A 230686-nucleotide genomic window follows, 5' to 3' on the forward strand; every position below is an offset into this window, starting at 1 on the left:
GAGACCGGAGCCGGTCAGGTAGCCGCGCGCGACGCACTCGACGGGCACCATGCGCAGCGACCTGCAGATCAGCGTCCGGCCGGCCCAGTCGGCGGGGGCACCGGCGGGGAGCTCCGCGGACAGGACGTGGTTGGGCACGAGATCGGCGAGCTGGTCGAACCACCACAGCGACAGCTGGGTCAGGACACGGCCCTTGTCGGGGATCTCGGTGGGCAGGACCCAGTCGTACGCGGACATACGGTCGCTGGCGACCATGACGAGGTCGCCCGCCTCGTTCCGGTACAGGTCGCGCACCTTGCCGGTGTGCAGGTGGGTGAGACCCGGGACCTGCACGGGCTCGGGCTTTTCTACGAAACCGGACACGCTGCCTCCGCGTAGGTTGATCCAGGAGTTGTCCGATTGTCCCGTATGGGGACGTGGGCGTGGGGAGCGGGGCCCTTCAGCGCGTCCGGGGGCGTGCGAGGACCGGCGCAGTGGTGGTGCGGCCTGTGTGCCGGCCGGCGGTGTGTGCCTGAGCGCGGGGGGCCCGCGGTGGGTGCCCGGGCGCGAAGCGACCGGGCGCGCGCGGCACGGGCGCGGTGGGGCCTGTGCGGCGTTCGTCCGGTCAGTCGCGCTTGCAGATGCGGTCGAGGAGGTTGGCCGTGGCGCGCTGGATGCGGGGGTCCACATGGCCGGGGCGGTCCAGGGCCGGGGACCAGGCGAACGTGCCGGAGGCGAAGACGAGGGCGCCGGAGGGTGCCCGGTACAGAGAGGTCTCCTGGTGGCGCGTGGCTCCGTCGCCGTCCTGGTACGGGGAGTGTGCGAGCAGGATGCGGTTCTCGTGTTCGGGGAGCGTGGTGCGCGGGAAGTAGCGGTCCGCCTCACCCGCGACCAGACCGTCGATCTCGTCGCCCTCGGTGGCGCCGCTCGCGTCCCAGAGCCAGTGCTCGGCGTTCCGCACGACCAGCGGGTGGGGCTCGGGGACCCGGCCCGCGTACTGGATGCCGAGGAGCTGCTGTTCGGCTCGGTCGACCTCGCGCCACAGCGCGGGTTTGCCCGGCCCCCGTCGCTTGCGGCAGGTGAGCAGGCGGTCGGGAACACCGGAGGCGGACGGGGAGAGGCCGACCTGCCAGTACATGGTGTTGGCGGAGAGGAAGACGAGCGAGGTGCCGGTGTCGCGGGCGAGCTCGGTGGTGCGGCGCATCGGCACGGACCAGTACTCGTCGTGGCCGGGGAAGACCAGGCCCCGGTAGCGGCTGGGGTCGACGCGGCCGGCGTGGAGATCGCGCGCGTCGGCGTACGCCAGGTCGTAGCCGTACCGCTCGGCCCAGCGGATGAAGTCGTAGGCGTGCCCGACGTGGAGGGGCAGTCCCGCGCCCGCGTACGGGCGGTCGAAGGAGATGGTGACGGCGGCGTCCTCCTCGCCGAGCAGCCGCCCCCGCTCGTCCCAGGCGTGGTAGAGGCTGGCGCCCGTACGGCCGTCCTCCGGGTAGAGGTTGTACGCCTGCCACGTGATGTCCGGGAGCAGGAGGAGCAGATCGGCCGGGTGGTCGTCGCGGACCGTGAAGGGGATGTGGGAGCGGTAGCCGTCGGCGGTGGTGAGGACGGCCACGTACGCGCCGACCGACCAGTAGCTGGGAATCTGGAGCCGCCAGGAGAGCCACCAGTGGTGGCAGGAGACCGTGCGGTCCGCGGCCAGCGGGGCCGGCTGGACGATGCCGGAGAGCCGGGGGCTGGTGGTGATCTTCGCGGCGCCGTCGCCGCCGTAATGACCGATGCGGTAGACGTCGACCGAGAACTGCTGGGGCGGGTCCACCGTGATGTGGAAGTCGATCGCCTCGCCGGGGGCCGCGGCGCCGGGCGAGACGAACCCCTTGATCTGCCGGTGCACGTCGTCGGCGGTACGGGTGCCGCCGCCGGTCCCTCCCCGGCCGAGCTCGGGGTCCGCGTACCAGGGGACGACCTGGCCGGTGTCGTCGAAGTAGTTCTCACTGCCGCGCAGCCAGGGCAGGGGGCCCTGGCCGAAGGGATCGCTCACGGCATGAGCGAGTGCACCCGACTCCCACCGCCGAATCTGCTCCGCCCCCATACCGCTCCCCTCCCTCGAGTCCCCCGGACAACACTGGTGCGCCGGATGTCAGCGCCGATCCCCAGCACATCACATAACGCATCCACTCCGTCACCGTTCGTCGCGAATTGACGTGAACGGAACCTGAGCTTCCGGGTATTGGGGGCCCGGGACAGCTCGGCGGGCCTGCCGCGGCTCGTCGTATACGGCGGCCTGTCCCCCCCCCCCCGTACGGCCCGGCCGCTTCTCGGGTCCGGCCCCTTCCCGCGCCCGTCACCCGGTCATACGAGGCGGACAGGCTTGTCCGTACGCACTCCGATCCCCGAGAGCCATGCGCGCAGCGGTTCGGCGTCGCCGTCCTCGACCAGGCTGAGGACCGGCCCGCCGAGATCGGCCGGGCGCTGCCCGTCGACGAGCAGCGCGGGACCGTCGAGCCAGTCGAGCCCGGGCGCCGCGCCCGCCGTGTCGACGGCGGCGCAACACACCATCGCGACCACATGGTCGGCGAGCAGCTCCGTACCCGTACGAGGCGGCTGGAGCGGGAAGAGCGGGAGCGGGTCCGAGCCCCAGAAGTCGAGGGGGTCGGCGCCCGTGCCGCTCTTCGGGCCGTCGCCGGCCATCGGGCGGGGAGCCTGGGCGGCCTCCTCGCGGGCCACCGCCGCACCGATTCCGGCGGCCAGCTCCTCTCCGCCGGTCAGCGGGCCGCTGAGATGGCCGATGACGCGGGCCAGTGTGGGGACCGCGGGATCCGCCGGGTCGACCGTGGCAGGCACACCCATGGCGTCCAGGACGCGGTGGAGCCGTGCGGCCTCGGCGCGCCACTTCCGGTCGACGACCTCCTCCGGATACTGCTGCCAGTCCACGGGGGACCAGTCGGGGCCGTTCTCCGCGGGGCCGCCGTGGAAGAGCCTGGCGGCGAGCAGCGAGGCGGCTTCGTCGGCCACGCCCGGTTCTTCCAGGAGGTCGCAGGCGGGGCGCTCGCCGAGCCGGGAGGCGAAGCCTTCCGCCAGCCGGTCCCGTCGGGACAGCTCGGTGAGCGCGGAGACGACACCGGCGTCGAGCCGCGACGGCCAGCGGCCCATCCGCCACGCGGGCAGCGCGACCCGGGTCAGCAGCCGGTCCCAGCCCGCGTAGGCGAGTCCGACCTGCTCCTGGGCGACGATGCGGAGCCCGTAATCCACGTCCTGGGCGCGCATGGACGCGGTCGCGGCGACGCACCGCTCCATCTCGGCCGCGTGCTCGCGGCAGCTGCGGAGCAGAATCCGGGCGACACGTCCGACGAAGGCGACCGGCAGTCTGCGTGTCGCCTTCTGTCCGGGCGCGGCGGCGTCGGCGACCGCCGCGTCGAGTCCTCGTACGAACCGGCGGGCCGCGGCTATGTCCGGGTGCGCGGACGAGCCCGTACCGGCGACGACCGGGGCGAGCACCGCCCGCAGCTCGGCGACCCTCATCCACCAGAGGAAGGGCGAGCCGATGACCAGGACGGGAGCGGCCTCCACCCGGCGACGCGGGCGCCCGGCCATGAGTCCCTTGGCGACGGCCGTTGCGCGTGGCTGGGCGGAGGGGTGCGTACGGTCCTCCAGCCAGCTGTCGCAGTCCGGGGTCAGCGCTATGGCGGAAGGCGCCGGAACGTCGAGCCGGTCGGCCAGCTCCCTGACCAGTCGGTAGAGGTCGGGCGCCGACTCCTCCGCGACGGCGACCGTCGGGCTGACCGCCGGCCGCGCCCTGGCGATGGCCAGGGCCACCGCGGCGGCGACCAGCAGCACGACGAGCGCTACCGCGCCCACCGTCCAGCACACGGCGTCCCAGACGCCGCCTCCGATGCGGCCCTGCATCGCTGCGACCAGCAGCACGACGGCCACGGCCGCGGGCACGATCGCCACGGCCACTGCCCTGCTGCGGATGCGCAGCAGCGCGAGAGCTCGGGCGCGCGCGGCCAGCGCGCCCAGCTCCTCACCCAACCCGGTACCGGACACGGCCGGATGTCACCCCCTCTGCCCCCGCGACGGTGTTGCTCACTCCCCCACTGTGGCACCCGTCACCGACATCGCAATGCCGGTGGGCCAAGTGCCCGAACGCTTGCGCCGCACCCTAGTTGGGAGCTCGGCGGGCGTCATCCGGATGGCCGAGTCGTCACCCGATGGAATGGCTTTGGCTAAAGCTGCTGACGCACCGGTTCACATGGGGTCGCGGTTCCGGCAGCGCGTGGATCCTCCTGGGAGCCGTGCACTCCGGCGCACTGGAGGGGTGGGGGGCACGGACGAGCCGAGGGGGGCCGGAAGCGGAGGAGGGACGGCGCGGGCGGAGGGGAGGGGAGGGGAGGGGAGGGGAGGGGAGGGGAGGGGCGGATACGCGTGTGCCCGGCGCCTCCGTGGAGGTGCCGGGCACGTGCCGTGGTGCGGACAGCCGGGGCGACCGGGGCGACCGGGGGCCGGGCCGCCTGTCGCCGGTGTCAGGCGCCGGCGGCCTTCAGCGCGATGTCCGTACGGTGCTGGGAGCCGTCGAGCCGGATACGGCCGAGTGCCGTGTACGCCCGCTCCCGGGCCTCCGAGAGGTCCTTGCCCGTCGCGGTCACCGAGAGCACGCGGCCCCCGGCGCTGACGACCGCGTCGCCGTCCTGCCGGGTTCCGGCGTGCAGGACGAACGCGTGCGGAGCATCCTGCGCCGCGACGTCCGCCAGCCCGTCGATCGGGTCGCCCGTACGAGGCGTACCGGGGTAGTTGTGCGAGGCGATGACCACCGTGACGGCGGCCTCGTCGCGCCACTTCAGCGACGGGACGAGGTCCAGGGTGCCGTTGGCGGCCGCGAGGAGGACACCGGCCAGCGGGGTCTTCAGGCGGGCCAGGACGACCTGGGTCTCGGGGTCGCCGAACCGGGCGTTGAACTCGATCACGCGGACGCCGCGCGAGGTGATCGCGAGACCCGCGTACAGCAGCCCGGAGAAGGGCGTGCCGCGACGGCGGAGCTCGTCCACGGTCGGCTGGAGAACACTCTCCATGACCTCGTCGACCAGCTTCGGATCAGCCCACGGAAGGGGCGAGTACGCGCCCATGCCGCCGGTGTTCGGACCCTCGTCGTCGTCGAGGGCGCGCTTGAAGTCCTGGGCGGGCTGGAGCGGCACGACGGTGGTGCCGTCGGTGATCGCGAAGAGGCTGACCTCGGGGCCGTCGAGGAATTCCTCGATGACCACACGGTCACAGGCCAGCGCGTGGGCGCGGGCCTCCTCGATGTCGTCGGTGACGACGACGCCCTTGCCGGCCGCCAGCCCGTCGTCCTTGACGACGTAGGGGGCGCCGAAGGCGTCGAGGGCCGTGTCGATCTCGGCGGGGGTGGTGCAGACGTAGCTGCGGGCGGTCGGGACGTTCGCGCCGGCCATGACGTCCTTGGCGAACGCCTTGGACCCCTCCAGCTCGGCCGCCTCGCGCGAGGGGCCGAAGCAGGGGATGCCGACGGCGCGCACGGAGTCGGCGACCCCGGCGACAAGCGGTGCCTCCGGGCCGACGACCACCAACTCGGCGCCCAGTTCGGTGGCGAGGCGCGCGACGGCATCGCCGTCGAGCGCGTCGACCGGGTGCAGTTCGGCCACCTCTGCGATGCCGGCGTTGCCGGGGGCGCAGTACAGAGCGGTGACGTCGGGGTCGAGGGAGAGAGAGCGGCACAGGGCGTGTTCGCGGGCGCCGCCGCCGATGACGAGGACCTTCACGGGGTGCAGCCTAACCGCCGGGGGCCGGGGCACTCGACGGGCTCCGGCCCGTGGACAGGGCGGACGCGGGTTGTTCTGCCGCGCGACCGGTGGTCCCGCCTCGTACGCCACCGGTGTACGCACCGCTCGTACACAGGGCGGGACGCGGGGCCGTTCTGCCGGGCGACCGGTGGTTTCCCGGCTCGTACGCCGCTGGCGTACGCACCGCTGGTACACGCCTGCGCCGGCGTCCCTCGTGCGCCGCTCGTGTACTCACTGCTCGCCGCCTGGCCCCGTGCTGCTCGCGCGCGCCTCCTGCTTGCTCGCGCATGTGCCTCGGCTGTTCGCACGTGCCTCTGCTGCCCGCACGTGCCTCTGCTGCCCGCGCCTGCCTCATGCTGCTCGCGCGCATGTCCTGCTGTTCGCGCGTGTCCCTGTAACGCCGCTCGTACGCCACCGCGCGTACTCACTGCTCGTTGACGAACTCCTCCACGACCGTGGCGCCAAGTTCGCGGACGATCAGCTCGTGGCCCGAGAGAGCCGAGTCGACGAGATCGGGATCGTCGGCCTCCGGGGTGTCGTCCTCCGGGGCCACGGATCGCGGCGGCTCGGCGGCGTAGTGCGTCTGTGGGGCCGCCTCTGCGCCGGGCCCACGGGAACCGCCCTGCGTGTGCGGGGACTGCTGCCCCTGCCCCTGCTGGTACCCCTGGTTCTGGCCCTGCTGACCCTGACCCTGCGGAGCCGGCTGGCCCTGCTGCCCCTGCTGCCCCTGCTGCCCGAACTGCTGGGACGGGGGTTCGTAGGCCTGCGGCGCGGGCGCCGGCGGCTGGTAGGGGGCAGCCGGTGGGCGACCGCCACCGGACTGCGGCGGCTGGCCCGAGCCGCCCGAGGGGTCGATGACCGCCTCCACCTTCCACTGAGCGTTGAAGCGCTCGGCGAGCGCCTGCTTCAGAACGTCCTCACTGCCGCTGGTCGCGAAGTTGTCGCGGGCGCCGGCACTGTGGAAGCCGATCTGCAGGGTGGTCCCGTCGAACCCCGTGACGTGGGCGTTCTGGCTGAGCAGGATCCAGGTGAAGCGGCGGCGGTTCTTGACCGCCTCCAGGATGTCCGGCCACATGTGCTGCACCTGGGCCATACCGACGCCCTGCGGCACGCCCGGGCTCGTGGCGGGCGCCGTCGGCGCGGAGTCGACCGGCGCGGCCTGAGCCGGAGCAGCCGTCGCAGGCGGGGTCTGCGCGGGCGGTGTCCGGCCGGGGACGGACGCGGTCGGCCAGCCGCCGGGGCGGCGACCCGCGTCCGCTCCGGCCGGGGCGGGCCAAGCGCCGGGCCGCTGCCCGACGGGAGGCTCGGCGGGGGGCTGCGGAGCGGGCGCCGCAGGGGCTGCGGGGGCGGGCTGGGCCTGCGGAGCAGCAGGCGCGACCGGCGGAGCGACGGGGGGCGCCTCGCCCCGTACCGCCGCGCGGGCGGCCGATGGACCGGCCTCGGGGTGCACGGCGGCGGGAGGCGCGACCGGCGCCATGGTGTGGGCTTCCGGCCCCGGGACGTACCCCATGGCGGGGCCGGTCGCGGCGGTGGCGAAGGAGGCGCCGCGCTCCAGGCGGTCCAGCCGGGCCTGGAGCGAACGCTCGTCGTCGAAGGCGGCGGGCAGCAGCACCCGGGCGCAGATCAGCTCGACCTGGAGCCGGGGCGACGTCGCCCCGCGCATCTCGGTGAGCCCCTCGTTGACCAGGTCGGCGGCGCGGCTCAGCTCGGCGGCCCCGAAGACCGCCGCCTGGGCCTGCATCCGCTCGACCACGTCGGCGGGCGCGTCGATGAGCCCCTTCTCCCCCGCGTCCGGGACTGCGGCGAGGATCACCAGGTCGCGCAGGCGCTCCAGGAGGTCGGCCACAAAGCGCCGCGGATCGTTTCCGCCCTCGATCACCCGGTCCACGACCTCGAACGCCGCGGCGCCGTCACCGGACGCGAAAGCGTCCACGACGGAGTCCAGCAGGGACCCGTCCGTGTACCCGAGGAGGGAGGTCGCCATGGCGTATGTCACACCGTCGTCGGCCGCTCCGGCCAGCAACTGGTCCATGACCGACATCGAGTCACGCACGGAGCCGGCCCCGGCCCGCACGACGAGGGGCAGCACGCCGTCCTCGACGTAACTGTTCTCCTTGGCGCACACCTCGGCGAGGTAGCCGCGCAGCGTGCCCGGGGGAACGAGCCGGAACGGGTAGTGGTGCGTACGCGACCGGATCGTGCCGATGACCTTCTCGGGCTCGGTGGTCGCGAAGATGAACTTGAGATGCTCCGGCGGCTCCTCGACCACCTTCAGCAGGGCGTTGAACCCTGCCGGGGTGACCATGTGCGCCTCATCGATGATGTAGATCTTGTAGCGGCTCGAAGCGGGACCGAAGAACGCCTTTTCCCGCAGGTCACGGGCGTCGTCCACGCCTCCGTGCGATGCGGCGTCGATCTCGATCACATCGATGGAACCCGGCCCGTTGCGCGCGAGGTCCTGGCAGGACTGGCACTCCCCGCACGGCGTGGGCGTCGGTCCCTGTTCGCAGTTCAGACAGCGCGCGAGGATGCGCGCGCTGGTCGTCTTTCCACAGCCGCGCGGCCCACTGAACAGGTACGCGTGATTGACCCGGTTGTTCCGCAGGGCCTGCTGGAGGGGGTCAGTGACATGCTCCTGACCGATGACCTCGGCGAACGACTCGGGGCGATAGCGGCGGTACAGCGCAAGGGACGACACACATACGAGGTTATCGGGGCGGACTGACAAGCGGCCCCGCACCGGGCACACCACCGGCGCGACAGCCCCCGGAAAACACAAGGGCCCCCCACGCACCCGCCAGAGCCGACCTACCCTTGCTGCCTTCCGGCCCTGGGGGAGTTCAGTCAGATAGCGCCACGTGAGGGGCTGACGCCCACCTTAGCCGATCCCCACCCCCCGAAGTCCACCTGATCCGGCCCGGGAGACGCCCCCGGACGATCCCTGAGGGAACGGGTTCGCGAGCACTGCTCAACGTCTTGTATTGTTTGCCCCGGAGGATTCGCCTAGTGGCCTAGGGCGCACGCTTGGAAAGCGTGTTGGGGGCAACCCCTCACGAGTTCGAATCTCGTATCCTCCGCCATTGCTCTCACCGGGCAATACGTTGAAGGGCCCCGCAGCTTGCTGCGGGGCCCTTCGGCGTTGGCGGTCACACGCCGATGGCCGCAGCGATCAGGCCGAGACTCAGGATCACGCTGCCGGCGAACGCCGAGCCTGCCACGAGGGCAGCGTCGGCTGCTCGTGATCCGGTGCGCGTCTTCAGGATGAAGGCCGCTAACGCGACGACGACAGAGAACAGCAGGACGACCAGGAGCCACGCGAACCTCGCGGCGGGGGGTAGGCCACTCATCGGGAGGTCCTTTCGGCGAAGGTGTCAGCTGAGGCAGGCGCAATCGGGCCTTGGAGGGCGACAATTCCGACCAGTTGCTCGACAAGCTCCTTGCGCACCTGGGTTGCCGCCCGCGCGACCTCCAAGTGCCTGGCGATCTGTTCGTCGAGCGCCACGAGTGCCCCAGCGATGCGCTTCTGCTCGGACCATGTGGGCAGATGAACCGGCAGGGCCCGGAGGTCGGCTTTGCTGATTGAAGGGACCGTGGTCTTCTCGGACCGGCTCTTGATCCACTCGGTGGTCCGTGAGAGCGAGAGGTAGGCCAGCAGGTAAGCGGGGCAGACCTCGGGCGCGAACCGGTGAAGGCGGATCAGATTAGTGCCGAACAGCCAGCCCACCCGGTCCGCCCGCACGTGCGCCACAGGCCCCACCGTGCCCGTTCGAGCGCACAGAATGTCTCCCTCCTGCAGGGCGAAGCGCCGCAGCCTCTGCGCTTTGTCGTACGGAACAGCCGTACCGCGCGCATCGGCGACCCGGCGATCGCGCAGATGCTTCGGCTGGACAACCGGCACCACACCGCCGGGCACGTAGGCATCCTTCGGCAACAGTGACGGAGAGGGGCCGGCCTGGAGCTCGCACAACTCGCCAAGGCTCCGCCATTCCCAGCCATCTGGTGCTGTATCGATCAGCAGACCGAGTCCGCCTTCGGGTTGCCGGAACCCGGCGACTCGGGATTCGGCCAGGACATCAGCCCGCCCAGCCTCCTCCCGGGACCTCAACAGAGCGTCGTAGGGATCTGTCAGCTCTTCTCCGTCTACGTTCGACCGCCTTGCGGGCCGCGCGTAGTCGGCAGGGCGCAACGAGGAGCCAGCTGCGTTGACGGCCTCTCTCCGGACTGCCGCGCAAGGAAGCCGCGAATCCGGGAGGATCGCGTCGTTTCCGCCCGTCCCACGCCAGGAGTGGTAGGCAGCCGCGATAAGCGCACAGTCGTCAGCCTCCAGAATTGACAGCTTCCTGGATACCTCGGTCGCCAGGCTGGAGGCGTCAATGAACAGGATCTCTCCCGAACTCCGTTCTTGCGCTTCTGGCTTCAGGATCCAGACATTGACAGAGATCGCGGTCGCGCTGAACATCTTGGCCGGCAGCGCGATGACACATTCCACGGCTCCGCGATCCACCAAGGCGTGCCGAATGCGCTGCTCCTTGAGATTGGATGAGGTGGCAGCGCTGTTGGGCATGAGGACGGCTGCCCGGCCGCCTTCGTTGAGTGACATGACCGCGTACTGAGGCCACGCCAGGTTGGCGTTGGATGCCGGCGGTTCTCCGTAGGTCCACCGGTCGGCATCAACCGGCACCGCAGAAACATTGAATGGCGGATTAGTGAGAACGAGATCCGCCCGACGACGCCGGGACCTCTCCGCCCAGGGGCGGATGGCGCCTGTAAGGTTCAGCAACTCCGGACGAGCACCGTGCACCATGAGGTTCATGACCGCGAGGTCGCGCGTCTCCGGATGGGCACTCCCGATCGTGACAGCCGGGATCCCTCCACCGGCCTCATTCCCCGGCTCCGGTCTGGCGGCCAATACGGCTGACAGGAGCTCGCCGCCCCGGCCGTTCGGGTCGTACAGGCTTTGAGCTGAGGAGCTCTCCCCGAGCAACGCTGCCAGAAGACGTGCGACACCTGGCGGGGTGAAGGCATCACGGCTTCCCAGCCCGGCCTCAAGCGCGTGGTGGCCCATCAGCTCTGTAAAACTTCCGCGCCCCGACCTTTCGATCTTGTCCAGAAGGCGGACGATGGCTTGGGGGCTACGGGGGGTGAGGTCCTCGAGCCTCACTGCCATGGCGCTGGTCACACCTTGCGCCGCGAGAGTCTGTTCGACGTGCTGCGCGACTGCGGGCAGGAACCTGTACATGTGCGTTCCTGCCTGACCTTGTGCGGCGGCCTGCCGCACCGCTGCCCACCTCCTCGGCTGGGCCCACCTCAGGTAGACAAGGGAAAACAGCAGATACAGGAAGCTGACTCGCGCGCCCGAGCCCCAGTGCCCCTCGTCCTGCTCACGGAAGAGGATGTCGGCCGAACTGAGGTGCTCGCCGTTGGTCTCATCACCTGTGGTAGCTGGGGCAGCCGGAAAGCCCTCCGCTTCAAGGTCCCCGACGGCTTCGGCCTCCGACGCCGCGATAAGAGCTGTCCGGGCCCGGTCGGCGTACGTGACATCCGCCCTCTCATCATCCCGCCGCGCCCTCGGCGGAACCGAGCGGCCATTCAGCCAGGTGAGCACGTCGGACAAGTAGTAGTAGTCGGTGCCACCGGCCCTCGTAGGGCTCGGGAAGTCCGCGTACCTGCGCTCCCAGTTGGTGATCGCCGAGCGCTGCACGCCGGCCATTTCTGCGATAGCTGCCCTCGACACCAACTGCTGCTGCTGGTATTTCGCGATTCTCATGCTGCCCCGTTCGACCGCGCGAACCGCCACTGCGGCGGATCCGATGGCTGTGATGCTAGGTAGGGCAGCCATGTGGCATCAACTGCGCATTGCAGTGCTCACAGAACGCGACACCCTCGCGAACGCAGCTCAGGGCGGAAGACTCCGGCAAATTGCCCTGATTAATCCATTTATAAAGCCCTACAACGGCCATAAATCACACCTCCCCCACCTCGCACCTATGACTCGTCTTGTGAAGCTCATCAACATAGTGGTTCGGTCATTACCCAGCCCGAGGCACGGCACCCTCGACCTGACAGCCCGCAGCGATACCTCATTGGAGATATACTCGATGCCATAGTTGATATCTCAGGAGGTCATCAATGAGTCGCACTGTGATCGATCTCGACGACGAGCTGCTCGCCGACGTGGCTCAGGCGCTGGGGACCGGCACCAAGAAGGAGACGGTCAACACTGCCCTGCGCGAGGTGCTCGATAACCGCCGACGGGCTCTCGCTCTCACTCGGCTGCGGGCTGCAGCGGGCGAGGGCGCGTTCGATCTGGATGTCTTCGAGGACAAGAGGGACTACCGGCGGTGAGCGCGGCCCAGTTCCTGATCGACACCAGCGCGCTCGCCCGATTCTTCCGCGACGACGCCGAACAGTACGGATGGGATCAGGCCGCCACGGCAGGGCTCATCGCCACCTGCCCCATCACCGAGCTGGAGTTCTTCTACAGCGCCCGCTCCGCCGCAGACCGTGCGCGAGGCATCGAGGACATGCGGCTGCTGTTCGGCTGGGTGCCCGTCGATGACCGCGCGTACGACCGCGCCTGGCAGGTTCAGGAGCTGCTGACCCAGCGCGGTCAGCACCGCAGCGCGGGAGCTGTTGACCTCGTCGTCGCCGCCACAGCCGAACTCCAGGGACTGACCCTCCTGCACCGCGACCACGACTTCGAATGTATCGCCGCGATCACCGGTCAAGCTATGCAGTGGTACGGCCCGGTGTCCGGTAAATGAACGTGCGCCTGGTCTCAGTTCCGGTCTCATTCGCAGGTGTTCACCACAGTTAACCGAGCCTGTAGCCGCCGGCTCCGCCGCAGGTCCGGACGCCCGTGACTGTTCCCGAACGGCCGAGCGAAGACTTGGAAAGCGTGTTGGGGGCAACCCCTCACGAGTTCGAATCTCGTATCCTCCGCCATTGCTCTCACCGGGCAATACGTCGAAGGCCCCCGCAGCTTGCTGCGGGGGCCTTCTGCGTTCCGTCGTGCCGTTGCGCTCCTGCCGGGTCCGCGCATGGTTCGCGGACCCGGGGGTGCGATGACCGGGCGGTTCGGAGGCCTATGCGTCGGAGAGCAGCGGGTCGTAGGGGGTCGAGCGCTCGCGGCCTGACATGAAGGACAGGAAGTCCCGTACGAACGCGCTTCGGGAGTGACGCCCCTCGGCGTCCAGTACGGATCGTCCGAAGCCTCGCCTGAAGAGGGTCCGGTACTCCTCGGCGTCGATGAACTGGTCGCCGTTCGCGTCGGTGGCCTCGAAGAGGACCTCGGCGACCCTGATCAGCGCGGGTCCTGCCAGGGACGGGGCTGCGGCGGCGTACTCCTCCGCGCTCACCCGGCCGTCCCCGTCGCTGTCCAGGGCCGCCTGGAGTTCCCGCCACCACGCGGCGAACGCGTCGTAGAGGCGGGTCTCCTGCGGCTCGTCCAGGTCGAGGCGGGAGCAGAGCTCCCGGGCCATGGCGGCGAGATCGGGCCAGTCCAGGTAGCCGTCCCCCGTCTGGTCCAGGACCTCCGTGAAGAACGCGCGGGCACCGCGCCGGTTCTCGGACGCGCCCGAGTGGTCCGCGGGGCCCTGCTGTGCCGGGACCGGGGTGATCAGCCGGATCAGCGCGCCGGCCTGTTTCGTCCGGGCGCGCAGCGTGGTGAGTGTCTCGGCCCAGGGGCCGTCGCCGTCCGGCGACAGACTGAGCAGGCTGATGACGTTCTCGGTCTGGAGCCAGTTGTCCGGCAGGGCGCGGGCCATGCGCGCGGCCAAGTACGCACTCTGCATCAGGGTCTGCGCGCCGGGGACCTCGGGCAGCCCCGCCCGGCGGCGGAAGACCTCGGGGAGGGAGGCCACGGTGATGGTGCCGATGACCGGCCCCGCCAGCGCCCGACCCGTCGCCCAGAGTGTGGGCAGCCCCGCGAACAGCGGCGGCGCCGGCAGGTGTTCGAAGAGCCTGTAGAGGATGATGCGCAGCGCCTCCGTGTTCTGCAGCTCCTCCGCGACCATGCGGTCGTAGTACTGCCAGAACTCGGGCACCGTGGGCGGGAGGTGGCCCGCCTGATCCCCCAAGGCGGCCAGGAAGGCCCGGAATTCGGCGTAGAGCCGTTCCATGGCGGTCTGGTCCAGGGGCTGTCCGCTCAGTCGGCACATGGTGACGGAGCTCTCGAAGAGCGTCGCGACCACCCACGCCCGTACCTCGGGGTCCATCGCGTCATAGGGACGGTTCTTCGCGTCCGTGCCGCTGAACCGTGTGTGCAGGCGATTGAGCCGAGCCGCCTCGCGCCGGCGTACGTCTTCGTCGGCTCCGAACATGCGCTGCAGGCTCACCAGGGTGTTGCGCAGTCGTCGCCACGGGTGGACGACGAAGGAGGAGTTGTCGACCAGTGCCGCGCCGATCTGGGGGTGGGCGGCTTCCAGCACCGTGGCTCTGACGACGGCCAGTGCCCAGCGGGGATCGTTGAAGAAGCGGTGGAACTGCGAGCCGGGGCCGAACAGCGACTCGTCGGGGGGTCCGGTGGCCTCCTGGCCGAAGTCCTCGTACGGTCCTGCGGCACCGGCGGCGCCGGGCCCGCTCCGCGGTAAGCGGATGTCGTCCGTTTCCTTCACCTGTGTGGTTCTCCGTTCGCTTGTGGCGCCACGCCGCCGAATCGGCGGTCGCGGCGCCGGAATTCGTGCAGGCACTCCAGAAGGTGCGGCGCACGGAAGTCGGGCCAGAGCACCGGCGGGAAGATCCACTCGGCGTAGGCCACCTGCCAGAGCATGAAGTTGGAGATGCGCTGTTCGCCCGAGGTACGGATGACGAGATCCACGTCAGGCGTGTCGGGGACAGGCAGATGTGCGGCGAAGCACGCTTGGTCGACGGCATCGGCGGGCACCCCGGCACGGATGAGGGATCGCGCAGCGGCGACGATGTCCTGGCGCCCGCCGTGGTCGAACGCCACGGTCAGCGTCATGCCCCGGTTGGCCTCGGTGAGTGTCATCAGGTCGGCGAAGTCCTGGGCCAGAGGCGCCGGAATTCTCGGGTCCTCGGCCCCAAGGAACCGGCATCGGATACCGCGTGCGTGCAGCATCAGCGCGTGTTTGCGCACCACACGGCGCACCAGGCGCATGAGGAAGTCGATCTCCTCGCCCGGGCGCCGCCAGTTCTCGGTGGAGAAGGCGTACAGGCTGAGCCATTCGACGCCCGCCGACCGCGCCGCCTCGATGACGTCGATCACCGTCGCCTCGGCCGCCCTGTGCCCGGACGTACGCGGCAGGGAGCGTTGCTGCGCCCACCGGCCGTTCCCGTCCATCACGCACGCGACGTGTCGGGGCACCGGGCGCCGGCGCTCTTCTCCGGGCGGGCGGGCCGGCTGCACCGGAACCGTCGGCACGGCGGGACCCTCCGGCTGCGCGCCGACGCCCCCGGCCGGCTCGCCTGTCGTACGTGATCGACCGGATGGCCCTGTCGCACCGGTCGGCCCTGTCGCACCGGATGTCACTTGAGCGCCCCCTTCGACTCGCGTCCTCCGGGCTTCGCCGGGCCGGGCCGGTGCGCCCGTGATCCCCGTGACACCGGTGACGGAGGGCGGCGGCAGCAGGCCACCGGCCTGCGCATCCCCCGGCTGCTCCGCCTCTCAGCAGAGTGCCGGTGACCGGCCCCCGGCGCATCGCGATGTCCGGATATTCACCTGTAGCACGTCAGTCGGAGGGCGGCGGGGGACAGGGCGCCCGCCCGGTTCCTCCGCGGCGACGCCGGACCGGTGCGGCAGCGGCAGGGACCCGCCTCGGGGACGGGCGGCGGCGCTTTCGCGCGCGCCCGGTACTACAGACGCACCCCTCACGCCCCCGGAACCGTCCTCCTACGGCTCGATTCAGCACGCTGACGGCACTTTTCAGCCAACCATGGGTGACTCAAGGGCTCACAGACAACCTCTGATGCCGTTCACCGGCTCTTCACAGCCGGGGAAAGAGTTCCGCTCCCAGCAGGAAGCAGGAACCCGCGTATGAAACGGAGTACGGGGAAAATGACCACATCCCGCCAAACCCGTCTGTGGCGCTCGTCGATGGCCGTGGCCGCGGCGATCACCGTGACCGCAGGAGTCGTGGCCGCCGCGCCCGACAGCAAGGCGTCGGCCGCGCCGAAGCTCAGCCTGATCGCGGCCTCCACCTCGGTGACGCTCGACTCGTGGAAGGAAGACCCTGGCGTCTATCTCGACCTCGGTACGTACGTCACCGCCGAGAACGGGCCGTTCGAACTCAAGGTGACCCGCAAGTCCTACAAGGACCCGGTCGTCGCCACCCAGATCATCCGCGAGGGGAAGAAGACCCGGACCAAGACCCTTCCGCGCGGTGTGGTGAAGGACTTCGCGGGGCTGCCCGACTTCGCGCAGATCGTGATCACCGACCCCGCGGGCAAGGTCGTGGCCAACCGCAAGGAGGCCTTCTGTCCCAACAACGCCTCCGGGCGGGTACGTCCTGACGCGCCCTCCACGTCGAAGTATCCGGAGAGCTGCCCGCCCAACCCGTTCACCCTGGGTTCGGTGTGGGGCGTCGAGAACGGCTGGGCGTCCAACACGTACGCGGGTTACTACGGCACCCCGGTCGCCCTCAAGGCCGGCAAGTACACCGCCAAGGTCTCCGTGACCAAGAAGTACCGGGACCTGTTCGGCATCGCCGACAAGCCGCGGACGGTCAAGCTGACGGTCCGCGAGCGCAGCTGGGAGGACGATCCCGGCGCGGCACAGATGCGGGGCAAGGCGACCGCGGGCCACGCAGGTCACGGCGGCCCGCTGCGCTCGCCCGCCCCGGCGTCCGCGACGAGCGGCGCCGGTCCCTCGTACAACGTGGGTCACGGCCCCTACACGCCCGCGCCCCCCGCCCTCCCGTGGGCGCTCAGGAAGAGCACGATGCGGGCTTCGGACACGGGTGACGCACCCGGCCAGACCGACGGCTCCAGGAAGGCTCCCGCCGTCGCGCCGAACACCGCGCGGCCCAGCGGCAAGGCGTCCGTGCCTGACGTGCCCAAGCCGGACCTCCGCTCGCTGCCGGCCTACGGCATCACGATCAGCGACGGCAACGAGAACGTGAAGGGCAAGGACTACCTGGCCTTCAGCGCGAACGTGTGGAACGCGGGTCCCGCCCAGCTCGTCGTGGACGGCTTCCGCAAGCCGGGCAAGAAGCTGATGGACGCGTACCAGTACTTCTACGACGCCAAGGGCAAGCAGGTCGGCTACACGCCGACCGGCACCATGGAGTGGGACCCCCGCCCGGGCCACGAGCACTGGCACTTCACCGACTTCGCCAGCTACCGGCTGCTGAAGGCCGACAAGAAGGAGCAGGTGCGCAGCGGCAAGGAGGCGTTCTGCCTGGCCAACACCGACGCGGTCGACTACACGGTGAAGAACGCCAACTGGCACCCGGGCAACACCGACCTGTCCACCGCGTGCGGCCAGGAGAACTCGATCTCCGTGCGTGAGGTGCTCGACGTGGGCTCCGGCGACACGTACACGCAGGACCTTCCGGGTCAGTCCTTCGACATCACCGGTCTGGCGAACGGCACCTACTACATCCAGGTGCTCGCCAACCCGGAGAAGCGGCTGAAGGAGACCAGCCTCAAGAACAACAGCGCCCTGCGCAAGGTCGTCCTCGGCGGTACGCCGGGAGCGCGCACGGTGAAGGTGCCCGCGCATGACCTGGTGAACGCCAACTGACGTCACCCTCAACCGCGTACGGCAGCACGGCACGGCTCGCGGCCCCTGGAACCCACGGTTCCGGGGGCCGTTCCCGTGATGCTCCGGGGGCCGTTCCCGTGATCACGTCACCGCGGGTACCGCTCGGTGATCCGGCCATGGGAGTCCGCCTCCAGGAACGCCTCGCCGCCCTTGCCCGTGACCGAGACCCGGATGGTCAGCTCCCGGTCACCCGGGGCGGGGCCGACGTCGATGCGCCAGGTCCCCGGGGAGCCCACTCCAGGCTGGTCCTGGCCTCGCGCACCAGGCCGGGGAGGAGTTCGTACGGCAGGGTGCGCAGGTCGATGGAATTCGCCGCCTCCGAGGAACCGCCCTCCTCGCCCTTCACCGCCATGCGGTGGTCCTCGATGGTGAGTTCGTCCACTGTCGGCGTACCCACGCGACCGGTCAGCGATTCGGCGGCCGCGCGCATCCGGCCCGCCCTGAGCAGGGACGAGGACGGCCCCGAAACCGTCGTCGACGACGAGAACGTGCGGTCGGGGGCCGAGGCCGGGCGCCTCGCCACGGCCTCCTCCCCGAACAGTTCGCCCCGCAGCAGCACCACCGCGACCGCCGCACCGATCAGGAGCCCCACGAAACCGATGAGGCAGCACGACCCGCCCTTGGTCGCGGGCCTGCGCACGCGGGTGGACTCGGGCGCGGAGTCCACCCTCTCCGCCGCCTGCCGCCGCAGCCACTCGGGAGACGGCCGGGTGACGATCTCGACCCACCACGGCTCGTCCGGCCGGAACTCGACGACCGTCATGCCTCTCGGCCGGTAGACGGGGAGGTCGGCCAGGTTGATCAGCTGGGTGGTGGTGACCCGGTACGCCGCACGGTCGTCGGGAGCGACCGTGAGATCGAACTCCACCGGGATGTTCGCCGACTCCCCGCCGACGGCACGCACGGTCTCGATCAGCGCCGGCGCCGTACGCGTGACCGGGACCGGCTTCCCTGCCTTCATCCGGCTTTCCAGGACCAGCAGCACCACGACGGTGAGCACCTGGATCCCGGCGCCGGTCAGAAGGACCGGCACGCTCCCGATGACCACCCCGGAGACCATGCACGCCAGTGCGGCACCGGTCATCCCGCCGGTCAGGAACCCGCGGAGAAGGGCCGGCGGCCCCGTGGTCTCTTCCAGCCCGGCGTCAGAGGTCACCATGACCGCGATTGTGCCGTTCCGCAGGAGTGACCACGGGTGCTTCGGCTCAGAGCTCGCCCTCCAGCTCGCCTTCCGTCTCCAGGAAGACCTTGCGCAGCGCGTCGAGCACCGCGGGATCGGGCTTGGCCCACATGCCGCGCGACTCCGCCTCCAGGAGGCGTTCCGCGATGCCGTGCAGCGCCCAGGGGTTGGCCTGCTGGAGGAACTCGCGGTTCGTCGGGTCCAGGACGTACGTCTCGGTCAGCTTGTCGTACATCCAGTCGGCGACCACACCCGTCGTCGCGTCGTACCCGAAGAGGTAGTCGACCGTCGCGGCCAGCTCGAAGGCACCCTTGTACCCGTGGCGGCGCATCGCCTCGATCCACTTGGGGTTGACCACCCGGGCGCGGAAGACGCGTGACGTCTCCTCGACCAGCGTCCGCGTGCGGACGGTCTCGGGGCGGGTCGAGTCGCCGATGTACGCCTCCGGGGCGGTGCCCTTCAGCGCGCGGACCGTGGCGACCATGCCGCCGTGGTACTGGAAGTAGTCGTCCGAGTCCGCGATGTCGTGCTCACGGGTGTCGGTGTTCTTCGCGGCGACCTCGATGCGCTTGTACGCGCTCTCCATCTCGTCCCGGGCGGGGCGGCCGTCCAGTTCACGGCCGTACGCGTATCCGCCCCACACCGTGTAGACCTCGGCGAGGTCGGCGTCCGTGCGCCAGTCGCGCGAGTCGATGAGCTGGAGCAGCCCCGCGCCGTACGTGCCGGGCCGCGAGCCGAAGATGCGGGTGGTGGCGCGCCGTTCGTCGCCGTGTTCGGCCAGGTCGGCCTGCGTGTGGGCGCGTACGTGGTTCTGTTCGGCGGGCTCGTCGAGCGAGGCGGCCAGCCGCACCGCGTCGTCCAGCAGGCCGATCGTGTGCGGGAACGCGTCACGGAAGAACCCGGAGATGCGCAGGGTGACGTCGATGCGGGGCCGGCCCAGCTCCTCGTACGGGATGGCCTCCAGGCCCGTCACCCTGCGCGAGGCGTCGTCCCACACCGGACGGACGCCGAGCAGCGCGAACGCCTCGGCGATGTCGTCGCCCGCCGTGCGCATCGCGCTCGTACCCCACAGCGACAGGCCGACCGAGGTGGGCCAGTCGCCGTTGTCGGCGCGGTAGCGCTCCAGCAGCGAGTCGGCGAGGGCCTGCCCCGTCTCCCAGGCGAGCTTGGAGGGGACGGCCTTCGGGTCGACCGAGTAGAAGTTGCGGCCGGTCGGCAGGACGTTGACGAGTCCGCGCAGCGGCGAACCGGACGGACCGGCGGGCACGAAGCCGCCGTTAAGCGCGTGGACGGTGTGGGTGAGTTCGTCGGTCGTCGCGGCTAGGCGCGGTACGACCTCGCGGGCGGCGAAGTCGAGGATGTCGGCGACCGCCGACGGCCGGCCTGCGGCCACGGCTCCGACGGCTGCCGGGTCCCAGTCCGCGTCCTCCATCGCCTGGACGAGGGCGCGGGCCTGCTCCTCGATCTCGTCGGCCGCGGTGCGGGTGGCCGCCGACTCGTCGAGACCGAGGGCCTCGCGCAGACCGGGCAGCGACGACGTACCGCCCCAGATCTGGCGGGCGCGCAGAATCGCCAGGACGAGGTTGACGCGCTCCTTGCCGGTGGGGGCGCCGCCGAGGACGTGCAGACCGTCGCGGATCTGGACGTCCTTGATCTCACAGAGCCAGCCGTCGAGATGCATGATGAACTCGTCGAAGCCCTCGTCCTCGGGCCGGTCTTCGAGCCCTAGGTCGTGGTCGAGCTTCGCGGCCTGGATGAGCGTCCAGATCTGCGCGCGGATCGCCGGGAGCTTCGCCGGGTCCATGGCCGCGATCTGGGCGTGCTCGTCGAGGAGCTGCTCCAGGCGTGCGATGTCGCCGTAGCTGTCGGCGCGGGCCATCGGCGGTACGAGGTGGTCGACCAGGGTGGCGTGGACCCGGCGCTTGGCCTGGGTGCCCTCGCCGGGGTCGTTGACCAGGAACGGGTAGACCAGCGGCAGATCGCCCAGGGCCGCGTCCGGGCCGCAGGCGGCCGAGAGTCCGGCGTTCTTGCCGGGCAGCCACTCCAGGTTGCCGTGCTTGCCGAGGTGGATCATCGCGTCGGCGCCGAAGCCGTTGTCGTCGGCCGAGGCGGCGATCCAGCGGTACGCGGCCAGGTAGTGGTGCGAGGGTGGCAGATCGGGGTCGTGGTAGATCGCGATCGGGTTCTCGCCGAAGCCGCGGGGCGGCTGGATCAGGATGAGCAGATTGCCGCGGCGCAGGGCCGCGAGGACGATGTCGCCCTCGGGGTTGCTGGACCGGTCCACGAACATCTCGCCGGGGGCCGGGCCCCAGTGCCGCTCGACGGCCTCGCGGAGTTCGGCGGGCAGCGTGGCGAACCAGCGGCGGTAGTCCGCTGCCGGTATCCGGACCGGGTTGCGGGCCAGCTGCTCGTCGGTGAGCCACTCCTGGTCGTGGCCGCCGGCCTCGATGAGGGCGTAGATCAGCTCGTCGCCGTCGCCGGAGACGAGGCCGGGGATCTCCTCCTCGGGGCCGAAGTCGTACCCCTCCGCCCGGAGCCTGCGCAGCAGCGCGACGGCACTGGCAGGTGTGTCGAGGCCGACCGCGTTGCCGATGCGGGAGTGCTTGGTCGGGTACGCGGAGAGAACGAGCGCGATCCGCTTCTCGGCGGCCGGGATGTGGCGCAGCCTCGCATGCCGTACGGCGATTCCCGCGACCCTTGCCGCGCGTTCGGCGTCGGCGACGTACGCGGGCAGGCCGTCCTCGTCGATCTCCTTGAAGGAGAACGGGACGGTGATCAGCCGGCCGTCGAACTCGGGGACCGCGATCTGACTGGCGGCGTCCAGCGGGGACACGCCCTCGTCGTTGTCCTCCCAGTCGCTGCGGGAACCGGTCAGGCAGAGTGCCTGCAGGATCGGTACGTCGAGGCCGGTGAGCGCGCCCGCGTCCCACGACTCGTCGTCGCCGCCCGCGGACGCCTCGGCCGGGCGGGTGCCGCCGGCCGCGAGGACGGTGGTCACGATGGCGTCGGCGGCGCGGAGTTCGTCGATGAGCTCGGGCTCGGGGGTACGCAGCGAGGCGACGTACAACGGCAGGGCGCGGGCCCCGGCGTCCTCCACGGCCGAGCAGAGGTCGTCGATGAACGCGGTGTTCCCGCTCATGTGGTGGGCGCGGTAGTAGAGAACCGCGATGGTGGGCGCGGCCTCGTCGAGCTCACGCGCGGTACGCACCAGCGGGCCCCAGGCCGGGGCGGGGGCGGGCGGGTCGAAGCCGTGGCCGGTGAGCAGGACGGTGTCGGACAGGAACCGGCCAAGCTGCGCCAGGTTGGCGGGGCCACCGTGCGCGAGGTACGCGTGCGCCTCGGCGGCGATCCCGATGGGCACGGTGGAGGCGGCCATCAGCTGGGCGTCGGGGGCCTGTTCGCCGGTCAGCACGACGACGGGGCGGCCGGTGGCGAGCAGCTGGTCGAGGCCCTCCTGCCAGGCGCGTACGCCGCCGAGCAGCCGGACGACGACGAGGTCCACGCCGTCGAGGAGTTCGGGGAGGGTGTCGAGCGGGAGCCGGGAGGGGTTGGCGTAGCGGTAGCTGACCGGGCCTTCCGATGCGCGGGCGCTCAGCAGGTCGGTGTCGGACGTCGACAGAAGCAGAATCATGCTGCGTCAAGCCTTCCTCGGGGTGTCCACGCCCCGGGCGGTGTCGGAATCGAGTTCCCCTGCCCGGGCGGAACCGGGCGTACGGGGAAGGGAGTTCCTGACTCGCCCGGCCGGTTCTCGGCCGAACTCACAGTGGCGGGACCGCGCCGGAATCTCACCGGGCTTCCTCCCCTGTCGCCGTCTGGCGACGGCAGTCCGTATGGACCGCCGTGTGCATCCTAAGCGGCGGAGGGTGCGCGGGTGGGGCCACCCGGAATCTCGTCCTCGGGACCGGGCGGGCGCGCCCCCGGGCTTGCCCGGTCGCGGGGTGAGTCCGGCGGTGGTGGGCTGGTGGTGGAGTCGGCCACTGACGGTGCATGGCCGGGCGGGTGCCGGTGGCGTGGTCGGTATGCTCGCCGCCATGTCCGCTTCCGCCCCTTCGCCCCGGCCCCAGGGCGCCGCCTGTGCCCGGAGCAGTGGTGATGCCTGCCCCGGCACACTGCGGCTCCACCGTGCGGACGACGGCGCGCTCGCCCGGGTCCGGATACCGGGCGGCGTCCTGACCACCGCTCAGGCGGAGGCCCTCCACGAGGCGTCCCGGCGGCTCGGCGACGGTGACGTACACCTCACCTCGCGCGGCAACGCCCAGCTCCGCGGCCTCTCACAGGACTGCGGTCCCGAGCTGGCCGGCCTGCTCGGCGCCGCCGGACTCCTGCCCTCCGAGCGCCACGAACGCGTACGGAACATCGTCGCCTCGCCCCTGACCGGTCTCGACGACCGTGGGCTGCCGGACGTCCGCCCCTGGCTGACCGGACTGGACCGGCTGCTGTGCCGGAGCGAGAGCGCGACCGCCCTCTCCGGCCGCTTTCTGTTCGCCCTCGACGACGGCCGCGGCGACGTGGACGCCCTCGGCGCCGACGTGACCCTCGTCGCAGATGGCGCGGACGCTCTGCTGCGCATCGGCGACAGCGCGACCGTCCTGCGCCTGCCCGGCGCCGAGGCGCCGCGCGCCGCCCTCCTGGCCGCCGAAGTCTTCCTGCACGCCGCCCGCCCCTCCGGCGCCTGGCGCGTGAAGGACCTCCCCGACGGCGTGCACGCCACCCTCCGGGACCGCGTCGCGCAGCGGCTCACAGGGGCCACGACGGCGGATGCATCCCGCCCGAAGCGGGCGGTCCCGCCGCCTCCCGGCCTCGTGCCGGCACCCACCGCCCACCGCCACAGCGTCGCGCTCGCCGCAGACGTGCCCCTGGGCCGTCTCGCCCCCGCGCAGTGGCAGTTGCTCACCGGGACGGCCCGCCGGTGCGGCGGCGAGCTCCGTCTCACCCCGTGGCGCGGCGTCGTCGTGCCCGGCGCGGCGGCGGACCGGGCGGACGGACTGCTGGCCGAGCTCGACGCGGCGGGGCTGATCACCGGCCCCGCGTCCCCGTGGTCGGGGGTGGGCGCCTGCATCGGACAGCCCGGCTGCGCCAAGTCGCTGTCCGACGTACGGGCCGACGCGGCCGCGGCCGTCGGACCGCCGGGACGGCTGCCCGTCCACTGGTCCGGCTGCGAACGCCGGTGCGGCCACCCGCACGGGGAGTGGGTCGACGTCGTCGCCACCCCCGGCGGCGGCCACCGGATCACCGTCGTACGGGACGGCACCCGCCCGCACGACCCGGTGACCGTTCCGCCCGGCTCGCCCTCGCTCGCCTCAGCGGTGGCAACGGCACGCACCGCCCCATGACGAACCGTCACCACCCTCACGCAGACAGAGAAAGCGAAGACACAGTGCATCAGTACGAGAAGGACGGACCGGCGATCTACCGCCAGTCCTTCGCCACCATCCGCGCGGAGGCGGATCTGGCCGGGCTGCCCGCCGATGTCAGCCAGGTCGCCGTCCGCATGATCCACGCCTGCGGCATGGTCGACCTCGTACGCGACATCGCCTTCTCCCCGGACGCCGTCGCGCACGCCCGCGCCGCGCTGCGGTCCGGCGCACCGATCCTCTGCGACGTGGCCATGCTCGCGAGCGGCGTCACCCGCAAGCGGCTGCCCGCCGGCAACGAGGTGATCTGCACCCTGTCCGACCCCTCGGTGCCGGACCTCGCCGCGAAGATGGGCACCACCCGCAGCGCCGCCGCACTCGAACTGTGGAGGGATCGCATGGACGGCGCCGTCGTCGCCGTCGGCAACGCTCCCACCGCCCTCTTCCGGCTGCTGGAGATGATCGAGGAGGGCGCCCCGCGCCCCGCCGCCGTCATAGGCATGCCGGTCGGCTTCATCGGAGCGGCCGAGTCCAAGGACGCCCTGGCCGCCCACCCGTCCGGCCTGGAGCACATGATCGTGCGCGGCCGTCGCGGTGGCAGCGCCATCGCAGCGGCGGCCCTCAACGCCATCGCCAGCGAGGAGGAGTGACCGTGAGCACCCAGCAGGAGACAAGCGGCACCTCACGGACCACCGGCCGGCTCTACGGCGTGGGCCTCGGCCCGGGTGACCCGTCCCTGATGACCGTCCGGGCCGTCCAGGTCATCGCCGAGGCCGACGTCGTGGCGTACCACAGCGCCCGGCACGGCCGGTCCATCGCCCGTTCCATCGCGGCCGAGCACATCCGTGCCGACCACATCGAAGAGGCGCTGGTCTACCCCGTCACCACGGAGACCACCGACCACCCGGGCGGCTACCGGGGCGCGTTGGAGGAGTTCTACACCGAAGCCGCGGCGCGCCTCGCCGTGCACCTCGACGCCGGACTCACCGTCGCCGTGCTCGCCGAGGGCGACCCGCTGTTCTACGGCTCGTACATGCACATGCACAAGCGGCTCGCGGACCGTTACGCCACCGAGGTCATCCCCGGCGTCACCTCCGTCAGCGCCGCCGCGGCCCGCCTCGGCACCCCGCTCGTCGAGGGCGAGGAGGTGCTGACGATCCTGCCGGGCACGCTGCCCGAGGAGGAGCTGACGGCACGTCTCGCGGCCACGGACTCCGCGGTCGTGATGAAGCTGGGCCGTACGTTCCCGGCCGTGCGCCGCGCCTTCGAGGCGTCCGGGCGGCTGGCCGACGCGCGGTACGTCGAGCGGGCGACGATGGCCGGGGAGCGCACCGGCGACCTCGCCGGCACGGACCCGGACTCGGTGCCGTACTTCGCGGTCGCCGTCCTGCCCAGCCGTATCGACGCACCACGCCCGGAGCGCGTGCCCGGCTCCGGCGAGGTCGTCGTGGTCGGCACCGGACCCGCCGGTCCGCTGTGGCTGACGCCCGAGACGCGCGGTGCCCTGGCGGCCGCCGACGACGTCGTCGGATACACGACCTACCTCGACCGGGTGCCGGTCAGGCCCGGTCAGTCGCGCCACGGTTCCGACAACAAGGTCGAGTCGGAGCGCGCCGAGTTCGCCCTCGACCTGGCCGGGCGCGGCCGGCGCGTAGCCGTGGTGTCGGGCGGCGACCCGGGGGTCTTCGCGATGGCTACGGCGGTGCTGGAGGTCGCGTCGCAGGACGTGTACAAGGACATCGCGGTACGGGTCCTGCCTGGTGTGACAGCGGCCAACGCCGCCGCCGCCCGCGCGGGCGCGCCGCTCGGCCACGACTACGCGACCATCTCGCTGTCGGACCGCCTCAAGCCGTGGGAGGTCATCGCCGAGCGGCTGCGCGCGGCGGCCACGGCCGACCTGGTCATGGCGCTGTACAACCCCGGGTCGCGCACCCGGACCTGGCAGGTCGGCAAGGCCCGCGACCTGCTGCTGGAACACCGCTCCCCCGACACCCCCGTGGTGCTGGGCCGCGATGTCGGCGGGCCCACGGAGAGCGTCCGTACGGTACGGCTGGCCGACCTCGACCCGGAGGAGGTCGACATGCGGACCATCCTCATCGTCGGGTCCTCGCAGACGCAGTGGGTGCGGCGGGGTGACGGCCAGGAGATCGTCTGGACGCCGCGGCGGTACCCGGAGGGTTAGGGCCGTCCCCCGGCCCCGGCTCCGTACGCCACCGTCTCCCGCAGCCAGGCCACGGCCTGCTCGGGCGTACCGGCCACCGGCACCCCTCCGGGTACCGGTGGCCGTCCCACCACGACCACCGGGATGCCGGCCTCGCGGGCGGCGGTCAGCTTGGGGGCGGTCGCCGCTCCGCCGCTGTCCTTGGTGACGAGGACGTCGACGCGGTGGCGGCGGATCAGGTCCCGCTCCCCGTCGAGGGTGAACGGCCCCCGGTCGAGCAGCACCTCCATCCGCGCGGGGCACGGGGCGTCCGGGGCATCCACCGAGCGCATCAGGAACCACAGCTCGTCCAGTCCGGCGAAGGCCGCCAGTCCCATCCGGCCCGTCGTGAGGAAGACGCGCGCGCCGAGCGCGGGCAGCAGCGCGGCGGCGTCCTCCAGGGAAGCGGCCGGGTGCCAGCGGTCGCCCGCCACGGGCACCCAGCCTGGGCGGCGGAGCGCCAACAGGGGAACATGGGCGGTGGCGGCGGCCTCGGCCGCGTTGAAACTGATCGTCCCGGCGAAAGGATGGGTGGCGTCGATGAGGGCATCCACCCGGTGCGCCCGCAGCCACCCGGCCAGCCCGTCGGCCCCGCCGAAGCCGCCGATCCGCACCTCGCCGGGCGGGAGCGCGGGACGGGCCACGCGGCCCGCGAGCGAGCTGGTCACCCGCGCCCCGGCGGGCAGGGTGTCCACCAGTGCCCCGGCGAGCCGCCGGGCTTCCGTCGTGCCGCCGAGCACGAGTACATGCAGACGCATCGGATGGTCCATCCATGAGCAGTGAGGCGAAGGGCGGGCGCAGCGCCCAACTCAAACACACCGGTCTGCGACCCGGGTGGACGACCGGTGCCTGCGCGACCGCCGCGGCCACGGCCGCGTACACGGCACTGCTGACCGGCGACTTCCCCGATCCGGTGACGATCACACTGCCCCGGGGCCAGACGCCGTCGTTCGCCCTGGCGGTGGAGGAACTGTCCGCCGGCACGGCGATGGCCGGGGTGGTGAAGGACGCGGGCGACGACCCCGACGTGACGCACGGGGCGCTGGTACGGGCGACCGTGCGCCGCTCCGCACCGGGCTCCGGAGTGGCGTTCCGGGCCGGCCCCGGCGTGGGCACGGTCACTCTGCCCGGGCTGCCGCTCGACGTCGGGGAGCCGGCCATCAACCCCGTGCCCCGGCAGATGATCCGCGAGCACATCGCACGGGTGGCGGGGGAGCACGGCGGCCCGGGGGACGTGGAGGTCACCATCTCCGTCGACCACGGCGAGGAGATCGCCCGCTCGACGTGGAATCCGCGGCTCGGCATCCTGGGCGGCCTGTCGATCCTCGGTACGACCGGGGTCGTCGTGCCGTACTCCTGCTCGGCGTGGATCGACTCCATCCGCCGTGGCGTGGACGTGGCACGGGCCGCCGGGCACCGCCACGTGGCGGGATGCACGGGCTCGACCTCGGAGAAGACGGTGGTGGCCGAGTACGGGCTGCCGGAGATCGCCCTGCTCGACATGGGGGACTTCGCGGGCGCGGTGCTGAAGTACGTTCGCCGGCACCCGGTGGACCGGCTGACGGTGTGCGGCGGCTTCGCGAAGCTGTCGAAGCTGGCGGCGGGTCATCTGGACCTGCACTCTGCGCGCTCGCAGGTCGACAAACCGTTCCTGGCGGAGCTGGCGAGGACGGGCGGCGCGGACGAGGAACTGGCGGCCCGGATCGCCACGGCCAACACGGGACTGGAGGCGCTCCAGCTGTGCACGGCGGCGGGCGTCCCGCTCGGCGATCTGGTGGCGGTGGCGGCGCGTGATCAGGCCCTGTCGGTGTTGCGGGGCGCGCCGGTGGCGGTGGACGTCATCTGCATCGACCGCGCCGGGGCGGTGGTGGGGCGCAGCGACGTCCGGTGACCGCGGGCCGCGGAGGCCCGTCGGTCCCCGCCGCCCTTACGTCTCCCCCTCAGCCCGCAGGCGTCAGCAGGCGTGCCGGTCACGTTCGGGTGAGTACAGGTGGCTGTCCCGGAACTGCTCCGCCCCCAACGTACGGCCCACCATGATCACGGCGGTCCGGATCACCCCGGCGTCCTTCACCTGCTCCGCGATGGAGTCCAGCGACCCCCGCAGGATCAGTTCGTCGGGCCGCGACGCCATCGCCACCACCGCCGCCGGGCAGTCCGCCCCGTAGTGCGGCAGCAGTTCCTCGACCACCCGGTCCACGTACCGCGCCGCCAGGTGCAGCACGATCAGCGCACCGCTGCGTCCGAGCGTCGCCAGGTCCTCGCCCTCCGGCATCGCGGTCGCCCGCTGCGCGATCCGGGTCAGGATCACCGTCTGGCCGACGGTCGGCACCGTCAGCTCCCGCTTCAGCGCGGCGGCCGCCGCCGCGAACGCCGGCACGCCCGGCACCACCTCGTACGGCACATCGGCCTCGTCCAGCCGCCGCATCTGCTCGTTGACCGCGCTGAACACCGACGGGTCGCCCGAGTGGAGCCGCGCCACGTCGTGCCCGGCCGCGTGGGCCCCTACCAGCTCGGCCGTGATCTGCTCGATGTCCAGCTGCGCGGTGTCCACGAGCCGTGCGCCCGCCGGGCAGTCGTCGAGCAGTTCGCGCGGCACGAGGCTGCCCGCGTACAGGCAGACGGGGCTCGCGGCGAGGATCCGGGCGCCGCGCACCGTGATCAGGTCGGCCGCACCTGGGCCCGCGCCGATGAAGTACACGGTCATGTGTTCTTGTCTCCTGAGAGTTTGCGCACGGACGCCCGCTTACGCACGGAGGTCTGTGCGGGCACGGATGCGTGTTTGTGAACGGACCACTGGGTCACGGGCATGGCCTGGCGCCAGCCGGTGAAGCCGCCGACCGGAACGGCGTGGGCCACCGCGAGACGTACCAGCTCCCCGCCGTGCACCCGGTACCGCTCGGCGAGCATCGCCTCGGACTCCAGGGTGACCGTGTTGGCGACCAGCCGGCCGCCGACGGGAAGGGCCTCCCAGCAGGCGTCGAGCAGGCCGGGGACGGTGAGCCCGCCGCCGATGAACACGGCGTCGGGCACGGGGAGTCCGGCCAGCGCCTCCGGTGCCCGGCCGGTCACGACCCGCAGACCCGGCACCCCCAGCCGGTCGGCGTTGCGCGCGATGCGCAGCGCCCGCTCCGGGTCGCGTTCCACGCTGACCGCCCGGCAGGACGGCGCGGTCCGCATCCACTCGACTGCGATCGAACCGGAGCCGCCGCCGATGTCCCAGAGGAGCTCACCGGGGGCGGGCGCGAGCGCGCCGAGCGTCGCGGCCCGGACGTGCCGCTTGGTGAGCTGGCCGTCGTGCTCGTACGCCTCGTCGGGCAGCCCCGGTACGGCTCCGAGCCGCAGCGCCTCCGGTGCGCGCCGGCACTCCACCGCGACAATGTTCAGCGGGTCGCCCGCCGGGTGCGCCCAGGTCTCGGCGATCCCCTCCGCGCAGGACTCGCGTTCCCCGCCGAGCTGTTCGAGCACCCTCATCCGGCTCGGCCCGAAGCCCTGTTCGCAGAGCAGGGCGGCCACGGCGGCGGGCGTCGCGGCACCGGCGCTCAGGACGAGCAGCCGCCGCCCTTCGTGGAGGGCGGCGGCCAGCCGGGCGGCGGGGCGGCCGACCAGCGTGACGACCTCGGTGTCCTCCAGCGGCCAGCCGAGCCGGGCGCAGGCGTGGGAGACCGAGGACGGATGCGGCAGGACGTGCAGCGACCCGGCCCCCAACTCCTCGGTGAGGGTGCGGCCGATGCCGTAGAACATGGGGTCACCGCTGGCCAGGACGGCGACCGCGTGCCCCGCGTGCGCGGCGATGAGCCCCGGGACGGCCGGCCTGAGCGGCGAGGGCCACGGCACGCGCCGCCCCGCGCAGGACGCCGGGAGCAGCGCGAGCTGGCGCTCGCCGCCGATCACGACGTCGGCCGTCAGCAGCGCCGTGCGCGAGGCGTCCGGCAGGCCCGCCCATCCGTCCGCACCGATCCCCACGACGCTCACGGCACGCGAGGGCTGGGGGACGGACGGTTCGCAGGAGGTGGAGGGTGCGGAAGACAAGGCCGGTACCTCGGTGATCGGGGAAAGACGCAGCCGAACTCTACTGTCAGGCCCCCCGCGCCCACCGGCCGGTACCGGCCCCGCCGCGCCCCTGGCGCACCGGTCGCCGCTCGGCCGCCGGGTGATTCGGAGAATTCCTCCGCGCGGTGTCGAGACTCCCCGCCCTGTTCCGACGTCCCCTGTGAGAGCCGCCCACGGGGGGCGGCACCCGGACCGAGGAGAAGGAATCATGAAGTACCTGGTGATGGTGCAGGGCTCGCAGGTCGACTACGACGCGATGAGCGGCAAGGGATCCCCGCAGAGCCCGGCCTGGAGCGAGAAGGACGTGCAGGCGATGTTCGCCTTCATGCAGGGGATCAACGACGACCTCGCGGAGACCGGCGAGATGGTGGACGGCCAGGGCCTGGCCGAGCCCGCCAGGACCCGTTTCGTGGGTGTCGGGGACGACGGGCAGACCGTCGTCACGGACGGACCGTACGGCGAGACGAAGGAACTGCTCGCCGGGTACTGGGTCCTCGACTGCGAGAACCTTGAGAGGGTCACCGAGATCGCCGCGCGCATCGTGCGCTGCCCGCAGCCCGAGGGCGCGCCCGTGTACCCGGTGGTGATCCGCCCGATCGACGAAGGCCCAGGAGACAAGTCCTGACCGCCCCGGAAGGTGCCGTGTGAGCCGTACGACCGAGGTCGAGGACCTGCTGCGCCGGCACGCGCCGCAGGTCCTCGGTGCGCTCGTACGGCGGTACGGACACTTCGACGCGGCCGAGGACGCCGTCCAGGAGGCCCTGCTCGCGGCGGCCCGGCAGTGGCCGGCCGACGGGCTGCCGGACAACCCGCGCGGCTGGCTCATCCGGATCGCCTCGCGCCGGCTGACCGATCAGCTGCGCAGCGAAACCGCACGGCGCAGACGGGAGGAGACGGCCGCGGCGCTCACCCCCCGGGACGCCTTCACGGCGCCGCCGCCCGGCGAGAGCCGTGCGCCGTCCGAGGACGACACCCTCACCCTCCTCTTCCTCTGCTGCCACCCGGCGCTCTCCCCGGCGGCGCAGATCGCGCTCACCCTGCGTGCCGTCGGCGGCCTGACGACGGCGGAGATCGCCCGCGCCCATCTGGTGCCGGAGGCGACCATGGCGCAGCGGATCAGCCGGGCGAAGCAGAAGGTGCGGGGCACACCGTTCCGGCAGCCGGTGCCCGAGGACCGTGACCAGCGGCTCTCCACCGTGCTCCAGGTGCTCTACCTGATCTTCAACGAGGGCCACACGGCGACCTCGGGCCATGATCTGCACCGTGCGGACCTGGCCCGCGAGGCCATTCGGCTGACCCGTGCCGTACGCGCCCTCCTGCCCCGGGAGGGCCGGGTGACGGGGCTGCTCGCCCTCATGGTGCTCACCGAGGCCCGAAGCCCCGCCCGTACCGGCCCGGACGGCGAGCTGATCCCGCTGGACGAGCAGGACCGCACCCGCTGGGACCGCCACGCGATCGCGGAGGGCACCGCGTTGGTGGCCGAGGCCCTGTCCGAGGGGCCCGCCGGGGCGTACCAGGTGCAGGCGGCGATCGCCGCGCTCCACGACGAGGCCGAACGCGCCGAGGACACCGACTGGCCGCAGATCCTCGCGCTGTACGACGTCCTCGTGCGGCACGCGTCCGACCCCATGGCCGAACTGGGACGGGCGGTCGCCCTCGCCATGGTGCACGGCCCGCGCGCCGGGCTCCTGGAGCTCGACGCGCTGGAGGACCGGCTGGCGGGCCACCACCGGCTGGACGCCGTGCGGGCCCATCTGCTGGAGAAGGCCGGGGACCCCGAGGGGGCACGCGCCGCCTACGAACGGGCCGCCGCCCGCACCCTGAGCGAGCCCGAGGTCCGCTACCTGCGGACACGGGCGGCCGGGCTGACCCCCTGACGCGGCGGGGATCGCGGGATCAGCCGGTCGCGTCGAGCCTGGTGCGCTGTTCCGGTGTCAGTTCCAGCTCCACGGCGGCCAGACTCTCGTCGAGCTGCGCCACGGACGACGCGCCGACCAGCGGGATCATCGGCACCTCGCCCCCGATCAGCCAGGACAGCACCACCTGGTTCACGGTGGCCCCCGCCTCCTTCGCCACCTCGCCCAGCACCGCCAGCCGCGCGGGCGTACCGGGGTGGTCGTGCGCGGGGCTCAGCGGCTTGTCCGTACGCACGTAACCGCCCGCGAGCAGCGGCGAGTAGGCGACCATCGCGAGGTCCGGTTCGGCACGGAGGTAGCTGAGCATGTCCCAGCCGACCACGCCCTGGCTGCCGCCGGAGAGCTGGCCCGGCAGATCGGTGCGCTGCCGCAGATACGTGTGGTGGTACTGGAGGACCTCGTATCCGGGCAGTCCGGCCGCCGCCGCGATGTTCCTGGCCCGTTCGACCTTCCACACGCTGTGGTTGCTCACGCCCAGCAGCCCGACCGTGCCCTCGGCGACCAGCCCGGCGAGGGCCTCGACGGTCTCTTCGAGCGGGACCGCCGTGTCCTCGATGTGTGCGTACAGCAGGTCCAGCTTCGCCGTCCCGAGACGCTCCCGGCTCTGCTCGGCGGCGGTCCTGACCACTTCGGCCGACAGTCCTTCGGCGTTGTCGAGGTAGCCGGTGCCCTCGGCGAGAGGGCTGGCGCCGAGCTTCGTGGCGACGACGATCTCGTCCCCGACGCCCCGGCTGCGGCGCCACCGGCCGAGCACGTTCTCGCTCTCGCCGCCCCGGGTGCCGTTGATCCAGTACGCGTAGTTGTTGGAGGTGTCGACGAAGGTGCCGCCCGCCTCCACGTACCGGTCGAGGATCGCGAAGGACGTCTTCTCGTCGGTGAGCGTGCCGAAGAGCATGGCGCCCAGGCTCAGGACGCTGACCTCGCGCCGGGTCTCCGGGGTGGTGCCGATCGTGCGGTAACGCATGGGAGTTCCCCCTCCTGCACCCGCCGGACACGGGCGCTGACGAGGAGTCTGGATCTTCGCGTGCACTCCAAGTCAACAGGCACGGGGCGAGGAGCATCAGGCCCGGCGCGGTGCGGCGGGCCGCACTCTCGCGAGAGGGAAGACTGTGCGCCATCGGCGCGGCCCGACTCGCAGACGTCCCGCGCTGTCGCGATCATCGGATCATGACCAAGAGCGACAACAGCAAGGACGTCACCCTGCGGATCGCCCAGCAGCCCGAGGCGGACGAGCTGCTCGGCCGCAGCGCGCTGGCCGCTCTCGTCGGCATGTTGCTGGACCAGCAGGTGCCGATGGAGTGGGCGTTCACCGGCCCGTACACCCTGGCGCGGCGGATGGGGGGCGATGACCTGGACGCCCACGAGATCGCCGCCCACGACCCGGACGCCTTCACCGCCCTCTTCACCGAGAAGCCCGCCCTGCACCGGTATCCCGGTTCCATGGCCAAGCGGGTGCAGCAGCTCTGCCAGTACCTCGTGGCGGAGTACGACGGCGAGGCGAGTGCCGTCTGGGCGGACGCCCCGACCGGGGCCGAACTGCTGAAGCGGCTGAACGCCCTGCCCGGATTCGGCGCCCAGAAGGCGCAGATCTTCCTCGCGCTGCTGGGCAAGCAGTTCGGTGTGCGGCCCACGGGCTGGCGGGAGGCGGCGGGGCCGTACGGCGAGGCGGGCTCGCACCGTTCGGTCGCCGACATCACCGGTCCCGAATCGCTCGCCGAGGTGCGGGCGTACAAGCAGGAGGCGAAGGCGGCGGCGAAGAAGGCCACGGGCACGGGCACGTCCGGGAAGCCCCGGGCCAAGAAGTGATCACGAACGAGACACACAACCGATGACAACGAGCCACAACAGTTCCCAGATGTCACTGCACTCGCTAGCTTTCGTGCACATCTGTTCACACCGGAAGGACTCCTGTGCACGCAACTCGTCGCAGAGCCATGGCTGTTGTGGCCGCCACCGCCCTGGCCACGCCGCTCCTCCTGGGCGCATCCCCCTACCAGGGACAGTCCTCGCACGACCCCGCGAAGGACGCGGCCAAACTGGCGCGCAAGCTGGTGAATCGCTCGTCCGCGGACGACGCGTACCGGCACCTCCAGCGGTTCCAGGCGATAGCGGACTCCGCCGAAGGCCACCGCGCGGCCGGTTCGCTGGGCCATGACGCCTCCGCCGCGTACGTCTACCAGCTGCTCAGGAAGGCCGGGTACGACGTCTCGTACGAGTCCTTCGACTTCATCTACACCGAGACCCTCGCCGAGAAGCTCGCCGTCGTCTCGCCCACCCCGCGCGACATCGGCATCAAGGCGATGACGTACACGAAGTCCACCCCGGTCGGCGGCGTGGAGGCGGCCCTGGCCGCCGTCCCGCTCGACGACACCACCGGCTGCGAGGCGACGGACTACGCCTCGGCGAACTTCACCGGAAAGATCGCGCTGATCAAGCGCGGCGGCTGCTCCTTCGCGCAGAAGCAGGCGACGGCCGCCACCGCGGGGGCCGTGGGGGCGGTCATCTACAACAACGTCGAAGGCGTGCTCTCCGGCACCCTCGGCGACGTCGAGTCGGGGAAGATCCCCACCGGCGGACTCGGCATGGCCGAGGGCCGGCAGCTCGCGGCCGACCTGGCCGAGGGCGAGGTGAAGGTCTCCTTCGAGATCCGTGAGTTCCAGGAGAAGCGCACCACGCGCAACGTCATCGCGGAGACCCGCGGCGGCGACACGGCGAAGACCGTGATGCTCGGCGCCCACCTCGACTCGGTCACCGAGGGCCCCGGCATCAACGACAACGGCTCCGGCTCGGCCGGCCTCCTCGAAGTCGCCCTGGAACTCGCCAAGACCCACCGCACCCCCGCCAACAAGGTGCGTTTCGCCTGGTGGTCGGCGGAGGAGAACGGCCTCCTGGGCTCCGAGGCGTACGTCGCCGCGCTCACCGAGGAGCAGCGTGAGCAGATCGCGCTCTACCTCAACTTCGACATGATCGCCTCGCCGAACGGCGCGCAGTTCGTCTTCGACGGCAACAACTCCGACGGCGTCGGCGCGGGCGAGGGCCCCGAGGGCTCCGCGCAGCTGGAGCGCGACATCAACGAGTTCCTCGACGGAAAGGGCCAGGCGCACGAGGGCACGGACTTCACCGGGCGCTCCGACTACGGCCCGTTCATCGAGGTCGGGATCCCGTCCGGCGGTACCGACACCGGCGCCGAGGGCATCAAGACCCCGGCCCAGGCGGAGAAGTTCGGCGGCGAGGCGGGCATCGCGTACGACCCCTGCTACCACGCCGCCTGCGACGACATCGACAACGTCGACATGGGTCTGTTCGACACGAACATCGACGTGATCGCCAACGCCGTCGGCACCTACGCCTACGACCTGCGCTCGCTGACCCGTCCGGTTCCGGACGAGCCCACGACCGGGGAGCCCGGCAGCGGCGGCGGCCTCCGCGAGGGCCACGCGCACGGCGTCACCGAGTAACCCCGCACTCCGGAGCCGTACGCCCGGAGCGGCCCGGTGCCCGGGGCACCGACGGCCTCCGGCGTGGCCGCGGGCGGGACGTCACCCGCCCGCGGCCACGCCGCCCCCGCCCCCTTTCGGGGGAACCCGCCTCGGCCCGCGCGGGACCCGTCCCGCGTCCACGGTGGCGGAGCGCTCCACCTTCGGGGGGTTTTGCCTGTTTCGGTCACCGGCACAGTCACCGTCCCGTGCTGCGCCCGGAGCCCCTTGCCCGGTAGGCTTTCCGTGTGATCTTCAAGCGCATCGGAAATGGGCGGCCATATCCCGACCACGGCCGGGAAAGCACCCGACAGTGGGCGGATGTCGCCCCGCGTCCGGTCCGCCTCGACCAGCTCGTGACCACCAAGGGCCAGCTGGACCTCGAAACCCTGCTCGCCGAGGACTCCACGTTCTACGGTGACCTCTTCGCCCACGTCGTGAAGTGGCAGGGCGACCTCTACCTCGAGGACGGACTGCACCGCGCGGTCCGCGCGGCGCTCCAGCAGCGCCAGGTGCTGCACGCGCGCGTCCTCGAAATGGGCTGACCCCACCTCCGCAACCGCTCACGGCCAGCCGTGGCCGTCGTCGGGCCTTTCGAGTGCTTTCAGGCTCGTGTGGGTGCAATCCATTGATCATTTAGTAGGCATCATCACTGGGTCGCACTACGCTTCGTCCATGAGCATGCTCACTCCCCCCGGCATGGGCGGAAAGTACCGCATCACGGGAAACGCGTACCCGCGGATGCGCCGCCCCCGTCACCGTCGCAGGCTGGTCCTGGCGACCGTCGCCGCAGTGGTGGCCCTCGGCCTGGCCGGCTGGGGCACGCTGCAGCTCATCGACGTCTTCACCGGCGGCGACGAGAAGGCCGTCGCCGCCGACCACAAGAAGAAGTGCGCCTCGGTCAAGCCGGCGGCCGCCCCGAAGGCGCTGCCCAGGCCGGCCGGCATCAAGGTGAACGTCTACAACGCCACCCCGCGCAGCGGGCTCGCCAAGGCCGCGGCCGAGGAGCTGAAGAAGCGCGGCTTCGTCATCGGCAAGGTGGGCAACGCCCCGGCCGCGTACGACAAGAAGGTCCCCGGTCCCGGAATGCTGCTGGGCGCCCCGACGGCCGCCGGCGGTTCGTTCACCGTGCTCGGCACGCAGCTTCCGGGCAGTACGCAGAAGACGGACGCCCGCAAGACGGCGGACGTCGACCTGATTCTCGGTACGAAGTTCAAGGCGTTGAACACGACCCGGGCCGCAGCGACCGCGCTGACCGCCCTCACGAAGCCGGCCCCGGCCCCTTCGTCCTGCTGAAACGGGAACGGAACGGTCACCGGACACTCCCGGCAGCCGTTCCGTTCACAGGTGTTCAGCCGCGCGGTACTAGCCGGCCGTGCCGTACATCCGGTCGCCCGCGTCTCCGAGACCCGGCACGATGTAGCCGTTCTCGTTGAGCCGCTCGTCGACCGAGGCGGTGACCACGGTGACCGGCGTACCGGCCAGCTCGCGCTCCATCACCTCGACGCCCTCGGGCGCCGCGAGCAGCACGACCGCGGTGACGTCATCAGCACCGCGCCTGATCAGCTCCCTGATGGCCGCGACCAACGTGCCGCCGGTGGCCAGCATCGGGTCCAGGACGTACACCTGGCGGCCCGAGAGGTCCTCCGGCATCCGCGTCGCGTACGTCTCCGCCTGGAGCGTCTCCTCGTTGCGGATCATGCCGAGGAAGCCGACCTCGGCGGTCGGCAGGAGCCGCACCATGCCGTCGAGCATCCCGAGACCCGCACGCAGGATCGGTACGACCAGGGGGCGGGGGTGCGAGAGCTTGACGCCGGTCGTGGCCGTCACCGGCGTCACGATGTCGACCTGCTCGGTGCGCACGTCCCTGGTGGCCTCGTACGCGAGCAGCGTGACCAGCTCATCGGCGAGACGCCGGAACGTGGCGGAGTCGGTGCGCTTGTCGCGCAGCGTGGTGAGTTTGTGCGCCACCAGCGGGTGGTCGACGACGTGAATGCGCATGGCCTCAACAGTAGCCGGGCCTCCCGGCACCCTGCGCTGGCATCAACCACCTGTTCGGAGGGAAGGTGGTGCCATACGGACCCAGCATTGGGGTGGTGTGTCGATGGCGGACGGCGAGAAGCCGAAACGGGCACGGGCCGCACGTACCGCACGTGTCCCCCCGGAGGCCTTGGCGGCCCCGGCTGCCCCGGACGACGCGCCGGGCGCGCCTGACACCCGGGAGAGTGAGACGTCACGCCGCAGACGCCGCGCCCAGTTCCTGCGCGAGCTCCACGAGGCCAAGCAGCTGCGCGACCGGGTCCAGCCGCGCAGAGCCCGTGCGGCCCGGATGCGCCAAGCGATGCGGATGCGTACGTTCCGATGGTGACGGCCACTTCGCGCCGCCCTTACCGGCCGGTGTACAGGCCACGATGTCCCTCCGCCGAGCGGGCACTGCCGGCAACTGATGGCCGACGCAACGGTCGAAGAGGTCTCGCTCCGCCGCTGTTTCTGCCACGATGCCGATTGGGCGGGCACAGGACAGCCGGAACAACGGCTGCCCTCCCGTCGGACCGATTCACCTATGACAAGTGGGAGAGTCACGGTGTACTTCGCCGCACTGCTCGCGCGCACCGAAGACGGGTGGGAAGCGAGCGACACGGAGCTGGACGATGTGGAGACCCTGTCCGATCTGACCGATCTGGCACGGGACGCCTCAGTGGACGAGGACACGGTCCTCGTCTACATCGAGCAGGAGGACGCCTGGTTCGGCGTCGTCCGGGTGGACGGTGAGGAGGACCCCCGTATCTACGTCTCGGACGCGTCCGCCGCCGCACGCTCCTCGTACGGGGAAATCCTCCTCACCGACGAACTGCTCGGCCGCGAACCGGGGGCCGAGGACGAGATCGCCGCACTGGAAGAGCTCGTCGACCTCGACGGCACGGAGGACGGCGAGCCCGAAGTGTCCGAGGAAGCGGCCGTGGACGGCCGGTCGGACCCGGCGGCCGACGACGACATCCCTCTCGACGCCGTACCCGCGGGGCCGCTCGGCGACCTCGGGCTCCTGGCCGATTTCGGTCTTTCGGAGAAGGAGCTGCTGACACTGCGCACCGATGCGCTGGTGGAGATCACGGACGCGTTGGGAGCGGCCGAGGTCATGGAGTCCGTCCGTTAGGGTCCGCGGGTGAACGCGCCACCACCCCCACCCCTCTCACCGCCTCTCCACGACCCGGTACGGGACCCGTGGCAGGCACCCATGCGCCATGCCCTGGCCGAGGCCGCGCAGGCGGCGCTGACCGGCGACGTGCCGGTCGGCGCCGTGCTCCTCGGCCCCGACGGCTCGCTGCTCGCCACGGGCCACAACGAACGCGAGGCGACCGGCGACCCGACCGCCCACGCCGAGGTGCTCGCCATCCGCAGGGCCGCCGCCGTGCTCGGCGAGTGGCGGCTGCCCGGCTGCACCCTGGTCGTCACCCTCGAACCGTGCACGATGTGCGCGGGTGCCCTCGTCCAGTCCCGGATCGGCCGGGTGGTCTACGGGGCACGCGACGAGAAGGCCGGCGCCGCGGGTTCGCTCTGGGACGTCGTACGGGACCGCAGACTGAACCACCGGCCCGAGGTCGTCGCCGGAGTGCTGGAGGAGGCGTGTTCCGCCCAGCTGACGGCCTTCTTCCGCGAGCTCTGACATCTGATTTCCGACCACGGCCCGAGATGGTCTAAGCTCTCTCTCGGTAGCGTGTCCGAGCGGCCGAAGGAGCTCGCCTCGAAAGCGAGTGTGGGGAGACTCACCGAGGGTTCAAATCCCTCCGCTACCGCTCTTACGAAGGGCCCGACGCATCGCGTCGGGCCCTTCGGGCGTTCCGGGCGGGGTTCAGGTCGGGGGAAGCGGCGCCGGGGGGACAGGCCGCTTCCCCCGAGGGGAACAGGGCCTTCCGGTCCTCGCCGCTACCCGGGGGGACGGTCGCGGCGCGGACCCCACGGAGGGGTCCTGTTCCTCGCCCTGCGGATTCCTGCCGGATCCGCGGGCTCGTGGTCCATCCTGCCTCCGCACGAAAGCCCCACAGCCGGGCGAAGGGCCCCGATGGCAGGGTCCTTGGTCCCTAAAGACCACATCAGCGATCTGGTGCCTGATCGGAAACATCCTCGGGATACGGCCATTCGTGCGGCTAGAATCGCCCGACCGTACAGGGGAGCGAACGGGAGAGGCAGTGGCTGTGCAAGTGAAGAAGATCGTGCTCTACGCGGTTTCGGTCTTCGTGCTGTACACGATCATCACGTCCCCTGCCCGGGCCGCTGATCTTGTCCAGGTAGGGTTCGAAGGCATTGCGAGTGCCGCTACGGGCGTCGGCGACTTCATGTCCGAGCTCATCAAGTAGGAGAACCCGATGATCCGTCACCTGGTCCTGTTCAAGCTGAACGAAGGCGTCGAACGGGACGAGCCGCGGGTCGTCGCCGGCGTGGAGGCCTTCCAGGCACTGGCGGGGCAGGTACCGGAGCTGGAGTTCTGGGAGTGCGCCTGGAACATCACCGACCGGCCGATCGCGTACGACTTCGCGATCAATTCGGCCGTCGCCGACGAGGACGCCCTGAAGCGCTACATCGAGCATCCGGCCCATCAGGCAGCGGCCGGACAGTGGCGCGCGTTCGCCACCTGGGTGATCGCCGACTACCCGTTCTGACGCGTCGCGGGCCCTTGGTCCGCCTGGCCCCTCACCTCTCAGGTGAGGGGTTTTTTCTATGCGTTTAAACCACCTTGCGCTCAACACGGCCATAAGCGGTGCTTGCACACAGTGGACATGTCTTGTGATGCTATGACCGCTTTTGACGGATGAGTTGACCGTAGTTGACCGCAAAGGGGTGGCGTCACCGTGCCGGCCAGTACAGCGCCTCAAGTGCCTCCCCAGAACGTCCAGACCGACGACATCCAGACCGAGACGCCCGATCCCACCACGCCCGCCAGGACCCGGGGCGCGGACACCAGGGCGCTCACGCACGTCCTGTTCGGCCGGCTCAAGGGGCTGGAGCCGGGCACTCCCGAACACGGCAGGGTCCGGGCGGCCCTGATCGAGGCGAACCTGCCACTCGTCCGGTACGCGGCGGCCCGCTTCCGCAGCCGGAACGAACCGATGGAGGACGTCGTCCAGGTCGGCACCATCGGCCTGATCAACGCCATCGACCGCTTCGACCCCGAACGCGGCGTCCAGTTCCCGACCTTCGCGATGCCGACCGTGGTCGGCGAGATCAAACGGTACTTCCGGGACAACGTTCGGACCGTCCACGTACCGAGGCGCCTGCACGAGCTCTGGGTCCAGGTCACCGGCGCGACCGAGGACCTGACGACCGCCCACGGCCGCTCCCCCACCACGGGGGAGATCGCCGAACGGCTCAAGATCCCCGAGGAGGAGGTGCTCGCCTGCATCGAGGCGGGCCGCTCGTACCACGCGACCTCGCTGGAGGCGGCTCAGGAAGGCGACGGGCTGCCAGGACTCCTGGACCGGCTCGGGTACGAGGACCCCGCCCTCGCGGGGGTCGAACACCGGGACCTCGTACGGCACCTTCTCGTCCAGCTGCCAGAGCGCGAGCAGCGCATCCTGCTCCTGCGCTACTACAGCAATCTGACGCAGTCACAGATCAGCGCCGAACTGGGCGTTTCCCAGATGCATGTGTCAAGACTGCTAGCCAGAAGTTTCGCCCGACTTCGATCCGCAAATAGGATCGAGGCGTAACCGGATCGGGTAGACCGTGACTGATTCGGTCCGGGCGGCGTAAAAGCCTCACACCCCCTGTTTCCTGCACAGATATGCCGCTGACTTGTCGACATGTCACTACAGCGTGTTGCCGACATGTGACATTCTGCTGGAAGCGCGTTTGCCGCAGCCTCCCCTCCGGTATTCAGGTGGAGGCTGCGTTCCTCCGATGGTCGCGGCCACCGCGACCGTCCGCGACCTCAAGGGGGTGGCATGTCCGCAGATCAGGGCAGCTCGAAGGTGCTCACGCTCACCAAGAGCGTGCCGGCACCGACCGTGCTCACCAGCTCGTCGGAAGCCATCGACACCCGCACGCTGTCCCGCTCCCTGTTCCTGCGGCTCGCCGCGCTGGGCCCCGCACCGGGCCCCGAGGGAACGGACAGCCCGGAGCGGGCCTATGTGCGGGACACGCTCATCGAGCTCAACCTCCCGCTCGTCCGCTACGCGGCGGCACGGTTCCGCAGCCGCAACGAGCCCATGGAAGACATCGTCCAGGTCGGCACCATCGGCCTGATCAAGGCGATCGACCGCTTCGACTGCGAGCGGGGCGTCGAGTTCCCGACCTTCGCGATGCCCACCGTGGTCGGCGAGATCAAGCGCTTCTTCCGCGACACCTCGTGGTCGGTGCGCGTGCCGCGCCGGCTCCAGGAGCTGCGGCTCGCCCTCACCAAGGTCAGTGACGAGCTCGCCCAGAAGCTCGACCGCTCGCCGACCGTGCCGGAGCTGGCCAAGGCGCTCGGCGTCTCCGAGGAGGACGTGGTCGACGGGCTGGCCGTCGGCAACGCGTACACCGCCTCGTCCCTGGACTCCCCCTCGCCCGAGGACGACGGCGGCGAGGGCTCGCTCGCGGACCGTCTGGGATACGAGGACACCGCCCTGGAGGGCGTCGAGTACCGCGAGTCCCTGAAGCCGCTGCTGGCCAAACTCGCCCCGCGCGAGCGGCAGATCATCATGCTGCGCTTCTTCGCCAACATGACCCAGTCGCAGATCGGCGAGGAGGTCGGCATCTCGCAGATGCACGTCTCCCGGCTGCTGACCCGTACGCTCGCCCAGCTCAGGGAGGGGCTCGTCGCCGACTGACCCCCCGCGCCGCATCGCAAGGGTTCCGAATTGACGGACCGTCAGCCACACTGGCGCGATGCGACGTCAGACATTCGGCTCGACCGGCCGCCGGGGCACCGTGATCGCCGCCTCGGCGGCCGTGCTGTGCCTGGGTGGCGCGGTGGCCGCCTGCGGCGGAGGTACGGGCGACGACGGTTACGCGGCGGTCGGGGCAGCGGGCGCGGGTCCGGCCGGGACGCCGGGTGCCGCGGGCCTGCCCTCGGACAAGGTCACGCTGATCCCACTGGACACCCCTGGCGCGGAGCGCGACGGGTCCGGGGGTGGAGACCGAGGATCCGGCGGGAAGAGCGCGGACGGCCCGGGTCGGGGCGGTGAGCTGCCCGGCGTACCGGAAGACACCGGGGGAGCCTCAGGGCGTACGGCCGCGAGCGGCGGCGTCGGTGGCGAAACGAGTGGCTCCGGTGGAACGGCTCCGGGCCCCGGGAGTCCGGACCCGGCGCCCCCGGGGGGCCCGGCCGGCTCGGCCACCGCAGGCTCCGGCGGCACAGGCGCGGATCCAGGGAGCACCGGCGGTTCCGGGGGCACGGGCACCACCCCGCCGCCGTCGGGCAGTCCCTCTCCCGCCGGGCCCGCCGCACTTCAGGTAGGCGACCCGGTGCACGCCGACGCGGACCGGCGGTGGTGCGAGAAGGTGACCGTGGAGTTCCGCAACACCGGTGGTTCACCGGTCCGTTCGGGCGACCTCACCTTCGAGACGCACATCATCGGCGCGCTCGGGGTCGACTGGGCGACCGTGGAGTCGACGCAGCCGCTCCCCACGCCGATCGACGCGGGAGCGGTGCGGAAGAAGACGTACACCGTCTGTGTGGAGTCCTGGCGGGTGCCTCTGGGTATGCGGACCGAGACCCAGGACGTCACCGCCAGCTGGAAGTGACCCCCACCGACGTGGGGGCCGACGGTCAGCCGAGCGCGAGCCAGGCGACCGCACCGAGGACGATGACGACGGCGACGACAGCCGCGATCACTCCGGCCTTCGGTCCGGACGAGGTCGCGGCCGGCTGCTGCCTGCGCTGCGGCTCGCCCTCGTCGACGAATGCGCGGAACATCTGGGTGCTGCCCGCCGGGTCGTTGGTGCCCTCGGGGCCCGGCTGAGGGGCGTGGGGGTTGTGTGCCATGGGGCAGGACCCTAGCGAACTCGGCGTTACCACCCAACCCCCGGGTGGCGCGGGGGCAGGCGAAATGCGGGTGTTCCACCGGCGGACGGACCCCCACGGGGTGGTGCGGGTCACAGTCGGGATGGCGCCGGCGGCACACGCTGGGCGTTTGACCGGGACCCTACTCAGGCTTTTGCGTTCCTTTACTTCTGCAAGGCTCTTTTAGTTTGCCTGTAGCAACCAACGGCTTCTATGGTTGCCCTAAGCAATTAGTTGGCGCCGAGATCTCAGGAGGGCCGATGGCCGCTCGGAGCCACTACCAGGAGCTTGCACGGCAGCTCAGCGCCGTCGGCGCGGTCAAGCGGGGACTCGCCCGGACCCTTCCCCCCGAGTGCCCCGGTGGCTCCGCCGCCGTGCTGGCACTCCTGGCGGAACACGGCGAGATGCGCATCAGCAGACTGGCCGAGCTGCTGGCCGTGGACATGTCGGTGACCAGCCGTCACGTCGCACATGTGGCCGAACGCGGCTGGATAGAACGGTCCCCCGACCCCGCCGACAAGCGGTCCCGCATCCTGCGGCTGACCCCTGCGGGAGGCGAGCAGCTCGACGAGCTGAGCCGCCGGACGACCGAGATGTTCGCCAGGAAACTCATCGACTGGTCCGACGAGGACGTCGGCCGGCTGAACACCCTGCTGTCCCGGCTGCGCGACAGCTTCGCCTGCCGGGGCTCCGGTGAGTGCCTTCCCGGAAAGCACAGCGGGGACTGCCGCACGCGGCACTCAGAGGATTCGCACACCCGTACACCTATGTAACAGATGCAAAGAGAAGGAACTCAATGGCTACGACCACACCCACCGGTGTGCGGGGCGGCCACGCCAAGCACGGGGGCGCCGAAGTCCCCGACGGCACGCCGATGACACACCGGCAGATCATGGAAGCACTGACCGGGCTGCTGCTCGGCATGTTCGTCGCGATCCTGTCGTCGACCGTCGTGTCGAACGCCCTGCCCGAGATCATCAACGACCTCGGCGGCGGCCAGAGCGCCTACACCTGGGTCGTGACGGCCTCGCTGCTGGCCATGACCGCCACCACTCCCCTGTGGGGCAAGCTCTCCGACCTGTTCAGCAAGAAGCTGCTGGTCCAGATAGCGCTGATCATCTACGTGGCCGGCTCGGTCGTCGCCGGTCTCTCCACCAGCAGCGGGATGCTGATCGCCTGCCGCGTCGTGCAGGGCGTCGGCGTCGGCGGTCTCTCCGCCCTCGCGCAGATCGTCATGGCCGCGATGATCGCCCCGCGCGAGCGCGGCCGGTACAGCGGCTACCTCGGCGCGGTCTTCGCCGTCGCCACCGTCGGCGGCCCGCTGCTCGGCGGCGTCATCACCGACACCAGCTGGATGGGCTGGCGCTGGTGCTTCTACGTGGGCGTGCCGTTCGCGGTCATCGCGCTCGTCGTGCTCCAGAAGACCCTGAAGCTCCCGGTCGTGAAGCGCGAGGTCAAGGTCGACTGGGCGGGCGCCTTCTTCATCAGCGCCGCGGTTTCCCTGCTGCTGCTCTGGGTCACCTTCGCGGGTGACAAGTACGACTGGATCTCCGGACCCACGTACGCGATGCTCGGCGGCACCGTCGTGCTCATCGGGCTCTTCCTCCTCGTCGAGTCGAAGGCGAGCGAGCCGATCATCCCGCTCCGCCTCTTCCGCAACCGCACCATCACGCTGGCCTCGGTGGCCTCCCTGTTCGTCGGCATCGCGATGTTCGCGGGCACCGTCTTCTTCAGCCAGTACTTCCAGCTGGCGCGCGACAAGTCGCCGACGATGTCCGGCGTCATGACGATCCCGATGATCGCGGGGCTCTTCCTCTCCTCGACCGTCTCCGGACAGGTCATCACCAAGACCGGCCGCTGGAAGGCCTGGCTGGTCAGCGGTGGCTTCCTGGTGACCGCCGGGCTCGGGATGCTGGGAACCATCCGGTACGACACCGAGTACTGGCAGATCGCGGTCTACATGTTCGTGATGGGCCTCGGCGTCGGCATGATGATGCAGAACCTGGTGCTCGCCACGCAGAACCAGGTCGCTCCCGCCGACCTCGGCTCGGCCAGCTCCGTCGTCACGTTCTTCCGTTCGCTCGGTGGCGCGATCGGCGTCTCGGCGCTCGGCGCCGTCATGGCGAACCGGGTCACCCACTACGTCAAGGACGGACTGGCCGACCTCGGCCCCGAGGGTGCGGCCCTGGGCCACGGCGGTACCGGTGGCGGGGGCATCCCCGACCTGGACACGCTGCCCGGCCCGTTCCGTACGGTCGTGGAGGCCGCGTACGGGCACGGCGTCGGTGACGTCTTCCTGTACGCCGCCCCGGCCGCGCTCGTCGCGTTCATCGTGACGATCTTCATCAAGGAGGTCGCGCTGAAGACGAGCGCGTCGAACGACACCCCGGCCGCCGAGGCGGTCCCGGAGGCCGCCCAGGTCACCGAGGGCGTCGCCGGGGTCACCTCGGTCGCCACCCTCGACGCTCCGGTCGAGGCGGTACGCGGCACGGCGGTGCTCGGTGTGGTGCTCGGCGCGGAGGGCGTACCGGTCGCACGGGCCGCCGTCACGCTGATCTCACCGGCCGGCCGGCAGCTGGGGCGCTCCGTCGCCCAGGCAGACGGCGGCTACGTGCTGGACGCGCCGGGCGCGGGTTCGTACGTCCTGATCGCGTCCGCAGACGGCTTCCAGCCGCAGGCGTCCACCGTGGTCGTCGGCGAGGAGCCGGTGGCGTACGACATCCTCCTCGTCGGTACGAGCGGTCTCACCGGGACCGTCCGGGCCGAGGAGACCGGGGCTCCGGTCGAGGGCGCCATGGTCGTCGTGACCGATGTGCGCGGCGACGTGCTGGCGACCGGAAGGTCCGGCGACGCGGGCGAGTTCACCTTCGGTGAGCTGGTCCCGGGCGCGGTGACCGTCGCCCTGAACGCCGCCGGGTTCCGCCCGCTGGCGCTGCCCGTGGAGATCGGCGGCCAGGGTGTCACCCGGGTCGAGGCGGCGCTGCGGGCCGGTGCGCTGGTCCAGGGCGTGGTGCGGGCCGGCTCCGCCCGGGCCCCGCTGTCCGACGCCCGCGTCACGCTGATCGACGCGGCCGGCAACGTGGTCGCCACCGCGACGACGGGGGAGGACGGGGCGTACGCCTTCACCGACCTCGACGCGGGCGACTACTCGGTCGTCGCGACCGGCTACCCGCCGGTGGCCGGCTCCCTGACCGTGGCGGGTCACGGGACGGACGGCCACGACATCGAGCTCGCCCACCCCGGCGAGTAACCAGGACCCCTGGCGGGACGGCACTTCGAGCGGAGAGGCTGTCCCCGTCGGCGGAAACGGGCCCCGGGGCGGGTACGGCAGGCAGGGGACGGCCTGCCGCACCCGCCCCCGGGGCCCGACTCATTCGGCCCTGGCGGGTCATGGAGCGAGAAGAGAGATACGGCATGGCACTTCGCGCACAGGTACGGACGCGGGACGGCTGGGCGGTCCAGCACGCGGTCGTGACGGTCACCGACATGACGGGCACCCAGGTGCTGCGCGCCGCAGCGAACGAGGACGGGGCGGTCCGCACCGAGGACCCGCTGCCGGGCGGCGCGTACACCGTGATCGTCACCGCGGTCGGCTACGCGCCCACCGCCTCGACCGCGCTCGTCACGGCTGGTGGCCGGATCGACGCGGGCACGGTCGTGATGGCCCGGCAGGGCGGGGCGCAGCTGCCGCCTCCGGGCGTGTGGTCGCTGGACCCGGCGCACTCCTCGGTGGGCGCGGCGGCCCAGCACCTGGGGATCTCCAGCGTGCACGGCCGGTTCACCGACTTCTCCGGCCGCATCGAGATCGCGCCGGACATCGAGCGGTCCCGGGTCGACGCGGTCATCAGCGCGGCCGGCATCGACACGGGCAACTCCATGCGGGACAAGCATCTGCGCTCGCCCGACTTCCTGGACACGGACCGCTTCCCGGAGATCACCTACCGCTCCACCGGGCTGACCCCGGCGGGCCCGGACCGCTGGACGGTGCACGGGGAGCTCACACTGCACGGTGTGACGCGCGCCGTCGACCTCGACCTCAGCTACCTGGGCACCGGACCGGACCCGTGGGGCGGGGTCCGTGCGGCCTTCCACGCGACCGCCGAACTGCGTCGCGACGACTTCGCCATGAACTACAACCAGGTCGTGCGGGCGGGCATTTCGGCGATCGGCACGACACTCCGCGTGGAGCTGGACATCCAGGCGGTGCAGGGCGAGTCCCTGCCCTCGTAGGGATCCGGGGGCGCCGTAGGGTCAAAGGCATGGCACCCCACATCGCGACCAACACCCCCGTGGAGCTCGACGAGCTGCTGGCGTTCGTACGGCCCCGGCACCGGGCGATCCTGCTGACCACCCGGTCCGACGGCCGCCCCCAGGGCTCCCCCCTCACCTGCGGCGTCGACGACGCGGGCCGGATCGTCGTCTCGACGTATCCGGAGCGCGCCAAGACCCGTAACGCCAAGCGGGACGAGCGGGTGAGCGTGATCGTCCTGTCGGACGACTGGAACGGGCCCTGGGTGCAGATCGACGGTTCGGCCGAGGTGATCGACTCACCGGATTCGGTCGAGCCGCTCGTCGAGTACTTCCGGAACATCTCCGGCGAGCACCCGGACTGGGACGAGTACCGGGCGGCGATGGTGAAGCAGGGCAAGTCGATCATCCGGATCACCCCCGAGCGGTGGGGTCCGGTCGCCACCGGCGGCTTCCCGGCCCGTCTGTCCTCCGGCGGCTGACGCCCATGTCCGCACCCGAACAGGCGATACCCGCCCCCGGCCTGCTCGCGCGGGCCCGGCTGCTGGTCGCGCCCGAAGTGGGCGAGCCCGTGCTCCGGGAGCTGGAGCGGATCGCCGGGCGACCGGTGGAGCGGGCGCCGGCGAGCGCGCCTGACGAGCCGTACGTGTACGTGGGCGCCTCGTTGCCGGACGCGCTGCGCAGCGGCCGGCTGGTCTGGTTCCACAGCGTCAACGCCGGTACGGACGCCCTGCTCGGCTCGGGCCCCTGGCCGCAGGGCGCGCTGCTCACCCGGACGGTGGGGCGCATGGGCGAGCGGATCGCCCAGTACGTCCTGGCCTGGGTGCTCGCGGAGTGCCAGGCCGTCCCGGAGTTCGCCGCGCAGCACGCGCGGGCCGAGTGGCGGCGCATTCCCTCGGAGCTCGTCGCCGGGCAGACCGCCCTCGTCCACGGCACCGGGCGCATCGGTTCGGCGGTCGCCGGCCTGCTGCGCGGGTGCGGCATCCGGACGGTGGGTGTGGCCCGCGGCCCGCGTGCCGTACCCCCGCCGGGCTTCGACCGGGTGATCGGGGCGGACATGGACTCGGAGGAGCTGGGCGCCGCGCGCTGGGTGGTCGCCGCGCTGCCTCTGACCGGCGCGACGCGGGGGTACTTCGGGGCTCGCCGCTTCGCGGCCGTGCGCGGGGCGAGCTTCGTCAACGTGGGGCGCGGGGCGACGGTGGACCTGGACGCGCTGGCGGCCGCCCTGCGCGCCGGGAACGTACGGCGGGCCGTGCTCGACGTGCTTCCCGAGGAGCCCCCGGCGCCCGACGACGGCTGCTGGCGGCTCCCCCGGACGGTGATCACGTCGCATTCCGCCGGTATCACGGCCGACGAGGACGTCGTCAGTGACTTCGAGACGTGCTGGGACGAGCTGCGTACGGGCACGGTGCCGGCGCTCGCCGTGGACGTGGACCGGGGCTACTGAGCGGCGACGCCCGCCTTGGCGCACATCGACTCGATGCCCGCGACCACCAGGTCCAGGGCGAAGACGAAGTCCCGCTCGCGCATCTCCTCGACCGTGCCGCCGCCACGCGCCTCCATCGCGCCGGAGGCACTGTCGACGAACTTCTTGAGGTGCGGCTGGGCCTTGACGGTGCCCATCGCCTGCTGGAAGTACTCGTCCTGGCTGAGCCCCGCCTCCCGGCACCGCTCCACGAAGTGCCCCTCGATGGTGCTGAATCCGTAGACGAAGTGGAACGCGGCGGCCAGGGCGCCCGTCTGGTGGTTCGTCGGCAGCCCGGTGGCGCGGATGACGTCCTGGACGGCGTAGGAGAACAGCATCGCGTGCGGGCCGATGTTGAGGAAGTGACCGGCCAGCGGTGACACCCAGATGTGGCGGACGATCAGTTCGCGGTAGCTGCGGGCCATGTCGCGCAGGCGGTCACGCCAGTCCGCGTCCTCCCTGGGCGGCACGATCTCGGCGAAGACCGAGTCCATCGCCAGTTCCAGCAGGTCGTCCTTGGTGTCGACGTACCAGTAGAGAGACATGGCGGTGACGTCCAGCTCCGCGGCGAGGCGGCGCATGGAGAACTTGGCGAGGCCCTCCGCGTCCAGAAGGCGCACCGTCGCCGCGGTGATCCTGTCCCGGTCCAGGCCCACCGGCGACTCGGCTTTGCGGGTGCGCGAGGGGGCCCGCTGATCCAGCCACACGCTGGTCCTCGCGGGGTTCTTCACGCGGTCGGCCGCGGACACCATGGCGCACTCTCCTCGTTCTGCCGGACGGGACGGACCGGGGCGGTGGAGCTGGGGGACGGGACTGGGGTGAGGACTGGGGCTGGGCCGGGGTGCGTACCGGACGACCACGGTCCGGTACGCGTCCCCTCCGATGCTATGCCGCCGTTCCGGCCGAGTCTGCCGCAGCCGGCCCTTCGCGGCAGGGCCCGCAAGCCCCGGTTCCATCCGCTCGGCCCGCCTCAGCAGCGCCGCGGCGAGCAGCCCGCCCGCGAGCACCGCGACCGCCCCGACCAGCTGACTCGTCTCCAGCCCGGAGGCGAAGGCGTCCGTGATGCGCTGCCGCTCCCCGGCACCGTCCGCGGCGGCGAGCGCGGCGGGCAGCGAGGCCGCTCCCACGGCCGCGGGTACGAGGGCGGCGAAGCGGGAGTTCAGCACGGCGCCGAGCACGGCGACGCCGAGGCCGTTGCCGAATTCGGCGAGCGTGCCGTTGACTCCCGCGCCCACGCCCGCCTTCTCCGGCGGAATAGCGCTCATGATCGCGTTGGCCATGGCGGGCATGGCGAGCGAGATGCCCGCACCCATGACGACCAGGCCGAGGAGCATCCCGCCGTATCCGTCGTTGCCGAACACCGCGATGGCACCCAGTCCGGCAGCCAGCAGGCTCATCCCGGCAGCGATGGTGCCGGGGGTTCCCACCTTCGGTACGAGGCGGGCGCCGAGCCCCGTGAGGTTGAGCGCGACCACGGTGAGCGCCAGCGGAGCCGTACGGAGTCCGGCCTCCAGGGGCCCGTACCCGAGGACGAACTGCAGGTGCTGGGTCAGCAGGAACAGCGAACCGCCCATCCCGAAGGCGACCAGGACAGCGCCCGCGACCGCCCCGATGAACTTCTGGTTCCGGAAGAAGTGCATGTCCAGCATCGGGTACGGGACGTGGAGCTCCCACAGGACGAATCCGGTGAGCACCGCCACGCCGGTGAAGGCGGTGAGCAGGACCTGGCCGGAGGCCCAGCCGTGTCCGGGGCCGGAGATGATCGCGTACACGACGGCGGTCATCCCGACGGTGGAGAGCAGCGCGCCCAGCAGGTCGGGCCGGTCGCCCTGCGGGTTCCTGGACTCCGGCACGAGGCGCACGACGGCGATCAGGCCGATGACCGCGACCGGGATGTTGATGAGGAAGATCGCGCCCCACCAGAAGTGGTCGAGCATGATCCCGCCGATGAGCGGACCGGTGGCGAAGCCCAGTGAGTTGACGGTCGACCAGAGGCCGATCGCCTTGACGCGCTCGGTGTCGTCGAAGATCTGGACGACCACGGCCAGCGTGGTGGTGATCAGCAGCGCGCCGCCGATGCCCATCCCCGCGCGGGCGGCGATGAGCTGGCCGGAGGACTGGGCGAACCCGGCCACCAGCGAACCGATGCCGAAGAGCGCGAGGCCCGCGACCAGCATCCTCTTGCGGCCGTAGCGGTCGGCGGCGCTGCCGGCCGTGAGGAGCAGGCCGGACTGGACGAGCGAGTAGGCGTTGATCATCCACTGCACGTCGGCCGTGGACGCGTCCAGCTCGGTGGTGAGGGAGGGGATGGCGACGTTGAGAACGGTGTTGTCGAGCAGCACGGTGAGCTGGGCCAGACAGATGACGCCGAGGATCAGCCAGCGCTGCGGGTGCCCCTGGGGGGCGAGGTCGTTCGGCTCGGCGGTGGTCGCCGTCATACGGGCTCCTTGAGCTCCGGTGCTACTTGTACGGTGTATGGGAGTGCGTGGCGTCGTACACCGTAAGGCACTCCTTGTACGCCGTACAAGTCAATTTCGCGACCACCGCCGGGAAGGATTTCGAGCCCTTCCTCTCCTCGGCTACCCGGCTCCGCCCACCGGCCGGGTGAGGTCGTAGAAGGTCGCGCCGCCGACCGTGACCTTCTCGAAGGAGGCCTCCACCCACGAGGAGATCCGCGAGGAGGTGCCGCTGTCGCCGCCACCGCCGCCCATGCCGCCGCCCGAGATGAAGTAGTGGATCCTCCCGTCCTCGACGTACCCCTTGAACCGGGCGAGCGTGGGTGCGGGATCGCTGCCGTTGAAGCCGCCGATCGCCATCACGGGTTCACCGGTGGCGAGCTGGTAGCTCGCCGCGTTCTGCGAACCGATGGCCGCGGCGGCCCAGGTGTAGTCCGAGGCGTTCGCCGCGAGAAGCCTCTCGGCCTCCGCCCCGACGGTCGCGCCGTTGAGCAGCCCGCCCATGCCGCCCCCGCCCATGCCGCCGCCCATGCCACCCGCGCCGCCTTCGGCCGTGGCCCCGCCGGGCGCTGTGCCACCCGGTGCCGTACCGCCGGGTGCCGTGCCGCCGGGCATGGCGCCCTGCTGGCGGCCCTGGCCCGGCTGACCCTGACCTTGACCCGGCTGACCCTGGCCCGGCTGACCCTGGCCCGGCTGGGCGCCCGGGGGCCGGCCCGTTCCGCCGGCACCGCCCGGGCCCTCGCCGCCGCCGGGACCACCCCGGCCGCCGCCCGTCATGCCGGCGCCGGACGGACCCGCCGTGACGATCGAGCCCTGGTGCCCGGTGTTCAGCGTGCTGATCGTGTACGCCGTCGGGCCCGCGAGCGACGCGGCGAAGCCGAGAGCCACGACGGCGGGCACGAGCCCTCGTACCGGCCGGGAGGCGGACAGCAGGCCCACCGCGGCGACGAGCCCGACGGCCAGGACGGTCCAGCGCAGCCACGGCAGATGGTCCGGGGTGCGCCCGAGGAGGACGTACGACCAGTACACCGTGACGGCGAGCGTGCCCGCGAGGACCGCCCGCGCCCGGAGCGCGGCGCGTTCCTCCCACAGCACCGTGACGCCCATGCCGACGAGCGCCGCGATGTAGGGGGCCAGAGCCACCGTGTAGTACTGGTGGAAGATGCCCGCCATGAAGCTGAAGACCAGCGCGGTCGTCAGCAGCGCGCCGCCCCAGGCGAGGAACGCCCCGCGCGCGGTGTCGGTCCGCTTCGCCTTCCGGGTCAGCCACACGCCCGCGACCAGCAGGATCAGGGCGGCGGGCAGCAGCCAGGAGATCTGGCCGCCGATGTCGGAGTTGAACATCCGCCCGATTCCGGTCTCACCCCAGCCACCGCCCTGGCCGCCACCGCCCCCACCACCGACGCTGCCGGTCTCCTCGCCGTTGAGACGCCCGAGCCCGTTGTAGCCGAAGGTGAGTTCAAGGAAGGAGTTGTTCTGCGAACCGCCGATGTACGGACGCGACGAGGCGGGCCACAGTTCGACGATCGCCACCCACCAGCCACCGGCGACCACGATCACACCGGTCGCCAGAGCGAGTTGGCCCAGCCGCCTGCGTACGGAGGTGGGCGCGCACACCGCGTACAGCACGGCGAGCGGCGGAAGGACCAGGAACGCCTGGAGGGTCTTCGTCAGGAACGCGAGCCCGACGGCGGCGCCCGCCCAGACCAGCCACTTCGTCCGCCCGTTCTCCAGCGCGCGGAGGACGCAGTACACGGTGACGGTCATCAGGAGGGCGAGGAGCGCGTCCGGGTTGTTGAAGCGGAACATCAGCGCGGCGACGGGCGTGAGCGCGAACACCGCCATCGTGATCAGTCCTGCGGGCGCGCTGAAGCGCCGTCGTACGGCGGCGTACAGCACCCCTGCCGTGGCCACGCCCATCAGCACCTGGGGGACGAGGAGCGCCCACGCGCTGAGGCCGAAGAGCCGCACCGAGAGGGCCATCGGCCAGAGGGTGGCGGGGGGCTTGTCGACGGTGATGGCGTTCGCGGAGTCCAGCGATCCGAAGAAGAACGCCTTCCAGCTCTGGCTGCCCGCCTGCACGGCGGCGGAATAGAAGGAGTTGGCGTATCCGGAGGCACTGAGGTTCCACAGATACGCCAGACCCACGACGAGCAACATGCCGAGCACGGCCGGACGGACCCAGACCGGGTCCTCGTCCCTGCCCCGCAGTGCGCGGCGCCGGAACGGCTCCCGGGGGCGGCCGTGTGCCGCGGACGTGGCCGACGGGCGGCCGTGCGCGGCTGAGGTGCCGGGCGGCCGGGCCGGCAGACGGTCGGGGAAGGTGGTCATCGGACGTTCCTCAGTTCGTGTTCGGAGCCGCTCCGGTCGGGGAAGACCCAGGCGCGGAAGAGCAGAAACCGCAGCACCGTCGCCGCGAGGTTGGCCGTGATCAGGACGGCGAGTTCCGTGCCGTGCGAGGGCGATCCGGAGACCGCGCCGAGCGCGGCGAGCGAGCCGCCGGTCAGGGCGAGGCCGATGGCGAAGACGACGAGCCCCTGCGCCTGGTGACGCAGGGCGCCGCCCCTGCCCCGCACCCGGAAGGTGAGTCTCCGGTTGGCCGCCGTGTTGGCGACGGCCGACACCAGCAGCGCGCCGCCGTTGGCGAACTGCGGTCCCAGGCCCGTCCGGAACAGCGAGTACAGGGCGAGGTAGAAGAGCGTGGAGAGGGCTCCGACGACGCAGAACCCGACCAGTTGGCGGGCCAGCCCGCCCGGCACCCCGGACAGGGCGCGGTCGCGCGGATCGTCCCCGAAGGGCCGGGCCAGCCGGTCGAGCGGCAGGGCGCCGACGGCCAGCGCCCGCCCCACCCGCCACACGCCCTTGAGGTCGTCGGTCGCCGTCCGCACGATGTGCACGGTCGAGTCGGGGTCGTCGACCCAGTCGACCGGTACCTCGTGGATACGCAGACCGGCGCGCTCGGCGAGCACCAGCATCTCGGTGTCGAAGAACCAGCCGGTGTCCTCGACCATCGGCAGCAGCCGCTGCGCGACCTCACGCCGTATCGCCTTGAATCCGCACTGCGCGTCGCTGAAGCGGGCGGCCAGCGAGGAGCGCAGGATGAGGTTGTAGGCCCGGGAGATGAACTCCCGCTTCGAGCCGCGCACCACCCGCGAACTGCGTGCGAGGCGGGAGCCGATGGCGAGGTCGGAGTGGCCCGAGATCAGGGGCGCGACCAGCGGCAGCAGCGCGTTGAGGTCGGTCGAGAGGTCGACGTCCATATAGGCGAGGACCGGCGCGTCCGAGTGGGACCAGACCGTGCGCAGCGCCCGCCCGCGGCCCTTCTCCTCCAGCCGGTACGAACACACCTCGGGGACGGTCGCCGCGAGCCGGGCCGCCACCCGCGGCGTGCGGTCGGTGCTCGCGTTGTCCGCGACGGTGATCCGGAAGGGGTAGGGGAAGGTTCGCGTGAGGTGTTCGCGCAGCCGCAGGACGCAGGGTTCGAGGTCCTTCTCCTCGTTGAAGACCGGGACCACGACGTCGAGTACGGGTGCACCGGCCGCGTCGACCGCTCCGGCCAGGAGATGCTCCCGGGCCGGCAGGGTGCTCCAAGGGGTGTCGGTTCGCATGTCCTTCACGCTCGCCGACCCCGCTGTCACACCGGTGTGCTGAGCCTGTGCCGGTGCTGTGAGCGCGGATTCCTCCGCGGCCTCCGGCTACTTCCCCGCGTACACCGGGTCAGCGGGAAGCCGCACCGAGAACACCGTGTTCCCCGGCACCGACCGCACGCGCACCCGTCCGTCGTGCGCGGCGACGACGGCCTGCACGATGGCGAGGCCCAGACCTGTGGAGCCCGCGTTGCGCGAGCGCGAGGCGTCGCCCCGCGCGAAGCGTTCGAAGACGTGCGGCAGCAGGTCGGCCGCGATCCCCGGCCCGTTGTCCTGCACCTCGATCGTCACCCAGGGACGGCCCGCGCCCGCCGCGCGGACGCGTGCGGTGACCGTCGTCCCGGGCGGCGTGTGGGTACGGGCGTTCGCCAGGAGGTTGACGAGCACCTGATGCAGCCGGGTGGCATCGGCCCGCACGGACGCGGGAACGTCCGGCAGCTCCAGCCGCCAGTGGTGCTCCTCCTCGTGGGAACCGGCCTCCCCGCCGCTGCCGGCCGCGCGCGTCGCTCACGGCGTCCACGACGAGCGGTGACAGATCGGTGCTCTCGTACGAGAGCGGGCGACCGGCGTCGAGCCGGGCGAGCAGCAGCAGGTCCTCGACCATCCCGGTCATCCGCTGCGCCTCCGACTCGATGCGCCCGAGAGCGTGCCGGGTGTCGGGTCCCGTGTCCTCGCGTCCGCGCCGGGTGAGTTCGGCGTAGCCGCGTATGGAGGCCAGCGGGGTGCGCAGTTCGTGGCTGGCGTCGGCGACGAACTGCCGCACCCGCGTCTCGCTCTCCTGGCGCGCCTCCAGCGCCGAACCGACGTGCCCCAGCATCCGGTTGAGCGCCGCACCGACCTGTCCGACCTCGGTACGCGGATCGGCCTCGGCGTCCGGTACGCGTTCGGCGAGGTCCACCTCGCCGCTGTGCAGCGGGAGTTCCGATACGCGGGTCGCGGTGGCGGCCACCCGGTGCAGAGGGCGCAGGGCGACGCCGACCATGGCGGCGCCCGCGATCCCGGCGGCTACGAGCCCGGCCGCGGTGACGCAGACCTCCACGAGGATCAGTGCGGCGAGGTCGCCGCGGACCTCGTCGGCGGGGATCGCGACGAGGATCGTGTTCCCGTCGGACGTGCCGACGGCCTCCACGCGGTAGCTGCCGAGACCCGGCAGATCGACTCCGCGCGCCCCGGAGCCCACATCGGCCCCGGCCGATTCCAGTGCCCGCGATTCGGCGCCGGTGAGCGTCCGCGTGCTGACCTGGGCGCGCTGCCCCGTGTCCTCGACGACGACCTTCGACCCGGCGACGGAGCCGTCCGCGACCACCGCGCCGATCGTGCCGAGGGGCTGGCCTCCCATCCCGACGAAGCCCAGCGGCCCGGCGTCCTGCGGCCCCCCCCGGGAGCGGCGAACCGGGCGGCCGATCGGCCCGTTCCGCGAGGGAGTGCAGCTGGTCGTCCAGCTTTCCGTACATGTAGCTCTGGAACGCGATGGCGGTCACCGTACCGATGACCGCCGCCACGACCGCGATGAGCGAGACGGCCGACACGACGAGCCGGGTCCGCAGCGTCCATGCCCGCCTCGGCCGTCCCGCCGGCCGCACCCGCCTACTCACCGGGCTTGATCAGGTACCCGGCCCCGCGGCGGGTGTGGATCATCGGGGTGTGCCCCGCGTCGATCTTCTTGCGGAGGTACGAGATGTAGAGCTCGACGACGTTGGCCTGGCCGCCGAAGTCGTAGTTCCACACCCGGTCCAGGATCTGTGCCTTGCTCAGCACCCGGCGCGGATTGCGCATCAGGAAGCGGAGCAGCTCGAACTCGGTCGCCGTGAGGTGGATCGACCGCTCGCCCCGGCTGACCTCGTGGCTGTCCTCGTTGAGCACCAGGTCACCGACGACGAGCGTGGAATCGCTCCGCGCGGCGGCGGCCGTACCGGAGCGTCGGATCAGCCCGCGCAGCCGCGCGACGACCTCCTCCAGGCTGAACGGCTTGGTGACGTAGTCGTCGCCCCCCGCGGTGAGCCCGGCGATCCGGTCCTCGACCGAGTCGCGGGCGGTCAGGAACAGCACCGGCACGTCGGAGAGCTCCCGGCGCATCCTGCCGAGGACGGCGAGCCCGTCCATGTCCGGCAGCATCACGTCCAGGACGACCGCGTCGGGCCGGAAGTCGCGCGCCGCCCGCACGGCCCCGCCACCGTCGCCGGCACTGCGCACGTCCCAGCCCTCGTACCGCAGGGCCATGGAGAGCAGCTCGGCGAGCGGGGCCTCGTCATCCACCACGAGTACGCGGACCGGACCGCGGTCCGGCCTGAGCCGTTCGGTACGCCCCTGGGGCGAGGTCGTCATCGTCATGCGCCCACCCTGGGAGACGCCTGTGAGAGAGCTCTTGCCCGTTCCTGTGAATTCCCTGAGAAACGCCCGGCCCTGGATGCCCCGGGGCACCTCACCCGAACAAGGCGCTCGCGTTCCCGTGGCACACGGCCCGCAACCACGCGTCGCCCAGCCCCAGCCGCTCCAGAGCGTGCAGCTGGTGGACGTACGGGTACGGAATGTTCGGGAAGTCCGTGCCCAGCAGGATCCGGTCCCCGAGATCCGCGAGCCGCGCCCGTTCCCCGGCAGGGAACGGGCTGAACTCCTCACTGAAGTCCGTGAACGCCATCGTCGTGTCGAGCCGCACCTCGGGGTACCTCTCCGCCAGCGCCAGGAAGTCCGCGTACTCCGGCATCCCCATGTGCGCCACCACGATCCGCAGCCGGGGATGGCGTGCCAGCAGCCGGCCGACGGGCTCCGGCCCGGTGTGCTTGCCGGGCGCCGGCCCGGACCCGCAGTGCATCACCACGGGCACCCCGGCCTCCGCGAGCAGCCCCCAGACGCCGTCGAGCAGGGGATCGTTCGGGTCGTACGCCCCCACCTGGAGGTGCGACTTGAACACCCGGGCACCCGCCTCCACGGCCTCCCGCACGTACCGCTCCACACCCTCCTCCGGGAAGAGGGTCGCCGTGTGCAGACAGTCGGGCACGCGCTCCGCGAAGTCCGCGGCCCAGCCGTTCAGCCAGGCCGCCATCCCCGGCCGGTGCGGATAGAGCATCGACGTGAACCGGAGCACACCGAACGACCGCAGCAGCGCGAGCCGTTCGTCCTCGGCGTGCCGGTAGGCAATCGGCCATTCCATGCCGGTCAGCGGGCCCACGGAGTCGAAGTACGCCCACACCTTGCGGAGCACCTGCTCCGGCATGAAGTGCGTATGGATGTCGATGATCCCGGGAAGCCCGAGCCGCTCCCAGAACCCCACGACATCCGAACTGTCACCAGTCACACCAGCCACCCTTCCTCTCCTCGCGAGCCTCTCAGAACAACCCGTCCTGCACTCCGGCGCCCCCGATGTCGACGACGGGCACGGTCACGCCCGCCCCCGCACCGGCCGCCGTGAGCTCCCACCCGCTGACGAGCCGCGTGTCCAGCACCAGGACTCCGCCCGCGCCCGTCTCCAGATGCAGATCCGGCCCGGCGGCCGCCACCAGCCGCCCCGCCACCACGCCCCCGTCGACCAGCCCGGTCACCGCCCGCGCCACCTCGGCCGTCCCCTCGAAACCGAACACGGCACCGTGGTCGACGGCCTCCAGAGGCAGGCGCTCCAACGACTCGGGCCACCCGGCCCCTTCGAGCGCCGCGGCCCGCCCGTACAGCTCCGCCACCTCGCCGGCCCGCTCCCCGGCCCCCGGCAGCACCCCCCTCACCGCCCGCTTCCTCGCGTACGGAATGCGGTCGGGCACCCCGAGGGCGGCCCGCAACAGCTCCTCCGTCCGGCGCGCGGCCATCAGCGGCCCGCGCCCCAGCCAGGTGAAGACCACGGCCCCCTGCTCCCGCAGCCGCGCCGCCCCCCGCTCCTCGGCGGTGATCCCGACCTTGACCATGCCGGGACCGAACCAGGCGAGATAGACGCGGTACGTCCGCGAGTCGTCGGCGATCGTGTCCGCCGCCACCGAATGCATCCGGTCCAGCCGCGCGCACTCCGGACACAGCGCCCCGGTCCTGCGCGCCGGCACCACGGCATCCACCGGACAGACGTTGCCCCGCGCCCCGGCACAGCGCCGCTCACCGACGGCCCGGAAGCCGAGCGCCTGCCCGTACACGAGGGCGCTCACCCGCCGGACACCGGCGGCGCCGTCCTTGCGCCACCCCAACTCGGGCCCGCCATCGGGCCACCGGAGACCGGTGCACCGCCATCCCACGCCCAACCCCCGCACTCCGCAGAAACAATCAGCGCCCCCACCGTACGGGCGCCCAGGTGGGGCATCCTGGAGAGATGACCGGCCTCCGTATCGAACAGCCCGTCGGCGACGCCATGCTCAAGGACTGGCAGCACGCCCACAACGTGATCATTCCGGCCCACCCCCTGTCGCTCGACGACGTACGCAGCCGCGCCGTCCACAACTATCTGGAGGTCGCGTACCTCGACGACGTCCTCGTGGGCTGCACGACCGTCCGCCCTCCGGCCGACGACACCTTCACGGCAACCGTCATCGCGCGCGTCCTCACCGCTCACCGCCGCCAGGGCTACGGCACCGAGCTCTACGAACGCGCCCTGAAGCGGGCCCGCACCCTCGGCGCCCAGGTGATCGAAACGGTGGTCCTGGCGTCCAACACGGACGGGCTGCGGTTCGCCCTCAGCCACGGCTTCGTCGAGACGGAGCGCTACGTGCTGCCCGGCGACACCGTCCACTGGATCACGCTGCGACTCGAAGGGGACGACGCATGACCGTGGACGGAGCCCGGCCCGCACCCACGGCGCTCAGCCCGCTCAGCTGCCCAGTGGGCCCGGTCATCGACATCGTGTTCAGCCGCTGGACGACCCCGATCCTGCTGAACCTGAACGAGTACGGCCGCCAGCGCTTCGTCGAACTGGAGCGCCGCATCGGCACGATCACCCCCAAGGTGCTCACCCAACGCCTGCGCCAACTCGAACGCGACGGCCTCGTGGAGCGCACGTACCACCCCGAGGTCCCGCCGCGCGTGGAGTACGAGATCACCGACCTGGGCCGCAGCCTGGCCCCCCTGTTCGCCACCCTGGCCACCTGGGCGACCACGAACCTCCCCAGGGTCGAACAGGCCCGCCTGACATACGACGCCACGGATCACTGACCGGCCGGCGGCACGTGCACGGGGAGGACAGGCCCGGCCGCGCTCCTGTCGCGCAGGAGGTTGAGCCGTACCTCTGCGCCTGGACTGTCGATGAGCTGGTCCGACGCGCCTGTGCGACCCCTTCGGCACCCTGTCGGCTGCTTTCACCAGGGGCGGACCGTCGAGCGTATGACGTCACCTCTGGAACGCCTCTGCGCAGAATGCGAACGCACGCACCCGGTCAGGGACCTGTACCTCATGACCGACGGCACCTGCCGGTGCGAGGAGTGCTACGAGTGGCTGGAGCTCGACCACCTCGTCATCGAACGTCAGCCCCACAGTGACACCTCTCGCGCTGATGCCTGAGTGAACGTTCACCGCCGATGCCGTCAGCGACCCGGACGAGGGCCATTCTCTGCGCATCCTGACCTCTCGGCAGGAATGAACCGCCCCTGACCGGCCATGCCGGCCTGGCGGACGCGGGACCCGACCGGCGAGCCGTCCACCCGATGAGCGGTACAGGCCGCCACGGCCGCCGACTTCGCTGCCGCACGGGCAACGCGAAAGGCCCCCAGGATTTCTCCTGGGGGCCTTTCGATTCGATGTGCACTCGGCAGGATTCGAACCTGCAACCTTCTGATCCGTAGTCAGATGCTCTATCCGTTAAGCTACGAGTGCCTGCCGTTGGTGTGACCCGCTGGCTTACCTCCCGGGCTTTTGTGCCCCGTCGGCGTTGCGAGAACAACATTACATGACCTGCGCCGTCACGCGAAATCCATTAGCTCCACCAGCGCTGAGCTGCGAAAACACCGTCCTGGACGCCTGGCGGGACGGGGCACTCCTCACCCGTACGGAGCCATCGGCGGCCGGGAACGGCCGAAGCCCCGTGCCAGGGGCACGGGGCTTCGGGTGAGAGCGGAGGCGGAGGGATTTGAACCCTCGATGGGCTTTAAGACCCAAACCGCATTAGCAGTGCGGCGCCATAGACCGGACTAGGCGACGCCTCCAGCACACCCCGCGCGAGCGCGGGTGGTGCGTTGCAGATGATGACACAGACGAGCGCGCTGTCACCAATCGCCGCCCACGGTACTAGGCAGGTGGGTGCCAGGGCAAAGCATCGCCGCGGTTGCGCATCGTCGCGGCGTGCGGAGCGTTAGTGAGGGCGGGGGCTCACCCCCGCCCGTCCGCCGCACGTCGTGTCCAGAGCACAGGAGCCCCACATGCTGCGTCGTCTCGCCGTCACCGCCGTCGCCTCTCTCGCCGCTCTCGCCGCCGCCGCGCCGGCGGCGCCCGCCGTGGAGCCGGTCCCCGTACCCCTGCTGCCGGTGCCGCTGTTCCTGGACGACCCGCAGGACCCGTGGGGACAGGAGGGCCGGGGTCAGGGTGCTCCGGGCGGCCGGGGCGGGCAGGGTGGCCAGGAGGTCACCATGCGGATGACCGTGACCGTCGCGGACTCCGGTGACGCGGAGGCCGACGGCACCTTCGATCTCGTGTGCGGGCCCGACAGGGCCGCGAGCGGCACCCACGCGAAGGCTCAGGGGGCCTGCGACCGGCTGGCGGAGGCGTACGCCGCGGACGAGAACCCGTTCCTGCCGACGCCCGCGGACGCCATGTGCACCCAGATCCACGGCGGACCTGCCACCGCGCGGATCGTCGGAACCTGGCAGGGGCAGGACTTCACGGCGCATCTGAACCGGGTGAACGGCTGCGAGATCTCGCGCTGGAACAACCTGATTCCGGTTGTGCCCACCGTCTGACCGCCCTCCCCTCGGCCCTCCCACAACCCCTGCCGCCCGCTGTCCGCGCACGTCACAGGGTGCGCGGACAGTCACATGTCACGCCCTCGGCGTACACCGCCCGCACAGAACCTTGGTGAGAGCTCCCCCTCATAGGCCGTCCCCCCGCCCTCCCCTGCCTTTAGACTCCTCCAGTGACAGCCTGAGGCCCGAGGGGCAAGATGGGGCCCGCTGTCGGGCAAGGTGCGGTAATCAGGGAGGAAGCGTCGTCGTGAGCAGCAGGCCATCCCGAGGCGCTGCTCGCCTCGCAGCCATACTCGACGCCCTCCCGGACGGGCTACTGCTCGTCAATTGCAACGGCACGGTCGTCAACGCCAACACCATCGCCCTCGAAATGTTCGAGACCCCGGGCACCGCGCTCGTCGGGCGCGGACTGCTCGATCTGCTTCCGGAGTTCGACTCCAAGCTGATCCCGGGGTCGATGCGCCGGCCGGAGGCTGCGGACGAGCAGGGCAGGACCAAGCCGACGCGGATGACCGCGCGGCGTACCGACGGCGTCGAGTTCCCGGCGGAGATCACCAGCGCCAGCCTGGACAGCGGCCAGGCCGGGTACAACGACATCCACTCCAGCTACACCGGCGACGAGCTGCTGATGCTGGTCGTGCGCGATCTGTCGGGCACCGTCGACACCGAGGCCGAACTGGCCCGTTCGCAGCGCCAGACGGAGATGATCCTGCGGGCCGCGTCCGAGGGCGTCGTGGGTACGGACACGGAAGGCCGTGTCGTCCTCGTCAACCCGGCCGCCGCTCAGATTCTCGGCTTCCGTGCCAGCGACCTCGGCGGCAAGGAACTGCACCCGCTGGTCCTGCACTCACGCGCGGAGGGCGAGCCCTTCCCGTACGAGGAGTCACCGCTCGCCGACACCCTCAAGTCGGGCCGCAAGCACCGTGTGCGCGGGCAGGTCCTGTGGTCCAGGAGCGGCGCGCAGGTGCCGGTCGACCTGACGACGGCGCCCGTGCGGGACGGGGACCAGCTGGTCGGCGCGGTGATGACGTTCACCGACCGCAGGCCGTACGAGGAGCTCACGGAGCAGCACACGGGCGAAGTCGCGGAGCTGACCAGCAGCCACGCCGCCGAGGTCACCCGGCTCACCGAGACGCACGCCGCGGAGCTCGCCGAGCTGACCGAGCGGCACGCGGCCGAACTCGCCGACCGCACGGAGCGGTACGCCTCGGAGCTGGAGAAGCAGGCCGACCTGGTCGCCGGGCTCAGCGCCCGGCACGGCCAGCTGACCGCCGTGCTCGGTGAGTCGCTGCGGGGTCCGCTGGAGGAGCTGCGGGGCGAGCTGTCCACGCTCGCCGCCGACCCGGCCGGTCAGCTGTGGCCCGAGGCCAACCAGATCCTGCATCACCTGGCCGCGGGCTACGCCCGGATGACGACCCTCGTCGACAACGTGCTGGGGTACCAGCGTCTGGACTCGGGCTCGGAGGACCTCGCCAAGCTCCCTGTCCTGCTCGACGGGGTCGTGGCGGCCGGCATCGACGGCGCCGTGGAGCTGATCGGGCCCGGCCGCGCGCAGTTCGCGGTGCATGCCCCGCCGATCGAGGCCGAGGTGGACCCGGTACGGCTGGCGACGGCGCTCGCCCACCTGGTCGCGGACGTCGCCGGGGTCGACTCGACGGGCAAGACCCGGCCGACGCCCGGCGGCGGTTACGTCGACTCGACGGTGGTCGTGGCGGCCGCACAGCGGGGTGACGTCGTACGGATCGAGGTGCGCGGGCCGTTCGCCGGGGGTGACCCGGTGCACGAGCCGATCGTGCGCGGGATCGTCCGGGCGCACGGCGGTGTGCTCCAGACGCACGAGATGCCGGGGATGAGTGGCAGCGCGTACGTGCTCGAAGTACCGCTCGGGATCGGTTCCGGAACCGTCGCACCCCCGCCGTTGGACGCGGTGCCCGCGGTGCAGGGGGCCGTTCCTGCTCAGGAGCCCGCTCCCGAGCAGGACCCGGAGGCCACGAGCGGCGGCCGGCGCAGGGCGCGCAGGTCGTCGACCGACGCCTTCCTGGACAGTCCCGTGGGCGGTTCCGCGGCTTCGGACGCCGAGGCGGCGGAGCCCACCGGGCGACGCAGGGCGCGGCACGGAGCGGCGGCGCAGGAATCACTCGCGCCCGCTTCCGCCACTCCCTCCGTCCCCTCCGGCCCTTCCGGCTCCGATGAACAGCAGCAGTTCGGGGAGCCGGGCGCCGGCGCACCGCACGGCGGCTCCGGGCGCAGGCGGGGACGACCCAGCCCGGCGGAGACGGGTGCGGGGGAGCTGCCGCAGCAGGCACAGACCGGCCCGGCCCCCCAGGGGGCTCAGGGAGCCCAGCCGGGGCAGGCGCTGGCTCTGCCGGTCGGGGCGTCGGGCCCCTCCGTGGCTACCGCTCCCTCCGAGGGGTCCGTGGTGACCGCTGCCGAGGGCGCGCAGGGACGTCCGCAGCTCGGGCAGACCGTGCCGCCCCAAGGCGTGCCGTCGGCCGGGCAGATGCCGGTCTCGCCGTCGGGCCGCCGTGCGCGACGGGACGGGGAACCCCAGCCGGCCCTCCCGGCCGTCGCTTCACCCCAGCCGTCCCAGGCCGCCCAGATGTCCCCGGCCTCCGCGGCCTCCCTGGAGCACGCTCCGGGCGGCGACCCGCAGAGCTCCCAGCCCGGCGGACGGCGGGCGCGTCGCGCTCTGTCGGCCGCCCAGGAGCGGGCTGCCCGGGCCGAGCCGACGGGTCCGCGCACCGCGTTCGCGCTGCCGCCCGCCGACGCCGACCGTGTTCCGCCCGTGCCCCCCGTGGTGGCGGCCGAAGAGGAGCCCGAGCGCCACGACGCCGTAGGGACGGCACCGGACGCCGACCACACGCCGCCGCAGGCGCACCCCGCGTCCCCGGCCCCGTCGGGCCGCCGCCGGGCACGCCGTCCGATCTCATCCGAGGAGCAGGGCGACACGTCCTCGCCCCCCGGCTGGGGCCAGGACGACGCCTCGGGCCCGGGGCAGGCCGCACCCGCGGTGAACGGGTCCGCCGACGAGTCCTGGGCGGGCTCCGGGCCGACCGCGCACACGACCGGGGCCGCCCCGGCCGCCGCGCCCGTGCCTCCGCGGGAGATCACCCGGCCCGCCGCACCGCACCTCGCCGACCAGGCGTCGCCCGTACGGGATGTACGGCGTCAGCCCTTGCCCGCGGAAGCGCCGATGCCGTCCTCGGACTCGACGCAGGGCCGCGCGTTCAGCGTGCGGACGCTGGGCCAGGGTGTTCCGTTCGCGCAGCACCTCGCGCACCAGCAGAACCAGAGCCTGGGCGGTGCCGGCCGGCGCCGCAAGCTGGCCGCCCCGCCGGAGGCCGAACCGCCCGCACCGCCCGTTCCCGCGCAGCCCGGTGCGGTCCAGGCCGGCCCGGAACCGGTGCCGTCGCAGGCCACGCCGGGTGGCGCCAAGGGCCCCGGTTCCGGTCAGCTGATGTCCGCGCCGGTGGCCGCGGGGCGCGCTTACGCCATAGGGGCGCCCGACAGGGGCGCCGCCGAAGGCCCGGAACCGCTGGACGGCCCCGGTGGCGCGGTCGAGGTCGCCAACCGGCCGCAGCCCCGTCCCGTCGACGACGAACTGCCCCCGGAGCCGCTGGACAATCCGCGGCGGCTGCTCGTCTGGCCCGCGCCCGACGTCCCGACCCAGCAGGCACTGAGCGACCGCGGCTACCGCCCGGTGATCGTCAACTCCCGCGAGGAGGTCGACGCCCAGATCGCCGCGTTCCCCGCCGCGCTCTTCGTCGACCCGCTGACCGGTCCGATCACCCGCACCGCCCTGCAGTCACTGCGCCAGGCGGCCGTGGCCGCCGAGGTTCCGGTGCTGGTGACGGCAGGGCTCGGACAGGCGACCCGCGAGGCGGCGTACGGCGCGGACCCAGCCGTACTCCTCAAGGCCCTCGCCCCGCGCGACAGCGAACAGCATCCGCCGCGCGTGCTCGTCATCGAGGAGCACGAGGAGATCGCGGTCGCCCTCACGGAGACGCTGGAGCGCCGCGGGATGCAGGTCGCGCGGGCGGCGTCCGACAGCGAGGCGGTCGAGCTCGCCACCCGGATGCGGCCCAACCTGGTGGTGATGGACCTGATGCAGGTACGCCGCCGGCGTGCCGGGATCATCGACTGGCTGCGCGCGAACGGTCAGTTGAACCGCACTCCGCTGGTCGTCTACACCTCGACCGGTCTGCACGAGTCGGAGCTGTCCGGGCTCAGCTCGGGCGAGACCGTCCTCTTCCTCGCCGAACGCTCCACCAGCGACGAGGTGCAGTCCCGGATCGTCGACCTGCTGGCGAAGATAGGCACCAACTGACGCGGGCACCGGTCCGGGCCCAGGCCCGCGCGGACGCCCGCGCATACGAGGAGGGCGGTACGGGACTTCCCGTACCGCCCTCCTCCACGTACCGGGTCAGAGCTGCGTGATGTCCAGCTCACCGTCCGCGTACTGCTTGCGGATCACCTTCTTGTCGAACTTGCCGACGCTCGTCTTCGGGACCGCCGGAATGACCGTCCAGCGCTCCGGCAGCTGCCACTTGGCGATCGACTGCGCGAGGAACTCCTTCAGCGCCAGGTAGTCGACGGTCGCGCCCTCCTTGAGGACGACGGTGGCGAGCGGGCGCTCGCCCCACTTCTCGTCGGGGACCGCGACGACGGCGGCCTCGGCCACGTCCGGGTGCCCCATCAGCGCGTTCTCCAGCTCGACGCTGCTGATCCACTCGCCGCCGGACTTGATGACGTCCTTCGCCCGGTCGGTAAGGGTGAGGAAGCCGTCCGTGCTGATCACGCCGACGTCACCGGTCTTCAGCCAGCCGTCCTCGCTGAACTTGTCCTCGGGCCGCAGGTGCTCGCCGTCCGAACCCCCGTAGTACGCACCGGCGATCCAGGAGCCCCGGACCTCCAGCTCACCGGCCGACTCGCCGTCCCAGGGCAGGTGCTCGCCACCGGGACCGACCAGGCGCGCCTCGACACCGGCGGGGAAACGGCCCTGCGTGATGCGGTACGGCCACTCCTCCTCGGCGGTCAGTCCCGCGGGCGGGTTGGCCATGGTGCCGAGCGGCGAGGTCTCCGTCATGCCCCAGGCGTGGCTGAGGCGGACGCCCAGCTTGTCGTACGCCTCCATGAGGGAGGGCGGGCAGGCGGCGCCGCCGATGGTGACGCTGGCCATGGAGGTGAGGTCGCGCGGGTTGGCGGTGACCTCGGCGAGGAGCCCCTGCCAGATGGTGGGGACGGCGGCGGCGTGGGTCGGCTTCTCGCGCTCGATCATGTCGGCGAGCGGGGCGGGCTGGAGGAAACGGTCCGGCATGAGCATGTTGACGCCGGTCATGAACGTCGCGTGGGGCAGACCCCACGCGTTCACGTGGAACTGGGGCACGACGACCAGTGTCGTGTCCTTGTCCGTCAACCCCATCGACTCCGTCATGTTGACCTGCATGGAGTGCAGGTAGATGGAGCGGTGCGAGTAGACGACGCCCTTGGGGTCGCCCGTGGTGCCGGAGGTGTAACACATGGCGGCGGCCTGGCGTTCGTCCAGCTCGGGCCAGTCGTAGTCGGTGGACCGGCCTGCCAGCAGCTCCTCGTACTCGTGGACGCGCGGCGCGATGCCGCTGAGCCCGGAGCGGTCGCCCGGGCCGGAGACGACCACGTGCTCGATGGACGGCAGGTGGGGGAGCAGCGGCACGAGCAGCGGCAGCAGCGAACCGTTGGCGATGACGACCTTGTCGTCGGCGTGATTGACGATCCATGCCAGCTGTTCGGCGGGAAGCCTGAGATTGAGCGTGTGCAGTACGGCGCCCATGGAGGGGATCGCCAAGTACGCCTCGACGTGCTCGGCGTTGTTCCACATGAGAGTGGCGACACGCTGGTCGCCGTCGATGCCGAGTTCGTCGCGCAGCGCGTTGGCCAGCTGACCGGCACGCCTGCCGATCTCGGCGAAGGTACGACGGTGCGGCTCGGGTTCGCCGGTCCAGGTCGTGACCTGCGACTTCCCGTGGATCGTCATCCCATGGGTCAGGATGCGGGTAACAGTCAGCGGTACGTCCTGCATGGTGCTGAGCACGGCGTCCTCCCGGTGGGCGCTACGCGGCAGTAAGGTTCCGCTGATTCTGCGCACATACCACTTGGTATGTCACTACCGCGGCGCATACGAATCGGTGCCGGCGGGCAAAATCGCTCGTCCCGGGACGGGCCGCCCTTACCGGACCGGCTCCGGGGTTCAGCGGACCGGCGTCAGCTCCGGATCGTCGCGAAGTTTGCCCAGAGCGCGCGAGACCGCGCTCTTGACCGTCCCGATGGACACCCCGAGCACCTCGGCCGTCTGGGCCTCGCTGAGATCCTCGTAGTAGCGCAGGACGACCATGGCGCGCTGGCGGTCCGGGAGCTTGAGCACGGCCCGCCACATCGCGTCGCGCAGGGACTGCTGCTCGGCCGGGTCGGGAGCCGGTACAACCTCCTGCTCGGGCAGCTCCTCGCAGGCGAACTCGTCGACCTTGCGCTTGCGCCACTGCGACGTGCGCGTGTTCACCAGGGCCCGGCGGACGTATCCGTCGAGCGCCCGGTGGTCCTCGATCCGCTCCCACGCGACGTACGTCTTGGTGAGCGCGGTCTGCAGCAGATCCTCCGCGTCGCTCGGGTTCGCGGTGAGCGAGCGGGCCGTCCGCAGCAGTACGGGCCCCCGCGCCCGTACGTACGAGGAGAACGACGCATAGGGCACGTGGGCCGGGTGTCCGGCGGCGGCAGCGACTGCCCTGGAGGCGCCGGTGCAGACTGGCGTGGTCATACCCTCCACGCTAGGAGCGGGTGCCACCGAGGGGATCGGCCCCAGGTCCCGAAGCGGCGTCCGCCTCAGGTTGTAGGTGCGGGGCGGGCTCCACCTCCTGAAGGTGGAGGGGCCGTCCGCTCGTGTCAGGGTCCGCCCCCGAGCCGGATGTCAGCCTGCCGGCGCCCGCGCGCACCGGTCCGGGGGACGGCCGCCGCCCCGCAGGCTCAGTCGTCCCTGCCCAGGATCAGCCCCGAGGTGGGCACGCCCGTACCGGCCGTGACCAGCGCCCTGGCCGCCCCGGATATCTGGTTCACCGACGTGGAACGAATCTGCCGGACCGCCTCCGCGATGCCGTTCATACCGTGCAGATAGGCCTCTCCCAGCTGCCCGCCGTGGGTGTTCAGGGGCAGTTCGTCGCCCGCCACGAAGTCCGCGGCCTCCCCCGGCCCGCAGAAGCCGAACTCCTCCAGCTGCATGAGGACGAACGGGGTGAAGTGGTCGTAGAGGATGCCCACGTCGATGTCGGCGGGGGACAGCCCGGAATTGCGCCAGAGCTGCCGGGCCACGACTCCCGTCTCCGGCAGTCCTGTCAGTCCGTCCCGGTAGAAGCTGGTCATCTGCTCCTGCGCCCGTCCCGCACCCTGGGCCGCCGCCACGATCACGGCGGGCGACCTGGGCAGGTCCCTGGCCCGCTCGGCGCTGGTCACGACGATCGCCTGACCGCCGTCGGTCTCCTGGCAGCAGTCGAGCAGCCGCAGCGGTTCGACGATCCACCGCGAGGCGGCGTGGTCCGCGAGGGTGATCGGCTTCCCGTAGAAGTGAGCCTTCGGATTCGTCGCGGCATGACGTCGGTCCGTGACCGCCACATGCCCGAAGACCTCCGGGCCCAGACCGTAGGTGTGCAGATACCGCTGGGCGGCCATCGCGACCCAGGAGGCCGGCGTGAGCAGCCCGAAGGGGAGGTTCCAGCCGAGCGCCGCCCCTTCCGCCGTGGGCTCGCGCCGCTGCACGCCGGAGCCGAATCTGCGGCCGGAGCGTTCGTTGAACGCCCGGTAGCAGACGACGACCTCCGCCACTCCGCTCGCCACCGCCATCGCGGCCTGCTGCACGGTGGCGCACGCGGCCCCGCCGCCGTAGTGGACCCGGGAGAAGAACGACAGCTCGCCGATCCCCGCCGCCTGCGCGACCGTGATCTCGGGGCTGGTGTCCATCGTGAAGGTGACCATGCCGTCGACGTCGGCGGGCGTCAGCCCGGCATCGTCGAGAGCGGCCCGCACGGCCTCGACGGCCAGCTTCAGCTCGCTGCGCCCCGAGTCCTTGGAGAACTCGGTCGCCCCGATCCCCACGACCGCGGCCTTCCCGCCGAGCGAATCGGCCTCGCGCAGGCTCATGCCACCGCCTCCGCCGCCGGGCCGGCGGCCGGCAGAGCGACGGTGACCCTGCCCGAGACGTGGCGCCCGAGCCCGTTGGTCCCCACGACCTCCACCTCGAAGACCGCCGCGCCTGCCGCGCCCGTCACGTCTGTCGGCCCCGGCGCCTCCTGAGCCCCTGATACCGCGACCACCTTCCCGGTCAACACCATCAGGTCGCCCGGATAGTTGGGTGCTCCCAGCCGGATCGCGACCTTCCTCAGCACCGCCGAGGGACCGAACCGGTCGGTGACGAACCGGCCCACGAGCCCGTTCGTCGTGAGGATGTTCATGAAGATGTCCGGCGAGCCCTTCTCCCGGGCGAGCTCGGCGTCGTGGTGCACGTCCTGGTAGTCGCGGGACGCGACGGCTCCCGCGACGATGAGAGTGCGGGTGACGGCGATCTCCAGGGGCGCCAGCTCCTCACCCACGCACGGCCGCCGCCTGTCCGCTCCGCGAAGCTCTTCCTGCCTCATACCGGCACCCCCTCCGCTCCCGAACCCGCCCTTGTCCCTGCCTCCGCGTCGGCCTCTGTCTCCCCAAGCAACCGGCCCAGTTCGTCCAGCAGTTCACTGCCGCACCCCAGATAGGCGTCGAGCTGACGCCCCCACAGGAAGTGCCGGTGCACGGGATGCTCCAGGTCGGCACCCGTCCCGCCGTGGAGATGCTGTCCGGCGTGCACGACGCGCCGGCCCGCCTCCGACGCCCACCACGCGGCCGTGAGCGCCTGCGCCCCGTACGCCAGCGAGTGATCGCGCCGCCACGCCGCCTCGTACGCGGTGACGCGGATCGCCTCGGTGTCCATATGGGCGTCGGCGGCGCGCAGCAGCACCGCCTGGTTGGTGGACAGCGGGCGGCCGAACTGCTCCCGGGTTCCGGTGTGTTCAACCGCGCGCGCCAGCGAACCGGCCGCCACTCCTGCCTGCAGTCCCGCGAACGCCGTACGGCTCATCGCCAGCACCGAGTCGTACGCCCCGGCTCCTCCGACTCTCTCCCCGGACGCCCCGTCCAGGCCGAGCCGCCCGGCCGCCCATGGGGCCGTCGTCTCCACCGGCCGCACCGAAACCCCCGGGTCTGCCGTACCGACCATCCAGAGCGCTCTGTCCGAGTCGGGAACGAGGACATGCGTCGCGCCGCGCAGCCAAGGAACGTACGGCACGCTCCCGCTCAGCCGCCCGCCACCCTCGGAGCGCAATCCACCGCGCACCGGAAAGGCCCCCGTCGCCACCGCCGTACCGTCCCGCAGCAGCGGAAGCAGCCGCTCCCGCTGCTCCGCCGTGCCGTGCTCGCCGACCGCGAGCATCCCGTACACACAGGTCGCCGCGAAGGGCACCTGCGCCGTGGTTCTGCCCTGCTCCTCCAGGAGCAGCACGAGCCCCAGCAGCCCGATCTCCTCCACCGCGGCGATCAGTCCGGCCGCGCACAGCTCCTTCCAGAGCTCCGCGTCGATGCCCGTGCCCGCTGCCGCCAGTCGCTCATGCGTGGACAGGTCCTTGAAGATCCGGGCGGCGAGCCCCTGCCCCGCGGCCTGCTCCTCCGTAGGTGTGAAGTCCATCTCAGCCCTCACTCCCCCGGAACACCGGAAGCTCCAACTCGGCATCCGTTCGCAGAAATTCGAGCCTCACCGGCATTCCCGCACGGATCTTGTCGGCCGGCACCCCGACGACGTTGCTGACCATCCGCACGCCTTCGGCCAGCTCGACCAGCCCCACCGCGTACGGGCCCGGCTCGTCGGCGCCGCTGAACGCGGGAAAGGACGGGTGGTGCATCACGACATACGAGAAGACGGTGCCCTCGCCACTCGCCTCGACGGTGTCCCACTCCTGACCACCGCACTCGTTGCACCCGGGGAGCCAGGGGAAACGAAGCGTCGCGCACCCGCTGCACCGCTGGATCAGCAGTCTGTGCTCGGCCACGCCTTCCCAGAATCCGGCGTTGTCCCTGTTGATCACCGGGCGCGGCCGCAGACTTCTGGTACTCGGCTTCCGGTCCGCCGGCCGGTACTTGAGAATCCTGAAGCGATGCGTCCCGGCGGGCTCTCCGTCCGCCCGGATGTCCATCCGTGTCGTGACGAAGTGGCCCGTGCCCAGCTTGGTCGTCTTCCGCTCCGAGACCGACTCGATCACCGCGTCGAAGGTGATCCGGTCGCCCGGTCGCAGCGGCCTCAGATACTCCTGCTCGCAGTCGGTCGCGACCACCGAGGTGTATCCGGCGCCGTCGAGCAGGGTGAACAGCTCCTCGTACGCATCGGAGCGGTCGGTGTGACCCGAGAGTCCGCCCATCGTCCACGCCTGGAGCATCGTCGGCGGCGCGACCGCGCCCGGTCCCTCGTACGCCGCGTTGCTGTCCCCCATGGCCTCGCACCAGTGCCGGATCATGGCCTGGTTGACCAGGTCCTTCCCGACGCCCTCCGTGGCCGCCGCCCGCCCCTCGTACTCCTTGACTCGCGCGTAGAACCGCTCGGGCCGCCGCTGCCCCCTTTCCCCTCCCCGCCCCGCTGTCACCGCTTCCCCCTCTTCATGCCGAGCCGCATCGTCGCGACGATCTCCCGCTGCACCTCGCTCACCCCGCCCCCGAAGGTGTTGATCTGCGCCGCCCTGTTCATCCGCTCCAGCTCCCCGTCCCCGAACGAACCGGGTGAGCCGCCGCGGACCATTGCGGCCTCGCCCGTGATCTCCTGGCACATTCGATACACCTCGACGGCGCTTTCGGTTCCCACGAACTTCACGCCACTCGCTTCGCCCGGGGCCAGTGAGCCCGCCCCTACGGACCCCACCAGACGCCAGTTGAGCAGGCGCGTCGCCGCCAGCCGGGCGTACGCCTCGGCCAGCCGGGATCGCACCCAGGGCTCGTCAACCGGCCGCCGCCCCGTCACTGGATCGGGTGTGCGGGCGTGGGTGAGTGCCGCCTCGTAGAAGTCCTCGGCCTGCATCCCGATCGCGGCGAGCGCCACCCGCTCATGGTTCAGCTGGTTGGTGATCAGGCCCCAGCCGGCGTTCTGAGCGCCGACGAGATGGCCGAGGGGCACCCGGACGCGGTCGTAGTAGGTGGCCGTCGTGGTCAGCCCGCCCACGGTCTCGACAGGGGTCCAGGCGAAGCCCGGACCGTCCGTCGGCACGAGGATGATCGAGATGCCCTCGTGCTTGGGCGCTTGCGGATCCGTACGGCAGGCGAGCCAGATCCAGTCCGCGTTCTGGGCGTTGCTGGTGAAGATCTTCTGCCCGTCGATGACCCAGGAATCCCCGTCCCGGACCGCCCTGGTGCGCAGCGCCGCCAGGTCCGTCCCCGCTTCCGGCTCGCTGTAGCCGATCGCGAAGACCACCTCGCCACTGAGGATCCTGGGCAGGAAGTAGGCCTTCTGCTCGTCCGTCCCGTACTTCATCAGGGTCGGTCCGACGGTGTTCAGCGTGACCATCGATACGGGCGCGCCCGCACGGTACGCCTCGTCGAAGAAGACGAACTGCTCGTCGGGACCGCGCCCCTGCCCGCCGTACTCGACGGGCCAGCCGAGCCCGAGCATGTCGTCGGCGCCGATCCGCCGGAGCAGCGCGCGCTGCTCGGCCGGATCCCGCACCTTCGTGGCGGGCATGACCTCGCGGAAGTACGTGCGGAGTTCGGCTCGCAGCTGCTGCTGGCGCTCCGTCGGGGCGAGGTGCACGGCGGCGTCCTCCCGGGCGTACGGATCGGTGGCCTGACTTTCTGACTGTCCGTCAGATTCGGTCGGACTGTCAAGACCACTGCCGCCCCGACGGGCCTCGCCGCACCAAGCACATCGCACCGGGCGCATCCCACAGACGTCCGCGCGACGGCACCGAAGTGCCGCCGCGCGGACCCTGCTTCACAGCCCCGTGGACCCACCCGCCGGAAGTTCCGGGGCGTCCGACTCACCAGAACGGGGTGAAGTCCAGCGCGTAGTTGTGGGTGGACTGGTTGATCGCCGTGAAGGCCGAGCCGTTCACCTGGGCCGAGTTGCTCTGGTTCGAGGCACCGGCCCCGACCGCCTGCTGCTGCGAGGTGGACGAGTTGCCGAGGTTGTCGCCGCCGACACCGCTGCCGCCGATCGTCGCCACCGCCGCGTTCGATCCGTCGTTCGCGAAGGAGCCGTTGTCTGCCGCGGCCACACCACCGAAGAGTGCGACAGCGAGCGGCAGGGCGGCAACAGCGGCGAGGGCGCGAGCGGTACGAATGCTTGCCATGTCAATTCCTCCAGGAACCGAAAGTACGGCTTGTTACGGCTGTTACGGCTGATTCCGAAGCAGTTGGCCGACCGCTTCGGAGCTGGGCACGACGTCGCAGAACCAGAGTTGCCCACCGAATCCCCGGCGAACCACCCCGCAGGCGTCGATTCCCCCTCAAGCGTGAGGAACAACCGATAAACCTCTCGTGCGCCCCAAAACCCCAGCTCACACGCCCTACGCCCGCCTCAGCCCGCGGCCCTCAAGGGGAAAAGCGTTCCTGCGCGCCCCCCTCCGCCCGCCGCCACCGTCCACGCACCCTTCCCTCCTTCGAACGCCTGTACGAGAATGAAGCATGGCCACCATCGACCGGCAGACCGCCACCCTGGCCCTGGCCCACGCGCTCGCCGCCGCCGAGCGTGGGCTCCCCGTCATCCCGTTGTCCGCCACCAAACTCCCCGCCCTGCGCTCCCCCCACCACGGCGAGGACCCCCCGGTCCGCTGCCGGGGCGCCTGCGGACTGCCCGGCCACGGCGTCCACGACGCCACCACCGACCCCGCCGCCGTACGTGCGCTCTTCGCCGCCGCCCCGCGCGCCACCGGCTACGGCATCGCCTGCGGCCGGGAGCCGCACCGGCTCATCGGCATCGACCTCGACATCGACACCGCGCACGGCAACGACTCCATGGCCGCCCTCCAGCGGCTGGCCGAGCGGCACCGGTTCACCATCCCGCCGACCATCACCGTGCTCACCCCGAGCGGCGGCCGCCATCTCTGGCTGACCGGTCCGCCCGAGGTGTCCGTACCGAACTCGGCGAGCCGCCTGGCGCCCGGCATCGACGTACGCGGCTTCGGCGGATACCTGGTGGGCCCCGGCTCGGTCACCACCCGCGGCGCCTACCGCCTGGCCTCCGGCACGGCCCATCTCGCCCCCGCCCCCTGCCCCCGCACCCTTCTCCACCTGCTCACACCCCCGGCGCGCCCGCAGAGCGCCACGGGCCGGCGCACCGGAACGCACCGGCCCGGAAGCGGCCGGGGCCAGGGCCTGATCCAGTTCGTCAGGGTCGCCCGGGAGGGCCAGCGGAACACACGGCTCTTCTGGGCCGCCTGCCGCGCCTACGAACACGGCTTCGGCGACGACCTCGCGGACGCTCTCACCGCGGCCGCGGTGAGCACCGGCCTCTCCGAACCGGAGGCCAGAGCCGCCATCGCCTCAGCGGCCCGCCTGACGACGGGGCGCCCGGACCGGCCCTGACCACGCAGGGCCGCCACGCGCGGCCCCTGCCCGGCCGGACGCCCGGGTCAGCTCTCCGGCAGTACGAGCCAGCTCTCGGAGAGGGACAGGCCGTGCTCGCGGCTCACCACACCGCAGGGGCAGCCCAACGAGACCCGCCGCCAGTCACAGAGCACGGTCCACGGGCCGTCCGCGCCTCCGCACCCGGGACAGCTGACGGTCCCGGCCGTCCACACGCCCGGCGCGGGTCTGGCGTAACGGCGGAACCTGCCCGCGTACCGCATCTCCCACGGCTCGACGGGCGGTGTGAGCGGGACAGCGCCCGCCGCTCCCGTCGCGGCCAGTGCGGCGAACAGCGTGGTCAGGCCGGGGAGCAGTGCCTCGCCCGCTTCCGTCGGCGGGGCCGCGCCGCCCGTCGTCCCCCACTCACCTCCGTACCTCGCCGCCGCGGCCGCGGCGGGCGGAGCCGGCGCGGCGTGCCACGGCAGCAGGGCGCGTGCGACGGCGGCCAGGAGGGCGGCGGCGGGCGGGGCGACCGCACCGGAGTCGAGGTGGTGCACGGCGGTGCGGAATACGCGTTGAAGCCGTCTGTCCCGGTCCGTCGCCCGGATCTTCACCGCTGCGCTCCGCCGGGCGGGCAGGGGGGCGGTGAGGCGGGCAAGGACGGCCGCCGCCGCCTCGGTGTCCGCCGGGGCAGGCCGCCACTCGTCCTCGGCCAGGAACCGTTGTACCCGGCCGGCCTCCAGAGTCAGAGCGCGCGTCCACAGGGGGAGGGGACCCGATGCCGCCGCCGGCCCTCCGCGCGCGTCCGCCACGACATCTCCCTCCTCCGGCTTCCCGCCGGTTCACGTCCGTGCCCGTGCACCACAGCGGGCCCGACACCACTCGGTGTCGGGCCCGCAGGACGGTCGGCGCGGTGGCCTGGGTTCCTGGCCGGTACCCCGGCCCAGGCGTCAGGCGTCAGGCGTCAGGCGTGGGAGCCGGCCTTGCGACGGCGTACGACGAACACCGCGCCCGCGCCGATCACGAGGGCCGCGCCGCTCGCGAGGGCGAGCTGCGGCATCGCGGAGGACGAACCGGTGGCGGCGAGGCTGCCGCTCACGGGACTTGCCGACGCGCCGCTCTGCGGCGTGAGGCCCGAAGTGCTCGGCGCGGTCGTGCTGGGTGTGGCGTCGTCGACCTTGCCGGGCTCGCTGCCCGCGGCGGCGATCAGGAACTCGTAGCCCTCGAGGTCCGGGCTACCGCCGCAGGTGCCGTTGTCGTTGAAGTAGTCACCGGCGACGAAGGTGACTCCGTTGCCCGCGGGGGCGGAGGCGTCGATCGTGAGGCGCATCTTGACGTCGGCGTGGGCGCCGGCCTTCAGCGGGCTGATGGCGTCCATGTAGTGCTTGTTGTCGACGGTCTTCCACGTCGAGGACGAGCCGGACGACCACTGCAGGTGCACCAGGTCGTCGATGTCGTTGAGGCCGCTCTCGTCGGTAGCGTGGACGTAGGCGAACGGAAGCACCTCATCCATCGTCTTGTCGGTGCCGTTGGTCACCCGCAGCTTGAAGTTGACCTTCGTACCGGCGACGACCGTGGAGGGCAGACCCGTGACGACGGTGGTGAGCTTGGCCTCGGGAACACATTCCTCGTCGCCCTCACCCTCCTCGTCCTCCTCCTCCTTCGCCTTGGCCAGCGCCTCGTCGGCGGCGGTCTTGTCGGCGAGCGCCGCCTTGGTGGCCTTCTTCGCCTGGTCCAGCTTCCGGAGGGCTTCGACCCGCTCGTCGTCACGCGCGTCCAGGGCGTCCGCGAGCGCGGCATCGGCGGTGGCCTTGGCCTCCGCGGCGGTCACGGCCGCGGCCTGGGCGTCGGTGAGGGCCGTCGTAGCGGCGGTCCTCTCCTCCTCCGTCGCCGTCTCCGTGAGTGCGTCGACCGCAGCCTGGGCGGTGACGACCGCCTGGTCGGCGTCGGACTTCGCCGTGGCGGCCAGGGCCGCCGCGTCCTCGGCGGCCTTGGCCGCCACGGCCAGCGGAGCGGTGTCGGACAGGAGCGCCTCCACAGCCGCGAGGGCCGCGCTCTCGGCCTCCACGGCGTCGTCGTACGCGGCCTGGGCCGCGGCCGCTGCGAGTTCCAGCTCCGCGATGGACGGCTTCTCCTGCGTCTGCGCCGCCGGCTTGCCGTCGGCGAACGCGGGGGTGACCGACAGCAGCAGTGCAGGCGTGGTCACCGCGGTGGCGACAGCTGTGGCGAGAATCCGGCGAATCTTCACAAGAGCCCTTCGGGGTCCGAAACACGAGAAGAAGGGGTCGCAGCGGAATGGGGCACGCAGATGCGACTTGACTTGATCGTATGACCGACCCGGCTCTCGTCCGCCACGAATTCTTCACCTGTTCCGGCTCGCACCACAGCCCGGGCACAGACAGAAAAGACGAATGGGTGCAGTTGCTTTCACCGCCGGAACTTCGCTGTGAGGAATGCCACACACGGCTCGCACGCAGCTCGTCAGTGCCTCGGACCACTTGGGAACGTGCCGCCCGCCCCGGCCACCACCGGCATCCGGCGAAGCGGATCCGCCGTACACGCGAAGCAGCGGCGGACCGGGCTCAAGCGCCGATCCGCCGCCCAAGGGGCTCACAGAACTGTGACTCGCCCCTGTCAGCCGGTTCCTCCGGTCCTCAGTTGTGTCCTCGCGGGGCGTGGCCGGCGGGATTCTGATTCTCGGTCTCCTGCGTGTGCGCGCCACCCTTACAGGTCGGTTGTTGACCACCGGGCTCGTTGCCGGACGGGTTGGTGCAGGAAATGTCGACAGGCGTGATCTTGGCGTCGGCGACTCCCGCGCCGCCCAGACCCAGCGCGAACGCTGCGGCGGCGGCGGCGACTGCAGCTCCGACCCGCTTCCTCGTCATGCTGGCTGCCATGTCCACCAGCCTCCAGTCATTTCTCCGAGCACGCGGCAGGCCCTCGTCCGAGACCGCCGCACGTGCACCGACAACGCTTCTCCGGTGGGCGACATGTGTCAAAAATTCGCGAGGTGCGCCACTTCGACAATCGCGAAGTCTCAAGCGGTGGGCCGGAACCGCGGGAACACCGGATACGCAGAAGGGGCGCCGCCATCGGCGGGACGCCCCTTCTGACCTGCTACTCATCCGACTTCGGCGGTGGGTGTGGGATTTGAACCCACGGTGACATCGCTGCCACGACGGTTTTCAAGACCGCTCACCTACACGAACGTAGGCGCCCCCGACCTGCTCTTTTGCTGTCGCAGCAGGCTGCTGGAGTTCCGTCGGCCCGCACATGGCCCACGGCTCGCCCAGGGCCCCTCTGGGGCACCTTCGCGAGGTCATAAGCGGTGACCGTTGGAGGGTGTTCTTTGCGGACCCCCAGACAGTTGCCAGACTGCTGGGTCGTCCGCTTTCGCCGCACGACTTCGCGTAAGGACCGCCAAGCATGCTTGGCAACGCAACTGGGCAGAGACACACTCACGACAGTGATCCTGCCGTTACAGAACGTAGGGTTCGCAAGCATCGCTTTGGTCCCTACCCTATGGTCGAGGGGGAGGTGAGAGACATGTCTGTCCGTGTCCGGGTAGAACCAGCTCTGTTGCAGTGGGCGGTTGAGCGCGCCGGATGGTCGGAAGAAACTGCCGCCCAACGGGTGCCGAAGCTTAGGGAGTGGCTTACTGAGAGCACTCGCCCCACGCTGAAGCAGTTGGAGCATTTCGCTCATGCCACCCACGCGCCGCTGGGTCTCCTGTTCCTCCCTGAACCACCAGAGGAGCCTGTACCGATCCCTGACATGCGGACGCTCGGAAATCGCGCCATTGCTCGCCCGTCAGTGGACCTCCTTGACACCATCTACTCCTGCCAGTCGCGGCAGGATTGGTACCGCGACTACGCGAACACTCACGGATACCCGAACCTCGAATTCGTCGGATCCGTAAATACCTCTAGCGACTCCGAAGCAGTTGCCGGGGAGATCAGAGAAAAACTGCGCTTCGGCGTGTCCGAGCGGCGGAATTTTGCGACATGGCAAGAAGCTCTGCGCCAGCTCATTGATCGCATTGAAAGTATTGGCGTTCTCGTCATGATCAATGGAGTAGTGGGAGCTGACACTCACCGCAAGCTCAAACCGGATGAGTTTCGCGGCTTCGCCTTGTCTGATGAACTCGCCCCACTGATTTTTGTAAATGGTGCAGACACTAAGGCTGCCCAAATATTCACTATGATCCATGAGCTTTGCCATATCTGGCTTGGCGAAAGCGCGCTCTCCGATGCCGCAATGGCGAAAAAGAGCGACAAGGAAGCCGAGCTATGGTGTAATCGCGTGGCGGCAGAGATCCTTGTTCCGTTGCCTGAAATTCGCAGTGAGTACAACGGCGAGCCCACAGTTATCGAGTTGGAACGTCTTGCGCGTCGATACCGCGTGAGTACCCTCGTGATTTTGAAGCGGCTATATGACGCCGGGTTCCTTAATTGGGATGAGTATCAGGGCCGGTACGCCACAGAACGCGAACGCGTGATCGCAGCTATGGCAGGGCGGGATGGCGAGTCCGGCGGCAGCTTCTACAACACACAGCCTCTGCGCCTTAGTCGACAGTTTGCACGCGCAGTCATCGCAGACACATTTGAAGGACGTACACCGTTCAGGGATGCCTATCATCTCCTGGGAACAAAAAAGCATCAGACATTTGAAAACCTTGCCGAAAAAATCGGGGCTGCCTAATGTATCTCGTTGACTCCAACGTGCTAATCGAGGCAAAGAATCGTTACTACGGATTCGATATAGCACCTGGTTTCTGGGCATGGCTTGATTACGCTCACACGAACTTCGTGGCTTGCAGCATTGAGCCGGTAAGGGATGAGCTTATTCAAGGTGGCGACGAACTAGCTACCTGGGCGAGCGACCATCCCGACTTCTTTCGCCCCATCGATGCGGTCACCACTACACACTTTACCCCGCTAACGCTTTGGGCAAATTCTCGCAGCTATACTACTTCCGCGGTCTCGGAATTCTTGAATAATACTGCCGACTTCTTCTTGATAGCGTACGCGATGGCCCACAACCACACGCTCGTAACCCTCGAGCAACCTCAGCCAAATGCCAAGAGGCGCATTCTCATTCCTGACGCCTGCGAGGCAATGAGAGTCACCTACGCCAATACATTTGTAATGTTGCGTAATTCGAGAGCGCGGCTCGACTTGCAAATGCCGACAGCTGCCTGACCTACGTACGCCAGATGGCGGAAAGAGAGCCTGCCATCGCGTAACGTCGTCTCGTGCTAGCACTCTTCGACCTCGACAACACCTTGATTGATCGACGGAGCGGCCTGGAGACGTGGGCCCGCAACTTCGTGCGCTCACGGCGGCTACCGGCCGGTGCCGAATCCGTCATCCGCCGTCGACTCCGAGAGCGCGCCTACCCTGCGGACTTCGTGTACTTGCGGGAGGCGCTACGCCTCAGCGACCTTCCAGGTGACCTCTGGAAGGACTACGTGGGCGGCGTGGCTCGGTCGGTGCGCTGTTTCCCGGGCGTGCGGGAGAGCCTTGCAGCGCTGCGCGGAGAGGGGTGGACCCTGGGCATCGCCACGAATGGGGCTGGGGACATTCAGCGGGCCAAACTGGCTGCGGCTGAGCTCATCTCGCTCTTCGACGGGATTTGTGTCTCGGAGGAGGTCGGTGTTCGGAAGCCCGCGTACGGCCACTTCGAGGCTGCCGCCGAGCTGTGTGGCACCCGGCTGAGCGCCGGCGGGTGGATGATCGGGGACAACCCCGAGACGGACATCGCTGGAGCCCGGTCGGCGGGACTCCACACAGGCTGGGTTGCCAACGACCGTACGTGGATTGATGGCCCCCGTGAGCCCGACATCGTGGTGCCGAGCGCCACGGAGGCCATCGAAGTGATGCGGGCGAGAGGGGCCTAGTCGCCTCTTGCCTCGCGCAGATGCTCCAAAGCTTGGGGGACGCTCATACGGGAATCCCTGAGGCCCCCCCACCGGCCCATAACCGACGCCGATGCCTCAGCAAGTTCGGCGGGGAGCCCCACCGCTCGCAGGGCATCGGCTACCTCGCTCATCTCCGGACCCCAGCGCCACGACCGTTCGGCCACCTTCGGGATGTAGGCCGTCTCCGTCAGGTAACTGCTGGCACGGCCATGTGCGATGTCGAGGAGTTCCTCCTCCACCCCGTAGTCCGCAGCGAGCGCATACGAGACCGCAGCAAGGACGCGGCTCGCCTTCTGGTAGCTGCTGTACGAGAGCTTCAGGGCGGACGCCTGCCCCACGCCGCCGGCCAGTGACCTCGTCTGAACAGCGCTTCCAGCGAAGAGTTCGGCCACCCTCGGCAGAGCCTCATCCGGCCCGGAGAGGTACAGGCGGGGGCTCTTTGACGCCGATGGTGGCGAGCCGATCACGGAGCCGTCAACAACGGTCGCCCCGGACAGCTCCAGGATCCTCTTGATCCTGGCCATCGTGGAGGGGGAGACGGCGTTCCCGTCGACGTAGGTTCCGGAGTACGAGAGGGCGGCGACCGACCGCGCCACGGCTTCCGCGGCTGCGGGTGGGCACAGGCTCAAGATAATGTCGGCCCGGTCGGTCATCTCGGAGAGTTCGGCAACGGCTGAAAGTCCGTACCGCTCCGCTCGCTGGGTGGATTCCGCGCTGCGCCCGTCGGCGCACCAGAGAACCTCTGCCCCCGACCGCCGCGCCTGTGCGGCGACCGCGGCCCCCATGCTGCCCGGATGCAGGATGCCAAGGACAGTCACCCGACAAGCTCCCGGACGTTCCGCGATTCAGCCGCCGCACCCTGCGACACCGCTTCGACGATGGCGCGCGCCGACTCGGTCGGGCTGAGGGCGTCAGTCCGCAGTGTGAGTGTCCAAGGCTCTGCCTCATGCGCCAAGAGATCCTCCCGCGTCTCGTGCCAGACCTTTACACGGGCGTCGACATCCTTGTCTCCGCGACTGATAGAGCGGGACTCAGCGGTGGCCACCGGGCACCACAACAGAACCCGCACCCAGTGCAGTGGGAATGCCGCCACGGCCGCGGCGCCGGCAACCTGCCCCATGTGCAGCACGGGCACCCGGCCGCCCTCGACCAGACCCGCGACGCCCGGCCGGTCGATCGCGTATTCGGCGTCGTATCGGGCGTTCCTGTAGAGGAGTTCCCCGTCTCGGGACAGCTGATCGATGTGGGCCGCTGTCGTGAGGCGGTACCCCGCCGTCCGGCCGGGCCCGGCTTTGAGTCGCTCGAAGAGCACGAACTCAGGCCGGAGCCGCCCGAGTTCAGCTGTAACGGTGTCCTTCCCCGAGCCGGGCGGACCGTACAGGATCACGCCGGAAGGGCTCACAGGACGCCTCCACTCAGCACGTCACGCGCTTCGTCGACCAGGGCGACGGCGGCGCCGAGACGGTTGTCGACAACGAAGTGAGGACCCTGGGGGCGGAAATCCAGATCGAGCCCGGCCACGTACTCGTCCCACGCTTCCATTTTCCACGCGTCACGGGCTGCACCACGGAATTCGATGTACTCACGCATGGAATCGACATCGCATCGAACCCAAATGTTTGCTACCGACACCCGCTTGGAACGGCATCGGTTCTGAAGTCGCTGCATCCATTCAGACTGGGAGAATTCCTTTATGAACGGCGCATCAAGAATGACCGGGATCCCGCAATCCAAGTTGTCCCATGCGGCTTCCGCGAGGCAGCGATATTCGAAAGGGCGCACCTTTTCGAGGTAGAGCTTCGAACTTCGGTCGTGCGCCTCACCGCCCAGCGAGACCAGAAGTTGATCGACGAGCGGACGGGTGATGGAGTCCTTGTCGAGGATCGGCCAGCCGGTCAGCCGTCCGAGGAACTTCGCGAACTCTGACTTGCCAGAACCCGCGTACCCCCCTACCAGAATCATGGTCGGGCCGTCAGCGCTTGACCCTGGTGCGGAGCTCCAAGCGTTGACCACACGATTGAGCAGAGCCTCACTGTCCACATCGTCTGTACCTTCGCGGATGCTGCTCAGCGCTTTACGTACCGCGTTGGCTTGGTCGGGGAGCTTCTGCTCAGGGGAAGCGAGCACCGGCATGGATTCCACGGGGGCATCCTCTCCGGGCAGGGCCTTACGGAAGCCGAGTTGTGCCTCGGTGCGACGATAGAGACGGCAGTACGCCCGGCGGTAATGCGGCCCGGGGTACACAGAACCCTTTTCGTGACCCCAGATGGTCTGGAAGTTTGCGGCGATATTGAAGCCGTGACGCTCCGCGATTTCGCGCAACTTTTCCCCCGCGTCTTCCAGGGTGAGCCCTATCTCCTCGCGGTGCATCCTAAGAAATTCGGGCTTCCATTCTGGGTGCTTCCTAGCCATCTGCCCCTCCTAGACAGTTGGTCGGAGCCGCGAGTGTAGCGGCCCGAGTAGTCCCATGGAAAACAGTGATAGAGCATGTGTAAGCGGATGTATAAAACTGCTGAGATGTAGTCAGGTAAGGGAACGTGATACCGATGTTTGGGCCGTGGCAGTGAAATAGAGCACACCCAAACAGGAGGTGCTCATGAGTCACTGCCCGGCCACCACGAACGCGACTGCGGCTAGCTCAAGGTCAGTTACCTTCGAGCGCGGCCACACGCTCCCGCAGCTCTCCGACCTCGGACCGGAGCTGGGCGACTTCGTCACGAAGTTCAGCGACGGCCCCGCCCGGATCCGCAGACTTCGCGACGGACGCGGCATCAGCAGTAAGAAACGCCCCCTTGCCCTGGTGGCTCACGGCAAGGCCATCGCTTTTGAGCTGGGCGATCGCCGCCCGCGCCACGGTGACCGTGACCCCGTACGTCGCCTGCATCTCCGCGAGCGACGGGAGTTTGCCGCCGTCGGCGACGAACTCGCCGGCCGCGATCCTCCGCCGGAGATCATCCGCCACCTGCTGATAGGCGGGCTTGCCAGTCCACTCGACCATCTGCACCCCAAGTCTCTTTCTGGTCTCTGCCTCATAGTGCCCAAGCGGCAGAGGTGGAACCAGTGTCCCTCGCCGCTTGTTCCGCAGGGACTTGCACAACTCTGCCTCACAGTGCACTCTGAGGCAGAGCGAACGAAGTGCTCAGCCCCTCGGAGGGGCTGAGGTCTTCGCGGCCACTGCATGACCGCAGAGCGCCCGGCGGGTCCCGTGAGGACGGGAGCCCCTGTTGACCAGGGGTTACCGCGCTTGCCGGGGAGCGACTGTTCTTTGACAACTGAATGAGGATCACGCCACCTCTCCTCGGCCAAGTAGGCGGCCACGCGGATCTTCCGCGTGATGCACAGCGCAACCCACAACACCGCAGAGCTTCGGCGCTACGGCCGGTTGCCTCCCCTGCCCGTCCGGTCCGCCTCGTGCGGGCTGTACGGGCGGGGCTGAGGGGAGCCGGGTTCCACCGGCACCAACAAGCGCGCCGCCCGGAGATGCAACTCCGGGCGGCGCTGACAGGCACCTGACTAGGAGGTCCCTGTGATCACGAGTCTGACAGATGCGGAGCGAGCCGAGCTTGCCCGCAAGAACGCCGAAGCGAACAAGCGCAGCGAGGACAACGCCCGTACAAACGGCCGCCGTTGATGGCCTCGCCTCTTCACCGCCCCGATGGTCGCAGGCCGGGTTCGACTCCCGGCCGGGGCACTCACCCCGCCGCACTCGCGGCCTGGGGTTCTCGCCGGGGCGGTCGCCTCTCACCACTTCTCGACCACGACCGCCCCGGCCTTCTCCGTCCCTTCGATGTTCTGGAGTGCTCAATGCGTACGTACATCGGCAGCCATGAGGCCGTCTCGGACACCGACTTCGTAGAACTGGCCCTGGGCACCCCGCTGGATCTGTGGCTGGGTGTGGAAGGCGAGAGCGAGACGGAGCAGGCGGCGCGGATGGACGCAGCCCGCGACATCCTCGCCGACAACCCCGACTTCCCCGACCGCGTCAGCCGCGTCGCCGCCGAGGCAATCGAGGCGTTCGCGCCGGAGATCTTCAACGTCATCCCGCTCCCCGCCCGCCGGCCGGTCCGCCGCCGTCAGAACCGGGGCGGGGTGGCGGCATGACGACCGCAACGCTGAACGCGGATCGGCCGGCCGTTCCACCCCTGACCCGCCCGGAACTCGGTCTGGCCGGTGTCGGCGCACTCGCCGCGGCCGGTGTCGGCGCCCTGGGCCTCATCTCCTCCTTCGACGCCGTGTCCGAAGCTGCGGCCCGATGGGGGTTCGGTGAGCCGTGGATGGTGCCGGTCGGGATGGACGTGTCCATCCCCGTGTTCTCCGTGGCCAACCTGCTGCTCATCCGGATGGACATGCCGCTTGCCTGGGTGCGGTTCGTGCCCTGGGTCCTCACCCTGGTCACCTGCGGACTGAACGTCTCCGCAGGCCACGGAACGTGGGCGAAGGTCGCGCACGGCACGATGCCGCTGCTGTGGGTGGTGTTCTCCGAGATCGGCGCACACATCTACGCATCCCGCATCGGCGCGGTCACCGGACGGCGCATGGACAAGATCCGTGCCTCCCGTTGGCTGCTCGCCTTCCCCTCCACCTTCGCCCTGTGGCGCCGGATGACGCTCTGGGAGATCACCTCCTACGCCGATGCGCTGGCCCGTGAGCGGGAACGTGTACTGGCCCGTGCCGAGCTGCGCGAGCAGCACGGGCGCATGTGGCGGTGGAAGACACCACGCCGTGCGCGGGTGCTGCTCAAGCTCGGGGAGATCAGCCCCGAAGCCGAGGAAGAGGCGTTGGCCGTCGAGCCGACTCCGCAGCCCGATCCGGAGAGTAAGCCGAAGCCGACCGCGAAGCGGCCCGCTCGCCGCGCCCCGGGCAAGGCGAAGGGGAAGCGGACACCGGAAGACGTCCTGTCCGAGGCCCGGCAGGTCACGGATGCCTGGCCGGACGCGGCGCTGACCGCGGACCGCATCCGGACCGAGTTGCACGTTTCGCAGGCCACCGCTCGCACCCTGCGCGACGCACTCAAGGCCGAGCGCGCTGGTCGGTCGCTGCACAGCGTCGACCCCGAGCAGGCTGGGGCGGTGGCGGCATGAGCACCCTCTTATCCGTACTCGCCGCTGCCGGTCCGCTCGCGGCCGGATGGTCCGTCCACACCGTGTGGATGCGCCGCCGCCTGCACACTGCCCGCCGTGACCCGCTGACCGGGCTCCGCACCCGCGACGGCTTCACCCGCCGCGCCACGGTCCTGCTCAAGGACCCGCGGGCGGTCGTGGTCCTCGCGGACGTCGACAGGTTCAAGCACATCAACGACCGCCATGGGCACGCTGCCGGGGACGCGCTGCTGAAGGCGACCGCGGATCGGCTTGCCCACTACGTCGGCCGGACCGGTGTCGCCGGAAGGCTTGGGGGAGATGAGTTCGCCGCGGTCGTCATCGACAACCACGGCACCGCCGCCGACCTCCTCGCGGTCCTGCACGGCGTCCTCGCCCGCCCCGCGGACGGGCTAGACCCATCCGTGCACACCACGGTGTCGCTCGGCTGGGTCCGCGCTGCCGACCACCCCGACGAGGACCTGTCCGGTCTGCTGCGGCGGGCGGATGAGGCGATGTACGCGGCGAAGCAGGGCCAGGCCGGAGTACGCCGTGCCGGTCTCGGCAGGCTGTTCGCCACATGGTCCGGCCGACGTGCCGGCCGACGCGGCTCCGGCGTTGCTGCGGGTTCGCGGGCGGTGGCCTGATGTCCCCGACGTTCGGCAAGTGCTACGACCCGAACGGCGCCCGGCACGGGATACCGACCTTCCCGTGGAAGTACGCCCCCGACGGCTACGCCACCCGCCGCCAACTCCGCGCCCGCGGTCTGCGGCCCGGTGGCCAGCCGGTCGCCGCGCAGGTGATGCGCCGCTCCCGCCGCCGCAAAACGGGGGTGTCGGTCGCCTACCTCTACCGCCTCGACATGGCCAAGCCCGTACGCCCCATGACACCTGGCCGTGCCGCAGCCCTCGCCAAGGCGATGCTCGCGCGCCGCACCTGCCCCAAGTGCCAGACGGATGCCGGGTACTGCATCCCGACCTCGCTCGGTATGTGCCCCGCCTGCGCCTACCCCTCCTGAACAGCGCCACCGCCCCGGCATCCACGCCGCGAGGGCGCCGGATCGACTCCGGCCCGGGGCACGCACCGCACCACCCCGACCAGCTGAGGAAGCGTCCATGGACAACACGACCGCCACCCCCGCCGCCGACGAGCAGCGTCGCGAGGACCGCAACCGGCGCCGTCGCGAACGGCGCCGCGTCGAAGGCCGACTGCGTATGGCCCGGCACGCCGCCAGCGAGCTCATCAGGTACGGCCGGTGGGACGGCGACGAGCCCGCCGCGACTGCGCAGGACGTCGTCAGCCAGACCGAGGCCATGTACGGCGGCTACCTCAAGGACATACCGCTCACCCTCGCCGAGGCAGAGATCGCACTCGGCTTCGCGAAGGACCTCAAGGCGTCGTTCGAGGACAACCAGCGGCCCGTCCGAGAGGCCGCGCGCCGCATCCTCGCCGCTTGAACAGCACGTCCGCCCCGATGGTCGCAGCGCGGGTTCGACTCCCGCGCGGGGCACGCACCCGCTCAACAGGGTCCGGACGGTGGGCCGTCCAAAGCGCCGTCCGGACCCCTTTCCAACCCCAGTTGTCCGGGAAGGACAGTCAGTGAATCACGACGACGAAAACGAACTTTTCAACCGACTCGAAGCCGACATGAACACCGCCGCCGGACCCGACTCGGGTGGGGACGTGGTCGACCTCGACAAGGCGCGGTCGGCCCGGACCGAGTCGGCCGACTCCCGCGCCGACCGGTCGGCCGACCCGATCCGCCCCGGATCGGATGACGAGTCGGGCGACCCGACCGAGCCGAGGATGGTGGATGGTCCCGCGGAAGTCGGGCCCGGGTTCCTGGGCCGACTCATGGGGGCGAAGCGTCGGGCGATCCTCCCTCTGTGGATGCGCTCTACCACCGAGCTGCGGATCGCAGCCCGTTGGGCCGCAGGCCACTACGGGCACCTCGCCGGGTACCACTCGCTGCGCTCCCCGTACTACGCGACCCGCCTCGCGTTCCAGTCGCCGCGGGGGGCTGCGAAGTTCGTGGGTGGGACGGTGCGGTGGGTCGCCGACCGGGAGGGCGAGCCGGTCCGACTCGCATCCGTCCGGCGCGAAGACGCGGCCGAGTACCTGAAGCTGTCCCGCCAGCGGGACGGGCGGGTGCGGCTGCGGACCCTGGTCACCGCCCTCGCCATGTTTGTCGGCCTCGGTGCCGCGCTGGCCATCTACGTCCTCGCCCCTGGGTGGATGCAGGCCCTCTCAGTCGGGGCCGTGCTGCTCGCGCTCGGGTCGGCCGGCACGCAGGCCGATGCCCCGGTCATCACCCGCGCGGTGGAGATGACCAAGGCACCCAAGCTCACCTCCGACATCGTCCTGCGGGCCCTGGGTGCTCTCGGCATTCCGGCGATCAACCAGGCACAGGGCAAGGGGCGGGACGGGTTCACGTTCACCGCCCCGATCACCCGCGACGGCCCCGGCTGGCGCGCCGAGGGAGACCTTCCCTACGGCGTGACCGTCACCGATGTGATCGAGCGCCGCGACAAGCTGGCCTCCGGCCTGCGTCGCCCCCTCGGCTGTGTCTGGCCCGAAGCCGTGCCGGACGAGCACACCGGGCGCCTGGTGCTCTGGGTTGGGGATCAGGACATGTCGACCGCCACGAAGCCCGCATGGCCGCTGATCAAGGGCGGGTCCGTCGACCTGTTCAAGCCGGTCTCCTTCGGCACTGACCAGCGCGGACGCTGGGTCGACATCACCCTGATGTACATCGCAGGCGTCATCGGAGCCATCCCCCGGATGGGCAAGACATTCCTGCTCCGCCTGCTCCTGCTCATCGCCGCACTCGACAACCGCGCCGAGGTCCACACCTACGACCTCAAGGGCACCGGCGACCTCGACCCCGTCGGAGAGCGCGTCTCCCACCGCCACCGGGCCGGTGACGACGACGAAGACATCGAATACGCGCTCGCTGACCTGCGAGAACTGCGCACCGAGCTGCGACGCAGGGCGAAAATGATCCGGTCCCTGCCCCGGGACATCTGCCCCGAGTCGAAGGTGACATCCGAGCTGGCGTCCAAACCGAAGCTCGGTCTGCACCCGATCGTGATCGGGGTGGATGAGTGCCAGGTCTGGTTCGAGCACCCCAAGCACGGCGGGGAGTTCGAAGAGATCTGCACCGACCTGGTCAAGCGCGGCCCCGCCACCGGCATCGTCCTGCTCCTGGCCACACAGCGCCCGGACGCAAAGGCCCTGCCCACCGGGATCAGTGCGAACGCGTCGGCCCGGTGGTGCCTGAAGGTCATGGGCCAGCTGGAGAACGACATGGTCCTCGGCACGTCGTCCTACAAGCGGGGCATCCGGGCCACGATGTTCTCGTGGAAGGACAAGGGCATCCACTACTTCGTCGGTGAAGGTGCCGACGCGAGGATCGTCTCGTCCGTCTACATCGACGCACCAATGGCTGAGGTGATCGGGCTGCGGGCCCGTCGCCTGCGCGAAGCCGCCGGACGTCTCACCGGGCACGCCGCGGGAGAGTCGTTCGAAGAGCACGAGTCGAGCGGGTTCGACCTGCTCGCGGACATCCTCGCGGTCGTGCCGGCCGAAGAGCCGAAGCTGTGGTCCGAAGTCGTCGTGGCACGCCTCGCGGAGCTGCGGCCGGACGTCTACGGCGGGTGGGAGCCCGAACAGCTGGCCGCCGCGCTCAAGCCACACGGCGTCAGCACCGGCCAGGTCTGGGGCAAGACCGAAGCCGGGAAGGGCGCCAACCGGCGCGGCATCGAGCGCTCCCACATCCTCACCGTGATTGCGGAGCGTGACGGAAAGCGAGACGCGGGCTGACATCGGTTCGCCGCTAGACCTAGCAGCACACCCCGCTAGGTCTAGCGGCGCCGCTAGCGCCCCAAACCCAGCGTGATCAGGGCACTAGCCACTAGCGCCCCACCTGCGAAAACCCCTGAACCAGGCCCGGGAGGCCCCTCATGACCCCTGCCCTGCTCGCTAGCGCACTCCTGCTGCTCATCACCCTCAGTTACGTAACCCTGTGTGCGGCTTCGCCGTTCGGAGACTGCCGCAAGTGCCGCGGCTGGGGCTTCGCGACGAAGACCGACCGCAAGGGCCGGGCCAAGCGCGGCAAGGACTGCCGCCGCTGCAAGGCCACCGGCAAACGCATCCGCGTCGGCCGCCACCTCTACAACGTCGCCGCCCGCCTCCACCGCGACGGCACCCGCTAACCCACCCGAAGGGAAACCGCTGTGGCTGTCACCGTCTCGCTGGTCCTGCTGTTCGGAATGGTCCTGTTCTTCCTGCTCCGCTCCAACACCCTCGGTTGGGGCTCCGCGTTCATCGCCGTCATGTTCGGGTTCTTCCTCGCCTCCACCGGCGCCTCCGACCCCATCAACGAACTCACCACCGCCGTCATCAACGCCATACCGGACCTGTAGGAGGCACTCCATGAACGAACCGCTCGTTCAGCACCACTGGGCCGCACTCGCCGCACCCAAGGCCGCACCGGCTTTCGCGACGTCCACCGTGCTCATCCTGGGCCGGATCTGGAACGCCAATGGCGCCGAACACAGCGTCGGCAACGCCGCGTTGATGATCGTGCTCGCCGCTGGGGCGGCAACGGCCGGCGCATTCGCTGCCGGGGGCCGCGGGGGTGGTGACGGGGTACTCGCAGCGACCGCGTTCGCCACGTCCGGCGGGCTCGCCCTTGCAGGGGTCGCGGGCTACTCCGACGGATGGTCGCTCCCGATCCTGCTGTGGGCCGTGGCTACCGCCGTCGCGTACGGAATCGCCGCCCGGCACTGGCGCACCGACCGCCGCGCCACCCTCACCCACGACCGGCAGTCCAGCGTCCGGCGCGAGGAACACGGTCACATCGAGCGCGTCGAAGCCCTGCGCGCCGGAGCACAGATCGAGGTTGCCCGCTCCGGCGCCGCGTACGCCGAACAGCTCGCGACCGCGCTCATCACCCGCGCGGCCCTGCCCGGCTACGACCCCGCCGCACTCACCCGCGCCGGACTGCCCGAGCTCCCCGTCGTCGAACTCTCCCGGGAGAAGTGACATGGACGCCGAATACAACCCGCAGAGGCTCGCAGACACCGCGGCCGAAGCCGTGCGCGAACTGAACCACGCCACCCAGGGCGCCAAGGGGGAGCTGGTCTACCCCAGCGACGCGTACGACGTGGTCGCCTCGCTCAAGACGCTCACCCAGCGTCTGCCGCAGAGCTTCGAGCAGCTCTCCCGCTTCCTGGCGAACCTGGCCGAGTCCGGGGCCGTCACGGCGGACTACGGCACGCCCGGCGAGCACCTCGCCGAAGCCCGCTCAGCCCTCGCATCCGGCGTGCTGATCGCCCAGACCCTCACCGAGTTCCTGGACCACGCGCACAGCGCGCTCGCCCCGCTCGGCTACGACACCGAAGCCTGAATACGCCCGGGGCGGTCGCTCTCTCACCACAAGACCGCGACCGCCCCGGCTCTCCGTCCCTTCGCAGAAACAGGAGAACTACCAGCATGACGCATACGCACAACCCCACGTCGCCAACGGCGACACTGAGCGTCCCAGAGCCCTACCGCGACCGCGTACGAACCGCGCTGTCCCTCGCCGCCGCAGGGGTACCCGTGCTGCCGCTGCGGGCGGGGAAGGTCCCGTTCGGGAACTGCCGCGCCTGCACCGACAACGCGTGCGGTGGCCGCCCGCACATGAAGCGCGCCGGATCGTGCCGGTGCCCCGCCGTGTGTCACGGCTGGGCCGCCGCCACTACGGACTCCGCCGTGCTCGCTTCGCCCGCGTGGGCCGGGCCGTGGCGTGAGGCACAGGCTCTCGCCTACCACCCGGGAGGGGCCAGGCTGACCGTCGTCGACCTCGACAACACCGACGCCGTCACCTGGGCCCGCGATGCACTGCCCACCACACGGACCGTGCCCACCACCCGAGGCGAGCACTGGATCTACCTCGGAGCCATGCGGTCCGCGAACGCTGTCCGGCCCGGTGTCGACATCAAGTCGCTCATGTCCTACACGCGTTGGCTCGGACCCGGCACCGGCACCATGACCCGCCTTCCGGCTGCCATTCACGCGCTGGTGGAGAGGGAAGAGGCCACCCCCGCCCGCGGGGAGGTGGTCTCTTCCTCCGGCCGCACCGAGTGGGACCGCAGCGTGGCCACCGGATGCCGCCACACCGAGCGCTTCGTACGCACCGGACTGGAACGCGGTCTGACCCTGGTGCGGTCCCACCCCGAGTCGGGGGCCGGTTCGCAGGCGTTCGGCGTCGCACAGTTCCTCGCCGCGCAGCACACCGCGTGCCCCGGACCGTGCGGCCTCGAAGCGCTCGGCTGGCAGGTGGTCGCGGCGGCCGTGTCCGTCGGCGTCCCCGAGCCCTACGCCCGCCGGGCCGTCACCAACGGCCTGTCCGGCACACCCGCCACAGGGCGGGTCTCGTGAACGCCACCGGCCGCCCGACGGCCGCCAAACAGGCCGCGGCAAGGACGAGGGTGGGCGCGAAAGTCGCCGCCCGCAAGGGCGTCCATACTGCTGTTCGCCCTGACCCGCAGCCGGTCCCGGTGAGGTGGCTGCACATCGTGGCCCCGCCGTCGTTCAGCGCGACGCCGTCGGCGCGGTCCTGGTGCCGGTGCGGATACGTCCGCACCGCGCAGGGCCGGGCCGGGGTCCTGGCCCTGATCGAAGCCCACACCCGCCACCCCGAGCACTGCCACCTGTCCGACCCCGCGGAAGGGAGCAAGGCCGCATGACCGCCGATCTGTGGGAGGGCTTCGACGCCCTGGACACCGAGACCATCACCGGGCCCGTGTGGGACGAACCCGTGCCCCTCAACCACCGTCGCACCCTGCCGGACTTTCCCGTGCACACGCTCCCGGCGTGGCTGGGTGACATGGTCGCGGCCGTCGCGGAAGAGACGCAGACGCCGCCCGACCTCGCCGGGTGCCTCGCCCTCGGAGTCCTCGCGACCGCGGCCGGCGGGCGCGCGACCGTATGCGTGCGCGGGCACTGGCGGGAACCGGTGAACCTCTATACCGCCGTCGCGCTGCCGCCGGGCAACCGGAAGTCCGCCGTGTTCGCCCTCATGACAGGGCCCCTGCTCGCCGTCGAGAAGACGCTCGTTGAGCTCTCCGGGCCGCAACGGGCCGAAGCCGAGACCACCGCGCGTCTGGCGAAGGCGGCGGCGGACAAGGCCGCGCAGAAAGCAGCGTCGGCCGAACCCGGACTGCGGGACCAACTCACCGCGGAAGCCGTCCACCTCGCCCAGCAGGCCGACGAACTCACCGTCCCCGCCAAACCCCAGCTTGTTGCGGACGATGTGACACCGGAGAGTCTGGCCACGCTGCTGGCCGAGCAGGGCGGCCGGATCAGCGTCATGTCAGCCGAGGGCGAGATCTTCGACATCATCGCCGGACGCTACTCCGGGGCCCCGAACATGGGCGTGTTCCTCAAGGGCCACGCCGGAGACATGGCCCGCGTCAACCGGCAGGGCCGCGACCCCCAGCACATCGAGCACCCCGCCGTCACGATGGCACTCGCGATCCAGCCCGAAGTCCTCGACTCCATCGGCCGCGTCAAAGGCGCCGACGGGCGCGGCCTGCTCGCCCGGTTCCTCTACGCGAAGCCGCCCTCTCTCGTCGGGCGCCGCAACCTCACCCCCGACCTCATCACCGAAGAGACCACCGCCGCCTACGCCCGGCAGCTCGGCGGGCTCACCCTCGCCCTCGCGGACTGGACAGACCCGGCAGTTCTGACTCTGACCCCGGAGGCGGACACGGTGATGCTCGCCTATCAGCGGGTCACCGAATCCCGGCTCGGCAAGGGCGGTTCCCTCGCCCCGATCGTGAAGTGGGCATCCAAACGAGACGGCGCGGTGGCCCGTATCGCCGGACTGCTCCACCTCGCCGCCCACCCCGACAACGGATGGGCCCTGCCCATCGAGGCCGCCACCATGGCCGCGGCAACAGAGCTGGGTGACTACTTCACCGCGCACGCGCTCGAAGTCTTCGACGACATGGGGTCCGACCCCGCGCAGGAAACCGCCCACCAACTGCTCACCCACATCCGGGAACAGCGGCTGGAGGGGTTCACGAAGCGGGAGCTGTTCCGGGGCCTGTCACGCGGCGACTTCCCCGCGATGACCGATCTGGACCCGGCGCTGACCCTGCTCGAAGAACACGGATGGGTGCGCCAGCAGCCCTCGCCCGCGCGCACCGGACGCGGCGGCCGGCCGCCCTCGCCCCGCTACGACACCCACCCCACCCTCACCCCGCCCATCGTCGGCGCGTGACACAACCCCCAACCCGCTGACAGAACCGACACAACCCCCGACCCACCCCGCTGACCTGCACAAACAGCCAAGATCACGGCTGTGACAAAACCTCCGGAAACTCTGACAGAACCTCCCCGCCCGAAACCGGGCGCTCTGACAGAACCCCCCACCCGGAGGTTCTGTCAGAGTTTTCCGAGGTTTTGTCACGACACTCAAAACCGGAGAAACCACAGGTCAGCGGCCTAACGGCGAGGTTCTGTCAGTTCTGTCAGCGATCCAGCCCCCTCAGCGTGAAGGAGCCGATCGTGGCGGCCCGCCCCCAGATGCTCAAGCTCCCCGAAGTCCTCGACGAACTCAACATGTCCCGCGCCGCCTTCTACCGCATGCGCGCCCGGGGTCTCGCCCCCAAGCTCATCAAGCTCCCGAACCACCAGGTTCGCGTGCGCCGGTCCGACCTCGACGCATGGCTGGCGAGGTACGAGGAAGTCGCCTGAGTCCGCACCAACCACCTTGAGAGGGCCCGCCCCGGCGGGCCCTCTCTTCATGGAGAAACATGCTCACCTTCGACGTCGTCATCTGGTCCATCCGGCAACGCAAAGGCCGGCCGAAGCCCTGGGAGCTCCGCTGGCGCGTCGGAGCCGAGGGCCACTCAAAGAGCTTCACCCTTAAACCGCAGGCAGACGGTCGCCGCTCCCAGCTCATGACCGCCCTTCGGGCGGGGCAACAGTTTGACGAGGAAACCGGGCTCCCCGATAAGGAACTTGCCGCCCTCGCGATGCCGACGTGGTACGAACACGCCAAGGCATACGCCCTGATGAAGTGGCCTGGAGCGGCGGCGAAGCACCGAGCGAGTATCGCGGAATCCCTCTCAGTCGTAACGCCCGTCTTTACGGCCGCCACCGGCACCCGCCCTGATGCCCGCGTGCTCCGTGCCGCCCTCTATCAGTGGGCGTTCCGAGCCGTGGATGGACCGAAGGATCAGCTCGTCTCGCGAGCCGACGCTCAACAGCCTCCCGACGACGTACGGAAGGCGTTGGAGTGGGTGGGTCAGCATTCAATGCGGGTCGACGAAGCAGCGAAGCCGGAGCACGTGCGCGCGGCGCTGACGGCCCTCTCCAGGCTTCTGAACGGGAAGCCTGCGGCGGAGAACACTACGAACCGGAAGCGCATGGTGCTGAGCAACGCCTTCCGATACGCGGTTGAGGAGCGAGGGCTCCTCACCCGTCACCCGTTCCTGTCGGTGGACTGGGCGGCTCCCAAGACCTCGGACGAAGTCGACTTCCGTTGGGTGCCCGGTCCTCGGCTCGCTCGGGGGCTGCTCGCTGCCGTGGCAGAGCAGAGCGGCCGTGGTGAACATCTGGAGGCGTTCTACGGAGCGGTCTACTACGTGGCAACGCGCCCCGGTGAGGCCGTGGCGCTTCGGGAGTCGGATTTCGTCCTGCCCCCGGAGAGCGAGCCGGAGGCATGGGGGGAAGTGCTGGTGTCAGAAAGTCATCCCGAGGTCGGAAGCGGCTGGACCGACAGCGGGAAGTCCCACGACGAGCGCGGCCTGAAGCACCGGGCACGGAAGGCCGTACGCGCCGTCCCCGTCCCGCCGGTCTACGTCCGCATGGTTCGCTCCCACATCGAGCAGTTCGGTGTCGCGCCGGATGGCCGGTTGTTCCGGGCCGCACGTGGCGGTCGCCTCACGTCGAACGAGTACTCCGAGGTCTGGAGCGAGGCCCGCAAGAGCGTGCTCAGCGAACAGGAGTTGCGGACCCCGCTCGCGGACGTCCCGTACGCGCTGCGGCACGCCGCGATCTCGCTGTGGATCAAGTCCGGCATGGACCCGGTGGAGGCCGCCTCCCGCGCCGGCCACAGCCTCGCGGTGCTCTACCGGTTCTACGCGAAGCTACTCAAGGGCGGTTCGGCAGCGGCCAATCGCCTCGTTGAGCAGGGGCTTCGCGCTGAGGAGTAGGGCCGATCCTGGCCCGCACATGGCCCACACGCCCTGGTCAGCACTGGGAAACAGGGGCGTGAGGTGAGACAAGGTGAACGCAGAGGGCGGGCCCCCGTTTCGGAGACCCGCCCTCTGACCTGCTACTTCTCTCACCTGGCGGTGGGTGTGGGATTTGAACCCACGGTGACATCGCTGCCACGACGGTTTTCAAGACCGTTCCCTTAGGCCGCTCGGGCAACCCACCCCGCGCCGCCGGGCCGACCGGCCCGCCTCGACGCGAGGGACAGCCTAGCCGGTCAGCTGTCGCCTTCGCGCTCACCCAGGGTGAGTTCGGCCGTCGCCGTCCTGCCGTCGCGCTTGTACGTCAGCGTGACCTTGTCGCCCGGCTTGTGGGTCCAGATCTCACCGATCAGGGTCGGTCCGCTCTCGATCACGGTGTCGTTGAACTTCGTGATGACGTCTCCGCCCTTGAGGCCCGCCTTGGCAGCCGGGCCGTTCGGGGAGACGGCCGCGCTGCCGCCCGCGCCCTCCTCCGAGATGACCGCGCCGCCCGTCGTCTCGTCCATGGTGACCGTCGCGCCGATCACCGGATAGACCGGCTTACCGGTCTTGATCAGCTGCTCGGCGACGTTCTTCGCCTGGTTGACCGGGATGGCGAAACCGAGGCCGATCGAGCCCGCCTGCGACTGGCCGAGACCGCCGCTGGTCGACTGGATGGCCGAGTTGATGCCGATGACGGCGCCGCCCGCGTCGAGCAGCGGGCCACCGGAGTTGCCCGGGTTGATCGAGGCGTCCGTCTGCAGGGCGCTCATGTACGAGTTCTTGCTGCTGGAACCGTCACCGGAGGCGACCGGACGGTTCTTGGCGCTGATGATGCCCGTGGTGACCGTGTTGGACAGGCCGAACGGGGCACCGATCGCGATGGTCGAATCGCCGACCGCGACCTGGTCCGAGTCCCCTAGGGCCAGTGGGGTGAGGCCCTCGGGCGCGTTCTTCAGCTTCAGCACGGCCACGTCGTAACCCTGGGCGCGGCCGACGACCTCGGCGTCGTACTTCTTGCCGTTGGAGAACGTCGCCGTCAGCTGGCCGTTGTCCGCCGCGGATGCCACCACGTGGTTGTTCGTGAGGATGTGGCCTTCCTTGTCGTACACGAAACCGGTGCCGGAACCGCCTTCGCCGTCGCCGTTCTGGGCGTCGATCGTGACGACGCTGGGCAGCGCCTTCGCCGCGACGCCCGCGACCGTTCCCGCGTCGCGCTTGAAGTCCTTGGGACTGTTGGAGGCCGCGATCGTGGTCGAGCCGGTGGCCGAGTCGTTGTCGTTCCGGTCGGCCACGACGTAGCCGAGCGCTCCACCGATTCCGCCGGCGACGAGCGCCGCCGCGGCGACGGCCGCGATCAGACCGCTCGCACGCCGCTTGCGCGGCGGCTCGGGGTCCGCAGGCGCCGGAGCGCCCCAGCCCGCTCCCGAGTCGCCGCCGCCGGCGTACGAGGGGATCGCGGGAGGAGGCGGCGGCCAGCCGCCCGTACCCGCGGGCTCCTGATAGGCCGACCGGTAGCCCGGCCCCTCCGCCGACCGGTGGCCCGGCTGCTCCGACGTCCGGTACGGCTGCGACTGCGAGTAGGGCTGCTGGGCCGTCTCGTGCGGCTGGTTCTCGGCCGCCGTGCCAGGGGCGGCGCCGGGAGCAGAGGCAGGGGCAGCGGCCGGCCCGGAGGCCGGAGGCGCGTCAGCGGGAGCCGGCGCGGACGGCGGCATGCCCTCGGGAGCAGCGGCCGGCGGCACTGGAGGTGTGGACGGAACAGGCGGTACGGCCGGGACCGCGGTGCCCTCGTTGCCCTCGTTCTCGGTGCTCACAGCTCTTTACTCCTCGGTTCCACTCGGTCTTCGGCAAGAGATCCGCTGTGCACGTGTCTGCGGTCAGCTTTTCCCACAGCACGTCAGGCCACTGTAAGCAGGACCTGTGCATCCGCATACCAATCTTTACATCAGACAAAACGGTCTCCCCTCGCATCCCTTCCCACTGTCTCCCCTTTCAAGGACCACACACCTCCCGCCGACCGGTGGCACGATGACGCGGTGACCGACGTACGGCAGCACTCCGACCGCACCCCCATCCAGGTCATCGCCCACCGCGGGGCCTCGGACGACGCCCCCGAGCACACGCTCGCCGCCTACCGGAAGGCGATCGAGGACGGTGCCGACGCGCTGGAATGCGATGTACGGCTCACCGCGGACGGACACCTCGTCTGTGTCCACGACCGCCGGGTGAACCGCACGTCCAACGGCCGGGGCGCCGTCTCCACACTGGAGCTCTCCGCGCTCGCCGCTCTGGACTTCGGCTCCTGGAAGGACCGCGAGGAGTCCCCGGACTGGGACCCGGCGCCAGGGGAGCTCACCTCCGTACTCACGCTGGAACGCCTCCTCGAACTGGTCACGGAGACACGGGCGGCCGGGCGGCCCCTCCAGCTGGCCATCGAGACCAAGCACCCCACCCGCTGGGCGGGGCAGGTCGAGGAGCGGCTGCTGCACCTGCTCAAGCGCTTCGGCCTCGACGATCCGCCGGCCGATGGCCCCTCGCCGGTGCGCGTCATGAGCTTCTCCGCGCGCTCCCTGCACCGCGTCCAGGCCGCCGCGCCGACGCTGCCGACCGTCTACCTGATGCAGTTCGTCACCCCGCGGCTCCGCGACGGGCGGCTTCCCGCGGGTGCGCGGATCGCCGGTCCGGGGATGCGGATCGTGCGCAGCCACCCCGGCTACATCGACCGCCTGCACGCCGCCGGTCACCGCGTACACGTCTGGACGGTGAACGAACCGGAGGACGTGGAGCTGTGCGCACGCCTAGGAGTCGAGGCAATCATCACGAACCGCCCAAAGCAGGTTCTGTCCCAACTGGGTCACCCTTAACACCTGTTACGGGGAGTACACCGGCGCATTCGTTCCGTATCCGATCGTTACGAGTGCGTCACTGGCGGACCTTTGGCCGGTTTCCGGTCCAGTCCATTGGGGCATCCAATCCGTGGCGTGGGGGCGAAGGAGGTCCGGGGGTGGCGTTGGTGGTGGCACGAGAAGTGCCCGCGTCGTCGAGCATGGCCGTGCCCCATGGCCCTGCGGGCGTGGGGCAGGCGCGGCACCGTATGCGTGAGCAACTGCGCAACAACGGGGTCGCGGACGCGGTCGTCGACGATGCGGTCCTGATCCTTTCCGAACTGCTCAGCAACGCCTGCCGTCACGGCAGGCCGCTGGGACAGCACACAGAAGTGGGTGACGGCGATGTCCGCGCCGCGTGGCGCGTGGACAGGACGGGCGGGCTGACCGTCGAGGTGACGGACGGCGGCGGGCCGACCCGGCCGGCCCCGGCGACCCCGTCGGTGACCGCGCGGGGCGGTCGTGGGCTCAACATCATCAACGCTCTCGCCCGCGAGTGGGGCGTGCGCGACAACTCCTCCGGCGAGGTCACCGTCTGGGCCCAGCTCGCCGAGGAGCACGGTACGGCCGGCCGTACGGGACGTGCCCTCGGCGGACCCGACGCAGTCCACGGGCTCAACGGCCTGGGCGAGCTCGGCGGACTCGACGGACCGGGCTTCGCCGACACCTTCGACGACGTGGGCTGACCGGCCTCCCGGCCGACGGACCGACGGGCGGCGAGGCCCGCCGCGTACGCGCCCGGCGCGGACCACGCCGGCATGTGTGCCCGGGCAGCGGCACAGGCGGCTAGGCTCGCGGCCGAGACCGCACTGTCGCAATCGGGAGAATGCCCACCATGGCCAAGAAGCGCCCTCAGACCAAGGCCGGGAAGCAGCAGCTCAAGGATGGTGAGATCCCGGTCGTAGGGGCCCGCGAGCCCTGCCCGTGCGGTTCGGGCCGCCGTTACAAGGCGTGTCACGGACGCGCCGCCGCCCAGGCCGTGACCGAACTGGTCCAGCGCCCCTTCGAGGGACTCGCCGGCGAGTGCGACTGGGTCGCCCTGCGCGAGCTGGTGCCCGCCGCCACCGTCGAGCTGACGCTGAAGGGCGGACTGCCCGAGGGCGTCCCGTCCGTGACGCTCGCGACCGTCCTGCCGATGGCGTGGCCCGCGCTGCGCCGCGACGACGGCTCCGTCCTGCTCGCCCTGCAGAACGACACGTCGTCGGGCGACCTCAGCCGCGACCTCGCGGACACCTTGCAGCGGGCGCTGGAGGCGGAGCCCGGTACGCCGGTGGCCGCCCGGCGCGTACCGGCCGACGGTCCGCGGCTGCAGGACGTGCTCGACCCCGCCGCCCCGTTCGAGCCGGTCGTCCACTCCGGGTTCGAGTTCTGGGTCCCGGACGCGGAGAACGCCACAGCCGAGGTGTCCGCATCTCTGGAGCGTGCCAACGACGCCGCCATCCCGACCACGCTGCTGTCCGGTGTGGACGCCGCCTACTGGTGCGAGACCCCGGAGAAGAACCACCTCCGCTGGGTCATGCCGCACCCCGAGGAGCAGCTCCTCGACGCGCTCGCCCGGCTGCACGCGGCCGGGACGTCCTCGCTCGGCGAGGGCACCCGTCTCGTCGGGTCGTTCCGGGCCCACGGACTGATGGTCCCCGTGTGGGACCTGCCGCGCACGATGGGCGCCGAGGAGTGCGAGAAGCCCGCCGCGGAGATCGCCGAGCGGCTCGCCGAGGCGCTCGCCTCGGACGCCCCGCTCACCCCCGAGGAGCGCCGTGCGCGCGGCGGGCTCACCAACCGCCAGGTGACGCTCAGCTGACAGTGACGGGCTCTGCGGGACGGCTCGGTGACCCGCGTCACAGCCGGACCGTACTCGCGAGTAAATCATTGTCCGAATAGGCGAGATCGAATTTGCGAACGGCAGATCTCTTGTTACCGTTCTGGAAGCCCGGTCGCTGGTGCATCCCCCGTCGCCAGCGACCGGGCATCCTCATTTCCGGGCCCGTTCGAAGGGCCCCCGGCCGGCCCCGTCAATCGGTGGGCACGGAAGCCGGGTTGCTGCCGGTACGCAGGAGCAGGGGAGCGTCTTCCGCGGCCCCGACGGCTGCGTACTCCGCCACCGCCGTATAAGCGTCCGTCGTTCCGTGCGCCGGTCCGCGCGGTGTCTCACAGACACCCGGCTCGTCGTGCGCCTCCACCTCGCAGCGCAGCTGGACGGCCCGTCCGCCCGGCCCCATCAGCGTGAGGAACGACCGCAGTTGCTCGCCGGTCGTGTTGCGGTAGTACGTACGCGCCCAGACGTCGCGCCCCGCCGTCATGACACAGGTCTGCGCCTCGACGCCTTCGGGAGAGGTCAGCTCGGGACCGCACCGGGTGGCGGGCGCGGCGGTTCCACCGGCCCCGGCGGGCAGCGCACTTTCGGACAGAAGTCCGGAGGGAGGGACAACCGGTTCCGGTGAATTCCCGTCGGCACCCCCGGCAGGGCCATCCGCGGAGCCGTCCACCGCACCCTGATCGGACATTTCTCCGATGCGTTCTTCGCCGCGCTCTTCGCCATGTTCTGCGGAAAGGCCATCAGAAAGTAGCGAGCCGCCGGATTTCGTATCGGAAGGAACTGGTTCGGGTCCACCGGAGGTCACGGCGGTCGCCGCCAGAGGAAGCAGAACGGTGAACACCACCGCCGCCGAGAGACCGACCATGCGGAGATTCATCGAGGCCTCACCAGCGAGCTGAACGCGAATTTCTGACGGTGCGCCGACGATATCGAGGAAATACGGGCCCCGTGGCGGCGCCCACCCATTTACCGCGGAACTCGGTCGGCTCACACCCGTACGAGTGAGCCGACCGCAATCGTGTGCCGTCCGCCCCGACCGGGTCCGGCCGTCACCGGCCTGCTGACAGGCCGTCGGCCGGACTCCTGCCGGTCCGTCAGTACGCGAGCCGGCTTCCGCCGTCCGGAGCACCGGTGCTCGCCTCGACCAGCGCGTCCAGTACCGCTTCCACATCGGGGAGCCAGGGCGCGGCCGACGGGGACTGCGGCGCGCGCTCCCAGCGGACCTGACCTGCCCCGATCTCCGAGGGCGGCAGGACGAGATAGCCACCCTCGCCATGGAAGCGCAGGGAACTCGGCACCCAGTCCTTGGCGTGCAGCAGCTCACCGAGCCGCTCCAGGGTGTACGGAGCCACCAGCAGCGACCACCGCGTCGGCGTCGCCACGACGGGGCCGATACGCAGGCCCATCGAGTCGAGGGCGGTCAGCGCCCGTGCGCCCGCCACCGCGGGCAGGCTGAGCGCGCAGGGCGCGCTGCCGCCCGTGGCGAGCATGACCGGGGCCGCGGGCCGGTTCGCCCACCACCACCGCACCATGCGTTCGTCGGTGGTCGCGGCCAGCAGGCCGGGATCGAAGGGGTGTGCGCCGGGCACGGCGCACTCGGGGTCGGGGCAGGCGCAGCCGCGACCGCGGTCACTGCGCGTGCCTGCCGTTGCCAGCCCTGCTCCGGGCAGCACGGGCCACTGCCATGCGGTGGCACAGGTCAGCGCCGCGTCGAGCTGTGCGGGCCGTCCCTTGCGCCGGAGCCGGAGCCTGCGTCGCCTTCCGAGGATCTCGCGCATGAGCGCTCGTTCCTTTCCGTTGAACGCCGAGGTCCACATCACACCACGTGTGCGTTACACCACGCGTGCGTCTCTTCACTGTGCGTACATGCTCATCAGATCTGCGGTACGGGCGTGCCTTCGGTACCGAGCGTGAGCCGAGCCGAGCAGAGTGGAACCGTGCAGAAATGGAGCTGAGTCGAACCGAGCCGAGTGGTACCTAGCCGAGCTGAGCTGAGCCGAGTCCAGCCAAAACATGGCGGGGGCGGCGCGAGCTGCACACCGGCCGTCCCTGGTGCAAGCCCCGCCACTCGGGGGTGGGGGCGCGGCCGTCGTCCATAAGGACGTCCGGGCCCGCTGCCAGGTTCCAGGGCGTCACAAGTGCCCCTGGTCATCACCGATTACGTACCCAGCATGCCCCGGATGACGCTCCCCCGGGCACTTCACCCCGAGGGCACCACCTGTCGAGCGCCTCCAGTCGACCGCAAATAACTGTCATAGGTGCATTTTTTAGCCAACTTAACTGCCGCACAGACACCACAAATCCCGTGAGGACAATGCTGGACATCGCGTTACTTGTGCGTGTACATGTGGATCCATAGATATGGCGCAGAATGACATGGGGGTTTGCGATGCTATTCGGCGAATCGCACCGGTCGGAAAGCTGGCTGCCATGAGCGCCCCTCACCTGCCGAAAGTGGCTGGAATCGATCCTACGGTTCCTGTTTCAACGCACACTTCCGCGCCTCTGACGGGCGTCCCGGCCGCGCCGGGAGCCTTCCTCCAGGACCGCCTGGCCTCCTGGGTGTCCGACCTCACGACCCTGCACGAACTCACCGAGCGCCTGGCCAGAACCCATACGCTCGACCACGCCCTCCGCGAGCTGCTGGACGCCGGAGCCGCCCTCGTCGGCGCCCGCCGGGGGCTCCTCGTCCTCGAACCGGCCGCGGGCGGCCCGTCCACGACCATCGGCCTGGGACTCGCGCACGCCGAGCTCGGACACATCGAGACCGTGCCCCGCAGCGCCACCTCGTACGGCCGCATCCTCGACGGACTGCCGGACGCCCAGGGGCCGCTGACCAACCCGGACCTGCTCGGCGACGAGAGTCTCGACCCGCGCCACCGCGAGGTCGCGGCCCGCCTCGGTTACGCCGCGAGCTACGCCCTGCCGCTCGCCACCGACACCGCCGGGCGGCTCGGTGCGGCGGTCTGGCTCTACGACGAACCCGCGGAACCGCTGGAGCGCCAGCGCCACCTCGTCGGCCTCTACGTCCGGTACGCCACGGAGCACCTGGCCAGGCTGCTGGAGCTGGAAAGGGCCCGCGCCGACGTGGCGACCCTCGCCGAGGAGCTGCTGCCCAGCAGGCTGCCCCGGATCCCCGGCGTCCAGCTGGCGGCCCGCCACCGGCGTGCGCCCCGGGGCGGTGGCGACTGGTACGACGCGCTGCCGCTCCCTGACAGCGCGCTCGGACTGGCCGTCGGGTCGGTCGGCGGTTCGGGCCCCGGCGCGCTGGCCACCATGGGCCGGCTGCGGGCCAGTCTGCGGGCGTACGCCGTCATGGAGGGCGAGGACCCCGTCGCCGTACTCTCCGATCTGGAACTGCTGCTGCGGCTCACCGAACCGGCCAGGTCAGCGACCGCGCTCTTCGCCTACTGCGAACCGGCCCGCCGCAAGATCGTGCTGGCGGGCGCCGGGCACAGCCCGCCCCTGGTGATCGGCGACCGCCGCACCGAGTTCGTGGAGACCACGCTGTCGGCGCCGCTGGGGATGCTCGCCTGCTGGGAGGCACCGAGCGTGGAGTTCACCCCCGAACCGGGCGAGACCGTGCTGCTCTACACCGACGGGCTGCTGCGGCGCACCGGCGACGCGATGGACCGGGCGTTCGCCCGGCTCCACTCGGCGGCGGCCTGCGTACCGAAGGCCTCACGGCACGACCCCGGGGCGATCGCCGACCACGTCCTGCGGTCGATGCTGCCGGAGGGCCTGGACCAGGGCGACGGCACCGAGGACATCGTGATCCTGGCCGCCCACTTCGACTGACCGGTGCGGCGCCGGGCTGCCGGACCGATGTAAGGGTCTTCCGGCCCTGGACCCCCTTCCATACGCCCGTACGATGGGGAGCGGTCCAGTGTCGTATCAAGGAGAGACAAATCGTGTCTGAGGAGCTCATCCCGGAGAACCCGGAGCCGGAGACCGAAGAAGCAGAGCCGATCAAGCAGCGGAAGAACGGCCTGTACCCGGGCATTTCCGATGAGCTCGCCGAGAACATGAAGTCCGGCTGGGCCGACACCGAGCTGCACGGTCTGGAGCCGATCGCCCAGGCCGCGTACACCGCTTCCCGGCGTGCCGCGCTTTCCGCGCGCTTCCCCGGCGAGCGACTCGTCATTCCCTCGGGCAACCTCAAGACCCGTTCGAACGACACGGAGTACGCCTTCCGCGCCTCCACCGAGTACGCGTACCTCACCGGTGACCAGACCCACGACAGCGTCCTCGTCATGGAGCCCAAGGGCTCGGGCGACGAGGCCGGGCACGAGGCGACCGTCTACCTCCTGCCCCGGTCCGACCGTGAGAACGGCGAGTTCTGGCTCGACGGCCAGGGCGAGCTGTGGGTCGGCCGCCGCCACTCGCTCACCGAGGCCGAGCAGGTGCTGGGCATACCGGCGAAGGACGTCCGCGAGCTCCCGGCCGCGCTGACCGAGGCCACCGGCCCCGTACGCAACGTCCGCGGGCACGACGCCGGCATCCAGGCCGCCCTGACCGACAAGGTGACCGCGGAGCGCGACGAGGAACTGCGCGTCTACCTCTCCGAGGCCCGCCTCGTGAAGGACGCCTTCGAGATCGCCGAGCTGCAGAAGGCCTGCGAGATCACCGCACGCGGCTTCGAGGACGTCGTGAAGGTCCTCGACAAGGCCGAGGCGACGAGCGAGCGCTACATCGAGGGCACCTTCTTCCTGCGTGCCCGCATCGAGGGCAACGACATCGGCTACGGCTCGATCTGCGCCGCCGGCCCCCACGCCACGACCCTGCACTGGGTCCGCAACGACGGCGCCGTCCGCTCCGGCGAACTGCTGCTGCTCGACGCGGGTGTGGAGACGAACGACCTCTACACCGCCGACGTGACGCGCACCCTTCCCATCAGCGGCACGTTCACGCCGCTCCAGCGGAAGATCTACGACGCTGTCTACGAGGCGCAGGAAGCGGGCATCGCGGCCGTGAAGCCCGGCGCCGACTACCGCGACTTCCACGACGCCGCGCAGCGTGTTCTCGCCGAGAGGCTGGTCGAGTGGGGCCTGCTCGGCGACCTGTCCGTGGACAAGGTCCTGGAGCTCGGCCTCCAGCGCCGCTGGACCCTGCACGGCACGGGTCACATGCTCGGCATGGACGTGCACGACTGCGCCGCCGCCCGCACGGAGGCCTACGTCAACGGCGTCCTGGAGCCCGGAGTGTGCCTCACGGTCGAGCCCGGTCTCTACTTCCAGGCCGACGACCTGACGGTGCCCGAGGAGTACCGCGGCATCGGCGTCCGGATCGAGGACGACATCCTCGTCACCGAGGACGGCAACCGGAACCTGTCCGACCAGCTGCCGCGCCGGTCCGACGAGGTCGAAGCCTGGATGGCCCGGCTCAAGAGCTGACCCGCGGGGCGACGGACCGTCGCACCCGTGCCGGAGGGCGCGCCGCTCAGGACACCATGAGCAGCGCGCCCTCCCGCCATTTCAGGACCTTGTCGAAGCTCACGACAGCGCCCCGGCCCGGCCGGTTGGCGAAGTGGACGTGGTCGGCGAGCTGCTCGATCAGACCGAGTCCCCGCCCGCTCTCCGCCGTGACGCAGGGCTGTGTGACGGGCACCGGCGTGACGGCCGGCAGATCCGGCGGGTGTTCCACGGGAGGGCAGGCCGCGTCGAGGTGAACGGGTGGCCGCTCAGGCGCGGCAGCGGACTGTCTGCCGGCCGGACAGTCGACGGACGGGTGTGCGGCGGTGCGAAGCGCGCGCCGGGTGGGAAATCCGGGCCCAGAATCGGCGACTTCGATGCGGCATTTCTCGCCGTCCAGATACGCGGTGACCCGGTACTGCTCACCGGTGCCCGCGGCGTCCCCGGCCTCCCGGCGTTCCCCACCGTGCTCCACGGCATTCGCGCACGCTTCGCTGAGCGCGACCGAGAGGTCGTAGGAGATGTCCGGATCGACGCCTGCGGTTTCCATGGTGCCGAGAAGGAAACGACGGGCGAGCGGAACGCTCGCAGCTTCGCGCCGCAAATGGAGTGACCACCACATGCTCATGCTCCAGCCTCCTGGCTGCGGCTCGACATACGGATACGTATTGCCGCACAGTGCCCCTCGTAAGCACAGATCGGCAGTGATGGCACTCATTCGGCGGATGCGAATATTCCGTATACCGGCTAGGGCCTGGGTCCCGTGACCACCCGAACAGGCACAACAGCCATCCATGGCACAGGAACCCGACCTTCCGGACCTGCCTGACACGGGTCATATCCGCAGTGCGATGATGACCCCGCCATGTCTACGCCCGTCGCACACGCCGGAGCCGGTCTGCGGCTCATGAGGGCCGCGGTGTTCACCGCGGTCTGCGTCGTGCTGTCCGCGGCAGGACACACGCTCGCCTCGTGCACGGCGGTCCCGTGGTGGACCCTGCTCGCCGGTTTCCTCGGGCTCCTCGCGGTCGTGGTTCCCCTCGCCGGGCGCGAACGCTCGCTCCCGTCGATCGCCGTCGCTCTCACCGGCGGTCAGCTCGCCCTGCACGTCCTCTTCGGACTCGGCACCCACGGCGCGGCCTCCGAGACGACCTCGGCGGCCGGGACGGACAGCGACGCTCTCATCCGGTTCGCCGCGGGGCTGCTCTGCGGCGAGGGAACGGCCCGGCTCAGCGCCGCAGAGGCCCACCGCATCGTCACCACCGCGGGCATCGACCCGGCGACCCTGACGCAGGGCCACACACACGCCGCGGCGGCGGAACCGGCCGGCCTCGCAGGACTCGCGGCCTCGTCGGGCGTCCTTCCGAGTCTGCCGATGTTCCTCGGGCATCTCCTGGCCGCACTCGCCACCGGCTGGCTGCTGCGCCGCGGCGAGGTAGCGCTGTTCGGTCTCACCCGGCTCTCGGTCCACGGCGCCCAGGAGCTCGCGGCCGGTGCCCGGCTGCGCTCCCTGCGCGCCGCGCTCTCGCTCGTACGGACCCTGCTCGCCGGACTTCCCCGGCGGCGGACGACCGGGCCGCTCATTCCCCGTACCGCCGCCGACGCACCTGCGCCGGCGACCGGGGACCCCTTGCAGCACATGGTGATCAGGCGCGGGCCTCCCGCCGTATACGTACGCGCAGCCTGACGCGACACCTGCGCCCGGATCCCCGGGCCCGCCCGGATCCCCGGGGGAAGGGTGTCGCGATGCCGTCGCGCACCGGCGCGCCGGACCACCTTTCCTCCTGCCTGTGGAGATCCCTGCCATGAACGTTTCACGCATCGCCATCGCCGGCGGCGTCGCCGCGTCCACCGTCCTGCTGCTCGCCGGCCCCGCGGCCGCGCACGTCAGCGTCCAGCCGCAGGGCGAGGCCGCCAAGGGCGGTTACGCCACCATCAACTTCAAGGTGCCGAACGAGCGCGACAACGCCTCCACCGTCAAGCTCGAGGTGAACTTCCCGGCCGAGCACCCGCTGTCCTCGGTCAGCCCGCAGGCGGTACCGGGCTGGAAGATCAAGGTCGACAAGGCGAAGCTGGACAAGCCCCTCGACGTGCACGGCAAGAAGATCACCGAAGCCGTTTCGAAGGTCACCTGGACGTCGGACGGCAGCGAGATCGCCCCGGGTTACTTCCAGCAGTTCCCGCTCTCGGTCGGCCGGCTGCCCGAGGACGCCGACCAGCTCGTCTTCAAGGCCCTCCAGACGTACGACAACAAGGAAGTCGTCCGCTGGATCGAGGAGCCCACCGCGGACGGCGAAGAGCCCGAGAGCCCGGCCCCCGTACTCAAGCTGACCGCCGCCTCGGACGACGCCCACGGCGCCGCGGCAGCCGATGACAAGAACACCCACGCCACGGACGCCAAGGGCGCCGAGGACACGAAGGCACCTGCGGCCTCGGCCGACACCAGCGACGGCACCGCCCGGATCCTGGGAGTCGTCGGCATCGTCGTCGGCATCGCCGGGGTCGCTTTCGGAGTGCTCGCGGGTCGCCGCCGCACCGTCTGACCCCCGAAGCAGCACCCGCACCACAGACCAGGAAACAATTCTCCATGCGCACCAAGAAGACGATGCTGGCCGCGGCGCTCGCCGCCGCGGCCACCCTGACGCTGTCGTCATGCGGCAGCGGGACCGACTCGGGCAAGCAGCCCGTCGCAGATGTCTCGATGGACACCACCACCAAGGCAGCGACCGTTCTCGACCAGCCGTTCACCAAGCCCGACCTCGTCCTCACCGACACCCACGGCAAGAAGTACGACCTCCGTGAGCAGACCAAGGGCAAGCCGACACTCATCTACTTCGGCTACACCAACTGTCCCGACGTCTGCCCGCTGACCATGAGCAACATCGCGCTCGCCAAGCGCGCCCTGCCCAAGGCCGACCAGGACAAGCTCCAGGTCGTGTTCGTCACCACCGACCCCGAGCGGGACACCCCGTCGTCCCTGGGCAGCTGGCTCAAGGCCCAGGACCCTGCCTTCACCGGACTCACCGGGGACTTCCCGACCATCCAGGCGGGCGCCCGTCAGATCGGCATCGGCATCGACCCGCCGACGGTCGAGAAGGACGGCACGGTCGTCTCGATGCACGGAGCCCAGGTCGTCGCGTTCTCCCCGAAGACCGACAAGGGGTACGTGCTGTACGGCGAGGACACCACGGCCGACGACTACACGAAGGACCTTCCGAAGCTGCTCACCGGGGCGACCCCGTGAACCGCCGCACCGTGCTCGCCGGCGTCCTGGCCCTCACCACGGGCCTGACGCTGGCGGGGTGCTCGTCCGACGGCGAGCCGGAACTGAAGGTGATCGGTGCCTTCATGCCGCAGCCCGTCAGCGACATGGCGGCCGGATTCCTCGTCGTGAGGAACAGCGGGGACGCGGCCGACCGGCTCACCTCCGTGACCAGTCCGCTCTCGGACAACGTCACGATCCACGAGACGAGGGACCGGACCATGCGCATGGTCAGTTCCTTCGAGGTGCCCGCCGGCGGCGAACTGGATCTTGAACGCGGTGGCAACCACATCATGTTCATGAAGCTCAAGCAGCAGCCCAAGCCGGGCGAGAAGGTCTCCCTGGAGCTGCACTTCGAGAAGGCCGGCCCGATCACGGTCGACGTTCCCGTGAAGGAGACCACCCACAACCCGAAGAAGCAGTGAGGGACTGACACCATGACAGCCACCGCCCCGCGCTTCGGGCCGCACCCGATACGCCGGCCGCTCGCCGCCTTCGCGCTCCTCGCCGCACTGACCGCCCTGCTGTTCGGTCTGGTGCTGGCGGGTGCGAGTCCCGCGTCCGCGCACGCCGCCCTCACCGGGAGCGACCCGCAGTCCGGGGCGGTGGTCGACACCGCGCCCGAGGAGGTCACGCTCACCTTCTCCGAGCAGATCGCCGTCGGCGACGACTCGATCCGCGTACTCGACCCCGACGGACGGCGCGCGGACAGCGGTGCGCCGCCGCGCGAGGTGGGGAGCGGCGGCGTCGTCCAGTACGGCGTCCGGCTCCTCGCGGGCCTGCCCGACGGCACGTACACCGTGGCCTGGCAGGCCGTGTCCGCGGACAGCCACCCCATCTCCGGAGCCTTCACGTTCTCGGTCGGTGCCCCCTCGGACACCACCGTCGCACTGCCCTCGGGCGAGGCGGGCGGCGGTCTCGTGGGCACGCTCTACGACATCGCGCGCTATGCCGCGTACGCCGGATTCACGGTGCTGGCGGGCGGCGCGGCCTTCGTGCTCGCCTGCTGGCGGCGGGGTGCGGGCGAGCGCCCGCTGCAACGCCTGGTCGTACGCGGCTGGATCACCCTGACGGCGGCGACCCTGGCCATGCTGGTGCTGCGCAATCCGTACACCGGTTCCGGCAAGCTCACGGACGCGTTCGATCTCGACGGTCTGCAGGCCGTGCTGGACACCAAGCCGGGGGCCGCGCTGGTCTCCCGGCTGCTGCTGCTCGGCGCGGCAGCGCTCTTCGTCGCCGTCCTGTTCGGCGGGTACGCCAGGCGCGAGGACGAGACGGAGCAGAAGGACCTCACCTTCGGGCTCGCCATCGGCGGCACGGTCGTCGCCGCCGGCATCGCCGGCACCTGGGCCCTCGCGGAGCACGCCTCGACCGGCATCCAGCCGGGCATCGCCATGCCGGTCGACGTCCTGCACCTGCTGGCCGTCGCGGCCTGGCTGGGCGGCCTCGCCGCGCTGCTGGTCGCCCTCTACCGGACACCCTCGGTCGACAGCTCCGCCGTGCGGCGCTTCTCCCGTGTGGCGTTCGCCGGCGTGGTCGTCCTCGTCGCGACCGGGATCTACCAGTCGTGGCGCCAGGTCGGTTCCTGGTCGGCGCTGACCGATACGCGGTACGGACAGCTCCTGATCGTCAAGGTGGCCCTGGTTGCCGTCCTCGTCGGGGTCGCCTGGATATCCCGCCGCTGGACGTCCCGGCTCACCGAAGACACGGAGAGCACGGACAACACGGAGGAAACGAAGGCCGCGAAGGCCGCGAAGGCCGCGAAGGCCGCGAAGGCCGCAGAGGATGCGGGCGATGCGGAGGGCGACGAGGGCCAGGAGGACACGGACGGCGGCGAGCCGGTCCTGGTGGCGGCCCGGACGGATACCGAGGACGTCACCCCCGATCGCGCCGCACAACTGGCTCGTCAGCGGGCCGCCCTGACGGCGACCAAGGAGAAGCGCGTCCGCGATGCCGATCCCAGCCGCTCGGGACTGCGGCGCTCGGTGCTCACGGAGGCCGGTATCGCCGTCGTCATCCTCGCGGTCACCACGGTGCTGACCTCCACGGAGCCGGGACGTACGCAGGAGGAGGCCTCCCGCGGTTCGGTGGCGACGGCCCTTCCGGCGGCCGGGACCCCGGTCAACCTGAGCATCCCGTTCGATACCGGCGGCAAGGACGGCAAGGGGACCGTGCGACTGGACATGGAGCCCGGTCGCATCGGCGCCAATCAGCTGCACATCTGGGTCGACGGGGCGAACGGCAAACCGCTGGACGTACCCGAGGTGAAGGTGGCCCTCACGCTGAAGTCCAAGGACATCGGCCCGCTGCCGGTCGTCCCGGACCACCTCGCCGACGGCCACTGGACGGCCGACGGCATCCAGATCCCGATGGCGGGCGACTGGACGGTCTCCGTGACCGTGCGGACTTCGGACATCGACCAGACGACCATCGACAAGAACGCCAAGATCGGCTGAGCGGGTTGAGCAAGAACATGAACGACGAGGCCGGGAAGCCCGCGAAGGCCGGGCAAGCCGCGAAGGCCGCGACAGGCCGCTCGCGCAGGGGTGCGGCACCTGAGACAGGTGCCTCCGGCACGGCCGGTGCCGTTTCCCGACGGCGACTGCTCGGTACCGCCGGAGCCGCCGGAGCGACCGGCCTGGTGCTGGGCGCCGCGGGTGGAGCCGCCGGTTACGCCACAGCCGGCTCCGATGCCCCGGCGGCTCTGACGACCGTCGGGGCGACCCGGGCGATGTTTCACGGGAAACATCAAGCGGGGATCACCACTCCGCTTCAGGCCCGCGGTCATCTGGTCGCCTTCGACCTGGCACCCGGCGCGGGGCGCAGGGAAGCCGCCGCGCTGATGCGCCGCTGGTCGGCCACGGCCGAGCGGCTGATGGCGGGCCGGCCTTCGGGTGAGGGCGACGGAGACGGCCACGACACCGGAATCGCGCTGGACGCCGGGCCGTCCTCGCTCACGGTCACCTTCGGCTTCGGCCGCACCTTCTTCGAACGTACGGGCCTGACCGGCCGTCGGCCCGCCGGTCTCGACCCGCTGCCGGCGTTCTCCTCCGACCACCTCGACGCGAAGCGCTCCAACGGTGACCTCTGGGTGCAGATCGGTGCCGACGACGCGCTCGTCGCCTTCCACGCACTGCGCGCCCTTCAGAAGGAGGCCTCGGCGACGGCCCGCGTGCGCTGGCAGATGAACGGCTTCAACCGGACCCCGGGCGCCACCGACCGCCCCAGGACCGCCCGCAACCTGATGGGCCAGATCGACGGCACCGGCAACCCGAAGCCGTCCGACAGCGATTTCGACCAGCGGATCTTCGTGCCGTCGAGCACCGGGGCCGACGGCCCTTCGTCCGGCTCCGATACCGGGTCCGACTGGCTCGCGGGCGGCTCGTACGCCGTCGTCCGGCGCATCAGGATGCTCCTCGACGACTGGGAGAAGCTCCCGGTGGACCGGCAGGAACGCGTCATCGGGCGCCGCAAGGCGGACGGCGCTCCGCTCAGCGGTGGCACCGAGACGACCGGGATGGACCTCGACAAGGCCGGCCCCGACGGCCGTCTGCTGATCCCCGACAACGCGCACTCCCGGATCTCCTCCCCCGAGAAGAACGGCGGCGCGGCCATGCTGCGGCGCCCCTTCTCGTACCACGACGGCATCGCGGCGGACGGCACCCCCGACGCCGGCCTCCTCTTCATCTGCTGGCAGGCGGACCCCTTCCGCGGTTTCGTGCCGGTGCAGCGCAAGCTCGACCGGGGCGACGCGCTCTCGCCGTTCATCCGGCACGAGGCGAGCGGTGTCTTCGCGGTCCCGGGCGGCGCCGCGAAAGGTGAGTACGTGGGGCAGCGGCTGCTGGAGTCGTGAGGGCCGCCGGGCCGCATCCTGAGACGGAGCGGCCGCTCGCGCGGGGCGCATTAGGGTGACCGTATGTCAGCCACGCGCTACGCCTATCTCGGCCCCGAAGGCACCTTCACCGAGGTCGCCCTCCGCACGCTCCCGGAAGCCGCCACCCGCGAGCTCGTCCCGATGGTCTCGGTTCCGGCGGCTCTGGACGCGGTGCGCAGCGGCGAGGCGGCGGCGGCGCTCGTACCGATCGAGAACTCCGTCGAGGGCGGGATCACCGCGACGCTCGACGAGCTGACCGCCGGCGAGCCGCTGATGATCTACCGCGAGGTTCTGCTCTCCATCACGTTCGCGCTGCTGGTACGGCCCGGAACGAAGCTGACCGACATCAAGACGGTCACCGCGCACCCGGCCGCCCAGCCGCAGGTGCGCAACTGGATGGCGGCCCACCTCCCGAAGGCCGTATGGGAGTCGGCCGCTTCCAACGCGGACGGGGCGCGACTGGTCCAGGAGGGACGGTACGACGCCGCGTTCGCCGGGGAGTTCGCAGCAGCGACCTACGGCCTTGAGCCGCTGGTCACGGAGATCCACGACGCCGAGAACGCCCAGACGCGCTTCGTCCTGGTGGGCCGCCCCGCACGGCCGTCGGCGCCGACGGGTGCCGACAAGACGTCCGTGGTCATCTGGCTCGGCGACGACCACCCGGGTGCGCTGCTCGAACTCCTCCAGGAGTTCGCGGTGCGCGGGGTCAACCTGATGCTGATCCAGTCCCGGCCGACCGGCGAGGGCATCGGCAACTACTGCTTCGCCGTGGACGCCGAAGGGCACATCGCGGACCGGCGGGTCGGTGAGGCACTGATGGGGCTGAAGCGGATCTGCCCGAAGGTCCGGTTCCTGGGGTCGTACCCCCGGGCCGGCGTGACGGCCGAGGACGTACGCGCGCTGCGCGCGGGGACCTCGGACACGGATTTCACGGAGGCGTCCGACTGGCTGGCCCGCAGCCAGGACGGCCGGGCCTGAGACAGCTCCGCCCGCTGAACCGTGACCCGGCGGGACCCCCGCGGATCATGGTTCAGCGGGGGGCCCTGTGCGTTGCCCACCGGTCCTACCTGCAGATTTTCATTTGCCCACAGAGTTATCCACAGGCTGGCGTCTCGACCTGGGGACAAGTCGACACCGTAATGCGACATGGTCGACAAATCGGCCCAGTGGCATCAGATGCGCTCACAGAGCCACAGGACGCCCGGTGTCAGCCCAATTGCATTGATCAACTCTTCAGAGCATCGAATTCCCACCCGAATGAGTGTGTGAACTGCGTTTGAACGGGGAATCCATGGGCCTTCATGCGGCTTTCGGAACGATCTCTTCCGGTGTCCACAGATCTTCCTCACAGCCTGTGGATAACTAATTCGAACCACACCCGCCTGTGGACAACGCGCCCACTTCGCCCCCAACTCCCGCCCCGCGCAAGCCCGGTACGTCAAGACGAACGGGCAGGTTGAACCCTTTTCGGGGGAATGGGATCGTTTATTGACCACGCCGACCGCACCCGGGCCCGCGATTCCCCCCAGCATTACCAATTCCGGCAATACGGGCAAAGTGACACGCTCGTCGATATCGGTTCGAGCGGGGGAACCCCACACCGGTAGCCTTGAGGGGTGATTGACCTTCGCCTGCTCCGTGAGGACCCCGACCGTGTTCGCGCCTCCCAGCGCGCCCGTGGAGAGGACGTCGCGCTCGTCGACGCTCTTCTCTCCGCCGACGAGCTGCGCAGGTCGTCCGGCGTCCGCTTCGACGAACTCCGCTCCGAGCAGAAGTCGCTCGGCAAGCTGATCCCCAAGGCCACCCCGGACGAGCGCGCCGAGCTGCTGAAAAAGGCCGATCAGCTGAAGGCCGAAGTCAAGGCGGCCGACGCCGCCCAGGACGAGGCCGACGCCGAGGCCAAGCGCCTGCTCCTCCAGCTCGGCAACATCGTCCACGAGGACGTGCCCGTGGGCGGCGAGGAGGACTTCGTCGTCCTCGAAACGCACGGCACCATCCGTGACTTCGGGGCCGAGGGCTTCGCCCCGAAGGACCACCTGGAGCTCGGCGAGTCGCTCGGCGCCATCGACATGGAGCGCGGAGCCAAGGTCTCCGGCTCGCGCTTCTACTACCTGACCGGTATCGGCGCCCTGCTCGAACTCGCGCTGGTCAACGCCGCGATCGCGCAGGCCACCGAGGCCGGCTTCATCCCGATGCTGACACCCGCGCTGGTCCGCCCGCGCGCCATGGAGGGCACCGGCTTCCTCGGCCAGGCCTCCGCGGACGTCTACCACCTGGAGAAGGACGACTTCTACCTGGTCGGCACGTCCGAGGTCCCCCTCGCCGCGTACCACATGGACGAGATCGTCGAGGCCGACAAGCTGCCCCTGCGGTACGCGGGCTTCTCGCCCTGCTTCCGCCGCGAGGCGGGCACGTACGGCAAGGACACCCGCGGCATCTTCCGCGTCCACCAGTTCGACAAGGTCGAGATGTTCTCGTACGTCGATCCTGCGGACGCCGAGGCCGAGCACCGGCGGCTCCTCGACTGGGAGAAGCAGTGGCTCACCTCGCTGGAGCTGCCCTTCCAGGTGATCGACGTCGCCTCGGGCGACCTGGGAGCCTCGGCTTCCCGCAAGTTCGACTGCGAGGCGTGGATCCCGACGCAGGGCAAGTACCGCGAGCTGACCTCCGCGTCGAACTGCGACGGTTTCCAGGCGCGCCGCCTGTCCGTCCGGATGCGCGACGGCAAGAAGGTGCAGCCGCTGGCCACCCTGAACGGCACGCTCTGCGCCGTACCGCGCACGATCGTGGCGATCCTGGAGAACCACCAGCTGGCCGACGGTTCGGTGCGGGTCCCCGAGATGCTGCGCCCCTACCTCGGCGGTCGTGAAGTGCTGGAGCCGGTCTCCAAGTGACGACCTTCCCGTACAAGCTCATCGCGACCGACCTCGACGGCACGCTGCTGCGTGACGACGACACGGTCTCCGAGCGCACGCGCGAGGCGCTGGCCGCGGCAACCGCGGCCGGCGCGGCGCACATCATCGTCACCGGACGCGCGGTCCCGTGGACCCGGCACATCCTGGACGACCTGGGTTACGAGGGCCTCGCGGTCTGCGGTCAGGGCGCGCAGGTCTACCACGCCGGCGAGCACAAGCTCCTGACCTCGCTCACGCTGGACCGGCAGCTCGCCGGTCTGGCGCTGTCCAAGATCGAGGCGGAGGTCGGCCCGCTGGCGCTCGCCGCCAGCCGTGACGGCCTCGAGGGTGAGGTCCTGGTCGGGCCCGGTTACCGGGTGCAGGAAGGGCCGCTGCCCGCCGTCTTCGTCGACGATCCGGCGGAGATGTGGACCGCCCCGCTGAACAAGGTCTACATCCAGCATCCCGAGCTCGGCGACGACGCCCTGACGAAGGCCGCCCGGGAGGCGGTCGGCAGCCTGGTGAACGTGGTCATGGCGGGTCCGGGCGTGGTGGAGATCCTTCCCCTGGGACTGAGCAAGGCGACCGGCCTGTCCCTGGCCGCCCGTCGGCTCGGGATGAAGGCGGCGGACACGCTGGCCTTCGGCGACATGCCGAACGACATCCCGATGTTCGGCTGGGCACGGCACGGCGTGGCCATGGCGAACGCGCATGACGATCTGAAGGCCGTGGCCCACGAGATCACCGCGTCGAACGAGCACGACGGCATCGCCGTGGTGCTGGAGGAGCTCCTCAGGACAGGGCGCTCCTGACGCACGGGGGAGCTGGCCGGCCCTCGCGGCCGGCGGTGTCCCACCGGAGGTCAGGAGGCGTGTCCATCACGGTGTCCTTGCGGTATGTCCTGGCGGTGTGTCTGCCGGCGCCCGGGGCGGAGGATGCGCGGATCGAACGCGCGCGGGGTCTCTCGGCCCCGACGACGGCTTAGCAAGCCGCTGCCTTACCACTCGGCCAATCCTCCGGGCGGGTGGCCGCGCGCGATGCGCGTGAAGGGCCACCCTGGGGTCCTGCTGCGAGCGGTTCGGCGGATCAGCCGGTGTGGCTGACCCGGGACCGGCTGCGGACCACTCTGCGGGGACTCGACGGACTCGGACTCTCGGTCATCGCCGCGCTCCCTCCCGGTCCTTGGCGTACGTATCCGTGCGCGCTGTCCCCCTACTGTGCGGTGAGGCGCGCGCCCCGCGCCACCGATTAACGCGTGACCCTCGACCCGCGGTCCGCTCCCGTGGGGGCGGACCGCGAGCGTCAGGTGGTCAGTAGCGGGTCAGCGGCGCAGGTCCTTCAGCTGCTGGGCGAGACCGTCCATGCGTGCGTCGATACGGACGACGTCCTGGGAGACGTCCGACAGCTTCACGCTCATGGCGCCGACGACCTCGTACGTGACGTCCAGCTTCCGGTCGAGGCTGTCGAGCCGCTCCGACATCCTGCCGAGCACCGGCCCGAGCTCCTGGAGCGCGCTGCCGACTCCGGCAAGGCAGCCCTCGATTCCGGTGACCCGCTGATCGAGCGAGCGGTACGCCACCCGTAGCTCCTCCTCGGCGTCGAGGAGGTAGGTGCGGACGCATCGCGCGATGTCGCTGTCGCGAAGGAGCATGGCGACGTTGAGCACGGTTCTGCGGGTGTAGAGCCGCAGCTGAGTGGCTGCCTGTGGATAACTGTCCGGGACCGCCCCATCCCAAAGCGACTTCATGTCGCTATGGAAGGTCCGCAGCTCAGAGCCACGCAGGATCCTCAGTCCGTTCTCTTTGAGTTCCGACTGGTGCCGGTCGGTCAGCCTCCTGACAGAGATTGTGGATACCTCGAAGTAGCGGGCGACATCCTCCGTGCGAACGTGAATTCCGTCCGGGAGCATGACAAGACTCTTGATCTTGTCGAGGACGTCGACGCGCCCCATCCGCTCGACGCGCAGGGCGCGTGATTCGAGCAGGGCGACTTCCGTGGGCATGGTCATGCCTTTCGTGCGCGGGAACAGCTGTGGACGGCCCTGTCCCCGGGCTTCAGGGGTGGAGGACGCTCACGGTTGCCACTCACTCAATGACCGACCCGGCCGGCACTGCCGCACCGGTGTCGGCGATCCCCTGATTCACGAAAGCTCGACGCCACGGATTCCCACTGCCTCCACGCGCCCTGACCAACGAGCCGATAAACGTACAGTTACGCGTAGCACTGTCCGTTCGTAGGACACAGAACAACCCCCGCCCATCGGACGGGGGTTGCACCGTTGCGAAGCGGTCGGCTCACTCCTCGCCGGCGAGCTTCAGTGCCCGCAGCTTCTGGCCCGCGTACCAGGTGGCGGCCACCGTGATGCCGGCCAGCAGCACCGTCGCCAGCGGCAGTCCGACGTCCGAGGTGATCACGCCGTCCCCGCTCACCTTCTGGGCGACCGCGAGGGACCACTGCTGGACACTGAAGGTCCGTGCGCCCGGCACCAGGCTGCCGAAGAGCGCCTCCCACACGAGCGCGTAGACCAGGCCGAAGACGACCGCGTGCCGGCTGACCGTACCGAGCAGCAGGAACAGCGCGCTGTACGCGATCGAGGCGACGAGCGCCGCGATCGTGTACGCCACGGCGATCTGCTGACCGTTGCCGTTGAGGATCAGGCCCGCGATCAGGGTCGGCAGGGCCGAGAACACCATCGTGACGGCGATGGCCACGGTCAGCTTCGTGACGATGATCGTCGGACGCTTCACCGGCTTGGCCAGGAGGTAGACGATCGACCCGTCGTCGATCTCGGGTCCGATCGCGCCGGTCCCCGCGATGACACCGATCAGCGGAACCATCGTGGCGAGGGCGAATCCGCCCAGCACGTTGGCGGCGACCTGGTCATCGGCCCCGGCGAACGCCCGTACCGCCACGGCGATCACGATCAGCAGCACGGGCAGGATGAACAGAACGGCAGCCCGGCGCCGGCCGAGCAGGGCCCGGTAGGTGAGCCGAGCGACTGTGGGGTCGTACATGACGCTTCACAGCTCCTTTCAGGCCACTACTCAGGCCGCTACGAGATAGGAAAAGACCGATTCGAGGGACTCGTCGGACGGCGAGACGGTCAGCAGCCGGATGCCGTGTTCCCGTGCCACCTTCGGCAGGAGCTCGGTGAAGCGCCCGAAGTCCACGGCCTGGATGCGCAGGGCCCGTTCGCTCAGGTCGACCTCGATGCCCGCGGTGGACGGGTCGGCGATGAGCGCGGCGGCGAGTGCGCGGTCGTCGCTGGACCGTACGAGATAGCGGTGCGGCCGGTCCGTCATCAGCCGGCGGATGCGCCGGAAGTCACCGGACGCCGCGTGACGGCCGGCGACGATCACCTCGATGTGCGAGGCCAGTTGCTCGACCTCTTCGAGGATGTGCGACGAGAAGAGGACCGTGCGGCCCTCCGCGCCCATCCGGCGCAGCAGCTCCATGAGCTGCATGCGCTGACGCGGGTCCATCCCGTTGAACGGCTCGTCGAGCAGCAGCACTGACGGCTCGTGGACCAGCGCGGACGCCATCTTCACGCGCTGGCGCATGCCCTTGCTGTACGTCGAGATCTTGCGGTCCTGCGCGGGCTCCATCTCGACGGTTGCCAGGGCCTTGCGGGCCTCCTCGTCGCCGAGCCCGTGCAGTTCGGCGTTGGCGACGACGAACTCACGGCCGGTCAGGAAGTCGTACATGCCCTCCCGCTCGGGGACGATGCCGATCTCCTTGTAGACCGCCTCGTTGCGCCAGATCGTCCTGCCGTCGAGCGTGACCGTCCCCGTCGACGGGGCGAGGAACCCGGCCATCATGTTGATCAGCGTGGACTTTCCCGCGCCGTTCGGGCCGAGCAGGCCCGTGACCCCCGGGCCCACCGCCATGCTGACGTCGTTGACGGCGACCACGTTGCCGAACCAGCGCGAGGTGTGGTCGATCTCGATGGTGGTCACAGCCCGACCTTCCGGTAGCGGCGCATCAGCACGGCGTACGAGCCGGCGACGAGCGCGAGTACAACGATCAGATACGCCACTCCGGCACCCGCTCCGGGGCCCGTCCCGCCGGGGAAGGCGGAGGTCGCGCCGAGGAACGCGGTCTGGACACCGTCGATCAGCGTGATCGGCGAGAAGAGCCCCAGCCACGGCACCGCGCCGGTGGATCCCGTCTCCCAGGCGATGGCCTGGACCGTGGAGACCGCCCCGTAGGTGATCGTCAGCACGGCGATCACCGCGGCGACGCCGAAGCCACGACGCGGGGTGAGGGCCGCCATCACCAGGCCGAGGCCGGCGAACAGGACGGACAGCAGCGCCACCGACACCAGCCCCTGCCCGAATCCCTCGGTCTGTGTGGCGAAGTCGAACTTCGCGAGCAGCGCACCCGCGTACAGGATGACGAGCGGGGCCGCCGTGAGGATGAAGAGCGCCGAGGCCATGGCCGCGTACTTCGCGACCACGTAGTCGCCGCGTTCGATCGGCCGGGAGAAGTACAGCGGGATGCTCTTGAACCGCAGGTCCCGGGAGACCGACTGCGGCGCCTGGGAGGCGATGAACAGCCCGATCACGGCCTGCAGGTAGATCGCGAACGCCGTGTACTCGATGGGCAGCTTCGTCATGCCGGGCGTGGCGATGGCCACCGCCACGATGATCAGGGCGACCAGGCACATCACCCCGCACAGCAGCATCGGGAGCACCTTGGACTTCGCGGAACGCCCCAGTCCGAACGAGCCCCTGAGGGACTGCGAGAAGAGCGACCGGCGCGCGTAGGCGCGGCCCAGGCGCGGACCGTCGTAGGAGCGGTAGCCGATGTTGTGGATACGGGAGCTGTCGCCCCCGGTCACGGTCCCGGTGTCGGTGCTCATCACGAACCGTTCCCCTTCTGCGTTGCGGCGCCGACGGCCGCGGCAGGCGCCGCGGTGACCGCTTGCGGCGCCTCTTCGGTACGGAAGACCTCGGCGATGTGGTGGCGCCGCTGTTCCATCCGTACGAGGCCGAGTCCGAGCCCGGCGACGCTGTCGCGGACGATGTCGTACGTCTCCTCGCCGGCCGCCTCGATCAGGAGGATGTGGCCCGCCCCGGGCAGTCCCTCCAGGTCGAGGCCGTCGAGGCCGATCAGCGGGACGCCCGCCCCGGTGAGGACCTTGCGCAGTGCGGCGGTGCCGTCGGGGTGGGTGTCGCTGTCGGTGACCTCGACCGCGAGGGTCGTGGTGGTCTGGGTGAAGTCGCTGGTCGAGCTCGACCGCAGCAGGCTGCCACCGTCGACGACGACCACGTGGTCACAGGTGCGTTCGAGTTCGCCCAGGAGGTGGGAGGTGACGAGCACGGAGATGCCGAAGTCGGTGTGGATACGGCGGATCAGGCCGAGCATCTCGTCGCGTCCGACCGGGTCCAGGCCGTTGGTCGGCTCGTCGAGCAGGACCAGCTGCGGGTCGTGGACGAGTGCCTGGGCCAGCTTCACGCGCTGCTTCATGCCGGTCGAGTAGCCGCCGATGGGACGGTAGCGCTCCTCGTAGAGACCGACGTGGCGCAGCGTGTCGGCGGTGCGCTCACGCGCCGCCGTAGGAGGCAGGCCGGACATCCGCGCCATGTGCACGACGAACTCGGTCGCCGAGACGTCGGGCGGCAGGCAGTCGTGCTCGGGCATGTATCCGACGCGCTCCCGGATGGCGGCGCCACTGGTGGCGACGTCGAGCCCGAGCACCGCGGCCCGGCCTTCGGTGGCGGGGGACAGACCCAGCAGGATCTTGATCAGTGTGGACTTGCCGGCCCCGTTGGAACCCACCAGGCCGGTTACGCCGGGTCCGATGTCCAGGGTGAGCCGGTCAAGCGCGGTCACCCGGGGGAACCGCTTGCTCAGGCTTTCGGTCACGATCACAGTCACGTCTACGAAGGTAGTGGCGTGGCCCACAGGGGTCATCAGACCTGGCGGCTGTATCCGCGTCAGTCTCCAGGCGTACGGACCCGTAGGGGGACCCCACAGGGGAGGACGTCAGGATTCCGGGGTGGCCGGCCCTCCGCGTCCGTCCACAGGTCGTGCCGATGCCCTGTCCACAGGTCTCCGCACACCCCTTGACGTAGCCGCCGGGCATTGTCACATTCATCAGTGTCACGTTACGGGCACGTACCGCGCACGTCAGGGAACGGACGGTTGCATGACCTCGGCAGCGAAGGACGGAAAGGCCCCGGAACTGCGGGGGTTCAGAGAAGTGCAACGCCTCGCGTACGACTGCGCGGAGGCGGTGGCGGCCCAGCTCGGACCAGGGGTCACGGAGCGCGAGGCGGCGCGGATGCAGCGCGAGTGGCTGCGTGAGCGCGGGGTGCGGGACTGGTTCCACCTCCCCTTCGCCTGGTTCGGGGACCGCACGGCCTTCGCGGGCTTCAAGGTGCCGCTGCAGTTCTTCCCGACCGACCGGAAGCTCGAACCGGGAATGCCGTTCATCCTCGACATGGCCCCGGTCCACAAGGGCTTCACCGCGGACATCGGCTATTCCGGCTGCCTCGGACTCAGCCCGCTGCACGACAGACTCCTGGCCGATCTGGAAGCCCACCGCGAGCTGATTCTGCGCGAGGTCCGCGAGCGGCGCTCCCTGCGCGAGATCTACGAGGACGTGGAGCGCCTCATGATCCGGCAGGGGTACGCGAACCGGCACCGGGCGTATCCCTTCGGGGTCATCGCCCACAAGGTCGACCGCGTCACCGAACGGCGCTGGTCACCACGTGTCTTCGGATTCGGCACCCAGGCGCTCAAGGGGCTGGCGAGCGACGCCCTGCACGGCCATCGGGACGGCTGGTCGCCGCTGTGGAGTCCGTACCGCTTCTCCGACCATCTGCCGCAGCCCGGGCTGTGGGCGGTGGAACCGCACCTCGGATTCCGGGGTACGGGTGCGAAGTTCGAGGAGATCCTGGTCGTCACGGACTCCAAGGACCCCGAACAGAGCGCGTTCTGGCTCGACGACGATCTGCCGCACGTGCGGCGCTGGGCAGAGGAGAAGGTGGCGGCGTGAAGCTGCGTGAAGCGCGCGAGCGCTGGGTCCGCACGGGCGGCATCGAGCTGTGCGTCGCCGAGCTGGGCGACGACTCGAAGCCGACGGTCGTGCTGGTGCACGGCTACCCGGACAGCAAGGAGGTCTGGTCGGAGGTGGCGTCACGGCTGGCCGAGGAGTGGCACGTCGTGCTGTACGACGTGCGCGGCCACGGCAGGTCGACGGCGCCCTCCCCCCTGCGGGGCGGCTTCACGCTGGAGAAACTGACGGACGACTTCCTGGCCGTGGCGGACGCGGTGAGCCCTGACCGGGCGGTGCACGTCGTGGGCCACGACTGGGGATCGGTGCAGGCGTGGGAGTTCGCCACGGTCGGGCGGACCGAGGGGCGGATCGCCTCCTTCACCTCGATGTCCGGACCCTCGCTCGACCACTTCGGGCACTGGATCAAGCAGCGCATGACCCGGCCAACACCGCGCAGGATCGGCCAGCTGCTGGGCCAGGGCGCCAAGTCCTGGTACGTGTACATGCTGCACACGCCGGTCCTGCCCGAGCTCGCCTGGCGGGGGCCGCTCGGCAAGCAGTGGCCGCGGATACTCCAGCGCATGGAGAAGGTGCCCGCGGGCGACTACCCGACGCCGTCCCTGCCCCAGGACGCCGCCCACGGAGCCTGGCTCTACCGTGACAACGTCCGTTCCCGGTTGCGCAGGCCCCGGACCGACGCGTACTCCCATGTCCCCGTCCAGCTCATCACCCCGACCGAGGACTTCTTCCTCTCGGAGTCGCTGTACGACCGACTGGAACTGTGGGCACCGCAGTTGGTCCGCAGAGCGCTGCCCGCCAAGCACTGGGTGCCGCGCACCAGGCCGGACCAGTTGTCCGCCTGGATCAGTGAGTTCGTCGCGGCCAACGAGGCGGCGCGGCGGGACGGTACGCCGGCCCAGGGTCCCGTCGCGACCGGGGCGTACGCCGACCGGTTCGGCGGCCGGCTGGTCCTGGTGACGGGAGCCGCCGGGGGAATCGGCCGGGCTACGGCCTTCGCGTTCGCCGAGGCGGGCGCCAGGGTGGTGGCGGTGGACCGCGACGGGGAGGGCGCGGCCCGCACGGCGGAGATGGCCCAGCTGATCGGCTCCCCCGCCGCCTGGGGCGAGACGGCCGATGTCAGCGACGAGCAGGCGATGGAGAAGCTCGCCGAGAAGGTCGCCCGGGAGTACGGCGTCGTCGACGTGCTGGTCAACAACGCGGGGATAGGACTGTCCGGCTCCTTCCTGGAGACGACGAGCGAGGAATGGAAGAACGTCCTCGACGTCAATCTGTGGGGGGTCATCCACGGCTGCCGGATCTTCGGCAAGCAGATGGCCGACCGCGGCCAGGGCGGCCACATCGTCAACACGGCGTCCGCCGCCGCCTACCTGCCCTCGCGGGCCCTGCCCGCGTACAGCACGTCGAAGGCGGCTGTACTGATGCTCAGCGAGTGCCTGCGGGCCGAGCTGGCGGAGAAGTCGATCGGTGTGACCGCGATCTGCCCCGGCATCGTGAACACGAACATCACGGCGACCACCCGGTTCGCCGGGACGGACGCGGCGCAGGAGAAGCGCCTCCGGAGCCGGACCAGCAGGCTCTACGGGCTCCGGAACTACCCGCCGGAGAAGGTCGCCGACGCGATCCTCAAGGCCGTGGTGCGCAATCAGGCCGTCGTACCGGTCACCCCGGAGGCCCGGGGCGCCCGGCTGCTGTCCCGGGTGAGTCCTGGGCTGCTGCGTGGCATCGCCCGTCTGAAGCCGCCGCTGTGACCGGCGCCGGCGGGGGTCACGGGAACGGGCAGGCGGCCCCGGAGGGCCGGCCCGGCGCCGAGTACCGCATCGAGGACCTGGCTCACGCCAGCGGCGCCACGGTCCGCACCATCCGCGCCTACCAGGACCGTGGGCTGCTGCCCACTCCGGAGCGGCGGGGCCGGGCCAACGTCTACCGGTACACGCACCTGGCCCGGTTGCGGCAGATCGCGGATCTGCTGGACCGCGGCTACACCCTGGCCAGCATCAAGGAGTTGCTGGAGGCGTGGGACGCGGGACGCGGTCTGGGCGGCGTGCTCGGCCTGGTCGCCGAGGTGCACGGCCCGTGGAGCGATGAGGAGGCGGGCCGGATCACCCGCGCCGACCTGGACGCGCGGTTCGGTTCCACGCAGGACGAAGCGGCCGTCGACGAGGCGGTTGCGCTCGGCGTACTCGAACGCGTCCCGGGCAAGGAGGACGAGTTCCTGGTCCCGAGCCCACAAGAGCTCTCCGTGGCAGCGGAGTTGTACGCGGCCGGCGTTCCGCTCACCGCAATCTCCGGCCATCTGAGGGAGCTTCGCGGGCAGGTCGAGCACATCGCCTCCCGTTTCCTTGAGTTCACCACCGAGCACGTCTTCGCCCGCTACCTGGGCCACACTCCGCCGACGGACGCGGACGCGGCGGAGGCGGCGTCCATGGTGCGGCGGCTGCGCCCGCTGGCCCAGCAGACGGTGGACGCCGAACTGGCCCGCGCCATGCGGATGTTCGCGACCCGTCACCTGAACCATCACCTTGGCTCCGGGGAACTGACCGACGGCCTCGCCCCCCGTCCGGTGCACCTGCCCGCGGAGACAATGCGGGCTGTCCAGGCGCTGGTCGGGGCCGAGCAGGTGGAAGCGTTCGTGGCGGCGGCCACCGAACGCGAGGTACAGGCCAGGACATTGGACTCTCTTGCCGCATCTCACGCAAAGGATAGCTAAGTTGGTCAAGTAGCTCTTTTCGTAAGTCACTTGTCCACAGAAACGCCAAAACCCCTGTGGATAAACGCAGTTGGCTGTGGATCAAACCCCCGCACCCCTTTACTCCAGAAGAAATCGGGATGCGCGGGGCACCCGGTGGGAGCACCCTGGACGGATGGACGACAAACGCGCCATCAAGGTGTCGAAATACCTCTCGCGCCACCTCAGACACCAGCCCGAGCGCATCGGCCTCACGCTCGACGCCCAGGGCTGGGTGGACATCGACGACCTCCTGCGAGCAACCGCCGCACAGGGATTCGCCCTCACCCGCGACGAACTCGACCATGTGGTCGCGGCCAACGACAAACGTCGCTTCACCGTGGACGGCGACCGCATCCGGGCGAACCAGGGCCACACCGTCCCCGTGGACCTCGGACTGCCTCCGGCCGAACCGCCCGCGTACCTCTACCACGGCACCGTCGGCCACGCCCTGAGCTCGATCCGCGCGGAAGGGCTGCGCCCCATGGACCGCCACCACGTCCATCTCTCCCCCGACCGCGAGACAGCGACCCGCGTCGGTGCGCGGCGCGGGTCGCCCGTCGTGCTGTCGGTGGACTCCGGGGCGATGCACCGGGCGGGTCACACCTTCCACGTGAGCGCCAACGGCGTCTGGCTGACCGACACCGTGCCACCGGAGTTCCTTCGCCTGCCCGGCTGAGCGCGGGGCCGCCGCGCCGGGGTGCGAGGCCTCTGTGGAGATCGTCAAGGTTCATGACCGGCAGGATGCCGAGCTCGGCCCCTGTCCGGAAGAACGGCTCGGAGACCGGGGCATCGATTTCCAGCCTGGTCCCGCGCGTCCGGGGCGGCAACCGCGCGCCGCCCCCCGCATCCTGACCGGGCCCTTCGGCCGTATCGTCGGACCATGCATTTGAGCGCCCTGATTCTGCCCATCCACCGCTGGAGCGAAGGCCGGAAGGTCTGGCAGCGGGCCGAGGACCTGGGCTTCCACGCCGCGTACACCTACGACCACCTGGCCTGGCGGACCTTCCGCGACGGACCATGGTTCGGCGCGATCCCGACGCTGACGGCAGCGGCCGCGGTCACCGAACGGATGCGCCTCGGCACGCTCATCACCTCGCCCAACTTCCGGCACCCGGTGACGCTCGCCAAGGACCTCATCACGCTCGACGACGTCTCGGGCGGACGCATCACCCTCGGCATCGGCGCCGGAGGAAACGGCTTCGACGCCACGACACTGCGCCGGTCCGACGAGGCCGCGTGGACCCCGCGCGAACGCGCCGACCACCTCGACGAATTCGTCCCGCTCCTCGACCAGCTGCTGCGGGAACCCTCCGTCACGTACGAGGGCGAGTTCTACGCGGCCAACGAGGCCCGCAACATCCCCGGCTGCGTCCAGCGCCCCCGGCTCCCCTTCGCCGTGGCGGCCACCGGCCCCCGTGGGCAGAAGCTCGCCGCCCGGTACGGCCAGGGGTGGGTGACCACCGGTGACCCGAAGCTGTACGAGACGGGCACGCCGGAGCAGTCCGTGGCGGCCATGCGCCGGCAGCTCGACGGGCTGGAGGCGGCAGGCGCCGCGGTCGGCCGCGACACCACGGCGCTCGACAAGGTCCTGCTCACCGGTTTCACCCCGGACCGCCCGCTGGACTCCTTCGACGCCTTCGTGGACTTCGCGGGCACACACTTCGGGCTCGGGTTCACCGAGATCGTCATCCACTGGCCGGTCCCCGGCTCCGACTTCGCCGCCGACGAGAAGGTCTTCGAACGGATCGCCACGGAAGGCCTGGCGCAGCTGCGCTGAATCGCCGCCCACGGGTCCCGGGGCACATGCCGCCGGCATGTTCTGCTGCTCAGAGGCATGTGCCCCTCACATGGGCGCCCCTCCGCACACCCGTGCACTTCCGTACGGGAGAATGACGGGGTGACCTCAGCTACCGACTCGCCTCTGCCTGCCGTAACCCGGCTGATCGCCACCGACCTGGACGGCACCCTGCTGCGCGACGACAAGACCTTGTCGGACCGCACGGTCGCCGCCCTCTCGGCGGCCGAGGAGGCCGGGATCGAGGTCTTCTTCGTCACCGGCCGCCCCGCCCGATGGATGGACGTCGTCAGCGACCACGTCCATGGTCACGGCATGGCGATCTGCGCGAACGGCGCCGCCGTCGTCGACCTGCGCGCCGACGGCCGGCCGCTCATGGTCCGGTCGTTGGAGCGGGATGCCGCCCTCGCGGCGATCCGCACGCTGCGCGAGGTCGCCCCGGGCACCTCGTTCGCCGTCGAGTTCACCACCGGCATCCACTACGAACCGGCCTACCCGCCGTTCCACCTGGACCCGGGCGCCACCGTCGCCACCGCGGAGAAGCTGCTCCAGGCCGACTCGCCGGGCTCCGGCGCACCGGTGATCAAGCTCCTGGCCCACCATGGCGAACTGGCCCCGGACGCGTTCCTCGCGCTGGCCCGCGGCGCCGCCGGTGAGCTGGCCTCCATCACCCGGTCCAGTCCCACGGCCCTCCTGGAGATCAGCGGACCGGGGGTGTCCAAGGCGAGCACCCTCGCCCTGTGCTGCGCCGAGCGCGGCATCGACCGGTCCGAGGTCGTCGCCTTCGGCGACATGCCCAACGACGTCGAGATGCTGGGCTGGGCGGGCGCCTCGTTCGCGATGGACAACGCCCACCCCGACGCGGTGGCCGCCGCTTCCGGACGGACGGCCACGAACAACGAGGACGGTGTGGCCGTCGTCATCGAGCGGATCCTCGCCGCCCGCTGACCACTCCGCAACCGCTCGGCCCCTCTGACGTGCGCCCCCGACGGGTGCACGTCAGAGGGTCACGCCGTGCTCGTGCAGCCAGCGCACCGGGTCGACGCCCGACCCGAGGAAAGGCGTGAGCCGTACCTCGAAGTGGAGGTGCGGCCCGGTCGAGTTCCCGCTCGTGCCCGCCTGACCGATCCACTGCCCGGCCCGGACCTGTTCGCCCTGGTCCACCGTGACACCCGCCAGATGGGCGTACTGCGTGTAGTAGCCGCCCGGATGGCCCACCACGACCTCCACGCCGAACGCGCCGCCGCACGTCACCGAGACCACCCGGCCCCAGCCGACCGAGCGCACCGGGGTGCCGATGTCCACGGCGAAGTCCTGCCCTGTGTGCCGGCTCGCCCAGTACGCGCCGACGCTGTCGAACCCCGCCGAGAGCGTGTATCCCTCCACCGGTGCCACCCAGCTCGGGCCGGCGTCGGGCCCGCCCGGCTGCCCGATCCGTACCGCACCGGCGCACTTGCCCGCCGCGACACTGCGGTCCGCCTCGCTCTGGAGCCGCTGCTGTGCGGATGCCAGCTTGTCCGCGATGCCTTGCTTGACCGCCGCCAGCCGTACGAGAGCACCGTCCACGGCCTGCCAGGCGGCTCTGGCCCTGCGCTCACCGTCGGCCAGGGTGCGTTCGGCGTGCTGAGCGCGTTCCAGCAGCCGGGTCACGGCCAGCTCGGCCTGCCAGGCCACCTGGCGGCCTCGCAGCAACTCCTGGGGATCGTCGGCGAGCAGCAGTTGGGCGGCGTACGAGAAACCGACACCGCCGGTCCGGTACTCGGCGCGGGCGACCCTGCCCAGGTCCGAATGGATCGCGTCGAGCGTGCGCCGCTGCCCTTCGAGGAGCCCGTCGAGGCGGGACGCCTTCGCCCGCTGCGTGAGCGCTGCGCGTCTGCCGCGCTCGTACGTCTCGGTGGCCTGCGCCGCCTCCTGGTACAGGCGGGCGACGGCGGCGCCTGCGGGAAGCCCGGACAGCGGCCCGGACAGGGGACCGGACAACGGCCCCGACGGAGGACCGGGCGCGGGACCGGGCACGGGACCCGGTGGCAGGCCGGGCGCCAGCCCTGGCTGCTGATCTGTCGACGGGACGGGCGCCGGACCCGGCGCCGGATCGCGCGTGGCGGACAAGGGCACGGCCGGAGCCGGCAGGGCCACCGCGTCCCGCCCCGGCGCCGCCCACAGGGCGGCCAGGGCCGACAACGCGCAGCACAGCAGCACGACCATCCGCTCACGCCGCCGGTGGCGGCGTCCGGGGCGACAGTGACTCAGCACGGCGGAACGCATTTCCGGATCGTCACCCCGCCCGGCCCCGAATCCCGGGACCCCGAGGTGTCGTACCGCCACCCGGCCTACCGGGCCCCGGGCCACGCGGCAGGCTCAGCCACGCTGCCGGGCCCGGCCGTCAGAGCGGCGCCTCCCACACCACCGTCGCCCCGCCCCCCTCCTCCCCGATCCCGGGGCCGAACCAGCTGGCGCCGCCGAGCGACTCCGCGCGGCGGGCCAGGTTGCGCAGGCCGCTGCGCCGCCCGCCCTCCGGGATGCCGACCCCGTCGTCGGCGACCGAGAGGCGTACCCCGTCGCGCCCGTCCGGCAGGGTGACGGTCGCGTCGACGACCACGTCGATGAGGGAGGCGCCGGCATGTCTGAACGCGTTGGAGAGCGCCTCGCGCAGGGCCGCGATGAGGTTCTTCCCCGTGAGTTCACCCACGAGTGAATCGACCGGGCCGACGAAGTGGTGCGAGGGCTTGAAGCCCAGCGGCACCGCGGCCATGTTGATCTCCCGCAGCACGCGTGTGCGCAGTCCCGAAGGCGCTTCGGCCGGTTCCTGCTGGAGGGCGAAGATGGCCGTGCGGATCTCCTGGATCGTGACGTCCAGTTCGTCGACGGCCCGTCCGACCCCGGTCTGCACCTCGGGCACCACCGACCTCCGCTGAGCGCTCTCCAGCATCATTCCGGTGGCGAACAGCCGCTGGATGACGAGGTCATGGAGGTCACGGGCGATCCGGTCGCGGTCCTCGTACACCGCGAGCCGCTCACGGTCGCGCTGGGCGTCGGCCATCATCAGCGCGAGCGCGGCCTGCGAGGCGAACTGGGTGGCGAGTGTCCGCTCCGCCTCCGAGAAGGGCCGCGCTCCCCGGCCGCGCGGGGTGGCGAGTGCGCCGAGCACCCGGCCGCCGCTGTGCAGGGGCAGGAACATGCTCGGGCCGAACTGACCGGCCAGCCTCGTGACCAGGCGTTCGTCGGACGCCGGGTCGTCCACGAACACGGCCTGCCCTTCGAGGAGCATCGCCACGACGGGGCTGTCCCGCGGAACGATGACTCCGAGCGAGTCGGACGGGTTGTCGGCGGAGACCGCGACGATCTCCAGCCCGCCGTCCGCCGTCGGCAGCATCACGATCCCCGCGGCTGCGTCGGCCAGGCGACGAGCCTGTTCCGCGACGACCGACAGCGCGTCGTCCGCGTCCCCACCGGAAAGCAGGGCCGTCGTGACGGCCACCGATCCGTCGATCCACCTCTCGCGCTGCCGGGCCGCCTCGTACAGCCGGGCGTTGCCGATCGCGATCCCGGCCTCGGTGGCGAGCACCCGCACCATGTGCAGGTCGTAGTCGTTGAACTCGCTCGCCCCCTGCTTCTCAGCGAGGTAGAGATTGCCGAAGATCTCCCCCTGGACGCGGATCGGCACTCCGAGGAACGTGCGCATCCGTGGGTGGCCCGGCGGGAATCCGGCGGCCCGCGGGTCGGCGGTCAGATCGGCCAGCCGGAGCGGTACGGGATCGTGGATCAGCGCACCGAGGAGGCCCTTCTGTCCGTCGGGCCGGTGCCCGATCTCCCGCGCCACGTCGTCCGGTACGCCGTGGGTGACGAAGTCGGAGAGCCCCTTGCCGGTGTCGTCGACGACCCCGATCGCGGCGTAACGGGCACCGGCGAGCTCGGCCGCCGTCTCGCAGATGCGGTCCAGCGTGGAGTGCAGTTCCAGGCCCGTTCCGACCGAGCGCATGGCCTCCAGCAGCTGAGGAACCCGGGCGGTGAGCTCGGTGGAGAGACCCTGCAGGCTGCGCGTGGCCCGGGTCGCGGCTTCGAGTGAGTCCTTCGGGTCCGGCTCTGCCATGCACCGAGCCTAATTAGTCCCATTTAGCGAGGAAAGTCGGGAACGGGCCCGCCCATCGTTCCCGACCCCTCCGTCAGACGAGCGCGCTGTCCCGTTCCAGCTCCAGCATCCGGAGCAAAGGCCCTTCCGCACCGGCGAGATCGGCATACGCACCGCGCTGCACCACCCGGCCGGCGTCCAGCACGATCACCTCGTCGACCGCGTCGAGTCCCTCCAGCCGGTGGGTGATCAGGAGGGTCGTACGCCCCCTGGTCGCCGTCAGCAGATCCGCGGTCAGCGCGTCCGCCGTCGCCAGGTCGAGGTGCTCCGCGGGCTCGTCCAGGACGAGCACGGGGAAGTCGGCGAGCAGCGCGCGGGCCAGTGCGAGCCGCTGCCGCTGACCGCCGGAGAGCCGGGCGCCGTGTTCACCCACCAGGGTGTCGAGCCCGTCGGGCAGCGAGTCGGCCCACTCCAGCAGCCGGGCCTGCGCCAGGGCGTCCCGCAGCTCACCGTCCGTCGCTCCGGTACGGGCGAGGCGCAGGTTCTCGCGGATGGAACTGTCGAAGACATGGGCGTCCTGGGCACACAGCCCCACGAACGTACGGACGGTGTCCCCGTCCAGTGCGGACGCCTCGACACCGCCGATCCGGTACGTCCCGGCCCGCGCGTCCAGGAAGCGGAGCAGAACCTGTGCCAGCGTCGACTTGCCCGAGCCCGAGTGCCCGACCACGGCGACGCGCCGGCCGGCGACGAGCGTCAGATCGACGGAGTCCAGGGCGTCCCGTGAGGCTCCCGCGTACCGCGCGGACAGCCCCCGCACCTCCAGCGGGAACGGCGAACCCGGCGCGGCGGCGGGGACGGCGGGCTCCAGCACCGGCACCGGCGCGTCCAGCACCTCGTACACGCGCTCCGCGCTCCGCTTCACCCGCCCGCGGTACTGCGCGGCGAGCGGCAGCCCCGTCACCGCCTCGAACGCGGCCAGCGGCGTCAGCACGACCACCGCGAGCGCCACGCCCGCCAGTCGGCCGTCGTGCACCGCCGGGAGGGCGACGAGCGCGGCTCCGACCACCGTGAGGCCGCAGATCAGGGCGGAGAGCCCGCCGCCGAGCGCGGTAGCGGTCGCCGCGCGGGAGGCGATCCGGGTCAGATCCCCGTCCGCCTCGCGCACCCGACGGCTGCGGTCCCGCAGCGCACCCGCGACCGTCAGTTCGGCGGTCCCGGTGAGCAGGTCGGTGACCCTCGTGGCCAGCACGGCCCGCGCGGGGGCCAGTTGACGCTCCACGTGCCGGGCGCACGCGCCGCTCACCAGGGGCACGCCCACCCCGGCGAGCAGGAGGCCGGCAGCGAGGACGACGCCTGCCTCGGGGAGCAGCCAGCCGGTGAATCCGACGGCCGCGCCACCGACGACGACCGCGGTCCCCACCGGGAGCAGCCAGCGCAGCCAGTAGTCCTGCAGCGCGTCCACGTCGGCCACGAGGCGCGACAGGAGATCGCCGCGCCGCGTCGTACGCAGACCGGCCGGCGCGATCCGTTCCAGCCCCCGGTACACGGCGACCCGAAGCTCCGCGAGCATCCTGAGCACCGCGTCGTGGGAGACGAGGCGCTCGGCGTACCGGAAGACCGCGCGGCCGATCCCGAAGGCGCGGGTGCCGGTCACGGCGACCATGAGATAGAGAACCGGAGGCTGTTCGGAGGCACGGGAGATCAGCCATCCCGACACGGCCATCAGACCGACGGCCGATCCCACGGCGAGGCTGCCCAGCAGCAGGGCCAGCCCGAGCTTTCCGTGCTGCCCGCCGGCGGCCTCCCTGACCCTGGCCAGGACGTGCCCCGCCCTCGGCGCGGTGTCGTTGAACACTCCCTCGGAGACCTCGGCCGGCGTGGAGTGGGCGCCGGGCAGCGGCGCCGTCGGCCGCCCTGTCTCCCCGTCCGCGGTCAGCGCGGCGAGGGTCCGGGCCTCCCCCGGCTCCAGCGTCACCACACGGTCGGCGACCGACAGCAGCGCCGGGCGGTGCACGACGAGAAGGACGGTCCGGCCCGCCGCCAGCCTCCGTACCGCCTCGACGATCCCCGCCTCCGTCTCGCCGTCCAGGTTCGCGGTCGGCTCGTCGAGCAGGAGCAGCGGGCGGTCGGCGAGGAACGCCCGGGCCAGGGCGAGGCGCTGGCGCTGCCCCGCCGAGAGCCCCGCGCCGTCCTCGCCGAGCGGTGTGTGCGCCCCCTGCGGGAGGTCCGCGACGAAACCGGACGCGCCCGCGTCCCGCAGCGCCGCCGCCACCGCGTCGTCGTCCGCGTCCGGGCGGGCCAGCCGTACGTTCTCGGCGATCGTGCCGGCGAAGAGGTGCGGACGCTGCGGTACCCAGGCGATCCGTTCGCGCCAGCGTTCCGGGGAGAGCTCGGCCAGTCCGGTTCCGCCGATCCGTACGTGGCCCTCGTCGGGTACCGCGAAGCCCAGCACCACCTGCAGGAGCGTGGACTTGCCGACCCCGCTGGGTCCGACGAGTGCGACGGTCTCACCCGGCTCCACCACCAGCGAGGCACGGTCCAGAGACGGTTCGGCGCGCCCCGGGTGGCGGACCGTGACCCCGTCGAGCTCCAGCCGCAGCTCCGCGGGGACGTCCTTCCTGCCTTCCGCCCGGGGCTCGGTCTCCAGGACCGCGAAGATCTCCTCCGCGGCCGAGAGCCCCTCGGCGGCCGCGTGGTACTGCGCGCCGACCTGCCGGATGGGCAGGTACGCCTCCGGCGCCAGGATCAGGATCACCAGACCGGTGTAGAGGTCCAGTTCACCGTGGACGAGCCGCATCCCGATGGTCACGGCGACGAGGGCCACCGACAGTGTCGCCAGGAGTTCCAGTGCGAAGGACGACAGGAACGCGATCCGCAGGGTCCGCAGGGTGGCCTGCCGGTACTCCGAGGTGATGGCCCGGATCGATTCGGCCTGCGCCTTGGCCCGACCGAAGACCTTCAGTGTCGGCAGCCCGGCGACCACGTCGAGGAAGTGCCCGGAGAGCCGTGAGAGCAGCCGCCACTGCCGGTCCATCCGGGACTGGGTGGCCCAGCCGATCAGGATCATGAAGAGCGGGATGAGCGGCAGCGTGACCACGATGATCGCGGCGGAGACCCAGTCCTCCGTGACGATCCTGGCCAGGACCGCGAGCGGCACCACCACCGCGAGCCCCAGCTGCGGCAGATAGCGCGCGAAATAGTCGTCGAGCGCGTCGACACCCCGGGTGGCCAGTGCCACCAGGGAGCCGGTGCGCTGTCCGCTCAGCCAGTCGGGTCCGAGCTGCGCGGCCCGCTCCATGAGGCGGCCGCGCAGTTCGGACTTGACCGCCGCACCGGCCCGGTACGCGGCCAGTTCGGTGAGCCAGGCCACCAGGGCCCGGCCCGCGGCGACCGCGGCGAGCAGCAGCAGAGGTGTGCGGAGTCCGGAGAGGGAGAGCCCTTCCTCGAATCCGCCCACCACCACTTCGGCGATGAGCATCGCCTGGGCGACCACCAGCGCCGCCCCGACGAGGCCGAGTGCCACCACGGCAGCCAGGAAGAGGCGGGTTGCCCGGGCGTACCGGAGCAGACGCGGGTCGATCGGTTTCACGTGAAACAGCTCCCAGAGAGCTCGCTGCGGCCGGTGCGGTCAGTGAGGCGCGTCGGCGATGTGCTGTGTGCCGATGCGCTTGCGGAACACCCAGTAGGTCCAGCTCTGGTAGAGCAGGACGAGGGGAGTGGCGATGCCCGCGCACCAGGTCATGATCGTCAGGGTGTACGGGGTGGACGAGGCGTTGGTGACCGTGAGGTTCCAGGCGTCGTTCAACGAGGACGGCATGACGTTCGGGAAGAGCGTCAGGAACAGCATGGCGACGGCCGCCACGATGGTCAGGCCGGAGAGTGCGAACGCCCAGCCCTCACGCCCTGCCCCGGCCGCGACGATCGCGGCCACCAGCGCCCCGGCCGCGACGATCATGGCCAGCAGGCTCCAGCTGTCACCGTTGTCCAGCTGGGTCCAGCCGAGGAAGACCAGCGCGAGGACCGCGGTGACCGGCCCCAGCCCGAGCGCCAGCTTGCGGGCGCGTTCCCGGATGTCCCCCACCGTCTTGAGCCCGGCGAACACCGTGCCGTGGAAGGTGAAGAGGGAGAGCGTGACCAGTCCGCCGAGGAGGGCGTACGGGTTGAGCAGGTCCCAGAGATTGCCGACGTACTCCATGTCGGCATCGATCTTCACCCCGCGCACGATGTTCCCGAAGGCCACGCCCCAGAGCACGGCCGGGATCAGCGAGGTCCAGAAGATCGCGTGCTCCCAGTTGGTCTGCCACTTCTCCTCCGGCCGCTTCGACCGGTACTCGAAGGCGACTCCGCGCACGATCAGGCAGAGCAGGATGATCAGCAGCGGCAGGTAGAAGCCGGAGAAGAGCGTGGCGTACCACTCGGGGAAGGCGGCGAAGGTCGCGCCGCCGGCGGTGAGCAGCCAGACCTCGTTGCCGTCCCAGACGGGGCCGATCGTGTTGATCAGGACCCGGCGTTCCTTGCGGTCGCGGGCCAGCACCTTGGTGAGAACCCCGATGCCGAAGTCGAATCCCTCCAGGAAGAAGTAGCCCGTCCAGAGGACGGCGATGAGTACGAACCAGACGTCGTGGAGTTCCATCTCTCAGCTCCTCTGCTCTCAGTAGGAGAAGGCCATCGGGCGGTCGGCGTCCTGGTCGTCATGACCGCCGATCCGGGTGGGCGGGTTGAGGTCGGCCTCGGTGAGTTCCGGCGGTCCGGCCTTGATGTACTTCACGAGCAGCTTGACCTCGATCACGGCGAGCACCGCGTAGAGCAGGGTGAAGAGGGCCATCGAGGCGATCACCTCGCCCTGCGAGGTGCCGGGGGAGACGGCGTCGCGGGTCTGGAGCACTCCGTAGACGACCCAGGGCTGACGCCCCATCTCGGTGAAGATCCAGCCCCAGGAGTTGGCGATCAGCGGGAAGAGCAGCGTCCACAGGGCGACGAACCAGTAGAGCCTGGTGAGCTTCGGGCTCAGCGCCTTGTTCCGGAAGAGGACCAGATTGGGCACCTCGTCCTCGCCGGTCCTCATCGCCTCCGGCAGCAGGAACCTCTTCCTGGTCAGCCACAGTCCGAGCATCCCGAGACCGAAGGACGCCATGCCGAAACCGATCATCCAGCGGAAGCTCCAGAAGGCCACCGGGATGTTGGGCCGGTAGTCGCCGGGCCCGTACTTCTCCTGCTCCGCCTTGTTGATGTCGTTGATGCCGGGGACGTAGGAGTCGAAGGTGTCGTCGGCCAGGAATGACAGCACTCCGGGGATCGAGATCTCCACGGAGTTGTGGCCCTTGCTGACGTCTCCGTACGCGAAGATCGAGAACGGAGCGGCGTTCTGTCCGTCCCACAGCGCCTCGGCGGCAGCCATCTTCATCGGCTGCTGCTTGAACATCACCTTGCCCAGCCGGTCACCGCTGACGGCGGTGAGCAGGCCGGCGATCACCACGGTGATGAGCCCGAGCCGCAGGGACGTCCGCATGACGGGGATGTGCTTCTTGCGGGCCAGATGGAAGGCGGCGATGCCGACCATGAAGGCTCCACCGACGAGGAAGGCCGCCGTGATGGTGTGGAAGAACTGGGTGACCGCGGTGTTCTGCGTGAGCACGAGCCAGAAGTCGGTGAGTTCCGCGCGGCCGCGTTCCTCGTTCATGCGGTAACCCACCGGGTGCTGCATCCAGGAGTTCGCCGCCAGGATGAAGTACGCGGAGAGGATCGTGCCGAGGGAGACCATCCACATGCAGGCGAGGTGGATCTTCTTCGGCAGCTTGTCCCAGCCGAAGATCCACAGCCCGATGAACGTGGACTCGAAGAAGAACGCGATCAGCGCCTCGAAGGCGAGCGGGGCACCGAAGACATCGCCGACGAAGCGGGAGTAGTCCGACCAGTTCATTCCGAACTGGAACTCCTGCACGATGCCGGTGACGACACCCATGGCGATGTTGATCAGGAAGAGCTTCCCCCAGAACTTCGTCGCTCTGAGGTACTTCTCGTTGCTCGTCCGCACCCAGGCGGTCTGCAGGCCGGCAGTGAGCGCGGCGAGGGAGATCGTCAGAGGGACGAACAGGAAGTGGTAGACGGTCGTAATGCCGAATTGCCATCGCGCCAGGGTTTCCGGCGCCAGAGCTAGGTCCACGTCGTCGTTCTCCTTACGGGGCCGTGTTCACCAGGGCGCTCCGCCCCCTTTGTCCCCCCGATCAAGGGAGGAACCGGGACACGCTTGTGAACGCGTTCACATTCACAAGCAATTATGGCGCACAGGCTTTCGGGAGGTTCGATCGGGGGTCCCTTCAAGCCATCCGGACACCGGGCCCCTGGCCCGCACAGCACGGTGGCCCCGGACCTCGGCGATCGAGGTCCGGGGCCACCGGCACATGAAGGGGCGGAACGACTACCGCCGGGACAGGGACCGCTACGGCCCGGAAAACCGGCGGCGGTCCCGTGCCGCGCTCACCACTCCTTGCGGTACGACTCCGTCACCTTGAGGAACACGTCATTGGCCTCGGCCTCGCCGATCGTGACCCGCACGCCCTCGCCCGCGAACGGCCGGACGATCACCCCGGCCCGCGCGCACGCCGCCGCGAAGTCGACCGTGCGGTCCCCGAGCCGCAGCCAGACGAAGTTCGCCTGGGAGTCCGGCACCGTCCAGCCCTGCCGCACCAGCTCCTCGTGTACCCGGGTGCGCTCGCAGACGAGCGTGCCGACCCGGCCCATCAGCTCGTCCTCGGCCCGGAGCGAGGCCACGGCGGCGTCCTGGGCGAGCTGGCTGACGCCGAAGGGGACGGCAGTCTTCCGCAGCGCGGCCGCGACCGGCTCGTGAGCCACCGCGAAGCCGACCCGCAGGCCGGCGAGGCCGTACGCCTTGGAGAAGGTCCGCAGCACCGCGACGTTGGGCCGCTCCCGGTAGATCTCGATGCCGTCCGGCACCTCGACGTCCCGGACGAACTCCTTGTACGCCTCGTCGAGGACCACCAGCACGTCGCTCGGCACCCGGTCCAGGAACCGCTCGAGTTCGGCCCTGCGGACCGCCGTGCCGGTCGGGTTGTTCGGATTGCAGACGAAGATCAGCCGCGTGCGGTCGGTGATCGCGTCCGCCATCGCGTCCAGATCGTGCACATCGCCGTCGGTCAGCGGAACCTTCACCGAGGTCGCGCCGCTGACCTGCGTGATGATCGGGTACGCCTCGAAGGAGCGCCAGGCGTAGATGACCTCGTCCCCCGGGCCCGACGTGGCCTGAAGCAGCTGCTGCGCGACCCCGACCGATCCCGTACCGGTGGCCAGGTGCGAGACAGGTACACCGAACCGGTCCGCCAGCTCGTTCATCAGCCCGGTACACGTCATGTCCGGGTAGCGGTTGAAGTTCGCGGCCGCGCCGAGCGCGGACTCCATCACACCGGGCAGCGGGGGGAACGGATTCTCGTTGGAGGAAAGCTTGAAGGCGACCGGTCCGCCGGCCGCCGCCGCCTTGCCCGGCACATAGGCGGGCACACCGTCCAGCTCGGCGCGCAGCTTGGGGCTCGTATCGCTCACCGCAGGTCCTCCTCGACCGTCCGTCCACATCAATACTGCTCACCTTATGAGGATTCGGCTCCACTGCGAATGGCGAGAGCCGGGTTTCGTCCCCTGTGCCGGGAAGCGCACGGAATGGTCCCGGGCGGTCGCGCCCAGCGAGGGGGAGCGTTTCCCATTCCGCCGCGCGCCGGTGGCTCACTCCGTGGCGCGCATCCCTCGAAGAGGTGAGTTGAGACCTCTTCGAGACATCGGTCATTTGGCAGGTCCATCCACTTCGGCACATGACACACTGGTGACGAACCCGCCAACTCCCGTGATTTCCAAGGCAATTAGCACCTTATGATCATGCAGAAACGTGACTGTTGACGGGTGAATATGCGACCGGCCCAACAGCCCGTCCGAGCCCTACTATCGGCTCGCCATGACAGCAGCAGGGAAGCACCAGGTGAGCCGGACAGAGACGCCCCGGCGCAACGGCCGGCAAGGACGGGCGGGCATTCGGGATGTAGCCGCCGCGGCCGGGGTCTCCATCACGACCGTCTCCGACGCGCTCAACGGCAAGGGCAGGCTCCCCGATGCCACCCGCCGCCATGTCCGCGAGGTCGCCGAGCGTCTGGGCTATCGCCCGTCCGCCGCGGCCCGAACCCTCCGTACGGGCAAGTCGGGGCTGATCGGCCTGACCGTGACCACGTACGGGGATGAACCTTTCACCTTCACCGAATTCGCGTACTTCGCGGAGATGGCCAGAGCCGCCACATCAGCGGCGCTCGCCCGCGGCTACGCCCTCGTCATCCTCCCCGCCACCTCCCGACACAGCACCGTCGACGTCTGGTCGAACGTCGCACTGGACGGCACCGTCGTCATCGACCCCTCCGATCAGGATCCGGTCGTCACCGAACTGGTGCGCCAGGGCGTTCCGGTCGTCTCGGACGGCCGCCCGGCCGGATCGCTGCCGGTCACCGCCTGGGTCGACAACGACCACAGGGCCGCCGTGCTCGACCTCCTCGACCATCTCGCCGCCGCCGGAGCCCGCCGCATCGGCCTGCTGACCGGAACCACCACCGACACGTACACGCGGCTCTCCACCACCGCCTACCTCCACTGGTGCGAACGCGTGGGCCAGGACCCGGTCTACGAGTCCTACCCCGCCCACGATCCCTGTGCGGGCGCGGTGGCGGCCGACCGCCTCCTGGCCCGGCCGGACCGGCCCGACGCCGTGTACGGACTCTTCGACCCCAACGGGACGGATCTGCTGGCGGCCGCCCGCCGGTACGGTCTGCGCGTCCCCGAGGACCTGCTGCTGGTCTGCTGCAGCGAGTCGACCGTGTACGCGAGCACCGAACCGCCGATCACGACACTCTCCCTGAAGCCGCGCAGGATCGGCACGGCGGTGGTCCAGCTCCTCATCGACGCCATCGAGGGCGTCGAACACGACGGACCCCTCGAACAGGTGATACCGACCGAGCTCATCGTCCGGACCTCGTCACAGCGCCGCCCGCCACGCACCACGGTCAGCGCTCCGCGCTCACCGGCCGGGGACTGATCGCAACAATTCGGACTAATCAACAAAGGAACCGTCCGTGCGCGCGGATTCACCACCCCTGGTGCGTCACACAGCACGATCCGCATTCCTATGATGGGCGCACGACACCGCGGACCACCTCTACCAGGCAGGGCCCGTCAGGTGTGCGGCGGCGCGACGGTGGTGGAGGGGTCGATGACTCAGGGGGCCGGTCAGGAACCCGTGGTGCGGACGGCGACGTTGCGTGACTTTCGTGTCCCGCCGTATGCGCAGACGCCCGTGCCCCCACGCTCGCCGCATCCCGGCAGCGTGGCCATGGCGAGCGAGCCGCCGGAGGGCTACACGCCCACCGAGCGCGATCTGCCGGTGATCAGGCGCGAGGACACCGTCGAGGTGCGCCCCGTGCCGGAGCAGCGGCCGGCCGCCGACGCGGAGCGCGGTCCGCTCTACGTCGTCGGCGACGTCCACGGCTATCTGGACGAGCTCGTCGCCGCCCTCGCGGAACAGGGCCTGATCGACGCCGACGGGGCCTGGGCGGCGGGCAATGCCCGGCTCTGGTTCCTCGGCGATTTCACCGACCGCGGGCCGGACGGCATCGGCGTCATCGACCTCGTGATGCGGCTGTCCGCGGAGGCCGCCGCGGCAGGCGGCTACTGCAAGGCCCTGATGGGCAATCACGAACTGCTGCTCATCGGCGCCAAGCGCTTCGGCGACACCCCGGTGAACTCCGGCGCGGGCACCGCGACCTTCCAGGCCGCCTGGCTGCTCAACGGCGGCCAGAAGACCGACATGGACCGGCTCCAGGACGTCCACCTCCAGTGGATGTCCCGGCTCGACGCGGTCGTCGAGGAGGACGGGCATCTGCTGATGCACTCCGACACGACGGCGTACCTCGACTACGGCTCCACCATCGAGGACGTCAACGACACGGTGCATGCCATTCTCACGCGTAACGACGCCGACGAGTGCTGGGACGTTTTCCGCAAGCTGACCAAGCGGTTCGCCTTCCGGGACGAGGGCGGGGCCGACGCGGTGCGCGAGCTGATGGCGACGTACGGCGGACAGCGCATCGTGCATGGTCACAGCCCCATTCCGTATCTGCTCGGCGAGGTCGGCTCCGAGGACGGCGAGGACAGTTCGCGGCCCGTCGTGGACGGTCCCCACGTGTACGCGGAAGGGCTCGCCATCGCCATGGACGGCGGCGTGACCATGGCCGGAAAGCTGCTGGTGGTCCAACTCCCCCTGCATGGATGAAGCAGACCGGGGAAGACGCACCACGACCTGACCCTCGCGGATCACCGGGCCTATTTACGGAAACACCCTGTCACCCCGTGCCCTGGGCGCTCTACCATCGGCGTATCAGTCGCAGGCTCTCCTCCGTTTCCGCCCAATTGACCGGTTGACGCGGTCAGTCAGGCCCTACGGAGCATCGGGGGATGCACATGAAAAGCGCTCCGCACCTGCTGGCCGAGGACCGCCCCGAGTACGAGCGGATTCTCGATGACGCACTGCGCCATGCTCATGAGGACCTGGCTCCCGCCGGGGCGGGTGTCCGGCTCAATCCGGAACAGCTCCGCACCATGGCGCTGAACGCCACGGCGCTCATCACCGCGGCCGCCGCCACCGAGTACGAGCACTACGTGAAGGCCCGTGACGACCTGCGCGGCCCCGTGGGTGACACGGCACCCGGGCTCGCGCCGGACGAGGCGCAGGGGACGGGCGCCGGCCTGGGCGCCGTCGTCACCGCTCTGGCGCCCGTCCTCGCCGGGACCGCCGCCGTGATCTTCCTGCTCGTCGGCTATCTGCTCCAGGCACTCGGCCCGGACCTCGCCTTCGCCGCCACCATGGTTACCGCCGGCTGGTTCTTCGCCGCGGTCGCCGCGGCCGCCACCCTGGTCGCCGCCGTCGGACTGCTCCTCACGGCTCTGCGCAACGGATCCACCTCGCTGTCCGCCGGGGCACCGGAGGAGGAACTGCCGGAGGACGTGGCGCGCGCGAGGGACACGTGGCGCGACGCCCTGCTGGAGCGCGGCATCCTCCCGTTCCTGCGGGACGCCCTCGCCGGACCTGCGGCGGGCCCCGCACCCAGGACCACTCACCGCGCCCCGAACCGCATCCCGAAGATGGGCTACAGCAGACCGGACTTCTCCGGCCCGTCCGAGGGGCCGGCCGCCGGCCCGCGCCCGACCTTCAGCAGTCCGGACTTCAGCAGTCCGGACTTCGGCGGGCCGGAGCACCGGCCGGAGTGACCCGCCGCCGCCCCGGTCCGGAACGCACGAAGGCCGGGGCAGCTCTCGGCTGCGCCCGGCCGGTGTGGCGAGAAACGGATCAGACCGCCTGCGGCGCCAGCTTCGGGTTCTCGCCGTACGCGTTCGCCTCCGGCTTGCCGTCCGAGGCGAGGAAGACGAGCAGGACGATCCCGCCGACGAGCGGCACCAGAGAGATCAGGATCCACCAGCCCGAACGGCCGGTGTCGTGCAGCCGGCGCACCATGACCGCGATGGCCGGCACCAGCACGGCGACGAGGTAGATGGCGTAGGGGATCTGCGTGTCGATCGCCACGCCGATGCCCGCGAGCACCGCGGCCACGATGAAGTTGAAGAGTACGAACATCCAGTACTCCTTGCGGCGCGCACGGCCGCTGAAGCCCGCGTAGTTCTTGAGCACGTTCAGGTACCAGGTCATTGGTTTTCCCTCCCCGAGCCTCTGTTTCAGAGGCACACAATTTCAGCCAAGCAAGGCGGAAGGTAAGGCACAGATAAGGAAAGGGTCAAGCCCTGGCCGGGTGCAGCGGAAACGTACACCTACCTGCCGCGCTTCCGTGTCCCTACCGAAGCCGAGCAGCCTTCACAACCAGGACAGTTGGGGCGGGCCCTAGCAAATGAACCCGGGCGGTGGCCCGTTGACCGCCGTGCATACGAAGGCGGCGCCGCCCCAGACACAAAGTGCCCTGGGCGACGCCGCCTTCCGCATCCGCGGTGACCCCTGGAGTCAGTCCGCGATCGGCAGATAGACCCGGTTGCCGGCCGCGGCGAACTCCTTCGACTTCTCCGCCATGCCCGCCTCGATCTCCGTCTGCGAATCCCCGTGCTCGCGGCGGATGTCGTGCGAGATCTTCATCGAGCAGAACTTCGGGCCGCACATCGAACAGAAGTGGGCCGTCTTCGCCGGCTCGGCCGGCAGCGTCTCGTCGTGGAACTCCCGCGCGGTGTCCGGGTCGAGCGCCAGGTTGAACTGGTCCTCCCAGCGGAACTCGAACCGCGCGTCGGACAGCGCGTCGTCCCAGTCCTGCGCGCCCGGGTGGCCCTTGGCCAGGTCGGCCGCATGGGCTGCGATCTTGTACGTGATGACACCGGTCTTCACGTCGTCCCGGTTGGGCAGACCCAGGTGCTCCTTGGGCGTGACGTAACAGAGCATCGCCGTACCCCACCAGGCGATCATCGCGGCGCCGATACCCGAGGTGATGTGGTCGTACGCCGGGGCGACGTCCGTGGTCAGCGGGCCGAGCGTGTAGAACGGCGCCTCCTCGCAGATCTCCTGCTGGAGGTCGATGTTCTCCTTGATCTTGTGCATCGGGACATGGCCCGGGCCCTCGATCATCGTCTGGACGCCGAACCGCTTGGCGATGGTGTTCAGTTCGCCGAGCGTGCGCAGCTCGGCGAACTGCGCCTCGTCGTTGGCGTCGGCGATCGACCCGGGGCGCAGCCCGTCGCCCAGCGAGTACGTCACGTCGTACGTCGCGAGGATCTCGCAGAGTTCCTCGAAGTTCTCGTACAGGAACGACTCCTTGTGGTGCGCGAGGCACCAGGCCGCCATGATCGAGCCGCCGCGCGAGACGATGCCGGTTTTACGCCGCGCCGTCAGCGGGACGTACGGCAGGCGCACTCCGGCGTGGACCGTCATGTAGTCGACGCCCTGCTCCGCCTGCTCGATGACCGTGTCCTTGTAGACCTCCCAGGTCAGCTCCTCCGCACGGCCGTCGACCTTCTCCAGCGCCTGGTAGAGCGGCACGGTGCCGATCGGGACGGGTGCGTTGCGCAGGATCCACTCGCGCGTCGTGTGGATGTTGCGGCCGGTGGACAGGTCCATGACCGTGTCGGCGCCCCATTGGGTCGCCCACGTCATCTTGTCCACCTCCTCCTCGATGCTCGAGGTGACCGCGGAGTTGCCGATGTTGGCGTTGACCTTCACCAGGAATCGCTTGCCGATGATCATCGGCTCGATCTCCGGATGGTTGACGTTGACCGGCATGACGGCCCGGCCCGCGGCGATCTCCTCGCGAACGACCTCGGCCTCGACGTTCTCCCGGATCGCGACGTACTCCATCTCCGGGGTGATGTCGCCGCGCCTGGCGTACGCGAGCTGGGTGACGGGCCGTCCGTCCCGGCTGCGGCGCGGCTGCCTCGGACGGCCGGGGAAGACCGCGTCGAGGTTGCGCAGGCCGCCTCGGGGCGAGGTGTGCTTGACGCCGTCGTCCTCGGGGCGGCCGGGCCGGCCGGCGTACTCCTCGGTGTCCCCGCGGGAGATGATCCAGTTCTCGCGCAAAGGCGCGAGGCCGCGCCGGACGTCGGTGTCGATGGTGGGATCGGTGTACGGCCCCGACGTGTCGTACAGCGTCACGTCCTTGCCGTTGGTGAGGTGCACCTGACGAACCGGCACCCGGAGGTCAGGGCGTGAACCCTGGACGTATCCCTTGTGCCAGCCGATGGACTTCCCGGTCGCGCCATTCGGTGCGTCCTGCGCATTCTGCGCATTCTGCTCCGAGGCAGGCGTGCGTGCGTCCGCTGTGGTCATGAGACCTACTCCCTACGCCGGCATTACCCGGTAACAGGTTCGGCGGTCGGCGCAGCCTGTTCCGTACCGGTGTACGGAGGTCAGCGCCCTCTCAGCCCGGTGCTCCGAGCTCCCGCGTGTGCAAAGGTGCCACCACGCTAGCGTTCTTCATGGCGTGCTGAATAGGGGGCCCCTCCCGTTCTTGCGATGATCGCCCGGTGACCTCCTCCCAAAGCGATCCCGAACCGCAGGGCGCCCCGCACGGCCATTCGCACAGCCATGGCCCGGCCGCCCCCGTCTCCAAGCACCTGCGCAAGGTCATCGCGGCGGTGTTGATTCCGTTCGCCACCGCGGTCCTTGTGGGCCTCGTGGTGCTGTGGCCGGGCGGCGCCCCCGAACATGAGCGCACAGGTGTCGGCTTCGACCGGCAGACCCAGTCCGGCAAGGTCGTCCAGGTCGACAGCGTGGACTGCGCCGACGTCAACGCCTCGCAGGTACCACCGACCGGTGACACCTCGACGCCCTCGGGTCGCGAGGCGGTCGACGCGCAGACGGGAGACTGCAAGAAGGCGACGATCGAGGTGACCAGTGGCGACGACAAGGGGCGCACGTTCGTCGAAGTCGTCCAGCCGGACGCTCCCAGGCAGCTGAGCGAGGGTCAGGGCGTGGTCGTGGCGTACGCTCCCGACGCCCCACGCGACCTGCAGTACTCGGTGACCGATGTGAACCGGAAGTTCCCGATCGCTCTGCTCGCCGGGATCTTCGCGCTGGCCGTGGTCGCGGTGGGCAGACTGCGCGGTGTGATGGCACTGATCTCACTCGTCGTGTCGTTCGCCGTGCTCACCCTGTTCATCCTGCCGGCGATCCTCCAGGGCTCGAATCCCCTGGTCGTGGCGGTGATCGGGGCGAGCGCCATCATGCTGGCGGGGCTCTACATGTGCCACGGCCTGACGGCGCGTACGTCCGTGGCGGTCATCGGCACACTCATCTCGCTGCTGGTGATCGGCCTGCTCGGCTCGCTCTTCATCGGCTGGGCGGAACTGTCCGGCAACACCGACGACAACACCGGTCTCATCCACGGGCTCTTCCCGGACATCGACATGAGCGGCCTGCTGCTGGCGGGCGTCATCATCGGTTCGCTCGGTGTGCTCGACGACGTGACCGTCACCCAGACGTCGGCCGTCTGGGAGCTGCACCAGGCAGACCCGACGATGGGCGCCCGGAAGCTCTACAAGGCGGGGATCAGGATCGGGCGGGATCACATCGCTTCGGTCGTCAACACCCTCGTGCTCGCATACGCCGGCGCCGCGCTGCCCCTGTTGCTGCTCTTCTCGATCGCCCAGAGCAGCATGGGGACCGTGGCGAACAGCGAACTCGTGGCGGAGGAGATCGTCCGGACGCTGATCGGCTCGATCGGACTGGTCGCGTCGGTGCCGGTGACGACAGCACTCGCGGCGCTGGTGGTCTCCGCGGACCGCACAGGGCTCGGCGCGGAAGCCGGAGCTCCTGCACCCGTACGGAGCGGGAGGGGCCGTCGTCGCAAGCTGTGACGGCGGACGCCCTGTCAGCCGGCGTTCTGCTCCTCGGCGAGAATCCGGCCCAGCGCCACTTCGAGACTGCCCTCGAAGTCACTCAGCGTGTGCTCCTGACCGAGCGGGACCAACTTGTCCGTCCGGTCGAGGAAGGCGACAAGAGGGGCCGTGCCGGCCCGGAAGAGCGCACGGTCGTCTCCCACCTGGAGCCGGATGTGTACATCGGAAAGCCCTTCGGGTTCGGTCGGACCGATGTGCACATCCCCGTCCCCGCTCGGGCTGTTCAGCCCGTCGAGCAGCAGTTCACGGCCGAAAGCCCAGGTGACAGGGGCGTCTCCCGGCAGGTGGAAGGTCATTCGGATCGCGTAAGGATCAGCAACCTCGTACCGGAGCTCCACCGGAATACGGAAGGAGAGCTCCTCGGAAACGAGGAAGCTCATCATGACCTCTGCTTGAACCGACTCGCGCATCGTTTAACCCCGCGGTAGATGAAACTGGCCAGGAATGATCCCCGGTGGCCCTATTGACGCCATCGTGGTGCACGCGATAGCAGATCACAAGGAGTGATTTTTCAGATACTGATAGAGAGCACGAGCGAACGCAAGAGGTCTGCGACTTCGTTGCGTAGTTGTTCAACTGCGGGGAGCAACCGATCCTGCTGGTCAAGGGGCAGAGAAATGGCCATCGCCGCCACGGTCGTACCCACCGTGATCGGGATGGCCGCACAGATCGTTCCGAGGGCATATTCCTGTCGTTCGATGACAGGGTCCATACGTTCCGTCGATCGCAAGCGCTCAAGAAGCGACTCACGATCTCGCACAGAGTGACGAGTCAGCGGCTGCACCGGATGTCGGTCGAGGTGATCCCCGCGCGCCGTCTCGTCGAGCTGTCTCAACAGGCACTGGCCGATCGCGTGCGCGTGTCCGGTCTCGCGGAACGCCGCCCACTCGTCGACCGCGGGACTGGCCGGGGTGTCCGCGACCGCGATGAGTTCGATCTCGCCCTCGCGGTAGATGGCGCAGTACACCGGCACACCGATCGTGTCGCGCCAGCGCGCGAGTGATTCGGTCATGGCGCTGCGACGATTCTGCACGGCACCACCGTCCATCAGCCGCTCGGCGGCGTCCCCGAAGAGGAAGACGCCGTTCTCCCGGCGCAGATAGCCCTCGTGGGTCAGCGTGCGCAGCAGGTGGTACGCGGTGGGAAGCGGGAGCCCCGCTTCCCGCGCGAGCTGCTTCGCGGGCGCCCCGTCGCGATGGGTGCCCACAGCCTCCAGCAGCCTCAATGCCCGCTGCACGGAACCGATCAACGTCGGTACAGCGGTATTCGTTGCTGTGGTCACAGGTCACCCCCAGGCATGGTGACGGGCGGTCAGCCCTCCCGTGGGGGCCGCCCCCACGGACTGCCACAAAACCTGGGTCCGGAGACCGAACTGCCCTACAAACCAATGGTCAATTCAGTGACGGACGGTTACTTCCCAGGCGGCGGCAGTGATACGCACTGTATCGGCACCGCACGCCCGAAATGCGTTTTCGTCCGGGACTTAGCTCAGCTGGGCTAATCGGCCACGGCCGACCGTCACTACCAGTCACGGTCCGAGGAGGACGAAGACATGAACTTCCGTACGACGAAGACCAGACCACCGACCAGAACGGCGAAAACCAGCACCTTGAAGAGCAGACCGATGACGAAGCCCACCACGCTGGCGATCAGGCTGCCGAACACGACGATCGCGATGACGGGCACCGCGACCCACTTCACCCACCAGGGCATCCCCGCGAATATCTCCTGCACGGCCATCGTCCTTACCTCGTCTCTTCGAGTACCTGCCTCGATGCTAGGGGCGCGGGGGTACCCGGCGGGTGCCGCCGATCCCTTGAACTCCCCTGATCGATCCCCTAGGGACTACCGGGGCCGCGCCCGCACGCCCGGGGGCGCCCGGGGTGTGCGGCAGGTGCTCAGCCTTCCGGCGGGGAGAAGACCACCATCACCCGCAGGTCCTCGGTGATGTGGTGGAACTTGTGGGCCACCCCGGCCGGTACGTAGACGACGCTGCCCCTTCCCACCTGCGTCGTCTCCATGCCGACGGTGATCGCCGCCCGTCCGCTCACGACGAAGTAGACCTCGTCCTGGTTGTGGGGCTGCTGCGGGTCGAGCTGTCCCGCGTCCAGCGCGTAGAGACCGACGGACATGTTGCGTTCCCGTACGAACTGGAGATAGGCGCCGTCGTTGGCGGCCCGCTCCGCCTCCAGTTCGTCCAGCCTGAATGCCTTCATCGCCCGTCCGCCCCTTGTATCCGTACTGCCGCTGTCGGCCACCGATCATGTCTGCCACGATCAGACACATGAAGAATTTCGTAGTCAAGACGATCGCCAACGCGGGTGCGCTGGCCGTGGCCATCTGGCTGCTCAGCGACATCACACTGACCGGGGACGACACCTGGAACAAGGTGCTCACACTGATCCTGGTCGCCCTCCTCTTCGGCGTGGTGAACTTCGTCGTCAAGCCGGTGGTGCAGCTGCTCACGCTCCCGCTGTTCATCCTGACGCTGGGCTTGATCACACTGGTGGTCAACGCCCTGATGCTGATGCTGACCTCGTGGCTCGCCGACCTGTTCGATCTGAGCTTCCACGTCGAAGGCTTCTGGACCGCCGTTCTCGGTGGCCTGATCATCTCCGTCGTCTCCTGGGCGCTGAACGTCGTACTCCCCGACGAGGACTGATCCGGACCTTCTGAAACAGTGCAGGCCGGACCGGTGGCAGACCGGGGAGAGAAGCGAGGACACAGCATGAGCACCATGGGCGACGGGACACGGGCGGTACGGGCCGGGCTTCCCGAACCGGCACAGTTCGAACCCACCCTTCCTGGCCCGGTCTTCGCCGCGCACTTCCATCTGTCCGGGGAACCCGTCGGCCCGTACACCTACGGGCGTGACACCAACCCCACGTGGACCCATCTGGAACGTGCCATCAGCGAGCTGGAGGCGCCGGGGGAGCCGGTCGAGACCACGGTGTTCGCCTCGGGGATGGCTGCGATCACGGCCGTCCTGCTGTCGCAGACGCGCACCGGCGACGCGGTGGTGCTGCCGGACGACGGCTATCAGGCGCTGCCGCTCGTCCGTGAGCAGCTTGAGGCGTACGGCGTCGAGGTGCGCACCGCTCCCACCGGCGGCGACGCCCAGCTCGCGCTCCTGGAGGGCGCGAAGCTGCTGTGGATAGAGACCCCGTCCAACCCGGGCCTCGACGTCTGTGACGTACGGCGGCTCGTGGAGGCCGCACACCTGGCGGGCGCCCTCGTCGCCGTCGACAACACGCTGGCCACCCCGATCGGGCAGCGCCCGCTGGAGCTGGGCGCCGACTTCTCGGTCGCCAGCGACACCAAGGGCATGACCGGGCACGGCGACATCCTCCTCGGCCACGTGACCTGCCGCGATCCCGGGCTGACGGCGGGGGTACGGCGCTGGCGCAAGGTCGTCGGCGCGATCCCCGGGCCGATGGAGGCCTGGCTCGCACACCGGTCACTGTCCACGCTCCAGCTGCGGATCGACCGGCAGTGTTCGACCGCTCTCATGCTCGCCGAGGCCCTCGCAAAGCGCGACGAGGTGAGCGGTCTGCGGTACCCGGGGCTGCCGGCCGACCCCTCGTACCCCAATGCCGTGCGGCAGATGCGGCGCTTCGGTTCCGTGGTGTCGTTCGTGCTGGCCGACCGGGAGACGGCGGAACGATTCCTCACGGGGCTGCGGCTGGTCGACGACGCGACGAGCTTCGGCGGCGTACGGTCCACCGCGGAACGACGGGGCCGCTGGGGCGGCGACGCCGTACCGGAAGGCTTCATCCGCTTCTCCGTCGGGGCCGAGGACCCGGAGGACCTGCTCGCCGACGTGGAGCGTGCGCTCGACGAGGCGTCCCGGTAAACCGCCCGCAGCGACGTGAACTGCTGATACGGGCGGTCCGAGCCTCCCCCCTCGTGGCTCGGACCGCCCCGGTTCCACGCGCGAAGAACCGCTGCCACAAGGCTAGTTGACTCTGCGTCAGTGTCCAATCGCAGTAGCGACAGCGACCTATCGACATATTTATAGTTGTCCGGGTCCGAAGCGTCGTGAGCGCGGAAGGAGACCGGTCGTGGATCTCGCTCTGCTGCGCACCTTCGTCACCGTGCACCGTGCGGGATCGTTCACCCGGGCCGCCGCCCTGCTCGGGCTGTCGCAGCCCGCCGTCACCTCGCAGATACGGACCCTGGAGCGCCAGCTCGGCCGCCCGCTCTTCCTTCGCCGCGCCCGCGGTGTGACCCCGACCAGCATCGGCGACGAACTGGCGCACCGCGCGGCTCCCCATCTGGACGCCCTGGTGGAGATCGCCGAGACCGGGCTCGACGATGAGGCGGGAGTACGGACGCTGCATCTGGCCGGGCCTCCGGAGTTCACCTCCGTACGGGCCCTGCCCGCGCTCACCCCGCTGCTCTCCCAGGGGCTGACACTGCGCAGTTCGTTCACCGCGAACGCCGAGGAGACGATGGAGGGACTGGCCGCCGGCCACCACGACCTGGCCATCACGACGGCTCGGCCGCGCGGCGGACTGCTCACCTCGACACCGCTCTGCGACGAGGAGCACGTCCTGGTGGCGGCAGCGCGCTGGGCCGGGCGGCTGGGGCCGGGAACGCTCCGCCACAAGGGGCCGGTGGTGCTGGAACAGTTCCCGGTGATCGAGGTGCACGAGAGTCTGCCCTTCGTCTCCCGCTACTGGGCCTCCGTGTTCGACAGCCGGCCGACGGCTTCCGCGACGGTGATCGCTCCGGACCTGCGGGCGGTCCTGGAGTGCGCGGCCTCGGGTGCCGGGCTCGCCGTACTGCCGCGGTACCTGTGCGAGCAGGCGCTGGAGCGGGGCGAGGTCGTGGCGCTGCTGGACCCTCCCGTACCGCCGCTGCGCACCTACTTCCTGGCCGCGCGCACCGGCACGCTGGCGCTGCCGCACATCGCGCGGGCGCACGAGTGGCTGGCGCGCGCTGCGGTCGACTGGTGACCCGTGGGCCGGGGAGCGTTTCAGATCGTGCTCCACGGGCCACTCTCTTGCCATGACCGAACGTCCTGTGGTCAAGCGCACCGCACGTGCCGTCCTGCTCGACGGCAACGACCTCGTCCTCATCAAGCGCACCAAACCGGGGGTCGATCCGTACTGGCTCACGCCGGGCGGCGGTGTCGAACCGGAGGACCGCACCGTCGTCGACGCCCTGCACCGCGAGGTCGACGAAGAACTCGGCGCCAAGATCACCGACGTCGTGCCCTGCTTCGTGGACACGGTGGAACACATCGCGGGCGGCGGGGTGAAGGGCGTCAAGGTCCAGCACTTCTTCGTCTGCCGGCTGGAGTCGATGGACCCCTCGCAGCGGCACGGACCGGAGATCGACGATCCCTGCGGTGAGTACGAGATCGTACGGGTGCCCTTCAGCCGCGTCGGAATCGCGGCGGTCCACCTCGTACCCCTGTCCCTGCGGCACTACCTGGACGGCAACATCGAAGGCGTCCGCGCGCTGCTCGCGCCCGACCTGGGCTGAACCGGCGCCGCAGCCGTCCGGGTGCCGGAGCCGCTCGCCGGAGCCGCTCCCCGGGAGCCGTGCGCCGGAGCCGCTCCCCGGGAGCCGTGCGCCGGAGCCGTTCCCCGGTGCCGGGGCGCTTGCCGTCGTCTCCGGCGGCACGAGCGTGCTCCCGGAGATCATCGGTGCGCCGGGGCAGACAGTTCCTCCAGGGCGTCGTGCCTTATCCGTTCGGTCGGCATGCCGATGTCCGTGAGCACGTCCACGCCGGTGCGGATCATGCCCGGCGGGCCCGACAGGTACGCCTCGTACCCCTTCCACGGCCCGTGTTCCCGTACGGCGTCGGGCAGCCGGCTCTGCGGACCGTTCCCCGGTCTCCCGCCCACCACAGGGTGGACCGCGAGCCACGGATAGGTCCGCTGGAGACGCAGCATCGTGTCGATTTCATAGAGATCGCCGTCGCTGCGCGCTCCGTAGAACACCTCGACCGGACGCCGGTCACCGTGTTCGGCGACATCCTCGATCAGCGCCCTGATGGGCGCGATGCCCGTGCCGCCACCGAGGCAGAGCAGCCCGTTGTGCGTGGTGTGATCGACCGTCATGGAGCCCGCCGGGGCTCCGAGCCGCAGCAGGTCGCCGGGGCGGGCGCGGTGTACCAGCGCGTTGGAGACCCAGCCGGCGGGCACCGCCTTGACGTGGAACGAGAGCAAGCCGTCGCGGCGGGGCGCCGAAGCGAAGGAGTAGTGCCGCCAGACGTGAGGCCACCAGGGCGTCTCCAGGGCCGTGTACTGCCCGGCCAGAAAGGGGTAGCCCTGATCGGGGCGAACGGTGAGGACCGCGACATCGGGGGTTCGGAGGTCGTGGGAGACCACCTCCGCCTGCCAGAGCGCCGGGGCACTCCGCTCGTCCTCGGCCGCCGCGTCGATCATGATCTGCGAGATCCTTGTGTAGGCCCGCACCCAGGCCGCCTCCGCCTCCCCTCCCCAGCTGCTGGGCGCGTAACGGCTGAGCGCACCGAGCAGAGCCTCTCCGACGGCCGGGTAGTGCGTGGGCGCCGTCCCGTACTTGCGATGGCCGCGGCCGAGCTCTCCGAGGTACGCGGCGAGCGCTCCCGGGGCGTCCAGCCGCTCGACGGCCGCGAGAATCGCCTTGAAGAGGCGGTCGCGCTGTGTGTCCATCGCCGCCGGGAACAGGACCCGCAGCTCCGGGTGCCGGATGAACAGCAGGGCGTAGAAGTAGGCCGTGGCCCGGTCCGCTACGGGGCCCACCTCCGCGAGCGTGCGGTGGAGCAGGGCCAGGTCGGCGGACGCCGACGGGGTCGTCGTGGGTTCGGTCAGGTCAACCGGCGTGGTAACCGGAACGTCCATAGAAGTGCCTCGCCTCAAGCATCAAATGGTCGCGACTCGCCCACGCCCCACGCATCCCCTGCACGTGCGGCTCTCCTTCCCGCAGTGTGCCGCAGACTGCCCACGCATCGGACAAATACTCGGAAGTCCGATTATGGGAGCGCGTGTTCCCACTGGGCTCTCCTGCCTCGGGGCCCGCCGGCGGTCTTGCGGCGCGTCCCGCCCGGGCACCCTCCGGGACACCGCGTACGCCCAGGCAAGTACCTGCGGATACTCCCGCCGTCAGACGACCGATCGCTCCGCGCTTGACAGCGTGTTTCACGTGAAACCACTCAACCGCCGCACTCGCAGAAGTGTCCTCGTCGCCCATGTCGCGGTCTCCGTGAGCTGGCTGGGCCTGACCATCGGCCTGCTCACCCTCGGCCTCACCGCCTTCCTCACGGGCGACCCCGGGACCGCCCAGGCCGCCACCCGCGCCATGAAAATCTTCGGTGACTGGCTGATCGTGCCCACAGCTTTCTTGTCGCTCGTCAGCGGTCTGGTGCTGGCACTCGGCACACCGTGGGGTCTGGCCAGGCATCGATGGGTCTGGGCGAAGTTCTGGATCACTCTGGTCACCACCGGCCTGACGGTCTTCTCGCTGCGTCCCGGAATCAACGAGGCAGCGGCAGGAGGCGCCATCGCCACCGACCTGGTGATCGGTCCCGCAGTGGCGTCGGCCACGTATCTGTTCGTGACAGCCGTCTCCGTGCTCAAGCCCTGGGGGCTGACACGACGGGGCCGGCGCCTGCGCGTCTCGGCCAGATCCGCTAAAACGGTGGACGAACGATCACCACGTCGGACAGCCTGACCCCTATGCACAACGCACCGCCTCGCACGCTCGCCGAACTGCCCATCCGGCGTCTCACCCGGGGAGACCTCGTCCCCTGCGCCGACCTCTGCGAGGACCGCGGATGGTCGCGCGACGAGCACCGGTGGGGGCTCCTCCTCTCCGCCGGGACTGGCTACGGCATCGACGACCCCGAGGGCAAAGGCCTGGCGGCGGCCTGTGTCGTGACCTCGAACGGGGCGGATCTCGCCGCCATCGGAATGGTGCTCGTCGCCGGCCGGCACTCCAGGCAGGGACTCGGCCGACGGCTGATGCGGCACGTGATCGAGTCCTCGGGCCAGACTCCGCTGTCGCTGTACGCCACCCCTGAGGGGCAGCCCCTCTACGAGCAGCTGGGCTTCACCGTGGTGGGCCGGGCCAATCGCGTCGCCGGGCGTTTCCGGCCGGTGGACGGCGAGCGCGACAGGTCTCCCGGTGCTCCCACGGTCACCACCCGCCCGGCCACGGCCGACGACCTCCAGCGGGTCCTGCGCCTGGACGCCGAGACGTTCGGCTCCGACCGGACCCACATCCTCACGCGGCTGCCGGCCTTCTCCGACCGCTTCGTCGTCGCGGAGGACAGCGGATCCCTCGTCGGGTACGCGGCCCTCTGGCCGAGCGAGAACGTCCATTCCATCGGTCCTCTCGTCGCCCGCGACACCGCCACCGCCAAGTGCCTCGTCTCGGCGCTTGCGGCCACGACGGACCGCCCCCTGCGCACCGACATCGACGCCCGCCACGGGGAGCTGCTCGACTGGCTCGGCGAGCATGGCCTGGAGCGGGGTACCCATACGGCGGTCATGCTCTACCGGAGCTCGGAACTGCCGGGTGACTGGACACGCCGATTCGCTCCCCTCACCGTCGCCACCGGCTGAGGCCGGCCTCCGAGACTCTTGCAAACGCGGGCTATTGCAGACGTCCCCTATCCTGGAGACACGTAGCTCCACACGGAGGAGAGACCATGACTGCGACCGACCCCGCTCTGACCGCCCTCTCCCAGGGCTGGTGCGCGCTCTCCCTGCTCCACGGGAAGATCGAGGCCCGCATCGAGCGGGCCCTGCAGGCGGGCCACGGTCTCAGCGTGCGGGAGTACTCACTGCTCGATGTCCTGAGCCGGCAGCACGAGGGCCCCGGCGGACACCTTCAGATGAAGCAGGTCGCGGATGCCGTCGTGCTGAGCCAGAGCGCCACCACCCGTCTGGTCACCAGGCTCGAGGACCGCGGTCTGCTGACCCGGTACCTCTGCGACACCGACCGCCGGGGCATCTACACCGACGTCACCGATGCCGGGAGCGCCCTGCTCGCCGAGGCCCGGCCGACCAATGACACCGCCCTGCGCGCCGCCCTCGACGAAGCCGCGCTGAACCCCGAGCTGGTCCCGCTCGTCACGGCCGTGGAACAGCTGAAGGTTCCCGCATAATCCAGGGCGGCTGCGTATTCTGCGGAATATGAACGATCTTGCAATACGTCCTGCCGCGCTCGCCGACCTGCCTGCCGTCGTGGCCATGCTCGCCGACGACCCCCTCGGCGCGCAGCGGGAGTCGCCGGACGACCTCACCCCGTACAACGCCGCCTTCCGGCGGCTCGCCGATGACCCGAACCAGCACGTGGTCGTCGCGGTGCGCGAGGAGCGGATCGTCGGAACCCTGCAGCTGACGATCATCCCCGGCCTGTCGCGGCGCGGCTCGACGCGCTCGGTCATCGAGGGCGTCCGCGTCCACGCCGACGAGCGCGGCAGCGGTCTGGGAACCCAGATGATCCAGTGGGCCGTCGACGAATCCCGCCGCCAGGAATGCCAGCTGGTCCAGCTGACGTCCGACGTCACACGTACCGACGCCCGACGCTTCTACGAGCGACTCGGCTTCACCGCCAGCCACGTCGGGTTCAAGCTCACTCTCTGAGCCCGGTCCGGACACCTCTGGGGGCCGAGATGCAGCACATCACGGACGAACAGCGCCGCACCCGGCTCGGCCGACGGCATCTGCTCGCCCCGTCGGTACGTGCCGACTCCGTGGTGGCGGTGGCGGACGCCCTCGTCGCCCTCCACGCCACCGACGCCGCCACCGTCTTCCTCTCCACGTGCGCACGGCTCGCACGGCCAGACGTCGCACCGGTGGAACAGGCACTGTACGAAGACGTCTCGCTGGTCCGGCTGCTGTCCATGCGCAACACCCTCTTCACCGTCTCCAGGGACCTCGCTCCCTTTGTGGAGGCGTCGAACGCGCGGGCCGTGGCGGCCAAGGAACGTCGGACACTCCTCAAGCACCTGGCGGAGGACGGCAACGGGCTGGACGAGGCCTGGCTCACAGAGGTCGAGCTGGAGACCCTTGCCGTGCTGACGTCGCGCGGCCGGGCCACCGGCAGTGAACTGTCGGCCGCCGTACCGGCTCTCCGGACGAAGATCACCGTCTTCCCCGGCAAGAAACAAGAGACGGTTCAGGGCGTCGCGTCCCGCGTCATCCGCGTCCTGGCCGCGGAAGGGCGCATCCGGCGGGACCGGCCACGCGGCTCCTGGACGTCCAGTCAGTTCCGCTGGACGACATCCGGGCCCCGGCCCACGCTCAGCCCGCAGGAGGCGCAGGCAGAGCTGGCCCTGCGCTGGCTGCGCTCGTACGGTCCCGCGACCGAGGCCGACCTCAAGTGGTGGACCGGATGGGGGCTGGGCCAGGTCCGCAAGGCGCTCGCGGCGGCCGGGGCCGAGGAGGTGCGCCTCGACGACGGAGCCACCGGCTGGGTCGCGCCGGATGACAGCTCCCCCGAACCGGACCTCGAACCCTGGGCCGCACTGCTGCCGAGCCTCGACCCGAGCGCGATGGGCTGGGCCGACCGCGGCTTCCACCTTCCGTCCGATCACCGCGCAGCCCTCTTCGACCGGGCCGGCAACATCGGCCCCACCGTCTGGTGGAACGGCGGCATCGTCGGCGGGTGGGCGCAGCGAGCCGACGGTCAGCCCGTCTGGCGTCTGCTGTCCGACGTCGGCCGGGAGGCCTCGACCGCCATCGAGGCGGAGGCGTCCCGGCTGGCGCAGTGGGTGGGCGAAGCCCGCATCACTCCACGCTTCCGCACTCCGCTGGAGCGCGAGCTGTCCGCCTGATCACGCGGACGCTCCCGTACCACCTCCTCGGTGCCGTGTTTCACGTGGAACACGGCACCGAGGGCTAGCGGCGTGGATCAGAGGGCGAGCCCCCGCCAGCCCTCCGCGTCCACACCCCCGGGGACGGCCGCCCCCGGGTCGTACGGTTCACGGGTGAAGGCGAAGGAGCCCAGGTCGAGATGGTCGACCGCGCCGTCGCCGTTTCGCACGACGCGCAGTGTCTCCCCCGCGTAGTACCCGTCGAGCCCCGTCCACGTACCGTCCGGGCGGGCCCGGAACCGGGCGCCCCGGCCCGTGCCGCGCAGCGGCTGAAGCTCCACGCCCCGGTCAGCGGCCACTTTCAGGACGTAGGCGTGGGTGCCCCAGTACCAAGGGCCCGTCAGCGCCAGTAGCTCGGAATCGATCTCGGGCAGTGGACGCCAAGGGGCGGGGATACGGGGCTCCGCGTCGGCGACGATCCGTACGAGATCGGCGGCGACCCCGGCAGTGAGCGGTCCGAACGTGGCATTGGTGAGCGCGACCGCGGCGACATCGTCCTCAACGCAGATCCACAGGGCCGCCAGGAAGCCCGGCAGCGAGCCGGTGTGACCGACGAGCGTCCGGCCGTCCCTGCGCACGACCTGGAGACCCAGACCATAGACGCCGTCCCACTCGTCAGCCGCGGGAGAGGCCGAAGGCACCCGCATCTCCCGTACCGACTCCGCCCCGAGGACCTTCTCGTCCCCCGCGGCGAGAAAGGCGGCGAACCGCAGAAGGTCGCCGGTGGTAGACCAGAGCTGACCTGCTGGCGCCATCAGACCGAGGTCCTCGGCAGGTTCGGGCAGCATGACGTCCGCCCAGGGGTGGACGGCCCAGCCGCCCGCGTGCGGAGCCACCGGCTCCGTGGTCGTGCGGTGCATACCCAGCGGTTCCAGGATCTCCCGGCGCAGCGCCTGGGCCCAGGAGACGCCACGTACCGCCTCGACCAGCGCGCCGAGCAGGGTGTAGCCGGGATTGGAGTAGTGGTGCCCCCGTCCGGCCGGCTGGGTCCTCGGATGATCGCCGAGGACATCCGCCAGCTCGGGACGTACGGTCCCCGCTGTCCGCTCCCACCACGGCGCGGGAGACTCGGCGGCCAGACCAGCGCTGTGGCCGAGAAGCTGGAAGACTGTCACGTCACCCACCCCGGTGCCGGGGAGGTGCTTCTCCAGCGGATCGTCCAGGTCGAGCAGCCCCTCGTCCCGCAGCCGCAGCACCAGTACAGCGGTGAACGCCTTCGTGAGGGAGCCGATCCGGTACTGGGTATCCGCGTCGGGGTCGTGACCCTCGACGCAACTGCGCGCACCGTTCCAGACGGTCCGCCCCTCCCGCTGCACCGCGGCGACGAACGAGGGCGTCCGGCCTTCGGCCTGGGCCGTGGCGATGCGGTGCAGCAGGGCACGTCGTGTACCAGGGAGCAGCTCTTCGCTCCGGGAATCGCCGACGGAGCCGGCGGGGGAGCCATTGGGGGAAGTCATGGTCAAGGACTACCCGGGTGACAGCCGCCTGGCGAGCCGATTTCGCGGCGCGCGGAAGTCGCGTCCACGGCCCACGGGGACCGGTCCGCAGTTCAGCGCTTACGGCTGTAGGTCCTGACCAACGCTCCGTTGCCAAAGGTGCGTACGTCATCGAGCGTGAACTCGAGGGCGTTGAAGTCCGCGCCGAACATCGTCATGCCGGAGCCGTACACCAGCGGGTAGGTCTTGATCACGAGCTCGTCGACCTCGTCGATCAGCTCCCCGGCGAGCTGTGAGCCACCGCAGAGCCAGATCCCCAAGTCGCTTTTCTCGGCCTTGAGTTCGCGCACGCGGCCGATCAGGTCGCCGGAGATCACCTCCACGTCTGCGTCCGGGGACTCCGTCAGCGTGCGGGAGGCGACGAGCTCCCGGAGGTGGGAGTACGGGCTGGTGATTCCGGCGTCCAGCGCCAGCTGGTAGCTGGCGCGCCCCTGGATCACCGTGTCGAACCGCCGGCTCTCCGCCTCGTGGAAGCCCAGAGCCTTTCGCGCTTCGGCCGGGACGGTCTCCGGATGCTCCGCCTTGAGGAAGGAGAGGAACTCCTCGTCGACGAAGCGGTACATCGATGTCGCGTCGCCACTCGGGTCCCCGATGAAACCGTCGATCGAGCAGGCGATGAAGTAGGTGAGCTTGCGCAAGTGGTCCCCGTTCGAAGCAGGCCATGACGGCCGGTCGGCATCAGTCGTCGCGGCATCACGTTTCCCCGCCGCAACCACGTCACATATAGTGCTTCACATGTAGTGGTTGCGCAACCCTCTTTCCGAGGGAGAACTGACAGGAGATCAGCCATGGCCAGGAATCCGGAACGCAGAACAGCACTCACCGACGCCGCCATCGAGGTGCTGGCGCACGAAGGAGCCCGTGGCCTCACCTTCCGCGCCGTGGACGCCAGGGCCGGTGTCCCGGTGGGGACGGCCTCCAACTACTTCGCGAGCCGGGACGACCTGTTCATGCAGGCGGGCGCGCGCATCAACAGCCGTATGGCGCCGGACCCGGCCGCGGTCGAGGAGGCACTGCGCCCCACGCCCTCGCGGGAACTGGTCACCTCGCTGATGCGCTGGCTGGTCCGGCGCATGGCCGACGACCGCACCGGCTATCTGGCCATGCTCGAACTGCGCCTGGAAGCCACCCGCCGGCCGGCGCTTCGCCTCCAGCTGACGCGGACGGTGCGCGCGGAGTTCGACGCGGGCGCCGACTTCCACCGGGCCGCCGGGCTGCCGGGCGACCACGACACGTTCCGCGTGCTCTATCTGGCCATGACCGGAGTGCTCCTGGAGCACTTCACGCTGCCCGGAGTGCTGTCCGACACGGCACTCGACGACCTGGTGGAGAGCGTCGTCACGCAGATCGTGCCCCGCTGATCCCGTCCCGCCCATCAGGGGTGCTCGGACATCCGCGTCAGCCGCCCGTCACATTCGCGCGCCGTGCCGGGTCATAGCTGTGAAGGACCCACCACCCGGCCGGAGCGTCCGGCCTCCCCCGATGGGAGCACGCATCATGACCACCGCACACGTCGTCGTCACCCTCCTGGCCGCCGCCACGGCCGGCTTCTCGGCGGCCTCCGTCCTCCTCGGCGCCCAGTGGGTCGTCCAGCCGCTGGCCGACTACGGCGCCCCCCGCCCGTGGCGGATCTGGCTCGGTACGGCCAAGGCGGCGGGCGCGGCCGGTCTCGTGGCGGGCCTGCTCGTACCGGCCGTCGGCGTCCTCGCCGGCATCGGCCTCATCCTGTACTTCACCGGCGCCGTCGTCACCGTGATCCGGGCCCGCTCGTACGCGCACATCCCGTTCCCGCTCGTGTACATGGCCCCCGTCGCGGGCGCGCTGGCCCTCGGCCTCGCCGCCTGAACCGTGCCGCCTGCTCAGCGAAGCCCGTCGCGAGAGAGGTAGGTCTTGCTCGTCAGCCGGCCGTCGGTGAAGAAGAACTCGATCGTCGGGTAGGACTCGTCGATGGTCCCGGCGCACTGAACCATGGTCTTCCAGCCTTCGGAGGACGGGTAGTTGGGCTGCTCGACCCATATGTCGGTGCACGCGGTGCCGTCGGTGACGGCGTTGACATCGGCCAGCAGGTCTCCCTCGGCGAAGCCGTCGTACTGCGTCCTGGTCATGGTCCGGGGCAGGTCGTAGGTGTACCAGCCGTAGGCGAAGCTGTACCCCTTCTCCTTCTTGTACAGCTGGCCGCTGCCGTTGAAGACGAACGTCGCCGTCTGGTCGACGGAGGCGTTCGACGTCCAGCACATCAGGCCGGCCGCCCCGCCGGAACAGTGCGGATCAGGCCCCATGAGGTCCTCGACCTGCTGCCTGGACATACCGAAGGTGACGGCGTCGTACTTGACGTCGGTCAGGTAGTTCTCGTTCGGCGGCGGCTTGGCCGCCGAGGCGGCGGTGGCGGATCCGGCCATGGCGGACGCGAGAACGGCGACGGCGGCGAGACGACGAAGACGCATGTGCGTACTCCTGACGGAGAGATGCCGACGTCCGTGCGACGTGGCCGGCGTGAGGGCGCGACGACCGGGGAACGGTCCACTGAATCCTCGGACCCGGGCCTCTCGCCGCTCTCTCCGCCCGGTATCCGGCAGCCGGCCCACCGGCCAGGACCGCCTCGCCCGTGCCGGATCCAGCTACGCGTAGGTCATGCGGTCCGGGTCACCGCCGATGCCCACCCGGCCGTGGGCGGCATGACGTCCGACGACACGTGCGGATTCCAGGGCCTCGTCGAGTCCGCCGGCGAGGACTGTCCCGGTACCACTCACGGCATCCGCATGGCCGACCCCTACGCCCCGGAGACCACCGGCCCGACCACGGCGGCCCACGACTTCCGGGTCGGCCTGCCGGACGCCCGGCTCTTCCCGTACGACGCCTGGCGTCCCCTGATCGCCCGGGAACTACGCCCTTCGGCAGCCGGCGCGGTCGGATACGGCGATCCGGCCGGCCACGCCGGACTGCGGGCCGCACTCGCCCGGCACATCGGACTCTCTCGCGGCGTTCGGACCGGCCCGGACGACGTGCTGGTGACCACCGGCACGCAGCAGGCCCTGGACCTCATCGGGCGGGTGCTGCTCGAACCGGGCGACCGGGTGGCCGTCGAAGAGCCCGGCTACCCACCGGCCCGGCTGGCGTTCCTGGCGCAGGGCGCCGAGGTCACGGGCATACCGGTGGACGCCGAGGGCCTGCTGGTGGACGCCATCCCGCCGGGCACCCGCGCCGTGTACGTCACCCCTGCCCACCAGTTCCCGCTCGGCATGGCGATGTCCCTGCGGCGCAGGACGGCGCTGCTGCGATGGGCGCGGCAGCACGGCGCGGCCGTCATCGAGGACGACTACGACAGCGAATTCCGGTTCGGCGGGCGGCCGGTCGAGACGCTGCAGAGTCTGGACCGGGACGGACACGTCATCTACGTGGGGTCGTTCTCCAAGGTGATGCTGCCCTCCCTGCGCGTCGGCTTCCTGGTGGCGCCCGCCCCGCTGCGCACAGCGCTGCGCACCGCCAAGTACACCGCCGACTGGCACACAGCGGTCCCCACGCAGGCGGCGCTCGCCCGCTTCGTCGACGACGGGCTGCTCGCCCGGCACATCCGCCGGATGCAGCACACGTACGCGACCCGGCGCCAAGCCATCACCCGCGCGCTCACCGACCACTTCGCGGACCTGGCCGAGCTGGTGCCGTCCGCCGCGGGCCTGCACGTGACCACATTCACCCAGGCCCATCTCGCCGAGCCCGACGCCCTCGCGAACCGGGCTCTCCGGGCCCGGGCATCCGGCGTGGCGGTCCACACCCTGGCGGAGGTCGCCGCGAACCGCTCCGCGCGCCCGGGCCTCGTCTTCGGTTACGGCTCGATCAGCGCCCCGGACATCGAGCCCGGCCTGCACCGCGTACTCGGCCCGCCTCAGGACTGCTGAACGCGGAACGAAGCGCCCGCACACGGCTCACCCGATTCAGCACCACCACGACGACCTTCCGGACCTGAGTGTCTTGTCGCAGCGTAGGCGGCAGGTGATGCGGCGCTCACCTGCGTAGCTGGCAGGCTGTCTGGGACTTCAAGTCGGAGTCCGTCTCATCCCGAGACGCCACAGCACCCTGGGATCAGGTCTGCGCCATGTCCACGAAGCGCGAGTAGTGACCCTGGAACGCCACGGTGATCGTCGCCGTCGGACCGTTACGGTGCTTGGCCACGATCAGGTCGGCCTCCCCCGCGCGCGGTGACTCCTTCTCGTAGGCGTCCTCGCGGTGCAGCAGGATCACCATGTCGGCGTCCTGCTCGATGGAGCCGGACTCACGGAGGTCGGAGACCATCGGCTTCTTGTCCGTACGCTGCTCGGGGCCACGGTTCAGCTGGGAGAGCGCGATCACCGGGAGCTCCAGCTCCTTGGCCAGAAGCTTGAGGTTTCGGGACATGTCCGAGACCTCCTGCTGGCGGCTCTCGGCACGCTTGGAGCCACCGGACTGCATCAGCTGCAGGTAGTCGATGACCACGAGCTTGAGGTCGTTGCGCTGCTTGAGGCGCCGGCACTTCGCCCGGATCTCCATCATGGAGAGGTTCGGCGAGTCATCGATGTAGAGCGGGGCCGCGGAGACGTCCGGCATACGGCGGGCCAGCCGCGTCCAGTCCTCGTCCGTCATCGTGCCCGAGCGCATGTGGTGGAGCGCGACCCGGGCCTCGGCGGACAGGAGTCGCATCGCGATCTCGTTGCGTCCCATTTCCAGGGAGAAGATCACGCTGGGCAGATTGCTCTTGATCGAGCACGCCCGGGCGAAGTCCAGGGCCAGCGTGGACTTACCCATGGCCGGGCGGGCCGCGATCACGATCATCTGGCCGGGGTGCAGGCCGTTCGTCAGGGCGTCGAGGTCGGTGAAACCGGTCGGCACACCGGTCATCTCACCGCTGCGCGATCCGATCGCCTCGATCTCGTCGAGAGCGCCCTCCATGATGTCGCCCAGCGGCAGGTAGTCCTCGCTGGTGCGCTGCTCGGTGACGGCGTAGATCTCGGCCTGGGCGGAGTTGACGATCTCGTCGACGTCCCCGTCGGCGGCGTATCCCATCTGCGTGATCTTCGTGCCCGCCTCGACGAGACGGCGCAGTACGGCGCGCTCGTGGACGATCTCCGCGTAGTACGACGCGTTCGCCGCGGTCGGCACCGACTGCACGAGGGTGTGCAGGTACGGGGCTCCGCCGACCTTGGTGATCTCGCCGCGCTTGACCAGCTCCGCCGCCACGGTGATCGGGTCGGCCGGCTCGCCCTTGGCGTACAGGTCGAGGATCGCGGTGTAGACGGTCTCGTGGGCCGGGCGGTAGAAGTCGTGGCCCTTGATGATCTCGACGACGTCGGCGATGGCGTCCTTGGACAGCAGCATTCCGCCCAGCACCGACTGCTCGGCGTCCAGGTCCTGCGGAGGGACACGCTCGAAGCCGGGAGAGCCACCGTCCCAGCTGCCCTCGCGACCCCGGTCGTGCTGTTCGTCGCGCCCCTTGCCGTCACCGCGGCGCTTACGGGAAACGGGCAGACGGTCACTGGGACCGGTGTCGGCCCAGGGGTCGTCCAAAGGCTCAGGGATACTCACCCGGCCACCTCCTCCCGTCCGCTTCGCGGACCTAGCCGTGCCACTCTTTCTTACGGCACGGCACCGACAAACAAGACGCCCGACTCCGGTTCCGGCACGAAGAGTTCTGCGGGGCTCCAAGGCCATTTCGGAGTGCGGGCGCCGGACCACGGTAGGCCGCTCAGCACCGTCAGCCAATCTGGTTATCCACAGGGCATGTGGACGACGGGCCAGATGCTGTGGAGAACTCCTCGGAACCTGTGTACGGACCGGGGGACAGCACTGTGGACAAACTCATACCAGCCTCACCACCACAGCCCTGACCTGCACTTTTGCCGTCCACTGGCTGTGGGGAAGAAATTCTTTTGCACTCAGATCAAGATCACGGCAAACGGTGCACAGCAGAACTCCGGACGGTGACGAAAGTAAGGAGTGCAGCACCATTGCATCTCTTACCTGTGGAAGATTAGATTGGCACTCATGACCAAGGCCCCCGTGACGTCCTCACTCAGCCGCCGACGGCACGACCGGGAGATCGTCGCCCTCGCCGTTCCGGCCTTCGGCGCACTCGTCGCCGAGCCCCTTTTCGTGATGGTCGACAGCGCCATCGTCGGGCATCTGGGAACGCCACAGCTGGCCGGCCTGGGTGTCGCCGCGGCCCTGCTGATGACCGGCGTCAGCGTCTTCGTCTTCCTCGCCTACGCGACCACTGCGGCGGTCGCCCGACGGGTGGGCGCGGGAGATCTGCCGTCCGCGATCCGTCAGGGCATGGACGGAATCTGGCTGGCGCTCCTGCTCGGGGCCGCGGTCGTCGCCGTCACCCTCCCCACCGCACCCTGGCTCGTCGATGTGTTCGGCGCCTCCGACACCGCCGCTCCGTACGCGACGACGTATCTGCGGATCTCCAGTCTCGGGATCCCGGCCATGCTGGTCGTCCTGGCGGCCACCGGTGTCCTGCGAGGCCTCCAGGACACCAGGACCCCGCTCTACGTCGCCATCGGCGGCTTCGCCGCCAACGGCTTCCTCAATGTGGTCCTCGTCTATGGCGCGGACCTCGGCATCGCGGGCTCCGCCTGGGGAACGGTGATCGCCCAGGTCGGCATGGCCACCGCCTACCTCGTCGTGGTCGTAAGGGGCGCGAAGCGCCACGGCGCCTCCCTGCGACCCGACGCCGCCGGCATCAGGGCCAGCGCACAAGCAGGCGTGCCCCTGCTGATCCGGACGCTGTCCCTGCGTGCCGTCCTGATGATCGCCACCGCTGTCGCGGCCCGTCTCGGCGACACACACATCGCCGCCCACCAGGTCATCCTCGCGCTGTGGAGCCTCACGGCGTTCGCTCTCGACGCCATCGCCATCGCAGGCCAGGCCATCATCGGCCGCTACCTCGGCGCGAACGACGCCAAGGGCGCCCGCGAGGCCTGCCGTCGCATGGTCGAGTGGGGAATCATGGCCGGCGTCGCCCTGGGCATCCTGATCGTGCTGGCACGCCCCCTGTTCATCCCGCTCTTCACCAGCGACCCGTCCGTGCGGGACACGCTCTTCCCCGCTCTGCTGGTGGTGGCACTCTCGCAGCCGATCGCCGGGGTGGTCTTCGTCCTGGACGGCGTGCTGATGGGTGCCGGAGACGGCCGCTACCTCGCCTGGGCGATGCTGGTCACTCTGGCGGTGTTCGCTCCGGTGGCTCTCCTGATCCCCACGTTCGGCGGTGGCCTCACGGCTCTGTGGTGGGCGATGACCCTGATGATGGCCGTTCGGCTGGTAACCCTCTGGCTGCGCGCACGCTCGGGACGGTGGATCGTCACCGGCGCGACGCGCTGACATGGAAGCGCTGGTGCGGACGCACATCCGGACTCCGCTCCGGACGTGCATCCGGACGCCCTGAGCGGATCTCACGTTTCACGTGAAACGGACCCGCGCTTCAAGCCGAGCGGGGCCGGGAACGACGAAGGGCCGCACCCATGGGGTGCGGCCCTTCACCTAGCTCTGATGAGCTGTGCCCTTAGGCAGCAACGACCTCGATGCCGAGCTTCGCAGCGACCTCGGGGTGCAGACGCACGGACACCTGGTGTCCGCCAAGCGTCTTGATCGCCGAGCCGAGCTCAACGCGACGCTTGTCGACGTCCGGACCACCGGCAGCCTTGATCGCCGAGGCGATGTCGGCCGGGGTGACGGAGCCGAAGAGACGGCCGGCGTCGCCGGAGCGAACAGCCAGACGAACCTTGACGGCCTCGAGCTTGGCCTTGATCTCGTTGGCCTGCTCGATCGTCGCGATCTCGTGGATCTTGCGGGCGCGGCGGATCTGCGCCACGTCCTTCTCGCCACCCTTGGTCCAGCGGATGGCAAAGCCACGCGGAACCAGGTAGTTACGGGCGTACCCGTCCTTGACGTCAACGACGTCGCCTGCAGCACCGAGGCCGGAGACCTCGTGGGTGAGGATGATCTTCATGATTCGGTCACCCTTCCCTTATCGCGCGGTGGACGTGTAGGGCAGCAGCGCCATCTCACGGCTGTTCTTGACAGCCGTGGCGACGTCACGCTGGTGCTGCGTGCAGTTGCCGGTGACGCGGCGGGCACGGATCTTGCCACGGTCGGAAATGAACTTCCGCAGCATGTTCGTGTCCTTGTAGTCCACGTACTGGGTCTTGTCCTTGCAGAACGCGCAGACCTTCTTCTTAGGCTTGCGCACAGGCGGCTTCGCCATGGTGTTTCTCCTGTGTGATCAAGAAGTGGGGGTACGAGCTGCCCTAGAAGGGCGGCTCGTCCGAGTAGCCGCCGCCGGAACCAGCAGATCCACCGGAGCCACCGGAGCTTCCGCCCCAGTTGCCTCCGCCGCTCTGCTGACCCCCGCCTTGCTGGCCGCCGGCCGGTGCGCCAGTGGCCCACGGGTCGTCGGCGGGAGCACCGCCGCCGCCCTGCTGACCGCCGGCACCGGGACCGCCGCCCCAGTTGCCGCCGCCCTGCTGGCCACCGCCGTATCCACCCTGGCCGCCCTGGCCCTGGCCACCGCGACCTGTGGTCTTGGTGACCTTCGCCGTGGCGCTCTTCAGGCTGGGGCCGACTTCCTCGACGTCCAGCTCGTAGACCGTGCGCTTGACGCCCTCACGGTCCTCGTAGGACCGCTGCTTCAGCCGGCCCTGCACGACAACGCGCATGCCTCGCTGGAGCGACTCCGCGACGTTCTCCGCCGCCTGACGCCAGACCGAGCAGGTGAGGAACAGGCCCTCACCGTCCTTCCACTCATTGGTCTGACGGTCGAAGATGCGGGGAGTGGACGCGACACGGAACTTCGCGACCGCCGCACCGGACGGGGTGAAGCGCAGCTCGGGGTCGTCGACGAGATTGCCGACGACCGTGATGACGGTCTCGCCTGCCATGGGTGAACCTCTCGGCGGGGATTGCTTCTGGCTGCTTGCTGCTACTCGAACCCGATGACCGCTGAGCTAGAAGCTCAGTGGGTCTCGGGGCGGAGGACCTTGGTCCGGAGGACCGACTCGTTCAGGTTCATCTGTCGGTCGAGCTCCTTGACGACTGCGGGCTCAGCCTGCAGGTCGATGACCGAGTAGATGCCCTCAGGCTTCTTCTTGATCTCGTAAGAGAGACGACGACGGCCCCAGGTGTCGACCTTCTCAACCTTTCCGTTGCCCTCACGGACGACGGAGAGGAAGTTCTCGATCAACGGGGAGACTGCGCGCTCCTCGAGATCGGGGTCGAGGATGACCATCACCTCGTAGTGACGCATGTGGAACCCACCTCCTTTGGACTCAGCGGCCACGGTCGTTCCGTGGCAGGAGGGTCGTGATGCGTAAGCACGTGTGTCTCCGAGTAGAACAGTCGGCACTGACAACGCCCTCCATGGAGAGGAAACTGCCGAGCCGACCCGGGGCAGACACAGGTGCAGACCGTCCAGACTACCCGCAGAGGGGCTTCCGGTTGAAATCCGGTGCTCAGGAGCCGCAATCTGTACACATCGGGTGTGAGCGGCGCTAAGGTGCGCCGCCTTCGATCCGGGAGGTTCTCCATGGCACACGCAATGCGACGCCGTTCTTCCGTTTCCCTCTTCGCCACGGATGGCAAGGCTCATCCACTCCAGGACAGCCTTGTGGCGGTGACCCTGGTGCTGGGCGCGGTCGCCTTCGTGACCGCGATGTTCCACAACCTGCACCTGATCAGCTCCTGGGCCGGACTGATCGGAATCCTTACGGGTGCCTACGGGCAGTACGTCTCGGTGACCACGCGCGAGAGGTTCCCACTGATCGTCGGGCTCGGTGCCTCGGCCATCGGGTTCTTCCTCGGGATGGCCCACGGCGGCCTCTTCGGAGGCGTGCTCGGCTGAGGGGTCCTTCACCCGGCTGCCGAGTCGGGGCCCGTAGTGCCAGACGGGGCGCTCCCCGGTCACAGTAGGCTTCGGCGCGAGAGCCGGAGCCCCTGACCGATGGGGACACACCTGCCGAGGAGCGCCCCGCATGAGCCTGACCCTGAGGACCATCAGCCGAGAACAGCATCTGGCGTACATCCAGAGCCTGCCCTCGGCCAGTCACTGCCAGGTCCCGGCGTGGGCTGACGTGAAGACCGAATGGCGCTCGGAGAACCTGGGATGGTTCGACAAGAGCGGCGAGATGGTCGGCGCCGGCTTGGTCCTGTACCGCCAGCTGCCCAAGATCAAGAGGTATCTCGCGTACCTCCCCGAGGGCCCGGTCATCAACTGGTACGCGCCGAACCTGGACGACTGGCTCCAGCCGATGCTCGCCCACCTCAAGCAGCAGGGCGCCTTCTCCGTGAAGATGGGCCCGCCCGTCGTCATCCGGCGCTGGGACTCGGCCGCCATCAAGTCGGGCATCCAGGACCCGGACGTGAAGCGCCTGCGCGACGTCGAGGCCTCCCACATCGAGCCCCGCGCCTTCGAGGTCTCGGACCGGCTCCGCAAGATGGGCTGGCAGCAGGGCGAGGACGGCGGCGCCGGTTTCGGCGACGTGCAGCCCCGCTACGTCTTCCAGGTGCCGCTGGCCAACCGCTCCCTCGAAGACGTCCTCAAGGGCTTCAACCAGCTGTGGCGCCGCAACATCAAGAAGGCCGACAAGGCCGGTGTCGAGGTCGTCCAGGGCAGCTACGAGGACCTCGCCGAATGGCAGCGGCTGTACGAGATCACCGCGATCCGCGACCACTTCCGGCCGCGCCCGCTCTCGTACTTCGAGCGCATGTGGAAGGTCCTCAACTCCGAGGACCCCAACCGGATGCGCCTGTACTTCGCGCGGCACAACGGGGTGAACCTGTCCGCGGCCACGATGCTCGTCGTCGGCGGGCACGTCTGGTACTCGTACGGCGCGTCCGACAACATCGGCCGTGAGGTCCGGCCCTCGAACGCGATGCAGTGGCGCATGTTGCGCGACTCCTACGCGATGGGCGCGACGGTCTACGACCTGCGCGGCATCAGCGACTCGCTGGACGAGACCGATCACCTCTTCGGCCTGATCCAGTTCAAGGTGGGAACCGGCGGCGAGGCGGTCGAATACGTCGGCGAGTGGGACTTCCCGCTCAACAAGCTGCTGCACAAGGCACTGGACATCTACATGTCGCGCCGCTGACCCCCGCGACGCACGCTTCAGTTCGTTCCGCATACCTCTGATACACCGCAGCCACAAGAAAGGTTCCGGGCCGGCCATGGCGCTCTCCCTCTACGTAGACACCGCACGCTGGCGGGCGCACCAGAAGTCCGTGCTCGACCAGTTCCCCGGTCTCGTACCGGTCTGCAAGGGCAACGGATACGGCTTCGGGCACGAGCGGCTCGCCGACGAGGCGATCCGCTTCGGCTCCGACACGCTCGCCGTCGGAACCACCTACGAGGCAGCTCGTATCAAGGACTGGTTCAGCGGCGACCTGCTCGTCCTCACCCCGTTCCGGCGGGGCGAGGAGCCGGTGCCGCTGCCCGACCGCGTCATCCGTTCGGTCTCCTCCGTCGACGGTGTCCACGCGCTCGTGGGAGCCCGCGTCGTCATCGAGTGCATGAGCTCGATGAAGCGCCACGGTGTGAAGGAGGAGGAGCTGGGGCAGCTGCACGCCGCCATCGAGGACGTACGGCTCGAAGGCTTCGCCCTGCACCTGCCGCTGGATCGCACCGACGGCTCGGACGCGGTCGAGGAAGTCATCGGCTGGATGGACCGGCTGCGCGCGGCCAGGCTGCCGCTGCACACCATGTTCGTCAGCCATCTGCGGTCCGAGGAGCTGACGCGGCTGCAGCAACAGTTCCCGCAGACCCGCTTCCGCGCCCGCATCGGTACGCGGCTGTGGCTCGGCGATCACGAGGCGACCGAGTACCGGGGCGCCGTCCTCGACGTCACGCCGGTCGTCAAGGGTGACCGTTTCGGCTACCGCCAGCAGAAGGCGGCGTCCGACGGCTGGCTGGTCGTCGTGGCCGGCGGTACGTCCCACGGCGTCGGCCTGGAGGCCCCCAAGGCCCTGCACGGTGTGATGCCGCGTGCCAAGGGCGTGGCCCGGGCCGGCCTGGCCACGGTCAACCGGAATCTCTCGCCGTTCGTCTGGGCGGGCAAGCAGCGCTGGTTCGCCGAGCCGCCGCACATGCAGGTCTCGATCCTGTTCGTGCCGTCCGACGCGCAGGAGCCGAAGGTCGGCGACGAACTGGTGGCCCATCTGCGCCACACGACCACCCAGTTCGACCGCCTCGTCGACCGCTGATCACGACGGGGGCGGCCGCCCCTCAGTCGGCGGCCGGCCCCCGCGCGGCGCCCCACTCCACACGCTGCCCCACGGCCATGTGGGCGGCGTGCCGCGCCGGACGCGACGCCTCTCCCAGTACGAAGACGTCCGGGGCGTTGTCGATAACACCGCCCGACGGATCGTCGGACCCGTCGCGCCGTACGGGATCGCGGTCCGGCACGAGGATGTCCCGGACGACGACCGCGCAGATGTACAGCGTTCCCAGCAGGTGCAGGACGATCGCGATCTGGTAGCCCTCCTCCGGCAGCCCCTGGTGCTTGTCGCCGCTGGTCGTGTACGCGAGGTACAGCCAGATCCCCAGGAAGTACATGCACTCGCATGCCTGCCAGATGAGGAAGTCGCGCCAGCGCGGCCTGGCCAGGGCGACGAGCGGAATGAGCCAGAGCACGTACTGGGGTGAGTACACCTTGTTCGTCAGGACGAAGGCCGCGACGAGCAGGAGCGCGAGCTGCGCGAAGCGCGGCCGGCGCGGAGCCGCCAGGGTCAGACCCGCCAGTGCCAGCAGGGCCACCACCATCAGCAGGGTCGACCCCAGGTTCACCGTGTCGACGTCGATGGCCACGCCCGTGCGCTGCGTGATGATCAGCCAGAAGGAACCGAAGTCGAGCGGCCGCTCCCGGTTGAAGGTGTAGAACTTCTTCCAGCCCTCAGGCGCGAACACCATCACGGGCAGGTTGACCGCCAGCCAGGCGGCGGCCGCACCCAGCGCGGCGTGGAAGAACGCCCGCCACCTGCCCGCCCGCCAGCACAGCAGCAGGACCGGCCAGAGCAGCAGCGCGGGGTAGAACTTCGCGGCCGTTGCCAGCCCGATGAGAAGGCCGAACGCGAGGGCCCGCCCCCGGGACCACATCAGCATCGCCGCGGCCGTCAGCGCGACAGCCAGCAGGTCCCAGTTGATCGTGGCGGTGAGGGCCAGGGCGGGCGCCAGAGCGACCAGCAGGCCGTCCCAGGGACGCCGGCGGTGCGTCCGCGCGACGCACACCGCCGTGATGACGGCGCAGACCATCAGCATGCCCGCGTTGACCATCCAGTACATCTGCTCGCGCTGCTGTACGGGGTCGCTGTCGGGCGTCAGCGTCAGCCAGGACGCGACCTGCATGAACAGACCGGTCAGGACGGGGTACTCGAGGTACTTCATGTCGCCGGGCAGCTGATCGAAGTACGGCACGAGGCCTTCGGCGAAGCCGCGCCCGATGTACAGATGCGGAATGTCGGAGTAGCAGGCGTGCGTGTACTGCGAGGTCGTGCCCCTGAACCAGGCCCACTCGTAGCAGGGGATCTTCTGCACCATGCCGAGCGCGAACATCCCGATCGCGACCAGCGCGATGACACGCACAGGTGTCAGAGGGCCCTTGCCGAGCAGGGCCCAGCGGCCCACTCGTCCGCCGATCAGTTCGCTGCCGGCCGCGGCGATCTCGTCCCGGTGCGTGGGCCGCACGACGGGCCGCTCCTGATGCACGCTCGTGTCTTCTGCGCTTGGCATGCCGCACATCCTGCCGTACGGGGCTGTGCGCGAGGCGTGGGCCGCCCCGGGACACGGCGAGGGCCGCCGCACCTGGTGGTGCGGCGGCCCTCGCCGTCGTCGTAGGACAGGCCCGTCGCCGGGCGCTGTCCGGCCGGGGCCGGGCTATCCGCCGCCCCCGAACAGTCCGCCGTTCCCGTTGCCGTTCCCGCCGTTGTCGCCACCGTCGGTCGTCTCACCCGTCGTGCCGGTGGTATCGGATCCGTCGGTGGTCCCGGACGTATCGCTTCCCTCGATCGTCCCCTCGGTGGTCCCGCCGTCGTCCGTACCGGCGTTGGCGCCGCCGTTGTCCTTGCAGTCCTCCGAGCCCCACATGCCGCAGGTGTTGCTCGGCGTCGGGGTCGGGGAAGGTGTCGTCGGGGCCGGGGAAGGAGTCGTCGGCTCGTCCGAGGGGGTCGGGGAGGCGGTGACGCTCGGCGTCGGCGTCGGGCTGGCCGCACCCCCGCCGTACATCTTCTCGCCCCACGGCTCAGGCTTCGGGAAGTTCTTGACCTTCTGGCCCTTCATCGCCGTGGCCATGAAGTTGTGCCAGATCTGCGCCGGGAACGAAGCACCGTGGATCTTCTCCTCGCCACCGGTGCCGAACATCTTGAGGAACTCGCGCTCCTTGTTCTTCTCGTCGTCGTCCAGGCGGAACATGCTGATGGCGGTGGACAGCTGCGGGGTGTAGCCGACGAACCACGCCGACCGGTTGCCGTCCGTGGTACCCGTCTTCCCCGCCACGTCGCGGCCGGGCAGTTTCGCCGGCGTGCCCGTCCCGTTCTCGACGACGTTCTTCAGCACATCGGTGACGTTGTCCGCGATGATCGGGTCGAGCGCGCGCTTCTGCTTGGACTCGTGCTGGTAGACGGGCGTGCCCTTCTCCAGGACCTTGGTGACCGAGAAGGGTTCACGCTGCAGACCGCTGGTGGCGAACGTCGCGTACGCGCCCGCCATCCGGATGACGCTCGGCGACGACGTACCGATGGAGAACGACGGAACGTGCGAGTCGGCCATGTAGTCGTCGTCGCGCAGTCCGACAGCCATGGCGACGTCCTTCACCTTGTCGGTGCCGACGTCCATACCGAGCTGTACGAAGGGGGAGTTGGCGGACTGCTCCATGGCCTTGCGCAGGTCGATGTCGCCGTAGGACTCGTCGCCGTCGTTGGTCTGGAGCCACGGCTTGTCGTCGTCGCCCTTCCACACCTCGCCGTTGTACTTCTTGATCTCCAGCAGGTTGTCGCCGTTGTAGATGCTCTCCGGAGAGACCGGCGTGCGGTCCGACTTCTCCTGCGCCTCGCCGAGGCGGGGGTTGCGCTTCCCGTACTCCATGGCGGCGGCCAGCACGAACGGCTTGAAGGTCGAGCCCACCTGCGCACCGGTCGGGTCCGCGTTGTTGGTGTAGTGCTTTGTCGCGTCCCGGCCACCGTACGTGGCCTCGATCGCTCCGGTGCTCGGGTTGATCGACGCTCCACCGAACTGGACGTGGGTGTCCTTGTCGGGGCGCTTCTTCGGGTCGATGTTCGCCTTGTCGACGTCCTCGACGGCCTTACGGAGCTGCTCGACCCGGTTCTTCTTGAAGGTCGTGTGGATCTCGTACCCGCCCTGGGCGAGTTCGTCGGCGGTGATGTCGGTGTTGTTGAGGACGTACGACTTGGCGAGGTCGACCAGATACCCGGTCTGACCACCCAGCTGCGCGTTCTGCCGCGGCGACAGCGGCATGGGGAACTCGTCGTACGTCGCGCGCTCCGCCTCCTCCATCGTGCCGTCCTTGACCTGCTCGTCAAGGATCCACGTCCAGCGCTCCTCCGCGCGCTTCCGGTTCTTCTCCTTGGTGGCCCTCTCGCTGTCGACCTCGGGGGCACCGGCCGGGTCGAAGTAGGTCGCTCCCTTGAGCAGCGTGGCCAGGAAGGCGCACTGGCTCGGGTCGAGGTCCTTGGCGTCCTTGTTGTAGTACGTACGGGCCGCGGCCTGCAGTCCCCAGGCACCCCGGCCGTAGTACGAGACGTTGAGGTAGCCGGCCATCACGTCGTTCTTCCGCATCGTCCCTCCGACCTTGAGGGTGATGAACAGCTCCTTGAACTTACGGCTGACGGTCTGGTCCTGGGAGAGCATCGAGTTCTTCACGTACTGCTGGGTGATGGTCGAGCCGCCCTGGGTCTCACCGCCCTTGGCCATGTTGAAGAGAGCTCGGGCGATACCCATGGGGTCGATGCCCTTGTCATCCTCGAACGTCTTGTTCTCGGCCGAGATGACGGCGTTCCGCATGGCCGCAGGAATCTGCTCGTAGCTGATCACCTGGCGGTTGACCTCACCACCGGTCGCGACCATCTGCGTGTCGTCGGCCCAGTAGTAGACGTTGTTCTGCGCTCTGGCCGCGTCACTGACCTTGGGCGGCACGACCATCGCGTACGCGACTCCGGCCACGCCCATCAGAACGCCGAGGAAGCTGAGGCACACCCCGGAGACGAGCTTCCACGACGGTACCCAGCGACGGAAGCCGTACTTCCCGGAGCGCGGGTAGTCGATGAAGCGCTTCTTGCCCGGAGGGCCACCCGGGCCTCCCCGGCCGCGGCCGGGGCCGTCGTGGCCGCCACCGCCGCCGCCTCCACCGCGCCTGCGGCCTCCGCCGCCGGCCCCGGAGCTGAGCTCCTCGGCGCCTCTGCGACGTCCACCGCGCTGGGCGGCACGACGGGCCTCGGCGCGGCTGCCGTACTGGCGTTCCTCGCCGTACGCGTCGGACGGTGATTCATTGATAACGCTGCGTGACGATGCGTCGCGCCCGGCAGGCTGGGCGGCTCGTCTGGCCGCTGCGCGTCCGCCACCTTGCGGTTGCGACGTTTTGCGACGGTGCTCGCTCATCGAACGACTACTCCTCGGGCAGGCGAGAGCGCCTGGAAGCGGCAGTTGAGATCCGGTCCCCCCGAATTACGGACAAACCCTGCGGAGGGCTCACCCGCAGCACATCCGGCAGTCCGCGATAACTGACGCTCACAAGCGCCACGCGGTTCCCGGTGGTCTGCATGGCGCCCAGACTACGCACGGCCAAAACGCATCTTGCGCCGAACTTCACCCCAAATGACGCAAGTCGCTTCCTACGAATTAGTGATGTGACGCCGCTCACGAAGGCCGCCCTTGTCGAAGCGGCCTCGTCGATCTATCGTGCTGATGTATCGAGTCGATACATCAGCGCGGCATAAGCTCCCCTCAGGAGCTCCGCGGGAGCATCCGGCGAAGGAAGAGGGGGCGAAGGTGAGCAGACGCTCAGGCATCCTCGAATTCGCCGTACTCGGCCTCCTCCGCGAATCCCCGATGCACGGTTACGAGCTGCGCAAGCGCCTCAACACCTCGCTCGGGATCTTCCGCGCCTTCAGTTACGGCACGCTCTACCCCTGCCTCAAGACGCTGGTTGCCCAGGGCTGGTTGATCGAAGAACCGGGAAATGCTCCGGCAGACCTTCCTCCCACCACGGGCCGGGCGGTCGCTCCCACGTCTTCACTCGCAGGGCGCCGGGCCAAGATCGTCTATCGATTGACGGCAGAAGGTAAGGAGCACTTCGAGGAGCTCCTCTCGCACACCGGCCCGGACTCTTGGGAGGACGAGCACTTCGCGGCTCGTTTCGCCTTCTTCGGGCAGACGGAGCGGGACGTGCGGATGCGCGTGCTGGAGGGCCGGCGCAGCAGGCTCGAGGAACGCCTCGAGAAGATGCGCGCCTCGCTCGCCCGCACCCGTGAACGACTCGACGACTACACGCTTGAGCTGCAGCGGCACGGCATGGAGTCCGTGGAGCGCGAAGTGCGCTGGCTGAACGAGCTCATCGAGAGCGAACGCTCAGGACGGGACCAGCGAAGGCCCCCGACCGAGGGTTCCCCTCAGCAGGACACATCAGCAGAAGCGGGCGGCCTGCCCCGGCACCGGGATTCCACCCGGCCGGATCCGTCCGACGACACCACCAAGTGAAAACCCCGCAGGTCCGCAAGGGCTCAGTGGGGAACACCGAGAACACACAGGGAGCAATCGGCATGGGTTCGGTTCGCGTAGCCATCGTTGGTGTAGGCAACTGCGCCGCCTCGCTGGTGCAGGGCGTCGAGTACTACAAGGACGCCGATCCGGCCGGCAAGGTGCCCGGTCTGATGCACGTCCAGTTCGGCGAGTACCACGTCAGCGACGTCGAGTTCGTCGCCGCCTTCGACGTCGACGCGAAGAAGGTCGGCCTCGACCTCGCGGACGCCATCGGCGCCAGCGAGAACAACACCATCAAGATCGCCGATGTGCCGAACACGGGCGTGACCGTTCAGCGCGGCCACACCCACGACGGTCTGGGCAAGTACTACCGCCAGACGATCGAGGAGTCCGCCGAGGCCCCGGTCGACATCGTCCAGGTCCTCAAGGACAAGCAGGTCGACGTCCTCGTCTGCTACCTGCCCGTCGGTTCCGAGGTCGCTGCGAAGTTCTACGCGCAGTGCGCCATCGACGCCAAGGTCGCGTTCGTCAACGCTCTCCCGGTCTTCATCGCCGGCACCAAGGAGTGGGCGGACAAGTTCACCGAGGCCGGTGTCCCGATCGTCGGCGACGACATCAAGTCCCAGGTGGGCGCCACCATCACGCACCGCGTGATGGCGAAGCTCTTCGAGGACCGCGGTGTCATCCTGGACCGCACGATGCAGCTGAACGTCGGCGGCAACATGGACTTCAAGAACATGCTCGAGCGTGAGCGCCTTGAGTCCAAGAAGATCTCGAAGACGCAGGCCGTCACCTCGCAGATCCGCGACCGCGAGATGGGTGCGGACAACGTGCACATCGGTCCGTCGGACTACGTGGCCTGGCTGGACGACCGCAAGTGGGCGTACGTGCGCCTTGAGGGCCGCGCGTTCGGCGACGTTCCGCTGAACCTCGAGTACAAGCTCGAGGTGTGGGACTCCCCGAACTCCGCCGGTGTCATCATCGACGCCGTGCGCGCAGCGAAGATCGCCAAGGACCGCGGCATCGGCGGCCCGATCCTCTCGGCGTCCTCGTACTTCATGAAGTCCCCGCCGGTGCAGTACTTCGACGACGAGGCCGCGGCCAACGTCGAGAAGTTCATCGCGGGCGAGGTCGAGCGCTGAGCAGCCGTTCACGGCGCACAGCCTGAACGAGGCGATGAGCGCTAGCGCTCCTCCCTGTTCCGCATGTTGAGGGTCCCCGGGCAATCCGCCCGGGGACCCTCAACATGTGTGACGCTTGCTCACATGCCTGTCGTGCGTGATCTGCGCGTGCTCCTGCGCGTCCGGTACTTCCGTCGTCTTCTCGCGGTACGGCTTCTCTCCCAGTCGGCCGACGGCGTCTACCAGGTCGCTCTCGCCACGTACGTCGTCTTCTCCCCGGAGAATCAGGCGACGCCCGGCGCCATCGCCTCGGCAATGGCGGTGCTGCTGCTGCCGTACTCCCTCGTCGGCCCCTTCGCCGGAGTCCTCCTGGACCGCTGGCCGCGCCGCCAGGTCTTCCTGCACGGGAACCTCCTCCGCGCGGTGCTGGCCTGCTGTACGGCCCTGCTGATCCTCAGCTCCGTACCCACCTGGCTCTTCTACGCCTCAGCCCTCTGCGTCACCGCGGTCAACCGCTTCGTGCTCGCCGGTCTGTCGGCGGCGCTCCCGCGCGTGGTCGACGCCGACCGGCTCGTCATCGCCAACTCCCTCTCACCGACGGCCGGCACGCTGGCAGCGACAGCGGGGGGTGGTCTCGCTTTCGCCGTACGCCTTCTGGCCGACGGGTCCGATGCCGCGGTGGTCCTGCTGGGGGCGACGCTCTACCTCACCTCGGCCGCGGCTTCGCTGAGCCTTCCGCGACGACTGCTCGGCCCGGATGCGGACGCGAGCCACCTACGGCTTCGTGAGGCGCTGGCCGACACCGCCCGCGGGCTGGCTGCCGGACTGCGCCATCTGGCGGAGCGGAAGGACGCGGCGCGCGCTCTCGCGGCCATGACGGTGATGCGGTTCTGCTACGGGGCCCTGACCGTGATGGTGCTGATGCTGTGCCGGTACGCATGGTCCGACTCGGAGTCCGACGGCCTGGGCCTGCTCGGGCTGGCGCTCGGAGCCTCCGCAGCGGGATTCTTCGCAGCTGCCGTAATGACTCCCTGGGCCGTGGGGCGCCTGGGCAGGTTCGGCTGGATGGCGCTGTGCGCAGGCACCGCCGCCGTTCTGGAACCGGCACTGGGGCTGCCATTCGTGCTCGGGCCGATGCTGGTCGCGGCCTTCGTGCTCGGTCTCGTGACACAGGGGGCGAAGATCGCCACGGACACGGTGGTGCAGACCTCGGTGGACGATGCCTTCCGAGGCAGGATCTTCTCGCTCTACGACGTGCTGTTCAATGTCGCCTTCGTCATCGCCGCGGCACTGTCGGCTCTGGTGCTACCCGCTGATGGGCGCTCGGTCACCGTGGTACTGGGAGTCGGCGTGCTCTACGCGGCGGTCTCCTTGGCGACGTTCCGATGGAGAAGCGCCAGGGGAGTACCGACCGGGACCACCTGACGCCGAGGGGCGCTGTTTCACGTGAAACAGCGCCCCTCGGCACACCTCCGCGCTTACGGCCCGGTCATGTTTCACGTGAAACATGACCGGGCCCGGCCTCAGTTCTGTGTGGCCCACCACTCCTTGAGTGCGGCCACGGCCGCATCGCGCTCCATCGGCCCGTGCTCCAGCCTCAGCTCCAGCAGGAAGGCGTACGCCTTGCCGATCACCGGCCCCGGGCCGACGTTCAGGACCTTCATGATCTCGTTGCCGTCCAGGTCGGGCCGGATCGAATCCAGCTCCTCCTGCTCCTGCAACTGGGCAATGCGCTCCTCAAGGCCGTCGTACGTCCGCGAGAGAGCGTTCGCCTTGCGCTTGTTCCGCGTCGTGCAGTCCGAGCGGGTCAGCTTGTGCAGACGCTCCAAGAGGGGGCCGGCGTCACGCACATACCTGCGGACCGCGGAGTCGGTCCACTCCCCGTCACCGTAGCCGTGGAAGCGCAGGTGCAGTTCGACGAGCTTCGAGACGTCCTTGACCAGGTCGTTGGAGTACTTGAGGTCGGTCATCCGCTTCCGCGTCATCTTCGCGCCGACCACTTCGTGGTGGTGGAAGGAGACACGGCCGTCCGTCTCGAAGCGTCGAGTGCGCGGCTTGCCGATGTCATGCAGCAGAGCGGCAAGCCTCAGCACGAGGTCGGGCCCGTCCTCTTCGAGGTCGATGGCCTGCTCGAGAACGGTCAGCGAATGCTCGTAGACATCCTTGTGGCGGTGATGCTCGTCACTTTCCAGGCGGAGCGCGGGGAGCTCCGGCATCACATGGGCTGCCAGGCCTGTGTCGACCAGCAGACCCAGACCCTTGCGTGGGTGAGTGGAGAGGAGCAGCTTGTTGAGTTCCTCACGGACCCGCTCGGCCGAGACGATCTCGATCCTCCCGGCCATGTCCGTCATCGCCGCGATGACGTCCGGGGCGACCTCGAAGTCCAGCTGTGCGGCGAACCGGGCCGCGCGGAGCATCCGCAGCGGGTCGTCCGAAAAGGACTCCTCCGGAGTCCCAGGCGTACGCAGGACGCGCTCCGAGAGGTCCTTCAGGCCGCCGTGCGGGTCCACGAACTCCTTCTGCGGCAGAGCGACGGCCATCGCGTTGACCGTGAAGTCCCGGCGCACGAGGTCTTCCTCGATGGAGTCACCGTAGGAGACCTCGGGCTTGCGCGACGCCCTGTCGTACGCTTCCGACCGGTATGTCGTGACCTCGACCTGGTATCCGTCCTTCTGGCACCCGACAGTGCCGAAGGCGATCCCGACCTCCCACACCGAGTCCGCCCACGGACGGACGATCTTGAGCACGTCCTCGGGGCGAGCGTCGGTCGTGAAGTCCAGGTCGTTCCCGAGCCTGCCGAGCAGCGCGTCACGGACCGAGCCACCGACCAGCGCGAGGCTGAACCCCGACTCCTGGAATCGGCGGGCAAGGTCGTCGGCGACAGGGGACACCCGCAGCAGTTCACTGACTGCGCGGTGCTGCACCTGGCTCAGTGCACTGGCGTTGTCTTCGTTGGCGTTCGGCACAACAGAAAAGGGTACGTGCACCGACCGGCCCGGGCGTCATTGTTTCTTGTGACCCTGCGAGACTCTCCCGATCACGTGGCGCAGTCCCCAGCACTTAGCTCCGGCGCACATCGTTACCATGCGTGGACGCAGGGACCGACAACGAGCGACAGCAGTTGACGACGACGAGGACGGGTAGGCGCGTGGCCGAGGCGGCAGACTTTCAGGGGATGAGTCCCGCTCCTGCCCGCCGGTGGTTGCGGCGCACGGCCTCCTTGCTCCTCGGGGCGCCGCTGCTGGCCGGCCTCCTCAGCGGTCCCACGGGGCCCACGGCGCAGGCGGCAGAACCGGCGAAGGCACCCACCGGCTCCAGCACCGTCGCAGTGTCTCTCGACACACTGACCCCCAGCGCACCCGTGAAGGGCGACACCCTCACCGTTTCCGGCACCCTGACGAACAGGGGGAAGGAAACGATCACCGGAGCGTCCGTCGATCTGCGGGTGGGACCGAAACTGTCCGGCAGGACGGCGATCGACAACGCAGCCAAGCGCACCGGATACGTACCGGGAGTCGATCCGGCTCCGCTCGGTGGGAAGTACACGGTCAAGACCGCGAATCTGCGGTCCGGGCTCAGCCAGGACTTCACGTTCTCCGTGCCTGTCAGCAAGCTGCCGCTGAACGAGGCCGGCGTCTACCAGATCGGCGTCTCGCTCTCGGGCCGGACCGCCCGTGTGTCCTACGACCACGTCCTGGGCATCAAGCGCACCTTTCTTCCCTGGCAGCCCAAGGAAAGCGAAGCCAAGACAAAGCTGACGTACCTCTGGCCGCTCATCGGCTCGGCCCATGTGAGCGCCGAGACCGGATCGGACGAACAGCAGACACCGGTCTTCACCGATGACGACCTCGCGGCCGAGCTCGCCCCGGGCGGCCGGCTCGAACAGCTGGTCTCGCTGGGCCGACAGCTTCCGGTGACCTGGGTCATCGACCCCGATCTGCTGGCCACGGTCGACGCGATGACGAAGAACTACCGGATCAAGGTCGGGGACACCACGGTCGCGGGAAAGAACCAGGACGTCGCCAAGCAGTGGCTGACGGCACTGGGGACAGCGGTGGAGGACGGCAGGGTGATCGCGCTGCCGTTCGCCGATCCCGACCTCGCGTCGATCGCGCATCGGGGCAAGAGCGTCTCCGGTACCCTCAGCCACCTGCAGAACGCCACCGAAGTGGCGAGTTCGACGGTGGAGACGATCCTCCATGTGAAGCCGTCCACCGACTTCTCCTGGCCGGTGGAAGGAGCGGTCGATCCTTCGATCGTCGACGTCGCCACCTCGGCCGGCGCCCACAACGTGATCGCCCGCAGTGACAGCCTCGCGGACACCGGAAGCCTTCTCTACACGCCGACCGCCGCCCGGCCGATCGGCGGTGGCACCACGGCCGTGGTCGCGGACTACCGGCTCTCGACGGCGTTCAGGGGCGACATGTCGCACGCCGGGGATTCCACGCTCGCCGTGCAGAAGTTCCTGGCCCAGACGCTGGCACTCACGGAGCAGGATCCCGAGAAGCAGCGAAGCATCGTCGTCGCCCCCCAGCGGACGCCCAGTACGTCCCAGGCCCAGTCGATGGCCTCCTCTCTGCACGCGCTCCTCGACGAGCGCTGGACACAGCCCATCGATCTGACGGCTGCGGCCGAGGAGAAGCCCGACCCCCGGGCGACGACCAAGGTGCCCCCGTCCTCCCAGTACCCGAAGAAGCTGCGCGGCCAGGAGCTTCCCACCCAGGCGTTCCAGGACATCAGGACGACCAAGGACTCGCTCAACAGCTTCGAGGTCATCCTCACCCAGCCGGACCGGGTGGTGACCCCCTTCGGTAACGCGATCAACCGCTCCATGTCGGTGGCATGGCGAGGCAGGCCGCTGGAGGCGCAGCGGTACCGTGACTCGGTACGCACGTACCTGCGCAGTCTCACCAGTGAGGTCCAGCTCATCGCGAAGTCGGACGTCACCCTGTCCGGCCGGAGCGCGACGATTCCTGTCACGGTCCAGAACAAGCTGGTGCAGGACGTCGACAACCTGGTCCTCCGGCTGACGTCGGAGAACGCGACCCGGCTGAAGCTCAACGACGGCGGTGCCGTGGCGGAGCAGCCCGTCAAGATCGCGGGTGGACACAGTCAGTCCGTGAAGTTCGACGCAGCTGCCAATGTCAACGGCCAGGTACAGGTCACCGCACGGCTGTTCACCGAAGACGGCACACCGTACGGCGAGGAGATGACCTTCACGGTGAAGGTCTCGGAGGTCACGCCCACCGTGCTCCTCGTCATCGCCGGGGGGCTGCTGCTGCTGGTCCTGGCAGGCATCAGGATGTACACACACCGCAAGCGCACCATCGCAAGCGACACCACGGAGGACAACGGCGGCGAACCCGAGCAGCCGAGTGACCCGGCGCCGGACACCGGTCCGGAAAGCGGGGACCCGTCAGGAACGGGTGAGAAAGTGGACCGTTGAGCGATGTCTGTCGAGGCCGGTCGGCCGGGGACGATGAGGTGGGGTTTCGATGAACGCGCCGTACGACGGTGACCGCGGCCAGGGCGCGGGCGGAGGTGGGGCCCCCGGTGGGCCGGCGGTCCCTCCGGGCAGCGGGGAGAACGAGACGCCTCCCGATCCGTACCTTCAGCACGCCTACGATCACGACCCCTACCGGGCCCAGGACCTCGCGGCCCAGGATCCGGTGACCGAAGCGCTGTACGACCGCGCGTCGCACCCGCCGCCGCCCCCGGGCACGTTCCCGGAGCCTCAGCCCCTCTACCAGCAGCCCCCGGCGGCCCCCTACGCCCCCGATCCCCGGCTGTGGGCCCAGACTCCCGCCCCGGAGCCATCCGGCCCGTCACGGCACCTCCCGTACGGCGACAACGCGGCGACCACCCAGTTCGTAGGAGTGGACGACCTGGTCACCCGAGCGTCGGACGACCGCGAGGAGCCGGACGCCTTCGCCCACCTCTTCCGGGACCAGGAAGGCTCTGGCAGGCCCTCTGGCACGCCGGAGCCCGAACCCACCCCGGCTCCCGTCCCGCCCAAGTCGGGCGGCCGTGCCTCCAGCATTCTGAAGTCCAGCGCGCTGATGGCCGCGGGAACCATGGTGTCGCGGCTCACCGGCTTCGTACGCAGCCTGGTCATCACCGCCGCCCTGGGTGCGGCGACCCTCGGTGACGTCTTCACCATCGCGTACACCCTGCCCACGATGATCTACATCCTCACCGTGGGCGGCGGGCTCAACTCGGTGTTCGTCCCGCAGCTCGTCCGTTCCATGAAGAACGACGAGGACGGCGGAGAGGCCTTCGCCAACCGGCTGCTGACCCTCGTGATGGTCGCGCTCGGGGTGATCGTCGTCCTCGCGGTGTTCGCGGCACCCTGGCTGATCGGCATGATGTCGCAGACGATCTCGGGGGACCCCGCGGCCAACAGCGTCGCAGTGACCTTCGCCAGGTACTGCCTGCCGACCATCTTCTTCATGGGTGTCCACGTCGTGATGGGCCAGATCCTGAACGCCCGCGGGAAGTTCGGCGCGATGATGTGGACCCCGGTCCTCAACAACGTGGTCATGATCTTCACCTTCGGCCTCTTCATCTGGGTCTACGGCACCTCGGGCGAGTCCGACATGGGCGTTGCGACGATTCCCGACGAGGGCATCCAGCTCCTGGGCATCGGCACGCTGCTCGGCCTGACCGTCCAGGCCCTCGCGATGATTCCGTACCTGCGCGAGGCGGGCTTCCGCTTCCGCCCGCGCTTCGACTGGAAGGGCCACGGCCTCGGCAAGACGATCAAGCTTGCCAAGTGGACCGTCCTGTTCGTCCTGGCCAACCAGGCAGGCGTGCTGGTCGTCACCCAGCTGGCGACCTCGGCGGGAGAGGCGTCCGGCAAGGACGGAACCGGCTTCCTGGCCTACTCGAACGCCCAGCTGATCTGGGCCATGCCGCAGGCCATCATCACCGTCTCGGTCATGGCCGCTCTGCTCCCCCGCATCTCCCGGGCCGCCCACGACAACGACCCCGGCGCGGTACGCGACGACATCTCGCAGGGACTGCGGAACTCGGCGGTGGCCATCGTGCCGGTCGCCTTCACCTTCCTCGCGCTCGGCCTGCCGATGTGCACCCTGCTGTACGCGTCCAGCGGCACCGAAGCCGCCCGCTCGATGGGCTTCATCCTGATGGCGTTCGGGCTCGGCCTCATCCCGTACTCCGTGCAGTACGTGGTGCTGCGCGGCTTCTACGCGTACGAGGACACCCGGACCCCCTTCTACAACACCGTCATCGTGGCGGTGGTCAACGCAGCAGCCTCCGCGCTCAGCTACGTGCTCCTTCCCGCCGAGTGGGCGGTCGTCGGCATGGCCGCCTCGTACGGGCTGGCCTACGCGGTCGGGGTCGGTATCGCCTGGCGCCGGCTGCGCAACCGGCTCGGCGGCGACCTGGACGGCGCCCACATCGTGCGCACCTACGCACGTCTCTGCCTGGCGGCGGTGCCCGCGGCCGTCGTAGGCGGCGGCATCGGCTACGCCCTTCTCACCGCGCTGGGCGAGGGCGCCCTGGGCTCGCTCGCCGCACTGATCTGCGGTGGCATCGTGCTGCTCGGCGTCTTCTTCCTGGCGGCGAAGAAGATGCGCATCGAAGAACTCAACGGCATGGTCGGCATGGTCCGGGGACGGCTCGGACGCTAAAGGGGACCGGGAAGCACAACCATCGCCGGACACCGCGTGTCGTGCATAGCGCCGGGGTGTGGGCACAATTGGCGTGACTGTGCAGAGCCGGCTGGCATCGCTCAACGGATGGGGAGGCAGGAACGACGGTGGCGGAACGTAGCACGGCTTCCGTCGACGTGGCCGACAACAGCGGCGACGAGCCGCTGACCGCCAAGGCGGACGAGGCAACGACCGACGGGACCGCGGAACCCAAGGACGCAGCAGGCGTGAGCCCCAAGGAAACGGCCGTCGGGCGAGAGGGCTCACGAGCCATTCCCCGGGCGCCCGATGTGCACAGTGGACACAAACTCGCCGGACGGTATCGCCTCGAGGAGTGCGTCACCCGTCTGGACGGATTCAGCAGCTGGCGCGCTGTCGACGAGAAGCTGCGCCGTGCGGTGGGAGTCCATCTCCTGCCCGCAGACCACCCGCGTGCCCGCTCCGTGCTGGCCGCCGCCCGGTCCTCCGCTCTGCTCGGCGACCCGCGCTTCGTTCAGGTCCTGGACGCCGTCGAGGAGGACGACCTCGTCTACGTCGTCCATGAGTGGCTTCCGGACGCCACGGAGCTCACCGCTCTGCTGGCCTCCGGACCCATGGAAGCCCACGACGCGTACCAGCTCGTCAGCCAGATCTCCCAGGCCATGGCGGCCGCCCACCGGGAGGGCCTGGCCCATCTGAGACTCACCCCCGGAGCGGTGCTGCGCAGCTCGACCGGGCAGTACCGGATCCGCGGTCTCGCTGTGAACGCCGCGCTGCGGGGCATCACCGCCGACCGTCCGCTGCGTACGGACACCGAAGCCATCGGGGCGCTGCTCTACGCCGCTCTGACGCACCGCTGGCCGTACGAGAACGACGCGTACGGGCTTGCGGGGCTGCCCAAGGGTGTCGGGCTGATCGCGCCCGACCAGGTGCGGGCAGGCGTTCACCGCGGACTCTCGGAAATCGCCATGCGGGCGCTTGCCAACGACGGGGCGACCGCGTCCCGGCAGGAGCAGCCCTGCACCACTCCGGACGAGCTGGCCAAGGCCGTCGCGGCCATGCCGCGCATCCTGCCGCCGGAACCGACGTTCACCGCACCGCCCGAGTACCAGCGCACCACCTACCAACAGGGCACCTACGGGCGTCCTCCGTCCCATCCGAACCTGGTGACCCAGCCCGTGATGGCACCGCCGTCACCTCTGCAGAGCCGCACGGGCAGGGCCCTGAAGTGGGCCGTGTCCGCCCTGCTGATCGCGGCGCTCGGTCTCGGCAGCTGGCAGCTCGCCGAGACCGTCCTCGACCGCGGCAAGGACCCCGTGGACCCGGGCACCAGCCGGCCGACTCCTGACGTCGACAAGAAGAACGAGGCGGACGAGGGCGGCAAACCCATCGCCATCGCCGCGGCCAGGGACTACGACCCGCTCGGCGGGGACGGCTCCGAGAAGCCCGCTGCGATAAAGAACGTGCACGACGGTGATCCCAGCACCTTCTGGCACACGGACGGCTACTTCAGCGCCGCCTTCGGCAACCTCAAGGACGGTGTCGGAGTCGTCCTCGACCTCGGCAAGGTCCAGCAGGTCGGCGCCGTGGACGTCTCCTTCCTCGGCGGCACCACTTCGGCGGAGCTCCGGACGACGGAGAATTCAACCGTGCCGTCGCTTCCCGATGGTTTCACCAAGGTCGCCGACGGATCAGGGATGAAGGTGTCCCTGAAGCCTGAGGAACCCGTGAAGGCGCGGTACGTTCTCGTCTGGCTGACTAATCTGCCCCTGAGCGACGACGGTAGATTCCGCGGCAAGGTCTCGGACATCAAGATCACCAGCTGACGGCACCAGGGGAGGGGGCTCACCGTTGGACGACGCCAGATTCGCCGACACGAACGATCATGATCTCCTGGCCCGGCACGTAGCCGGCGAGCCGGACGCCTTCGGTGAGCTCGTACGGCGGCATCGTGACCGGCTCTGGGCCGTGGCTCTGCGTACGCTCGGCGATCGCGAAGAGGCGGCGGACGCGGTCCAGGACGCCCTGATCTCCGCCTTCCGCGCCGCTCACACCTTCCGAGGGCAGTCCGCGGTCACCACCTGGCTGCACCGCATCACCGTCAACGCCTGCCTCGACCGCGTGCGGAAGGCCGCTTCGCGGAAGACAGCCCCGGTCGACGATCCCGATCGCCTCGATCAGCTCCTCGAACCTCATGAGTCCGCCGAGGCACCCGCCGAACGCCAGGATCTGCACCGCGAACTCCTGGCCGCTCTCGCCAAGCTGCCGGCGGAGCAGCGCGCCGCGCTCGTCCTCGTCGACATGCAGGGTTATCCGGTCGCCGAGGCCGCCCGCATCCTCGATGTTCCGACCGGCACCGTGAAGAGCCGTTGTGCACGCGGCCGCGCGAGACTGGTCCCGATGCTCACTCATCTCCGCTCCGATACCGGGGACAGCGGTGACCGCACGCTGGGAAGGAACCGCTCGCCGGGGACATCCGTCCCACCGGCGTCGGGACCTAAGGATGCAGGGGCAAGTGATCCTGCTGCTGCGAAGGGAGGAGGTGGGCGCTCGTGAATTCCACGGCCGACACGGATCAGCACCCGGACGTCTCGGAGATCTCGGATCTCACCGAGGGACTCCTCTCCGCCTCCCGCACGGCGGAGGTCCGGAGCCACATCGACGGATGCGCGCTGTGCGCCGACGTGGAGACCTCACTTGATGAGATCCGCGGACTCCTGGGAACCCTGCCCGGCTCTCCGCGGATGCCCGACGATGTCGCCGGCCGTATCGATGCCGCGCTTGCCGCCGAAGCGCTCCTGAACTCCACCGCTCCCGCTGAACCGGGCTCTGTTTCACGTGAAACAGAGCCCACCGACGAGGGGACCGGAGGTTCGAAGAGTACTCCGACGGATCGTCCGGCCGGTCACCCCCGGGGTGCCAACGGCCCCGGCCGCCGCGCCCGTCGACGCCGCACGGCAGTCCTCGGTGCCGCATTCGGCGCAGCGGTGATCGGCGTGAGCGCCCTCCTGCTGCAGTCCGTGCAGACGTCGAACAACTCGGATTCAGCCACGAAGATGGCGGACAGCAGCTCCAGCGCAGCCGATGGCGCACAGACCTTCTCTGCAAGCACGCTGGAGGGTCGCGTCAGCGCGCTCCTCGGCGACGTCGCTTCGCGCACTCCGGGCGGCGAGAAGAGGCAACCGAGCGGCGACTCGCAGGTGAGCCCTGAGATCTCGTCCGCAGACCCTTCAGAGCCTCGGAACCCCTTGCTCACGCCCGCGGTGACCGTCCCTCCCTGCGTACAACAAGGCACGGGTCGCAATACCCCGCCGCTGGCCGCCGAACAGGGCGTCTACCAGGGCACCGACGCCTATCTCGTCGTCCTGCCCCACCCGACCGACGCCTCGCGCGTGCAGGCTTACGTCATTGACGCGGTCTGCGTGGACGCCACACCCAGCACAAAGGGAAAGCTGCTCCTCACTCACTCCTACACCCGCCCCTGACGTCTGCGCCGTATGCCGCGGCACGTCGGGAATGCATGGCCCGTAGGATCCGTTGGGTGGGGTGAGAGTCGTTGAACCGGCCCCAGTAGGCAGTAGGCAGTCTGCAGAGACGAGGAAGACACCCGTGAGCGACGTCCGCAATGTGATCATCATCGGTTCCGGGCCGGCGGGTTACACCGCCGCCCTGTACACGGCTCGTGCGTCGCTGAAGCCGCTGGTGTTCGAGGGCGCTGTCACCGCTGGTGGTGCTCTGATGAACACCACCGACGTGGAGAACTTCCCCGGCTTCCAGGACGGCATCATGGGCCCCGAGCTCATGGACAACATGCGTGCCCAGGCCGAGCGCTTCGGCGCGGAGCTCATCCCGGACGACGTGGTCGCCGTCGACCTGACCGGTGAGATCAAGACCGTCACCGACACGGTGGGCACGGTGCACCGCGCCAAGGCCGTCATCGTCACCACCGGCTCCCAGCACCGCAAGCTGGGCCTGCCCAACGAGGACGCGCTCTCCGGACGCGGCGTCTCCTGGTGCGCGACCTGTGACGGGTTCTTCTTCAAGGACCAGGACATCGCAGTGGTGGGCGGTGGCGACACGGCGATGGAGGAAGCGACCTTCCTCTCCCGCTTCGCCAGGTCTGTCACGATCGTCCACCGCCGTGACTCCCTGCGTGCCTCCAAGGCGATGCAGGAGCGCGCCTTCGCCGACCCCAAGATCAAGTTTGCCTGGGACAGCGAAGTCGCCGCGGTGCAGGGCGAGCAGAAGCTGTCCGGCCTGACGCTGCGCAACACCAAGACGGGCGAGACCTCCGAACTCCCCGTGACCGGCCTGTTCATCGCTGTCGGCCACGACCCGCGCACCGAGCTCTTCAAGGGACAGCTCGACCTGGACGACGAGGGCTACCTCCAGGTCGAGGCGCCTTCGACGCGCACGAACCTCCAGGGTGTCTTCGGCGCCGGTGACGTCGTCGACCACACCTACCGCCAGGCCATCACGGCTGCCGGTACCGGCTGCTCCGCCGCACTCGATGCCGAACGCTTCCTTGCCGCGCTCGCCGACGAGAAGCTCGCCGAACCGGAGAAGACCCCCGCGGTCTGACCGACGGCAACCCCACCCCATACCCCGCGAAGTTAAGGAGGCCGCCGTGGCCGGCGCCCTGAAGAACGTGACCGACGACACCTTCGACGAGGTAGTCCTCAACAGCAAGAAGCCCGTACTGGTGGACTTCTGGGCCGCTTGGTGCGGTCCGTGCCGTCAGATCGCCCCCTCGCTGGAGGCCATCGCGGCTGAGCACGGGGACCAGATCGAAATCGTCAAGCTCAACATCGACGAGAACCCGGCCACTGCTGCCAAGTACGGCGTGATGTCCATCCCGACGCTGAACGTCTACCAGGGCGGCGAGGTGGCCAAGACCATCGTCGGCGCCAAGCCGAAGGCCGCGATCCTCCGCGACCTCGAACCCTTCATCGCCGAGTAAGGCGACTGCTGACCGGCGCACTCTGTTTCACGTGAAACGGGGCCCACCCCTCGGGGTGGGCCCCGTTTCCGTATGTGCGGTGATCCACTCAGAGCGGCCGCAGCGCCGGCTCCTTCTGGACGACGCCCAGCAATCGGTCCAGGGCAAGCTCGACGTCTTCCTTCCACGAAAGCGCCGTCCGCAATTCCAGTCGCATCCTTGGGTACTTGGGGTGCGGGCGGACGGTCTTGAAGCCGACCGACAGCAGGTGGTCCGCCGGAAGAACACAGGCCGGCTCTTTCCACCGGGCGTCCCCGAAGGCCTCGATGGCCTTGAATCCTCGGCGCAGCAGATCCTTGGCAACCGTCTGCACCAACACCCGGCCCAGCCCTTGGCCCTGAAAGCCAGGCAGGATCAGCGCGGTCATCAGCTGTACGGCGTCGGGCGAGACGGGGCTCGTGGGGAACGCGGTCGCGCGCGGCACATAGGCAGGCGGCGCATAGAGCACGAAGCCGGCCGGCACATCGTCCACGTACACGAGCCGGCCGCAGGAGCCCCACTCCAGCAGAACGGCGGAGATCCAGGCTTCCTTCTCCACCTCAGGGTTGCCCGCCTTTACCGCAGCTTCCCCGCTGACCGGGTCAAGCTCCCAGAAGACACACGAGCGGCAGCGTCCGGGGAGATCCGGAAGGTTATCCAAGGTGAGCGGTACGAGCCGACGCCCCATGAAGGCGGTTCCTCACTTCCTTCGCCCGCCGCACCCAGTGCGGCTGCCAGCGCACTCCGTTCACGAAACAGGCTGCCGAAGAACCCTCCGACCGCCCCCAAGCCCAGGCCGACCGTCAGCAGCCGGCTGCGGCTCACTGCTCGCATACCCGCGACCTCCTCCGAGGTGGCATCAAGGTGGGTGCGCCATACCAGAACGCATCGTATCCACCCAGACGTGTCACGGAAACCGGGAAAGAGCAAAGGGCGGGCCCTGGTCCGGTAATCATCCGGACCTGGCCCGCCCTCCGTCGACCGAAAGGTCAGTCCTCGTCGCCCTCGGCGGGCTCTTCGGAGAGTCCCCGGTCCAGGACGCGCCCCTCACCCGGGGCGAGGCTGCTGAGAATGCGGTCCAGATCTTCCATCGAGGCGAACTCGACGACGATCTTGCCCTTCTTCTGCCCCAGGTCGACCTTCACCCGGGTCTCGAAGCGGTCCGAAAGCCGAGAGGCGAGATCACTGAGAGCCGGAGACAGCCTGCCACCAGCGCGCGGCCCCTTCGGCTTGGTGGAACTGGACGGGGTGGACCCCATCAGAGTGACGATCTCCTCCACAGCCCGCACCGAAAGCCCCTCGGCGACGATGCGGTGAGCGAGCCGGTCCTGCTCCTCCGAGTCGTCCACCGAGAGCAGAGCCCTCGCGTGACCGGCCGAGAGCACACCCGCCGCGACTCGGCGCTGCACCGGCGGTGAGAGCCGCAGCAGGCGCAGTGTGTTGGATACCTGCGGACGGGACCGGCCGATCCGGTCAGCCAGCTGGTCGTGCGTGCACTTGAAGTCCTTCAGCAGCTGGTCGTACGCAGCTGCCTCCTCCAGCGGATTCAGCTGGGCACGGTGAAGGTTCTCCAGAAGAGCGTCGAGAAGCAGCTTCTCGTCGTCCGTCGCCCGCACGATCGCAGGAATCCGCTCCAGGCCGGCCTCGCGGCAGGCCCTCCAACGCCGTTCACCCATGATGAGCTCGTAGCGGTCCTCCGCCACCTTGCGCACCACGACGGGCTGGAGGAGACCCACCTCCTTGATCGACGTGACCAGCTCGGCGAGCGCGTCCTCGTCGAAGACCTCACGCGGTTGCCGGGGGTTGGGGGTGATCGACCCCAGAAGAACCTCGGCGAAGTACGCCCCGGCCGCATCCCGCATCTCAGCAGCGGTCTCCGGCTCCCCGGCAGGGGCGCTCGGCTCCGGCACCAGCGGAGCCGAGGGCAACGTAGTCACCTTGGCCGCGGCCACACCTCGCTCGGCGGTGAGCACCGGAGCAGCACTCGGCCCGGACCCGGGGGACCCGACCTGACGCTCCTGCGGTGCGGCGGGGATCAGCGCACCGAGCCCACGCCCCAGCCCTCTACGACTCTCACTCACTGGATGCCCTCCGAAATGCTCTGCTGGCTGTTCTGACTGCCCGTCCGGGCATGTTGCGCCTCGTAGTGCACCCCGACGCCTCGCAGGGCGATTTCGCGGGCCGCCTCAAGGTACGACAGGGAGCCGCTGGACCCCGGGTCGTACGTCAGCACCGTCTGGCCGTAACTCGGTGCCTCGGAGATGCGCACGGACCGCGGAATGCTGGTCCGCAGCACCTCCTTGCCGAAGTGGGTGCGCACCTCCTCCGCGACCTGGGAGGCGAGCCGGGTCCTGCCGTCGTACATGGTGAGCAGGATCGTCGACACATGCAGATCCGGGTTGAGGTGGCCACGGACCAGATCGACGTTCCGCAGCAGCTGCCCCAGCCCCTCCAACGCGTAGTACTCGCACTGGATCGGGATGAGGACCTCGGCTCCGGCAACGAGCGCGTTGACCGTCAGCAGACCGAGTGAGGGCGGGCAGTCGATGAGGATGTAATCGAGCGGCTGCTCATACGCCTGGATAGCCCGCTGCAGCCGGCTCTCGCGTGCCACGAGGGACACCAGCTCGATCTCCGCACCGGCGAGATCGATGGTGGCAGGAGCACAGAAGAGGCCTTCGATGTCCGGGACGGGCTGAACCACCTCGGAGAGTGGCCTGCTGTCGACGAGGACGTCATAGATGGAGGGGACCTCGGCGTGATGATCGATCCCCAGAGCCGTGGAAGCGTTCCCCTGCGGGTCGAGGTCGACCACCAGGACGCGAGCACCGTGAAGTGCCAGGGAGGCCGCAAGGTTGACCGTGGAGGTCGTCTTACCCACGCCGCCCTTCTGGTTGGCCACCACCATGACGCGCGTCTGGTCAGGGCGGGGCAGCCCCTCGCCGGCGCGGCCGAGGGCCTCAACCGCCAGCTGGGCCGCACGACCGATGGGTGTGTCGTCCATCGGGGGCGGTGTTTCACGTGAAACACCCTCCCCCGCGGACTCGGTTCGGGGACCGGGGACCGGATCGGCCATCGGTCCCGCGATGTTGGCGTCGGACCGCAAGGATTCACTCTCCTCGACTTCAAGCTCGCAATGAGCAGAGCCTGCCATGCTTTCGGGGTCGTGAACCAGCGAGGCCCGCTCTTCTGTGGATGAATCCACTTCTGGGGACAACTCCGCAACCCGTACGAGCTTGCGGTCGCGCGGCGTGGCAGCCGCGCGACCGCGGCTGATAATTCCCTGCAGCAGAGAGCGACGTTTCACGTGAAACACGATGCCCGCGAAGCGGCGTCAGCCTTCTACGACACTCCGCACCAGGTACGTATGCCTGCTTGTATGGAGCATCACTGACAGAAGGGATGAACTGTAGGTAACAGCCTGAAACAGTCAGTCACAAACCGCGTCGGGTTACCGCTCAGCGGCGTCGGCGGGTACGGCTCACCCTCGCCGCCTTGGCCCTCTTTGCGGCGAACCTCACACCGCCGGGGCTCTCCCCAACCACCACGCGCACCACTGTGGTCGTGGGATCGACCACGCCTTCACCGACGTGCAGCACCTCGGTCTCCACCACTCCGAGCTTGCTGAGTGCCGCGCGAGCCCCGTTGATCTCCTCCTCGGCGGCGTCGCCCTTGAGCGCCAGCATCTCCCCGTAGGGACGCAGCAGCGGCACACCCCAGCCCGCGAGACGATCGAGCGGAGCCACGGCGCGAGCCGTCACCACATGGACCGGCTGCAAGGTACCGAGCACCTCTTCGGCCCTGCCTCGCACGACCGTCACATGGTCAAGCCCCAGAAGCTCGACGACCTCCTGGAGAAAGTTGGTCCGCCGCAGGAGCGGCTCCAGCAGGGTGATCTTCAGGTCTGGGCGTACGAGAGCCAGCGGGATACCGGGAAGTCCCGCCCCGGAGCCCACGTCGCACACCGTCACACCTTCCGGAACCACCTCGGAGAGCACCGCACAGTTCAGCAGGTGCCGCTCCCACAGCCGCGGGACCTCGCGGGGGCCGATCAGCCCGCGCTTGACCCCCGCGTCCGCAAGCAGTTCCGCGTACCGGACAGCCTCTGGGAAGAGCTCACCGAATACCGCCTGCGCCTCTTCGGGCGCCTGGGGGAGCTCTGCTGCCTCCGTCACGGGGACCGTCCTTCCGTACCGCACTAGCGCACTGTGGGTGGCTGACTATCAGGCTGACAAAGATCGGCCCCGCCTGCGAACAGACGGGGCCGACAGTACAAGGGTCCGGTCAGGCCGGCAGAACGACGACGAAGCGCTGCGGCTCCTCGCCCTCGGACTCGCTGCGCAGACCCGCTGCCGCGACGGCGTCGTGCACGACCTTGCGCTCGAACGGCGTCATGGGGTCAAGCTTCACCGGCTCACCGGAGCTCTTGACCTCATCCGCCGCCTTGGCGCCCAGCGCGGCAAGAACTTCACGCTTCTCGGCCCGGAACCCGCCGATGTCCAGCATCAGACGGCTCCGGTCACCGGTCTCCCGGTGAACGGCGAGGCGCGTCAGCTCCTGCAGTGCCTCCAGCACCTCACCGTCGCGCCCGACCAGCTTCTGCAGATCACTTGCGGACTCGCTGATGATCGAAACCGCCGCCCGGTCCGCCTCGACGTCCATGTCGATGTCGCCGTCAAGATCAGCGATGTCGAGCAGGCCCTCAAGGTAGTCAGCTGCGATCTCACCCTCCTGCTCAAGGCGGGTCAGGGTGTCGCTGCCCTCAGCGGCCGCGGTCACGGTGCCTTCCGTCACGGATGGACTCCTTCTTACTTCTTGGACGGGTGCTTGGGCCGCTGGCCCTTGCGCTGTCCGGGCTTGGCTTGGCGTGAGGAGCCGGTAGCGGGCTTGCCCGCCGGCTTCGGCTGGTCGTCCTGTGCTGCGTCCTGCGGGGCGTCCCGCTTCTCCAGCGAGGTCTTGGCCTCCGGCTCGGTGGAGTCGGCTTCCTTGGCCCCACCGGTCTGAGCAGCACCCGTGTGCCGCTTCGCCTTGGTCTGGCGCTTGGGCTGATGGCGCTTGGGCGCGGGTGCGCCCTCCGCCTCGGCGATCGCCGCGTCGCTCTTCGTGACGGTGCCGTCCTCCTGAGCCGCGAGGCCCAGTTTGGCCAGACCGGTGATGAACTTGCGCTCGATGTCGTTGCGGTCGGAACCCTTGGCCACGACCCGCTTGACGGTGTTGCGCCGTGTCCGCCCGCGTACCTGCCCATGGGAGGTGACGCTCTTCAGCAGGCGTCCCAGGTACTGCTCCTGCGCCTTGCTGCCCGGCGTCGGGTTCTGGTTGATCACGTACATCTGCTGACCCATGGTCCAGACGTTGGTGGTCAGCCAGTACACGAGGACACCGACGGGGAAGTTGATGCCCATCACGGCGAAGATGATCGGGAAGATGTACATCAGCATCTTCTGCTGCTGCATGTACGGGGTCTTCACGGTCAGGTCGACGTTCTTCGTCATCAGCTGGCGCTGTGTGAAGAACTGCGAGGCCGACATCATCACGATCATGATCGCGGTGACGACACGGACGTCGGTCAGCGAGGCGCCGAGCGCCTGGACCTTCTCTTCGCTGTCCATGAACTTGGCGGCCAGCGGAGCGCCGAAGATGTGCGCCTGACGTGCGCTGTCCAGCAGCGGCTGATCGATGACGCCGATGGTCTTGCCCGAGGCGATGGACGAGAGCACGTGATAGAGGGCGAAGAAGAACGGGGACTGCGCCAGGATGGGGAGGCACGAGGAGAGCGGGTTGGTACCCGTCTCCTTGTACAGCTTCATCATCTCTTCGGACTGACGCTGCTTGTCGTTCTTGTAGCGCTCCTGGATCGCCTTCATCTTCGGCTGGAGCACCTGCATGTTCCGGGTGGACTTGATCTGCTTGACGAAAAGCGGGATCAGACAGATCCGGATCAGGACCACGAGAGACACGATGGACAGGCCCCAGGCCCATCCCGTGTCCTCACCGAAGAGGGCGCCATAGACCTTGTGGAACTGGACGATGACCCAGGAAACAGGGGTGGTGATAAAGCTGAACAGACTGGCAATCGTGTCCACTAATCAGGCTCCTTGAGCTTTGGGCGAGGTCTCTGTGGCCGGGCTCGGAAGCTCGGTAAGCGAGCCTCCGGACGGCACATCAGCGGCGGAGTCCCCGCCCTTACCGCCGCGCACAGCGTTGCGCAGCAGCTCGTGCCAACGCGGACGTCTGCGCGGCGGAACATGATCCACACCGCCGGGTGACCACGGATTGCACCGAAGGATGCGCCATGCGGTCAGCGCAGTTCCCTTGATCGCACCGTGCCGGTCGATCGCCGTATATCCATAGTGGGAACACGACGGGTAGTAGCGGCAGACAGGCCCTAGAAGTGGGCTGATCGTCCACTGGTACAGCTTGATGAGAGCCAGCAGCGGGTACTTCATCGCGCGCCCCCTCCCAGTAGCCGCTGAAGGGCGGCATCCAGGTCTCGGGCCAGCTGTGCATGTTCGGCGTCGCCCGATCCGGGCAGCGCTCGTACGACAACAAGGCTACCGGGGGGCAGCTGAGCCAGCCGTTCGCGGACCAGATGGCGAAGCCTTCGCTTCACCGCTGTGCGTACGACTGCTCCGCCTACGGCCTTGCTGACAACGAAACCCGCACGCGGCGGGGGAGCACTCTCCCCCGTCACGTGCGGGTCCGTTGAACCGCTGCTCAGATGGACGACGAGTAGCGGGCGACCTGCCCGGCGTCCTCGTCGTACCGCGGTCGCGAAGTCCTCGCGCCGCCTCAGCCGATTCTCGGTAGGCAGCACGTCATGGACCTGTTAGCGATCAGGCGGACAGGCTGCTGCGGCCCTTGCCACGGCGGTTCGCGAGAATCGCACGGCCGGCACGGGTACGCATACGCAGGCGGAAACCGTGGGTCTTGGCGCGACGACGGTTGTTCGGCTGGAAGGTGCGCTTGCTCACTCGGGGGCTCCAGAAATGATCGTGTATTGGCGGGACATCGCCTGGCTGTCACCGTGCGCCCACGAGGAACTCGCGTAAACGCCTTAGTGCACCGCTTCACAATCACAGATCGTGATCTTTGCCCATCGGAGGCAGGCGGCAGCAGCCATCGACAACTCGACCTGGTCACGGTACGCGCGGCTGCGCCATCCGGTCAAACCGGCCCCGCGCGACCCCCCGCTGTGCACAGCCTGTGGACAACAACTTGAACCGTGCGGGTCGGCCTGACTACCGTGGCTGAACTCCGGTTCTTTTCCTTCCCGACTGCCGGGCCTCACCCGACCCGACCCATCCCGTCCCGAGAACCACACATTCGTGGGACCTGCGAGAGAGCGTGCCCCGTGGCTGACGTACCTGCCGATCTTGCCGCAGTGTGGCCACGCGTGCTGGAGCAACTGCTCGGGGAGGGGCAGCAAGGCATCGAGCCGAAGGACAAGCAGTGGATCGAACGCTGCCAGCCCCTGGCCCTGGTCGCCGACACCGCGCTGCTGGCCGTGCCCAACGAATGGGGCAAGCGCGTCCTGGAGGGCCGGCTCGCGCCGCTCATCAGCGAGACGCTCACCCGTGAGTGCGGCCGCCCGATCCGGATCGCGATCACCGTCGACGACTCGGCGGGCGAACCGCCGTCCCCGCCGGCGCCCCCCATGCACCAGTCGCACCAGGGCCAGCAGTCGCACCGCTACCAGGGTCAGCGCGACGACTCCCAGCACGACGACGGCTACGACAACTACGGTCGCCGTCCCTCGGACGACGACATGCCCACGGCCCGTCCGGCCTACCCGGACTACCAGCAGCAGCGCCCCGAGCCCGGCGCCTGGCCTCGGTCCCAGGAGGACCTCTCCTGGCAGCAGCCACGGCACGGCGGCTACCAGGACCGTGACCCGTACGCGAGCCCGCGCCCCCAGCAGCCGCAGCACGACTACCGCTCCCAGCCGCCGGAGCGCCAGGGCTACGAGCAGCAGCGCCCCGACCGCCACGACATGCAGGACCCGCAGTCCCAGCACCGTCAGAACGGTCCCGGCACAGGACGCGGCGGCGGTCCGGGGACGATGGGCGGGCAGTCGTCGCCCTCGCCCCGCCCCGGCGAGCCGCAGGCCCGGCTGAACCCGAAGTACCTCTTCGACACCTTCGTCATCGGCGCGTCGAACCGGTTCGCTCACGCGGCGGCCGTGGCTGTCGCCGAGGCCCCCGCGAAGGCGTACAACCCCCTGTTCATCTACGGGGAGTCGGGGCTCGGCAAGACCCACCTGCTGCACGCCATCGGGCACTACGCGCGGAGCCTCTATCCGGGTACGCGGGTGCGGTACGTGAGCTCGGAGGAGTTCACCAACGAGTTCATCAACTCGATCCGCGACGGCAAGGGCGACACCTTCCGTAAGCGCTACCGGGATGTGGACATCCTCCTGGTCGACGACATCCAGTTCCTGGCGAGCAAGGAGTCGACGCAGGAGGAGTTCTTCCACACCTTCAACACGCTCCACAACGCGAACAAGCAGATCGTGCTCTCCTCGGACCGGCCGCCCAAGCAGCTGGTGACGCTCGAGGACCGTCTGCGCAACCGTTTCGAGTGGGGTCTGACCACCGATGTGCAGCCGCCCGAACTGGAGACGCGCATCGCGATCCTCCGCAAGAAGGCGGTCCAGGAGCAGCTCAACGCCCCGCCCGAGGTGCTGGAGTTCATCGCTTCCCGCATCTCGCGGAACATCCGGGAGCTGGAGGGCGCCCTGATCCGGGTGACCGCCTTCGCCAGCCTCAACCGGCAGCCGGTCGACCTGGGCCTGACCGAGGGCGTACTGAAGGATCTGATCCCGGGTGGCGAGGACTCGGCACCCGAGATCACCGCGCCGGCCATCATGGCCGCGACCGCCGACTACTTCGGTCTGACGGTCGAGGACCTCTGCGGATCGTCGCGCAGCCGCGTGCTGGTGACGGCACGGCAGATCGCCATGTATCTGTGCCGTGAGCTGACGGACCTGTCCCTGCCGAAGATCGGTGCCCAGTTCGGCGGCCGTGACCACACGACGGTCATGCATGCCGACCGGAAGATCCGTGCGCTGATGGCGGAGCGGCGCTCCATCTACAACCAGGTCACCGAGCTCACCAACCGCATCAAGAACAGCTGACGGTCCGAGGTCCGGGGATTCGTCCCCGGTACGACGAAGGGCGCTCAGGGAGGACCGTGACCGGTCTCCCGGGGCGCCCTTCGTCGTACCCGAAGAGACCTGAGGAAGCCGCGGAGAGGCACGAGGAAGGTCCGGAGAGGGCTGTGGAAGGTCCGGAGATGCTTCCTTGGCGCTTCCGGGGCCGCCCTGACCCCCTCGCGGACCCCTCGTAAACCTGTCGCGGGCAGCGACCGTCCGCTACTCGGCGTCGCCGCTGTTCGAATAGGAGCCTGTGGAAGGCACTTCTCCACAGATCTGCGGGGAATCCGCCGTCCACAGCCTGGGGACTACAAAGTTGTCCATAATGCGTCCACAGGCCTGACAATCGATACCCCATCAGGCCAGGTCAGGTGGCTGGGGATTTGTGGTCAACGATGATCCACAGCCTGTGGACAACTTTCCCGTCCACAGGGGGCCGTTCGGGTTGTCCACTGTCGGCCCACAGGCTGGATGATGTTGTCCCCAGCTTCTCCACACCCCTGTCCACTGTTCGGCAACGCAACACCCGCTCTCACCGCTCGGAGTGAAAGGCGTCACACCAAGGGGGTCGGTTGGGCTGTGGGGAACCGGGGTAAAGCTGGGGACAGCCCTGGGGAGAAGTGACCTACTCCTGTGCACCGGGTGTGCAGAACTTTCGCGTGTCCACAGAAGCGCTTGGTTGTCCACCGGTGCCGCCCACAGGGTCGGTGGACAAAAAACCGGTGCTGACCTGCGAAAACGACGTTATCCACGGTTTCCACAGGCCCTACTACTACTGCCACACATAGTTAGCCAGGAATCCGCTTCGAAGTGGGGCCTGTGCACAACTTCGGCCGGACCGCTCCGGACCGCTTCTCGCGACTTGACCCCGAGCAGCAACGAGTGTCGGTGCCGTACGTCAGACTGGACCCCGGCGTCCTCCCCTGCCCCACGGCAGGAAGACCCCGACCAGACGACGAAGGCCAGCAGGGCGAGCGAGCAACAGCAGGAGGCGGTTCCGGTGAAGATCCGGGTGGAGCGCGACGTACTCGCGGAGGCGGTGGCCTGGGTGGCCCGGAGCCTCCCGGCCCGTCCGCCGGCCCCCGTTCTCGCGGGCCTTCTTCTGAAGGCCGAGGACGGAGCCCTCAGCTTCTCGAGCTTCGACTACGAGGTCTCGGCACGGGTCTCGGTGGACGCGGAGGTCGACGAGGACGGCACGGTGCTCGTCTCCGGCCGGCTGCTCGCCGACATCTGCCGCGCCCTTCCCAACAGGCCGGTCGAGATTTCCACAGACGGTGTACGGGCGACCGTGGTCTGCGGTTCCTCGCGATTCACACTCCACACCCTCCCTGTGGAGGAGTACCCGGCACTGCCGGAGATGCCCACGGCGACCGGCACCGTTCCCGGTGAGGTCTTCGCTTCCGCCGCCGCCCAGGTGGCCATCGCCGCGGGCCGTGACGACACGCTGCCCGTGCTCACCGGCGTGCGGATCGAGATCGAGGGCGACACCGTCACCCTCGCCTCCACCGACCGCTACCGCTTCGCGGTCCGCGAGTTCCTGTGGAAGCCGGAGAACCCGGACGCCTCGGCGGTGGCCCTCGTGCCCGCCAAGACGCTCCTGGACACCGCCAAGGCGCTGACCAGCGGTGACACGGTCACGCTCGCGCTGTCCGGTTCCGGCGCCGGTGAAGGCCTGATCGGATTCGAGGGCGCGGGCCGGCGTACGACCACGCGGCTGCTCGAAGGCGACCTGCCGAAGTACCGGACGCTGTTCCCCACCGAGTTCAACTCGGTCGCGGTCATCGAGACCGCCCCCTTCGTCGAGGCCGTCAAGCGTGTGGCTCTCGTCGCCGAGCGGAACACCCCGGTGCGGCTCAGCTTCGAGCAGGGCGTGCTGATCCTGGAAGCGGGTTCCAGCGACGACGCACAGGCTGTGGAGCGCGTCGACGCCGTGCTCGACGGTGACGACATCTCGATCGCCTTCAACCCGACGTTCCTGCTGGACGGACTCAGCGCGATCGACTCCCCGGTCGCCCAGCTCTCCTTCACGACGTCCACCAAGCCCGCCCTGCTGAGCGGCCGTCCGGCGCTCGACGCGGAGGCGAACGACGCGTACAAGTACCTGATCATGCCGGTCCGCCTCTCAGGCTGATCCGGCGATCGGACCTGTCACGGCAGCACCCGGCGGGCTCGCTCAGCGCTGAGCAGGCCCGCCGCGCTGTCCCCGGCCGGGCGTAGGCTCGGCCTTGGGTACGAATCGGCACAACGCTTAAGGAATCTCTGATGGAGCTCGGTCTCGTCGGCCTCGGCAAGATGGGCGGCAACATGCGCGAGCGCATCCGCCGCGCAGGCCACACCGTCATCGGTTACGACCGCAACCCGGATGTCTCCGACGTCCAGAGCCTCGAAGAGCTCGTCGGCAAGCTCAAGGGCCCCCGGGTCGTCTGGGTGATGGTCCCGGCGGGTGCCGCGACCCAGTCCACCGTCGACGAGCTTGCGGCCCTGCTGTCGCCCGGCGACATCGTGGTCGACGGCGGGAACTCCCGCTGGACGGACGACGAGAAGCACGCGGTCGAGCTGGGCATCAAGGGCATCGGCTTCGTCGACTGCGGAGTCTCCGGCGGCGTCTGGGGCCTGGAGAACGGCTACGCGCTGATGTACGGCGGAGACGCCGAGAACGTCGCGAAGGTCCAGCCGATCTTCGACGCACTCAAGCCCGAGGGTGACTTCGGCTCCGTGCACGCCGGCAAGGTCGGCGCCGGCCACTTCGCGAAGATGGTCCACAACGGCATCGAGTACGCCATGATGCAGGCCTACGCCGAGGGCTGGGAGCTCCTGGAGAAGGTCGACTCCGTCACCGACGTGCGCGAGGTCTTCCGCTCCTGGCAGGAGGGCACGGTCATCCGTTCCTGGCTGCTCGACCTGGCGGTCAACGCGCTGGACGACGACGAGCACCTCGACAAGCTGCGCGGGTTCGCCGCCGACTCCGGTGAGGGCCGCTGGACGGTGGAGGCCGCCATCGACAACGCGGTGCCGCTGCCCGCGATCACCGCGTCGCTCTTCGCGCGGTTCGCCTCGCGGCAGGACGACTCCCCGCAGATGAAGATGATCGCCGCGCTGCGCAACCAGTTCGGCGGCCACGCGGTCGAGAACAAGAAGTAGATCGAGCAGTACCAGCACGGAGCAGGAAATCGGGAGGTCGGCGCACATGCACGTCACGCATCTCTCGCTGGCCGACTTCCGCTCGTACGCCCGGGTCGAGGTTCCTCTCGACCCGGGCGTCACCGCGTTCGTGGGCGCCAACGGCCAGGGCAAGACCAATCTCGTCGAGGCCATCGGCTACCTCTCGACCCTTGGCAGTCATCGGGTCTCCTCCGACGCGCCGCTGGTGCGGATGGGGGCCGAGCGGGCTGTCATCCGGGCCGCCGTCACCCAGGGCGAGCGCTCGCAGCTGATCGAGCTCGAACTCAATCCGGGGCGGGCGAACCGCGCCAGGATCAACAGGTCGTCGCAGGTCAGGCCCCGTGACGTCCTGGGCATCGTACGGACGGTGCTGTTCGCTCCCGAGGATCTCGCCCTGGTGAAGGGCGATCCCGGCGAGCGCCGCCGCTTCCTCGACGAACTGGTGACGGCTCGTTCGCCGCGGATGGCCGGGGTCCGCTCCGACTACGAGCGGGTCCTGAAGCAGCGCAACACCCTGCTGAAGTCCGCGGCGATGGCGCGCAGGCACGGCGGCCGTTCGATGGACCTGTCGACGCTGGACGTCTGGGACCAGCATCTGGGCCGGGTGGGTGCAGAGCTGCTTGCGCAGCGGCTGGATCTGATCGCGACGCTGGAGCCCCTCGCGGACAAGGCGTACGGCGACGTCGCCCCCGGTGGCGGCCCCGTGACCCTGGAGTACCGGAGCTCGATCGGTGCGGACGTGGAGCCCGCGCGGACCCGTGAGGAGCTGTACGAGCAGGTGATCGCCGCGCTCGCGGAGGTCCGTAAGCAGGAGATCGAGCGGGGAGTGACGCTGGTGGGTCCGCACCGCGACGATCTGCTGCTCGGGCTGCGCGGGATGCCGGCGAAGGGCTACGCGAGCCATGGCGAGTCCTGGTCGTACGCGCTGGCGCTGCGCCTCGCCTCGTACGAGCTGCTGCGCTCGGAGGGCAACGAGCCGGTGCTGATCCTGGACGACGTGTTCGCGGAGCTGGACGCGCGGCGGCGTGAGCGGCTGGCGGAGCTGGTGGCTCACGGCGAGCAGGTGCTGGTGACGGCAGCCGTGGACGACGACGTTCCCGGCGTGCTCGCGGGTACGCGGTACGGGGTGTCCGCGGGCGGTGTGGAGCGGGTATGAGCAGTCGTGGAAAGAGGTCGGGGGCCTCGGGTTCCCCCGTCACGGGTGGTTCCGAGCCCTCGCTGGATTCCGTGGGTGATCCGGATGTACGGGAACGGGTGGCGAAGCAGCCGGAGGTCTCCGGCGTCGACCTGGCGCGGGTGGCCCTTCGGGCGGCGAAGGAGCAGGCACGTGCGCGTGGCGCTGCGGCGCAGCAGAAGAAGCAGGCCAGGCGGGGTGGCGGTCTGCGTTCGGGGGCGCGGTCCGACGGTCGTGATCCGCTGGCGCTGGGTTCGGCGATCAACCGGCTGATCACCGAACGCGGGTGGGAGACGCCCGCCGCGGTGGGCGGCGTGATGGGGCGGTGGCCGCAGATCGTCGGCGACGATCTGGCCAATCACTGTGTTCCGCTGCGTTACGACGAGGCGCCGGCCGAGCGCGTGCTGACCGTGCAGTGCGATTCGACGGCGTGGGCGACGCAGCTGCGGCTGCTGGCGCCGCAGCTGGTGGCACGGCTGAACGCCGACCTCGGGCACGGCACGGTGCGAGTGATCAAGGTCCTGGGGCCGGCCGGCCCGCAGCGTCGTTTCGGTCCACTGCGTGCGCCGGGAAGCAAGGGTCCCGGGGACACGTACGGCTGAGCTGGGCTTTTCCCGTTCCGCAGCGAGAGTGCCCCGGCCTGTGCCGGGGCTTTTCGCTGTGCGGTTCCCACGCCGGTCGTCCGGTCCGGGCTCTGCCCGCTGCTCCCGAGTTGTGGCGTTATGCACAGGTTGGCGGCCGACTGTGGAAACGCGGCGTCCCTCACCGTAGCGAGAGGTTGACAGGCCGAAGCGCTCAATGCCCGTGTGAGCCTCCTCGGCCCCCTTCCCGAATATGGGGAGTCGGTGGGCTCTGGTTCAGGGCGGCACATGCGGACTCAGGTACCGGCAAACCCCCATTCGTGTCGGCGCTACCGGTAGACTGGTGAGTAATCCCGTCCCTGTGCGGGATTCGTCGATACAAGCCGAACGACGCAGCCGCTCCCGCCTGTCCGGAGAACGGCCTGTGCTGTGCCAGAAAGGGCGCTTCGTGGCCGATTCCGGCAACCCCAACCAGAACAACCCGTCCACAACCGGTGAGAACGGCGAGATCACGTCCTCGTACGACGCCAGTGCGATCACGGTGCTCGAGGGCCTGGACGCGGTCCGCAAGCGCCCTGGCATGTACATCGGTTCCACCGGTGAGCGCGGTCTCCACCACCTCGTTCAAGAGGTCGTCGACAACTCCGTCGACGAGGCGATGGCCGGGCACGCGGACACCATCGACGTCACGATCCTCGCCGACGGCGGGGTGCGCGTCATCGACAACGGCCGTGGCATCCCGGTCGGCATCGTGCCGTCCGAGGGCAAGCCGGCCGTCGAGGTCGTCCTCACCGTGCTGCACGCGGGCGGAAAGTTCGGAGGCGGCGGCTACGCGGTCTCCGGCGGTCTGCACGGCGTCGGTGTCTCCGTGGTCAACGCCCTCTCCACGCGGGTGGCCGTGGAGGTCAAGACGGACGGCTACCGCTGGACCCAGGACTACAAGCTCGGCGTCCCGACCGCCCCGCTGGCGCGTCACGAGGCCACCGACGAGACCGGTACGAGCGTCACCTTCTGGGCCGACGGGGACGTCTTCGAGACCACCGTCTACTCCTTCGAGACCCTCTCGCGCCGCTTCCAGGAGATGGCGTTCCTGAACAAGGGCCTCACGCTCAAGCTCACGGACGAGCGTGAGTCGGCGAAGGCGACCGTGGGCGCGGACAGCGCCGAGGTGGTCGACGTTCCCGAGGAGGAGCCGACCCGGACGGTCACGTACCACTACGAGGACGGCATCGTCGACTTCGTGAAGTACCTGAACTCCCGCAAGGGCGACGTCATTCACCAGTCGGTGATCGACATCGAGGCCGAGGACAAGGAGCGACTCCTCTCGGCCGAGATCGCGATGCAGTGGAACACGCAGTACACGGAGGGGGTCTACTCCTTCGCGAACGCGATCCACACGCACGAGGGCGGTACGCACGAGGAGGGCTTCCGTGCGGCGCTGACCTCCCTGGTCAACCGGTACGCGCGCGACAAGAAGCTGCTGCGCGAGAAGGACGACAACCTCACCGGCGAGGACGTCCGCGAGGGCCTGACGGCGATCATCTCGGTGAAGCTCGGCGAGCCGCAGTTCGAGGGCCAGACGAAGACCAAGCTGGGCAACACGGAGGCCAAGACCTTCGTGCAGAAGGTCGTCCACGAGCAGCTGACGGACTGGTTCGACCGGAACCCCAACGAGGCCGCGGACATCATCCGCAAGGGCATCGCCGCGTCGACCGCCCGTGTGGCGGCCCGCAAGGCCCGTGACCTCACCCGCCGCAAGGGGCTCCTGGAGAGCGCCTCGCTGCCGGGCAAGCTCAGCGACTGCCAGTCCAACGACCCGACGAAGTGCGAGATCTTCATCGTCGAGGGTGACTCCGCCGGTGGTTCGGCGAAGTCCGGCCGTAACCCGATGTACCAGGCCATCCTGCCGATCCGCGGCAAGATCCTGAACGTCGAGAAGGCGCGGATCGACAAGATCCTGCAGAACACCGAGGTCCAGGCACTCATCTCGGCCTTCGGCACCGGGGTCCACGAGGACTTCGACATCGAGAAGCTGCGCTATCACAAGATCATCCTGATGGCGGACGCCGACGTCGACGGACAGCACATCAACACCCTGCTGCTGACGTTCCTGTTCCGCTTCATGCGGCCGCTGGTCGAGGCCGGCCACGTGTACCTCTCCCGCCCGCCGCTCTACAAGATCAAGTGGGGCCGGGACGACTTCGAGTACGCGTACTCGGACCGTGAGCGCGACGCCCTGGTCGAGCTCGGCAAGCAGAACGGCAAGCGGACCCGCGAGGACTCGATCCAGCGCTTCAAGGGTCTCGGCGAGATGAACGCCGAGGAGCTGCGCATCACCACGATGGACCAGGACCACCGGGTCCTCGGCCAGGTCACCCTGGACGACGCGGCGCAGGCCGACGACCTGTTCTCGGTGCTGATGGGCGAGGACGTCGAGGCGCGGCGCTCGTTCATCCAGCGCAACGCCAAGGACGTCCGCTTCCTCGACATCTGAGTCGGCCGTACAAGCAAGCCGCAGTGCGAAAGGACTTTGACCAGCAATGGCCGACGAGAACACCCCTGTGATGCCCGAAGAGGAGCCCGCTGTCCCGGGCGTCGGTATGCGTGTCGAGCCCGTCGGGCTCGAGACCGAGATGCAGCGCTCCTACCTCGACTACGCGATGTCCGTCATCGTGTCGCGTGCCCTGCCGGACGTGCGGGACGGTCTGAAGCCCGTCCACCGCCGCGTGCTGTACGCGATGTACGACGGTGGCTACCGGCCCGAGAAGGGCTTCTACAAGTGCGCCCGCGTCGTCGGTGACGTCATGGGTACGTACCACCCGCACGGCGACTCCTCGATCTATGACGCGCTCGTGCGACTGGCGCAGCACTGGTCGATGCGTATGCCGCTCGTGGACTCCAACGGCAACTTCGGTTCCCCGGGCAACGACCCGGCCGCGGCGATGCGGTACACCGAGTGCAAGATGATGCCGCTGTCCATGGAGATGGTCCGGGACATCGACGAGGAGACCGTCGATTTCAAGGACAACTACGACGGCCGCAACCAGGAGCCGGTCGTCCTGCCGGCCCGGTTCCCGAACCTGCTGATCAACGGCTCGGCGGGCATCGCGGTGGGTATGGCCACCAACATCCCGCCGCACAACCTCCGCGAGGTCGCCGCGGGCGCGCAGTGGTACCTGGAGCACCCGGAGGCCTCGCACGAGGAGCTGCTGGACGCGCTGCTCGAGCGGATCAAGGGCCCCGACTTCCCGACGGGCGCGCTCGTCGTCGGCCGCAAGGGCATCGAGGACGCGTACCGCACCGGTCGCGGCTCCATCACGATGCGCGCGGTCGTCGCGGTCGAGGAGATCCAGGGCCGCCAGTGCCTGGTCGTCACGGAGCTTCCGTACCAGACCAACCCGGACAACCTCGCGCAGAAGATCGCCGACCTGGTGAAGGACGGCAAGGTCGGCGGCATCGCCGACGTCCGCGACGAGACGTCCTCGCGCACCGGTCAGCGTCTGGTCGTCGTGCTCAAGCGCGACGCGGTCGCCAAGGTCGTACTGAACAACCTGTACAAGCACACCGACCTGCAGACGAACTTCGGCGCGAACATGCTGGCGCTCGTCGACGGCGTGCCGCGCACCCTGTCGATCGACGCGTTCATCCGGCACTGGGTGACGCACCAGATCGAGGTCATCGTCCGGCGGACGAAGTTCCGCCTGCGCAAGGCCGAGGAGCGGGCGCACATCCTGCGCGGTCTGCTCAAGGCGCTGGACGCGATCGACGAGGTCATCGCACTCATCCGGCGCAGCAACACGGTGGAGATCGCGCGCGAGGGCCTGATGGGCCTCCTGGAGATCGACGAGATCCAGGCGAACGCGATCCTGGAGATGCAGCTGCGCCGGCTGGCCGCGCTGGAGCACCAGAAGATCACCGCCGAGCACGACGAGCTCCAGGCGAAGATCAACGAGTACAACGCGATCCTGGCGTCGCCCGAGCGGCAGCGGCAGATCGTCAGCGAGGAGCTGGCGGCGATCGTCGAGAAGTTCGGCGACGACCGGCGTTCCAAGCTGGTGCCCTTCGACGGTGACATGTCCATCGAGGACCTGATCGCCGAGGAGGACATCGTCGTCACGATCTCCCGCGGCGGCTACGTGAAGCGCACGAAGACCGACGACTACCGCTCGCAGAAGCGCGGCGGCAAGGGCGTGCGCGGTACGAAGCTGAAGGAAGACGACATCGTCGACCACTTCTTCGTGTCGACGACGCACCACTGGCTGCTGTTCTTCACGAACAAGGGCCGCGTCTACCGGGCGAAGGCGTACGAGCTTCCGGACGCCGGCCGGGACGCGCGTGGTCAGCACGTCGCCAACCTGCTGGCCTTCCAGCCGGACGAGCAGATCGCCGAGATCCTGGCGATCCGCGACTACGACGCTGCGCCGTACCTGATCCTGGCGACGAAGGGCGGTCTCGTGAAGAAGACCGCGCTCAAGGACTACGACTCGCCCCGTTCCGGCGGTGTCATCGCGATCAACCTCCGGGAGACCGAGGACGGCAGCGACGACGAGCTGATCGGCGCGGAGCTGGTCTCGGCCGAGGACGACCTGCTGCTCATCAGCAGGAAGGCCCAGTCGATCAGGTTCACCGCGACGGACGACGCGCTGCGCCCGATGGGCCGTGCCACCTCGGGCGTCAAGGGCATGAGTTTCCGCGAAGGAGACGAACTGCTCTCGATGAATGTTGTCCGGCCGGGTACGTTCGTGTTCACTGCCACCGACGGCGGGTACGCGAAGCGGACCCCCGTCGACGAGTACCGCGTTCAGGGTCGGGGCGGCCTGGGTATCAAGGCCGCCAAGATCGTGGAGGACAGGGGCTTGCTCGTCGGTGCGCTGGTGGTGGAGGAGACGGACGAGATCCTCGCCATCACGCTCGGCGGCGGTGTGATTCGCACGCGAGTCAATGAAGTCAGGGAGACGGGCCGTGACACCATGGGCGTCCAACTGATCAATCTGGGCAAGCGCGACGCCGTCGTCGGCATCGCGCGCAACGCCGAGGCCGGTCGTGAGGCTGAAGAGGTCGATGGGACCGTTGATGCCGAAGGCGAGACGGTCGAGGCTCAGGCCGAGAGCGTGGTCGAGGGCACTGCCGAGGGCACGGAGCCTTCGGCCGGGTAGCACGAGGAGTAGAGCGTGAGTGGAGCCACGGGCGCCGGTTCGGCCGCTTCCGGAGATGGAGCGAACGGTGCCCGTGGCCCTGCCACGGACTCCCAAGGGGGCACTGTGACAGACACACGGGGGCCGCAGCCCCAGTACGAGGGTTACGCGACCGGGCCGTTGCCCGGTGAGCGTGAGCCCTCACAGGGACAGGCGGGGCCCTACCACCCGCCGCAGGCGTACGCGGCGCCTGCGGGCGGCACACAGGGCGGGGGCGGCACCATGGGTGGTGCTCAGGCCACGCGTCGTCCCAGGACGGGCGCACGGACCACTCCGCGTACGCGCAAGGCCCGTCTGCGGGTGGCCAAGGCCGATCCGTGGTCGGTGATGAAGGTCAGCTTCCTGCTCTCCATCGCGCTGGGCATCTGCACGGTGGTCGCGGCCGCGGTCCTGTGGATGGTGATGGACGCCATGGGCGTCTTCTCCACCGTGGGCGGCACGATCAGCGAGGCCACCGGTTCGAACGAGAGCAACGGCTTCGATCTGCAGTCGTTCCTGTCGCTGCCGCGGGTCCTGGTCTTCACCTCGGTCATCGCGGTGATCGACGTGGTGCTGGCCACCGCGCTGGCGACGCTGGGCTCCTTCATCTACAACTTGTCGGCCGGCTTCGTGGGCGGAGTCGAGCTCACTCTGGCCGAGGACGAGTAGCGCGCCAGGTATCGATTTTGGGACTGGCCCCGACGTGCGCTAATCTTCAGAAGTCAGCGCACAGCGCGGCGGGGCTATAGCTCAGTTGGTTAGAGCGCATCCCTGATAAGGATGAGGCCACAGGTTCAAATCCTGTTAGCCCCACCAGTACGTCGAAGGCCCCCAACCACTCGTGGTTGGGGGCCTTTCACGTACTCGCGGCGGGCCTGAGGCGGCTCCCTGAGTCTCTGAGTGTTCTTGGGCCCTGGGTCTCTTCGTCTCTTCGTCTCTTCGGCTGTTCGGCTCTTCGGTGTTCAGGGCCCGTGGTGGGCGACGGGGCCGTGCGGTCTGCGGGCCGCGGTCGCTGCCGTGGATGCGGAGCGGGTCGCGGGCCACGCGACGAGGGCTTCCGGCGTGGGCTCAGGGGTGCGGTCCCGGCCGTGCGGGCGCGCGGAAAAGGCCCCTGTCCGGTGTGAACCGGACCTGGGGCCCTGGGTGTCGGTCGTGGGCGCCGTGCGGCGCCCCACAGCGCTCCTGGCGTGCTCGGTGCGCTCAGGGCGGGAGGAGTGAGGAGTCGCCCCCCGGTGCGCCGTGGGTGGTGCGGGCGCCGTCCGTGGTGAGTGTGGCGTCCGTGGTGTCGTCCGACAGGTGCCGGGTGGCGGGAGAGGAGCCGTGGGCCTCGGCACGGATGCGCTGCTTCATCGTGGGTGGCAGCGCCCTGTCACGCGGAAGGGTCCATCGGACCGCAGGGGCTGTCGGAGTTGCCGCGGTGGCACCCGTGTGCTCCTGGGTCGTGACCGTCGGCTCCGCGGCCGTGGCGTTGCTCGTGGTGAGACCCAGCGTCGCGAGGATCGCGAAGAAGGCGGTGATGAAGGCGGTCCAGATGCTCTTGATCCTGAAGGTGCTCATGGCCCCTCGCTTTCAGGTGGTGCGGTTCGCTTACCTTCCCGATGATGTGGATTCGGGCCGCGATTTCGGCGACCGACGCCCCGTGCGCGCAGTTCTTCGGATGAACACCACTCGTATGGTGCAACCGGTCCGAAAAATGACGGTTTGGATGGTCGGGCGAGGTGGGCGACTGGGCCGCAGTTGCGTTCCGGGCAGGTCACCGATCGGTATCGGCCGGTGTGTATAGTCGAGCGGCAGAAGTCCCTTACGCCAAGGAAAGACGAGGTCGCGCGGTGAAGAAGCTTCTCCTGGTCGCACTGGCTGCCATCGGCGGGCTCCTCGTGTACCGCCAGATCCAGGCGGATCGCGCCGAGCAGGATCTGTGGACGGAGGCGACCGACTCCGTGCCCGCAGGTTCGGGTGTGTGAGACGGAACAGTCCGTTGCGAGCCCCGGTCGCTGAGCGGCCGGGGCTTCGTGCTGCCCGGGGCGTTCTTCCGCCGTTGCGGGAACGTGACAGTGGCACCCTTGAGTTCACCTGTGCAAATCGATAGCTTGCGAGAGCAAATCAACTGCGGTATCGGCCTCGGGGGCACGGGTGGCGGCATGTAGGCGCCGGACGGCAGGGGCGGCCCGGGAGCGGCTGGGGTGCGTCGCGCGGGCGGGCAACTGGCTTCACTGCGACGCGTCTGATGCCGCCGCACCGGCCGGGCGGCTCCAGCGGGCGGCGCAACTCTCCGCGGCCGGTTACCGGTTGAAGGGCGAGCGGGTCGCGGTTGGCGCCGAGGATCCGCGGATCGGTTTCGTGCTGGGGGTGGCGGTGCTCGGGGGCGAACTGGCCGGCCCGCAGCACGACGCGCCTGTCCTGGCGGGGAAGAACGGCGGCGGCCAGGACGAGGACGCGAACGAACAGGGCAATTCAACTGCGGCCGGAGACAGCGGCGGTACGGGCGGGGCAGGATGGACCGGCATCGCGACCGCTGCCGGAGCGGGCGCCGTGGTGGCTGTGATCGCTGGGGCTCGTGTACGTACGCGGCCGGCGCGGGGCGGCCACGCAGACGACGAGGGGAAGCGCGTGAAGAGGCAGCGCAACAGGGGCCGGGTGACGCTCGCGTCCGTCGCGGCGATGTGCGCGGTGGCGGCGCTGCCGGGTCAGGCACACGCGGCCGACGGTCCGGCTCCGTACGCCTTCGATCCCGGGGCGAAGACGGTACGGGGCGCGGAGACGAATGCCGAGGCGTCGGAGCTGACGGCCGGTTCGGTCTACCGGAGCGGGATCAAGCCGGGTCAGAAGCTCTACTACCGGCTGAACCTCGACGACGCGGCCAGCGCATACGTCTCCGCCGTCGTGGTGCCCAAGTCGGCCGGGAAGGTCGCCTACGGGGACGGCATCACCATCAGCATCCGGGACGTCGACGACACGCAGTGCAGCTCGGAGGACGCGATCTTCGGCTCGGGGGAGTTCGCCCGCCCGATCGCCGCCTACGCGCACCGGATCGTCGAGAAGGGCAACAGCACCTGCCGGGAAGGCGGGGAGTACAACGTCCTGATCGAGCGGAAGAGCAACGCGCCGTCCTCACCCGCCGAGTGGGACCTGGAACTGCGGTACGCGTCGGAACCGGCGGCGAAGGGCGCGGACGCACAGGCGACCGAGGCGCCGGAGAACTGGTCGTCGGCCTCGCCCACTCCTCCCTCGGGCAAGAAGAAGCGGGCCGGCGGGAGCAGCGTCTATGAGGCCACCGGTCTGGAGACCGGTGAGTGGCAGGACTCCATCGCCCCCGGTCAGACCCGTTTCTACCGGGTGCCGGTGGACTGGGGACAGCAGATCTTCGCGAGCGCGGCGCTCAGCAACAACAGCAGGTCGACCGAGTACGTGGGGAACGCGCTCGCGCTGTCGCTGGAGAACCCGGCCCAGGGCCACGTCGAGGACGAGACGCTCTCCTACTCGGGAGAGCCCGCCTCCGTCGCCCTGGAACCGCTGCCTCCGGTGGACTACAGGAACCGCTTCGACTCGGCGTCCGACGTCAGCGCCATGCGCTTCGCCGGCTGGTACTACCTGTCGGTGACGCTGAGCCCGAAGGTCGCGCAGTTCTACGGCGACGGGGCGATTCCGCTGCGGCTGAAGATCAGTGTCCGCAATGAGGCGCAGGAATCGCCGTACGCGGGCGCGGCCGGCATCTTCGGCGTCAGCGACGAGGACAAGGACATGGCGAGGAGCGGGCAGAGCGCCCCGCAGGCGGCTCGGAGCGACACGATGAAGGTGGTGGCCGCGGCCGGGATCGGCACGGGCAGCGTGCTGGTGCTCGGGCTGGGTGCGTGGACGCTCCTCGCCAGGCGTCGCACCGTTCCCGCCGCTGTTCCGCAAGGCGCGGGCGCGCAGCAGCAGTCGCCCTACGGAGGTCCGCCGCAGGCCTGGTAGGCGGAGGGGGCCCGCGGCCGGCCGCAGGACCGTGACCGGCCGCTGCTGAGCTGTGGATCAGCTCTGGGTCAGCGCCCAGATGCCCACGGCGAAACAGATCAGAGCGACGAACAGGACAGGGATCGCCACCTTCGGGGGCGGTCCCTGTCGCGTCGGGCGGGCCGCTGCGCTCCGGTGCGGGGTGACGGGGGCGGTCGGTGGAACCGGGGCGCCGGGATGGGGAACCTGCGGGTGCTGGGCGGTGTAAGCACGAGTAGGAGACGGATCGTGCCGCACCGCGCTCGTGGGGGCCTGGGCGAGATCCGGCGCGGGGAAGGGGGAGCCCGGATGTGGCTGCTGGGGGTGCGTGGCGGCCGGCTGGGCCGCGTGGGGCGGAGTCGCGGCCTGCTGGGGAGGCGGCGCCAGGTGGAAGCTGCCCGTCTCCGACATGGAGGCGGGTACGGGCGCCGGATCCCCGGTCGGCTGCGTACCGGAGGCCGGGGAGTACGGCTGGGGGTACGGCTGCGGGGTGTAGGGCTGCTGGCCGGAGTGCTGGGGGGCCTGTGTGTCCTGCTGAGGGCTCTGGGCCGGGTGTTGCTGAGCTCCGGTCTGGAGAGGCATCTGCCCGGGCGTCTGCGCAGGCGTCCGGCCGCCGGTGTCGGGGCCCGCGGGGCCGAATCCGGCGGGGAGGGGCCCGATCTGGTCGAAGACCTCGACCGGCTCCTCGCCCTCCGCCTGTTCGGGCAGCATCTCGACGGCCGCGGTGAGCGCCTTGCGCGCGCCCGTGGCCGTCCGGAAGCGTGCCTGCGGATCGGGTTGCAGCAAACCGGCAAGGACCTGCCACAGAGGCTCGGGGATCCCCTGCGGGGCGCTGGGTGTTCCGTACGAGGCGAAGTGCTCTACGAGGGCCTGGGAGTCGGGCTTCTTGCCCTGGAGCAGATAGAGCGCGACGAGACCGACCGCGAACAGGTCGGCGGGGAAGTCGGGCTCGGCGCCCATCATTTGCTCGGGTGCGAAGTAACCGGGAGTGCCCACCACGTAGTTGGTCTCGGTGAGGCGGGGCTCGCCCTTGCGCATCGAGATGCCGAAGTCGGAGAGCCGCAGGTGCGGCCTGCCGGTTCCGGTGGCCTCCATGAGGATGTTGGCGGGTTTGATGTCGCGGTGCACGACGCCTTCCGCATGCACCGTCGACAGCCCGGAGAGCAGCTGATCGAGGAGCGTGCAGACGAAGCGCGGGGGCAGCGGACCGTAGTCGCCTATGACATGGGCCAGCGAGCCGCCGCTGACGAGGTCCATGGTGAACAGGACCTTGTCGTCGTCGGCGGCCCAGCTCGCGGGTGCCAGCACGTGCGGGTGCTCGATCCGCAGTGCCTGCTCGCGTACGAAGCGCAGCAGCGTATGGGCGTCGCTCTGCTGAAGGACCTTTGCCGCCACATAGCGCCGGCGGCGGTGGTCCCAGGCACGCCAGACGGCACCGACCCCACCGCGTCCGATCGGATCGATCAGCTCGTACCGACCAGCGAAGACCTCACCCATTGCGCCGCGTCCGTTCCCAGTCTGTTTCGGCTCGTGCCCGGTAGCGGGAGTTGCCTCCCGGCGTCAGTGCTTAGCTCTGGTGTCCTTCGTAGTGCGCGACTGCGTCGGCGGTGCGCCCGGCGCCGTACACCTTGAGGAACTCTGCCAGTTCGGGATGTGTGGGGGCGAGGGAATCCGCCGCGTCGATGATGTCGCCCGCCGCGGCGACCGACCGCAGAAGGGACTGGATCTCGCGTACGACGCGCCTGACGGTGGGCGCCCCGCCCGTTGACGAGGTCTGGCCGGTGGACGTCAGGACGGAGCCGCCCTGGGACTTCTTGATCTCTTCCATACGGTCGGTCGCCTCTCCCGCGCTGACACTGCCGTCCGCCACCTGACTGGCCAGTTCCTGCAGGGCCTGGACCCGCTGCACGACCGCGGGGTTGCCGATCTTGGCGCGCTGGCCGCTCATCAGCTGGGAAAGCATGGGAGCCGACAGCCCGAGCACCGCGGCGAGCCTGGCCTGGTTCAGGCCGAGATCATCGATCAGCCGACGGAAGAGCGCCCCCAGCGGCTCCCCGTACCAACTGCGCTGAAGCTCTCTGGCTCTCGCCGTCGCCTCTTGCTGCGCTGCGTCCATTGCGTCTCCCCTTCGCTGCGGCTTCGCTGCTGCGAACCTCGTCGTGCATCTTACGGAGAGGGCTTGCCGACCGGGAGTCCCAATCCTTTTGCAGGATTGAGGGGGTCACCCGGTACTCTTGTCTGCGACGGTCGCCGCGACACGGACGTGTTCGGTGCTGTCCCCTTTTCGGGGCCTTAGCTCAGTTGGTAGAGCGCTGCCTTTGCAAGGCAGATGTCAGGAGTTCGAATCTCCTAGGCTCCACGTGAAGAAGCCCCTCTGACCTGCGGAAACGCTGGGCAGGGGGGCTTTTCTCGTATGCAACGGCTCGCGTCCGAGCTGGTGATGTCCCAGTCCGGACTCGTCCGGCTGCGGCTGCTCGGCGTCGGAGAGAAGGGACGTCACGTTCGCGAGCGCCGGCCCTTCCACAGGCCGAGCGTCGAGAACAGCCGTTTCCCGGCCTCGGCGGACCGCCGCTCCTCCAGCGCCCGCCTGCCCTGCCGTTCGAGCCGGCCGAACTCCTTGACGCCGATGTGCGCGCCCCCGGCGACGAGTTGGTGGCCGGGCTGCGCCGACCGGCGTCGGAATTCGGCCTTCCGCAGGGCGGCGGCCAGCGTTGGCAAGAGCCCGCAGACGGCTGCCCGTCACCACCGCGAGGGCGGGCCGGGGGGTAGGGCCTGCCCTACCTCAGGTCTCCGTCCTGGCTGATGGTCCCGTCATGGAGCCCCCTTCTACGGTGACTCCATGAACTCTCGGAATGTGTGGGAGGCCCTTCCCCGGCCGGGCTTCCTGCTCTCGTCCTGGCCCTGGCGGTCGCTCGCGTACCTGCTGACCGGCGTCGTGGCCGGAGCGTTCGCCCTGCTGGCGATCGTGCTGTTCGCCGTGACCGGCGGCGCGCTCGCCGTCGTGCTGGTGGGTCTGCCGCTGCTCGCCCTGACCGCGCTCTCCGGGATCCCGGTGGCGGCCGTGGAGCGCCGCAGGCTGCGCCTCGTCGACAGGGACCCGGCCTTCGACCTGCACCGGACACCGGCCGAGCGGGGCCTGAAGAGCTGGATGACGGCCCGCTTCCGGGAACAGCTGACCTGGCACGAACTCGGCTACGCGCTGCTGTTCGCCGTCGTCCTGTGGCCGATCGACGCCCTCGTGGTCGTGGCCGGCCTCCTGCTCCCGCTGTCGGTGGTCGCCACCCCGCTGATCATGGCCACCGTCGGGGACGGTCTGGAGGCCAAGGTGCTGAAGCAGTGGACGGTCACCAGCTGGCCCGAGGCCTTCGGCGCCGCGCTGATCGGCGTGGTGATGCTCGCACTCAGCTGCTACGCCGTCGGCGTGGTGGCGGGAGCACGGGCGGAGCTGGTGCGGCTCGTGATCGCACCGAGAACGGACGTGGTGGGCGACCGGGTCACCGAACTCGTCCGCTCCCGGGTCCGCCTGGTGGACGCCTTCGAGGCGGAGCGCCGCCGTATCGAGCGGGATCTCCACGACGGGGCGCAGCAGCGGATCGTCGCGCTGACCATGACACTCGGCCTGGCCAGGCTGGACGCGCCGCCCGGGCCGCTGGCCGACCAGCTCGCCAAGGCACACGAGCAGGCCGGCAAGGCGCTGGTCGAGCTGCGCGAGCTCATCCACGGCATCCATCCGAAGGTCCTCGCGGACTACGGCCTGGAGGCGGCCGTCGCCGATGCGGCCGACCGATCGGCGGTGCCCGTGGAGGTGGGCCTCGAACTGTCCGGGCGGCTGCCCGAACCGGTCGAGGCCGCCGCGTACTTCGTGGTGTGCGAGGCGCTGGCCAACGTCGCCAGACACAGTGGCGCGCAGCGCGCCGAGGTGACCGGCGGGCACAGCGGGGGACGCCTCTTCCTGGAGATCCGCGACGACGGCCGGGGCGGCGCGCGTACGGACGGAGGGGGCACCGGACTCACGGGACTCGCGGACCGGGTGTCCGTCCTGGATGGCAGACTTTCGCTGTCCAGTCCGCCTGGCGGTCCGACCCTGTTGCGTGTGGAGATTCCTTGCGTGTGGACCGATCGCTCCGGGTAGTGCTGGCCGAGGACAGCGTGCTGCTGAGGGAGGGGCTCATCGGCCTCCTCACCCGCTGCGGTCATGAGGTGGTCGCGGCCGTCGGCGACGCGGACGCGCTGCTGACCGCTGTGGCGGAGCACAGGCCCGACATCGTCGTCACGGATGTACGGATGCCGCCCGGCTTCCAGGACGAGGGTCTGGACGCCGCGGTGAGGCTCCGCACCGGGCAGCCCTCGCTGCCGGTGCTCGTCCTCAGCCAGTACGTGCAGCGCGCCTACGCCTCGGACCTGCTCGACTCGGGCGACGGCACGGGCGTCGGCTACCTGCTCAAGGACCGGGTCGGGCAGATCGAGGAGTTCATCGACGCCCTGTGCGAGGTCGCGGACGGCGGAACCGTCGTCGACCCCGAGGTGGTCCGGCAGTTGCTGCGCCGCCGCCGCGATCCGCTGGAGCGGCTCACGGCGAGGGAGCGCGAGGTGCTGGCCCTGGTCGCCGAGGGCCGGTCGAACGGCGCCATCGCCCGTGAACTGGTGGTGTCCGAGGCGGCCGTCGGCAAGCACATCGGCAACATCCTCAGCAAGCTGGACCTTCCCCCGGCCGGCGAGACGCACCGCAGGGTGCTCGCGGTCCTCGCCTTCCTCCGCGCCTGAGTTCCTGCCGGGGCATGAGGGCTCTGACGTGCCGATGCCCCCGGCCACGCGTCCACGCATGGCCAGGGGCATCCGGCGTCGTACCGGTCAGTCAGGGGCGGTCGTCGCGGTCGGTGCCGTCCAGGCCGTTCGCCTCGGCGTCGGACTGCTTGGGGCCGGCGTCCGGTTCGAACACCGTTCCGCTGCCGTCGACCGAGGTCAGCGGTGCGCGGTCGTCCACCTCCGTGGGGGCGGGCGGTTCGACGAGCCAGTCCGGATTGGCCTGCTTGTCCCACCACCTCCAGGCGGCGTAGGCGCCACCGGTCACGAGGCCCAGCACGGCGAGGTTCCTGGCCAGCCGCCCGGCCTTGGCCCGCCGTCGGTGCTTCCTGACCAGCCGCTGGATTTCCTTGGCCGTCACCTGGCCGCGCAACGCCGCCACGGCGGCCGCACTGCGCGCCACGGCCTCCTCGGCCACCGGCTGGGCCAGGGACACCGCGTGTTCCACGCGCGGGACGGTGTAGTCGGCGGCGCTCCGGGCGGCGCCTCGGGTGCGGGCCGCGGCGCGCTGTGCCGCCAGGTCCACCTTGGGCGGCACGTGCGTACGTGCCTGTTCGATGTGTGGTGCGAGGTGTGCCACGTACTGGACACGTGCCTGGTGGGCCGCCTTGGACATCTTGGGCGCGATGAGCACACGTGCCTCGTGTGCGTAGTGCGCTGCCTGTTCCTTGGCCGTGTCGGCATAGGGCGCCACCACTTCCGCGGCGTGCTGCGCGCTCTCCTTTGCCGAGTCGGTTGCGGCGCGCACGCTGTCGATGCGGGTCACGGGATCCTCCTCCTTGGTGGCGGGTAGTACTCCGCCTGTCCACCCATTTCGAAATCATGCCCGTCCGAGCCTCGCGAGGCATGGCGGGCAGGGCATCCGGGTCACGCGTCTCCTCCGTGCGGGCCACGCGGACGGATCTCGCGAGAGGCCCTCCGTGCGAGGATCGGCGGACGTCAGTGAGCACTTACGGAAGGCAGACTGTGGCCGAGCAGCTTTACGCCACCCTGAAGACCAGCCAAGGCGACATCGAGATCCGGCTCCTGCCGAACCACGCGCCCAAAACGGTCAGGAACTTCGTCGAGCTCGCCACGGGCGGGCGTGAGTGGACCCACCCGGCGACCGGGCAGAAGTCCACGGACAGGCTGTACGACGGGACCGTCTTCCACCGGGTCATCAGCGGCTTCATGATTCAGGGCGGCGACCCGCTGGGCAACGGAACGGGCGGCCCGGGGTACGAGTTCGCTGACGAGTTCCACCCGGATCTCAGCTTCAACAAGCCCTATCTGCTGGCCATGGCCAACGCGGGCCCGGGCACCAACGGCTCGCAGTTCTTCCTGACCGTGTCGCCGACCGCGTGGCTGACGCGGAAGCACACCATCTTCGGCGAGGTCGCCGACGACGCCGGCAGGAAGGTCGTGGACGCCATCGCGGCGGTGCCGACCAACCCGCGTACCAATCGCCCGGTCCAGGACGTGGTGATCGAGTCCGTCGTCGTCGAGACCCGCTGAGTCCGGCCGGCGCTGCCCGGCCGCTCACCGGTCCCGGTCCCATGGGGAACCAACCGCCCTGCTCGTCCGTACTGTTACATAGCGGACGAGCAGGGCGTCGGTGTGTCCGGCGCAGCAGGGACGCAGGACCGACCGAGGGCGAGGACCCGATGGAGCAGCAGCCGCCAGCAGGCCAGGACCCGTCCCCGGTCCCCGGCAGCCCGCCCACCTGCTACCGCCACCCGGACCGGAAGACCGGCATCCGCTGCACCCGCTGCGAACGGCCGATCTGCCCCGAGTGCATGGTCGACGCGTCCGTGGGCTTCCAGTGTCCCGACTGCGTCCGTGAGGGCTCGGGCACCGGGCACCACCCCGGCGCCAACCGGCCCCGCACGGTGGCGGGCGGCACGGTGGCCGCGGACCCCCGGCTGGTCACCAAGATCCTGCTCGGCATCAATGCCGCGGTCTTCATCGCTGTGCTGGCCGCCGGTGACCGGCTGCTCGACGAGTTGCTGCTGTTCGGCCGTGCGTACTCCTCCGACGGGCTGGAGGGAGTCGCCGAGGGGCAGTGGTACCGGCTTGTGACCTCGACGTTCCTGCACCAGGAGGTGTGGCACATCGCGTTCAACATGCTGGGGCTGTGGTGGCTCGGCGGGCCGTTGGAAGCCGCTCTCGGCCGGGCCCGCTATCTCGCGCTCTACCTGCTGTCGGGGCTGGCGGGCAGCGCCCTCACCTATCTGATCGCCGCGCCCCAGCAGGGCTCGCTCGGCGCCTCGGGTTCGATCTTCGGCCTGCTGGGGGCCACGGCCGTACTGATGCGCCGGATGAACTACGACATGCGGCCGGTCATCGCGCTCCTCGCGCTGAACCTGCTCTTCACCTTCACCTGGGGCGGTATCGCCTGGGAGGCCCATGTCGGTGGTCTGGTCGCGGGCGTCGCGATCGCGATCGCGATGGTGCACGCCCCGCGCGAGCGCCGGAACCTGGTGCAGTACGGGACCTGTGCGCTGGTCCTCGTCGCCGTGATCGGCATCGTCCTCGCCCGGACAGCAGCGCTCAGCTGAGCGCGGGCTGAGCAGTTCTGACCCTTCGGGCTCGGAGTTGTCCACAGAGCGTGCCGAATCTTGTGCATGGCGTGTGGAACAGGTGTGCCCCTTGTCACTGACCTGGGTTTTTCCAGTCAGGACAAGGGGCGAACCCGCCCTGGACGAGGGAGGGTGCAGTCACACCGGCGTCAACTTCGGCGCAGGTTATCCACAGATCGTCTGACCTTTTCCCCCACCTGTGGATAACTCTGTGGGTAACTCAGGGCAGGGCTTGTGGAAGCGGGGCTGATCGGGGTGGGGCTACTTCCACTGCGTGGAGACGCCGAAGCCGCCGGCGATGAAGCCGAAGCCGACGACGATGTTCCAGTTGCCCAGCGCCTTGATGGGCAGATCGCCCTCGGTCACGTAGAAGACGACGATCCAGGCCAGACCGATCAGGAACAGCGCCAGCATCACCGGCGCCACCCAACTGCGGTTGGTCAGCTTTATGTTCGTGGCCGTCTTCGCCGGCGGGGGCGTGAAATCGGCCTTCTTGCGGATCCGTGACTTCGGCACGAGGAACTCTCCTGTCGATGCGCTGCGTGACCGCGCAGAGAACTGTGGCTGACGCCGGGGCTGAGCACGAGGGGGAATGAAGCCGCCCCCGGGCGTCCGTTAGCGTAGTGCTTCCGTGGCGCCTAAGGAGATAAGGGTACGTTGAGCAATTCTGCCGACCTTCCCGAAGGCCCGGTCCGGCACGCCTCCCGATGGCCGGTCCGGGGGCTCACCGCTGCCGTTTTCGCCCTGGCCGGACTGATCTTCGTCACCAGTGCCAACACGGCCAAGGGCACCGACATCCGTACCGACTCCTCCCTGCTGAAGCTCTCCGACCTCATCCACCAGCGCAGCCAGAACAACGCCGAGCTGAACGAGTCGGCCGCCGCTCTCCGCGAGGACATCGACACCCTGGCCCAGCGCGACGACGGCAGCACCAAGGCCGAGGACGCCAAGCTCAAGGCGCTGGAGAAGGCCGCGGGCACCACGAAGATCACCGGGGAAGCGGTCGGTGTCACGCTCGACGACGCTCCGCCCGACGCCACGGCCAACCCCGGATACCCCGAGCCGCAACCCAATGACCTGGTCATTCACCAGCAGGACCTCCAGGCCGTCGTCAACGCGCTCTGGCAGGGCGGGGCCCGCGGCATCCAGGTCATGGACCAGCGGCTGATCTCCACGAGTGCCGTCCGCTGCGTGGGCAACACCCTGATCCTCCAGGGCCGGGTCTACTCACCGCCGTACAAGGTCACCGCCGTGGGCGACGCGGACGAGCTCAAGCAGGCGCTCAACGACTCCACGGCGATCCAGAACTACCAGCTGTACGTGAAGGCCTACGGACTCGGCTGGAAAGTCGACGAGGACGACCGGGTGACTCTCCCCGGCTACTCCGGCACAGTGGATCTCCACTACGCGAAGCCTGTGGAGTAGTCCCCCGGGGAGGCCGGTCGGTGTCGGTGCGACTGATCGTCAGAAGTCTCAGCGAGCTGTGCATCACCGTAGGCGCCCTGATCATCCTCTTCGTCCTCTATGTCTTGTTCTGGACGGGCGTGAAGGCGGCCGGAGCCACCGAGGGCGAGATCGACACGCTCCGGAACCGGTGGGCGCAGGGCGAGGTCTCCGTGCCGGCGCCAGGACCCGGACCGGAAGCCTCACCGGCCCCGGACCTCGTGCCCACGGCTCCCGACTACCGCGACGGCAAGCCCTTCGCGATGATGTACATCCCCCGCCTCGGCAGGAGCTGGGAGTGGCCCGTCCTGGAGAACACCGAGGTCAAAACCCTGCAGAAGGGGCTCGGCCACTACGCCGGGACCGCGCGGCTCGGGGCGACGGGCAACTTCGCGGTGGCCGGCCACCGGCGGACGTACGGGGACCCGTTCAAGGACTTCCCGCGGCTGCGGGAAGGGGACGCGGTCGTCCTGACGGACGGGACGACCTGGTTCACGTACCGCATCGCCGGGAAGCCCTACCGGACCGTGCCGGGAGACACTGCGGTGATCGACCCCGTTCCCCGCAGGTCCGGATTCGACGGCCCCGGCCGCTACCTCACGCTGACCACCTGTGAGCCGGAATGGGGGAGCAGTCACCGGCTGATCGCCTGGGCCCATCTGGATGCCACGCAGCCCGTGACCGACGGCAGACCGGCGGCTTTCCACAGCTGACCCACTCCGGAGCCCGGGCCCTTTAGTCTGGGTGCTGTACCGAATGGAGGGGACAGCATGTACGGCTGGATCTGGCGGCATCTGCCGGGCAACGCGTGGGTGCGCTCAGTCATCTCGCTCGCGCTGGCCCTGGCTGTCGTCTATGCGCTCTTCCAGTACGTCTTCCCCTGGGCGGAGCCGCTGCTTCCGTTCGGTGATGTCACGGTGGACGGCGAAGGCACCAGCGGAGCGGGGACCGGTCAGTGAGCGCACGCATTCTCGTCGTCGACAACTACGACAGCTTCGTCTTCAACCTCGTCCAGTACCTCTACCAGCTCGGCGCCGAGTGCGAGGTGCTGCGCAACGACGAGGTGACCACCGCCCACGCCCAGGACGGTTTCGACGGAGTCCTGCTGTCTCCCGGTCCCGGGGCTCCCGAGCAGGCCGGGGTCTGCATCGACATGGTGCGCCACTGCGCCGCGACGGGCGTTCCGGTGTTCGGCGTCTGCCTCGGGATGCAGTCGATGGCCGTCGCGTACGGCGGTGTGGTCGACCGAGCCCCGGAGCTGCTGCACGGCAAGACCTCTCCCGTCACCCACGAGGGCGTGGGCGTGTTCGCCGGGCTCCCGTCCCCCTTCACCGCCACCCGCTATCACTCGCTCGCGGCGGAGCCGGACACGGTCCCGCCCGAGCTCGAGGTCACGGCCCGCACGGCGGACGGCATCATCATGGGCCTGCGGCACCGCGAACTGGCGGTGGAGGGTGTGCAGTTCCACCCTGAGTCGGTGCTCACCGAACACGGCCACCTGATGCTCGCCAACTGGCTGGTGCGGTGCGGGGACACGGGGGCCGTGGCGAGGTCGGAAGGGCTCGCGCCGGTGGTGGGCAAGGCCGCCGCGTGAGCGGACTCCGCCCCGAACGAGGTGCCGGGGACGAAGGCCCGTACGCGCAGGGCGCGTACGAGGCCGACGGCACGTTCGTGGCGGCGATCGACCAGCTGGCGGACCCGCTGACGGATCCTCTGCCGGATCAGCTGCCCGGGCGGCATGCCTCGCCCTGGTTCAGGGCGGGCAACATCCCGGCGGACGGCGCTGACCCCCTGACGCCACACGCGCAACAGGCCCAGCAGGGGCTCCAGGGGCCCCAGCAGGCGCAGGAAACCCCGAGGGAGTGGTACGACCCCGAGGGCTACGAACGGGACTGGTACCGGCGGCCTGAGCCCTTCCAGGGTGCGGCTTCCCATCCCGTCCCTCCCCCGGGACCTGAACCGGGGGCTGTACCTGGACCTGCTCCCAGTCCCCGACCTGCTCCCAGTCCCGGACCTGCTCCTGGCCCGGGACTTGCTCCCAGTCCCGGACACGGACGTGGACCGGCGCCCGGATCCGTGCGAGGACCGGACGGTGTGCCGCCCGTGCGGGCCTCGCGGCCCCCGGAGGCTTCGCAGCCCGTTTCCCCGGTCCCCGCGGACGACGAGACGGTCGCCCTCAGTACGGTCGACGCGGCATCCGCGCCGCCGTCCACGGCCACCGCCGGACCTCGGACCGGAGGGCGGGCTGAGCGCCGCAGGGCGGCGAAAGGGCGAGGCAGGCGCCGTACGGAAGCCGCAGCCGACGCGGAACCGGAAGCGGGCCGGTCCCCCTCCGCCCCGATGTCCCGGGTGGAGGCGCGCAGGGCGGCCCGCGCGGCCAAGGACAGCCCCGCCGTCGTCGCCAGCCGGGCCGTGGGCGAGGTGTTCATCTCGCTCGGCGTGCTGATGCTGCTGTTCGTCACGTACCAGCTCTGGTGGACCAACGTCCGGGCCGACCTGATCGCCGGCAAGGAGACGAACAAGATCCAGGACGAGTGGGCGAACGGGGAGCGTAAACCCGGGGCCTTCGAACCGGGACAGGGCTTCGCCATCATGCACATCCCGAAGCTGGACGTCGTCGCGCCCATCGCCGAAGGAATCGACAAGGAGAAGGTGCTCGACCGCGGGATGATCGGCCACTACGGCGAGGGCAAGCTGAAGACCGCGATGCCGTCCGCGAAGCAGGGGAACTTCGCGGTGGCCGGCCACCGGAACACCCATGGGGAACCGTTCCGCTACATCAACACGCTGCAGCCGGGCGACCCGATCGTCGTCGAGACGCAGGACACCTACTACACGTACGAGATGACGAGGACCCTTCCCCAGACGTCGCCCTCCAACGTCTCCGTGATCGCGCCCGTCCCCGTCGGTTCGGGATTCACGGCGCCGGGCCGCTACCTCACCCTGACGACCTGTACGCCGGAATTCACGAGTACGTACCGATTGATCGTCTGGGGCAAGATGGTCGACGAACGGCCGCGCAGCAAGGGAAAGCCCGACGCGCTCGTGGGCTGAACATCATCACGACAGGGGGCGGTGCGGTGGCAACGAGGACCGAGCACGAAGCGCGGAACGGCGAGTCCGTGACTCCGGTACCCCGGGGCGGCCGTCACCCTGTCGCCACCGCCGTCAGCGTCTTCGGTGAACTGCTGATCACCGCGGGCCTGGTCCTCGGCCTCTTCGTCGTCTATTCGCTGTGGTGGACCAACGTCCTCGCCGACCGGGCGGCCGACAAGCAGGGCAACACGGTCCGCGACCGCTGGGCGGGCGGCCCGGGAGCCCTGGACACCAAGGACGGCATCGGCTTCCTGCACGTCCCCGCCATGAAGAACGGTGAGGTGCTCGTCAAGAAGGGCACGACCGCCAAGGCCCTGAACGACGGCATCGCGGGTTATTACACCGACCCGGTGAAGTCGGCCCTTCCCTGGGACGACCAGGGCAACTTCACGCTCGCGGCGCACCGGGACGGGCACGGCGCCAAGTTCCACAACATCGACAAGGTGAAGACGGGCGACTCGGTCGTCTTCGAGACCCGGGACACCTGGTACGTCTACAAGGTCTACAAGAAGCTTCCCGAGACGTCGAAGTTCAACGTCGGTGTGATCGCGCCGGTGCCGAAGGAATCGGGGGTGAAGAAGCCCGGCCGCTACATCACGCTGACGACCTGCACGCCGGTCTACACCTCGAAGTACCGCTACGTCGTGTGGGGCGAGCTGGTGCGGACGGAGAAGGTCGACCGAGACCGCACCGAGCCGGCGGAACTGCGCTGAGCCGCTGCCCCTTCCGACGCCCGGATACCGCGAAGGGCCCCGTTCACCAGGTCGGTGAACGGGGCCCTCGGTCGTGCGCGTGGTGCGGGTCCGGGCGGTCGGGTCAGTCCCGGGAACCGAGGCCGCCGAAGAGGCCGCCGCCGTCGTCCCCGCCGCCACCCTCGATGGTGAAGAGGGTGACCGTGCTGCCCTTCGCCACCGGGGTGTTGCCGCCCGGATTGCTGCTGACCACGGTGGCGTTCGGCTTGTCCACGGAACCGGGGGCGAGCGCGACCACGAGGCCGAGGCCCTCCAGCTGGCCCTTCACATCCTGGTACTTCTTGCCCGCGAGGTCGCCCGGGACGGTGACCTGTTCCGGCTGCGGCGGGCCCTTGGACACCTTCAGGACGACCTGTACGTCCTTGGCCTGCTTGCTCGGCCCGGTCGGCGTCTGCTCCAGGACGATGCCCGCAGGTTCGGTCGAGTCGACCTCTGTCTTGGAGACGTTGACGAAGCCGAGGCCGTTGAGCTGGGCCACAGCCGCGTCGAACGTACGGGTACGGACGTCAGGCAGGGAGAACATCTGCTCCTTGGCCACGGTGATCGTGACCTCGGACTCCTTCTCGGCCTTCGAGCCGCCCTCGGGGTTCTGCTCGACGACCGTGTCAGGCGTCTGATCGGACTCGACCGACTTGACGACCACCGAGAAGCCCTTGTCCTCAAGGGCCTTGCGGGCGTCGGACTCGGTCTCGTCGGTGACGTCGGGGACCTCGATCTTCGGCGCCCCGGAGGAGACGATGACCGTGAGGGTCTCCTTCTCCTTCATCTCGCCGGTCGCAGGCGTCTGGCTGCAGATCTTGCCCTTCGGCTGGGACTCGCAGGCTTCCTTGCCGCCGATCTTGAGGACGACGCCGGCGTTGTCCGCGAGCCTCTCCGCTTCCGGCACGGTCGATCCGACCATGTTCGGCACCTTGAAGCTGCTGTCGTCCCCGTTGGAGCCGAAGACGGACTTGCCGATCAGGATGGCGCCGATCAGCACCAGAATGCCCGCGACGATCAGAAGGATCGTCGAGGTGTTGCTCTTCTTCTGACGCCGACGGTCCGGGCGGTCGTCGTATCCGTAGCCGTCGTCCGCGTTGACGGGCGGCAGCATGGACGTCTGCGCGCTGTTCGGATCGGCCTGGCGCAGCGCGGTCGTGGGCTGGTCCTGGTTGTAACCGCCGTACCCGCCGTAACCGGCCGCGCCCATCGCCGCCGTGGCCGCGACCGGCTGACCGTCGAGGCACGCCTCGATGTCGGCCCGCATCTCGTCGGCCGACTGGTAGCGGTAGTCGGGGTCCTTGGTGAGGGCCTTCAGCACGATCGCGTCCATCTCGGGCGTGATCTCGGGGTCGAAGTTGCTCGGGGGCTGGGGCTCTTCCCGCACGTGCTGGTAGGCGACCGCGACCGGTGAGTCGCCGATGAACGGCGGCCTGACCGCGAGCAGCTCGTAGAGCAGGCATCCCGTGGAGTACAGGTCGGAGCGCGCGTCGACCTGCTCGCCCTTGGCCTGCTCGGGAGAGAGGTACTGGGCGGTGCCGATGACGGCGGCGGTCTGGGTCATCGTCATGCCGGAGTCGCCCATGGCGCGGGCGATGCCGAAGTCCATGACCTTGACCTGACCGGTGCGCGTCAGCATGACGTTCGCCGGCTTGATGTCGCGGTGCACGATCTGGGCGCGGTGCGAGTACTCCAGGGCCTGGAGGATGCCCACCGTCATTTCGAGGGTGCGCTCGGGCAGCAGTCTGCGACCGGAGTGCAGCAGTTCCCTGAGCGTGGACCCGTCGACGTACTCCATGACGATGTACGGGATCGAGACCCCGTCCACGTAGTCCTCGCCGGTGTCGTAGACAGCGACGATCGCGGGGTGGTTGAGCGAGGCGGCGGACTGGGCCTCACGGCGGAACCGGGCCTGGAAGGACGGATCGCGGGCCAGATCGGCCCGCAGCGTCTTCACGGCGACGGTGCGGCCGAGCCGGGTGTCGTGCGCGAGGTAGACCTCGGCCATGCCACCACGGCCGAGCACCGAGCCCAGCTCGTACCGGCCGCCGAGGCGACGCGGCTCTTCCATACGTTCCAGCCCTCTCCGTCAGTCCCGACCGCACCCGTGTGTGGTCCGGCGGTGCGCTGTTCGCGCATACGCTACCGGGCACGCGCTATGTGATCGGCCCGCCCCCGGCAGCTGATATCTGACCGGTATCCCAATGTGCTGGTATGACGTCCGGTGTGACGGTCATCACCTGTTGTCGATGACCGCCTTCATCACATTCCTGGCGATCGGGGCGGCCAGCCCGCCACCGGAGATGTCGTCCCGGTTGGCGTTGCCGTCCTCGACCACCACTGCGACGGCCACCGGAGAGCCACTGTCGGTCTTGGCGTACGAGATGAACCAGGCGTACGGCTTCTCGCTGTTGTTCAGACCGTGCTGGGCGGTACCGGTCTTGCCCCCGACTGTGACGCCGTCGATCCGGGCGTTGGTTCCCGTGCCCTTGCTGACGACGGTCTCCATCATCTGCTGGATCTTCTGGGCGTTCTCACCCGAGAGGGGCTGACCGAGCTGCTCCTTCTCGTGGGTGTAGATGACGTCCAGGTTGGGTGCCTGGCGCTGGGCGACCATGTACGGCTGCATGAGCTTGCCGTCGTTGGCGATCGCTGAGGCGACCATGGCCATCTGGAGCGGGGTGGTGCGGTTGGACGCCTGACCGATGCCC

Annotated in this window: 208 protein-coding genes, 9 tRNA genes, 1 other RNA gene, 1 pseudogene and 2 riboswitches (2 of these 221 cut by a window edge); of the genes and pseudogenes, 124 read left to right on the top strand and 95 right to left on the bottom strand. The window is 69.8% G+C overall.

Features of this window, described 5'->3' with window-relative positions; translation table 11 throughout:
* From AB0C82_RS21500 to ffs, 6 genes are all read right to left on the bottom strand, one after another.
* Window positions 1-363, bottom strand: the 5' portion of a protein-coding gene (locus AB0C82_RS21500; protein WP_362844354.1) for a phosphoribosylaminoimidazolesuccinocarboxamide synthase. It extends 552 nt beyond the left edge of the window; 363 of the gene's 915 nt are visible here — the first part of the coding sequence; the start codon lies at window positions 361-363; its stop codon lies off the left edge, out of view.
* A 241-nt stretch (window positions 364-604) separates the two neighbouring features.
* On the bottom strand, window positions 605-2068 hold the full coding sequence (locus tag AB0C82_RS21505) for a N,N-dimethylformamidase beta subunit family domain-containing protein (RefSeq protein WP_362844356.1): 1464 nt from the start codon (window positions 2066-2068) through the stop codon (window positions 605-607).
* A gap of 260 nt (window positions 2069-2328) precedes the next feature.
* Complete coding sequence (locus tag AB0C82_RS21510) at window positions 2329-4023, bottom strand: hypothetical protein (RefSeq protein ID WP_362844358.1); 1695 nt, start codon at window positions 4021-4023, stop codon at window positions 2329-2331.
* Between the two features lie 476 nt (window positions 4024-4499).
* On the bottom strand, window positions 4500-5750 hold the full coding sequence (gene purD / locus AB0C82_RS21515) for a phosphoribosylamine--glycine ligase (protein WP_362844360.1): 1251 nt from the start codon (window positions 5748-5750) through the stop codon (window positions 4500-4502).
* Window positions 5751-6195: 445 nt separating this feature from the next.
* A complete protein-coding gene (locus AB0C82_RS21520; protein ID WP_362844362.1) occupies window positions 6196-8469 on the bottom strand; it encodes a DNA polymerase III subunit gamma and tau in 2274 nt (757 codons plus the stop codon).
* A gap of 76 nt (window positions 8470-8545) precedes the next feature.
* Window positions 8546-8642, bottom strand: an RNA gene (gene ffs / locus AB0C82_RS21525) — signal recognition particle sRNA small type.
* A gap of 121 nt (window positions 8643-8763) precedes the next feature.
* Here ffs and AB0C82_RS21530 point away from each other — a divergent pair.
* A tRNA-Ser gene (locus AB0C82_RS21530) sits at window positions 8764-8851 on the top strand.
* Window positions 8852-8917: 66 nt separating this feature from the next.
* Here the strand turns inward: AB0C82_RS21530 and AB0C82_RS21535 are convergent.
* Together AB0C82_RS21535 and AB0C82_RS21540 are read right to left on the bottom strand one after the other, a co-directional pair.
* A complete protein-coding gene (locus AB0C82_RS21535) occupies window positions 8918-9118 on the bottom strand; it encodes a hypothetical protein (RefSeq protein ID WP_362844364.1) in 201 nt (66 codons plus the stop codon).
* The gene (locus tag AB0C82_RS21540; RefSeq protein ID WP_362844367.1) at window positions 9115-11538 is read right to left on the bottom strand and encodes an N-6 DNA methylase; all 2424 of its coding nucleotides are present in this window, start codon (window positions 11536-11538) and stop codon (window positions 9115-9117) included. The genes AB0C82_RS21535 and AB0C82_RS21540 overlap by 4 nt, the downstream gene beginning before the upstream one ends.
* Window positions 11539-11900: 362 nt before the next feature.
* Between AB0C82_RS21540 and AB0C82_RS21545 the strand changes: the two genes are divergently transcribed.
* Both AB0C82_RS21545 and AB0C82_RS21550 read left to right on the top strand, forming a co-directional pair.
* A complete protein-coding gene (locus AB0C82_RS21545; RefSeq protein ID WP_010056557.1) occupies window positions 11901-12116 on the top strand; it encodes a type II toxin-antitoxin system VapB family antitoxin in 216 nt (71 codons plus the stop codon).
* A complete protein-coding gene (locus AB0C82_RS21550) occupies window positions 12113-12535 on the top strand; it encodes a PIN domain nuclease (protein WP_362844370.1) in 423 nt (140 codons plus the stop codon). Before AB0C82_RS21545 ends, AB0C82_RS21550 begins: the two co-directional genes overlap by 4 nt.
* 321 nt (window positions 12536-12856) lie before the next feature.
* On the opposite strand, the gene AB0C82_RS21555 is transcribed toward AB0C82_RS21550, so the two are convergent.
* The gene (locus AB0C82_RS21555; protein ID WP_362845167.1) at window positions 12857-14275 is read right to left on the bottom strand and encodes an oxygenase MpaB family protein; all 1419 of its coding nucleotides are present in this window, start codon (window positions 14273-14275) and stop codon (window positions 12857-12859) included.
* Between the two features lie 107 nt (window positions 14276-14382).
* Window positions 14383-15096 (bottom strand): polyprenyl diphosphate synthase, encoded by a 714-nt coding sequence (gene uppS / locus AB0C82_RS21560; RefSeq protein ID WP_362844372.1) that lies wholly within the window; start codon window positions 15094-15096, stop codon window positions 14383-14385.
* A gap of 690 nt (window positions 15097-15786) precedes the next feature.
* On the opposite strand from uppS, the gene AB0C82_RS21565 reads away from it, so the two are divergent.
* Window positions 15787-17472 carry a lysyl oxidase family protein gene (locus AB0C82_RS21565; protein WP_362844375.1) on the top strand — a complete coding sequence of 562 codons (1686 nt, stop codon included), beginning with the start codon at window positions 15787-15789 and terminating at the stop codon, window positions 17470-17472.
* A 196-nt stretch (window positions 17473-17668) separates the two neighbouring features.
* Here AB0C82_RS21565 and AB0C82_RS21570 read toward each other — a convergent pair whose 3' ends face one another.
* Together AB0C82_RS21570 and cobN are read right to left on the bottom strand one after the other, a co-directional pair.
* A complete protein-coding gene (locus tag AB0C82_RS21570; protein ID WP_362844378.1) occupies window positions 17669-18652 on the bottom strand; it encodes a hypothetical protein in 984 nt (327 codons plus the stop codon).
* 46 nt (window positions 18653-18698) lie between these two features.
* Window positions 18699-22304: a cobaltochelatase subunit CobN gene (cobN, locus tag AB0C82_RS21575; protein ID WP_362844381.1), complete on the bottom strand. Its 3606-nt coding sequence runs from the start codon at window positions 22302-22304 to the stop codon at window positions 18699-18701.
* A gap of 91 nt (window positions 22305-22395) precedes the next feature.
* A riboswitch (cobalamin riboswitch) is annotated at window positions 22396-22473 on the bottom strand.
* A gap of 219 nt (window positions 22474-22692) precedes the next feature.
* On the opposite strand from cobN, the gene cobG reads away from it, so the two are divergent.
* From cobG to AB0C82_RS21590, 3 genes are read left to right on the top strand one after another with little or no spacing between them, the layout of a single operon-like run.
* A complete protein-coding gene (cobG, locus tag AB0C82_RS21580; protein WP_362845170.1) occupies window positions 22693-24006 on the top strand; it encodes a precorrin-3B synthase in 1314 nt (437 codons plus the stop codon).
* Window positions 24007-24050: 44 nt separating this feature from the next.
* Window positions 24051-24677 carry a precorrin-8X methylmutase gene (locus tag AB0C82_RS21585; protein WP_362844383.1) on the top strand — a complete coding sequence of 209 codons (627 nt, stop codon included), beginning with the start codon at window positions 24051-24053 and terminating at the stop codon, window positions 24675-24677.
* Window positions 24674-26209: a precorrin-2 C(20)-methyltransferase gene (locus AB0C82_RS21590; protein ID WP_362844385.1), complete on the top strand. Its 1536-nt coding sequence runs from the start codon at window positions 24674-24676 to the stop codon at window positions 26207-26209. Before AB0C82_RS21585 ends, AB0C82_RS21590 begins: the two co-directional genes overlap by 4 nt.
* Here the strand turns inward: AB0C82_RS21590 and AB0C82_RS21595 are convergent.
* Window positions 26206-26979, bottom strand: a complete 774-nt coding sequence (locus tag AB0C82_RS21595) for a cobalt-precorrin-6A reductase (protein ID WP_362845172.1) — start codon at window positions 26977-26979, stop codon at window positions 26206-26208. The genes AB0C82_RS21590 and AB0C82_RS21595 overlap by 4 nt on opposite strands.
* Before the next feature lie 20 nt (window positions 26980-26999).
* Between AB0C82_RS21595 and AB0C82_RS21600 the strand changes: the two genes are divergently transcribed.
* Window positions 27000-28118 (top strand): cobalt-precorrin-5B (C(1))-methyltransferase, encoded by a 1119-nt coding sequence (locus AB0C82_RS21600; protein WP_362844388.1) that lies wholly within the window; start codon window positions 27000-27002, stop codon window positions 28116-28118.
* A gap of 63 nt (window positions 28119-28181) precedes the next feature.
* Here the strand turns inward: AB0C82_RS21600 and cobM are convergent, their stop codons facing one another.
* Window positions 28182-28931, bottom strand: a complete 750-nt coding sequence (cobM, locus tag AB0C82_RS21605; protein WP_362844390.1) for a precorrin-4 C(11)-methyltransferase — start codon at window positions 28929-28931, stop codon at window positions 28182-28184.
* Entirely contained in the window at window positions 28928-30199 is a 1272-nt protein-coding gene (cbiE, locus tag AB0C82_RS21610) for a precorrin-6y C5,15-methyltransferase (decarboxylating) subunit CbiE (RefSeq protein ID WP_362845174.1), read from the bottom strand. Before cbiE ends, cobM begins: the two co-directional genes overlap by 4 nt.
* A 286-nt stretch (window positions 30200-30485) precedes the next feature.
* Between cbiE and AB0C82_RS21615 the strand changes: the two genes are divergently transcribed.
* Entirely contained in the window at window positions 30486-30902 is a 417-nt protein-coding gene (locus tag AB0C82_RS21615; RefSeq protein WP_362844393.1) for a YciI family protein, read from the top strand.
* 19 nt (window positions 30903-30921) lie between these two features.
* Window positions 30922-32154 carry a sigma-70 family RNA polymerase sigma factor gene (locus AB0C82_RS21620; RefSeq protein ID WP_362844396.1) on the top strand — a complete coding sequence of 411 codons (1233 nt, stop codon included), beginning with the start codon at window positions 30922-30924 and terminating at the stop codon, window positions 32152-32154.
* Between the two features lie 19 nt (window positions 32155-32173).
* Here the strand turns inward: AB0C82_RS21620 and AB0C82_RS21625 are convergent, their stop codons facing one another.
* Complete coding sequence (locus AB0C82_RS21625; RefSeq protein ID WP_362844399.1) at window positions 32174-33157, bottom strand: aldo/keto reductase; 984 nt, start codon at window positions 33155-33157, stop codon at window positions 32174-32176.
* 203 nt (window positions 33158-33360) lie between these two features.
* Here AB0C82_RS21625 and AB0C82_RS21630 point away from each other — a divergent pair, with 203 nt between their 5' ends.
* The 4 genes from AB0C82_RS21630 (at window position 33361) to AB0C82_RS21645 (ending at window position 36965) form a co-directional block, all read left to right on the top strand.
* Window positions 33361-33999, top strand: coding sequence for an HhH-GPD-type base excision DNA repair protein (locus tag AB0C82_RS21630; RefSeq protein ID WP_362844401.1), 639 nt, complete (start codon window positions 33361-33363; stop codon window positions 33997-33999).
* A gap of 128 nt (window positions 34000-34127) precedes the next feature.
* Entirely contained in the window at window positions 34128-35651 is a 1524-nt protein-coding gene (locus tag AB0C82_RS21635) for a M28 family metallopeptidase (RefSeq protein WP_362844403.1), read from the top strand.
* Window positions 35652-35917: 266 nt separating this feature from the next.
* Entirely contained in the window at window positions 35918-36214 is a 297-nt protein-coding gene (locus AB0C82_RS21640) for a type II toxin-antitoxin system VapB family antitoxin (protein WP_014155093.1), read from the top strand.
* A 154-nt stretch (window positions 36215-36368) separates the two neighbouring features.
* On the top strand, window positions 36369-36965 hold the full coding sequence (locus AB0C82_RS21645; protein ID WP_362845176.1) for a LytR C-terminal domain-containing protein: 597 nt from the start codon (window positions 36369-36371) through the stop codon (window positions 36963-36965).
* 69 nt (window positions 36966-37034) lie between these two features.
* Here the strand turns inward: AB0C82_RS21645 and upp are convergent, their stop codons facing one another.
* Window positions 37035-37670 (bottom strand): uracil phosphoribosyltransferase, encoded by a 636-nt coding sequence (gene upp / locus AB0C82_RS21650; RefSeq protein WP_362844406.1) that lies wholly within the window; start codon window positions 37668-37670, stop codon window positions 37035-37037.
* A gap of 103 nt (window positions 37671-37773) precedes the next feature.
* Here upp and AB0C82_RS21655 point away from each other — a divergent pair, with 103 nt between their 5' ends.
* The 9 genes from AB0C82_RS21655 (at window position 37774) to AB0C82_RS21695 (ending at window position 43391) form a co-directional block, all read left to right on the top strand.
* A complete protein-coding gene (locus tag AB0C82_RS21655; protein ID WP_362844408.1) occupies window positions 37774-38037 on the top strand; it encodes a hypothetical protein in 264 nt (87 codons plus the stop codon).
* 216 nt (window positions 38038-38253) lie between these two features.
* Window positions 38254-38823 (top strand): hypothetical protein, encoded by a 570-nt coding sequence (locus tag AB0C82_RS21660; RefSeq protein WP_362845178.1) that lies wholly within the window; start codon window positions 38254-38256, stop codon window positions 38821-38823.
* Between the two features lie 81 nt (window positions 38824-38904).
* A complete protein-coding gene (gene tadA / locus AB0C82_RS21665; protein ID WP_362844410.1) occupies window positions 38905-39333 on the top strand; it encodes a tRNA adenosine(34) deaminase TadA in 429 nt (142 codons plus the stop codon).
* Between the two features lie 45 nt (window positions 39334-39378).
* Window positions 39379-39463, top strand: a tRNA-Ser gene (locus tag AB0C82_RS21670).
* 393 nt (window positions 39464-39856) lie between these two features.
* Window positions 39857-40024, top strand: coding sequence for a hypothetical protein (locus tag AB0C82_RS21675; RefSeq protein ID WP_362844413.1), 168 nt, complete (start codon window positions 39857-39859; stop codon window positions 40022-40024).
* Between the two features lie 9 nt (window positions 40025-40033).
* A complete protein-coding gene (locus tag AB0C82_RS21680; protein WP_362844416.1) occupies window positions 40034-40327 on the top strand; it encodes a Dabb family protein in 294 nt (97 codons plus the stop codon).
* 189 nt (window positions 40328-40516) lie between these two features.
* Window positions 40517-41374: an RNA polymerase sigma factor SigF gene (locus AB0C82_RS21685; RefSeq protein ID WP_362844418.1), complete on the top strand. Its 858-nt coding sequence runs from the start codon at window positions 40517-40519 to the stop codon at window positions 41372-41374.
* A 234-nt stretch (window positions 41375-41608) separates the two neighbouring features.
* Window positions 41609-42475, top strand: coding sequence for an RNA polymerase sigma factor SigF (locus AB0C82_RS21690; protein WP_362844421.1), 867 nt, complete (start codon window positions 41609-41611; stop codon window positions 42473-42475).
* Between the two features lie 58 nt (window positions 42476-42533).
* Window positions 42534-43391: a hypothetical protein gene (locus tag AB0C82_RS21695; RefSeq protein ID WP_362844423.1), complete on the top strand. Its 858-nt coding sequence runs from the start codon at window positions 42534-42536 to the stop codon at window positions 43389-43391.
* 25 nt (window positions 43392-43416) lie between these two features.
* Here AB0C82_RS21695 and AB0C82_RS21700 read toward each other — a convergent pair whose 3' ends face one another.
* On the bottom strand, window positions 43417-43632 hold the full coding sequence (locus tag AB0C82_RS21700) for a hypothetical protein (protein ID WP_362844426.1): 216 nt from the start codon (window positions 43630-43632) through the stop codon (window positions 43417-43419).
* Between the two features lie 278 nt (window positions 43633-43910).
* On the opposite strand from AB0C82_RS21700, the gene AB0C82_RS21705 reads away from it, so the two are divergent.
* From AB0C82_RS21705 to AB0C82_RS21725, 5 genes are all read left to right on the top strand, one after another.
* Entirely contained in the window at window positions 43911-44423 is a 513-nt protein-coding gene (locus AB0C82_RS21705) for a MarR family transcriptional regulator (RefSeq protein WP_362844429.1), read from the top strand.
* Between the two features lie 23 nt (window positions 44424-44446).
* Window positions 44447-46900: an MFS transporter gene (locus AB0C82_RS21710; RefSeq protein ID WP_362844432.1), complete on the top strand. Its 2454-nt coding sequence runs from the start codon at window positions 44447-44449 to the stop codon at window positions 46898-46900.
* 164 nt (window positions 46901-47064) lie between these two features.
* Entirely contained in the window at window positions 47065-47880 is an 816-nt protein-coding gene (locus tag AB0C82_RS21715; protein ID WP_362844435.1) for a YceI family protein, read from the top strand.
* Window positions 47881-47909: 29 nt separating this feature from the next.
* Entirely contained in the window at window positions 47910-48380 is a 471-nt protein-coding gene (locus AB0C82_RS21720; protein WP_362844438.1) for a PPOX class F420-dependent oxidoreductase, read from the top strand.
* A 5-nt stretch (window positions 48381-48385) separates the two neighbouring features.
* Window positions 48386-49345 (top strand): NAD(P)-dependent oxidoreductase, encoded by a 960-nt coding sequence (locus AB0C82_RS21725; RefSeq protein ID WP_362844440.1) that lies wholly within the window; start codon window positions 48386-48388, stop codon window positions 49343-49345.
* On the opposite strand, the gene AB0C82_RS21730 is transcribed toward AB0C82_RS21725, so the two are convergent.
* From AB0C82_RS21730 to AB0C82_RS21760, 7 genes and pseudogenes are all read right to left on the bottom strand, one after another.
* Window positions 49339-51801 carry an MFS transporter gene (locus AB0C82_RS21730; protein WP_362844443.1) on the bottom strand — a complete coding sequence of 821 codons (2463 nt, stop codon included), beginning with the start codon at window positions 51799-51801 and terminating at the stop codon, window positions 49339-49341. The two genes, AB0C82_RS21725 and AB0C82_RS21730, sit on opposite strands and share 7 nt — an antisense overlap.
* Before the next feature lie 141 nt (window positions 51802-51942).
* The gene (locus AB0C82_RS21735) at window positions 51943-54150 is read right to left on the bottom strand and encodes a glycosyltransferase family 39 protein (protein ID WP_362844446.1); all 2208 of its coding nucleotides are present in this window, start codon (window positions 54148-54150) and stop codon (window positions 51943-51945) included.
* Window positions 54147-55427, bottom strand: coding sequence for a bifunctional glycosyltransferase family 2/GtrA family protein (locus AB0C82_RS21740; RefSeq protein WP_362844449.1), 1281 nt, complete (start codon window positions 55425-55427; stop codon window positions 54147-54149). Before AB0C82_RS21740 ends, AB0C82_RS21735 begins: the two co-directional genes overlap by 4 nt.
* Before the next feature lie 87 nt (window positions 55428-55514).
* Window positions 55515-57061: pseudogene (locus tag AB0C82_RS21745) on the bottom strand (ATP-binding protein).
* A complete protein-coding gene (locus AB0C82_RS21750) occupies window positions 57054-57797 on the bottom strand; it encodes a response regulator transcription factor (protein WP_362844451.1) in 744 nt (247 codons plus the stop codon). Before AB0C82_RS21750 ends, AB0C82_RS21745 begins: the two are co-directional and overlap by 8 nt.
* 91 nt (window positions 57798-57888) lie before the next feature.
* On the bottom strand, window positions 57889-58761 hold the full coding sequence (locus tag AB0C82_RS21755) for an amidohydrolase family protein (RefSeq protein WP_362845180.1): 873 nt from the start codon (window positions 58759-58761) through the stop codon (window positions 57889-57891).
* A 31-nt stretch (window positions 58762-58792) separates the two neighbouring features.
* Window positions 58793-59683 carry a DUF2797 domain-containing protein gene (locus AB0C82_RS21760; RefSeq protein WP_362844453.1) on the bottom strand — a complete coding sequence of 297 codons (891 nt, stop codon included), beginning with the start codon at window positions 59681-59683 and terminating at the stop codon, window positions 58793-58795.
* Window positions 59684-59751: 68 nt separating this feature from the next.
* Between AB0C82_RS21760 and AB0C82_RS21765 the strand changes: the two genes are divergently transcribed.
* From AB0C82_RS21765 to AB0C82_RS21775, 3 genes are all read left to right on the top strand, one after another.
* Window positions 59752-60204, top strand: coding sequence for a GNAT family N-acetyltransferase (locus AB0C82_RS21765; protein ID WP_362844455.1), 453 nt, complete (start codon window positions 59752-59754; stop codon window positions 60202-60204).
* Window positions 60201-60587 carry a helix-turn-helix domain-containing protein gene (locus AB0C82_RS21770; protein WP_362844458.1) on the top strand — a complete coding sequence of 129 codons (387 nt, stop codon included), beginning with the start codon at window positions 60201-60203 and terminating at the stop codon, window positions 60585-60587. Before AB0C82_RS21765 ends, AB0C82_RS21770 begins: the two co-directional genes overlap by 4 nt.
* Before the next feature lie 168 nt (window positions 60588-60755).
* On the top strand, window positions 60756-60932 hold the full coding sequence (locus AB0C82_RS21775) for a hypothetical protein (RefSeq protein WP_362844461.1): 177 nt from the start codon (window positions 60756-60758) through the stop codon (window positions 60930-60932).
* 239 nt (window positions 60933-61171) lie between these two features.
* Here the strand turns inward: AB0C82_RS21775 and AB0C82_RS21780 are convergent.
* A tRNA-Arg gene (locus AB0C82_RS21780) sits at window positions 61172-61244 on the bottom strand.
* Between the two features lie 238 nt (window positions 61245-61482).
* A tRNA-Ser gene (locus tag AB0C82_RS21785) sits at window positions 61483-61573 on the bottom strand.
* 213 nt (window positions 61574-61786) lie between these two features.
* Here AB0C82_RS21785 and AB0C82_RS21790 point away from each other — a divergent pair.
* Both AB0C82_RS21790 and AB0C82_RS21795 read left to right on the top strand, forming a co-directional pair.
* Window positions 61787-62323 (top strand): SSI family serine proteinase inhibitor, encoded by a 537-nt coding sequence (locus AB0C82_RS21790; protein ID WP_362844463.1) that lies wholly within the window; start codon window positions 61787-61789, stop codon window positions 62321-62323.
* A 250-nt stretch (window positions 62324-62573) separates the two neighbouring features.
* Window positions 62574-66653: a PAS domain-containing protein gene (locus AB0C82_RS21795; protein WP_362844466.1), complete on the top strand. Its 4080-nt coding sequence runs from the start codon at window positions 62574-62576 to the stop codon at window positions 66651-66653.
* Window positions 66654-66749: 96 nt separating this feature from the next.
* Here the strand turns inward: AB0C82_RS21795 and AB0C82_RS21800 are convergent, their stop codons facing one another.
* The 8 genes from AB0C82_RS21800 to AB0C82_RS21835 all read right to left on the bottom strand — a co-directional run bounded on the left by AB0C82_RS21800 (window position 66750) and on the right by AB0C82_RS21835 (window position 74703).
* A complete protein-coding gene (locus tag AB0C82_RS21800) occupies window positions 66750-68396 on the bottom strand; it encodes a long-chain fatty acid--CoA ligase (RefSeq protein ID WP_362844469.1) in 1647 nt (548 codons plus the stop codon).
* A 156-nt stretch (window positions 68397-68552) separates the two neighbouring features.
* Window positions 68553-69116 (bottom strand): SigE family RNA polymerase sigma factor, encoded by a 564-nt coding sequence (locus tag AB0C82_RS21805; RefSeq protein ID WP_362844471.1) that lies wholly within the window; start codon window positions 69114-69116, stop codon window positions 68553-68555.
* A gap of 206 nt (window positions 69117-69322) precedes the next feature.
* Window positions 69323-70489 carry a lipid-transfer protein gene (locus AB0C82_RS21810; RefSeq protein ID WP_362844474.1) on the bottom strand — a complete coding sequence of 389 codons (1167 nt, stop codon included), beginning with the start codon at window positions 70487-70489 and terminating at the stop codon, window positions 69323-69325.
* Window positions 70486-70983, bottom strand: coding sequence for an acyl dehydratase (locus AB0C82_RS21815; protein ID WP_362844476.1), 498 nt, complete (start codon window positions 70981-70983; stop codon window positions 70486-70488). Before AB0C82_RS21815 ends, AB0C82_RS21810 begins: the two co-directional genes overlap by 4 nt.
* On the bottom strand, window positions 70980-72062 hold the full coding sequence (locus AB0C82_RS21820; RefSeq protein ID WP_362844479.1) for an acyl-CoA dehydrogenase family protein: 1083 nt from the start codon (window positions 72060-72062) through the stop codon (window positions 70980-70982). Before AB0C82_RS21820 ends, AB0C82_RS21815 begins: the two co-directional genes overlap by 4 nt.
* 1 nt (window position 72063) lies before the next feature.
* Entirely contained in the window at window positions 72064-73011 is a 948-nt protein-coding gene (locus AB0C82_RS21825) for an OB-fold domain-containing protein (RefSeq protein WP_362844482.1), read from the bottom strand.
* A complete protein-coding gene (locus AB0C82_RS21830; RefSeq protein WP_362844485.1) occupies window positions 73008-74165 on the bottom strand; it encodes an acyl-CoA dehydrogenase family protein in 1158 nt (385 codons plus the stop codon). The genes AB0C82_RS21825 and AB0C82_RS21830 overlap by 4 nt, the downstream gene beginning before the upstream one ends.
* Window positions 74166-74391: 226 nt before the next feature.
* Window positions 74392-74703 carry a hypothetical protein gene (locus AB0C82_RS21835; RefSeq protein ID WP_362844488.1) on the bottom strand — a complete coding sequence of 104 codons (312 nt, stop codon included), beginning with the start codon at window positions 74701-74703 and terminating at the stop codon, window positions 74392-74394.
* A gap of 334 nt (window positions 74704-75037) precedes the next feature.
* Here AB0C82_RS21835 and AB0C82_RS21840 point away from each other — a divergent pair, with 334 nt between their 5' ends.
* On the top strand, window positions 75038-75937 hold the full coding sequence (locus AB0C82_RS21840; RefSeq protein WP_362844491.1) for a bifunctional DNA primase/polymerase: 900 nt from the start codon (window positions 75038-75040) through the stop codon (window positions 75935-75937).
* 47 nt (window positions 75938-75984) lie between these two features.
* On the opposite strand, the gene AB0C82_RS21845 is transcribed toward AB0C82_RS21840, so the two are convergent.
* The 4 genes from AB0C82_RS21845 to AB0C82_RS21860 all read right to left on the bottom strand — a co-directional run bounded on the left by AB0C82_RS21845 (window position 75985) and on the right by AB0C82_RS21860 (window position 79139).
* Complete coding sequence (locus AB0C82_RS21845; RefSeq protein ID WP_362844494.1) at window positions 75985-76731, bottom strand: hypothetical protein; 747 nt, start codon at window positions 76729-76731, stop codon at window positions 75985-75987.
* 152 nt (window positions 76732-76883) lie between these two features.
* Complete coding sequence (locus tag AB0C82_RS21850; RefSeq protein WP_362844496.1) at window positions 76884-78167, bottom strand: LAETG motif-containing sortase-dependent surface protein; 1284 nt, start codon at window positions 78165-78167, stop codon at window positions 76884-76886.
* A 406-nt stretch (window positions 78168-78573) separates the two neighbouring features.
* Entirely contained in the window at window positions 78574-78816 is a 243-nt protein-coding gene (locus tag AB0C82_RS21855; RefSeq protein WP_362844499.1) for a hypothetical protein, read from the bottom strand.
* Between the two features lie 241 nt (window positions 78817-79057).
* Window positions 79058-79139, bottom strand: a tRNA-Ser gene (locus tag AB0C82_RS21860).
* A gap of 326 nt (window positions 79140-79465) precedes the next feature.
* Here AB0C82_RS21860 and AB0C82_RS21865 point away from each other — a divergent pair.
* The 3 genes from AB0C82_RS21865 to AB0C82_RS21875 are packed head-to-tail and all read left to right on the top strand — an operon-like array spanning window position 79466 to window position 81818.
* Window positions 79466-80620 (top strand): ImmA/IrrE family metallo-endopeptidase, encoded by a 1155-nt coding sequence (locus AB0C82_RS21865; protein WP_362844501.1) that lies wholly within the window; start codon window positions 79466-79468, stop codon window positions 80618-80620.
* Window positions 80620-81120 carry a DUF4411 family protein gene (locus AB0C82_RS21870; RefSeq protein WP_362844504.1) on the top strand — a complete coding sequence of 167 codons (501 nt, stop codon included), beginning with the start codon at window positions 80620-80622 and terminating at the stop codon, window positions 81118-81120. Before AB0C82_RS21865 ends, AB0C82_RS21870 begins: the two co-directional genes overlap by 1 nt.
* A 53-nt stretch (window positions 81121-81173) precedes the next feature.
* The gene (locus tag AB0C82_RS21875) at window positions 81174-81818 is read left to right on the top strand and encodes an HAD family hydrolase (protein WP_362844506.1); all 645 of its coding nucleotides are present in this window, start codon (window positions 81174-81176) and stop codon (window positions 81816-81818) included.
* On the opposite strand, the gene AB0C82_RS21880 is transcribed toward AB0C82_RS21875, so the two are convergent.
* From AB0C82_RS21880 to AB0C82_RS21895, 4 genes are all read right to left on the bottom strand, one after another.
* Window positions 81815-82657 carry a DUF1932 domain-containing protein gene (locus AB0C82_RS21880; RefSeq protein WP_362844508.1) on the bottom strand — a complete coding sequence of 281 codons (843 nt, stop codon included), beginning with the start codon at window positions 82655-82657 and terminating at the stop codon, window positions 81815-81817. The two genes, AB0C82_RS21875 and AB0C82_RS21880, sit on opposite strands and share 4 nt — an antisense overlap.
* Window positions 82654-83241 (bottom strand): guanylate kinase, encoded by a 588-nt coding sequence (locus tag AB0C82_RS21885; protein ID WP_362844511.1) that lies wholly within the window; start codon window positions 83239-83241, stop codon window positions 82654-82656. Before AB0C82_RS21885 ends, AB0C82_RS21880 begins: the two co-directional genes overlap by 4 nt.
* Window positions 83238-84209, bottom strand: a complete 972-nt coding sequence (locus tag AB0C82_RS21890; RefSeq protein ID WP_362844514.1) for an AAA family ATPase — start codon at window positions 84207-84209, stop codon at window positions 83238-83240. Before AB0C82_RS21890 ends, AB0C82_RS21885 begins: the two co-directional genes overlap by 4 nt.
* A 274-nt stretch (window positions 84210-84483) precedes the next feature.
* Window positions 84484-84837, bottom strand: a complete 354-nt coding sequence (locus AB0C82_RS21895) for a GntR family transcriptional regulator (protein WP_362845182.1) — start codon at window positions 84835-84837, stop codon at window positions 84484-84486.
* Between the two features lie 806 nt (window positions 84838-85643).
* Here AB0C82_RS21895 and AB0C82_RS21900 point away from each other — a divergent pair.
* The 15 genes from AB0C82_RS21900 (at window position 85644) to AB0C82_RS21970 (ending at window position 97128) form a co-directional block, all read left to right on the top strand.
* The gene (locus AB0C82_RS21900) at window positions 85644-85940 is read left to right on the top strand and encodes a hypothetical protein (RefSeq protein WP_362844516.1); all 297 of its coding nucleotides are present in this window, start codon (window positions 85644-85646) and stop codon (window positions 85938-85940) included.
* Complete coding sequence (locus AB0C82_RS21905; RefSeq protein ID WP_362844518.1) at window positions 85937-86920, top strand: DUF2637 domain-containing protein; 984 nt, start codon at window positions 85937-85939, stop codon at window positions 86918-86920. Before AB0C82_RS21900 ends, AB0C82_RS21905 begins: the two co-directional genes overlap by 4 nt.
* Window positions 86917-87564 (top strand): GGDEF domain-containing protein, encoded by a 648-nt coding sequence (locus AB0C82_RS21910; RefSeq protein WP_362844521.1) that lies wholly within the window; start codon window positions 86917-86919, stop codon window positions 87562-87564. Before AB0C82_RS21905 ends, AB0C82_RS21910 begins: the two co-directional genes overlap by 4 nt.
* Complete coding sequence (locus AB0C82_RS21915; protein ID WP_362844523.1) at window positions 87564-87935, top strand: RRQRL motif-containing zinc-binding protein; 372 nt, start codon at window positions 87564-87566, stop codon at window positions 87933-87935. The genes AB0C82_RS21910 and AB0C82_RS21915 overlap by 1 nt, the downstream gene beginning before the upstream one ends.
* Window positions 87936-88032: 97 nt before the next feature.
* Window positions 88033-88374 carry a hypothetical protein gene (locus AB0C82_RS21920; protein ID WP_362844525.1) on the top strand — a complete coding sequence of 114 codons (342 nt, stop codon included), beginning with the start codon at window positions 88033-88035 and terminating at the stop codon, window positions 88372-88374.
* A 142-nt stretch (window positions 88375-88516) separates the two neighbouring features.
* Window positions 88517-90739: a cell division protein FtsK gene (locus tag AB0C82_RS21925; protein ID WP_362844528.1), complete on the top strand. Its 2223-nt coding sequence runs from the start codon at window positions 88517-88519 to the stop codon at window positions 90737-90739.
* Between the two features lie 140 nt (window positions 90740-90879).
* Window positions 90880-91131, top strand: a complete 252-nt coding sequence (locus AB0C82_RS21930) for a hypothetical protein (RefSeq protein ID WP_362844531.1) — start codon at window positions 90880-90882, stop codon at window positions 91129-91131.
* Window positions 91132-91152: 21 nt separating this feature from the next.
* A complete protein-coding gene (locus AB0C82_RS21935) occupies window positions 91153-91341 on the top strand; it encodes a hypothetical protein (RefSeq protein WP_362844534.1) in 189 nt (62 codons plus the stop codon).
* Window positions 91342-91351: 10 nt separating this feature from the next.
* Window positions 91352-91963 (top strand): hypothetical protein, encoded by a 612-nt coding sequence (locus AB0C82_RS21940; RefSeq protein ID WP_362844536.1) that lies wholly within the window; start codon window positions 91352-91354, stop codon window positions 91961-91963.
* Between the two features lies 1 nt (window position 91964).
* Entirely contained in the window at window positions 91965-92327 is a 363-nt protein-coding gene (locus tag AB0C82_RS21945) for a hypothetical protein (RefSeq protein ID WP_362844539.1), read from the top strand.
* Window positions 92328-92413: 86 nt separating this feature from the next.
* Window positions 92414-93343: a bifunctional DNA primase/polymerase gene (locus tag AB0C82_RS21950; protein WP_362844541.1), complete on the top strand. Its 930-nt coding sequence runs from the start codon at window positions 92414-92416 to the stop codon at window positions 93341-93343.
* Between the two features lie 119 nt (window positions 93344-93462).
* The gene (locus tag AB0C82_RS21955) at window positions 93463-93651 is read left to right on the top strand and encodes a hypothetical protein (RefSeq protein WP_362844544.1); all 189 of its coding nucleotides are present in this window, start codon (window positions 93463-93465) and stop codon (window positions 93649-93651) included.
* Window positions 93648-95189 carry a YfjI family protein gene (locus AB0C82_RS21960; RefSeq protein WP_362844546.1) on the top strand — a complete coding sequence of 514 codons (1542 nt, stop codon included), beginning with the start codon at window positions 93648-93650 and terminating at the stop codon, window positions 95187-95189. Before AB0C82_RS21955 ends, AB0C82_RS21960 begins: the two co-directional genes overlap by 4 nt.
* Before the next feature lie 305 nt (window positions 95190-95494).
* Window positions 95495-95665 (top strand): helix-turn-helix domain-containing protein, encoded by a 171-nt coding sequence (locus AB0C82_RS21965; protein WP_362845184.1) that lies wholly within the window; start codon window positions 95495-95497, stop codon window positions 95663-95665.
* A 59-nt stretch (window positions 95666-95724) separates the two neighbouring features.
* The gene (locus tag AB0C82_RS21970; protein WP_362844549.1) at window positions 95725-97128 is read left to right on the top strand and encodes a site-specific integrase; all 1404 of its coding nucleotides are present in this window, start codon (window positions 95725-95727) and stop codon (window positions 97126-97128) included.
* 136 nt (window positions 97129-97264) lie between these two features.
* Here the strand turns inward: AB0C82_RS21970 and AB0C82_RS21975 are convergent.
* Together AB0C82_RS21975 and AB0C82_RS21980 are read right to left on the bottom strand one after the other, a co-directional pair.
* Window positions 97265-97354 (bottom strand) — tRNA-Ser (locus tag AB0C82_RS21975).
* Between the two features lie 52 nt (window positions 97355-97406).
* Complete coding sequence (locus tag AB0C82_RS21980; protein ID WP_362844552.1) at window positions 97407-98963, bottom strand: trypsin-like peptidase domain-containing protein; 1557 nt, start codon at window positions 98961-98963, stop codon at window positions 97407-97409.
* 222 nt (window positions 98964-99185) lie between these two features.
* Here AB0C82_RS21980 and AB0C82_RS21985 point away from each other — a divergent pair, with 222 nt between their 5' ends.
* From AB0C82_RS21985 to AB0C82_RS21995, 3 genes are all read left to right on the top strand, one after another.
* Complete coding sequence (locus tag AB0C82_RS21985) at window positions 99186-100013, top strand: glycerophosphodiester phosphodiesterase (protein WP_362844554.1); 828 nt, start codon at window positions 99186-99188, stop codon at window positions 100011-100013.
* 140 nt (window positions 100014-100153) lie between these two features.
* Window positions 100154-100720 carry an ATP-binding protein gene (locus tag AB0C82_RS21990; protein ID WP_362844557.1) on the top strand — a complete coding sequence of 189 codons (567 nt, stop codon included), beginning with the start codon at window positions 100154-100156 and terminating at the stop codon, window positions 100718-100720.
* A 149-nt stretch (window positions 100721-100869) separates the two neighbouring features.
* Window positions 100870-101835, top strand: coding sequence for a DUF5926 family protein (locus AB0C82_RS21995; protein ID WP_362844559.1), 966 nt, complete (start codon window positions 100870-100872; stop codon window positions 101833-101835).
* A 211-nt stretch (window positions 101836-102046) separates the two neighbouring features.
* On the opposite strand, the gene AB0C82_RS22000 is transcribed toward AB0C82_RS21995, so the two are convergent.
* Both AB0C82_RS22000 and AB0C82_RS22005 read right to left on the bottom strand, forming a co-directional pair.
* On the bottom strand, window positions 102047-102334 hold the full coding sequence (locus AB0C82_RS22000) for a hypothetical protein (protein ID WP_362844562.1): 288 nt from the start codon (window positions 102332-102334) through the stop codon (window positions 102047-102049).
* A gap of 610 nt (window positions 102335-102944) precedes the next feature.
* Window positions 102945-103628: a bifunctional DNA primase/polymerase gene (locus AB0C82_RS22005; protein ID WP_362844564.1), complete on the bottom strand. Its 684-nt coding sequence runs from the start codon at window positions 103626-103628 to the stop codon at window positions 102945-102947.
* Window positions 103629-104226: 598 nt separating this feature from the next.
* Here AB0C82_RS22005 and AB0C82_RS22010 point away from each other — a divergent pair.
* Window positions 104227-105648: a PP2C family protein-serine/threonine phosphatase gene (locus AB0C82_RS22010; protein WP_362844567.1), complete on the top strand. Its 1422-nt coding sequence runs from the start codon at window positions 104227-104229 to the stop codon at window positions 105646-105648.
* A 113-nt stretch (window positions 105649-105761) separates the two neighbouring features.
* Window positions 105762-107243 carry an aminopeptidase P family protein gene (locus AB0C82_RS22015; protein ID WP_362844570.1) on the top strand — a complete coding sequence of 494 codons (1482 nt, stop codon included), beginning with the start codon at window positions 105762-105764 and terminating at the stop codon, window positions 107241-107243.
* 46 nt (window positions 107244-107289) lie between these two features.
* On the opposite strand, the gene AB0C82_RS22020 is transcribed toward AB0C82_RS22015, so the two are convergent.
* Window positions 107290-107889, bottom strand: a complete 600-nt coding sequence (locus tag AB0C82_RS22020; RefSeq protein ID WP_362844573.1) for an ATP-binding protein — start codon at window positions 107887-107889, stop codon at window positions 107290-107292.
* 237 nt (window positions 107890-108126) lie between these two features.
* On the opposite strand from AB0C82_RS22020, the gene AB0C82_RS22025 reads away from it, so the two are divergent.
* The 9 genes from AB0C82_RS22025 to AB0C82_RS22065 all read left to right on the top strand — a co-directional run bounded on the left by AB0C82_RS22025 (window position 108127) and on the right by AB0C82_RS22065 (window position 118103).
* Window positions 108127-108948, top strand: a complete 822-nt coding sequence (locus AB0C82_RS22025) for a hypothetical protein (protein ID WP_362844575.1) — start codon at window positions 108127-108129, stop codon at window positions 108946-108948.
* Between the two features lie 118 nt (window positions 108949-109066).
* On the top strand, window positions 109067-109804 hold the full coding sequence (locus tag AB0C82_RS22030) for a YcnI family protein (RefSeq protein WP_362844577.1): 738 nt from the start codon (window positions 109067-109069) through the stop codon (window positions 109802-109804).
* A gap of 44 nt (window positions 109805-109848) precedes the next feature.
* Entirely contained in the window at window positions 109849-110505 is a 657-nt protein-coding gene (locus tag AB0C82_RS22035; RefSeq protein WP_362844580.1) for an SCO family protein, read from the top strand.
* On the top strand, window positions 110502-110948 hold the full coding sequence (locus tag AB0C82_RS22040; protein WP_362844583.1) for a copper chaperone PCu(A)C: 447 nt from the start codon (window positions 110502-110504) through the stop codon (window positions 110946-110948). The genes AB0C82_RS22035 and AB0C82_RS22040 overlap by 4 nt, the downstream gene beginning before the upstream one ends.
* Window positions 110949-110960: 12 nt before the next feature.
* Window positions 110961-112979: a copper resistance protein CopC gene (locus AB0C82_RS22045; RefSeq protein ID WP_362844586.1), complete on the top strand. Its 2019-nt coding sequence runs from the start codon at window positions 110961-110963 to the stop codon at window positions 112977-112979.
* Between the two features lie 17 nt (window positions 112980-112996).
* Window positions 112997-114376, top strand: coding sequence for an iron uptake transporter deferrochelatase/peroxidase subunit (gene efeB / locus AB0C82_RS22050; RefSeq protein ID WP_362845186.1), 1380 nt, complete (start codon window positions 112997-112999; stop codon window positions 114374-114376).
* 63 nt (window positions 114377-114439) lie between these two features.
* Window positions 114440-115375, top strand: coding sequence for a prephenate dehydratase (gene pheA / locus AB0C82_RS22055; RefSeq protein ID WP_362844589.1), 936 nt, complete (start codon window positions 114440-114442; stop codon window positions 115373-115375).
* A 638-nt stretch (window positions 115376-116013) separates the two neighbouring features.
* Window positions 116014-117291, top strand: coding sequence for a serine--tRNA ligase (gene serS, locus AB0C82_RS22060; RefSeq protein WP_362844592.1), 1278 nt, complete (start codon window positions 116014-116016; stop codon window positions 117289-117291).
* Window positions 117288-118103, top strand: a complete 816-nt coding sequence (locus tag AB0C82_RS22065) for an HAD family hydrolase (RefSeq protein WP_362844595.1) — start codon at window positions 117288-117290, stop codon at window positions 118101-118103. The genes serS and AB0C82_RS22065 overlap by 4 nt, the downstream gene beginning before the upstream one ends.
* 117 nt (window positions 118104-118220) lie before the next feature.
* Here AB0C82_RS22065 and AB0C82_RS22070 read toward each other — a convergent pair.
* The 6 genes from AB0C82_RS22070 to AB0C82_RS22095 form a co-directional block, all read right to left on the bottom strand.
* Window positions 118221-118309, bottom strand: a tRNA-Ser gene (locus tag AB0C82_RS22070).
* 303 nt (window positions 118310-118612) lie between these two features.
* On the bottom strand, window positions 118613-119293 hold the full coding sequence (locus AB0C82_RS22075; RefSeq protein WP_362844598.1) for a hypothetical protein: 681 nt from the start codon (window positions 119291-119293) through the stop codon (window positions 118613-118615).
* A 292-nt stretch (window positions 119294-119585) separates the two neighbouring features.
* The gene (locus AB0C82_RS22080) at window positions 119586-120305 is read right to left on the bottom strand and encodes an ABC transporter permease subunit (RefSeq protein WP_362844601.1); all 720 of its coding nucleotides are present in this window, start codon (window positions 120303-120305) and stop codon (window positions 119586-119588) included.
* Between the two features lie 30 nt (window positions 120306-120335).
* On the bottom strand, window positions 120336-121247 hold the full coding sequence (locus tag AB0C82_RS22085) for an ABC transporter ATP-binding protein (protein WP_362844604.1): 912 nt from the start codon (window positions 121245-121247) through the stop codon (window positions 120336-120338).
* Complete coding sequence (locus AB0C82_RS22090) at window positions 121244-122152, bottom strand: ABC transporter permease (protein ID WP_362844606.1); 909 nt, start codon at window positions 122150-122152, stop codon at window positions 121244-121246. Before AB0C82_RS22090 ends, AB0C82_RS22085 begins: the two co-directional genes overlap by 4 nt.
* Window positions 122152-123207, bottom strand: coding sequence for an ABC transporter ATP-binding protein (locus tag AB0C82_RS22095; protein WP_362844609.1), 1056 nt, complete (start codon window positions 123205-123207; stop codon window positions 122152-122154). The genes AB0C82_RS22090 and AB0C82_RS22095 overlap by 1 nt, the downstream gene beginning before the upstream one ends.
* Window positions 123208-123442: 235 nt before the next feature.
* Here AB0C82_RS22095 and AB0C82_RS22100 point away from each other — a divergent pair, with 235 nt between their 5' ends.
* From AB0C82_RS22100 to AB0C82_RS22125, 6 genes are all read left to right on the top strand, one after another.
* On the top strand, window positions 123443-124294 hold the full coding sequence (locus AB0C82_RS22100; RefSeq protein WP_362844612.1) for a M24 family metallopeptidase: 852 nt from the start codon (window positions 123443-123445) through the stop codon (window positions 124292-124294).
* The gene (locus AB0C82_RS22105; RefSeq protein ID WP_362844615.1) at window positions 124291-126063 is read left to right on the top strand and encodes an SDR family oxidoreductase; all 1773 of its coding nucleotides are present in this window, start codon (window positions 124291-124293) and stop codon (window positions 126061-126063) included. The genes AB0C82_RS22100 and AB0C82_RS22105 overlap by 4 nt, the downstream gene beginning before the upstream one ends.
* Window positions 126060-127022, top strand: a complete 963-nt coding sequence (locus AB0C82_RS22110; RefSeq protein ID WP_362844618.1) for a MerR family transcriptional regulator — start codon at window positions 126060-126062, stop codon at window positions 127020-127022. The genes AB0C82_RS22105 and AB0C82_RS22110 overlap by 4 nt, the downstream gene beginning before the upstream one ends.
* Before the next feature lie 154 nt (window positions 127023-127176).
* Window positions 127177-127719, top strand: coding sequence for an RNA 2'-phosphotransferase (locus AB0C82_RS22115; protein ID WP_362844621.1), 543 nt, complete (start codon window positions 127177-127179; stop codon window positions 127717-127719).
* A 204-nt stretch (window positions 127720-127923) separates the two neighbouring features.
* Entirely contained in the window at window positions 127924-128820 is an 897-nt protein-coding gene (locus AB0C82_RS22120) for an LLM class flavin-dependent oxidoreductase (protein ID WP_362844624.1), read from the top strand.
* Between the two features lie 120 nt (window positions 128821-128940).
* Window positions 128941-129786 carry a Cof-type HAD-IIB family hydrolase gene (locus AB0C82_RS22125; RefSeq protein WP_362844627.1) on the top strand — a complete coding sequence of 282 codons (846 nt, stop codon included), beginning with the start codon at window positions 128941-128943 and terminating at the stop codon, window positions 129784-129786.
* Between the two features lie 51 nt (window positions 129787-129837).
* Here AB0C82_RS22125 and AB0C82_RS22130 read toward each other — a convergent pair whose 3' ends face one another.
* The 6 genes from AB0C82_RS22130 to hisC all read right to left on the bottom strand — a co-directional run bounded on the left by AB0C82_RS22130 (window position 129838) and on the right by hisC (window position 140467).
* A complete protein-coding gene (locus AB0C82_RS22130; RefSeq protein WP_362844629.1) occupies window positions 129838-131103 on the bottom strand; it encodes a peptidoglycan DD-metalloendopeptidase family protein in 1266 nt (421 codons plus the stop codon).
* Between the two features lie 118 nt (window positions 131104-131221).
* Entirely contained in the window at window positions 131222-132928 is a 1707-nt protein-coding gene (locus AB0C82_RS22135; protein ID WP_362844632.1) for a GAF domain-containing protein, read from the bottom strand.
* Between the two features lie 73 nt (window positions 132929-133001).
* Complete coding sequence (cydD, locus tag AB0C82_RS22140) at window positions 133002-136499, bottom strand: thiol reductant ABC exporter subunit CydD (RefSeq protein ID WP_362844635.1); 3498 nt, start codon at window positions 136497-136499, stop codon at window positions 133002-133004.
* A 39-nt stretch (window positions 136500-136538) separates the two neighbouring features.
* Complete coding sequence (gene cydB / locus AB0C82_RS22145; protein WP_362844638.1) at window positions 136539-137543, bottom strand: cytochrome d ubiquinol oxidase subunit II; 1005 nt, start codon at window positions 137541-137543, stop codon at window positions 136539-136541.
* Between the two features lie 18 nt (window positions 137544-137561).
* The gene (locus AB0C82_RS22150; RefSeq protein WP_362844641.1) at window positions 137562-139073 is read right to left on the bottom strand and encodes a cytochrome ubiquinol oxidase subunit I; all 1512 of its coding nucleotides are present in this window, start codon (window positions 139071-139073) and stop codon (window positions 137562-137564) included.
* 314 nt (window positions 139074-139387) lie between these two features.
* Complete coding sequence (hisC, locus tag AB0C82_RS22155) at window positions 139388-140467, bottom strand: histidinol-phosphate transaminase (RefSeq protein WP_362844643.1); 1080 nt, start codon at window positions 140465-140467, stop codon at window positions 139388-139390.
* Window positions 140468-140870: 403 nt separating this feature from the next.
* On the opposite strand from hisC, the gene AB0C82_RS22160 reads away from it, so the two are divergent.
* From AB0C82_RS22160 to AB0C82_RS22170, 3 genes are all read left to right on the top strand, one after another.
* Entirely contained in the window at window positions 140871-141992 is a 1122-nt protein-coding gene (locus AB0C82_RS22160) for a LacI family DNA-binding transcriptional regulator (protein ID WP_185299675.1), read from the top strand.
* 174 nt (window positions 141993-142166) lie between these two features.
* On the top strand, window positions 142167-143225 hold the full coding sequence (locus AB0C82_RS22165; RefSeq protein ID WP_362844646.1) for a metallophosphoesterase: 1059 nt from the start codon (window positions 142167-142169) through the stop codon (window positions 143223-143225).
* 182 nt (window positions 143226-143407) lie between these two features.
* Window positions 143408-144220, top strand: a complete 813-nt coding sequence (locus AB0C82_RS22170; RefSeq protein WP_362844649.1) for a hypothetical protein — start codon at window positions 143408-143410, stop codon at window positions 144218-144220.
* 79 nt (window positions 144221-144299) lie between these two features.
* On the opposite strand, the gene AB0C82_RS22175 is transcribed toward AB0C82_RS22170, so the two are convergent.
* Both AB0C82_RS22175 and thiC read right to left on the bottom strand, forming a co-directional pair.
* Window positions 144300-144656, bottom strand: coding sequence for a DUF805 domain-containing protein (locus AB0C82_RS22175; protein WP_362844652.1), 357 nt, complete (start codon window positions 144654-144656; stop codon window positions 144300-144302).
* 306 nt (window positions 144657-144962) lie between these two features.
* Window positions 144963-146765 (bottom strand): phosphomethylpyrimidine synthase ThiC, encoded by a 1803-nt coding sequence (gene thiC, locus AB0C82_RS22180; RefSeq protein ID WP_362844655.1) that lies wholly within the window; start codon window positions 146763-146765, stop codon window positions 144963-144965.
* A riboswitch (TPP riboswitch) is annotated at window positions 146758-146891 on the bottom strand. Its footprint overlaps the gene before it by 8 nt.
* Before the next feature lie 71 nt (window positions 146892-146962).
* On the opposite strand from thiC, the gene AB0C82_RS22185 reads away from it, so the two are divergent.
* Window positions 146963-148294: a YibE/F family protein gene (locus tag AB0C82_RS22185; protein WP_362844657.1), complete on the top strand. Its 1332-nt coding sequence runs from the start codon at window positions 146963-146965 to the stop codon at window positions 148292-148294.
* 14 nt (window positions 148295-148308) lie between these two features.
* Here AB0C82_RS22185 and AB0C82_RS22190 read toward each other — a convergent pair whose 3' ends face one another.
* The 4 genes from AB0C82_RS22190 to AB0C82_RS22205 form a co-directional block, all read right to left on the bottom strand.
* On the bottom strand, window positions 148309-148746 hold the full coding sequence (locus AB0C82_RS22190; protein ID WP_362844660.1) for an SsgA family sporulation/cell division regulator: 438 nt from the start codon (window positions 148744-148746) through the stop codon (window positions 148309-148311).
* Between the two features lie 101 nt (window positions 148747-148847).
* A complete protein-coding gene (locus tag AB0C82_RS22195) occupies window positions 148848-149618 on the bottom strand; it encodes a helix-turn-helix domain-containing protein (RefSeq protein WP_362844663.1) in 771 nt (256 codons plus the stop codon).
* A gap of 239 nt (window positions 149619-149857) precedes the next feature.
* Entirely contained in the window at window positions 149858-150070 is a 213-nt protein-coding gene (locus tag AB0C82_RS22200) for a DUF5326 family protein (protein ID WP_362844665.1), read from the bottom strand.
* Window positions 150071-150234: 164 nt separating this feature from the next.
* A complete protein-coding gene (locus AB0C82_RS22205) occupies window positions 150235-150552 on the bottom strand; it encodes a cupin domain-containing protein (protein WP_185299683.1) in 318 nt (105 codons plus the stop codon).
* A 68-nt stretch (window positions 150553-150620) separates the two neighbouring features.
* On the opposite strand from AB0C82_RS22205, the gene AB0C82_RS22210 reads away from it, so the two are divergent.
* The 4 genes from AB0C82_RS22210 (at window position 150621) to AB0C82_RS22225 (ending at window position 153826) form a co-directional block, all read left to right on the top strand.
* Window positions 150621-150998 carry a phage holin family protein gene (locus tag AB0C82_RS22210; protein ID WP_362844667.1) on the top strand — a complete coding sequence of 126 codons (378 nt, stop codon included), beginning with the start codon at window positions 150621-150623 and terminating at the stop codon, window positions 150996-150998.
* Between the two features lie 66 nt (window positions 150999-151064).
* The gene (locus tag AB0C82_RS22215) at window positions 151065-152189 is read left to right on the top strand and encodes a cystathionine gamma-lyase (protein ID WP_362844669.1); all 1125 of its coding nucleotides are present in this window, start codon (window positions 151065-151067) and stop codon (window positions 152187-152189) included.
* A 208-nt stretch (window positions 152190-152397) separates the two neighbouring features.
* Complete coding sequence (locus AB0C82_RS22220) at window positions 152398-153294, top strand: LysR family transcriptional regulator (RefSeq protein WP_362844671.1); 897 nt, start codon at window positions 152398-152400, stop codon at window positions 153292-153294.
* A 52-nt stretch (window positions 153295-153346) separates the two neighbouring features.
* Window positions 153347-153826 carry an NUDIX hydrolase gene (locus AB0C82_RS22225; RefSeq protein WP_362844673.1) on the top strand — a complete coding sequence of 160 codons (480 nt, stop codon included), beginning with the start codon at window positions 153347-153349 and terminating at the stop codon, window positions 153824-153826.
* 158 nt (window positions 153827-153984) lie between these two features.
* On the opposite strand, the gene AB0C82_RS22230 is transcribed toward AB0C82_RS22225, so the two are convergent.
* The gene (locus AB0C82_RS22230; RefSeq protein WP_362844676.1) at window positions 153985-155172 is read right to left on the bottom strand and encodes a globin domain-containing protein; all 1188 of its coding nucleotides are present in this window, start codon (window positions 155170-155172) and stop codon (window positions 153985-153987) included.
* A gap of 301 nt (window positions 155173-155473) precedes the next feature.
* On the opposite strand from AB0C82_RS22230, the gene AB0C82_RS22235 reads away from it, so the two are divergent.
* The 5 genes from AB0C82_RS22235 (at window position 155474) to AB0C82_RS22255 (ending at window position 159113) form a co-directional block, all read left to right on the top strand.
* Window positions 155474-156001: a DUF2269 domain-containing protein gene (locus tag AB0C82_RS22235; RefSeq protein ID WP_362844678.1), complete on the top strand. Its 528-nt coding sequence runs from the start codon at window positions 155474-155476 to the stop codon at window positions 155999-156001.
* Between the two features lie 5 nt (window positions 156002-156006).
* Entirely contained in the window at window positions 156007-156894 is an 888-nt protein-coding gene (locus AB0C82_RS22240; protein WP_362844680.1) for a GNAT family N-acetyltransferase, read from the top strand.
* 86 nt (window positions 156895-156980) lie between these two features.
* Window positions 156981-157439, top strand: coding sequence for a MarR family transcriptional regulator (locus AB0C82_RS22245; protein ID WP_362844682.1), 459 nt, complete (start codon window positions 156981-156983; stop codon window positions 157437-157439).
* Window positions 157440-157467: 28 nt separating this feature from the next.
* Window positions 157468-157920, top strand: a complete 453-nt coding sequence (locus AB0C82_RS22250) for a GNAT family N-acetyltransferase (RefSeq protein WP_362844684.1) — start codon at window positions 157468-157470, stop codon at window positions 157918-157920.
* A 29-nt stretch (window positions 157921-157949) separates the two neighbouring features.
* Window positions 157950-159113 (top strand): winged helix DNA-binding domain-containing protein, encoded by a 1164-nt coding sequence (locus AB0C82_RS22255; protein ID WP_362844686.1) that lies wholly within the window; start codon window positions 157950-157952, stop codon window positions 159111-159113.
* Between the two features lie 77 nt (window positions 159114-159190).
* Here the strand turns inward: AB0C82_RS22255 and AB0C82_RS22260 are convergent, their stop codons facing one another.
* Complete coding sequence (locus tag AB0C82_RS22260; RefSeq protein ID WP_362844688.1) at window positions 159191-160609, bottom strand: serine hydrolase domain-containing protein; 1419 nt, start codon at window positions 160607-160609, stop codon at window positions 159191-159193.
* Window positions 160610-160701: 92 nt separating this feature from the next.
* Window positions 160702-161286 carry a dihydrofolate reductase family protein gene (locus AB0C82_RS22265; protein ID WP_362844690.1) on the bottom strand — a complete coding sequence of 195 codons (585 nt, stop codon included), beginning with the start codon at window positions 161284-161286 and terminating at the stop codon, window positions 160702-160704.
* Window positions 161287-161436: 150 nt separating this feature from the next.
* On the opposite strand from AB0C82_RS22265, the gene AB0C82_RS22270 reads away from it, so the two are divergent.
* Both AB0C82_RS22270 and AB0C82_RS22275 read left to right on the top strand, forming a co-directional pair.
* Window positions 161437-162009: a TetR family transcriptional regulator gene (locus AB0C82_RS22270; protein WP_362844692.1), complete on the top strand. Its 573-nt coding sequence runs from the start codon at window positions 161437-161439 to the stop codon at window positions 162007-162009.
* A 136-nt stretch (window positions 162010-162145) separates the two neighbouring features.
* Window positions 162146-162493 (top strand): DoxX family protein, encoded by a 348-nt coding sequence (locus tag AB0C82_RS22275; protein WP_362844694.1) that lies wholly within the window; start codon window positions 162146-162148, stop codon window positions 162491-162493.
* Window positions 162494-162507: 14 nt separating this feature from the next.
* Here the strand turns inward: AB0C82_RS22275 and AB0C82_RS22280 are convergent, their stop codons facing one another.
* Window positions 162508-163092, bottom strand: coding sequence for a BLIP family beta-lactamase inhibitor (locus AB0C82_RS22280; RefSeq protein WP_362844696.1), 585 nt, complete (start codon window positions 163090-163092; stop codon window positions 162508-162510).
* A 231-nt stretch (window positions 163093-163323) separates the two neighbouring features.
* Here AB0C82_RS22280 and AB0C82_RS22285 point away from each other — a divergent pair, with 231 nt between their 5' ends.
* Window positions 163324-164544 (top strand): PLP-dependent aminotransferase family protein, encoded by a 1221-nt coding sequence (locus AB0C82_RS22285; RefSeq protein ID WP_362844698.1) that lies wholly within the window; start codon window positions 163324-163326, stop codon window positions 164542-164544.
* Between the two features lie 184 nt (window positions 164545-164728).
* On the opposite strand, the gene dnaB is transcribed toward AB0C82_RS22285, so the two are convergent.
* Window positions 164729-166186 (bottom strand): replicative DNA helicase, encoded by a 1458-nt coding sequence (gene dnaB, locus AB0C82_RS22290; RefSeq protein ID WP_362845188.1) that lies wholly within the window; start codon window positions 166184-166186, stop codon window positions 164729-164731.
* A 477-nt stretch (window positions 166187-166663) separates the two neighbouring features.
* Between dnaB and AB0C82_RS22295 the strand changes: the two genes are divergently transcribed.
* On the top strand, window positions 166664-168001 hold the full coding sequence (locus tag AB0C82_RS22295; RefSeq protein WP_362844700.1) for an MATE family efflux transporter: 1338 nt from the start codon (window positions 166664-166666) through the stop codon (window positions 167999-168001).
* Between the two features lie 181 nt (window positions 168002-168182).
* Here the strand turns inward: AB0C82_RS22295 and rplI are convergent, their stop codons facing one another.
* The 4 genes from rplI to rpsF form a co-directional block, all read right to left on the bottom strand.
* Window positions 168183-168629 (bottom strand): 50S ribosomal protein L9, encoded by a 447-nt coding sequence (gene rplI, locus AB0C82_RS22300; RefSeq protein ID WP_018553905.1) that lies wholly within the window; start codon window positions 168627-168629, stop codon window positions 168183-168185.
* 18 nt (window positions 168630-168647) lie between these two features.
* The gene (rpsR, locus tag AB0C82_RS22305) at window positions 168648-168884 is read right to left on the bottom strand and encodes a 30S ribosomal protein S18 (protein WP_003967857.1); all 237 of its coding nucleotides are present in this window, start codon (window positions 168882-168884) and stop codon (window positions 168648-168650) included.
* A gap of 43 nt (window positions 168885-168927) precedes the next feature.
* A complete protein-coding gene (locus AB0C82_RS22310) occupies window positions 168928-169557 on the bottom strand; it encodes a single-stranded DNA-binding protein (protein WP_362844702.1) in 630 nt (209 codons plus the stop codon).
* Window positions 169558-169631: 74 nt separating this feature from the next.
* Window positions 169632-169922 (bottom strand): 30S ribosomal protein S6, encoded by a 291-nt coding sequence (gene rpsF / locus AB0C82_RS22315; RefSeq protein ID WP_006604399.1) that lies wholly within the window; start codon window positions 169920-169922, stop codon window positions 169632-169634.
* A 279-nt stretch (window positions 169923-170201) separates the two neighbouring features.
* Between rpsF and AB0C82_RS22320 the strand changes: the two genes are divergently transcribed.
* From AB0C82_RS22320 to AB0C82_RS22330, 3 genes are all read left to right on the top strand, one after another.
* Window positions 170202-170516: a hypothetical protein gene (locus AB0C82_RS22320; protein ID WP_362844705.1), complete on the top strand. Its 315-nt coding sequence runs from the start codon at window positions 170202-170204 to the stop codon at window positions 170514-170516.
* A gap of 130 nt (window positions 170517-170646) precedes the next feature.
* The gene (locus tag AB0C82_RS22325) at window positions 170647-171765 is read left to right on the top strand and encodes a peptidoglycan bridge formation glycyltransferase FemA/FemB family protein (RefSeq protein ID WP_362844708.1); all 1119 of its coding nucleotides are present in this window, start codon (window positions 170647-170649) and stop codon (window positions 171763-171765) included.
* A gap of 76 nt (window positions 171766-171841) precedes the next feature.
* On the top strand, window positions 171842-172873 hold the full coding sequence (locus AB0C82_RS22330; protein WP_362844711.1) for an alanine racemase: 1032 nt from the start codon (window positions 171842-171844) through the stop codon (window positions 172871-172873).
* A 22-nt stretch (window positions 172874-172895) separates the two neighbouring features.
* Here AB0C82_RS22330 and AB0C82_RS22335 read toward each other — a convergent pair whose 3' ends face one another.
* Window positions 172896-174407: a glycosyltransferase 87 family protein gene (locus AB0C82_RS22335; protein ID WP_362844713.1), complete on the bottom strand. Its 1512-nt coding sequence runs from the start codon at window positions 174405-174407 to the stop codon at window positions 172896-172898.
* 135 nt (window positions 174408-174542) lie between these two features.
* On the bottom strand, window positions 174543-177278 hold the full coding sequence (locus tag AB0C82_RS22340; protein WP_362844715.1) for a transglycosylase domain-containing protein: 2736 nt from the start codon (window positions 177276-177278) through the stop codon (window positions 174543-174545).
* Window positions 177279-177668: 390 nt separating this feature from the next.
* Between AB0C82_RS22340 and AB0C82_RS22345 the strand changes: the two genes are divergently transcribed.
* From AB0C82_RS22345 to AB0C82_RS22355, 3 genes are all read left to right on the top strand, one after another.
* Window positions 177669-178376, top strand: a complete 708-nt coding sequence (locus AB0C82_RS22345; RefSeq protein WP_362844717.1) for a helix-turn-helix transcriptional regulator — start codon at window positions 177669-177671, stop codon at window positions 178374-178376.
* A gap of 62 nt (window positions 178377-178438) precedes the next feature.
* The gene (locus tag AB0C82_RS22350) at window positions 178439-179521 is read left to right on the top strand and encodes an inositol-3-phosphate synthase (RefSeq protein WP_362844719.1); all 1083 of its coding nucleotides are present in this window, start codon (window positions 178439-178441) and stop codon (window positions 179519-179521) included.
* Between the two features lie 123 nt (window positions 179522-179644).
* On the top strand, window positions 179645-180925 hold the full coding sequence (locus tag AB0C82_RS22355) for an MFS transporter (RefSeq protein WP_362844722.1): 1281 nt from the start codon (window positions 179645-179647) through the stop codon (window positions 180923-180925).
* Window positions 180926-181023: 98 nt separating this feature from the next.
* Here the strand turns inward: AB0C82_RS22355 and AB0C82_RS22360 are convergent, their stop codons facing one another.
* Entirely contained in the window at window positions 181024-182466 is a 1443-nt protein-coding gene (locus AB0C82_RS22360) for a CCA tRNA nucleotidyltransferase (RefSeq protein ID WP_362844725.1), read from the bottom strand.
* Between the two features lie 182 nt (window positions 182467-182648).
* Between AB0C82_RS22360 and AB0C82_RS22365 the strand changes: the two genes are divergently transcribed.
* The 7 genes from AB0C82_RS22365 to trxA all read left to right on the top strand — a co-directional run bounded on the left by AB0C82_RS22365 (window position 182649) and on the right by trxA (window position 192112).
* Window positions 182649-184946: a DUF6049 family protein gene (locus AB0C82_RS22365; RefSeq protein WP_362844728.1), complete on the top strand. Its 2298-nt coding sequence runs from the start codon at window positions 182649-182651 to the stop codon at window positions 184944-184946.
* Window positions 184947-184995: 49 nt separating this feature from the next.
* Window positions 184996-187152 (top strand): murein biosynthesis integral membrane protein MurJ, encoded by a 2157-nt coding sequence (murJ, locus tag AB0C82_RS22370; RefSeq protein WP_362844731.1) that lies wholly within the window; start codon window positions 184996-184998, stop codon window positions 187150-187152.
* Between the two features lie 128 nt (window positions 187153-187280).
* Window positions 187281-188978, top strand: coding sequence for a serine/threonine protein kinase (locus AB0C82_RS22375; RefSeq protein WP_362844734.1), 1698 nt, complete (start codon window positions 187281-187283; stop codon window positions 188976-188978).
* 25 nt (window positions 188979-189003) lie between these two features.
* Window positions 189004-189708: an RNA polymerase sigma factor SigM gene (sigM, locus tag AB0C82_RS22380; RefSeq protein ID WP_362844737.1), complete on the top strand. Its 705-nt coding sequence runs from the start codon at window positions 189004-189006 to the stop codon at window positions 189706-189708.
* On the top strand, window positions 189705-190637 hold the full coding sequence (locus AB0C82_RS22385) for a hypothetical protein (RefSeq protein ID WP_362844740.1): 933 nt from the start codon (window positions 189705-189707) through the stop codon (window positions 190635-190637). Before sigM ends, AB0C82_RS22385 begins: the two co-directional genes overlap by 4 nt.
* A gap of 124 nt (window positions 190638-190761) precedes the next feature.
* Window positions 190762-191733 carry a thioredoxin-disulfide reductase gene (gene trxB / locus AB0C82_RS22390; RefSeq protein WP_362844743.1) on the top strand — a complete coding sequence of 324 codons (972 nt, stop codon included), beginning with the start codon at window positions 190762-190764 and terminating at the stop codon, window positions 191731-191733.
* Between the two features lie 46 nt (window positions 191734-191779).
* On the top strand, window positions 191780-192112 hold the full coding sequence (gene trxA, locus AB0C82_RS22395; protein ID WP_362844746.1) for a thioredoxin: 333 nt from the start codon (window positions 191780-191782) through the stop codon (window positions 192110-192112).
* 88 nt (window positions 192113-192200) lie between these two features.
* Here trxA and AB0C82_RS22400 read toward each other — a convergent pair whose 3' ends face one another.
* The 9 genes from AB0C82_RS22400 to rpmH form a co-directional block, all read right to left on the bottom strand.
* Window positions 192201-192818, bottom strand: a complete 618-nt coding sequence (locus tag AB0C82_RS22400) for a GNAT family N-acetyltransferase (protein WP_362844748.1) — start codon at window positions 192816-192818, stop codon at window positions 192201-192203.
* 301 nt (window positions 192819-193119) lie between these two features.
* Window positions 193120-194211 carry a ParB/RepB/Spo0J family partition protein gene (locus AB0C82_RS22405; RefSeq protein ID WP_362844751.1) on the bottom strand — a complete coding sequence of 364 codons (1092 nt, stop codon included), beginning with the start codon at window positions 194209-194211 and terminating at the stop codon, window positions 193120-193122.
* Window positions 194208-195284, bottom strand: a complete 1077-nt coding sequence (locus AB0C82_RS22410) for a ParA family protein (protein WP_362844754.1) — start codon at window positions 195282-195284, stop codon at window positions 194208-194210. The genes AB0C82_RS22405 and AB0C82_RS22410 overlap by 4 nt, the downstream gene beginning before the upstream one ends.
* Window positions 195285-195588: 304 nt before the next feature.
* Entirely contained in the window at window positions 195589-196305 is a 717-nt protein-coding gene (gene rsmG / locus AB0C82_RS22415; protein WP_362844757.1) for a 16S rRNA (guanine(527)-N(7))-methyltransferase RsmG, read from the bottom strand.
* Between the two features lie 109 nt (window positions 196306-196414).
* Window positions 196415-196924, bottom strand: coding sequence for a R3H domain-containing nucleic acid-binding protein (locus AB0C82_RS22420; RefSeq protein WP_362844760.1), 510 nt, complete (start codon window positions 196922-196924; stop codon window positions 196415-196417).
* A gap of 14 nt (window positions 196925-196938) precedes the next feature.
* The gene (yidC, locus tag AB0C82_RS22425) at window positions 196939-198213 is read right to left on the bottom strand and encodes a membrane protein insertase YidC (RefSeq protein WP_362844763.1); all 1275 of its coding nucleotides are present in this window, start codon (window positions 198211-198213) and stop codon (window positions 196939-196941) included.
* Between the two features lie 3 nt (window positions 198214-198216).
* Entirely contained in the window at window positions 198217-198576 is a 360-nt protein-coding gene (yidD, locus tag AB0C82_RS22430) for a membrane protein insertion efficiency factor YidD (protein WP_362844766.1), read from the bottom strand.
* Window positions 198573-198944 carry a ribonuclease P protein component gene (rnpA, locus tag AB0C82_RS22435; protein ID WP_185299719.1) on the bottom strand — a complete coding sequence of 124 codons (372 nt, stop codon included), beginning with the start codon at window positions 198942-198944 and terminating at the stop codon, window positions 198573-198575. Before rnpA ends, yidD begins: the two co-directional genes overlap by 4 nt.
* A gap of 19 nt (window positions 198945-198963) precedes the next feature.
* Window positions 198964-199101, bottom strand: coding sequence for a 50S ribosomal protein L34 (gene rpmH / locus AB0C82_RS22440; protein WP_003967884.1), 138 nt, complete (start codon window positions 199099-199101; stop codon window positions 198964-198966).
* Window positions 199102-199481: 380 nt separating this feature from the next.
* Here rpmH and dnaA point away from each other — a divergent pair, with 380 nt between their 5' ends.
* From dnaA to AB0C82_RS22485, 9 genes are all read left to right on the top strand, one after another.
* Complete coding sequence (dnaA, locus tag AB0C82_RS22445) at window positions 199482-201263, top strand: chromosomal replication initiator protein DnaA (protein ID WP_362844770.1); 1782 nt, start codon at window positions 199482-199484, stop codon at window positions 201261-201263.
* A gap of 1018 nt (window positions 201264-202281) precedes the next feature.
* Window positions 202282-203412 carry a DNA polymerase III subunit beta gene (dnaN, locus tag AB0C82_RS22450; protein ID WP_362844772.1) on the top strand — a complete coding sequence of 377 codons (1131 nt, stop codon included), beginning with the start codon at window positions 202282-202284 and terminating at the stop codon, window positions 203410-203412.
* A 131-nt stretch (window positions 203413-203543) separates the two neighbouring features.
* Window positions 203544-204422, top strand: coding sequence for a phosphogluconate dehydrogenase (NAD(+)-dependent, decarboxylating) (gnd, locus tag AB0C82_RS22455; protein ID WP_362844775.1), 879 nt, complete (start codon window positions 203544-203546; stop codon window positions 204420-204422).
* Between the two features lie 46 nt (window positions 204423-204468).
* A complete protein-coding gene (gene recF / locus AB0C82_RS22460) occupies window positions 204469-205599 on the top strand; it encodes a DNA replication/repair protein RecF (RefSeq protein ID WP_362844777.1) in 1131 nt (376 codons plus the stop codon).
* Window positions 205596-206219, top strand: a complete 624-nt coding sequence (locus tag AB0C82_RS22465; protein ID WP_362844780.1) for a DciA family protein — start codon at window positions 205596-205598, stop codon at window positions 206217-206219. The genes recF and AB0C82_RS22465 overlap by 4 nt, the downstream gene beginning before the upstream one ends.
* Window positions 206220-206622: 403 nt before the next feature.
* The gene (gyrB, locus tag AB0C82_RS22470) at window positions 206623-208692 is read left to right on the top strand and encodes a DNA topoisomerase (ATP-hydrolyzing) subunit B (RefSeq protein ID WP_362844783.1); all 2070 of its coding nucleotides are present in this window, start codon (window positions 206623-206625) and stop codon (window positions 208690-208692) included.
* 46 nt (window positions 208693-208738) lie between these two features.
* On the top strand, window positions 208739-211354 hold the full coding sequence (gene gyrA, locus AB0C82_RS22475; RefSeq protein WP_362844786.1) for a DNA gyrase subunit A: 2616 nt from the start codon (window positions 208739-208741) through the stop codon (window positions 211352-211354).
* A gap of 105 nt (window positions 211355-211459) precedes the next feature.
* Complete coding sequence (locus AB0C82_RS22480) at window positions 211460-212041, top strand: DUF3566 domain-containing protein (RefSeq protein WP_362844788.1); 582 nt, start codon at window positions 211460-211462, stop codon at window positions 212039-212041.
* A 70-nt stretch (window positions 212042-212111) separates the two neighbouring features.
* Window positions 212112-212188 (top strand) — tRNA-Ile (locus AB0C82_RS22485).
* A 384-nt stretch (window positions 212189-212572) separates the two neighbouring features.
* Here AB0C82_RS22485 and AB0C82_RS22490 read toward each other — a convergent pair.
* The gene (locus tag AB0C82_RS22490; RefSeq protein WP_362844791.1) at window positions 212573-212929 is read right to left on the bottom strand and encodes a DUF6344 domain-containing protein; all 357 of its coding nucleotides are present in this window, start codon (window positions 212927-212929) and stop codon (window positions 212573-212575) included.
* 272 nt (window positions 212930-213201) lie between these two features.
* On the opposite strand from AB0C82_RS22490, the gene AB0C82_RS22495 reads away from it, so the two are divergent.
* Window positions 213202-213336 (top strand): DLW-39 family protein, encoded by a 135-nt coding sequence (locus AB0C82_RS22495; protein ID WP_003958712.1) that lies wholly within the window; start codon window positions 213202-213204, stop codon window positions 213334-213336.
* A 646-nt stretch (window positions 213337-213982) separates the two neighbouring features.
* Window positions 213983-215326 carry a hypothetical protein gene (locus tag AB0C82_RS22500; RefSeq protein WP_362845190.1) on the top strand — a complete coding sequence of 448 codons (1344 nt, stop codon included), beginning with the start codon at window positions 213983-213985 and terminating at the stop codon, window positions 215324-215326.
* Window positions 215327-215383: 57 nt separating this feature from the next.
* Here the strand turns inward: AB0C82_RS22500 and AB0C82_RS22505 are convergent, their stop codons facing one another.
* Together AB0C82_RS22505 and AB0C82_RS22510 are read right to left on the bottom strand one after the other, a co-directional pair.
* A complete protein-coding gene (locus AB0C82_RS22505; RefSeq protein WP_362844793.1) occupies window positions 215384-216841 on the bottom strand; it encodes a protein kinase in 1458 nt (485 codons plus the stop codon).
* A gap of 70 nt (window positions 216842-216911) precedes the next feature.
* Entirely contained in the window at window positions 216912-217460 is a 549-nt protein-coding gene (locus tag AB0C82_RS22510) for a DNA-binding protein (protein ID WP_362844796.1), read from the bottom strand.
* A gap of 170 nt (window positions 217461-217630) precedes the next feature.
* Here AB0C82_RS22510 and AB0C82_RS22515 point away from each other — a divergent pair.
* Window positions 217631-217703: transfer RNA gene (locus tag AB0C82_RS22515), tRNA-Ala, on the top strand.
* Window positions 217704-217840: 137 nt separating this feature from the next.
* On the opposite strand, the gene AB0C82_RS22520 is transcribed toward AB0C82_RS22515, so the two are convergent.
* Window positions 217841-218062 (bottom strand): hypothetical protein, encoded by a 222-nt coding sequence (locus tag AB0C82_RS22520; RefSeq protein WP_362844799.1) that lies wholly within the window; start codon window positions 218060-218062, stop codon window positions 217841-217843.
* A 121-nt stretch (window positions 218063-218183) separates the two neighbouring features.
* Here AB0C82_RS22520 and AB0C82_RS22525 point away from each other — a divergent pair, with 121 nt between their 5' ends.
* Both AB0C82_RS22525 and AB0C82_RS22530 read left to right on the top strand, forming a co-directional pair.
* Entirely contained in the window at window positions 218184-219476 is a 1293-nt protein-coding gene (locus AB0C82_RS22525; RefSeq protein WP_362844802.1) for a sensor domain-containing protein, read from the top strand.
* A complete protein-coding gene (locus tag AB0C82_RS22530) occupies window positions 219449-220108 on the top strand; it encodes a response regulator transcription factor (protein ID WP_362844805.1) in 660 nt (219 codons plus the stop codon). Before AB0C82_RS22525 ends, AB0C82_RS22530 begins: the two co-directional genes overlap by 28 nt.
* Before the next feature lie 91 nt (window positions 220109-220199).
* On the opposite strand, the gene AB0C82_RS22535 is transcribed toward AB0C82_RS22530, so the two are convergent.
* Entirely contained in the window at window positions 220200-220913 is a 714-nt protein-coding gene (locus tag AB0C82_RS22535) for a DUF5324 family protein (protein ID WP_362844808.1), read from the bottom strand.
* Between the two features lie 200 nt (window positions 220914-221113).
* Between AB0C82_RS22535 and AB0C82_RS22540 the strand changes: the two genes are divergently transcribed.
* Both AB0C82_RS22540 and AB0C82_RS22545 read left to right on the top strand, forming a co-directional pair.
* Window positions 221114-221641: a peptidylprolyl isomerase gene (locus tag AB0C82_RS22540; RefSeq protein WP_362844811.1), complete on the top strand. Its 528-nt coding sequence runs from the start codon at window positions 221114-221116 to the stop codon at window positions 221639-221641.
* A 149-nt stretch (window positions 221642-221790) separates the two neighbouring features.
* Window positions 221791-222684, top strand: coding sequence for a rhomboid family intramembrane serine protease (locus tag AB0C82_RS22545; RefSeq protein ID WP_362844813.1), 894 nt, complete (start codon window positions 221791-221793; stop codon window positions 222682-222684).
* 282 nt (window positions 222685-222966) lie between these two features.
* Here the strand turns inward: AB0C82_RS22545 and crgA are convergent, their stop codons facing one another.
* Window positions 222967-223221: a cell division protein CrgA gene (gene crgA / locus AB0C82_RS22550; protein WP_362844815.1), complete on the bottom strand. Its 255-nt coding sequence runs from the start codon at window positions 223219-223221 to the stop codon at window positions 222967-222969.
* A 141-nt stretch (window positions 223222-223362) separates the two neighbouring features.
* Here crgA and AB0C82_RS22555 point away from each other — a divergent pair, with 141 nt between their 5' ends.
* From AB0C82_RS22555 to AB0C82_RS22580, 6 genes are read left to right on the top strand one after another with little or no spacing between them, the layout of a single operon-like run.
* On the top strand, window positions 223363-224130 hold the full coding sequence (locus tag AB0C82_RS22555) for a DUF881 domain-containing protein (RefSeq protein WP_362844818.1): 768 nt from the start codon (window positions 223363-223365) through the stop codon (window positions 224128-224130).
* 20 nt (window positions 224131-224150) lie between these two features.
* Complete coding sequence (locus tag AB0C82_RS22560) at window positions 224151-224861, top strand: class E sortase (protein ID WP_362844821.1); 711 nt, start codon at window positions 224151-224153, stop codon at window positions 224859-224861.
* Window positions 224862-224918: 57 nt separating this feature from the next.
* Complete coding sequence (locus tag AB0C82_RS22565; protein ID WP_362844824.1) at window positions 224919-225107, top strand: hypothetical protein; 189 nt, start codon at window positions 224919-224921, stop codon at window positions 225105-225107.
* Complete coding sequence (locus AB0C82_RS22570; RefSeq protein WP_362844827.1) at window positions 225104-225742, top strand: aminodeoxychorismate/anthranilate synthase component II; 639 nt, start codon at window positions 225104-225106, stop codon at window positions 225740-225742. The genes AB0C82_RS22565 and AB0C82_RS22570 overlap by 4 nt, the downstream gene beginning before the upstream one ends.
* Window positions 225739-227202 carry a class E sortase gene (locus AB0C82_RS22575; RefSeq protein ID WP_362844829.1) on the top strand — a complete coding sequence of 488 codons (1464 nt, stop codon included), beginning with the start codon at window positions 225739-225741 and terminating at the stop codon, window positions 227200-227202. The genes AB0C82_RS22570 and AB0C82_RS22575 overlap by 4 nt, the downstream gene beginning before the upstream one ends.
* Window positions 227203-227228: 26 nt before the next feature.
* Window positions 227229-227957, top strand: coding sequence for a class E sortase (locus tag AB0C82_RS22580; protein ID WP_362844832.1), 729 nt, complete (start codon window positions 227229-227231; stop codon window positions 227955-227957).
* 103 nt (window positions 227958-228060) lie between these two features.
* Here the strand turns inward: AB0C82_RS22580 and pknB are convergent, their stop codons facing one another.
* Both pknB and AB0C82_RS22590 read right to left on the bottom strand, forming a co-directional pair.
* The gene (gene pknB, locus AB0C82_RS22585; protein ID WP_362844835.1) at window positions 228061-230046 is read right to left on the bottom strand and encodes a Stk1 family PASTA domain-containing Ser/Thr kinase; all 1986 of its coding nucleotides are present in this window, start codon (window positions 230044-230046) and stop codon (window positions 228061-228063) included.
* 165 nt (window positions 230047-230211) lie between these two features.
* Window positions 230212-230686, bottom strand: the end of a protein-coding gene (locus AB0C82_RS22590; RefSeq protein WP_362844838.1) for a penicillin-binding transpeptidase domain-containing protein. Its footprint extends 980 nt past the window's final position; the window shows 475 of its 1455 coding nt (coding positions 981-1455); its start codon lies off the right edge, out of view — the gene reads right to left on this strand; its stop codon occupies window positions 230212-230214.

The organism is Streptomyces sp. NPDC048560 (assembly GCF_040650955.1).
Taxonomy (GTDB): Bacteria; Actinomycetota; Actinomycetes; order Streptomycetales; family Streptomycetaceae; genus Streptomyces.

Bases quoted from the DNA above. Each gene is read 5' to 3' on its own strand.
- pknB (WP_362844835.1), bottom strand. From the start codon at position 230,046: ATGGAAGAGCCGCGTCGCCTCGGCGGCCGGTACGAGCTGGGCTCGGTG.
- AB0C82_RS22400 (WP_362844748.1), bottom strand. From the start codon at position 192,818: ATGGGGCGTCGGCTCGTACCGCTCACCTTGGATAACCTTCCGGATCTC.
- AB0C82_RS22075 (WP_362844598.1), bottom strand. From the start codon at position 119,293: ATGCCCACGGAAGTCGCCCTGCTCGAATCACGCGCCCTGCGCGTCGAG.
- AB0C82_RS22510 (WP_362844796.1), bottom strand. From the start codon at position 217,460: ATGGACGCAGCGCAGCAAGAGGCGACGGCGAGAGCCAGAGAGCTTCAG.
- AB0C82_RS21770 (WP_362844458.1), top strand. From the start codon at position 60,201: ATGACCGTGGACGGAGCCCGGCCCGCACCCACGGCGCTCAGCCCGCTC.
- AB0C82_RS21710 (WP_362844432.1), top strand. From the start codon at position 44,447: ATGGCTACGACCACACCCACCGGTGTGCGGGGCGGCCACGCCAAGCAC.
- AB0C82_RS21910 (WP_362844521.1), top strand. From the start codon at position 86,917: ATGAGCACCCTCTTATCCGTACTCGCCGCTGCCGGTCCGCTCGCGGCC.
- rpsF (WP_006604399.1), bottom strand. From the start codon at position 169,922: ATGCGTCACTACGAGGTGATGGTCATCCTCGACCCCGATCTCGAGGAG.
- AB0C82_RS21690 (WP_362844421.1), top strand. From the start codon at position 41,609: ATGTCCGCAGATCAGGGCAGCTCGAAGGTGCTCACGCTCACCAAGAGC.
- AB0C82_RS22225 (WP_362844673.1), top strand. From the start codon at position 153,347: ATGACCGAACGTCCTGTGGTCAAGCGCACCGCACGTGCCGTCCTGCTC.
- AB0C82_RS21615 (WP_362844393.1), top strand. From the start codon at position 30,486: ATGAAGTACCTGGTGATGGTGCAGGGCTCGCAGGTCGACTACGACGCG.
- AB0C82_RS21740 (WP_362844449.1), bottom strand. From the start codon at position 55,427: ATGCGAACCGACACCCCTTGGAGCACCCTGCCGGCCCGGGAGCATCTC.
- rplI (WP_018553905.1), bottom strand. From the start codon at position 168,629: ATGAAGATCATCCTCACCCACGAGGTCTCCGGCCTCGGTGCTGCAGGC.
- AB0C82_RS22170 (WP_362844649.1), top strand. From the start codon at position 143,408: ATGCACATGAAAAGCGCTCCGCACCTGCTGGCCGAGGACCGCCCCGAG.
- AB0C82_RS21995 (WP_362844559.1), top strand. From the start codon at position 100,870: ATGGCCAAGAAGCGCCCTCAGACCAAGGCCGGGAAGCAGCAGCTCAAG.
- AB0C82_RS21700 (WP_362844426.1), bottom strand. From the start codon at position 43,632: ATGGCACACAACCCCCACGCCCCTCAGCCGGGCCCCGAGGGCACCAAC.
- AB0C82_RS22100 (WP_362844612.1), top strand. From the start codon at position 123,443: ATGACCTCGGCAGCGAAGGACGGAAAGGCCCCGGAACTGCGGGGGTTC.
- AB0C82_RS21655 (WP_362844408.1), top strand. From the start codon at position 37,774: ATGGCGGACGGCGAGAAGCCGAAACGGGCACGGGCCGCACGTACCGCA.
- AB0C82_RS22330 (WP_362844711.1), top strand. From the start codon at position 171,842: ATGGCGCTCTCCCTCTACGTAGACACCGCACGCTGGCGGGCGCACCAG.
- AB0C82_RS22095 (WP_362844609.1), bottom strand. From the start codon at position 123,207: ATGACCCCTGTGGGCCACGCCACTACCTTCGTAGACGTGACTGTGATC.
- AB0C82_RS21835 (WP_362844488.1), bottom strand. From the start codon at position 74,703: ATGGCAAGCATTCGTACCGCTCGCGCCCTCGCCGCTGTTGCCGCCCTG.
- AB0C82_RS21905 (WP_362844518.1), top strand. From the start codon at position 85,937: ATGACGACCGCAACGCTGAACGCGGATCGGCCGGCCGTTCCACCCCTG.
- AB0C82_RS22160 (WP_185299675.1), top strand. From the start codon at position 140,871: ATGACAGCAGCAGGGAAGCACCAGGTGAGCCGGACAGAGACGCCCCGG.
- recF (WP_362844777.1), top strand. From the start codon at position 204,469: ATGCACGTCACGCATCTCTCGCTGGCCGACTTCCGCTCGTACGCCCGG.
- cobM (WP_362844390.1), bottom strand. From the start codon at position 28,931: ATGACCGTGTACTTCATCGGCGCGGGCCCAGGTGCGGCCGACCTGATC.
- AB0C82_RS22310 (WP_362844702.1), bottom strand. From the start codon at position 169,557: ATGGCAGGCGAGACCGTCATCACGGTCGTCGGCAATCTCGTCGACGAC.
- AB0C82_RS22020 (WP_362844573.1), bottom strand. From the start codon at position 107,889: ATGAGCATGTGGTGGTCACTCCATTTGCGGCGCGAAGCTGCGAGCGTT.
- AB0C82_RS22270 (WP_362844692.1), top strand. From the start codon at position 161,437: ATGGCCAGGAATCCGGAACGCAGAACAGCACTCACCGACGCCGCCATC.
- AB0C82_RS21965 (WP_362845184.1), top strand. From the start codon at position 95,495: ATGCTCAAGCTCCCCGAAGTCCTCGACGAACTCAACATGTCCCGCGCC.
- AB0C82_RS21750 (WP_362844451.1), bottom strand. From the start codon at position 57,797: ATGACGATGACGACCTCGCCCCAGGGGCGTACCGAACGGCTCAGGCCG.
- AB0C82_RS22010 (WP_362844567.1), top strand. From the start codon at position 104,227: ATGGGGGTTTGCGATGCTATTCGGCGAATCGCACCGGTCGGAAAGCTG.
- AB0C82_RS21705 (WP_362844429.1), top strand. From the start codon at position 43,911: ATGGCCGCTCGGAGCCACTACCAGGAGCTTGCACGGCAGCTCAGCGCC.
- AB0C82_RS21810 (WP_362844474.1), bottom strand. From the start codon at position 70,489: ATGAGCCTGCGCGAGGCCGATTCGCTCGGCGGGAAGGCCGCGGTCGTG.
- AB0C82_RS21775 (WP_362844461.1), top strand. From the start codon at position 60,756: ATGACGTCACCTCTGGAACGCCTCTGCGCAGAATGCGAACGCACGCAC.
- AB0C82_RS22190 (WP_362844660.1), bottom strand. From the start codon at position 148,746: ATGCGCGAGTCGGTTCAAGCAGAGGTCATGATGAGCTTCCTCGTTTCC.
- AB0C82_RS21920 (WP_362844525.1), top strand. From the start codon at position 88,033: ATGGACAACACGACCGCCACCCCCGCCGCCGACGAGCAGCGTCGCGAG.
- AB0C82_RS21715 (WP_362844435.1), top strand. From the start codon at position 47,065: ATGGCACTTCGCGCACAGGTACGGACGCGGGACGGCTGGGCGGTCCAG.
- AB0C82_RS21540 (WP_362844367.1), bottom strand. From the start codon at position 11,538: ATGAGAATCGCGAAATACCAGCAGCAGCAGTTGGTGTCGAGGGCAGCT.
- AB0C82_RS21805 (WP_362844471.1), bottom strand. From the start codon at position 69,116: ATGACCACGCCAGTCTGCACCGGCGCCTCCAGGGCAGTCGCTGCCGCC.
- yidD (WP_362844766.1), bottom strand. From the start codon at position 198,576: ATGAAGTACCCGCTGCTGGCTCTCATCAAGCTGTACCAGTGGACGATC.
- AB0C82_RS21545 (WP_010056557.1), top strand. From the start codon at position 11,901: ATGAGTCGCACTGTGATCGATCTCGACGACGAGCTGCTCGCCGACGTG.
- pheA (WP_362844589.1), top strand. From the start codon at position 114,440: ATGTCAGCCACGCGCTACGCCTATCTCGGCCCCGAAGGCACCTTCACC.
- AB0C82_RS22240 (WP_362844680.1), top strand. From the start codon at position 156,007: ATGCACAACGCACCGCCTCGCACGCTCGCCGAACTGCCCATCCGGCGT.
- AB0C82_RS22490 (WP_362844791.1), bottom strand. From the start codon at position 212,929: ATGAGCACCTTCAGGATCAAGAGCATCTGGACCGCCTTCATCACCGCC.
- AB0C82_RS21970 (WP_362844549.1), top strand. From the start codon at position 95,725: ATGCTCACCTTCGACGTCGTCATCTGGTCCATCCGGCAACGCAAAGGC.
- AB0C82_RS21815 (WP_362844476.1), bottom strand. From the start codon at position 70,983: ATGAGGCAGGAAGAGCTTCGCGGAGCGGACAGGCGGCGGCCGTGCGTG.
- AB0C82_RS22115 (WP_362844621.1), top strand. From the start codon at position 127,177: ATGGACGACAAACGCGCCATCAAGGTGTCGAAATACCTCTCGCGCCAC.
- cydB (WP_362844638.1), bottom strand. From the start codon at position 137,543: ATGGAACTCCACGACGTCTGGTTCGTACTCATCGCCGTCCTCTGGACG.
- cobN (WP_362844381.1), bottom strand. From the start codon at position 22,304: ATGATTCTGCTTCTGTCGACGTCCGACACCGACCTGCTGAGCGCCCGC.
- AB0C82_RS22410 (WP_362844754.1), bottom strand. From the start codon at position 195,284: ATGGCAGGCTCTGCTCATTGCGAGCTTGAAGTCGAGGAGAGTGAATCC.
- AB0C82_RS21945 (WP_362844539.1), top strand. From the start codon at position 91,965: ATGGACGCCGAATACAACCCGCAGAGGCTCGCAGACACCGCGGCCGAA.
- AB0C82_RS22035 (WP_362844580.1), top strand. From the start codon at position 109,849: ATGCGCACCAAGAAGACGATGCTGGCCGCGGCGCTCGCCGCCGCGGCC.
- AB0C82_RS22175 (WP_362844652.1), bottom strand. From the start codon at position 144,656: ATGACCTGGTACCTGAACGTGCTCAAGAACTACGCGGGCTTCAGCGGC.
- cobG (WP_362845170.1), top strand. From the start codon at position 22,693: ATGCTCGCCGCCATGTCCGCTTCCGCCCCTTCGCCCCGGCCCCAGGGC.
- AB0C82_RS22000 (WP_362844562.1), bottom strand. From the start codon at position 102,334: ATGACGGCGGGGCGCGACGTCTGGGCGCGTACGTACTACCGCAACACG.
- AB0C82_RS22275 (WP_362844694.1), top strand. From the start codon at position 162,146: ATGACCACCGCACACGTCGTCGTCACCCTCCTGGCCGCCGCCACGGCC.
- AB0C82_RS22120 (WP_362844624.1), top strand. From the start codon at position 127,924: ATGCATTTGAGCGCCCTGATTCTGCCCATCCACCGCTGGAGCGAAGGC.
- AB0C82_RS22080 (WP_362844601.1), bottom strand. From the start codon at position 120,305: ATGTACGACCCCACAGTCGCTCGGCTCACCTACCGGGCCCTGCTCGGC.
- AB0C82_RS22250 (WP_362844684.1), top strand. From the start codon at position 157,468: ATGAACGATCTTGCAATACGTCCTGCCGCGCTCGCCGACCTGCCTGCC.
- AB0C82_RS21680 (WP_362844416.1), top strand. From the start codon at position 40,034: ATGATCCGTCACCTGGTCCTGTTCAAGCTGAACGAAGGCGTCGAACGG.
- AB0C82_RS22355 (WP_362844722.1), top strand. From the start codon at position 179,645: ATGCCTGTCGTGCGTGATCTGCGCGTGCTCCTGCGCGTCCGGTACTTC.
- AB0C82_RS21645 (WP_362845176.1), top strand. From the start codon at position 36,369: ATGGGCGGAAAGTACCGCATCACGGGAAACGCGTACCCGCGGATGCGC.
- AB0C82_RS21570 (WP_362844378.1), bottom strand. From the start codon at position 18,652: ATGGTGACCTCTGACGCCGGGCTGGAAGAGACCACGGGGCCGCCGGCC.
- AB0C82_RS22545 (WP_362844813.1), top strand. From the start codon at position 221,791: ATGGAGCAGCAGCCGCCAGCAGGCCAGGACCCGTCCCCGGTCCCCGGC.
- AB0C82_RS22215 (WP_362844669.1), top strand. From the start codon at position 151,065: ATGAGCACCATGGGCGACGGGACACGGGCGGTACGGGCCGGGCTTCCC.
- AB0C82_RS21890 (WP_362844514.1), bottom strand. From the start codon at position 84,209: ATGCACCGCGAGGAGATAGGGCTCACCCTGGAAGACGCGGGGGAAAAG.
- AB0C82_RS22340 (WP_362844715.1), bottom strand. From the start codon at position 177,278: ATGAGCGAGCACCGTCGCAAAACGTCGCAACCGCAAGGTGGCGGACGC.
- AB0C82_RS22350 (WP_362844719.1), top strand. From the start codon at position 178,439: ATGGGTTCGGTTCGCGTAGCCATCGTTGGTGTAGGCAACTGCGCCGCC.
- AB0C82_RS21960 (WP_362844546.1), top strand. From the start codon at position 93,648: ATGACCGCCGATCTGTGGGAGGGCTTCGACGCCCTGGACACCGAGACC.
- AB0C82_RS22005 (WP_362844564.1), bottom strand. From the start codon at position 103,628: ATGCGCGAGATCCTCGGAAGGCGACGCAGGCTCCGGCTCCGGCGCAAG.
- AB0C82_RS22295 (WP_362844700.1), top strand. From the start codon at position 166,664: ATGACCAAGGCCCCCGTGACGTCCTCACTCAGCCGCCGACGGCACGAC.
- AB0C82_RS21820 (WP_362844479.1), bottom strand. From the start codon at position 72,062: ATGGACTTCACACCTACGGAGGAGCAGGCCGCGGGGCAGGGGCTCGCC.
- AB0C82_RS22325 (WP_362844708.1), top strand. From the start codon at position 170,647: ATGAGCCTGACCCTGAGGACCATCAGCCGAGAACAGCATCTGGCGTAC.
- AB0C82_RS22165 (WP_362844646.1), top strand. From the start codon at position 142,167: ATGACTCAGGGGGCCGGTCAGGAACCCGTGGTGCGGACGGCGACGTTG.
- AB0C82_RS21790 (WP_362844463.1), top strand. From the start codon at position 61,787: ATGCTGCGTCGTCTCGCCGTCACCGCCGTCGCCTCTCTCGCCGCTCTC.
- AB0C82_RS21930 (WP_362844531.1), top strand. From the start codon at position 90,880: ATGACCCCTGCCCTGCTCGCTAGCGCACTCCTGCTGCTCATCACCCTC.
- AB0C82_RS21900 (WP_362844516.1), top strand. From the start codon at position 85,644: ATGCGTACGTACATCGGCAGCCATGAGGCCGTCTCGGACACCGACTTC.
- AB0C82_RS21765 (WP_362844455.1), top strand. From the start codon at position 59,752: ATGACCGGCCTCCGTATCGAACAGCCCGTCGGCGACGCCATGCTCAAG.
- AB0C82_RS21725 (WP_362844440.1), top strand. From the start codon at position 48,386: ATGTCCGCACCCGAACAGGCGATACCCGCCCCCGGCCTGCTCGCGCGG.
- AB0C82_RS22525 (WP_362844802.1), top strand. From the start codon at position 218,184: ATGAACTCTCGGAATGTGTGGGAGGCCCTTCCCCGGCCGGGCTTCCTG.
- AB0C82_RS22260 (WP_362844688.1), bottom strand. From the start codon at position 160,609: ATGACTTCCCCCAATGGCTCCCCCGCCGGCTCCGTCGGCGATTCCCGG.
- AB0C82_RS21625 (WP_362844399.1), bottom strand. From the start codon at position 33,157: ATGCGTTACCGCACGATCGGCACCACCCCGGAGACCCGGCGCGAGGTC.
- AB0C82_RS22210 (WP_362844667.1), top strand. From the start codon at position 150,621: ATGAAGAATTTCGTAGTCAAGACGATCGCCAACGCGGGTGCGCTGGCC.
- AB0C82_RS22505 (WP_362844793.1), bottom strand. From the start codon at position 216,841: ATGGGTGAGGTCTTCGCTGGTCGGTACGAGCTGATCGATCCGATCGGA.
- AB0C82_RS21720 (WP_362844438.1), top strand. From the start codon at position 47,910: ATGGCACCCCACATCGCGACCAACACCCCCGTGGAGCTCGACGAGCTG.
- AB0C82_RS21940 (WP_362844536.1), top strand. From the start codon at position 91,352: ATGAACGAACCGCTCGTTCAGCACCACTGGGCCGCACTCGCCGCACCC.
- AB0C82_RS22025 (WP_362844575.1), top strand. From the start codon at position 108,127: ATGTCTACGCCCGTCGCACACGCCGGAGCCGGTCTGCGGCTCATGAGG.
- AB0C82_RS21735 (WP_362844446.1), bottom strand. From the start codon at position 54,150: ATGACCACCTTCCCCGACCGTCTGCCGGCCCGGCCGCCCGGCACCTCA.
- AB0C82_RS22565 (WP_362844824.1), top strand. From the start codon at position 224,919: ATGTACGGCTGGATCTGGCGGCATCTGCCGGGCAACGCGTGGGTGCGC.
- gnd (WP_362844775.1), top strand. From the start codon at position 203,544: ATGGAGCTCGGTCTCGTCGGCCTCGGCAAGATGGGCGGCAACATGCGC.
- AB0C82_RS21695 (WP_362844423.1), top strand. From the start codon at position 42,534: ATGCGACGTCAGACATTCGGCTCGACCGGCCGCCGGGGCACCGTGATC.
- AB0C82_RS22130 (WP_362844629.1), bottom strand. From the start codon at position 131,103: ATGCGTTCCGCCGTGCTGAGTCACTGTCGCCCCGGACGCCGCCACCGG.
- AB0C82_RS21840 (WP_362844491.1), top strand. From the start codon at position 75,038: ATGGCCACCATCGACCGGCAGACCGCCACCCTGGCCCTGGCCCACGCG.
- AB0C82_RS22090 (WP_362844606.1), bottom strand. From the start codon at position 122,152: ATGAGCACCGACACCGGGACCGTGACCGGGGGCGACAGCTCCCGTATC.
- AB0C82_RS21865 (WP_362844501.1), top strand. From the start codon at position 79,466: ATGTCTGTCCGTGTCCGGGTAGAACCAGCTCTGTTGCAGTGGGCGGTT.
- AB0C82_RS22255 (WP_362844686.1), top strand. From the start codon at position 157,950: ATGCAGCACATCACGGACGAACAGCGCCGCACCCGGCTCGGCCGACGG.
- AB0C82_RS21505 (WP_362844356.1), bottom strand. From the start codon at position 2,068: ATGGGGGCGGAGCAGATTCGGCGGTGGGAGTCGGGTGCACTCGCTCAT.
- AB0C82_RS21950 (WP_362844541.1), top strand. From the start codon at position 92,414: ATGACGCATACGCACAACCCCACGTCGCCAACGGCGACACTGAGCGTC.
- thiC (WP_362844655.1), bottom strand. From the start codon at position 146,765: ATGACCACAGCGGACGCACGCACGCCTGCCTCGGAGCAGAATGCGCAG.
- AB0C82_RS21565 (WP_362844375.1), top strand. From the start codon at position 15,787: ATGACCACATCCCGCCAAACCCGTCTGTGGCGCTCGTCGATGGCCGTG.
- AB0C82_RS21535 (WP_362844364.1), bottom strand. From the start codon at position 9,118: ATGAGTGGCCTACCCCCCGCCGCGAGGTTCGCGTGGCTCCTGGTCGTC.
- upp (WP_362844406.1), bottom strand. From the start codon at position 37,670: ATGCGCATTCACGTCGTCGACCACCCGCTGGTGGCGCACAAACTCACC.
- AB0C82_RS22320 (WP_362844705.1), top strand. From the start codon at position 170,202: ATGGCACACGCAATGCGACGCCGTTCTTCCGTTTCCCTCTTCGCCACG.
- efeB (WP_362845186.1), top strand. From the start codon at position 112,997: ATGAACGACGAGGCCGGGAAGCCCGCGAAGGCCGGGCAAGCCGCGAAG.
- AB0C82_RS22285 (WP_362844698.1), top strand. From the start codon at position 163,324: ATGACGTCCGACGACACGTGCGGATTCCAGGGCCTCGTCGAGTCCGCC.
- AB0C82_RS21730 (WP_362844443.1), bottom strand. From the start codon at position 51,801: ATGACGGCGACCACCGCCGAGCCGAACGACCTCGCCCCCCAGGGGCAC.
- gyrA (WP_362844786.1), top strand. From the start codon at position 208,739: ATGGCCGACGAGAACACCCCTGTGATGCCCGAAGAGGAGCCCGCTGTC.
- AB0C82_RS22045 (WP_362844586.1), top strand. From the start codon at position 110,961: ATGACAGCCACCGCCCCGCGCTTCGGGCCGCACCCGATACGCCGGCCG.
- AB0C82_RS21870 (WP_362844504.1), top strand. From the start codon at position 80,620: ATGTATCTCGTTGACTCCAACGTGCTAATCGAGGCAAAGAATCGTTAC.
- AB0C82_RS22230 (WP_362844676.1), bottom strand. From the start codon at position 155,172: ATGGACGTTCCGGTTACCACGCCGGTTGACCTGACCGAACCCACGACG.
- AB0C82_RS21895 (WP_362845182.1), bottom strand. From the start codon at position 84,837: ATGGTCGAGTGGACTGGCAAGCCCGCCTATCAGCAGGTGGCGGATGAT.
- AB0C82_RS21600 (WP_362844388.1), top strand. From the start codon at position 27,000: ATGAGCAGTGAGGCGAAGGGCGGGCGCAGCGCCCAACTCAAACACACC.
- AB0C82_RS22335 (WP_362844713.1), bottom strand. From the start codon at position 174,407: ATGTGCGGCATGCCAAGCGCAGAAGACACGAGCGTGCATCAGGAGCGG.
- murJ (WP_362844731.1), top strand. From the start codon at position 184,996: ATGAACGCGCCGTACGACGGTGACCGCGGCCAGGGCGCGGGCGGAGGT.
- rpsR (WP_003967857.1), bottom strand. From the start codon at position 168,884: ATGGCGAAGCCGCCTGTGCGCAAGCCTAAGAAGAAGGTCTGCGCGTTC.
- AB0C82_RS21915 (WP_362844523.1), top strand. From the start codon at position 87,564: ATGTCCCCGACGTTCGGCAAGTGCTACGACCCGAACGGCGCCCGGCAC.
- AB0C82_RS22280 (WP_362844696.1), bottom strand. From the start codon at position 163,092: ATGCGTCTTCGTCGTCTCGCCGCCGTCGCCGTTCTCGCGTCCGCCATG.
- tadA (WP_362844410.1), top strand. From the start codon at position 38,905: ATGCGCCATGCCCTGGCCGAGGCCGCGCAGGCGGCGCTGACCGGCGAC.
- AB0C82_RS21635 (WP_362844403.1), top strand. From the start codon at position 34,128: ATGGCTGTTGTGGCCGCCACCGCCCTGGCCACGCCGCTCCTCCTGGGC.
- AB0C82_RS22245 (WP_362844682.1), top strand. From the start codon at position 156,981: ATGACTGCGACCGACCCCGCTCTGACCGCCCTCTCCCAGGGCTGGTGC.
- AB0C82_RS22030 (WP_362844577.1), top strand. From the start codon at position 109,067: ATGAACGTTTCACGCATCGCCATCGCCGGCGGCGTCGCCGCGTCCACC.
- AB0C82_RS22465 (WP_362844780.1), top strand. From the start codon at position 205,596: ATGAGCAGTCGTGGAAAGAGGTCGGGGGCCTCGGGTTCCCCCGTCACG.
- AB0C82_RS22205 (WP_185299683.1), bottom strand. From the start codon at position 150,552: ATGAAGGCATTCAGGCTGGACGAACTGGAGGCGGAGCGGGCCGCCAAC.
- AB0C82_RS22135 (WP_362844632.1), bottom strand. From the start codon at position 132,928: ATGGCAGAGCCGGACCCGAAGGACTCACTCGAAGCCGCGACCCGGGCC.
- AB0C82_RS21855 (WP_362844499.1), bottom strand. From the start codon at position 78,816: ATGGCAGCCAGCATGACGAGGAAGCGGGTCGGAGCTGCAGTCGCCGCC.
- AB0C82_RS21630 (WP_362844401.1), top strand. From the start codon at position 33,361: ATGACCAAGAGCGACAACAGCAAGGACGTCACCCTGCGGATCGCCCAG.